The sequence below is a fragment of the Sphingomonas sanguinis genome (assembly GCF_019297835.1).
Taxonomy (GTDB): Bacteria; Pseudomonadota; Alphaproteobacteria; order Sphingomonadales; family Sphingomonadaceae; genus Sphingomonas; species Sphingomonas sanguinis_D.
This window is the reverse complement of sequence record NZ_CP079203.1, coordinates 518,015-744,667: the sequence shown is the minus strand read 5'-3', so window position 1 is coordinate 744,667 and position 226,653 is coordinate 518,015. Positions and strand designations below refer to the sequence as shown.

Sequence of the window (226,653 nt, the reverse complement as noted above, 5' to 3'; positions counted from 1 at the left end):
GCGTGTCGCCTCGACCGTGCTGCCTGCCTTGTCGCCGGGCAAGCACCGCGTCACCCTCTGGCTGGTCGATCCCGAAGTCGTGGTTCAGGGGGTGACGTTCAGCCCGCGCTAACCCCCGCGCAGCATCCGCATCGCGTGCGCCCGGCCCATCTTGGCATGGTCCGGGCCGTCGCTCAGAACGCCGTGTCGCTCCTCGGGCAGATGGGCGAGCGGGTGGCCATCGGGGCGGAAGACATAATGATCGAACCACGCCCGCCACGCGGCCCGTTCGGCGGGCGGGCGGCCCGCGATTGCGCTCATCGCGAGCAGCATCGTGGGGAAGGGCTGGTCCGGGCCGACCGGAAAGGCGTCCCACCAGTAATTGACCAGGATGTTGAACGCACCCGTCGCCTCGACCCGATGCCACCAAAGCTTGGGCATGTAGAGCGCATCGCCCGGCCCCAGCTCGACGGTGATCGCCCGGTCGCGCGCCCGCTCGAAACGGGGATAGCGCGGGTCGCCGGGTTCGGCTCCGGCGGCGAGGGCGACCGGCTGGCCTGCCATCGTGTGATCGATCGGCCCGACATACAGGTCGCCGATCGCGTCGGGGGGATACAGGATGAAGGTCCGCCGTCCCGCCACCACGCAGGCGATATTATCCATCATGTCGTAATGACACGGGACGGTCGACGCATGGCCGATCCAGATCAGCGGCGACACGCCCGGCGGCGCGAAGGGCAGGCGATTGGCCTCGGCCAGGCCGGGCAGGGCATTGGCGATCGGCAAGGAGCCGACATAAAGCGTCTCCCTGTCGCTTCCAGCGGCAATGCGCCGCACCGCTTCGCCCAGCGCCATCGCCTGTCGTCGGAAGTTGAAACCCGACAAATCGTCGTTGTAATCGTAGCGGCCACTGATCGCCGCATCGCCGACGAACGCCTCGACCTGTCGCCCCGCATCGAAGCGCGCGAGATAGGCGGTAAGGTCGTCGCCATCGATCTTCGCGGCCTCTGCCAGCGGCCAATCCGACGCCGCGCCGCGAATGACGACCGGGCGGCAGGGCTCGACCACCAGCCGCCGAAAGGCGTCATGCCCGTCCAGCGCCGCGCGGTCGATCTCGGCCGCCGCCTGGGTCATCGGGTGAGGCCGCTCAGCCGCTCGTTGCGCCGGCGCGCCAGCGTCGGGATATGCCGGACCGATCCGGTAATCGCATAGATGAGTTGCAGGTCGCCCGAGCGGAACAGCGCCAGCGCCACGTCGTCGGGAAGCGCGTGCACTGCATCCAGGCTGATCGTGTAGAGCGAGTCGAGCCGCAGGCTTTCACCATTGTCGAATTCGAAGCTCAGGTCGATCGGCTCGACCAGCCTGTTCTTCTCCAGCCGTCGCAGGAACTTCTCGGTCTCCGGCAGGCCGACATGCAGCCGCCGCAGCGCCGCCTGGACCCGACGAAGCGCAGGGGCGGGGCCGCCATCCGTGTCGAACACGGCCGTGCCGTCCATCTGGGTCAGCGCGGGATGATGCGCGTCGATCGCGATATTCTCGCCCGAGACATAGAAGCCCTGTCGCTCCAGATCGGCAGGGCGATAATCGGCCAGCGCGCCGTTTGCCGAGAGACAGAGATTTTCATCCGGCACCAGTCCCATCAGCGCGCCGGGATACAGGTCGCCGGTTTCAGGATGGCGGGCCATCAGGATCGGATAATGGAGCGCGGCGGGCAGGAACTCGTCGGCCACAAGCTGGACGAAGTGGCGCCCCGCATCGGGGGCGGCGGAAACGCGCAGGGCCGCATGACGCGCGCTGTCGAGCAATTCCATTTCAGCCATGCCGGTCGGTCCCTTCATCCCCTCGGTCCCGTCGCATTCCATGCGAAGCGGGGCGGTCAGGCCGGGACTGTGTCCGTCCCATGCGTCTGCCGTCAAGCCACGCGATAGCCGGTCCTATCCGCTCTGACAAATGGCTTGTGATGCATCTATTATAACGCTAACATCGAGTCATCAAATGGGTGGTACGGCGCAAGAACGTCGATCGCGCATGAATATGATAAACGTAGGAGAGGGGAAGATGGTGGCTCGCACTGCTTTTGTGGCTGCATTCGTTTCGCGCCGGACCTTGATGGCGGGCGTCTCGCCGCTCATGGCCCTCGCCATGGTGTCGCCGGGAACGGCCTTCGCCCAGACCAGCGGCGCGGTCCGCCCGGATGTGCCGGTCCAGGCCAACGCCACCACCGCCCAACAGGCCGGAACCCCGCAGGATCAGTCCACCGCCCCCAGCGAAGCCGATAACAGCCCGTCGCCCACGGGCGATGCGACCACCGCCGACATCATCGTCACCGGCCTGCGTAGCTCCTTGCAGCGTAACCTCGACATCAAGCGGACCGCGACCGGCGTGGTTGACGCGATCTCGGCCGAAGACATTGGCAAATTTCCGGATTCCAACGTTGCGGCCTCGCTCCAGCGTCTGCCCGGCGTTTCGATCCAGCGGTCCGGTGCCCGTGGCGAGCCGACCGGTATCACCGTTCGCGGCTTTGGCGGCGACTTCAACACCACGCTGTATGACGGCCGCCGCATCTCGACCGCGACCGGCGGTCGCCAGATCGACTTCAGCACCGTCGGCTCGGATTTTATCGGCGGCATCAGCGTTCTGAAGACGCCGGACGTGTCGCTGGCGTCCAGCTCGATCGGCGCTACCGTCGACATCCAGTTTCCCAAGCCGTTCGACCACCCCGGCTTCCGCGCCGCTGTCAGCGCTTCCGGGTCGCTTCAGGACCGCGCGGGCCATGTCGTGCCGACGCTCGGCGCGCTGGTCAGCGACACCTTTGCCGACGATACGCTCGGCATCCTGTCAAGCTTCATCTATACTCGCCGTGATACCGATACCAACCGCGTCTTCGTGTCGGGTTGGCCGGGCGGCAACTTCGCGCCTTGCCAGCTGACCGGCAGCACGGCCGCGACCTGCAACCCGACCACCAGCGCCACCGCCGCCGCCAGCGATCGCCGCACCCTGACAGGCTGGTTCCCGCAGCAATATGGCGCCGAACAGCAGCGGACCCAGGACGAGCGCGTCGATGGTCGCGTCGCCCTGCAATGGCACCCCAGCAACGACCTGATGGTCACGCTGGACAACAATTTTTCGCGCCAGACCATCTCGACGGACGTTTACGGCTTCGGCGTGTGGTTCAGTCAGGATGCGCTGCGCAACGTCAAGCAGGACGCAAACGGCACGGCGGTCAGCTTTACCCAGGCTGGTTCTCCGACCGACTTCACCGCAGCGATGAACAAGCAGATCCTTCAGACCAACCAGACGGGTCTGAACGTCAAGTGGGACGTCAGCGATAAGCTGACCGTCGAGGCGGACGGCGCCTATGCCAAGAGCTGGCTGAACCCCGGTAACACTATCGGCAGCAGCAACGGCGACATCGGCTATGGTGGTGCACTGGGCACCAATCTAGGCTTCAACATCACCGCCGACAGTAACAAGGCGTTCCCGTCGATCAGCAATTTCGGCCCCGCCGGTAACGGTGGCCGTTGGGCCGATCCGACGGTGATCGGGTCGCACGTCACCGTCCTGCAAACCCAGAAGAATACCGACGAGCTGAAACAATTCCGTGGCGTCGTGACGTGGAAGGCCGCCGACGACATCACGCTGAAGGCAGGTGGTCAGTACACCGACGACACCTTCAACCTGCTGAACCGCAGCACCTTCACCAACAATTTCTGGCAGGCTTATGCCGGCTATGGTACACCGTCGGGCCAGGGGTCGGGCGTCTCGCCGCTGCCGTCGAGCCTGTATCAGGGGTCGATCAGCCTCAACAACTTCATCCCTGGCTTTGGCGGCACGCTACCACCGTCGGTCCTGGTCTATAGCCCGCAGGCCTATCAGAACTATCTGACCAGCTTGGGCAACCCGCAGGCGCAGAACGTCCTTGGCTTCAACTATAATGGTGGCGTGAACGGCTTCACCGGCCAGTTCACCGAAGCGGTCGATCCGGGCAGCATCCTGTCGGTCAACGAAAAGACCCTGTCGCTGTTCTTCAGCGGCAAGATGGAAGGTCAGATCGGCAGCATGCCGCTGCACGCCGCCTTTGGCGTGCGGACCGAGAACACCCGCCTCCGCTCGATCGGTCAGGGTCGTGCGCCCACGGCCATCACGCGCAGTGCCGCCGATCCGACGCTGCTATCGATCGCTTTCACCGACGTTCAGCCGATTTCGAACCGCAGCAGCTATACCTATGTTCTGCCTTCGGTCGATCTGCGACTGGAAGTGACCGATAATCTGCAGCTGCGCTTCGATGCGTCGCGCACGCTGACCCGTCCGGCCCTCAACCTGCTGAACCCCGTCGTCGGCATCGGCAACGGCCAGCGTGTCGGCGCCTTGTCGGGCAGCGGTGGCAATCCGAACCTGAAGCCGTATCTCGCCAGCAATTTCGACGTTGCGGCGGAATGGTATTATCAGCGCAATTCGTACATCGCGGTCGACCTGTTCCTGAAGAACGTCAGCAACTTCATCGTCGGCGGCGTAACCAACCAGACGGTGGGCGGCGTGATCGACCCGACGACGGGCAACCCTGCGGTCTTCGCCATTACGGCGCAGGTCAACGGTCCCGACGCAACGGTCCGTGGTGTCGAAATCGCGTGGCAGCAGGTGTTCGGCGACAGCGGCTTCGGCTTCCAGGCCAACGGCACCTTCGTCAACACCAACAAGCCCTATGACCCGAAGATCGTCGGGCAGAGCGGCTTTGCGGTGACCGGTCTGGCGAATTCCGCGAATTTCGTCGGCTTCTATGACAAGAACGGCTTCCAGTTCCGGACCGCGCTGAACTGGCGTGACGAATATCTGGCGGGCTTTGGCCAGAACCAGAATACCGGGTCGTACGGTGCCGAGCCGACCTTCGTGAACCAGAGCTTTCAGGTCGACCTGACCAGCAGCTATGACGTCACGAAGAACTTTTCGATCTTCGGTGAAGCGCTCAATATCAACAAGAACAAGCAGAGCACGCATGGCCGGTTCAAGAACCAGCTGCTCGACGTGTTCGATTATGGCCGTCGCTTCACGCTCGGCGCGCGCTATCGCTTCTGATGATGGCCGGTGGCGGGGATGGCGGGCTTCGGCTTGACATCCCCGCCGCTTCTCGGACCTACTGACCCATGGTTCAGCCCGTTCACAATATCGTGATTGTCGGCGGCGGTACGGCCGGTTGGCTGACCGCCGGTGTCATCGCCGCCCGGCATCAGGGGCGGCGGCCGCATGGCTTTACCGTCACCTTGGTCGAGTCCCCCAACGTGCCCATCATCGGGGTAGGCGAGGGGACCTGGCCGACGCTGCGCACCACGCTGCGCAAGATGGGTGTGTCGGAGACGGCGTTCTTCCGCGAATGCGATGCTTCTTTCAAACAGGGCGCGCGGTTCAATCGCTGGACCACGGGCGCGGCGGACGATGGATATTACCATCCGCTGATGCTGCCGCAGAGCTTTGCGCAGGTGAACCTGGCACCGCACTGGCTGACGGCGGAGGAGGAGGAGGTCAGTTTCTGCGACGCAGTGACGCCGCAGGGCCGGATATGCGACGCGGGGCTGGCACCCAAGACAATCGCGACGCCAGAATATGAAGCGATCGCCAATTACGCCTATCACCTTGATGCGGGCAAGTTCGCCGACTTCCTGCGCCGCCATTGCTGCGAGCAGCTGGGCGTGCGGCATGTGCTGGCCGATGTCGAAGAGGTGCTGCTGACCGAGAGCGGCGACATACGTGCGGTGCGGACGGCGCAGGCTGGCGAAGTGACCGGCGATTTGTTCGTCGACTGCACCGGCTTTCGCTCGCTGCTGCTCGGCGAGGCGATGGGGGTGCCGTTCAAGCCGCTGAATGACGTGCTGTTCTGCGACACGGCGCTCGCCATCCAGGTGCCCTATGACGACCCCGAGGCGCCGATCGCGTCGCATACCATTTCCACGGCGCAGTCCTCGGGCTGGATCTGGGATATCGGCCTGCCGACGCGGCGCGGGGTGGGGCATGTCTTTTCGAGCAGCCATATCGATCGTGACGAGGCCGAGCGCGAGCTGCGGGCCTATCTGGGCGAGGCGGGGCGTGACCTGCCGGTGCGCGAACTGAAGATCCGCGCGGGGCATCGCGCCCGCTTCTGGAAGCGCAACTGTGTCGGCGTCGGGCTGGCGGCGGGGTTCCTGGAGCCGCTGGAGGCGTCGGCCATCGTGCTGATCGAGCTTTCGGCCAAGCTGATCGCCGAGCAGATGCCCGCCTGTCGCGAAGTGATGGACACCGTCGCCAAGCGGTTCAACGACACGACGCTCTACCGCTGGGGCCGGATCGTCGATTTCCTGAAGCTGCATTATTCGCTGACACAGCGGACCGACAGCGACTTCTGGCGGGACAATTGCCGCACCGACACGATGCCGGATCGCTTGCAGGAACTGATGGAACTGTGGCGCTATCAGGCGCCGTGGATGCATGACGAGTTCGACCGGGTAGAGGAGGTCTTCCCTTCGGCCAGCTACCAATATGTCCTGTACGGCATGGGCCAGCGCACCGACATCGCGCCGGGCAGCCTGATCGCCGAAACGGTCGCCGCCGAGCGTGCGCGACGGGAGAATGATGTGCAGACCGGGCGGTTGCTGGCGGGGTTGCCCAAGCACCGCGATTTGATCCGTAAGATCGTGGAGCGGGGCTTGCCAACGATCTGAGGGGAAGGGCGTAGCCTTCGACTTCGCTCAGGCTGAACGGATGGTGGGATATGTGGCCTTCGACCCCTCGCTCCGTTCAGCCTGAGCGAAGTCGAAGGCCACGGGACTACCTTCCCGACAACGTGAAGCTGTCCACGTCCATCCATCCGCCCTTGGCACCGGGATTGTAGCAGAACAGCGCATATTGCTGCCCCTGAAACGTCCCCGTCCGCCAGTCGAAGGCGAGTGGAAATTCCCCGCCCAGCGCCTGCCAGTCCCGTCCGTCCACACTATAGGCGATGCTGGCTCGGTCGGTCTTGAAGTCCATGTCCGTGCGCAAGAACAGCCGCTTCGCCGACACGCGCCTGGCATCGACCCGCATATCGGTCTTCTGCGTCGTGCCCTTGTCGGCCGCGACGTCCTCGATCACCCGCATGGTCAGGGTCAGCCGCCCGTCGCTGCCCCGGCCGACCGCGATATGACCGCTGAACTTGCCGAAGGTCCCGAAGCCGCACTGGTCACCGCTGCGGATGTGCGTCGTATCGATCGCTACCGTGCCCCGGCTGAACGGCCCTTGCCCCTTTTGCAGCAGCGTGTTGCGGGCGCTCCACAAGGCCGGAGCCTGACCCGCGCGCAGGCGCATCCAGCCCGGCCGCTCGGTCAGCGACCAGCCGCTGGCGACGGGATTATGGTTCCATTGCCATTGCAGACCCAGCGTGCGCGCGGAAAAATCGTCCGAGGCGGGGAGGACGCCGACCGGCTGACCTTGGATCGGCTTGGTCGCGGTGGCGGGTACCCGGCCGGGGGCTTGCGGCGTACCCCAGACCGGCCAGCCGTCCTTCCAGAAGACCGGGCTGATATTGGTCATCCGGCCGACCGCGCCCGCATCGACCATGACGAAGCCATAGTCGGTGCCGTCGGGCAGATCGACGATCGCACCCTGATGGCCGCCGGTCTTGTCGTCGATCTGGTCGTGCGTCTCCCACGGCCCGAACAGGCTCTTTGCGCGCGACACCGTCATGCCCAGCCGCCGGGGGATGGCGTTGAACATGTAATAATAGTCGCCGCGCTTGACGAGCTTCGACCCCTCCGCGCCCTTGTTGTAATAGACGACGCGCTTGTCGGTCACGGTGCGCAGGTCGCGGTCCAGGCTGAGCAGCGTGTTGGTGCCGTCCGACCCGACCGAGGTCATGATATAGGCGCTGCCGTCGGTGTCAAAGAACAGGCCCGGGTCGAACGCGGCCTCGCTGATCCGGTTCATGTCCCACGGACCGCGAATGTCCTTGGAGCGATAGATGCGCGTCTTCTCGCCCACCGGCGTCACCGCGATATAGAAGACGCCGTCGCGGTAGCGCAGGCTGGGCGCGAAAATGCCCTTCCGATACGCGCCGCCGTCCTTCAGATCATATTGCGGCAGCCCCTCCAGCCGGTCGATGACATGGCCGACGAACCGCCAGTTCACCAGATCGCGCGAGGTCATGATGGTCAGGCCGGGCACGTTCGCGAAGGTCGTGGTGATGAAGTAGAAATCCTGGCCGACCCGGATGATGTCAGGATCGGGATAATCGGCGTAAAGCGGCGGATTGGCATAGGTGCCGTCACCACGATCAGACTGCCAGACCTGCGCTCCGGCCAAGGCGGGCAGCGCCGCGAGTAGCGCGAGGGGAAGCCACCTCATCGCGGCGTATACACATAGGGGCCGACTACCGTGCCGACGAACCCGCCCGCGCGCGCGGTGCTGAGGAAACGGGCGTCGAGATCGCTCTTCAACGTCACGCGTTTGCCACCACTCTCATAGTCGAAACCCATCGTCCCGCCCTTGGAATGAAGGGTCAGGGTCACCGGCCCCTTGGGCGTGAAGGGGGCGGAGGCGATCAGCGTCTCCGCCGCCGTCTCGTCGCGGGTATTCTTGCCCTCCCGCTTGTAGAGCGCGATGCGCGGCTGGCCGTCGATCCGGGCCAGGCCGAAGAACAAATAGGCATAGTCGTTCTGCATCGCGACCAGCCCGGCGCGGGCGCCGTCCTTGGTCGGGGTGAAGCGCAGCGTGGTCGAGACATCCGCGATCGCATGTTGCTGACGCCGCCCGACAAAGCCCGGCACGCCCTGCCGGTCACCCAGCGCATCGCCGCCCTTCATCGTCAGCGCGCCGTTCGCGACCGAATAGAATGGCGTCTTGGGCGTCCGCACCCCGATCCATTGCATCGCCAGCCGGTTGCCGTCGAACTCGTCGGTATAGCCGAAATCGCCGCTCGTCGGCAGCTTGGGGGCGGGCGAGGCGGGCAGGTTCGGGACTTTATGGGTCCAGGGCACGGTCTTGCCGTGTTCGAGAATGACCGGCCAGCCATCCTTCCACGTCACGGGGAGCAGGAAGGTCTCGCGCCCGATATTGTAGAAATCATCGGCATAGGGCCGCGTCGCCAGGAAGGTTGCCCACCAGTCGCCATTCTGCGTCTGGACCAGCTCGGCATGGCCCGCCGCGCTGATCGGGTGCGGGCGTTTCGGATCGAGATCGCGCTGGGTCAGGATCGGGTTGTTCGCGAACGGAACATAGGGGCCGCGAAGCTCCTTCGAGCGCAATACGACCTGCGAATGGTTGACGCTGGTGCCGCCTTCGGCGGCGGTCAGATAATACCAGCCGTCCTTCTTGAAGATATGCGGCCCCTCGATCCAGACGGGCTTCTTCGACAGGTCGACGCCGCCATTGACCAGCTGCGTGCTCTCACCGACCATCTTGCCCGCGCGCCAGTCATATTCCTGGATCCAGATGGCGCGGTGGCCGTCATAGCGCGGCGTCTCATCGGGGGCACGGTTGTTGACGATATAGGCGCGGTCGCCCTCCCAGTAGATGGACGGGTCGATCCCCTCGAAGGGCAGCCAGATCGGGTCGGACCAGGGCCCGGCCGGGTTCTTGGCGATAATGACGAAATTGCCCCGGCACTGGACGCAGGTGTTGACGATATAGAAGGTGCCGTCGTGATAGCTGATGTCGGGTGCGAATACCGCCTCCGACACCGAGCGTCCGGTGAAGTCCAACTGGCCCGGCCGGTCGATCGCATTGCCGATCTGGGTCCAGTGGACGAGGTCGGTCGAATGGAAGATCGGCAGTCCGGGGAAGTGCGCGAAGGACGAATTGACGAGATAATAATCCTTGCCCACGCGCGTCACCGACGGGTCGGGATAATAGCCCGATATGATCGGGTTCAAATACTCGCCCGCCTTGGGCTTCACCTGCTCGATCGAGCGCCCCTGATAGGTGAAGCGGTCGAAGGTCGCGGTCTGGGCCGACGCCGTGCCCGCCATGAGCAGCGACAGCGCCAAGGCGGCGAGGGGCAGGCGGGTCATGCGATGGACTTTCGGACGGGGGCGGCACGCAGCGCGTCGGCGATGGCGGCGCGCATCGGCTTGGGTTTCAGCGCATCGTCATAGGGCAGGGGCCGCTGCGGCAGGCCGTCGGCGCGGGGGGCGAAGCCGTTGAGCCAGCTATGCTTGTCCCACAGGCCCCAGCACAGCAGCTGGTCGAGCTGCGGATAGGACAGCATCATGTCGAGATAGCTCTTGGCGACCGAGGCGACCTGGGCATCGCGCTGGGTGATATCCTTCGCCATCTCGCGGTCGTTGATGTCGAATTCGGTGATGAGCAGGCGATAGCCCATCGCCGTGACGCTATCGAGGAAGCGCTTCCACTCGGCGCGCTGGACCTTCGAATGGCTGCCGTCATTGCCCAGATGGCTCTGGATGCCGAGCGCGTCGACGGGGACATTCTCCTTGCGGAACCGCTCCAGCAGACGGAGCACGCCCGCGCGGTGCGTCTCGTTGCCGACTTCCCAGGACATATAGTCGTTATAGACGCGCTGGGCATGGGGCGCGTGTTCGCGTGCGGCTTCATAGGCAATCTTGAAAACGTCGAAGCCCAGCGCCTTGTCGAACACCGTGCCCCGGACCTCGCCGGTCTTGGGGTCGATCGTTTCGTTGACCACGTCCCAGCTGTAAATCTGGTCGCCGAAATGCCCGGCAACTGCGGCGATATAGCTGCGCAGCCACTTCTCCGCGCCGGTCTTCGTCACCGTCTCGGCCAGCGCGGGCGATATGTATTTCTCGTAATTCCACAGCAGCGTGTGACCACGCAGCTTCATGCGGTTGTCGCGGGCGAAGCCGGCGATCCGGTCGGCGGGACCGAAGTTCAGATGCGCAGGGTCGTTGCCCAGCACATAGACCTTCATCTCGTTCTCAGGGACGAGCACGGCGCATTCGCGCGCGACGATCGCGCCGTAACCCGGATCGTTGATCGGCGAGCCTCGGCCCGCATTGATCGCGGTCCCGAACAATACGCCCTTCTGTGCCGCCAGATTGCGCAGCGATGCGTTGTCCTCCGCTGCCCAGAGCGCTTTAGGGAGCGCTCCCATCGTCAGACCGCCCGCGATCCCGACCAGTTGCTGACGACGGGTCAGCAACGGCCCTTGTCCTTTGGGTTTCATCACCCTCTCCTCATGCTTTGGCGGAACATTTGCATGGCTGCCGTCAAACGGCAAGGCCATGAAACTCCACCCGAATAGCCGTCAGCCGGTCAGCCGCGCGTCCGCCCAGACGACGGGCAGCGCCGCGTCGGGAGCGCTATCGGCGCGGGCGACCAGTTCGATCAGCTTGCGACCGCGTACATCCGCCTCGACCGCGACGGGGGCTTCGTTCAGCGCCACCGCGCGCGAGCGGGTGAGCAGCTTGCCGTCGCCGTAAACCTCGAACACCACGCGTCGTCCGCGCGCGGTGGCGGAGTCGTCGATGCCGACCATGGCGTTGAAGCGCGCCTGGCCGCGATTGCGCACCTCCAGCCGCGAATTGGCAAGCACGCCGATGCCGGTGTCATAGACCTTGCCGCTCAGCCGCAACGGTCGCCCGAACGGGGTGCGATCGGCCTGCGCGCCACCCCATCCGGCATATTGCGGGAAGTCGCCCGGCCCCTTGCTGCCGCCCCAGGGGCTGAGTTCGTGATGGATGGTCGGATCGCCCTCCGGCGTGGCGATGCCGTCCTCGGCCGGGTTCACGTCGCTGGGGGCCTCGGACAGATAATGGCCATCCGCCAGACGGTGCGTGCCGGTCACGCGATAGATCAGTGTCTGGTGCGGCGCGAGGGTCAGCTTGGTTTCGCCAGAGAAGCGGCTCGTCGCGCCCGTCCACAGGTCGGTCATGGCGACATCGCCGCGCAGCTTCAGGTGATCGGCGGTCAGGACCGGCTGCACCGGGGCGGCGGTGCGGTTGAGGATCGCCACCGCCTTGTCGCCGTTCGCGAGGCTCTTCACGAAAATCTGAACGTCGTTCGACAGATAGGCGGGGACCGCCTGGTTCGCGCCCGCATCCTGATTGAGCGCGATGATCGCGCGGTTGCCCAGCAGCGCCAATTGCTCCGCATTGGCCTTGCGCAGGTCGAAGCCGATCAGCAGCGGCGCGTTCATCATCGCCCACATCGCGAAGTGCGATCGCGCTTCGGTCATGTGGTTGGCGTCGAATTCGCCCGAGCCGATGAACAGCATGTCCGGGTCGTTCCACGTATGCGGATGGGCATAGAGCGCGCGGGTTGCGCTGGTATCGAGGTTGGTCAGCATCCGCGACCAGTGGGCGGTGATGTCGTCGCTGGTCCGCGAGACATTGCCGACCTGCTTGCCCCAGCTGCGCACATCCGCCGAACCCCATAGGCAGAGCGAGAAGAGATAGTTGCCGTCCGGATTTTCGCGCTTCAAGGCGGTGGCGACATGATCGTAGAGCGCCCGCACCGCCGGGATGTTCGTGCGCGCGAGAGAGTTCATGTCGATCAGCGGGGTCAGCTCGCGATAATCGCCCTTGCGGACATGGTCGCTCTCCTTGCCCAGCCCGCGAATGCCGCAGCCATCGACCTTGATATAATCGAAACCCCATTCGCGGAAATAAAGGCCGATATCCTGATCGATATGGCCGTACAGCCCGACCTCGCGTTCGGCGACCGTGCCCTCAGGCTGGTTGGCGAAATTGGGGGTGTAGACCTGGCCGCAGCTATTGCGTCCGATGTCCGAATAGATGCCCGCCTTGAAACCCATGGCATGAAGCCGATCGGTCAGCGGGCGGAAGCTGGTCTGTTGGTTGGGCCCGGCGGCGGCGGAGGGAAATTTGTCGGCGCGGATGACCATCCGACCATCGGGCTGGCGACGGCGCAGCCACCAGCCGTCATCGATGTTGATATAGCGATAGCCCGCCTCACGCAGGCCCTTGTCGACGATCAACTGCGCCGAGGCCATGACCTTTTCCTCGTCGACATCGCTGTTGAACGCGTTCCAGCTGTTCCACCCCATCGGGGGGAGTGCGGCTTGCCCGTCCTGATTGGCGCTCCACCGGCCGGTCGGAGCCAGCGGGTCGACCTTGTCTGCGGCCAAGGCGGGACTGGAGGCCATCCAGGCAATGGCGATAGCGCTCGCGAAAACCCTGGCGATGATGGGCCGCATGATGATCCTCCCCGGGATGGTGTTTGGGTGATCTTGTCGGACTAAAGTGGCGCTGTCCACCGCCGGGCCGTGGAATATCGCTGCAAAATCGAATGCTGGACGGTGGCGGATTTCGTGATACCGTTACCAAAAATATGGTTTCAGGGGAGTGGTTTGGCATGAAGGCATGGCGTGCGACGATCCTGTCGGCTCTGGCGATGTCGACCTCCGGCATGGTGCTGGCGCAGCAGCAGCAGCAGCAGCAGGCGGCCGGCCCCGAACAGGCCGAGGCGCTGGCGTCGCGGCTGGTCGGCCGGATGACGACCGATGAAAAGCTCGGCCAGTTGCTCAACACCGCACCCGCGATTCCCCGGTTGGAGGTGCCTGCCTATAACTGGTGGACGGAGTCGCTCCACGGCGCGCTGGGGCCTGTGCCGACGACGAATTTCCCCGAGCCGGTGGGGCTGGCCGCGACCTTCGACGACGCGCTGGTCGGCCGCGCGGCGGAGGCGATCAGCGCGGAGGTACGCGGACTCCATGCGCTCGCGCGGACAACCGGGCTGATGGGACGGATCGGCACGGGGCTGGACACCTGGTCGCCCAACATCAACATCTTCCGCGATCCACGCTGGGGGCGGGGGCAGGAGACGTACGGCGAAGATCCGTTCCTGACCGCCAAGATGGGCGTCGCCTTCGTTCGCGGGATGCAGGGCACCGATCCGAGCCGGATCGACGTGGTCGCCACGCCCAAACATTATGCGGTGCATAGCGGCCCGGAATCGACCCGGCACGAAGCCAATGTCTATGTTTCGCACCATGATCTGGCCGATACCTATCTGCCCGCCTTTCGCGCCGCGATCGTCGAGGGCGGGGCGGGTTCGATCATGTGCGCCTATAACCGAATCGACGGCCAGCCCGCCTGCGCCAGCGACCTGCTGCTGAAGGATACTCTGCGCGGGCGCTGGGGTTTTCGCGGTTATGTCGTGTCCGATTGCGACGCGGTGAAGGACATCGCCGCCAACCATCACTATGCCCCCGATGCGGCGAGCGCGGTGGCGGCGGCGATGCGGGCGGGCGTCGACAACGAGTGCAACAATGCGACGCTGACCGACACGGACGGGCTGACCAACCCATATCGCGAGGCGCTGTCGCGCGGGCTGATCTCGGTCGCCGACATCGACCGTTCGCTAACCCGATTGTTCGCCGCCCGCTATCGCACCGGCGACCTGCCGGGCCTGCGTCCGCTGTCGACCCAGACCAGTTCGCCCAGCGACATCGATACGCCCGCCCATCGCGCGCTGGCGCTGGAGGTCGCGGAGAAGAGCCTCGTCCTCCTCAAGAACAAGGGCATCCTGCCCCTCAAAGCCCATGCAAGGATCGCGGTGATCGGCCCGCTGGGCGACGCGACGCGGGTGCTGCGCGGAAATTACTCGTCCTCGCTTTCGGGGCCGCAGATCTCGGTGGTCGAGGGGCTTCGTCAGGCCATGCCAGGGGCGCAGGTGCGCTACGTACCCTTCGCCGAGACCTATACAGACGGCGATCCGATCCCGACGACCGCGCTCCAGACCGAGAGCGGCCAGCCGGGACTGACGGCACGCTACTATAATATCGTGGGGCGCATTCCCGACCGCTTCGCCCCCGGTGCCCTGAACGAATGGCTCAAGACCGCCAAATTCGAGGATCGTCCCGTCGTCACCCGCGTCGAGGCCAATGCCGCGTCGCGCAGCCTGGACCTGTCCTCGGTCCGCGACGTGCACCGGGCGGTGTGGACCGGCAACCTCGTCCCGCCGGAGACGGGGCGCTACCGGCTGGGCATCGCGGGCTTCAACGGCGCGATGCGTTTTGACGGGCAGCCCTTCGTCGATCTGACCAAGGCGTCGTGGAACAGCCTGCCGACGATGAAGACCGTTACGCTGGAAAAGGGGCGCCGTTACCCGATCACCGTGACGACCGAGGCGCGCATCCTGACCGGGATCAACCTGGTCTGGAAGCGCGTGTCCGACGAGCCAGCGGCTGAGCTTCGCGCGGTGGCCAGGGTAAGCGACGCGCTGGTCGCGGTCGTCGGCCTGACCTCCGATCTGGAGGCAGAGGAGGCGCCGATCTCGGTCCCCGGCTTCAAGGGCGGCGACAAGACGACGCTCGACCTGCCCGCCGACCAGCAGGCGCTGCTCGAACAGGCCAAGGCGACCGGCCGTCCGCTGATCGTCGTGTTGATGAACGGCAGCCCGGTGAACCTCGCCTGGGCCAAGGCCAATGCCGATGCCATCGTCGAGGCCTGGTATCCAGGGCAGGCAGGCGGGCTGGCGGTCGGCAACGTTCTGTCGGGCAAGACCAACCCGGCGGGGCGACTGCCGCTGACCTTTTACCGCTCGGTCGAGGATCTGCCGCCATTCGGCGACTATGCGATGAAAGGGCGGACCTATCGCTACTTCACCGGCACGCCGGTCTACCCGTTCGGCTATGGGCTGAGCTATACTACCTTTGCCTATGCGCCACTGTCGGTGAAGCCCGGTGCGGATGGAAGCATGACCGTCACGACCGAGGTGCGCAATACCGGCCGCCGCGAGGGTGACGAGGTGGCACAACTTTACCTGAACTTCCCCAAGGTGGAGGGCGCGCCGCGTGTCGCGCTGCGCGGGTTCCAGCGGATGCATCTGGCTCCCGGTGAGCGGCGCAGCCTGACCTTTACGCTCAGCCCGCGTGACCTGAGTGCGGTCGATGCCGATGGCCAGCGGCTGGTGATGAAGGGCGACTATCGCGCGTCGGTCGGCTCGGGCCAGCCCGATACCGGCGAGCCGGTGCGCAGTGCGCCGTTCAGGATCGATACGGCCATGCCCATAGCCGATTGAGCGGTAATCTTTTCCTCCCCTGGAAGGGGAGGGGGACCATGCGAAGCATGGTGGAGGGGTGTCCCACTCTCGATAGGGTAACACCCCTCCGTCAGGGCTGCGCCCTGCCACCTCCCTTACAGGGGAGGAATGAGTTTACTTCGTTACCAGCGCCCGCCCGAAAAACGGGAGCACCCGCTCCTGAAAGCGCACCCCGATCCGGTTCACATGGTCACCGTCGTAAATCTCGAACTGGTGCGCGATGCCATAACTGTCGAGCGCCTCGTGCAGTTTCTGCGCATCCGCCTTCAGTCCGTCCTGCGACCCGACATCCAGCCCGATCGCGCGGTAGCTGCGCAAGGGCGTGACATATTGGTCGACGAAGGCCAGCGGCGTGTTGGCCAGCCACTTGGCGACGATATCGTCCCGCACCTTGCCGTCCTTGATCGGCAGGTCGAGATAGAGCGGCGGGTTCTTCGGATTGGGTGACCAGGCGGCGGAGGCGGCAAGCATCGCGCGCTGTCCCCAAATGAGCTTGGCGGACTCGCTGGGCGAGGCGAGGCCGGTCAGCAGTTTCTCGTCCGTGCCCTCGGGCCGGGCCATCGCACGCGGCGACAGGCAGCACGGGCTCATCATGTAGATCGCCCCATACATATCGGCATGCTTCATGCCGATGCGGGCGGTGCCATAGCCGCCCATCGAATGACCGGCGAGGCCGCGCGCCTCCCGGCGGGGGATGGTGCGATAGCGCGCGTCGATCGCGGCGATCAGATCGTGGCTGATGAACCGCTCGAAATCGCCGACCGTCTGCGACGAGGAATACATGGACCCGTTGTGCATCGTCTTGCTGTCGGGAAAGACCAGGATCATTGGCGGAACGCCGCGCGCGAAAGCCCCCTCGACGGAGGCGGGGACGTGGATTTCCTTCGTCCACTGGTCCGCGCCGATCGAATAGCCGTGCAGTGCATAGACCACCGGATAGCGGCGCGTGCGGTTCTTGGCATAGTCGGGGGGCAGGACCACGATGACGTCGCGGTCGGCGCTGTTCCCCTCCAGATTGCCTTCGATCGCGGCGGAATGGACCTTGATCCGTTCGACTGTGACCGGCTTGGCGCCCGGCACGACGGTCGGGGACTGGGTGGCCATCTGGGCGGGCGCCGCCGTGATCGGCAGCAGCACGACTCCGGCGGCGAGCAGCCAGCGGGCGGGCGAAAAGCGAAGGGCCATGCGGGTCATCCTCTGTCCTGGAAATGCGCCGACATAGGGGTGTCGGTCTTTGAAGGGGGGCGACCCGCGAGGGAGGGGCAGGGCCGGATATCGGTACCAACAATTTGGGGTTTATATTGTCAAGCGCCGGGATTGGAGCGGGATTCCCATGGCCTTCGACTTCGCTCAGGCTGAACGGGGTAAGGGAATATGCCCAGGCCACCAAACTCCGTTCAGCCTGAGCGAAGTCGAAGGCCATGCCCCCACCTGTCCCATCGCAAAACGCCGAACCGGCCTTGCATCCCGCGTCCTGATAGCGCTATCGTACTTTCAAAGCTCCAAAGATGGAGCGCTTGGAGAGGAAAAGCGATGAAGCGCTTGATGATGGCCAGCCTCGTGCTGGGGCTCGGCACGGCGGCCTGCGGGACGGCGCAAAAGGCCGACAATGCCGTGGGCGAAAACACGACGGCAACGGCGTCGAACGATGCCAATCCGACCTCGCCCGATGGTCGTCATTACCTGTCGCAGCCGCTGGTGCGCGAGATCTTCACCGCCGATCCGTCCGCGCATGTTTGGAGCGACGGCAAGCTCTATATCTACCCCAGCCACGACGTGCCGACCGACACGCCGAACGACGATCTGGGCAATCAATATGCGATGCGCGACTATCGCGTGCTGCGCATGGACGAGCCGGGCGGCAAGGTCACGGTCGGCCCCGTCGCGCTTGACGTGAAGGACGTGCCCTGGGCCTCGCAGCAGATGTGGGCACCCGACGCCGCCTATAAGGACGGCACCTATTATCTCTATTTCCCGGCGCGCGATAAGACCAAGGATCGCAACGGCCTGGGCGCGTTCCGCATCGGCGTCGCGACCTCGAAGAACCCGATGGGTCCGTTCAAGGCCGAGCCGGATGCGATCCCCGGCAGCTTCTCGATGGACCCCGCCGTGTTCCAGGATGCGGACGGCACGGCGTATATGTATTTCGGCGGTATCTGGGGCGGTCAGCTTCAGCGCTGGAAGGACGGCAAGTACGATCCGAACGGCAGCGATACCGACCTGAAGCAGGACGACCAGCCCGCCATCTCGGGCAAGATCGCTAAGATGAACCCCGACATGAAGACCTTCGCGGAGACGCCGCGCGACGTCGTGATCCTCGATGAAAAGGGCAAGCCGGTGCTGGGCGGCGACCACGACAAGCGCTTCTTCGAGGCGTCCTGGGTCTTCAAGCGCGACGGAAAATATTATTACACCTATTCGACCGGCGATACGCATTTCCTGAACTATGCGATCGGCACCAGCCCCTATGGCCCGTTCACCTATAAGGGCCACATCCTGAAGCCGGTGCAGGGCTGGACCACCCATCACTCGATCGTCGAGTGGAAGGGCAAGTGGTGGCTTTTCTACGCCGACACGCAATTGTCGGATAAGAACCACCTGCGTAACGTCAAGATGACCGAGTTGAAGTTCAACCCGGACGGGACGATCCCGACCATCGACCCGTTCGTGAAGTAAGGGCGCGGGATGTTCCTTGGCATCGATATCGGCACGTCGGGCGTAAAGGCCGTCGTGCTGGACGAACATGGCGCTGTGGTGGGGCAGGGGACGGCGGCGCTGACCGTGCAGCGTCCGCACCCGCTCTGGTCCGAACAGGACCCGGAGGCCTGGTGGCAGGCGACGACCTCAGCCGTCCGCGCGATCGATCCGGCGGTCCGCCGGGCGGTGCGCGGCATCGGCCTGGCCGGGCAGATGCACGGCGCGACCCTGCTGGGCGCGGACGATCAGGTGCTGCGCCCCGGCATCCTGTGGAATGACGGGCGCAGCCATGCCGAATGTGCGGAGCTGGAGGCCAAGGCCCCCGATCTGCACCGGATCGCGGGCAACCTCGCCATGCCGGGCTTTACCGCGCCCAAGCTGCTATGGGTGCAGCATCACGAGCCGGAAACCTTCGCGAAGATCCGCACCGTGCTGCTGCCCAAGGATTATGTCCGGCTGCGCATGACCGGCGAGAAGGCGTCGGACGTGTCGGATGCGGCGGGTACGCTCTGGCTGGATGTCGAACGCCGCGAATGGAGCGACGATATCCTCGCCGCGACCGGCCTGACCCGCGATCAGATGCCGCAGGCGGTCGAGGGCACGGCACAGACCGGCAAGCTGCGCGCCGATGTGGCCGAGGCCTGGGGCATCGACCAGGTGCCGGTCGCGGGCGGTGGTGGTGACAATGCCGCCGGGGCTGCTGGCGTGGGCGTGGTCAAGGACGGTGACGCCCTGCTGTCGCTGGGCACGTCGGGCGTGATATTCGCCGCGACCAGGGAATTCCGGCCCAATCCGGCGGGTGCCGTCCATGCCTTCTGCCACTGTCTGCCCGATGTCTGGCACCAGATGTCGGTGCATCTGTCGGCGGCCGCCTGCATCGACTGGGTCGCACGGCTGACCGGCACGCCGGGTGCCGCCGAGCTGTTCGCCCGCGCGGAAAGCGTCGGTCCGGCGAGCGGCCCCGAAATCTTCCTGCCCTATCTGTCCGGCGAGCGGACGCCGCATAACGATGCCGAGGTGCGCGGCGCGTTCCTGGGCCTCGACCACGACACCACGCCGGAACGTCTGGCACAGGCGGTGCTGGAGGGCGTGGCCTTTGCTTTGGCCGACGGTCTCTCGGTACTCCGCGATGCCGGCACCGAACTGTCGCAGCTGTCGGTCATCGGCGGCGGCGCACGCTCTTCCTATTGGGGCCAGACGCTGGCCGCCGCGCTGAACGTCGAACTCGTCTATCTGAAGGGGGGCGAGGTCGGCCCGGCGCTGGGTGCCGCACGTCTCGCCCAGCTGGCGGTCGATGGCGGCTCGCCCGAAGAGGTCTGTGCGCCGCCGCCCGTGTCCCACACCATCGCTCCGGACGCTGCGCTCGCCGAGCGTTTCGCCCCCAAGATCGCGCGCTTCCGCGACAGCTATTCCCGCATCACTCCGAGGAATTCGTAACATGGCTACCGACTTTTTCGCCGACATCCCGACGATCCGTTACGAGGGGCCGGACAGCGAGAATGAACTCGCCTACCGCTTCTACGACAAGAACCGCGTCGTGCTGGGCAAGACGATGGAGGAGCATCTCCGCTTCGCCGCCTGCTTCTGGCACACCTTCTGCTGGCCGGGTTCGGACGTGTTCGGCGGCGGCACCTTCAACCGCCCCTGGCATGCGGGCGCCAACGACAGCGCGGCTGCCGCGCAGAAGCGTGAGGTGGCATTCGACTTCTTCTCGAAGCTCGACGTGCCCTATTACTGCTTCCACGACGTCGACGTGATGGCCGATGCGCAGGGCGTCGCCGAGCATCGCCGTTACTTCGCCGAAGCCGTCGATCACCTCGAAAAGCTGCAGGCCTCGTCGGGCCGCAAGCTGCTCTGGGGCACCGCCAACCTGTTCAGCCACCCGCGCTTCGCCGCCGGTGGCGCGACCAACCCGGACCCCGAAGTCTATGCCTTCGGTGCGATGCAGGTCCGCGACGCGCTGGAAGCCACGCACCGTCTGGGCGGCGCCAACTATGTGCTGTGGGGCGGTCGCGAAGGTTACGAGACGCTGCTCAACACCAATATGAAGCGCGAACTGGACAATCTGGGCCGCTTCCTGAGCCTCGTCGTCGAACACAAGCACAAGATCGGCTTCACCGGCACCATTCTGATCGAGCCGAAACCGCACGAGCCGACCAAGCATCAGTATGACTTCGATACGGCCACCGTGTACGGCTTCCTCAAGGCTTACGGCCTGGAGAACGAAGTGAAGGTCAATATCGAGGCGAACCACGCCACGCTGGCGGGCCACACCTTCGAGCACGAGATCGCGACTGCCGGTGCGCTGGGCATCTTCGGGTCGATCGACGCCAATCGCGGCGACCACCAGAATGGCTGGGATACCGACCAGTTCCCGAACTCGGTCGAGGAACTGACGCTGGCCATGCTGGAGATCATCCGGGCGGGCGGCTTCACGACCGGCGGCTTCAACTTCGACGCCAAGGTGCGTCGCCAGTCGATGGATGCGGTCGACCTGTTCCACGGCCATGTCGGCGGCATCGACGTGGTGGCCAAGGGCCTGCTCAACGCCGCCGCGCTGATCGAGGACGGTCGTCTGGATGCCATCAAGTCCGAGCGTTACGCCGGTTGGGATGGTGATTTCGGTCAGCAGGTCGGTGGCCTCGACCTGGCCGGGATCGCGGACCTCGCGGTCGAGAAGGCGATCGATCCGAAGCCTCGTTCGGGCCGTCAGGAGCGGATCGAAAACCTCGTCAACCGTATCGTCCACTCGGGCAAGTAAGACGGGGCGGGCCGGGGGTTCTCGGCCCGTTTCCCTCATGGAAAGGGGCGCCTCCGGCCATTCGGAAGCGCCCCTTTCTTGTTGGTCGGGTGGCGTGGCCTTCGACTTCGCTCAGGCTGAACGGAGGTTTGGAGTAGGGGTCTTCCTCTACCGCTCCGTTCAGCCTGAGTGAAGTCGAAGGCCAAGGGCATCCCGCCGCCCCAAACGAACGGCGGGAGTGCCCGGATCACGCCACCCCGTTCGCCACCATATCCCGCAGCGCCTCATGGAAGGTCGCGACCGCCGCCATATTGAACCCGGCAATGTTGATCCGCCCCGACCCGGCCATATAGATCGCATGACGATCGCGCAGCCATTCCACCTGCGTCGGCGAGAGGGGCAGGGTCGCGAACATGCCCTTGCCATGCGCCACTGCCGCCAGATCGATCGCCCCGATACGCCCCCCGGCAGCCAGCGCCGCGCGCAGGCTTGCGAGCCGCTGGCGCATCGCCTCCAGCTCGTCGCGCCACTGCGCGGTCAGGGCTTCGTCTTCCAGGATGATGCGGACGATCGCCGCGCCATGATCCGGCGGCATCGACCAGTTGGCGCGCGCCAGCGAAAGCAGGTTGGAAAAGACGGTGATCCCGCTGTCCCGGTCCGGCGTGATGGCGACCAGCGCGCCGGTGCGCTCGCGATACAGCCCGAAATTCTTGTCGCAGGAATAGGCGAGCAGCGCCTCCGGCACCGCCGCCAGGATGGTGCGGGCTCCCTCGGCATCCACGTCGAAGCCGTCGCCCAGCCCCTGATAGGCGAGGTCGACGACCGGCAGAAGGCCGCGCTCGGCGACAAGCGACGCAATGGCGTTCCAGCCCGCGGCATCGGGATCGATCCCGATCGGGTTGTGGCAACATCCGTGCAACAGCACCGCATCGCCTGCCCCCGCTCCGTCCAGACCATTCAGGAAACCGTCCAAATCGAAGGTCTGGCGGTTCAGATCGTAACAGGGGATCATCGCCGGTTCGACCCCGGCCTGACGGAATAGCGGTGCGTGGTTGGCCCAGCTCGGGCTGCCGATCCAGATGCGCGCGACGCCCGCCCGCGCCAGCAGTTCGGCGGAGAGGCGTAACGCCCCGGTGCCGCCCGGCGTCTGGAGTCCGACAACCCGATCGGCGGCGACCGTATCACCCAGGACCAGCGAGGCCAGCGCACGGACGAAGCCGATATCGCCCTCCGGCCCGAGATAGGATTTGCTCTGCTGTTCGGCCAGCAGCCGCGCTTCGGCTGCCTTCACCGCCGTCATGACGGGTGTGCGCCCCTCTTCGTCGCGGAATACGCCGACGCCCAGGTCGATCTTGTTCCGGCGCGGATCGGCGGCATGTTGGCCGATGATCCGCAGCAAGGGGTCGTCGGGCTGGCGGGTGAGAGTGGCGAAACGCATGGCAAAGCCTCTTGAACAGAAAGGCGCGCACCATAGGGTCTGACGACCAAAAGGGAATGACGGATGGCCCATGTCGGCCCGACCGACGCAAGGTGCTCGGCTGGACGCCAAAAAGACTCTGAACGGCGATACAAATGGGTGGTGGCGTATCGCCTATTTCCCACGCCTTGCCCCGTTTTATCGCTTAACGCACGAAAAACGCCGGATATTGATATGCATTATGGAGCGGGGCGGACGGTTGTTCGTAGACCTCGTACGCGGAAAACGTAACGGCTCCTTTTAGCCGGTTCGGCGCCGTAGAACTCCATTTTGCTTACCCCGGTGACGTCCGTCGCGTCATCGCTCTCGCCGCGCGACCAATTCCGGCCGGTGGCAGGATGAGGAGAGTTGCGATGAATGTGTCCCGATTCCCATTGCGCCCCGTGCTTCAGGCCCGTCGCCCGGTGAGTGAACAGCCTCACCGTGTATCGGCGGAGGGCAAACCATGAGTATGCCACTGACCCGCAGCGTCCGGCCGATCGCCCCTGCGCTGCACCGCCTGTCTCGCCTCGCGACCCTCGACAATGCGTCGATCACTGCACTAGCCGACGCGGTCGCGCGACCCCAGCAGTTCCGGCCCCGGCGCGACCTGATGGTCGAGGGACGCGACATTACCAGCCCACATGTGATCCTGTCGGGCTGGGCCGCGCGGGTCCGCACCCTGTTGGATGGGCGTCGGCAGTTTCTGAATTTCCTGCTGCCGGGCGATATCGTCGGCCTCTATCACCACCGGCGTCCCGTTGCCCCCACCAGCATCATCACCCTGACCGAGGTGACGACCTGCGTGCCCCCCGAACTCGGCACGCTGCCCGCGCTCGACGAAGCCTATGCGATCGCTCATGCGATGGACGAGGCCTATTTGCTGGCGCAGATCGCGCGGCTGGGCCGGATGAACGCGATGGAGCGGATCGGCGACCTGATGCTGGAACTGCACGAGCGCCTGGAGTTGAGCGAACTGACCCATGGGCGCAGCTTCGACCTGCCGATCACGCAGGAAACGCTGGCCGATGCGCTGGGGCTGACGGCGGTGCATGTGAACCGCATGTTGCAGGCGGCGCGGCGGGCGGGCGACCTGATCTGGTCGTCGCGGTCGATGACGATTCCCGACCCTAAGGCGCTCGCCCGCAAGGTCGGCCGTGCGCAAATCAAGGTGACGGCAGGCTGACCAAACGGATCGGCTGATATGCATCAAGATATTGGAAAAACCTGATAAAATAAGGAACATCGCGCCTCACCCAACGCTGTCCGGGCAAGGAATGAGGAGAGAGGCTTATGCCGGACATCGCCGACAGACCCTATGACGACGCCCCCGTGTCGACGTCCAAGGACCAAGACGCCGCCGTCAGGATCGCGACCGCAGAGGGGGTCGAGGATCGCGGAAACAGCTTTGCCGGATGGGCGGTGACGATCAACCGCCCATCCGCCGAACTCTATGCCTGGTGGCGCGACTTTGCCAATCTCGCCAGCGTGATGGAGAATGTCGAGCGCGTCGATGTGCTCGACGACAAGCGCTCGCATTGGGTGGTCAAGGCGCCCGGTGGCACCACGGTCGAATGGGACGCGATCGTCACCGAAGAGCGGGAGGGCGAGCTGATCGCCTGGGCCTCGGCGGAAGGGGCGGACGTCGCCAATTCGGGTCGCGTCACCTTTCGCGACGCAGGGGCGCGTGGGACCGTCGTTACCGCAACCATCCTCTACGATCCGCCCGCAGGCGTCATCGGCAAGCTGGTCGCCAAGCTGTTCCAGCGCGAGCCCAATATCCAGGTTCGCCGCGACCTCGCGCGCTTCAAGCAGCTGATGGAGACCGGCGAGGTCGCGACCAACGCGATGAACCCCAAACAGCGTGAGGAGCAGGCCGCATGAAGGCGCTGACCTGGCATGGCAAGCATGACGTCCGCATCGACAATGTCGACGACCCGGAAATCGTCAATCCCCGCGACGCGATCATCAAGGTGACGGCGACCGCCATCTGCGGCTCCGACCTTCACCTCTATGACGGCTATATCCCGACGATGCAGTCGGGCGACATCCTGGGCCATGAGTTCATGGGCGAGGTGGTCGAGACGGGATCCGGCTCGACCTTGAAGAAGGGCCAGAAGGTCGTGGTGCCGTTCACCATCGCCTGCGGCTCCTGCTATCATTGCGGCAAGCATCAATATTCGGGCTGCGAGAACGGCAATCCTGCCGACAATCAGGATATCGCACGTGAGCTGTACGGGCATCCGATGGCCGCATTGTTCGGCTATAGCCATATGACCGGCGGCTATGCGGGCGGTCAGGCGGAATATGTCCGTGTGCCGTTCAGCGATACCGGCCCGATCGTCATCCCGGACGGGGTAGAAGACGAGAAGGTGCTGTTCCTCTCGGACATCCTGCCCACCGGCTGGATGGCGGCGGAGAATGCCGAGATCGAGTCGGGTGACACGGTTGCGGTCTGGGGCTGCGGTCCGGTCGGGCTGTTCGCGGTTCAGTCTGCTTTCCTGATGGGCGCCGAGCGGGTGATCGCCATCGACCACTTCCCGCACCGGCTGGAGCTGGCACGCAATTTCGGGGCGGAGACGATCAACTACGAGCAGACCGCGACCTATGACGCGCTGATGCAGATGACCGGCGGGATCGGTCCCGATGCGGTGATCGACTCGGTCGGGCTGGAGGCGCACGGCCTGTTCGTCGACAACGCCATCGACCAGATCAAGGCGTCGACCTTTCTAGGCACCGATCGCATCCACGCCATCCGACAGGCGATCATCGCCTGTCGCAAGGGCGGGCGGGTGTCGATGCCCGCCGTCTATGGCGGCTTCGTCGACAAGTTCCCGCTGGGCGCTGTGATGCAGAAGGGGCTGACGCTCAAGACCGGGCAGACCCATGTCCAGCATTACCTGCCCGGCCTGCTCGACGCGATCATGGAGGGCAAGATCGATACGACCTTCCTGATCTCGCACCGCCTGCCGCTGGAGCAGGCGCCCGAGGGATATCGCATGTTCCACGACAAGCAGAACGAAGTGACCAAGATCGTGCTGAAGCCCGGTCAATAAGGAGCCACGCCATGGCCAATAAATTCGCAATCGTGACGGGTGCCTCGACCGGCATCGGCTATCACCTGGCGGCCTGTGCGGCGCGCGAGGGATATGATCTGCTGATCGTCGCCGACGAACCGGCCATCCACACCGCCGCCAGCAAATTGTCGGCCGAGGGTGCGCAGGTCCAGCCGGTCGAGGCCGATCTGTCGACGCTGGAGGGCGTGGACCTGCTGCTTGCCGCCGCCGATGGCCGGACCATCGACGTGCTGTGCGCCAATGCGGGCAACAGCAAGGGCGGGGCGTTCCTCGACCAGTCGGTCAGGGACTGGCGGCGTTCGGTCGACACCAATGTCACCGGCACCGTCTATCTGCTCCAGCGCGTGCTGTCCGCCATGGTCCGACGCGGTGAGGGCAAGGTGCTGGTGACGGGATCGATCGTCGGCTTCATCCCCGGCCCGTTCAACGCCATCTACAACGCGACCAAGGCGTTCATCGACAATTTCACCGAGGCGCTGCGCAACGAGCTGAAGGACGAGAAGGGCGTGACCCTGACCACCCTGATGCCGGGGCCGACCGAAACCGAGTTCTTCGCCCGCGCCGACATGCTCGATACCAATGTCGGCCAGAGCAAGAAGGACGATCCTGCCGAGGTCGCCCAAAAAGGCTGGGACGCGATGAAGGCGGGCGAGGGACACATCACCACCGGCCTGAAGAACAAGCTACAAGTCGCGGGCTCGGGCGTCGTGCCCCAATCGGTGCTGGCCGAGGCGCATCGCAAGATCGCCGAGCCCGGCTCGGCCGACCGCTGAACCCACCTAATCAGGAGACGGATCATGGGACTGTTTTCCAAGGATATCGCGACGCTGAACGACCTGTTCGTCCATCAACTTCAGGACATCTACTACGCCGAGCATCAGATCACCAAGGCGTTGCCCAAGATGATCGACAAGGCCACCGACCCACAGCTCAAGGCCGGGTTCGAGCAGCACTTGCGCGAAACCGAAGGACAGATCCGGCGGCTGGAACAGGTGTTCGAGATGCACGGGGAAACGCCCAAGGCGGTCACCTGCCCGGCTATCGACGGCATTATCAAGGAGGCTAATGAGGTCGCCGGCGAAGTCGCGGACAAGCGGGTGCTCGACGCCGCGCTGATCGCGGCGGCGCAGGCAGTCGAGCATTATGAGATCGCGCGCTACGGCACGCTCGTCGCCTGGGCGCGGCAGCTGGGGCGCAGCGACTGCGCGGCGATCCTGGACGAGACGTTGGCCGAGGAAAAGGCGACCGACGAAAAGCTCACCGGCATGGCCGAGGGCGGGGCGAATGCGGCGGCGGAGGCCGCCCAGCCCGCTTGAGGTCGAGGGTACCGTCGTCGGCTACCCTTCCCGGCGACGGTACTCGAAATAGGGCGTCAGTGCGCGATGTGCGTCACGCCCAGCATCAGCGCAATGCCCGCCAGCGTCGCCAGACTGGTCCGCAGTCGCGGATCGAGCGATTGGCTGCGCGGGACCAGCTCGCAGGCGCCGATATACAGGAATATCCCGGCGAACAGCGCCATCAGCGGCGCCAGCATCCCCGACGGGATCGACAGGCCCAGCCCGATCAGCACGCCCAGCATCGGCGCGATGCCGTTCAGCACCAGCCAGCGCCGCGCCGCTGCTTCTGACCGAGCGGCGAGGCTCAGGCTGACGGTATTGACGCCGTCCGCCACGTCATGGGTCAGGACGGCGAGCGCGATCATCCACCCCGCCGCCGTATCGATCTGAAACGCGATCCCGATGCCCAGCCCGTCCATCAAGCTGTGCAGACAGAGCATGGCAGGTCCCAGATCGCCGCGCCACGACGCGGCTGCCGCGCGGGGTATCCGGGCGAGCAGGCGATCGAGCAGCATATAGCCGCCAAGCCCCATCGCGCTGAACGCCATCATCGCGCGGATCGTCCAGCGATCACCCGCCATCTCGAGCGCTTCCGGCACCAGATCGAACAGCGCCACGCCCACCACGATCCCGGCCGTGACCCCCAGCACCAGCCCGATGCGATGACGCAGGCGCAACGCGAGCAGCCCGCCTGCCAATGTGGCGAGCATCGCGGCAAAGCCGAAGGCGAGGGGAACCAGGGTCATGGAAACGTCCGCACGACAAGAGCGACGGAGGGAAGGTGCGGCATCGTCGACCCATGAACCAAGCCATGAGACGTTACAAGGTCACATTTATGCAACCTGGATATAGCTGAACTTCATCCCCGCGCGATCGCTTCCAGCACGGTGGCCGCCACTTCCTGCCGACAGATTAAGAGGTCGGGGAGCAGCGGGTTCTGGCAGTTATAGACCAGCGGGCTGCCATCGATGCGCGAGGCGTGAAGCCCGGCCGCCAACGCAACGGCGGCGGGGGCGCAATTGTCCCACTCATATTGCCCGCCATCATGCAGATACACATCGGCGCGGCCCTCGACCACGGCCATCGCCTTGGCCCCCGCCGAGCCCATCGGGATCATGATCGCGCCCAGCCGGTCGCCGACGCAGCGGGCGATGTCGGGCGCACGGCTGCGGCTGACGACGACGCGCAGGCCCGCCGGGCAGGGGGGATGTTTGGGGGGCAGGTCATCGGTCGCGAAGACCTGATCGCGATCGGGCACCGATACCGCGCCCAGCGCCGGGCGACCGTCTATCGCAAGGCCAATATGCACCGCCCATTCGCTCGACCCGCTGGCATATTCGCGCGTGCCGTCGAGCGGATCGACGATCCACACGCGGCTGGCGGCACAGCGCGCCCGGTCGTCGGCCGACTCCTCGGACAGGATGAAATCATTGGGTCGGGCGGCGCGAAGACGGTGGAGGATCAGCGTGTTGGCGTCCCGATCGCCCAGCGCGCCCAGCGCCTTGCCCTCCAGCCCGCTCGATGCGCGAAGCGTCTTGAGCAATGCGCCCGCTTCCACAGCGACCGAGCGCGCGAGTTCGGCGTCGGTCACAGGTCGTAACTCCACACACCCAGCACATGCTCGACAATCCGGGAAGCGGCTTGTTCCGCCGTCTCCTTCGTCGTGTCGATGCGGATCTCGGGCCGTTCCGGCGCCTCATAGGGGCTGGAAATGCCGGTGAACTCGGCGATTTCGCCGGCCCTCGCCTTGGCGTACAGGCCCTTCACATCGCGATCCTCTGCTACGGCCAGCGGCGTGTCGATGAAAACCTCGACAAACTCGCCCTTGGGTAGCAGCGCGCGCACCATGTCCCGCTCGGCCCTGAAGGGCGAGATGAACGCGGTGAGCACGATCAGGCCGGCATCGGCCATCAGCTTGGCCACCTCGCCCACGCGGCGGATATTCTCGATCCGCCCCGCATCCGAAAAGTCGAGATCGCGGTTTAGGCCATGGCGGATATTGTCGCCATCGAGCAGGAAGCTGTGGCGGCCCATGGCATGCAGTTTCTGCTCGACCATATTGGCGATGGTCGACTTGCCCGAGCCCGAAAGGCCGGTGAACCACAGCACCTTGGGGGCCTGCCCCTTTTGCAGGGCATGGGCCTCGCGCGTGATGATCGTAGACTGCCAATGGACGTTCTGGGCGCGACGCAGCACATGGTCGATCATGCCCGCCGCGACCGTCGCATTGGTCGCGCGGTCGATCAGGATGAAGCCGCCGAGCGCGCTTCCCTTTTCATAGGGCTCGAACACGATCGGTCGGTCGGCATAGACCTCTGCCAGCCCGATGTCGTTGAGCGCCAGCGTGTCGGCTGGGCGTTCTTCCTGGCTGTTGACGTCGACGACATGACGCGGCGGCCGTACGGTTGCGCCGACCAGTTGCGTGCCGAGCTTGAGCGAATAGCTGCGCCCCGGCACCAGCGGCGCATCGGCCATCCAGACGATCTTGGCGACGAACTGGTCCGCGATCTCGGGCGGGTTCTCTGCCGCCGCGATCACGTCGCCGCGCGAGCAGTCGACCTCCTCCGCCAGCACCAAGGTCACGGCCTCGCCCGCGATCGCCTGTTCGCGGTCGTCGTCATAGGTGACGATCCGCGCGATGCTGGTCGTCTTGCCCGAGGGTGCGATACGCACCCTGTCGCCGACCGACACCCGGCCGCTGGCGATCAGACCTGCAAAGCCGCGAAAGTCGAGGTCGGGCCGGTTGACCCATTGCACCGGCATCCGGAACGATGCGGCCGCCGCGCGGTCTCCGTCGATCGCCACCGTCTCCAGATGCGGGAGCAAGGCGGGTCCCTCATACCAGGGCATGTCGGGCGATGGCGTGGTGACGTTCGCGCCGGTCAGGCCCGACAGCGGGATCGCCGTGAAGCGCTCGATACCGATGGTCTTCGCGAAAGCCGCATAGTCGGCGACGATGGCGTCGAAGACCGAATGGTCATGGCCGACCAGGTCCATCTTGTTGACCGCCAGCACGATCTCCTTGATGCCGACCAGATGCGCCAAATAGCTGTGCCGCCGCGTCTGGGTCAGCACGCCCTTGCGCGCGTCGATCAGGATCACCGCCAGGTCGGCGGTCGAGGCGCCCGTCACCATGTTGCGGGTATATTGCTCGTGGCCGGGCGTATCCGCGACGATGAACTTGCGTTTTTCGGTCGCGAAAAAGCGGTAAGCCACGTCGATCGTGATGCCCTGCTCGCGCTCGGCGGCGAGGCCGTCGACCAGCAGCGCGAAGTCGATATTGGCCCCTTGAGTGCCGACGCGGCGGCTGTCCGCCTCCAGCTGGCTTAGCTGGTCTTCGAAGATGGTCTTCGAGTCGTAGAGTAGCCGTCCGATCAGCGTCGACTTGCCGTCATCGACTGAGCCGCAGGTGATGAAGCGCAGCATCGACTTGGCGGCATGGGTTGCGAGATAGGCGTCGATATCGGCGGCGATCAGCGCATCGGGTTGATAGGCGGTCATCTCAGAAATACCCCTCGCGCTTCTTCTTCTCCATGCTGGCCGCCTGATCGTGATCGATCGCGCGACCCTGCCGTTCGGAGGTGGTGGTCAGCAGCATTTCCTGGATGACTTGCGGCAAGGTCGCTGCCTCGCTCTCGACCGCGCCGGTCAGCGGATAGCAGCCGAGCGTGCGGAAGCGGATCGAGCGGTCGACCGGCACCTCGCCGGGGCGGAATTGGAAACGGTCGTCATCGACCATCAACAGCATCCCGTCGCGCTCCACCGTAGGGCGGGGCGCGGCGAAATAGAGGGGCACGATCTCGATGCCCTCTTGCAGGATATACTGCCAGATATCCAGCTCGGTCCAATTCGATATGGGGAAGACGCGGATGCTTTCGCCCTTGTGGATGCGGCTGTTGTAGAGGTTCCACAGCTCGGGTCGCTGCGCCTTGGGGTCCCAGCCATGCGCGGCGGAGCGGAAGGAGAAGACACGCTCCTTGGCGCGGCTCTTTTCCTCGTCGCGCCGAGCGCCGCCGAACGCCGCGTCGTATCCGCCCGCGGTCAGCGCCTGTTTAAGCCCCTCGGTCTTCCACATGTCGGTATGGCGGCTGCCATGGTCGAACGGGTTGATGCCCAGTGCCTCGGCCTCCGGGTTGCGGTGGACGATCAACTCCATGCCCGCCGCCTCGGCCGCCCGGTCGCGCAGCTCGTACATCGCGCGGAATTTCCAGGTCGTGTCGACATGGAGCAACGGGAAGGGCGGGCGCGCCGGGAAGAACGCCTTCTTGGCCAGATGCAGCATCACGGCCGAATCCTTGCCGACCGAATAGAGCATCACCGGACGCTCGGTCTCGGCGACGACTTCGCGAAGGATATGGATGCTCTCGGCTTCGAGGCGTTGCAGGTGGGTAAGGCCAGTCATCGGATTGTCAGATAATGTCGCCAGCGAACCGCGCGACCAACTTATCCTGTCAATCGCGATAGTCCCGCTCCAGCGAGTCCAATATGCGCGCACCCGCCATGAACACCGCGATGGGGCAGGCGGCGAACAGGATCTTGCCCGGAAGTCCCGGATAAGCGGTCAGATAGTGCATGCCGCGCTCGACCGCGCCGAGGCCCAGGCCATAGATGACCAGAAAAGCCTCGAACTTCGACTTGATCGTGAACAGGGCGACCAGGCGGGACCACATGGCGTGGTTACACCACCGGATCGCCTCGCTGCCAAGCGTCAAACGCTTGCCAGATTGAGACAGTCCAGCTCGGTCAACAGGGCGGCTCGCGCCGCCTCAATCCTTGCGATCAGGGCCGGATCGCCGATCTCGATAGGGTCGATCGCCTCGGGCCAATGCGCCTCGATCACCGCGGCTATTCGGTCCAGCCGGGCATGGTCGACCAAAAAACGTGGGTCGATGGTCGCGGGATCGGCGACGACGCGCAGGCGCAGACAGGCGGGGCCGCCGCCATTGGCCATGGATTCGCGGACGTTCACGACCTCCAGCCGCCGGATGGGGCCATTGCCCGCGACATGATCCTGAAGCCAGGACCAGACGGGTGCATTGTCGCGCGCTTCCTGCGGCAGGATCAGCGTCGGCTCGCCGCCGGGCGGGGTCACCAACTGCGCGTTGAACAGATAGGAGGCGATCGCATCCTCCAGGCTGACCCGGTCGGCGGGCACCTCGACGATCTCCACATCGGGCATCACGCTGCGCAGCTCGGCATAAAACTGCTCGCGGTCGGCAAAGGCCTGTTCGTGCGCGAACAGCACGCGCTCGTTGGCGACGGCGACCACGTCGTTGTGGAAAGCCCCGGCCGCGATCGCCGCATCCGACTGACGGGCGAAAAGCACGCGGTCGGGCGACAGGCGGTGGCTGCGCGCGACCGTCTCGCACGCCTCGCGATGCTGGCGCGCGGGGAAGGGGCCGCCGCCTTCGCCATAGACGAAAACCTCGACGCCCGGATGGTCATGGCCGCTGCACAGGCGCATATGGTTGGCCGCGCCTTCGTCGCTGAACGGAGCGGGGACCGGCGGATGGACGACAAAGGCCGGATCGGCGAAGATCGTCCGCAACTGCGCCAGGGTCGCTGGCCATTCATGGCTGCGATGCGGCATGGTCAACAGATTGGCGACGGTCAGGTGGCAGCGCCCGTCACGCGCATCGGGGGCGGGCGAGACGGTCGCGGCATTGGCGGCCCACATCGCCGAGGCCGACAGGCTCTGTGCCATCAGGACCGGAGAGGCGCTTTGATAATCCGTCGCCAGCCGCGTCAGCCAGGAATGGTCCGGCCGGGGATGCGGAAGCAATATTCCCTGCACCAGCCCCAGGTCGATGTTCGCGCGCATCTTCGCGATACCCTGAAGCGCGGCGGCACGGGGGTGCGAGGTCTTGCCAGCGTTACGCGTGGCCGCGAGATTGCCGTGGCTGAGGCCCGCATAATTGTGGCTCGGCCCGATGATGCCGTCGAAGTTGATCTCTCTCAGCATGACGCTCACCGATCGATGTGGAGGACGGTATCGCCAACCGTCAGGTCGAGCGTGCGGGCGGTATCCTCGGACAGGATGATGCCGCCGTCACCGTCGCGTATCTCGGCCAGCGCGCAGCGAAAGTCGGTCAGACGCCCCGCCGCGACCAGCGCCTCACGCCCCGGCAGCGCGTCGATCGCGACGACTTGGCTCTCTCGCGCGTCACGGATCGTGCGCACCTGATCGGTCCGCGCCGTCATGGTCGGGCCGCCGTCGAAGATGTCGATATAATGCTCGAACGCAAAACCCTCATTCTCCAGCATCCGCATCGCGGCGCGGCCCGAGGGATGGGGCAGGCCGATGGCGGCGCGCGCGGTTTCCGTCAGCATCGCGGTATAGATCGGGTGCTTGGGCATCAGGTCGGCGATGAACTGGTGCCCGTGGATCGCATTGAACTCGTCGGCCTGTTGGAAATTCATCCCGAAGAAGCGCCCGGCCAAGCCGTCCCAGAAGGGCGATCCCCCCGCCTCGTCGATCACCCCGCGCAGTTCGGCCAGCACCCGGTCGGCGAAGCGTGGGCGGTTGGCGCGCATAAACAGATAGCGACTGCGGGCGAGCAGCAGCCCTAGGCCGCCTGCGCGCTCGCCGGGATGTAGGAACAGACCGCCCACCTCGCTCGCGCCTTCCAGATCGGTGGTTAGCGACAGCATCTCGGCACGGAAGGTGCGGTCCAACTCGCGGCTATGCTGGGTCAGCGTGCCGATCCGATAGCTGTAGAAGGGGTGCTTTTGGCCGACATGGGTGAAGATCTGGCAAGTGCCGCGTACTTCGCCAGTCGCGCGGTCCTCCAGCATCAGGACGAACAGCTCGTCCCTCACCTTGCCGTCGCCGTCGCCCGCAAAGGCGTCATGGCTGCGCGCCAGCTTGGCGGTCAGGGCGCGGCGATCGGGGGGCAGGTTGGTGAAGCCGCCGCCGGTCAGCTTGGCCATTTCATAGAGGTGACGAAGGTCGCTATCGACCGCGGGGCGGATGCAAAAGCTGCTCATGCGGCACCGATGATGCGCAGGATGGTCAGCGCCGACAAGCCCGCGCGTTCGGCCAGGCTGTCGATCAGCATATATTCGTCCGAAGAGTGGATTGCGCCGCCGCGCACGCCCATGGTGTCGACCACGGGGACACCCGCCGCCGCGATATTGTTGCCGTCGCACACGCCGCCGGTCGCGCGCCAGCCGATGGTCAGGCCCAGATCAGCACCTGCGCTACGTACCGTCTCGAACAGCGCGGCCGCGCCGTCGTCGATGGGTTTGGGGGGGCGGTTGAAGCTGCCATGGACCTCGACCCGCACGTCAAGCTCGGCGGCGATCCGCTCGGCCAGGGCCTTCATCGCCGCGCCGGTCCGCTCGATCGCGGCCAGCGCGCGGGGGCGGAAGTTGACGTGCAGCATGGCCAGATCGGGCACGACATTGTTCGGACCGCCACCGTCGATCCGCGCCGGGTTGACGGTGATGTCATCGGCGGCAAGCTGCGACAGCTCCAGCGTGATCCGGGCGGCGGCGACGATGGCGTTGCGGCCTTCCTCCGGGTTGCGTCCCGCATGCGCACTGCGTCCGCGTACGACGATAGTGAAATTGCCAGTGCCGCCCCGCGCACCCGCCAGCGTGCCATCGGGCAAAGCGGGTTCATAGGTCAGCGCCGCGACCTTGCCGCTGGCGCATTTGGCGATCAGCGCGGCGGAGGAGGCGGAGCCCGTTTCCTCGTCCGAATTGATGAGCACGTCATAGCCGAACCGCTCGGCGAGGGGGCTTGCCTCGACAGCTTTGAGCGCGGCGAGCAGCACCGCCAGTCCGCCCTTCATGTCCGCCACCCCTGGTCCGCCGAGTCGGTTGTCGTCGATCCGCGTCACCGACTGAAACGGATGATCGACCGGATAGACGGTATCCATATGGCCGGTGAACAGCATTCGCCGCTGCGCGTTCGGACGGACGCAGAGCAGCAGATGGCGGCCATGCGCCAGCGGGGCAGGCTGGCCGTCGCTGCCGATCCGTTCCACCGGCTCGGGCTCGATCATGGTCAGGTCACCGGGCAGCGTCCCGAAATGCTCGGCCAGCCGGTCGGCCATCGTCGCCAGCCCGGCCATGTTGCGCGTCCCGCTATTGATCGCTGCCCAGTCCTCGACCAGCGGCAGCATCGGATAAGCGGCGGCGGACGCTACCGCGTCCCGCTCGATCATGTTCAGTCTCTCCATGGCCGACAACCTAGGCCAAGGACCCGGCAAAGGTGAACCCCGCCGCCGAAATTAGAAGCTGTACACCACCGAGGCGCGCGTGATCGTGTCGGTCGTCCGGCGGCCGATCGGCGGCTCGCTTTCATATTGGACATTGTACGACAGCGCGGCCGAGAGCGGGCCGAACAGCTTGGCGTTCAGCGCCGAGTTGGTGCTGACCGTGCTGTTGAACTTCTGGACATAGGCCGAGGCGTTCTGGTTGAACGACATGGCCGGGGTCAGCTTCCACACGAAGTTCAGATTGCCGCGCGCGGCGAGTGCGCTTTCGATGCGGCCGTCGGTGAATTCGGTGTGCCGGAAAGCCGGGCCGAGTTCGACGTCCAGCGTCATGCGGGGCTTGCGGATCGCGCTGTAACCCGCACCGCTCGAGGCGGAGAAACGGTTGAAATAGCCCAGGAAGCGGTCGCTCTCATATTGCGCCGCGCCGTAGACGTAATTGTTGGCGTTCAGTTTGAAATTGGGTTCGTAAGACGCGACATAATGTTCGCGGCTGACGATGCTCGCGCTTTCCTGATAGTCGCCCTGGAGGTGAACTTTATGCCGCCATTGCAGCCCTTCGCGGGTCAGGTCGACGATGCCGGTCAGGCCGATATTCTGGCTGTTGCCCGTCGTCGCAAAGCCGCCCAGCTCGACCCGGCCGTGCCACAGGTCGAAAAAGGTCGCCTCGCGCAGGGTGCGGCTGCGGCTGGCGGTCTTTTCGTCGCGCCAGACATCGGCCATGGCGTCGATGGCGTCGGCAGCCTCGGGCACGGCATTGCGGGCATAGCGGACGACGGTGGTGATGTCGTTCTCGTTGCCGCTTGCGATCGCGGCCTCCAGCATCGAACGGATCTGGGGCGGGATCAGCGCCGGGTCCGGGTCCTTGGGATCGGCATTGGCGAGCAGGCCCAGCGCCATCGGGATCAGGAGCAGCCGCGTCTTCATGGTAGGTGCCTTAGCCCTTCGCCCCGTCGGCCGAAACCGCCGCGTCGCCATGGGGTGCGGTGAAATGCCTTGCGAAGACGACCAGCAGTTCCTCGTACAGCGCCTTTTTGAACGGCACGATCATGGCGGGCAGCGTATTCGGCTCGGCCCAGCGCCAGGCGCGGAATTCGGGATGGTCGGTGTCGATATGGATGTCGCTGTCCTCGCCCAGGAAGCGATAGAGGAACCAGATCTGCCGCTGGCCGCGCCACTTGCCCTTCCATGCCTTGCCGATCATGTCCTCGGGCAGGTCGTAGGTGAGTTCATGGGGCGCACGGGCGATCAGCTCGACCTTGTCGGCGGTGACGCCGGTTTCCTCGAACAGCTCGCGAAGCCCCGCCGCATCGGCCTCCTCGCCCGGGTCGATGCCGCCCTGCGGAAGCTGCCACGCCTCCAGCGTCGAATCGATCCGCTGGCCGACAAAGACGCGGCCGTCGCGGTTCATCAGGATGACGCCCGCGCAGGGGCGATAAGGAAGGTCGGTCATCATCATTGTCCCATCTGGCCGATGCCCTCCGCCTCGACGATCACGGCCTTCAACGCAAGCAGGAAAGCGGTGAGATCGCCGACGCCGGAGGGGATCGCCTTGCGCAGTGTCGCAAAGCCATGGATCGTGCCGCGTGCTTCGCGGAACGTCACAGGCACGCCGGCCTTCGCCAAGGCGGCGGCATAGGCGCGGCCCTGATCGCGGATCGGATCACATTCGGCGGTCATGACGACGGCGGGCGGCATCCCGGCGAGTTCGCCCCGCATCGGCGCGGCACGTACATCGCTGAGGTCGGCGGCGTAGCAGGCGACGAACCAGTCGAGCATTGCGCGGGTCAGGAAATACCCCTCGGCAAAATCCCGCAGCGAGGGATGCGCGCGGGCCATGTCGGTGGCGGGATAGAGCAACCCCTGCGCGACGACCGGCACGGCGGCGGGCCGGTCGCGCAAAGTCATGGCGGTGACGGTGGCGAGCGTGCCGCCCGCGCTGTCGCCCGCGACGATCAGCCCGGTCGTGTCGGGCTGTCCCGCCAGCCAGCGCGCTGCCGTCTCGCAGTCATCGGGCGCGGCAGGCCAGGGATGCTCGGGCGCGAGACGGTAGCCGACCGATACGACCGGCAGGTCGAGCACCCGCGCCATCTCGGCCGCGAGCGGCGCATGGGTATCGATGTCACCGATCACGAAGCCGCCGCCATGGAAGAACAGCAGGACCGGCCCCGCCTCGCGCTGCTCGCGCGGGTCGAAGCGCCGCGCCGGGATTGGTCCGCCCAGCCCCTCGATCGTGAACGTCTCATCGATGCCGAGCGCGCCGATCGGCGGATCGGTCAGGTCGCGCGCGGCGCGCATCATGGCCCGCGCGGCCTCGGGACCCAGTTCCTGCTGGGGTGGGCCGGGGAGGCGGTTGTAATAGCCGAGGAAGCGCGCGACGTCAGCGCGCAGTTCGGGCAGCGGGGCCGTGGCCCTCCTATCGCGGGTCATGGCTTCCTACCTAGGGGCGATGATCCATGTCGTCCATCACCCCGCCTATGTCACCGAGGCACCGGCGCGTTCCACCTATCGCTGGGGCAAGAACGGGGCGATCCGCGATCTGCTGCGGGCAAAGGGCGATGCGGTGGCATGGACCGAGCCGGAACTGATCCCGCCGATCTGGCTGGAGGCGGTGCACGACCCCGATTATGTCGCCGAGGTGCTGGAGGTCCGCGTGCCGCCCGACAAGACGCGGCGGATCGGCTTTCCGATCACCGAGCAGGTCGCGCACCGGGCCCGCGCGGTGCCGGGCGGGACATGGACCGCCGCGCTGCTGGCGCTGGAGCATGGTTTCGCCGCCAATACCGCCGGGGGCAGCCATCATGCGCTGGCCAATACGGGGGCGGGATATTGCGTATTCAACGATCTGGCGGTGGCGGCGGTGCGGCTTGTCGAGCAGGGTGTCGTCGGCCGGGTGGCGATCGTCGATTGCGACGTGCATCAAGGCGACGGCACCGCCGCGCTGACCGCCGGGCGGCCGGATATCGTGACCTATTCGATCCATGCCGAGAAGAATTTCCCGGCACGCAAGGCCCGCTCGACACTGGATGTCGGATTGCCCGACGGCGTGGATGATGACGGCTATCTGGCCGAACTGGCCGCGACCCTGACGCCGTTCCTCGACGAGCATCGGCCCGACATCATCCTGTATCAGGCCGGGGTCGATCCGTTCGTAGAGGATCGGCTGGGACGTCTGTCCTTGACGCGGGAGGGGCTGATCGCCCGCGAAAAGCTGATCGCCGATCTGGCATTGGCCCGCAGGCTTCCCGTCGCCAGCACGGTCGGCGGCGGCTATGGCGATGACGTCATGGCGATCGCGGAACGGCACGTCACGGCGATCCAGACTCTGGGCGAAAGACTGTCCCATCGGAACCCGGCGGAGGCCGAAGCGTAGCGGCTGGATGACAGCTTCCCCCACGATCCTGTGGTTTCGCCAGGATCTTCGCCTTCACGATCAACCGGCTCTCCTGGCGGCGGCAGAGGCGGGGCCGGTCATCCCGGTCTATATCCTCGACGACGAAACGCCGGGCGACTGGCGGATGGGCGCGGCGCAGCGCTGGTGGCTGCATCACAGCCTGAATTCGCTCGCGAAGGATCTCAAAGAGCTGGGCAGCCGCCTGATCCTGCGGCGGGGCAAGCCCGTCGAAACCCTGCGCGCCTTAATGGAGGAGACAGGCGCGACCGAAATCCATGCCATCCGTCATTACGAACCCTGGTGGCGCAAGGCCGAGGAGGTGCTGGACGATTGTCTGACGGTCCATGACGGCAATCATCTGGCACGGCCGGAACTGGTGACGACGGGCAGCGGCAAGCCGTTCCGGATCTACTCGGCCTTTTGGAAGGGATTGCAGGGCCATTTGCCGCCCGAACATCCACGCGACCGCCCCGAGACGCTGGAGGCGCCCGGGCACTGGCCGAAAAGCGAGGACCTGGCCGACTGGTCGCTGCTCCCCACCAAGCCCGACTGGTCGACCGGCTTCGATGAGGACTGGATACCCGGCGAGGCGACGGCGCGCGAGCGGATGGCGGACTTCGGCGAGAAGGCGGTCGCCTATGACACCGCGCGCAACATGCCCTCCGAAGAGGGCAGCTCACGCCTGTCGCCGCACCTGCATTTCGGGGAGGTCTCGGTGCGCGCCGTGTGGCATTCGCTCGCCCGGCGCGGGGATACCGAGACGTTTCGCAAGGAACTGGCCTGGCGGGACTTTACCGATGGCGTGGTCATGGCGTTGCCCGACTATGCCGATCGCAACGGCCGCGACGCGTTCGACACGATGCCATGGCGGAGCGGTGCGGAGGCCGCCAAGGACCTGAAGGCATGGCAGACCGGTCGTACCGGCTATCCGATCGTGGACGCGGGCATGCGTCAGCTCTGGACGACAGGCTGGATGCACAACCGGGTGCGGATGATCACCGCCTCCTTCCTAATCAAGCATCTGCTGATCGACTGGCGCGAGGGGGAGCGCTGGTTCTGGGACTGTCTGGTCGATGCCGATTACGGGAACAATGCCGTGAACTGGCAGTGGGTCGCGGGGACGGGGATCGATTCGAACATGTTCGGTCGGATCATGGCGCCGCTTAGCCAGTCGGAGAAGTTCGATGCCGGGGACTATATCCGGCAATGGGTGCCGGAGTTGAGGGACGTCGGCGACGCCGCGATCCATGATCCGGAGGAGGCCGGGTGTCGGCCGAAGGATTATCCGGCCAAGATCATCGGGCACCGCGAGGGGCGGGAGCGGGCCTTGGCGGCGGCGAAGAAGATGCGGGGGTAGGGTGGGGCGTGCGCTTGGACTTCGCTCAGCGTGAACGGGGTTCGGTACAAGCTCCGTTCAGCCTGAGCGAAGTCGAAGGCCAAGGGAAAACATCTCGACGTCGCTCGATGCGAACGGCGAGGGAGTTACCGCTTCTTCCGGCACGCATCCGAACAATACACTACCTGATCCCAATCCCGCGCCCATTTCTTGCGCCACGTGAAGGGCCGCCCGCACGCCGGGCAGGTCTTGCTCGGCAGGTTTTGCTTGGCGACGCCGTTGGGCATCAGCGCGGCTCGGAATCGAGGAAGGCGGCCACGTCCGTCAGATCGACTGTCTTGTCGAGATAGGTCTGCCCGATCCCGCGCGCGAGCAGGAAGGGCAGGGTGCCCGCCGCCATTTTCTTGTCGTGCTTCATATGCTCGATCAATGTCGCGGAGGGCGCATCGATCCCGGCGGCAGCCAAGCCGTCGGGCAGGCCGATCGTGCGGAGATGCGCCGCGACCCGTTCGGCATCCTGCCGCTCGCAAAGGCCCTTGCGGACCGAATAGCGGAAGGCGAGCGCACAGCCCGCCGCGACGCCCTCACCATGGAGCAACCGGTCGGAGAAGCCCGCCTCCGCTTCCAGCGCATGGCCGAAAGTATGGCCGAGGTTCAGGAGCGCGCGGATGCCGTTCGTCTCATGCTCGTCCGCCGCCACGATCCGCGCCTTCGCCGCGACCGAATGCGCGATGGCGTATACCCGCGCATCGGCATCCCCCGCCAGCAATGCAGGCGCATTGGCCTCGCACCATTCGAAAAAGGCGAAGTCGTCGATCAGGCCATATTTGACGACCTCGGCATAACCCGCCCGCACTTGGCGCGCGGGCAGCGTGTCGAGCACGTCCGGGTCGATCAGCACCATCGCGGGCTGGTGGAAGGCGCCGATCAGGTTCTTGCCCGCCGAGGTGTTGATCGCAGTCTTGCCGCCGACCGACGAGTCGACCTGCGACAGCAAGGTCGTCGGGATCTGTACGAAGCGGCAGCCGCGCTTGACGATCGAACAGGCGAAGCCGACCAGATCGCCGATCACCCCGCCGCCCAGTGCGATGACATGATCCGCCCGCTCGATGCCGAGTTCGAGCAGCCGGTCGCAGACTTGGCTTAGCATCGCCCAGCTCTTGGTCTTCTCGCCGGATGGCAGGATGATCGCCTCGCTCGCGACGCCCGCTGCCTCCAGGGATGCCTGGAGCACCGTCAGATGCGGCCGGACATTCTCATCGGTCACGATCGCCATGCGACGCCCGCGCGACAGGGGCGCAAGATACTCGGCGGCGCGGGGCAGCAGCCCGGCTTCGATATGGATGGGATAGCTGCGGTCGCCGAGCGACACGGTGACGGTCTTCATCGTCCGATGGCTTTCAGGATGGCGTTGACGGTGGCCTCGTGCGGCCCCCGCTTGCTGGAGACATGGATGGGGGCGAGCGCGTAGATCGGGTTGCGGACGGCCGACAGTTCGCGCAGCACCTTCAGCGGGTCCTTGCCGCGCAGCAGCGGCCGCGTGTCGCGTCGCTTGACCCGCTCGGCCAGAACCTCGGGACTGGCGTTCAGCCAGATGGCGGTGGCCTGTTCCAGGATCAGCGCGCGCGTCTCGTCATTGATGAACGCGCCGCCGCCGGTCGCGATCACCTTGGGTCGGCCATCGACGAGCCGGGCGATCACGCGGCGCTCGCCGTCGCGGAAATAGGGTTCGCCGTAATGCTCGAAGATTTCGGGGATGCTCATGCCGGCGGCTTGCTCGATCGCGGTGTCGGCATCGACGAAGGGCACGCGCAACCGATTCGCCAGACGGCGGCCCACGGTCGACTTGCCCACGCCCATCAGACCGACGAGCACGATGGGCGACCCGTTCCAGCTTGCATCTACAGGGTTGTGGCTTTGCAACATTGCACTCTGCGCTATACAGCGTGCGGGCGCCCGGCAACACCGGCCGGGCTTTCACGGGTCCATTATAAGGTTTTGCGTTTCATGTCCCGTATGGTCGTTTCGCTCATCGTCCTTCTCGTCATCGTCGTCGGCGGGCTGTTCCTGCTCTCGGGCCGGGCGACCGAACGGCCGACCACCCAGGTCGAAAAGGCGGTCTCGCTTGGCAACCTGCAGTAAGCGGGGGGGCGTTTTTCGCCACCTGCCCAGGGCGATCGCCCTGTTGATGGTCGGGGCCGCAGCCATCGCGGCGGCCCAGGACCGTCCCGAATCACTGCTGCCCCCCGGCTTCGGCCAGCCCGCCGCGCCGCCGACCCCTCGGTCGACGCCGCGCCCGGCGGCAGGAGCGGCGCCCGGCGCCATGCCCACCGTCACGCCGACGCCCGCGCCGACCCCCGCCGATGCCGTGGGCGCGCTGCTGGATTCGCTGGCAACCCCGGTTCCGACCCCGACTCCGTCGCCGACACCCACCATGGATGCCGCGACGCTCGCCGAATATGAACTGCCGGCCTCCGCCCTGCGCTCGCTGGCGGTGGTCGGCCCTGCGGGTCCGCGCGAAGGCGCGCTAGACCAGACCATCTTTGCCGGTGCCGATGGCCGCGTGGCCGAGATACTGATGCGGCGGCTGTCGGCGCCGCTACCGTCGCGCTGGACCTCGATCCTGCTGCGCCGCGCGCTGGCCACGCATATGGTGACGCCGCGCGGGGTGAACGGCGCGGACTTCGCCGCCGAACGCGCCTGGTTGTTGCTGCGCATGGGCGAGGCCGAGGTCGCGCGCGCGGTCGTCCAGTCGGTCGATCCGGCCAATTATACGCCCAAGCTCTATCAGGTCGCGATGAACGCACTTCTTGCGTCCAGCGACCCGGCGGGGCTTTGCCCGCTGGCCGATCGCGGCAGCGCGGTGACGGGGTTGAACGGCTATCGGCTGGCCCAGGGCTGGTGCGCGGCGCTGACCGGCGATGGCGCCCGTGCCACCGCGACCGTCCGTCAGATGCGCCGTCAGGGGGGCGTCGAGGATTTCGACCTGAAGCTCGCCGAAAAGCTGATGGGCGCAGGCTCCGCGCGCAAGGCCGCGAGTGTCGATTGGGGCGGCGCCGACCGGCTGACCGTCTGGCGCTTCGGCCTCTCCACCGCGACGGGCGTTGCGGTGCCGCCCGAATATCTTTCCTATGTCGGGCCGCAGGTGCGCGGCTGGCTGGCGACGTCGGCCTCGGTGCCTGCGACCGAGCGGGCCGGGGTGATCGATCAGGCCGCGAGCATGGGCGTGATCTCCAACGCGGCGCTGGTCGACTTCTATTCCGGCCTGGCCGACGACGATCAGGCCAGCCGCGCGCAGTCCGCTATCGGCAACGACCTGCGCAACGCCTATGCCGCTGCGGACGAAGGACAGCGCCTCTCGGCGATCCGTTCGCTCTGGGGCGACGAGGCACGTACGCCCTATGGGCGGCTGATCCTCACCGCCCGTGCCGCCGCACGGCTGCCGGTGATGAGCGACGGGCGTGACGCCGATGGACTGATCGCGTCCATGTTGTCCGCCGGACTGGACCGCAGCGCCGCGCGCTGGCGCGAGGCGGTGAAGCAGGACAGCGATGCCTGGGCGATGATCGTGCTGAGCGATCCCGACCGGCAGGACCAGATCGCCTACGATCAGGTCACCGGCTACAGCGCCGATGCCTTGAAGCAGCGCATGTTCTTCGCCGGACTGGCGGGGCTGGGGCGGCTGTCGCGTGTGGACATCGAGAAGGGCGCCGAGGCGCTCGACGTGCGGGTCGGCCAGCGCAATGCCTGGACCGAGGCACTCGATCAGGCCGTCGCGGACGAGCAGACCGGCATGGTCGTCCTGCTCTGTGCCGTAGGAATGCAGACCGGCGATTGGCGCGGAGTGCCGCCGCAGGCGCTCTATCGTATCGTCGAGGCGCTGCGCTCGGTCGGGCTGGATACCGAGGCGCGGATGATCGCGGCGGAGGCGATCGCCCGGACATGAATATGCGCGACGCCGCGCTGGTCGACCGCTTTCTGGAGATGATGGCGGCGGAGGCGGGCGCGGCGGGGAATACGCTGGCCGCCTATCGCTCCGACCTGCGGCTCGCCGCCGAGGCGATGGAGGGTTTGAGCGAAGCCGATGCGTCCGCGCTCCAGCGGTTGGCGGAGGGCTGGGCGTCGCTGGCGAACGCCACCGTCGCGCGCAAGGCGGCGGCGCTGCGACGCTTCTATGCCTTCCTGCATGAGGAGGGGCTGCGCGACGACGATCCCTCGTCGGTGCTCCCACGTCCGGGTCAGCGGCGCGCGCTGCCCAAGATACTCAGCCATGCCGATATAGACCAGCTGTTCTCCGCCATCGCCGAGCGGACGGGGGCGGCGCACCCCAGTGCGAATGATCTGCGGCTCGCGGCGCTGGTCGAACTGCTCTATGGTTCGGGTCTGCGCGCCAGCGAGCTGGTCGCCCTGCCGCGCAATGCCGTTCACCCGGACCGCCCCTTCCTGATCCTGAAGGGCAAGGGCGGCGCCGAGCGGATGGTCCCGATCTCCGACCGGGCGCGGGCGGCGGTGGCGGCGTGGCGCGTGCATGTCCCGGCCGACAAGCTCTGGCTTTTCCCCGGCGGAAAGCGGCACCTGACCCGCATCCGCCTCTATCAGCTCATCAAGGCGCTCGCGGCGGAAGCGGGCATTCCGCCCGAGCGGGTCAGCCCGCATGTGCTGCGCCATGCCTTTGCCACGCATCTGCTCGGCGGCGGGGCCGATCTGCGTGCGGTGCAGGCGATGCTGGGCCATGCGGACATCGCCACGACCGAGATCTATACGCATGTCGAGGCGAGCCGGTTGGTCGAACTCGTCAATGCCAAGCACCCGCTCGTTGATTTTCGGGACAAGCGCCCTTAGGCGATAGCGCCATGTCAACGACCTTCCTCGATTTCGAGAAACCGATCGCCGAGCTTCAGAGCCGGATCGACGAGCTGCGCGATACGACCGCCGAAGGGACGGTCGATATCGGCGCGGAGATCGCCAAGCTCCAGGCCAAGTCCGACAAGCTGCTGCGCGATACCTTCGCCAAGCTGACCCCGTGGCAGAAGACGCAGGTCGCTCGTCACCCGCAGCGTCCGCACTTCAAGCATTATGTCGCCGGGTTGTTCGACGAGTTCGTGCCGCTGGCGGGCGACCGCGCCTTCGGCGACGATCAGGCGATCATGGGCGGCTTTGCGCAGTTTCGCGGCCAGCGCGTCATGGTGCTGGGCCATGAAAAGGGTGAGGATACCGCCAGCCGCCTGCGCCACAATTTCGGCATGGGCAAGCCGGAGGGCTATCGCAAGGCGATTCGCCTGGTCGAACTGGCCGATCGCTTCGGTCTGCCGATCGTGACGCTGGTCGATACCTCGGGTGCGTTCCCCGGCATCCAGGCCGAAGAGCGCGGCCAGGCGGAAGCCATTGCGCGGTCGACCGAGGCCTGTCTGGCGGCAGGTGTGCCGGTCGTCTCGGCGATCGTCGGCGAAGGCGGCTCGGGCGGCGCGGTTGCGCTGGCGGCGGGCAACCGGGTGCTGATGTTCGAGCACGCGGTCTATTCGGTCATCAGCCCCGAGGGTTGCGCCTCGATCCTGTGGCGGACCGCCGACAAGGCATCGGACGCGGCCGAGGCGATGCGCGTCACCGCGCAGGACCTGAAGCATTTCGGCGTGATCGACACCATCGTGCCCGAGCCGGTGGGCGGCGCGCATCGCGATCATGCGGGCGCGATCGCCAATCTGGGTGATGCGGTCGAAAAGGCGCTGGGCGAGCTGGGCGGCCTGGGCCGTGACGAGCTGAAGCGCGGGCGTGCCGCCAAGTTCCTGGCGATGGGGCGGCTTTAATAGTCGCACAAAGAAGGGGGCGAGTCGAACGTATCGACTCGCCCCCTCAATACTAGAAATCCTTGAGGGGCGGCGATCGAACGCCGCCCGGTATCGGATTTACTTAGCGGCCGACGGGTTTGCGACCTTGGTCGAGATGTTGGTGAAGGTCCCGCTCAGCGAGGTGCCAAGGGTCTTCATGGCGCCGATGGCAGCAACAGCGATCAGGGCAGCGATCAGGCCATATTCGATGGCCGTTGCGCCCTTGCTGTTCTTGATCATCTTGCGGATGGTGGTCATTCCGGTCTCCGTTGCGTCTTGTTACAGTCTATCACCCGGCTGCCCCGGAGCGCCGGTTCAGCTTGCGGCGGTTTAGCCTTGCAGTGGTTGAGGAAGCCTTAAGGCGGGCGGTTGGGAAGAAATTCTAACGGCTTGTCAGGCTGAGCTGATCGGCGATTAGATAGGCGAGCTTCTGCAGGCTGAAACCCATCTGGGACAGGCTTGCGAATACGGCCAGCATGACGGTGGCGACGATCAGGCCATATTCCACCGCCGACGAACCGCGCGTGTCGGCTATCAGGCGTCGCAGGTCGTACAGGATCATCCGCGCTTTCATGATCCGCCGGGATAACCGAGTAAGGTTAAGAAATGATCGATAGGCCGAATATGCTCACTGTCCTTTTTCCCGTCGTCGCTGCGGCGCTTGTGGACGAACATGGCCGTGTGCTTTTGCAGCAACGCCCGGCGGGCAAGGCGCTGGCGGGCTTGTGGGAGTTTCCCGGCGGCAAGCTGGAACCCGGTGAGACGCCCGAGGCGGCGCTGGTTCGCGAACTTCACGAGGAACTGGCGATCACGGTCGCCCCCGGAATGCTGGAACCGGCGGGCTTCGCGACCGAGCCGTTGCCCGGTCGCCATCTCCTGCTGCTGCTTTATGTCATCCGTTCCTGGTCGGGCACGCCGGTCGCGCTGGAAGCGGACGGGCTGACCTGGTGCCAGCCCGCCGACATGCATGCCTGGCCCATGCCGCCCGCCGATGGGCCGCTCGTCCGCCAGCTCGCCGCCTATCTGGCGGACAAGACCAGTTTGGAGGCCGTGCCCGACAGCGGCACGGTGTAACCGCCACGCTCGAACGTCCCGCGATCGGGGCGATAGGGGCGGCCGCCGGGCGTCGTCGTCTCGACGAACAGACGCGCGGCGGGTGTGTCGCCCGTGGCCGGGTCGAGGGTCAGGCGGACCGCGCCGCTCGCCGGATCATAATCCACCGCCTTGATCTTGCCCGCCTCCAGCGTCAGCCAAAGTCCGACCGGCGCAACGAAGACCCGCGCTCGCGCCCCGTCATGCGGCTCGACATGCACACGCCCGCCGTTCTGCGACAGGTTTCCGCCATAGGAGAGCCAGCCCAGCGTCGGATCGTTCACCACATAGGTCGCGGCGGCATAGGCATGACCGAAAAAACCCATTCCATAATCGCCGCTATACGGGTCCCATTCCATCCGGTCGGGCCAGCTGTGGAAGGCGGCCGAGGATGCACCACTCTGGTCGATATTGGTGATGCCGCCCATCAACCCGCCATAGGCGACGCGCAGCAGATGCATGTCGGCGGGATTGCGGCGGAACGAATCGAACAGCGGAATGGCGTTCAGCGTCGACCCGTAATGATGGATCTGCCGCTCCAGTCGCGGATATTTGCCGCCGTAGAGGAAGTCCCAATAACGCCGCGCATTGCCGTTATAGCCCCAGTGCGGGATCGACGGGTCATAGCCCAGAATGACCTCACGCGTGACATCGGCCTGGGGACCGTAACCGAAATAGCGCATCCAGGCATAGACCTCGGCTTGGCCGGTGGAGTCCCAGGCCATCTCGCTGCCGAACGGATATTGCAGGGTGCGCCAGTGGTCCGCGCGTCCCTTCATCAGGCGTTCGACCTCGGCGGCCTTGTCGGTCCAGCCTTCGCGCTTCAGGTCGGTCAGGATGTCGACGAAGACATCGCCCTCCATCAGTCCGAACTGCGCATAATGCGGCGCGTCGCGCATCATCGCGACGATCGTCTGATAGGCATGGTCGAGATACCATGGCCAGTCATGCACCCGCGTCAGCCCGGCATGGTTGCGCGCGATCCGGTACAGCGCCCAATGGCCCGCCGCGACATGCGGGTAGTTATAGGCGCGGCCCAGATCGTCGGCCTGATCCTTCTTCCACGAGGTCCAGCTCTGCCAGTCTTTGGCCGGTTGGTAGAGGTTCGGAAAGGCGGCCGGATCATAATAGAACAGGCTCTTCTTGACGCCGCCCGCATGAGTACCATCGGCGACCTGCAGCCGCCCGACCACCGTCTTGTCGACCAGCTCCTCAATGCGCGCGATTTCCGCTGCGTTGGGGTTGTCGAGTTGCTTCATCACTGCCGCGACCCAGCTGCCCGCGCCGCCCTCGTCGCTCATGCCCGAAATCCAGACGCGCGGGTCGGCGGTGACGATGCTATCGGCCTCACGGTCATAGGTCAGGATGGCGGGCGAGCGGCCAAAGGGATCGCCCTTGCCCTCGAACCACTGTTTGGTGGTCGAGAAGCGGCCTAGATCGGCCATCGTCTGTTCGAGCGGCTTGGTGACGAAATACTGGACCGTCTGGACCTGACCATCGGCATAGGTGAGAGTCAGGCGCGCCCGGCCCCATTGCCGCCCGCGTACCGACAGGCGCGTCCAGCCCGGCTTGCCTGGTGCCTTGGTCACGTCCAGCGCCCCCGCCGGATAGCTGGCGATGCCGGTGATCGCGGATGGCGAGCGCACGAACAGCGATGCCTCCAGATCGGTCGGCACGACATAGCCGGGCACGCCGACCACGACGGGACATCCCTGCGCCGTCAGCGTCGGCTCGATCGCGCGGATGCTGGGCGCGGTGACGAGGCGCAGGCCGATCGTGCGGCTCTGGCCGGGTGCGAGCGAGAAGCTGGTCGCTTCGTTCCAGGGTGTACCCCTCTTCCAATCAGTCTGGGCATAGGCGGCGCTGGCGATGGTCCAGTCGTAAAAGCCTTCCGAAGTCTGCGCGCGGGGGCTCGCCTCCGAAATGACCGCCTTGCCACCGGTCTCGCGCACCGTGGGGATCGGTACATAGGCTTCCAGCGGCGTCCCGCGTTCCGGAATGACGAGCAGCGCCGGGCCTGCGCCATTCAGCCGCGTGACCTGCACATAGCCAGCGTCCCGCCCGATATAGGGGTCGGCGAAGCTCGCCTGCGCATGGGCCTGTTCCAGAGTCCGGTCGGTGATGATGTTGTCGAACACCATCGGCAGGCCGAGGCCCCCGATCTCGACCGGCGTGGCGGAGGTGTTGGTCAGGGTGAACCGCAGGGTAGGAGTGCCCTTGTCGTTCACCCACTCTCGCACGATGCGCAGCGGCAGGCCGGTCCCCGTCGACGCGCTGATGTCCGCCTTCGCCAGCACCGCCCCGCGAGCAGGCAGCGCCCGCACCGGCCGCCGTTCATGCGAGGACGAATAATCCTGCCACGCGCCGCCCCCCTGGCGCAGCCGCAGATGGATGTCGCCCAGATGGTTGTAACCATTGCCCGCGCGCTCCTTGGCACGGCCGATCGGCAGAAAGTCGAAGCCCGGCGTCGCAATCGGCGAAAGGCCGCGCGCCGTCTGGCTGGCGGGGTCGAGGATCAGTTGGAACGCCCCGACCCGAAAGCGCGAAGTCGCGGCTTCTTGCGAATCATTGGCAGTTTCCTGCTGCGTTTGGACGCCTGCGTCATGGGCGCTGGCGACGACCGAAAGGGTGGCCAGCGTGACTGGCAAAAGGCGGATAAGGCTTTGGCGCATGACGATAAAATCCCTGACCTCGGGAAGCTCCTCTGCGGGACCATCGCAATTGACCCCCCTCCCGTTCTGGCTATATTGGTATACAGTATTACCGGGAGAGCAAGATGCTGCGGTCGAGCAGGCGGGAATGGATGCAGGGGGCGGCGGGCGTCGCGTTGATGGGAATAGCGACGCGGGCGGTGGGGGCCGCGCCGTCGATCCTCCCGGCCAAGGCGGAGCCGCTGCCACTGTCGGCGGTGCGACTGCGCCCGTCCGTCTATGCGACCGCCGTCGAGACCAACCGCCGTTATCTCTACCGCCTCAGTCCCGATCGGCTGCTGTACAATTTCCGCAAATATGCAGGACTGGAACCCAAGGCGCCGATCTATGGCGGGTGGGAGAGCGACACGATCGCGGGCCATACGCTCGGCCATTACATGTCGGCGCTGGTGCTGACCTGGCAGCAGACCGGCGATACCGAGATGCGCCGCCGTGCCGACTATATCGTGGCCGAACTGGCCGAGGCGCAAGCCAAGCGCGGGACCGGCTATGTCGGCGCGCTCGGCCGCAAGCGCGCGGACGGCACGGTGGTCGATGGCGAGGAGATTTTCCCCGAAATCATGGCGGGCAAGATCAAGTCAGGTGGATTCGACCTCAACGGGTCGTGGTCGCCGCTCTATACGGTGCACAAGCTGTTTGCCGGGCTGCTCGACATTCATGGCGGCTGGGGCAATGCGCAGGCGCTCGACGTCGCGGTCAAGCTGGGCGGCTATTTCGCACGCGTCTTCGCCGCGCTTGACGACGAACAGATGCAGAAGGTGCTGGGCTGTGAATATGGCGGGCTGAACGAAAGCTATGCCGAACTCTATCAGCGGACCAACGACCGCCAGTGGCTGGCGCTCGCCGAGCGCATCTATGACCGCAAGGTGCTCGACCCGCTGGTGGCGGGCGAGGACAAGCTCGCCAATTTCCACGCCAATACCCAGGTGCCCAAGCTGATCGGCCTGGCGCGCATCCACGAGATCACCGGCAAGGCCGAACCCGCCAAGGGCGCGAGCTTCTTCTGGGAAACGGTGACGGGGCATCACAGCTATGTCATCGGCGGCAATGCGGACCGGGAGTATTTCTCCGAACCCGATACGATCGCCCGGCACATCACCGACCAGACGTGCGAGCATTGCAACACCTACAACATGATGAAGCTGACCCGGCATCTCTATGGCTGGCAGCCGGATGGGCGCTATTTCGACTATTATGAGCGCGCGCACCTGAACCACGCCATGGCCGCGCAAAATCCGCAAACTGGCGGCTTCACCTATATGACGCCGCTGATGAGCGGCGTGGTGCGCGAGTTTTCGACTAACAAGGACGATGCCTTCTGGTGCTGCGTTGGCTCGGGGATGGAGGCTCACGCAAAGCATGGCGAGTCCATCTTCTGGCAGGGCGGCGACACCTTCTTCGTCAATCTCTACATCCCGGCAGAGGCCCGGTGGGAGAAGCGCGGCGCGATCGTGACGCTCGACACCGCCTATCCGATGGAAGGGCAGGCGAGGTTGAGCTTCACGCGGCTCGACCGGGCGGGTCGCTTCCCGCTGGCGCTGCGTGTGCCGGGCTGGGCGAACGGCCAGGCGCAGGTCGAGGTCAACGGCCACGCCGTATCCCCGCGCTTCGAGCGGGGCTATGCTGTGGTCGATCGTCGGTGGAAGGCCGGGGACACGGTTTCCATCCGCCTGCCGCTCGACCTTCGGGTCGAAACGACGCCCGGCGACGATAGCGTCGTGGCGGTCCTGCGCGGACCGATGGTGATGGCGGCCGATCTGGGCGGGCGCGAGGACAAGTGGGACTCGCCCGACCCGGTGCTGGTCGGCGCCAATCCGCTGGCGGGCTTCACCGCCGCCGATCCGGCGACCGCGCGATACAGGACGGCGGGGATCTTCCGTCCGGCGGACCTGAGCTTCGTACCCTTCTTCAGCCAGTATGACCGGCGCAGCGCGGTCTATTTCAAGCGCTTCACCGATGCCGGGTGGAAAGCGCAGGAGGCGGCCTTCCTGGCCGATCAGGCGAAGGCCCGCGACATTGCGGCCCGCTCGGTCGACGTCATGCATCTCGGCGAGATGCAACCCGAGCGCGACCATGGGCTGACCTCGGACATTTCCTACCCCGTCTCCTATCGCGGGCGGCAGGGGCGCGATGCGCGGTCGGGCGGCTATTTCGAGTTCACCATGGCGGTGCGCCCCGGCCCGATGATCCTGCAGGGTACCTATTGGGGCGAAGAGCGCGCGCGGGACTTCGACATATTGGTCGACAATGTGAAGGTCGCGACCCAGCATCTGGAGAACGACAAGCCGGGCGCTTTCTTCGACGTCGAATATCCGTTGCCGCCTGCGCTGACGGCGGGCAAGAAGAGCGTGCGGGTGCGCATCGTGCCGCATGATCGCAGCTCGGCGGGGCCGATCTTCGGCATGCGGCTGTTCGCGGCCAAGCCGGGGGCGACGGCGTGACCTGCGTGCGGATGACGCTGGACGAATTGCGGGCGCTGGCGCGGGCCAAGCTGCTGGGTGCGGGACTGGCCCCTGCCCATGCCGAGGCGGTCGCCGAGACGATGGTAGCGGGCGAGCGCGACGGATGCGCCTCGCACGGTATCTACCGCCTGCTGGTCGCGGTCTCCAGTATCGAGAAGGGCGTGGTCGTCCCCGATGCCGAGCCGGTGCTGTCGCATCCCGCCCGCGCGCTGGTCCGTGTCGATGGCGGCGGCGGCTTTGCACAACTCGCCTTTCAGACCGGCAAGCCCGCCCTGATCGAGAAGGCCAGGGGGAACGGCATCGCTGCGCTGGCCCTCAACAATGTCGTCCATTTTGCCGCGCTCTGGCCCGAAGTGGAGGAACTGGCGGAGGAGGGACTGGTCGCGCTCGCCTTCACGCCCAGCCATGCCTGGGTCGCGCCGTCGGGCGGGGCGGAGCCGGTGTTCGGCACAAATCCCATCGCCTTCGGCTGGCCACGCCCGGACGGGCCGCCCTTCGTCTTCGACTTCGCCACTTCCATGGTCGCGCGCGGCGAAATCGAACTCCATCGCCGGGCGGGCAAGAGCGTGCCCGACGACTGGGGCGTCGATAGCGAGGGTAAGCCGACCAGCGACCCGGCCGCGATCCTGTCCGGCGCGATGCGGACATTCGGCGGGCACAAGGGATCGGCGCTGGCGGCGATGGTCGAACTGCTCGCCGGTCCTCTGATCGGCGATATGACGAGCCGGGAGTCGATCGAATGGGACGGCGGGCGTGGCGGTTCGCCGTTGGGTGGCGAGTTGATTATTGCGATCGATCCCAATGGGTTCCTCGGTGATCTTCTACCCGAGCATCAGGATCGGGCCGAGGCGATGTTCGGGGCGATCACGGGGCAGGGGGCACGGCTGCCTTCCGCCCGCCGCTACACGGCGCGTCAGGTTTCGCTGGTCGAGGGGGTCGAGATTTCGGCCGATCTCTACCGGGACGTGACGGCGCTGAAGGGTTGAGCAAAGGGGGTATAAGCATGACGAACCGGATCGGATGGCTGCTGGCAGGAGCGGCTCTGGCGGCTATGTCGCCGGGCGCGGCGCAGGCCAAGGGTCGCTCCCAGGCCACCCGCAAGGTCGCGGCCACGCCGGACGCCCGCTTTCGCGCGCTGTCGGATGCCGAATATCAGTGGCGGATCAGCCAGGCCGCCGCCGATGAGGACAGCGGCAGCGCGGGTTCGCGGCAATTGCCCGATGTCGGCCCCGCCGCGCAAGCCGCGCGACTGGCGAGATGGGAGGCGACCGCCAAGGCGCTCGACGCGATCGATCCGGCAAAACTCTCCCCCGACGTGCGCACCGACTATGTGGTCTATCGCGGCCAGATCGACGCGCTGCTCGCCGCACAGCGGTTCCGCGAATATGAAAAGCCGCTCAATTCGGACACCAGCTTCTGGGGCAATCTGGCCAGTTGGGCGCGAGGCAGCTTCACCAAGGAGAGCCAGTATCGCGATTACATCGCCATGCTGCACCAGATGCCGCGCTATTACGACCAGCAGATCGCGAACATGCGCGCCGGTCTTGCGCGCGGCTTTACGGTGCCGCGCATCACGCTGACGGGTCGCGACATCGGCGTGGCGCAGGTGGTGGACGCCGGGGTCGGCGACGCGCAGCCCTTTTACGAGCCGTTCAAGACCATGCCCGCCACCATGACGCCGGCGACCGCCGCCGCGCTGCGAGCCGAGGCGAAAGCGGCGATCCGCGACGACGTCCTGCCCGCGCATCAGCGGCTGCTGACCTTCCTGCGCAACGACTATATCCCGCGCGCGCAGGTCAGCACGGCGGCCTATGATCTGCCCGACGGCAAGGCCTATTACCGGTCCAAGATCCGCGAATATGTCACCGCCGACCTGACGCCCGAACAGGTCCATGCGATTGGCCTGTCGGAGATGCAGCGTATCCGTGCGCGGATGGACGGCGTGATGAAGGAGGTGAAGTTCAAGGGCGACTTTCCTGCCTTCCTGACCTTCCTGCGTACCGATCCGCAATTCTATCCCAAGACGCCGCAAGAGTTGCTCGACAAGGCGGCGTGGCTGGCCAAGAGCTTCGACGGGATCGCCTCCGACTGGTTCGGTCGCCTGCCGCGCAGCCGGTTCGCGATCAAGCCGGTACCCGCCGATATCGCGCCCTTCTACACCGCCGGGCGCGGCGGGACCGGCGTCTATCTGGTCAACACCTACAATCTGCCGTCGCGTTCGCTATACGCTATGCCCGCCCTGACGCTGCACGAAAGCGCGCCGGGCCATGCGTTCCAGATGCCGCTGGCGGCGGAGAATAAGAGCCTGCCCGCGTTCCGGCGCGACAGCTATCTTTCGGCCTATGGAGAGGGCTGGGCGCTGTATTGCGAGGCGCTGGGTGAGGATATGGGTTTCTACAAGACGCCCTATGACCGCTTCGGGATGCTGTCCTATCAGGCGTGGCGCGCGGCGCGGTTGGTCGTCGATACCGGCATCCACGCCATGGGGTGGAGCCGGGAGAAGGCGCAGGCTTATCTCCACGACAATACCGCTTTGTCGGATCACGAGATCGAGACCGAAGTCGACCGCTATATCGCATGGCCGGGGCAGGCGCTGTCCTATTATATGGGCCAGCTCGCCTTCCAGAAGGCACGGGCCAAGGCCGAAAAGGCGCTGGGGCCGAAGTTCAACATCCGCGCCTGGCATGATGCGATGCTGCAACTCGGCTATGTACCGCTGCCCGTGATCGAGCAACGCACCGATCGTTTCATCGCAGAAGGTGGAAAAGGCCCCTATCCGGATGAGGAATGACATTGACCCCATCCGATTTGCCCGTTAGAAACAGTATACGATATCTAAAACAGTAGCAGGAAGACAGATTGTGAGCATCGGCTGGCGCGGCGTATTCCCCGCAGTGACGACCCAGGTCCGGGAAGATCTTTCGATCGACCTCGCCGATACGCAGCGTGTCGTCGACGATCTGGTCAATGATGGCGTTACCGGCGTGATCGCGCTCGGCACGGTCGGCGAGAACAACTCGCTCGACTATGACGAGAAGGTGACGGTGCTGACCGCCATCGTCGAGGCGGTGGCGGGCCGCGTGCCGGTCATCACCGGCGTTTCGGAATATGACACGCGCCGCGCCGTGCGTTACGCGCAGGCCGCCGAAAAGGCCGGGGCCGACGGCCTGATGCTGCTGCCGCCGATGGTTTATGTGCCCAAGGCGCATGAGTTGGTGAACCACTTCAAGGGCGTGGCCGACCAGACCGGCCTGCCGATCATGCTCTACAACAACCCGCCCGCGTACCGCACGGTTATCGACCAGACGGTTCTCGAGGCGCTGGTCGACGTGAAGAACATCGTTGCGGTCAAGGAGTCGGCCCCCGACACGCGTCGCTTCACCGATTTCCGCAATGCGTTCGGCGATCGCTACACCCTGTTCGCCGGTCTCGACGACGTGGCGCTCGAGGGTCTGTATCTCGGCGCGCAGGGCTGGGTTTCGGGCCTGACCAACGCCTTCCCGAAGGAGTCGGTTGAGCTGGTAGCGGCGTTCGATCGCGGCGATCATGCCAAGGCGATGGAAATCTATCGCTGGTTCATGCCGCTCCTCCACCTCGATGCCGAGCATGATCTGGTCCAGTCGATCAAGCTGGCCGAGCAGGTCATGGGTCGCGGTTCGGAGCGCGTCCTGCCGCCGCGTTATGTGCTCGAAGGCGAGCGCCGCGCCGAGGTGATCGCGATGGTCGAAAAGGCCGCCGCGACCCGCCCGACGCTGGGCCAGGCCAAGGCCGCCTGATGGCGACGATGCCCTTGCAACCGGACTACGCCCTGGATGACGGGCGTCATCGGGGCGAGGGCGTCATCGTCGTGCAGACGCTGGCGGATCGCATCTTCGCGATCGTGCGCGAACGGATCATCGCGGGGGTCATCCCCGCCGATCGACCGATCCGCCAGGATGCGCTGGCCGCCGAACTCGGCGTCAGCAAGATACCGCTGCGCGAGGCGATGGCCCGACTGGAGCAGGAGGGGCTGCTCCACGGCGTCGCCAATCGCGGCTATATGATCGGCGCGCTTTCCGCTGCGCAGGCCGAGGACATCTACGGCCTGCGCCTGAAGCTGGAACCGGCGGCGGCGGCGCGGGCGGCGCTCGTCGCCGATGACGAGGATCGCGCGGCACTCGTCGCCGCGTTCGAGTCGCTGGACCAGGCGGCGGCCAGCGATCTGGCGCGCGTCGCCATCTGCAACCGGAAATTCCACATGGCGATGGTCCGCCCGACACGGCAGGCCCTGACGATCCAGTTGATCCGTCAACTCGCGCTGCTCGCCGAGCGTTATGTCGTCGCGCATCTGCAGCCCGCCGGGCGCGACGCACGGGCGCATCTGGAGCATCGCGAACAGCTCGACGCCTTTCTGGCGCGCGACGCCGACCGGGTTAAGGCATTGCTTGATACGCATATCCGGTCCACGCTGATGGACCTGAAAGGCGGGTTCGCGCCCGTCGACTGACAATGACAAGCCAAGAGGGCGGGGGATTTTTCGACGATGTTCGGACCAAGAAAGTCGCTGGGTAGCGTCACCCAGCACGCGGAGGGGCAGGCGCTGGCCAAGACGCTCAGCTGGCCGCACCTGATCGCTCTGGGAGTCGGCGCGATCGTCGGCACCGGCATCTATACGCTGACCGGCGTGGGAGCCGAGCGGGCTGGCCCCGCTGTCATTCTGGCCTTTGCCATTGCGGGTGCCGTCTGCGCCTGTGCCGCGCTCGCCTATGCCGAGCTGGCGACGCTGATCCCGGCGGCGGGCAGCGCTTATACCTTTAGCTACACCGCGCTGGGCGAAACGCTCGCCTGGGTCGTGGGGTGGAGCCTGATCCTCGAATATTCGCTGGCCTGTTCGACCGTCGCGGTCGGCTGGTCGGGCTATCTGGTCGGCTGGATCCAGGCGGCGGGGGTGCATCTGCCGCCCGAGCTGCTCTCCGGGCCGCATGGCGGCGGCATCATCAACCTGCCCGCCGTGCTGGTCGCGCTGTCGGTGATGGGGATGCTGGTCGCCGGCACGCGGGAGAGCGCCACGCTGAATATCATTCTGGTCGTCGTGAAGCTGGTCGCCCTGGGCGTGTTCGTCGCCTTCGCGCTGCCCGCGTTCAACAATGCCAATCTTCATCCCTTCATGCCCTATGGCTTCGGTGCGACCGAGGTCGACGGGGCCAAGCGCGGCGTCATGGCGGCGGCGGCGATCGTGTTCTTCGCTTTTTACGGCTTCGATGCGGTGGCGACCTCGGCCGAGGAGGCCAAGAACCCCGGCCGCGACCTGACCATAGGCATCGTCGGATCGATGCTGGTCTGCACACTGATCTATATGGCGGTCGCAGTGACCGCGGTGGGCGCGCTGCCCTTCCAGCAGCTCGCCAATTCGCCCGAGCCTCTGGCGCTCGTCCTGCGCTCGCTGGGCCAGCCGACCGCCGCGCATCTGATCGCGCTGGCGGCGGTCATCGCGCTGCCCTCGGTCATCCTGGTGATGATGTACGGCCAGAGCCGCATCTTCTTCACCATGGCACGTGACGGCCTGCTGCCACAGGCACTGGCCGTGGTCAGCAAGCGCAGCGGTGCGCCGACCCGCATCACGCTGGTCACGGGCGTATCGATCGCGATCGTCGCAGGCATCTTCCGGCTCGACGAGATTGCCGAGCTGGCCAATGCGGGCACGTTGCTCGCCTTCATTGCGGTTGGCGCCTGCCTGATGGTCCTGCGACGCCGGGCACCGGAGGCCAAGCGGCTGTTCCGTTGTCCGCAGCCCTATCTGGTCGGTACGCTCGCCATTCTGGGCTGCATCTACCTGCTGTTCAGCCTGCCCAGCGCGACCATCGTCCGCTTTATCATCTGGAACCTGGCGGGCCTGGCCTTCTATTTCGCCTATGGGCGTCAGCGTAGCGCTCTGGCCAAGGGCTGAGCCCCGACCAAAGGTTGGGCGGGGCGGCCGAACAGATAACCCTGGGCCTGGGGGCATCCTTCCTCCAGCACCATGCGATGCTGTTCGGCCGTCTCGACCCCTTCGGCGACGACGGGCAGGTTCAGGCTCTGCCCCAGCCCGACGATCGCCCGGATGATCGAGCGTGCGGCGGCATCGGTGGTCACGCCTGAAATGAAGCTCTTGTCGATCTTGATCTTGTCGAACGGGAAGCATCGCAGATTGCTGAGCGAGCTGTAGCCCGTTCCGAAATCGTCCATGACGATGCCCACGCCCATCGCCTTCAGCTGGTGCAGGGTCTTAAGGGTCGACGCGCGGTCGTGGAGCAGGACGTTCTCGGTAATCTCCAGCTCCAGCCGATGCGCCGGAAAGCCGCTGTCGTTCAGCGCGCGCGCAACGATCTCGGCTAGGTTGGGGAGCTGGAACTGGATCGGCGAGACGTTGACCGCCAGCGTCATCGGCGCGGGCCAGGAGGCGGCGGTGCGGCATGCCGTCGCCAGCACCCATTCGCCCAGTTGCAGGATGATGCCCGTTTCCTCCGCCAGCGGCACGAACTCGAGCGGCTCGACCGAGCCGCGTTCGGGATGTTCCCAGCGTAGCAACGCCTCATGGCCGATGATCTCGGCGCTGTCGGTCGATACCAGCGGCTGATAGACCAGTCTCATCTGGTTGCGCAGCAGGGCGTGGCGCAGGTCGTGCTCCAGGGCCAGCCGCTTGCGCATCGTGCGGTCCATGTCCTGATCAAAGAAGGACGCGGTGCCCCGGCCGCTGGTCTTGGCACGGTAGAGCGCGACATCGGCATTCTGGCGCAGCGTCTGGGCATCGGTCGCATCCTGGGGAAAGAGCGAGACGCCGATGCTGACCCCCACCGCCATGGGGTCCCGGCTGAGGTCCATTTCGGCTGCGAACGACTCCAGGATCGTCTCGGTCAGCCTGCGGACGCATTCGGGGTCTTCCAGCCCGCGCTGCAGGATCAGGAACTCATCGCCGCCCACGCGCGCCACCACGCCCGCTTCGTCGATGACCTTGGTCAGTATGGCCGCGACCCGGCAGAGTATGGCATCGCCCGCAGCGTGGCCGAAAAGGTCGTTCACAGCCTTGAACCGATCGAGGTCGAGCGCGAGCAGCGCGAACGGCCCTTTCTGATCGGCCTGCGCGATCGCGCTTTCGAGCGCCTGAGTAAAATAGGCACGATTGGGGAGTTCGGTTAGCGAGTCGTGGACTGCCATGAACTCGATCTGGCGCTGGGCCCGGCGCTGTTCGGTCAGGTCGCGCACGGCCATCACGGTTGCGCGACGGCCGCGATACTCGATCTCATGGGCCGCGACTTCCAGGCAGCGGTCGGACGATCCCGCACCGCGCGGGCGGGTTTCGACTGATACGCCCTCTGCCATCGAGGTCAGGTCGGTGCCGTCGATGGCTTCGAGCCAGTCATTGGGTCGGGAACGGGGCAAACGGCTCGCCTCGACATTCAGCATCGTTGCCAGCCGTGCATTGGCCTCCACGATCCGCCCATGATGCAGGATCGCGATCCCCTCGCGGGTGGCTTGGGTCAGGCCACGCAGGTCGGTCAGCAGGCGGTCGACCAGCGCGGCGGCGACCACGGCCGCCACCATCGTCGCGGTCACGAAGCCGACGAGGCGTGCGAGGATGCGGGGCTGGATGGTCTGGAGACCGGGATCGACCACGACGCCGCCGGGGATCAGCGTGGTGGCGGTCATCGCCCCGAAATGCAGCACGCCGATACCGAGCGCCGCAGCCACGACGGACAGGATCAGGCGGCTGGGGCCGCGCAACTCGGCATGAATGTAGAAGGCGGCGGACAGGAATAGCATCGCGCCGATCAGCGCAGCGATCAGATCCACCAGCTCGTAATGGATTTGCGCGGGCACGATCAGTGCGGCCATGCCGAGCAGGTGCATGGTGCCGACGCCGACGGTAATCAGGCTGCCGACCACCAGACTGCCCGACAAGTCCTTCCTGCGCCGGATATAGGCGAGTGCGGCCCAGATGGTCAGGCACGGCGCGGCGATCGAGACCAGGGTCAGCGGCAGGTCGAACCCCAGCGGCAGCGGCCCGTGATAGGCCAGCATCGCCAGGAAGTGCGTGCACCAGATACTGACGCCGCCGGTTATCGCCGCCAGCGCGACCCAGTTGCGTCGCCGAATTTCGACGCATTCCTCGGAACGATTATGGAGCAGGAACAACGCCACCAGCCCGAGGACGCAGACGCCGAACGCCGGCAATATGAGCCAGGGATCATGCTGGCCGATGATGCAACCCACGATGTTGAGCATGGTAAATGCTGTACCCCCGATTACAGAAATGGCACGCGGGCGTTGCGAAACGTTTAATATAGGTTTCAAAATGGGTGCGACCGGTCGAGCGCGGGGCTTTCCAAACCCATCGCAAAATTCTATACCGACCGTTATGGAAAATGCTTTGCCCGCGTGTAAGGGCCGCCCGCGCGAATTCTGCACCGATCAGGCGCTGGCCTCCGCGCTCCGGGTTTTCTGGAGCAAGGGCTATGAAGGCGCCTCAATGGCCGACCTGACCGAGGCGATGGGCATCACCAAGCCCAGCCTCTACGCCGCCTTCGGCAACAAGGAGGCGCTGTTCCACAAGGCGCTCGACCTTTACGAGGCGGAGAAGCTCGCTTACATCCGCGAAGCCCTGAATCAGCCTACGGCACGCGGTGTGGCCGAGCATCTGCTGCGCGGCGCATTGATGGCGATGACCTGCCAATGGGAACCGAAGGGCTGTCTGGGTGTCATCCACTCTGTCGCTTGCGGTTCGGAAGCCGAGTCGATCAAGGCGATGGTGGTGGCGCGGCGGGCGTCGTCGCAGGCCGCGATCGTCGCACGGTTCCAGCGGGCCGTGGACGAGGGCGATCTGCCGCCGAATGTCGATCCGTCGGGCTTGGCCAGTCTGATCTTCGCGGTGCTACAGGGCATGGGCGTTCAGGCAGGCTCCGGCGTGCCTTCGGAACAGTTGCAATCGATGGTCGATGCAGCCTTGGCGCTATGGCCTTCGCATTGAGCGAAAATTTTTAATACCGGTTGGTATGAAAATCGTTGACGGCTGTACGGCAGATTAATATACCGGCCGGTATGGAAGGTGATCCTCACCTTCGCGTTTGAACATGGCGAGACAGCAGGATGGGCGGCCCGGTGCCGCTTCCTCGGGTGGGCGTGATGCTGGCCGGGGCAGGGTGTCTTGCGCCGTAAAAAGGGGTTTGCATCATGGCCTATGTCGCTTTTCAGGAAATCGGCGCCGCACGGATCGCGGTCGATGCCGCCATCGCGCAGCAGGGCGCGGCCGCCATCCGCCCGGACGCCCGTCTGTCCGCGTTGGAATGGCAGGTCGTGGCGCTCGCCCGCCGCGATCGCCTGTCCAGCCTGCGCGAGCCGACCAAGCTGATCCGTGCGGTCGGCAGCATCTTCGGCGACACGCGCAATCCGCGCCTGGCGGACCCCTCGCTGGAGGCGCTGCGCCGGATGGCGGTGCTCAGCTGGCACCATGGCTACAGCGTGCCTTCGCACGAGGTCCGCGCCTTCCTGGCCGCCGGCTATACGCCCGACCAGTATGAGCTGATGGTCGACAGCATCGCCACCGCGCTCAGCGATTCGCGCAAGCTGGCCCGCCCCATCACGGCCCAGTAAGCCTTCCGATCAAGGCAGGGTGAGGCGGGCACGCGTCCGTGCCCTCTTGCCCTTCCCCGAAACTGACGTACCTTGATGGGGTCAGTGACGGAGAAGACCATGGCGGCCGGACTGCGTCTGAACGATCCATTCTCGATCATCACCCTGCCGATGGCGGGCCACCCCGGCCGCGAACGCGAGATGCCCTGGGAAAGCCTGTTCGCATGGCCCCGTCAGGGCGACCTTCAGCTTCCATTCGACGGCGCGTCCCGCGAGGCGCGCGATATCTGGGCGACCCGGCTGGATCATGCGGTCGCTCATGCCGACAAGGCTGTGCTGCTCGTTGCCGAGGGCGCCGCTTGCCTGGCCAGCATCTGGTGGGCGCGGCTGTCGCCCAGCCATTATGTCTCACGGGTCGCGGGTGCGCTGTTCTTCCAGCCCCCATCCGCCGATGCGCTGGACCGGCAAGGCGGTCAGCTTTTCGCCTCGCCGGAAGCCGCCTTGCCCTTTCCATCTTTGGTCGTTGACGGTGCCATGCACGGCTCCACGCTGGCGACGATCTGTGGTGGCCGTCTCCTGTCCCCGCCGCGTGCGGCGCCCGCGCCCACGGGTATGTGGCGTCAGGCGCAGCGCCTGATCGAGCGCTTCTCGGCCGGGGTGGTCGAACAGGATATGCGCGTCCTGCGCACGCTGGGCATTCCCGAACGCTGACAAAAACGGCCCGGCGGTCTTTTCGACCACCGGGCCAGTGAATCGCCACAGGGAGCTTCCTTTGGCGAGGCAGGAGCGGTGAGCAGGCCCGGACGGGCCCGCGCCACCGAAGGAAAGTCTAGCTGGCGTTCGCACCGCCCGGCGCCACCTCATTGTCGAGCAGCGCATCGTTCCCGAAGGTCGCGTTGGCGTCGACAGCCCCCTCGTCATTGGCCAGAACCTCGTCATTCACCACGCCGCCATTGTCGATGCCGGCGGTGTCGGCAGGCTCCGACTTGGAGCAGGCGGCCAGCGGCAGGGCGGAGGCGATCAGAAGCAGCGGAAGGGCATGGCGTCGCAACATCAATTCGGTCCCCTTGATGGTTTATCCCGTGTATCGCCGCTCATCGGCTCCTCATGAGTAATACATACCAATTCGATGGGATATAACCAGCGCAAATCTTTTTGGCGGGATAGATGGGCTTTCCTGCTCGTGCTCGTGCTCGTTGCCATGTGCCTGTTGTCACCCAACCCCGCAGTCGCGCAGGGCAGGCTGCCGCTGGATGGTCGAGCAGCGCTCGAACTGGATGCAGCGGAATATGCCGCGCTGTCCGGACAGACGCAGACGGCGGCCGCGCGGGAACTGGCGGTGCAGGAGGCGTCGGTGCCGCTGACCGATGCGCTGAAGGCCGAGTTCGCCGATCGCCTTGCCGGATTGTCGGTCGGTCACGCGCCGTTTCATATCGACCTGTTGCTGATTGGGGACGAGCCCGTTGCCGACCGGGTGGCGCAGGTGGCAGGCAGCCCGGTTATGGTCCGCTTTCGCACCGGCGCCTATGCGACCCATAGCCAGCTGATCGTCGCCCTGGCGCTCCACCAGACGGAGATACGCGCGAGCCTAACCCAGCCGCCAGGCATCGGTGTCGATCCCCGGATCGGAGCGCTGGTCGTGATGGTCTCGCGCGCGGATGCCGAAGCGGAGCCGGGCGATGCCTTGCGCGACCGGATCGCCCGGATCGCAGGCGTGCCGGTGCGGATCGCGACGCTAGATGCGCCAGACAGCGATCTGGCCGACCTTCAAGGTGGCGCGCGGCTGACCGGTATCGATCCCGGCAATGGTCGACGCTATGCCTGCACCAGCGGCTTCGTCGTTCGGCGTGGGCGTGACAGCGCGGTCGTCACCGCCGCCCATTGCCCCGACAATCTGGTCTGGACCGATGCCGAGCGCCGCGAGCATCCGCTGCCCTTTCTGGGGCAATGGGGATGGGGCTATCAGGATGTGCAGGTGAATGGCAGCCCCGTGCCACTGCTTCCCGCCTTCTGGAGCGACACGGCCAAGACGGTCAGCCGCAGCGTGACCGGGCAGCGATCCCGCGACCAGACCCGCGCGGGCGACATCGTCTGCCACCGCGGCGAGCGGACCGGCTATAGCTGTGCCGAAGTCTGGATACCTGATTTCGCCCCGGCCGGAGACCTGTGCGGCGGTGGCTGCACGCCGACCTGGGTAGCAGTGCGCGGACCGACCTGTCGTAGCGGCGATAGCGGCGGACCGGTGTTTCTGGGCGGCATCGCTTACGGCATCGTTAAGGGCGGCAGCTATCGCGGTGGCGACGGCAGCTGCGCCTTTTATTATTATATGTCAGTCGATTTCCTGCCCGACGGGTGGTTGCTGGCGACCGGCTGAGGGATCGCATCGCGCAGGCGCCGCGTTGGTTTTTCATAGGCAGACAGCGATGAAGGCAATGGCATGAAGGCGATGATCCTCGACGCACCGGGCGGACTGGAGCGTCTGCGACCGGTCGACCGACCCGACCCCGGTGCGCCGGGGCCGGGCATGATCCGAGTCCGGTTGCACGCCACATCGCTCAACTATCATGACTATGGGATCGTGTCGGGCCGGATGCCGACCGGGGATGGGCGCATCCCGATGGCGGACGGCGCGGGCGTCGTCGAGGCGGTCGGCGAGGGCGTGACCGACTTCGTTGCGGGCGATGCCGTCGTCTCCTGCTTCTTCCCCGACTGGCAGGAAGGGCCGCCCCGGATCGGCGATTTCTCGCGGGTGCCGGGTGACGGGATCGACGGCTATGCCTGCGAGCTGGTGGTCGTCCCGGCCACCGCCTTCACCCGCGCACCCAGGGGTTATGACCATGCGGAAGCCGCAACCATCACGACCGCCGGATTGACCGCATGGCGCAGTCTGGTCGTCGATGGCGGGTTGAAAGCGGGTGACCGGGTGCTGGTGCTCGGGACAGGGGGCGTGTCGATCTGGGCGCTTCAGATCGCCCGGATGATGGGGGCGCAGGTCGTCGTCACCTCGTCCTCCGACGAGAAGCTGGAGCGGGCGTGTTCGTTGGGGGCCGCGCATACGATCAACTATCGAACCCACCCCGAATGGGGAAAGCTCGCCCATGAATGGGCGGGCGAGGGTGTCGACCATGTGGTCGAGGTCGGCGGGCCGGGAACGCTGGCCCAGTCGATCGACGCGGTTCGGATCGGCGGGCATCTCCACCTGATCGGCGTGCTGACCGGCATAGCGGGCGACGTGCCGACCGCGACCCTTATGAGCAAGCAGGCACGGCTCCAGGGCCTGATCGTCGGCAGCCGCCGGATGCAGATGGAGTTCGTCCGCGCGCTCGACGATGCGGCGTTCCGACCCGTGATTGACCGCCGCTTTGGGCTGGGCGACCTTGGCGAGGCCTTCCGCCTGCAGGAGAGCGGAGGGCATTTCGGCAAGATCGCCGTGACGTTCTGAACCTGATGACGGAGGCGCAGATATGACAGCGACGGGCGTCGATCCCAATTGGCCGCATGTGGTGATCGTCGGGGCGGGCTTTGCCGGGCTGGCGACGGCACAGCGTCTGGCCCGCGCGCCGGTGCGCGTGACCGTCGTCGATCGCAACAATTATCATCTGTTCGTGCCGCTCCTGTATCAGGTGGCCACCGCCGCACTGTCCCCCGCCGATGTCGCCGAGCCGATCCGGCATGTGCTCGGCCGCTATCCCAATATCCGGGTGGTGCTGGGCGAGGTCGCGCAGGTCGATACCGATGCGCGACAGGTGGCACTCGCGACCGGCGAGACGCTCCGTTACGATCGGCTGGTCGTCGCGACCGGATCGACCAGCAGCTATTTCGGCCATGACGAATGGCGTCGCTATGCCCCCGCCTGCAAGTCGATCGAGGAGGCGCGGGTCATCCGGTCGCGCGTTCTGGGCGCGTTCGAGGAAGCGGAGCGTGACGGCGCTGCGGATCGCGAGGCCCTGATGACGTTCGTCATCGTGGGTGGCGGCCCGACCGGCGTGGAACTGGCCGGGTCTGTCGCCGAACTCGCCCGCTATGCCCTGACCTCCGACTTCCGCAGGATTCGGCCGGAAACGGCGAAGATCATCCTGATCGAGGGCGGCTCGCGTATCCTGTCGGCCTTTCCCGACTCGCTCGCCACCTATGCCGAACGCGCACTCGCGCGGCTGGGCGTCCAGGTGATGACGGACATGCCGGTCGAGGCGATTACCGCCGAAGGGCTGACCGCCGGCGGCCGGTTCATCCCCGCGCGTACCGTCCTTTGGGGGGCGGGCGTCGCGCCGACGGGGGCCGCCTCCCTCCTCGGCGTGGTGCCGGGACCGGACGGACGCGTGGCGGTGCGCCCCGATTTGAGCGTCGAGGGGCTGGAGAATGTCTATGCGCTGGGCGATGTCGCGGCCTGTCTGAACGAAGACGGCAAGCCCTTGCCCGGTCTGGCGCAGGTCGCGCAGCAGCAGGGCGATTATCTGGGCAAGGCGCTAAGGGCGGAACTGACCGGCGGAGCGGCGCCGAAGCCCTTCCGCTTCCACAATCGCGGCAATGCGGCGATCATCGGGCGGCATGCCGCGATCTTCGATTTCGGTCGTTTCCGGATGAAGGGCTATCCGGCCTGGATGCTCTGGGCGATCGTCCATGTCGTGCTGCTGGTCAATTTCGCGCAGCGTATCCGAGTCAGCCTGCAATGGCTGTGGCGCTATCTGACCTATCGGCGCGGTGCCCGTATCATCACCACGCCCTACAGCCCCCCGCCCGGATGACGGGGATCAGCGGATAAGCTGGGCGCGCAGGTCGACCAGGGTCGCACCGATATGCTCGGTCAGAAAGGCCGCCACCCGTGCCTCGTCCCGTGCCAGCCAGGCGTCGAGCAGTGCATGATGCTCCTCATGCGCGCGGTCTTCACGACCGGCGGGCTTCAGGTGCTGGACGACATAGCGTTCGGCGAGCACTTGTAACCGTTCGATCAACTGAAAGGTCAACGCGGCACCGAGCGGGCGGACGAGTGCCAGGTGAAAGGCGCGGTTCCGGTGCGCAACCTCATGCAATGCGTCGCGGGCCGCGACATCCAATGCGGTCAGCGCCTCGCGTGCAATGGCCTGGTCGTCCGCTGTCGCCACGCGTGAGGCCCGCGCCGCCGCGTCGGGTTCCAGGGCGAGGCGGAGTTCGTAAATCTCCTCCGCTTCGCCCGCGCCCAGCGAGCGGACGAAAAAGCCGCGATTGGCCTGGCTGGTCAGCAGCCCTTCCTGCTCCAGCCGGGCGAGCGCCTCGCGCAGCGGAATCTTGCTGACCCCCAACTCATTGGCCAGCGCGTCCTGCCGGATCGGCTGATCCTCTGGCAGGTTGCCGCTGATGATCCGCTCGCGAATGATCGTGAAGATCTGCTCCGACAGGGTGCGAACGACAAGGCTCATGGATTCTCTCGTGCCGACAGGCCGGGAGGAGCCTGTAATTAACGGTAAATGTGACGGTTTAGTGTGTCAGCATAGACCCGATCGTCATGAACTGCCAAGTGTGTATTACGTATGCGGAACAGCTTGGTTAAGTTCCTGTAACCATACGGAAGCCGTCCCATCCGATGGCGCGCGCCAGTCACCGCGCGGCGACAGGGCGCCGCCGGGCGAAACCTTGGGCCCGTTGGGCAGGGCCGATCGCTTGAACTGGCTGGTCTGGAAGAAACGGGTCAGGAACCGCTCCAGCCAATGCCGGATCGTCGGCAGGTCATAGGCGACGCGCGCGTCCTGCGGCAGGTCCTCGGGCCAGCCGCCTGCCTCTGCATCATGCCAGGCGTGCCAAGCGAGGAAGGCGATCTTCGATGGATTCAGGCCATAGCGGATGACGTAATGCGCGAAGAAGTCGTTCAGCGCATAGGGGCCGATCATCGCCTCGGTCGACTGCATCGCGCCGCTGGCGTCCGCTGGAACCAGCTCGGGCGAAATTTCCTGGGCCAGGATCGCGGCCAGCACCTGATTGGTGGCGTCGTCATATTGGCCGGTACGGATGCACCAGCGGATCAGGAATTGGATCAGCGTCTTGGGCACGCCCGCGTTGACCGCATAATGACTCATCTGGTCGCCGACGCCATAGGTGCACCAGCCCAGCGCCAGCTCGGATAGATCGCCCGTGCCCAGCACGATGCCGCCACGCTGGTTGGCGAGACGGAAGAGATAATCGGTTCGTAGGCCCGCCTGCACATTCTCGAACGTCACGTCATGGACCGGCTCGCCCTGCGCGAAGGGGTGCCTCATGTCCTCCAGGAGCTGATGGGCGGCGGGGCGGATGTCGATTTCCTCCGCCGTGACGCCCAGCGCGCGCATCAGCGACCAGGCATGCGCCTTCGTGCCTTCGCCGGTCGCAAAGCCCGGCATGGTGAAGGCCAGGATGCGATCGCGCGACCAGCCCAGCCGGTCGGTCGCCTTCGCCGCGACGATCAGCGCATGGGTGGAGTCCAATCCGCCGGAAACGCCGATGACGAGCGTCTGGGCTCGGCTGGCGTCCAGCCGCTTCGCCAGCGCCTCGACCTGGATGTTATAGGCTTCGTAACAGTCCGCGTCGCGCCGGGCGGGATCGTCGGGCACGAAGGGGAAGCGGTGGACGGCGCGGCGAAGGCCCCGATCGCTGACCTCGGCTCCGTGCACGAAACCGATCCGGCGGAAGCGCTGCTCGGGGTGGCCTGCGAACGCGGCGGCATCGTTGAACGTGCCGAAGCGAAGCCGCTCCTGCACGATCCGTTCGACATCGATATCGGCGGTGGTGAGGGCGGGTTCGCGCAGAAAACGCTCGGACTCGGCGATGGTCTCGCCCAGCTCGTGGATCAGGCCCTGACCGTCCCAGGACAGATCGGTCGTGCTCTCGCCGATCCCTGCCGCCGAGTAGACATACGCGCAAGCCGCGCGGGCGGACTGGGCGGCGGCGAGCATCGCCCGGTCGCGCGCTTTGCCGATCACGATGTTGGACGCCGACAGATTGCAACAGATCGTCGCTCCGGCCAGCGCCCCCAGCGTCGAGGGCGGGGTAGGCGCCCAATAATCCTCGCAAATCTCGGCATGGACGACGAAGCCGGGAGCATCCTCCGCCGCGAAGATCAGGTCGGTGCCGAAGGGCACGCTCTGGCCGTCCAACTCGATCGTCAGCCCGGTTAGTCCCGCGCCGCTGGCGAACCAGCGTTTCTCGTAATATTCCCGGTAATTGGGCAGGAAGGTCTTCGGCACGACGCCCAGAATGCGCCCACGCGCGATGACGACCGCGCAATTATAGAGCCGCCCGTTGCGGGGCAGCGCCGCGCCCACCAGCATGACCGGCGACAGCGCGGCGCTGGCATCCACCATCTCGCCCAGCGCCGCCAGCGTGGCCGCGTGCATCGCGCCCTGCAAATGCAGGTCGTCGATCGCGTAGGAGGTCAGCGACAATTCGGGGAAGACGATCAGGTCGACCCCGTCCTCATCCGCTTTGCGTGCCAGATCGAGCATGGCCCGCGCATTGGCGGCGGCATCCCCGACCGAGGCGGCGGGCGTCGCGGCGGCGACGCGGATCAGGCCATGGGTGTGAAGCGCGTAGAAGGGGTGGTCCTGCATGACGACGGGATAGCGGCGCGGGGAGGGGGGCGCCAGCCTGCGCGAATTGCTGCGGGTTAGAATGCGAGGGATTTCCCTTGGCCTTCGGCTTCGCTCAGGCTGAACGGAGTGGGGGGGCAAGGCCGCACATCCCAACAGCCGTTCAGCCTGAGCGAAGTCGAAGGCTACGCTTCCCCTGTCCTGCTGCCTTTGGCTAAAACGCGCCGGACTTCCTGAACTCGAGGCAATATGACCATCACCCTCTACGGCATCCCCAATTGCGACACGATGAAGAAGGCCCGCGTCTGGCTCGACCAGCACGGCGTCACCTACCGCTTCCACAACTACAAGACGGAGGGCATCGACGAAGCCACGCTGGGCCGCTGGGTCGATCAGGTCGGCTGGGAAAAGCTGCTCAACCGCGCGGGCACGACCTTCCGCAAGCTGGACGAGGCCGACCGGCAGGACATCGATGCCGACAAGGCGATCCGGCTGATGCAGGCCCAGCCCTCGCTCATAAAGCGGCCGGTGCTCGATCGTGAAGGCACCCTGACGGTCGGCTTCAAACCCGAGGTCTACGCCGAAATCTTCTGACGGACCAAGGGGGTGGAGCGCACGGCGCACACGGGGTAGAGGCCTTGGCATGTCCACGACCTACACGCTCGACACCGCGACCAGCCGCGCCACCCCCACGCCCGCGCCGATGAAGCGGCTAACCGTGCCCGCCATCCGCCGCGCCAAGGGGCAGACGCCGCTGGTCATGCTGACCGCCTATACGGTGCGCTCGGCGCAGCTGCTCGATCCGCATTGCGACATGCTGCTGGTCGGCGACAGCCTGGGGCAGGTGATCTACGGCCTGCCCTCGACCGTGCCGGTCACGCTCCAGATGATGGCGGCGCATGGTGCGGCGGTCGTGCGGGGCAGCTATCACGCAGTCGTCGTCATCGACCTGCCGTTCGGCAGCTATGAGGCCAGCCCGGAAAAGGCGTTCGAGAATGCCGCGTGGCTGCTCAAGGAAACGGGCGCGGCGGCGGTCAAGCTGGAGGGCGGCGTCGCGATGGCCCCGACCGTCCGCTTCCTGGTCGAGCGGGGCATCCCGGTGATGGGCCATGTCGGCCTGACCCCGCAGGCGGTCAACGTCCTGGGCGGGTATGGCGCGCGCGGCCGTACGCCCGAGGAGGCCGAGAAGATCATCGCCGACGCGGTGGCCGTGGCGGAGGCGGGTGCCTTCTCGGTGGTGATCGAAGGCGTGGTCGAGCCGATCGCGATCGAGATCACCAAGCGCGTCGCCTGCCCCACCATCGGTATCGGCGCGTCGGCCGAGTGCGACGGGCAGGTGCTGGTGGGGGAAGACATGCTGGGTCTGTTCGACCGCACCGCCCGCTTCGTGCGCCGTTACGAGACGATGGGCGAGCGGATCGGCGAGGCGGCGCGCGCCTATGCCGAGGATGTCCGCGCCAGGCGCTTTCCGGGGCCGGAGCAGATCTATGCGCCTCGCGATGGGGGATAAGCCAAGCCCGCTTCCCACGGGGGCCGCTCCTCGCTAAAGGTCGCGGCTTCCATATTGCCTTGATCCAGAATAGCGGAGCCCGTCTTGGCCCTAACGCCCCAATCCAGCCAGGCCTTCATGAGCGAGGTCGACGACGAACTGCGTCGCGAAAGGCTGACGACCTTCTGGACCCGGTGGGGCCTTATCGTCGGCGCGGCGATCGTCGTCGCGCTCGCGGCGTTCGGCGGCTATCTTTACTGGCAGCATCGCCAACATGAGGCAGCGGGCGTCGATGGCGAGCAGTTGCAGGCGGCCTATGACGCGCTGGGTCAGAACGACACCAAGACGGCGGGCGAGAAGCTGAAGGCACTGTCGAACACCAATGTCGACGCCTATCGCGCGCTTGCCGAGTTCACCCAGGCGGACATCCTGCTTCAGCGCGACGACATGAAGGGCGCCGCGGCCCGTTTCGCCGCGATCGCCAAGGACACCTCGCTGGCCCAGCCGTTCCGCGATTTGGCGGTGATCCGCCAAACCATGGCCGAATATGACACGATGAAGCCCGAGGCGGTCGTCGCCCGACTGGGCGGCATGGCGGTTCCCGGCAACGCCTATTTCGGCAGCGCGGGCGAGATGGTCGCGGTGGCCTATCTGCGCATGAACAAGCGCGATCAGGCGGGCCGTTTGTTCGGCCAGATTGCCAGCGACAAGGATGTGCCCGATACGTTGCGGCAACGTGCGGTTCAGATGGCCGGCGTATTGGGGGTCGACGCGGTCGGCCAGAGTGAGGACACCAAGACCCAATGACGAAGCATTTCCGCACCTCGGCAGCGCTCGCCGCGCTGATGGCGCTGGGCGCCTGCGGGGTATTCAAGAGCGCGCCCAAGAAGACGCCGACCATCGGCAACCGTGTGCCGATCCTGGTTTCGGAAACGGGGGTCGAGGCGGATAAGACGATCGCCGACGTGCAGGTGCTGCTGCCCGCGCCCGAGGCGAACCCCGAATGGTCGCAGCCCGGCGGCAACGCTTCCAAGTCGATGGGGCAGCTCGCGCTGGCGGAGCAACCCCAGCGTCTGTGGACCGCGACGATCAACGGCGGTTCGGCGCGCGATCCGCTGGGCGCCGCCCCGGTCGTGGCCGAGGGCAAGCTGTTCGTCGTCGATGTCGAGGGCAATCTGGTTGCGATGAACGCCGACACCGGCGCGCGGCTGTGGTCGACCGGCATCACCGAGGGGGACGAGAATCGTCTGGCCCGCTTCGGCGGCGGTGCCAGCTATGACAGCGGCACGGTCTTCGCCTCCGATGGTCTGGGCGACGTGATCGCGGCCAGCGCGGCCGACGGCAAGGTGCTGTGGCGCGCCAAGCCCAGCGGCCCGCTGCGCGGTTCACCGACGATCGCCAACGGCAATGTCTATGTCCTGACCCAGGACAATCAGCTTTATGCGATCAACCAGGCGGACGGTAAGATCGTCTGGGCCGGGCAGGGCACGCTGGAGACGCAGGGCGTGTACGGCGTCGCTGCTCCGTCGGCCAGCCAGGGTACCGTCGTTGCCGGTTTCTCCAGCGGTGAGCTGAACGCCTATCGCTACGAAAACGGACGTCTGTTGTGGCAGGATGCGCTGTCGCGGACCAGCATCTCGACCTCGGTCTCGACGCTGTCGGACATCGACGCCGCGCCGGTGATCGATCAGGGCCGCGTCTATGCGCTGGGTCAGGGCGGCCGTATGGTCGCGCTGGAACTGTCAACCGGCCAGCGTCTGTGGGAACAGAATTTCGCCGGGCTTTCGACCCCGTGGATCGCGGGCGAGTGGATCTTCCTCGTCACCGACGATGCCCGTCTGGTCGCGCTGGCCCGGTCGAGCGGTAAGGCTCGCTGGATCGCGCAGCTTCAGCGTTTCCACAAGGAAAAGAAGAAGACCGGCGCAATCACCTGGTTCGGTCCGGTGCTGGCGGGCAACCGCCTGATCCTGACCAATTCGGAAGGGCAGATCGTCTACGCCAATCCGGGGGACGGATCGATCCAGGCGACGGTCGACACCAAGACGCCGTTCGCGCTGCCGCCTATCGTCGCCAACAATGTGCTCTATGTTCTCGACCAGAAGGGTCGGGTTACAGCCTTCAAGTGATGCGATATTGCCCCGTGGGACATTTGTTCCACGGGGCGGCGCATTTGTATCGCTATACGCGTGACGAAAGGCTTGCCTTTCGCTAACGGACGGCGATGGCTAATCTCCCTATCGTCGCGATCGTCGGCCGTCCCAATGTCGGCAAGTCGACGCTGTTCAACCGTCTGGTCGGAAAGAAGCTGGCGCTGGTCGACGACCGGCCCGGCGTGACGCGTGACCGACGCGAAGGCGACGCACATCTGCTCGGCCTGGATTTCCGTATCATCGACACGGCGGGCTACGAAGACGAAGACCCCGACACGCTGCCCGGCCGGATGCGCCGCCAGACCGAGGCGGCGGTCGGCGAGGCCGATGTCGCGTTGTTCCTGGTCGACGCGCGCGCGGGCATCATGCCGCTGGACGAGGAAATTGCCCGCTGGCTGCGCAGCTCCGACACCCCGATCGTGCTCGCCGCCAACAAGGCGGAGGGCCGTGCGGCCGAACAAGGCATCCTGGAGGCGCTGGCACTGGGCTTCGGCGATCCGGTTCAGCTGTCGGCCGAACATGGCGAAGGCGTGGGAGATCTGTTCGAGGCGCTGCTTCCCTTTATCGACCGTGAAGTCGAGGAAGAGGAGGAAGTCGATCTCGAAAACCCCTTCGCTCCGCTGAAGTTGGCGATCGTCGGACGTCCCAATGCGGGCAAGTCGACGCTTATCAATCGATTCTTGGGTCAGGATCGCCTGATTACCGGTCCCGAAGCCGGGATCACGCGCGACTCCATCGCGATCGACTGGGAATGGCACGACCGCAACGGTGAGACGCGGCAGGTCCGGCTGATCGACACCGCCGGTATGCGCAAAAAGGCGAAGGTACAGGACAAGCTGGAAAAGCTGTCCGTTGCCGACGCCCTGCGCGCGGTCGACTTTGCCGAGGTCGTCGTGCTGCTGCTCGACGCGACGCTTGGCCTGGAATCCCAGGATCTGCGCATCGCCGACCGGGTACTGGAAGAAGGGCGCGCCCTTCTAATCGCGCTCAACAAATGGGACGTGGCGGAAAATCCGTCATCGCTGTTCAACGGCGTCCGCAAGGCGCTGGAAGACGGGCTCAGCCAGGTCAAGGGCGTGCCGCTGCTCGCGGTGTCGGCCGCGACCGGCAAGGGGTTGGATACGCTGATCGAGGCGGCGTTCGAGACGCGCGCCGCTTGGTCGAAGCGTGTGCCGACGGGCGAACTGAACCGCTGGTTTGAAAAGGCCGTGGACGCCAATCCGCCGCCAGCGCCGGGCGGCAAGCGGATCAAGCTGCGTTACGTCACGCAGATCAAGTCGCGTCCGCCGAGCTTCGTTATCTTCGGGACGCGCGTGGACCAGTTGCCCGCCAGCTATGAGCGCTATCTGGTCAATTCGATGCGGCGGGAGCTTGGCTTCGGCGCGGTGCCGGTCCGGCTGACGCTGCGGGCACCGAAGAACCCGTTCGACAAGAAGGACTGAGAGTAGGCGACCCTACTCCCACGCTGCGTTCAGCCTGAGCGAAGTAGAAGGCAAAGGGGCGGCATCCGCCCAGAGGCGCAACCCAGCGTTTTTCCGTGGCCTTCGACTTCGCTCAGGCTGAACGGGGGGATCGTAGGTTAAAATAGGGCGGGCCATCAGACCCGCCCCGCAAACCTCACCCCTGCAGGTGCGGCGCCGCGCCCGACTTGGGCGTGTCGTTTTCTGCCATGGCGTTCAGCTGGATATAGTTCTGGATGCCCATGCGCGCGATCATCTCGAACTGGCGCTCCAGCGTGTCGACATGCTCTTCCTCGCTCGCCAGAATGCGCTGGAACAGGTCGCGGCTGACATAGTCGCGGACTTCCTCGCAATAGGCGATGGCTTCCTTGAGCTGCGCAACGGCCTCGACCTCGATGGCCAGATCGCCCTTGAGCACTTCCTCGACCGTCTCGCCGATACGCAGGCGGCCCAGCAGCTGAAAATTGGGAAGCCCGTCCAGAAACAGGATGCGCTCGGCCAGCCAGTCGGCATGGCGCATCTCGTCGATCGATTCGTGATATTCGAACTGGGCGAGCTTGTAGACGCCCCAATGGTCGAGCAGCCGGTAGTGCAGGAAATACTGGTTGATCGCGGTCAGCTCGTTCTTGAGCGCCTCGTTCAGAAATTCGATGACCTTCGGGTCGCCCTTAACCGCCATAATTCTGGTCCTTCATCAGTAGCTTTGGGGGACACCTTAGAAGAGCAGATACAGGCCCGGCAAGGCTGATTTCATAAGTAAAAATGCGATGCACTTTCATTCGGCGCATTACATGCTATCGACAACATAAGTTAGAACGAGATGGGGTTTGCCAGTGTCGGTAAATGCGGCGGAGCAGCTGACGCTGGTGATGGAACATGTCCGTCATGGTATCGTGATCTATGATCGGGACGAAAAAATTGTCCTGATTAACCAATATGTCAGTCGCATGTTTGGGCTGGCGGACAACGTCGTGACGGCAGGCTCTTCGTTAAAGGACTATCTCGACCGTATCGGAACCGCGGTCGGATGGTGTCGGGATCGCAAAGCGACGGTTCTGAACAATCACCGGGAATGGGCGCGGGAAAGCGCGCGCCGCCAGTTCGACCATCACTTCGACGACGGCAAAGTGCTCGAGGTCACCTATCACCCGCAGTCCGATGGCGGCGCGGTGCTTACCTTTGTCGATGTGACCCACGAGCGCAATCTGAAGCGGGTCAACGAACAGCGCGAAGAGCTGACGCGGCAGACGGCGGCCATGCTGGAGCGGGTCGGGCGCATATCGGCCAACACACGGATGGTGGCGCTGAATGCCAGCATCGAGGCGGCGAGGCTGGGAAACGAGGGGCGTGGGTTTGCGGTAGTGGCGGAGGAGGTTCGCGATCTCTCGGTCGAGACGTCCGACGTGTTGGTCGAGATCAGCCGGATCAACCAGGCTTCGTTGCATATCGCCTGATCGGGTCAGGAAATTGGTGGGCCCGGCAGGACTCGAACCCGCAACCTAGCCGTTATGAGCGGCCAGCTCTAACCGTTGAGCTACAGGCCCCACCGAAGATGTCGTTAGCGTGATGCGGGCGAACTTCGCAAGCGTTGCGCGACATCTTTTGCACAGGAAATCGGGCAAAGAAAAAGGGCGCTTCCGCGAAGGGAAGCGCCCTTTTCCGACATAGCAGTCGGCGCTTCGGACCCGAAGGTCCGAGGCGACTATTACTGCATGTTGTCCGCCTTGGCGTCGGCAGCGTCACGGACGTTGTCGGCAGCGGCGTTCATGTTGTCAGCGGCGTTCTCGAGCGAGGCAGCGGCAGCACCGTTCGAGGTGTTGTCGGCAACCGCTTCCATGTTGTCGGCCTGCATTTCCATGTTGTCGGCCAGCATGTCTGCGTTGTTCTCAACGGCAGCGGCTTCAGGCGACTTGTTGCAGGCAGCGACGGACATCAGGCCGGCGGCAGCGAGAACGAAAGCGATCTTCTTCATTCGAATGCTCCCAAGCAAAGCAAAAATCGCGGCCGGCCCGAATGCCGTCGCGAAGCGGCTCAAATAACGTGCGGTTCATCGCGGTCAATCCGCAAAATTCATCGGATCGCAAGGTTCGCGACGAACCGATGGCACGGATCAGGCTTTTTCAAGGCGTTGGCGTTACCAAATCGTTACCGGAAAACCGACGGATCAGCGCGGCGTGACCGGCCCGATGGCCTCCGGTGCGTTCGCGACGACCGCCAGCATGGTGGTCCAGGCGGCGACATTCTGGCGAAGCGAGGCCGGATCGACGCGATCCAATACGTCGTCGGGCGTGTGATGGGTATCGAAATAATCCCACCCCGACTGGTTCAGATCGATCGCGGCGGTGCCGAGCTTCAGCGTGGGGCCGACGTCGGTGCCGTCGCCGCCCAACCCGCTGCCCCGCGTGATGCCCAGCGGCGCGAGCGCTGTCTGGAGCCGGTCGGCGACGTGCTCGGCGCTGGCGGGCAAATTGACCTCGAACCGCCAGACCCGGTCCGCGCCGAAGTCGCTTTCCGATGCCGTGGCGTGACGCTCGCCCGCATGGGCCTTGGCATAGGCATCTCCGCCCATGCCCCCGACTTCCTCGGCGCCGAACCAGACGACGCGGATGGTGCGACGCGGCTGGCCTGCGTCCATGATTCGCTTGGCTGCGGCTGCGGTGATGGCAATGCCGCTGGCATCGTCGATCGCGCCGGTGCCAAGGTCCCAGCTGTCGAGATGTCCGCCGACCAGCACGATGCCCGCCGACGGATCGCTGCCAGGCACCTCGGCGATGACATTGCCCGATTCGCGGGTGCCGACCATGCGCGGGGTCAGGACGAGCTTCATGCGAACCGGCTGGCCACGGCTGGCGATCCGCTCCAGCTGCTCGGCATCGGGGACGGACAGGGCGGCGGCCGGGATGGGCTTTAACGCGTCGGGGAAATTGGTCGTGCCGGTATGCGGAAAGCGGTGATGGTCGGTGCCGATCGAGCGGATGACGATCGCGACCGCACCGCGCTTCGCCGCCAGCGCCGGTCCGGTAAAGCGCGCGGTGCCATAGGCGCCGTAGCCCGAACCGTCCTGCGTCCGGGGCATGGCATTGCCAATATAGACGATCTTGCCCCGGATCGCGTCATCGGGGGCCGACTGGAACGCCGCCATGCTGGGAAAGACCGCGACCTCGCCGGTCAGCCCCGCCGCCGGCGTCGCACCCGAATTGCCCAGCGCGGCCAGCGTCAACTTCTGCGGGAAGGGGGCGATGATCTCGGCGCTCTCGGCCCCGCGCTCCCAGACCGGCATCCGGTACGGCTCGATCCGCACATTCTTGAAGCCCAGCGCAGTCAGCTTGGCGACCGACCAGGCCCGTGCGCGGGCTTCGGCCTCGGTCCCCGCCAGCCGCTGGCCGACCTCGGTGGTCAGCCCCTCGACGATGTCCCAGGCCACGGTGTCGGTCAGCGCCGCGTCGCGAAGGCGATCGACTTCGGGCGAAACCGTGGCGGGCGGGGGCGGCGGGGTCCGCTGCGCGAGGGTGGGCGAGGATAGGGCGGAGGCGGTCAAGGCCGCGAGAAGAAAGCGCTTCATGGGCCAGAGTGTTGCGCAGCCGGTCCCGTTTGCCAACCGCCCGCGCACCCACTACATGGGCGGGTAAATATCCCACAGTCGCAAAAAGCACGGAGCCCCGCGCCGCCATGGCCGTCCAATATACCTATGTGATGAAGGGTCTGACCAAGACCTTCCCCGGCGCCAACAAGCCTGTCCTCAACAACATCCACCTCCAGTTCCTGCCGAGCGCGAAGATCGCGATCATCGGCCCGAACGGCGCGGGCAAGTCCACGCTGATGAAGGTGATGGCGGGCATGGACACCGACTTCACCGGTGAGGCCTGGGCCGCCGACGGCGTGCGCGTCGGCTATCTGGCGCAGGAGCCGCAGCTCGATCCGTCGAAGGACGTGATGGGCAACGTCAAGGACGGCGTGCGCCCGATCGCTGACCTGGTCGATCGCTTCAACGCCATCTCTGCCGAGATGGGTGACCCGAAGGACGACACCGACTTCGACGCCCTGATGGAAGAGATGGGCGAGCTTCAGGCCAAGATCGATGCGGTCGATGGCTGGTCGCTCGACAGCCAGCTGGAACAGGCGATGGAAGCGCTGCGCTGCCCGCCGGGTGACGCGGACGTGTCGCGCCTGTCGGGTGGTGAAAAGCGCCGCGTGGCGCTCTGCAAGCTGCTGCTCGAAAAGCCCGACGTGCTGCTGCTCGACGAACCGACCAACCACCTCGATGCCGAAAGCGTGTCGTGGCTGGAAAATTACCTGAAGGAATATGCGGGTAACGTCATCCTCGTCACCCACGATCGCTACTTCCTCGACAACGTCGTGAACTGGGTGCTCGAACTCGATCGCGGCCGCTACTACACCTACGAGTCCAACTATTCCGGCTATCTGGAAAAGAAGGCCAAGCGCCTGGAGCAGGAAGAGCGCGACGAGGCGGGCAAGCAGAAGGCGATCGCCGACGAGCTGGCCTGGATGCGTCAGACCCCCAAGGCTCGTCAGACCAAGTCGAAGGCGCGTATCCGCGCGTTCGAGGAACTGATGGAGAAGCAGGAAAACCGCGTCGCGGGCAAGGCGCAGATCCTGATCCAGATCCCAGAGCGTCTGGGCGGCAAGGTGATCGAGGCCAAGGGTCTGACCAAGTCCTATGGCGACAAGCTCTTGTTCGAGAACCTCGACTTCATGCTGCCGCCGGGCGGTATCGTCGGCGTGATCGGGCCGAACGGCGCTGGCAAGTCGACGCTGTTCAAGCTGATCACCGGCCAGGAACAGCCCGATGCGGGCACGATCGAGATCGGCTCGACCGTCAAGCTGGGCTATGTCGACCAGAGCCGCGACGACCTCGACCCCAACAAGAATGTCTGGCAGGAAATCTCCGACGAGCTCGAGGTCTTCCGCTTCGGCAAGCAGGAACTGGGCACGCGCGCCTATGTCGGGGCTTTCAACTTCCGTGGGCCTGACCAGCAGAAGAAGGTTGGCCAGCTGTCGGGCGGTGAGCGCAACCGCGTCCACATGGCCAAGATGCTGAAGGAGGGCGGCAACGTCCTGCTGCTCGACGAACCGACCAACGACCTGGACGTGGAAACGCTGCGCGCGCTCGAAGAGGCGCTGGAGACCTTCGCGGGCTGCGCGGTGGTCATCAGCCACGATCGCTTCTTCCTCGACCGCCTCTGCACGCACATCCTGGCGTTCGAGGGCGACAGCCATGTCGAATGGTTCGAGGGCAACTACGAGTCGTACGAGGAGGACAAGCGTCGCCGCATGGGCGATGCCGCCGACCGTCCGACGCGTTTGGCCTATAAGAAACTGACCCGCTGATCTGAGCGGTTTGCGTTTCGGTGTGACGCCCTTCCCGAGCGATCGGGGAGGGCGTTGTCGCATGGGGACCGCGCCGACGGGTTTAAAGCGATGCGGCCAATCCCCATTTCGTCCGTTATAACGATAGGGTAACAAAGGGCGCGGTTGGGAATGGCGGTAGTGGAGCAGGCGCAAGGCGAGGATCGTGCGATCGCCAGCGCAGGGCAGTTGGAATATCGGCTCCGCCAGCAATCGGTCCTCGCCGCCTTCGGGATAGAGGCGTTGCGCGCCCGAGATCTCGACCCGATGTTGCAGCGCGCGACCGAGCTTTGTGCAGAAGGGATGCGATCTTCATTCTGCAAGTTTCTGGAATATAAGGCGGATTGCGATACGCTGCTCGTTCGCGCCGGGGTGGGCTGGGGGCCGGGTGTCGTCGGCTCGACCGAGATGCGAACCGACCTGGGCTCGCCCGCGGGCTTCGCGCTCCAGACCGGGCAGGGGGTCATTTCCAACCATCTCGACCAGGAAGAGCGGTTTCGCACGCCGCAATTCATGGCCGATCACAAGATTCGCCGCGCGATCAACGTGCTGGTTGAGGCGTCCGGCCAGCGTTACGGCGTGCTGGAGGTGGACAGCCCCGACGAAGGCCGGTTCGAGGAGGCCGATCTGGCCTTCATGCAGGGTTTCGCGAACCTGATCGGTGTCGCGATCGAACGGCAGGAAGCGGAGCGCCGCCTGGCCGAAGCGGTCGAGCATCAGCAGCTTCTGACCCGCGAAGCCAGCCACCGCGTCAAGAACAGCTTGGCCCTCGTGTCGGCGATGCTGAATCTCCAGAAGCAGGAGGATGACGACCCCCGCGTCCTGCGGATGCTGAACGACGCGCAAGCGCGTATCGCCGCGATCGCCCAGACCCATGATCGGCTCTGGCGCAGCGAGCGGGTGGGCATGGTGTCGCTCGACGATCTGGCCTGCGGCATTGCCGACCAGCTGGCGCAGCAGGCCAAGGATCATGAGGTGCACTGCGATATCGAGGCGATTGAGATGAACGCCGATATCGCGATCCCGATCGGCCTGATGCTGACCGAATTGCTGACCAACGCGATCAAATATGCTTATGGCGAGGAAGGCGGCGTGATCGATGTGGGCCTACATGCCCGCGAAGGCCAGATCGTCCTGTCGGTACGCGACAAGGGCCAGGGCCTGCCCGCCGATTTCGATATGAAGGTGGCCTCACGCCACAGCCTGGGGATGCGGATGATTACCAGCCTGGCGCGACAACTACGCGGCGAGGTGCGCTTCGAGGATGCCGCGCCGGGTACGTGCGCGACCCTGACGATGCCTGACCCGAGGGACTAGGCCCTAGCGAACCCGTTTGACGAAGGTCCGGCCATCCTCGCGTCGCTCAGTCTGGAAATTGGGCACCGCCTCGATCAGGTCGGACAGGCGCTTGAAGCCAAAATTGCGCGTGTCGAAGCTTGACCGGTTGCCCGCTAGCTGGCCCATCGCCGATAGGCTGGCAAAACCACGTTCGTCGCGTTTCACCGAGTTATAGGCGTCGACCAGCAGCTTGAGCAGTTCCTCGTCGATCGGGCGCGGGGTACCAGCCGTCCGTTTGGACTGCTCAATCGACGGGGGTAGCGAGTCGGCGAGTGGGACATCGGCGGGCGTCGGCTTGGCGCTGGCGGGGCGGGCCGCTTCGCCGATCAACGCGCCGACATCGATGAAGCGGCTGCACGCTTGCTTGAAAGCCTCGGGCGTGCGGCTGTTGCCGAAGCCATAGACTGGAAAGCCGTCCTGCCGGATGCGGGTAGCCAGCGGCATGAAGTCGCTGTCCGACGACATGATGCCGAACCCGTCGATCCGACCCCGAAACAGCAGGTCCATCGCATCGATGGTCATCTTCATGTCGGTGGCGTTCTTGCCCTTGGTCAGGTCGAACTGCTGCTGCGGCTCGATCCCGTGCTTGACCATGACATCGCGCCAGCCCTTCAGGCCGGGCTTCGACCAATTGCCATAGGCGCGGCGGACATTGACTGTGCCCAGCTCGGCAAGCACGGTCAGGACGGGGTCGATGGCCGCCGACTGGGCATTGTCGGCATCGATGAGCAGCGCGATGTTGCGGGTCAGGGCGTTCATGGCGCCCTGATTATCAGAGCAACGGATCAGCCGCCACGCCGCATCGCATCGATGCCGATCGAACCGCCGCCTGCCGCCGCGAGGTAGAGGAAGGCGAAGCAATAAAGGATCGCCGCTTCACCGCCATTGGCCAGCGGCAGGAAGCCCTGCGGCGCATGGGCCATGAAATAGGCGACGGCCATCTGACCTGAAAGCAGGAAAGCCACCGGACGGGTGAACAGGCCGATCAGCAGCAGGGCACCCCCGACCAGCTCCAGCACGCCCGCCGCCGTCAGCAAGGGGTTAAGCGGCATGGGAAAGGGCGGAAGGCCAAAGAATTTCGACACGCCGTGCGACAGGAAGAGCAGTCCGAACACGGCCCGGAACAGCGACAGAAGCGGTGCGGACCAGCGGGCGGGAATGGGCATGGTCGATCAACTTTCGCAAACACGGCCGCGCCGATCGCGGCCTCATGCGACGATCATCACCGATACTTGACCCAAGGCAAGGATCGGACGCGAAACGAATTGTTGCCTGTGTTGCTACGCATCGGGATAGGAGATCGCGATCACCTCATATTCCCGCTCTCCCGCAGGCAGCGTCACGCGCCGCAGATCGCCGATGGCCGCGCCACGCAGCGCCCGAACCAGCGGGGCGTTCCAACCGACACGACCCTGACCCGCATCGGCCTCGTCATCGCCGACCAGCGTCAGGACGCGCTCATTGTCATCCTCGTCCGCGATGGTGACGGTCGCGCCGAACCATACCTTGCTGCGATCTTCCTGCCGGGCAGGATCGATCACCTTGGCTGCCTTCATTCGCTTGGACAGCCAACCCAGCCGCCGGTCGATCTCACGTAGCCGCTTGCGACCATAGATATAGTCGCCATTCTCGGAGCGATCGCCATTGCCCGCCGCCCAGGCAATCGTGTCGACCAGCTTGGGCCGCTCGACCGCGAACAGCGCCTCATATTCCTGACGCAGCGCGGCATAGCCCGCCGGGGTGATATAGTTGGGACGATCCATCGCCCCCCTCTATTGCCTATGTGCCCGCGATCAACCCGGCCGCGACGACTTGCCCAGATACCAGCTGAGCGGCGTAGGCCCCCGACTGGTCGCTCGGGCGGGGTTCATCAGGTCATAGACGACCGCATTTTCCAGCACCCGCTGCACGTAATTTCGAGTCTCGGAATAGGGGATCGCCTCGATCCAGTCGACGATGTCGACGGTGCCGGTGCGTGGATCGCCGTTGGCGCGCAGCCACTTGTTCACATTGCCGCCGCCCGCGTTATAGGCGGCAATCGCAAGCGGATAGCTGCCATAGTTATTCCGGATTCTCTCAAAATAACTGGCGCCCAGCTGGATCGACAGGTTTGGATCGGTGGTCAGCGCGGCGGGCGAGTAGGACAGGCCGATCTTGCCCGACTGCTCGGCGGCGGTGGCGGGCATCAGCTGCATCAGGCCGCGCGCGCCCGCATGGCTGACGGCGGCGCGGTCGAACTGGCTTTCCTGGCGCGCGATGGCGTGGATGATCGTCCAGCTCTGCTCATAGCCGGTCGGCACCGGAATGGTCGGGAATCCAGCGGCCGAATAATCGGTCAGCCCGTTCTGCATCGCGCTGCGTCCGACCATGACCGCGAGATCGGGCCGGTTGATGCTGCGCGACAGGTCGGCCGCGAGCAGGTGATCGTTCTCGTCCTCGGCGTCGGCCGCGATCTGGCGAACGAAGGCGGTCTGGTCCTGCCACTGGCCGATCTGGCCCAGGAACTTGGCCGCACGCACCGTTTCGCGTGCATCGAAGGCGGCGCGTACCGCAGGAGCCACGTTGGTCGCGGCGATCGCGGGCGGAGCGACGAGCGGACGGCCGGTGCGCTCAAGTGCCAACTGGCCGTAGAACTGGTCGCGATATTGCGCCGCACGGCTGTAGAAAGCCGAGGCATCGCTTGATCGCCCGGCAGCCTCGGCCGCGCGGCCCGCCCAGTAAAAGCCCTTCGCCCGCGTCTGCGGGGACTGACTGCCTCGGCCATAGCGGTCGAACAGCGTCATCGCATCGGCGGGGCGGGCCAGCTTCATCGCGGTCTGCCCGGCCAGCCAGACCAGGCTCGTATAGTCGTCGCGTTCGCCGTAAGGCTTGGTCGAAACGTCGGTGCCCGCCGGATAGGCGTCGTCCACCTGCCGCGCGATGTCATAGGCGGTCTGAAGCTGGTTGTCCGCCGCCGCCGCCCGCGCATTGACGAGCAGCGCCTCGTAGAATTTCTCGACATTGCCCGGCCGGGTGGCCAGCTGTCGCGAACGCGCAAGCCAGGAGCGCGCGGTCAGGCTGTCGCCCGTATCGCGCAGCCAGCTGGCGCGGTCGGCGACATAGCCCGCATCGTTTGCGTAAAGCTCGGCGGTCGAGGCCGACAGGCTGGGCGCGTCCGCCGATTTGGTGCGGAAGGCCAGCCGTGCCGCAAAGATCGGCCGCCGCGCGGCGCTGGTATAGTTGAGCTGGCGGGCGGCCGCGCTCGTCTGCCCCGACCAGAGCAGCGCATCCATGCGCGCATCCTGATCCTCGGGCGTCAGGGCCGACGCGAAGGTCGACATGACCAGCGCTTCGTCGTTCGGCGACAGCGCACCGCGTCGCCAGGCGGTTCGTGCTGCCTGCGCCGCTTCGCCAGGGGCGCCGGTCGCGAGCAGGGCGCGGGCATAGGCGACACCGCCCGCCGCCGATTGGGGCGGGAAGCGCCGGAAATAGGCGACGATGCTTGACGGCGCGGCGGTGAAGTTCGCCGCCTGCTTCTCGGCCGCGCGGCGGTTGCCCGCTTCGCCGGGCCAGCCGGGATGCGCCATCAAGAACCCGGCATAGCTGTCGAAGGGCAGCGAATCGGTTTGTTGCAGCGCGCGCCACTGGGCCAGCGCCGCCGCGATTGCCCCGTCGGCGGGGGCGGGCATCCCCTGCGTCGCCTGGTTGGGGCTCATATTCGCCATTTGCGTGCGATACCGGTCGAGCTGGTCCTGCCCGCCCGGCGTGATCATCGAGCCTGCCAATGTCGCGAGGAGCGCCCCCGCCTTCGTCAATGCCATCATGGTGGACAGAATAGGGACTCTACCCGTACATGTCCTGAACAAATTGTCCCACTCGGCGCAGCAGGAGCGCATTTCCTCTCATGTTTTCAGGGTCCATTCCGGCGCTTGTGACGCCGTTCGACGATCAGGGCGGTCATGTCGGCGGAGCGTTCGACGAGGCGAAATTCCGGGATTTCGTCGAATGGCAGATTTCCGAGGGCTCGACGGCGCTGGTCGCCTGCGGCACGACGGGCGAAGCGGCGACGATGCCCAAGGACGAGCATTTCCATGTGGTGCGCGTGTGCGTCGATCAGGCGCGCGGCCGGGTGCCGGTGATCGCGGGGGCAGGCTCGAACGACACGATCGTCGCGATCGAAAATCTGAAGGCCGCGCAGGAAGCGGGTGCCGACGCCGCGCTGATGGTGCCGCCTTATTATAACCGGCCGAGCCAGGAGGGTATCGCGCTTCACTTCGCCGAACTGGCGAAGAATGCGCCGCTGCCCATCGTCCTCTATAACGTACCCGGCCGCACCGTCACCGACATCCAGCCCGCGACGCTGATCCGCGTCGTCAACGCGGCGCCGCAAGTCTTCGTCGGTGTGAAGGACGCCAGCGGGGCGCTTGCGCGCGTTTCGCATCATCGCGGGGCGCTGGGGGCGGATTTCTGTCAGCTGTCGGGCAATGACGACCTAGCGCTCGCCTTCAACGCGATGGGCGGGATGGGCTGCATCTCGGTGACGGCCAATGTCGCCCCGCGCCTGTGCGCCGACTTCCAGGCGGCTTGCGCGGCCGGGGACATGGCGCGGGCGCTGGAGCTGCACGACCGGCTGTTCCCGCTGCACGAGGCGATGTTCACCGACGCCTCGCCGGGCCCGGTCAAATACGCGCTCAGCCGCATCATGCCGCACTTCCCGCAAGGCGTACGCCTGCCCATGACCTGGCCTTCCGAGGCTTCGCGCGCGCAGGTCGATGCGGCGCTGACCCATGCCGGATTGATCTGACCCCAACGTTCTTTTCCGGGCCTTCCTTCGGCCGCAATCCCGGCCGACCATCGGTGTGATCGATGGGCGGCATGGGGAGAGTCGGCCGATGTGGACGCTGGTGATGATCGCTTTGCAGGCGGGTGCCGTGGCCGGGCCCGTTCTGCCTGCGCCGCGCAAGCCGACGACGGCGCGGCGTTGTCCGCCCGGCGATACGGGCGAAGATGTGGTGGTCTGCGGCCGGTCGTCCGACGCGGACCGGATCGGCACCATTCCCGATTATTCTAAACCCATGACCCTGCCCAAGGCGCGCAAGGAAATAGCGGGCGTCGGCACGGTTTCCGCGGAGGCCGAGCAGGTGGATGTCGGTGGCATGCCGAGCAAACGGGCCATGATCCGGTTGACCATCCCGCTGGGCGGCCGCCACAAGCCCTGAACGCCCCGTTCCAGAAACGGGATGATGCCGTCATCAGCGGCTTTTCATGACGGCATTCAACGCCTACATCGGCCCGTCCATGCGCCCGAAACCCCAAACGTTCGACAAGAAGAAGATCGTCGCCGAGAACCGGCGCGCCCGCTTCGATTATGCCATCGAGACGACCTATGAGGCCGGTATCGCCCTGACCGGGACCGAGGTGAAGTCGCTTCGCTTCGGCGAGGGCTCGATCGCGGAATCCTATGCCGAGGTGCGCGGAGAAGAGGTGTGGCTGGTCAATTCCAACGTCCCCGAATTCAGCCATGGCAACCGCTTCAATCACGAAGCCAAGCGCCCTCGTAAATTGCTCCTTCATGAGCGCGAAATAAACAAGCTCCACGGTGCGGTGGCGCGCGAGGGCATGACCCTGGTGCCACTGATGATCTATTTCAACTCGCGCGGCCGCGCGAAGGTGGAGCTGGCATTGGCGAAGGGCAAGAAGGCGCACGACAAGCGCGATTCGATCAAGGAACGCGATTGGAAGCGTGAGCAGGGCCGTATCCTGCGCGATCGCGGCTGATGGCCTCGGCCGTGCCCACCTTGTGGGGCCGTTCCCTGGCTTGGGTCCGGCGCAACATGCCGACCCGCGATTCGATGGAGAACAACCGGCTGCTCCGGCCGGTCGCCCACCGTGTGCTGGCGCCCGAGCTGTGGCGCTTCACGCGGCGGTCGGTGCCGCGCGGCGTCGCGCTGGGCGTGGTCGCGGGGTTCCTGTTCCCGGTCGCGCAGATCGCGATCGCGGCGGTCTTCGCGCTGCCCTTCCGCGCCAATGTGCCGGTCGCGGCGCTGACGACCTTCATCACCAATCCGCTGACCACGCCGATCATCTGGGTCATTGCCTATCGCATCGGCACCTTCCTGTTGCGCAGCGAAACGCCGATCAATACCCAGCCGGTGGCGGAAGCCGCGACCGGTTGGCTGCAATGGGCGTTGAGCGCGTTTCACTGGCTGTGGGAGCAGGGGCCTGCCTTCGGCCTGGGCCTGTGCGTGCTGACCGGCGGGTGCGCGGTGATCGGCTATGCCGCCTCGGCGCTCGGTTGGCGCGTTTGGATCGCGCGCAAATGGCGCAACCGACGGAAAAGCGTGGCAATCTGATAGCGGTATCGCGGTTTGGCGTGACTTTCTAACGGTTTGACTGAGCGTATCGGCTCGCTACAACAGCGCTATCCATCTCCTTTTCGGGAATTCAGATGCGCTCTCTGCTGATCGCCGCTCTTCTTACGACCGCCATTTCCCCCGTCATGGCCCAGACGGCGAACCCCGTCGACAAGGCCGCCGTGGGCCCGGTGAAGCCCAATGCCAAGAACGGTCCCGAGATCGGCGATTTCGGTTTCGACATGGCGGGCCGCGATACGGCGGTAAAGCCGGGCGACGACTTTTTCGATTACTCGAACGGCACCTGGTACAAGGGCACGACGATCCCCGCCGATCGCTCGTCCTACGGCATGTTCCACGTCCTGCAGGACCGCTCGCTGGAGCAGACGCGCACCATTCTGGACGAGGCGACCAGGCAGCCGGGCAACAAGGCGGGCGACTTCTACGCCAGCTTCATGGACGAGGCCGCCGTCAATGCGAAGGGTGCGACCCCGGTCAAGCCGTGGCTGAGCGCCATCAAGGCGACCAAGAGCCGTGATGCGCTGGCCGTCGAGATGGCCAAGCTCCAGCGTCAGGGCGTCGGTGCGCCCTTCGGCGTCTATATCGGCCAAGACGACAAGGCGCCCGACACCTATATCCCGAACTTCGGCCAGAGCGGCCTGGGCCTGCCCGACCGCGACTATTATCTGAAGGACGACGCCAAGCTGGCGACGATCCGGACCGCCTATCAGGCTTATCTCGCCAAGATGCTGACGCTGGCGGGCGAGCCCAATGCCGAGGCGCGCGCGGCGGCCGTGTTCAACTTCGAAAAGGGGTTGGCGGGCGTTCACTGGACCCGCATCGAGAGCCGTGACGCGGACAAGACCTACAACAAGTGGATGGCGGCGGATTTCGCCACCAAGGCGCCGGGCTTCCCCTGGGCGCAATATATGCAGACGCTGGGCGTCTCGGGCCGTCCCGCCTATCTGGTCGCGCAGCCCAGTGCGATCACCGGCGAGGCCAAGCTGTACAGCGAAGCACCGCTGAACGTCCTTCAGGACTATGCGATGCTGAAGGTCCTGCGCAGCTATGCCGGTTATCTGTCGAGCAATTTCGACAAGACCAACTTCGCCTTCTACGGCACCACCCTATCGGGCACGCCCGAGCAGCAGGCACGCTGGAAGCGCGGCGTCGGCCTCGTCTCCAACGGCCTGGGCGAGGAAGTCGGCAAGCAGTATGTTGCCAAGTATTTCCCGCCGGAATCGAAGGCCGCCGCCGATGCGCTGGTCAAGAACCTGATCTCGGCGATGGGCGACCGGCTGCGCAATCTGGAATGGATGGCGCCCGAGACCAAGCAGAAGGCGCTGGCCAAGCTCGCCGCCTTCACGCCCAAGATCGGCTATCCCGACAAGTGGAAGGATTATTCCGCGCTGCAGGTCCAGCGCGGCGATCTGGTCGGCAATGTCGCGCGCGCCAATGCCTTCGAGTTCCAGCGTGACCTCAACAAGCTGGGCCAGCCGATCGATCGCGGCGAATGGTTCATGACGCCGATGACGATCAACGCCTATGCCAACCCGCCGATGAACGAGATCGTGTTCCCGGCGGCGATCCTGCAGCCGCCCTTCTTCGATCCGAAGGCCGATCCGGCGGTGAACTATGGCGGCATCGGCGCGGTGATCGGGCATGAGATCAGCCACCACTTCGACGACCAGGGCCGCAAGTATGACGCCACCGGCAAGCTGACCGACTGGTGGACGCCGCAGGACGTGGCGCGGTTCAAGACCTTCACCGACGCGCTCGTGAAGCAGTACGATGCCTATGAGCCGCTGCCGGGCCAGCACATCCAGGGCGGTCTGACGCTGGGTGAGAATATCGCCGATCTCGCGGGTCTGACCGTCGCGCTCGACGCCTATCATAAGTCGCTGGGCGGCAAGCCTGCGCCCGTGATCGACGGGACGACCGGCGACCAGCGTTTCTATTATGGCTGGGCGCAGGTGTGGCGGACCAAGTGGCGCGAACCGGCACTGCGCCAAGCGCTGCTGTCCGATCCGCATTCGCCGGGTCATGAGCGCGTGCTGACCGTGCGCAACCTCGATCCCTGGTATGCGGCGTTCGGCGTCAAGCCGACCGACAAGATGGCGCTGACCCCGCAGCAGCGCGTCCGCATCTGGTAAGCGATTGAATGACAGGCCCTCCGGCACCGACCGGAGGGCCATTTTTGTTTCGGAGAGAATGATGAAGAGTTTGGCCATCGCCGCGCTGCTCGGCGCGACCGCGATCACGGGTGCCGTGGCGCTGAATGCGCAAGATCGTCCCGCTGCCGCTAGCGGCCCGACCTATGGGCGTTTCGGCTTCGACGAGAAGGGCATGGACAAGTCGGTTCGGCCCGGCGACGACTTCTATGCCTTCGCCAATGGCGAATGGGCCAGGACGACCGCCATTCCGGCCGACAAGTCCAGCTATGGCGCGTTCGACAAGCTGGCCGACCTGTCGCGGGAGCGGACCCACGCCATTCTGGAACAGGCCAAGGGCCAGCGGAACCAGATCGGCACGGCCTACGCCACCTATCTCGACAGCGCCGCGATCGAGGCCAAGGGACTTGCACCGATCCAGCCCTGGCTGAACCGGATCAAGGGGCTGAACGACAAGTCGGGCTATGCCGCCTTGCTGGCCGAGGCGGATCGCAACGGCGTCGGCATTCCCTTCGGCTCGGGCGTCGGGCAGGATGCGCGCCAGCCCAATCTCTACACGGTCGGCCTGCGCCAGGCAGGGCTGGGGATGCCGGACCGCGACTATTATCTGAGTGACGACCCCAAGCTTGCCGCCGCACGTGCCGCCTATCAAGCGCATCTCGCCAAGATGCTCGCCATGGCGGGCGAAGCGGATGCCGAGGCGCGCGCCCAGGCGATCGTCGCCTTCGAGACGGAGATCGCCAAGGTCCACTGGACCCGGATCGACAGCCGCGACCGGACCAAGACCTATAACAAGATGACCGTCGCCGACCTGGCGAAGACCGCGCCGGGCTTCGACTTCGCGACCTATCTGAAGGGCGTCGGCACGCCGGTCGACACGCTGGTCGTGGCGCAACCGACGGCGGTCACGGGGATCGCCGCATTGATCCAGTCGACGCCGGTCGCGGTGCTCAAGGACCAGTTGCTGGCGCGTTCGCTCGACGAGTTCGCGGATGTCCTGCCCGCCAAATTCGATCAGGAGCAGTTCGCCTTTTACGGCACCGTCCTGTCGGGCACCCCGCAGCAGCAGGAGCGCTGGAAGCGTGCGGTCGACTTCACCAGCCGCGCGCTCGCCGACGAGGTGAGCAAGGTCTATGTCGCGCGCTATTTTCCGCCCGCGACCAAGCTGGCGGCCGATGCGCTGGTGAAGAACGTGCTGGCTGCGATGGGCAAGCGGATCGACAAGCTCGACTGGATGGCGCCGGAAACCAAGGCAAAGGCCCATGCCAAGCTGGCCGCCTTCACCCCCAAGATCGGCTATCCCGATCGCTGGAAGGATTATTCGGGCCTGAATATCGTCAGCGGCGACGCCTTCGGCAACGCACTACGCGCGGCCCAGTGGCGGCATGAAGACAATATCGGCCATCTCGGCAAGCCGATCCAGCGTTGGGAATGGGGTATGACCCCGATGACGGTGAACGCCTATGCCAATTTCGGCATGGTCGAGATCGTCTTCCCCGCCGCGATCCTGCAACCGCCCTTCTTCGATCCGAAGGCCGACCCGGCGGTCAATTACGGCGGCATCGGCGCGGTGATCGGCCATGAGCTGAGCCATCATTTCGACGATCAGGGATCGAAGTTCGATGCCAGGGGCCAGCTGACCGATTGGTGGACGGACGGCGACGTCAAGGCGTTCAAGGAACGGACGGCGGCGCTGGTGAAGCAATATGATGCCTATGAGCCGCTGCCCGGCCTGCATGTGAAGGGTGCGCTGACCCTGGGCGAGAATGTCGCCGATCTGGCGGGTCTGTCGGTCGCTTATGACGCCTATCACGCGTCGCTGAAGGGCAAGGCGGCACCGGTGATCGACGGCTTTACCGGCGACCAGCGCTTTTATCTGGGCTGGGCGCAGGTGTGGCGGCGCAATTATCGCGAGGCGAACCTGCGCAATCGCCTGCTGACCGATCCGCATTCCCCGTCGCAGCAGCGCGCCTGGGTCGTGCGCAATCTCGATCCCTGGTATGCGGCCTACAGCCCCAAGCCGAACGAGAAGCTGTATCTGACGCCGGAACAGCGTGTCCGAATCTGGTAAACGGCATCCGCTTCCCGGCATGGGCCGTCCGTCCGAGGGATCGGGCTTGACCATGCCGGGTTGCCGGATGATGGGTTAGCGATGGCGATCGCGTCCCTCGAAAGATTTCACCCCACCCGCGTTGCGGCCGCCGTATCGGTCGCGAGCGGAGCGGGCGCGGCCGCCCTGTTGTTCGTGGCGATCCGCAGCTGGGTCGTCGCGGCGGGGTTTCTGGCGGCGGCCTTGCTGGCCTTCGGGGTGATCCTGATCTGGCGGATTTTGACGCCCAAGACCGAGCAGACGCGGCGCAGCGTCGACTGGGATTTTGCGCGGGTCGTCGCGGATGCCAGCCTGGACGCGATCGCGGTGACCGACCGGGCGGGGCGGCTGGTCTGCGCCAATGACGCTTATGCCTCGCTTTTCCCGATGATGCCGACCCCGCCGGGCGTGCCGCTGGACGCCGCTTCGGTCGAGGCATTGGCGCAGGCCGGGCGAACCGCTTGGCGTGACGGGCTGGGTCGCGCGGACCGGATCGCGGTGATGGGCACCGAATTGTCGGTGCTGGTGACGCGGGCGGGCGACGAGGCGGACCTGCTCGTCTGGCGCTTCGCCATTGCCGAGGAACAGGATCTAGCCGAGACGGTCGAGCGGTTGATCGGCGGCATTCACGGCGACCGGCTGGGGGCGGCGGGGGTCATGGCCGCACTGATCGCTCCCGATGGGCGGGTACGTGCCGCCAATCGGGTGCTGTGCGCTCGGGCGATGGGCGGCGAGATGATCTCGATCGTCGGACGCGACTTCGCGACCTTCCTGGCGCATGATCCGGGCGGGCAGGTCCGCTTCGCCGCCGAACAGGCCAATGGCGACGGCAAGCCGTTGCGCATCCTGCAAATCCCCTTCGTCGAGGGGGAGGGGACGCCGATGCTGGTGATCCTGCTCGACGAAGAGGAGCAACTGGTCGCACCGGCGGGCGCGAGCGGGGGCAGCCATGTCCGGGGCCTCGTCTCGCTGATGCCCTTTGGTATTGCGCTGGTCGATCGCGACGGACGCTTCATCCAGATGAACTCTGCCTTCATGCGCGCAGCCGGGGTCAGCGGCACCGCGCCGCCGCTCTATCCGGGCGATCTGGTGGTGCGTGAGGACAAGGCGGCGGTCGCCGACGCGATCCGGCGTTTCGCCAGCGGGGCCACCCATTCGGCGGACATGGCGGTGCGGTTGAAGGACCACCCTGAGGAACCCGTCGCGCTGACCATCGCGGGCGCGCGGGGGCTGGGCGAGGCGGCGGTGCTGCTCAGCCTGAAGGACAATTCGGAGGAAAGCCGCTTGAAGCGCGAGGTCGCACAGGCGACCAAGATGCAGGCGGTCGGGCAGCTCGCGGGTGGTGTCGCGCACGACTTTAACAACATCCTGACCGCTATCATCGGCCATTGCGACCTGATGCTGATGCGCCACTCGCCCGGCGACAGCGACTATGACGACATCCAGCAAATCCGCACCAACTCCAACCGCGCCGCCAGCCTGACGCGCCAGCTGCTCGCCTTCTCGCGCCAGCAGACGCTGCGCCCGCAGATCCTGCAACTCCCCGATGTTGTGTCGGAAGTGTCGAACCTGCTCAAGCGGTTGCTGGGCGAGCGGGTGCGGCTGGATGTCAGCCATGGCCGCAATCTGGGACCGGTCCGCGCCGATCCGGGGCAGCTCGAGCAGGTGGTCGTCAATCTCGCCGTGAACGCGCGTGACGCGATCCTGGAGAATGAACCGGCGGGCGGCGGCATCCTGACCATTCAGACGCGGGCGGTATCGATGGCCGATGCCCGCGCGCTCAATAACGATATCCTGCCCGCCGCCGATTACACCGCACTCGTCATCAGCGACAATGGCACCGGCATCCCGCCCGAAATCCTCGGCAAGATCTTCGAGCCCTTCTTCACCACCAAGGAATTGGGTAAGGGCACCGGCCTTGGCCTGTCGACCGTCTATGGCATCATCAAGCAATCGGGCGGCTATATCTTCGCCGATTCACCGCCGGGCGGCGGGGCGAAATTCTCCATCTACCTGCCGGTCCATGCCGCCCCCGCCGTCTCGCCCACCAAGGCGAGCCCCGCCAAGCCTCCGGCCAAGGTGGCTACTCCCTGGGGCTCCGGCACGATCCTGCTGGTCGAGGATGAGGATATGGTCCGCGCGGTCGCCGAGCGTGCGCTGTCGCGGCAGGGCTACACCGTGCTGGCCGCCGAGAATGGCGAGGCCGCGCTGGAGATGCTCGACAAGCATGGCAAGCCCGATCTCCTGATCTCCGACGTGGTGATGCCGACGATGGACGGGCCGACGATGGTCGGGCTGGTCCGCAAGCGCTATCCCGACCTCGCCGTGCTGTTCATGTCGGGCTATGCCGAGGAGCAGCTGCGCAAGTCGATCACGCTGCCTAATGTCGGTTTCCTGCCCAAGCCCTTTTCCGTCCAACAACTTGCTGAGGCGACCCAATTCGCGCTGACGCAAGCAAACGGGCAGGGGCCGGATCGCAACTAGCGGCTGGCGCAGGGCGCAAAGCATGTTATGGCGATAAGGATGACAGAGCCCGTGCAGATCCTCATCGTCGAGGACGAACCCCTGATCGCCATGATGCTCGAGGATTTCCTGGATGTCCTCGACAAACAGGTCGCGGGCACCGTCGACAGTGTCGACGACGCGCTGGCTCGGGTGGCCGAGGGCGGTATCGACGCCGCCATTCTCGACGTCAACCTGCGTGGCGGCCAGAAGAGCACCCCCGTCGCCGAAGCGTTGGCCGAGCGCGGCGTGCCCTTCGTCTTCGCCACGGGCGGCGCGGACGATGCGGTGGACGAGCGGTTCCGTGATCGCCCCCGTCTGCAAAAGCCGTTCACGATGGACGGCGTGGCCAAGGCTCTGGGTTCGCTCTGACACTCTAGGGGCGTGGATTTTCGGCCTGTCGCGAAATTTGCTTGCGTACGGGGGCGGTCTGGCGACATAGGCCTGCGCCATGACACGCCAATTCGACAAATCCCGCTTGCCGTCCCGCCATGTCTCCGTCGGGCCCGAGCGCGCGCCGCATCGTAGCTATTACTACGCCATGGGTATCCAGGAAGAGGATATCGCCAAGCCCTTCGTCGCGTTGGCGAGCGCTGGCAACAATTCCGCTCCCTGCAATACCACGCTCGACGCGCAGGCCGACGCCGCGCAGGCGGGCGTTATTCGCGGCGGCGGGATGCCGCGCCGTTTCAACACCATCACCGTGACCGACGGCATCGCCATGGGCCATCAGGGGATGAAATCCTCGCTGGTCAGCCGCGAGGTCATCGCCGATTCGGTCGAGCTCTCGGTGCGCGGCCACTGCTATGACGCGCTGGTCGGCTTTGCGGGGTGCGACAAGTCGCTGCCCGGCATGATGATGTCGATGCTGCGCCTGAACGTGCCGTCGATCTTCGTCTATGGCGGCTCGATCCTGCCCGGCCGTCATCACGACCGCGACGTGACCGTGGTCGACGTGTTCGAGGCGGTGGGCCAGCATGCGGCGGGCAATTGCCCGCTCCACGACCTGATCGCGCTGGAAAAGGTCGCCTGCCCCGGCCATGGCGCATGTGGCGGCCAGTTCACCGCCAACACCATGGCGTGCGTCGGCGAGGCGATCGGTCTGTCGCTGCCCAACAGCAACATGATGCCTGCGCCCTTTCTCGACCGCCACGGCATCGCCGAGGCGGCTGGCGAGCAGGTGATGGAGCTGATCGCGCGCAACATTCGCCCGCGCGACATCTGCACCCGTGAAGCCTTCGAGAATGCCGCCCGCGTGGTCGCGGCAACCGGCGGCTCGACCAATGCCGGGCTTCACCTGCCTGCCATGGCGAACGAGGCTGGGATCGACTTCGACCTGTTCGACGTGGCCGAAATCTTCAAGACGACCCCCTATATCGCCGACCTCAAGCCGGGCGGCCGCTATGTCGCCAAGGACATGTATGAGGCGGGCGGCGTCTATATGCTGATGAAGACGCTGCTGGCGGGTGGCTTCCTGCACGGCGACTGCATCACCGTGACCGGCAAGACGCTGGCCGAGAATATCGACGAGATCACCTGGAACCCCGACCAGAAGGTCATCTACGACGTGAAAACGCCGCTCAGCCCGACGGGCGGCGTGGTCGGCTTGCGCGGTTCGCTGGCGCCCGAGGGGGCGATCGTGAAGGTGGCGGGCATGAAGCGCCTCCAGTTCGAGGGCATTGCGAAGGTCTTCGATTGCGAGGAAGAGGCCTTCGCCGCCGTCGAGGCGCGCGCCATCACCGAGGGCACCGTCGTCGTCATCCGCTATGAAGGGCCGAAGGGCGGTCCGGGCATGCGCGAGATGCTGTCGACCACGGCGGCGCTCTACGGTCAGGGGCTGGGCGAGAAGGTCGCCCTCATCACCGACGGGCGTTTCTCGGGCGGCACCCGCGGCTTCTGCATCGGCCATGTCGGTCCCGAAGCGGCGGACTGCGGCCCGATCGCGCTGGTCGAGAATGGCGACACCATCCGCATCGATGCCGAGGCGGGCACGATCGACCTGCTAGTCGAACCCGCCGTGCTGGACGAGCGCCGCGCGCGCTGGACCCCCCGCGTGAACGATTATCAGGCCGGTGTGTTGTGGCGCTATGCCCAGAATGTCGGCCCCGCGCATCAGGGCGCGGTCACGCACCCAGGCGCCAAGTCCGAGCGCCATGTCTATGCGGATATCTGATCCGCGGTGGCTGGCTGGCGCCTTGGCGCTGGCCGGGTGCTCGGGCAGTGAAGCGGATCGGCAGGTGGCGGCGCAGAACAGCCCCACCGCCGAGCAAAAGCCGGGGCTGGCGATCGACTGCGCGCTGGCCGGAGCCGGGGCCTTCACCCGCGATTGCACGGTGGAGCAGTCCGGGGCTGGCGATGCGGTGATCCTGACCGTGCGCCACCCCGATGGCGGCTTCCGGCGGCTTCAGGTGACGCAGGATGGTCACGGTGTCGCGGCCGCTGACGGAGCGCAATCCGCATCGGTATCGATCGCCGGAGACCGGCAGATCGAGGTGGCGGTCGGTGGCGACCGCTACCGCCTGCCCGCCACGGTGGGAACGCCGTGACCCCCCTCGACGGACTTGGCGTACTGACCGCTGCCGAGATGCGTTCGGCGGAACAGGCCGCGATGATCGGGGACGTGACTGAGGCGAGCCTGATGGATCGCGCGGGTGCTGCAATAGCGCAAGCGGTGGCACGGCTTGCTGCGGGGCGTGAGGTATTGGTCCTGTGCGGGCCGGGCAACAATGGCGGCGACGGCTATATCGCCGCAGCGGAACTCAAGCGGCGGGGCCTGGCGGTACGCGTCGCCGCCAGCGAAGCCCCCCGCAGCGACGGCGCCCGCCGGGTCGCCGCATTTTGGCCGGATGCGGTCGAAGCGCTCGAACGGGCCGAACCTGCGCCGGTTCTCGTCGATGCGATTTTCGGCACGGGGCTGTCCCGATCGCCGTCCGCGGTGGTGGAGCACGCACTGGCCCGACTGACTGACGCGGCCTGGCTGCGCATCGCAGTCGATCTACCAACCGGCATTGCGACGGATACCGGCAAGGTGCTGGGAAAGACCCCGCGCTTCGACGTCACGCTGGCGCTGGGGGCGGTGAAGCCGTCACACCTCCTGCAACCGGCGGCCAGCCTGATGGGGCAGGTCCGCCTGCTGGACATTGGCGTGCCGACCAAGTCGTCGGCTCGCATCCTGGCGCGGCCGATATTGCCCCAGCCGGATGCGACCTCGCACAAATATAATCGCGGCATGGTCGCCATCGTAGCGGGAAGTATGTCGGGCGCCTCCGAACTCGCGGCGCTTGCGGCCTTGCGGGCAGGCGCGGGTTATGTGCTGCATCTTGCTTCGGGCGACGTGCACGCCTCGGCCGCGCCCCATGCGATCGTCCGCCGGAATTATACGGCCGACGCGCTGAACGAGGATCGCATCGGCGCAGTTGTGATCGGTCCTGGCTTGGGGCGGGATCGCGACGCCTCCGACCGGCTCGAAGCCGCGCTCGCCAGCGGACGGGCGCTGGTCATCGACGGCGACGCCCTTCGCCTGGTTGCGGTCGAGACGCTGGCGATGCATGACGGCCCCAAGATCCTCACCCCGCATGGTGGGGAGTTCACCCATCTGTTCGGCGAGGTGACTGACGACAAGCTCTCGGCCACCCGCCGCGCCGCCCGGCAAAGCGGGGTGGTCGTCGTCCACAAGGGCGCCGATACGGTCATCGCCGCGCCCGACGGCCGCGCGATCCTGTGCCCTGAGGCCAGCCCCTGGCTGTCCACTGCGGGCACCGGTGATGTGCTGGCCGGAGCGATTGGTGCGATGCTCGCGGCGGGGCTGGAACCGCTGGCCGCTGCGGAGGCGGGCGTCTGGCTTCACGCCGAGGCAGCGCGGGCCTGTGGCAAGGCTTTCATCGCGGACGACTTGGCAGACGCGCTTTCCGCCGTCAGAGGCTGATCGTATGAGCGATACCATCATCCGCGTTGCCGCCCGGGGCGACGGCGTGACCGCGACCGGCCGCCACGCCGCCTTTGCCGCCCCCGGCGACACCCTGTCGGCCGACGGCAGCGTCGTGCCCGGCCCGCACCACCAGCCCCCTCCCTGCGGCCATTTCCCGCGCTGCGGCGGGTGCCAGCTCCAGCATCTGGACGATGAAAGCTATGCGGGCTTCGTCACCGACCGCATCGCCTCGGCCCTCGACGCGCAAGGCTTAACCGCGCCGTTGCGTGCCCCGCATCTCTCGCCCTCGCACAGCCGCCGCCGCGCGACGCTGCATGCCGAGGCGAAGGGCGGGCGCGTGCTAATCGGTTTCTCTGAGGAAAAGAGCCACGCCATCGTCGACATGGCCGAGTGCCATATCCTTCACCCCACGCTGTTCGCGCTGGTCGCCCCGCTTCGCGCGCTGCTCCAGCGGCTGGGGTTCAAGCGGCGCGGCGACGTGCATCTGGCGCTGGCCGATCAGGGGGCCGACATCCTCGTCACCAGCTTCTCGCCCGATGGACTCGAAGCGGCCGAGACGATCATCGCCTTCTGCCAACGACACGGCGTTGCACGTTTCTCGGTCGATGACGGGCTGGGCGCGGAAACCCGCTGGGAGCCCGAGCCCGTGACGATCACCTTGGGCGGTGTCGGCGTTCCCCTGCCGCCCGGCGCCTTTCTACAGGCCACCGCCGATGGCGAGGCGGCTCTGGTCGCCGCCGTGCGCGAGGCGGTGGGCAATCCCCGCACCACTGCCGACCTGTTCGCTGGCCTCGGCACCTTCGCGCTGGCGCTGCCGGGCAAGGTCTATGCCGCCGAGGGCGCGCGCGATGCGATCCTGTCGCTGAAGGGCGCGGCGAATGGCGCCGGGAAGATGGTCTTTGCCGAGCATCGCGACCTGTACCGTCGTCCGCTAACCAAGGCGGAGCTGGACCGGTTCGACGCCATCGTCCTTGATCCGCCGCGCGCGGGTGCTCGGGATCAGGCGGATGCCTTGGCGAGCACCGAGGTAAGCGCAGTGGCCTATGTGTCGTGCAACCCGTCCAGCTTCGCACGCGACGCCAAGGCGATGATCGATCAGGGGTGGCAGCTCGACTGGGTGCAGCCGGTGGGGCAGTTCCGCTGGTCGACCCATGTCGAGCTGGCCGCGCGCTTCTCGCGTCAGCCTTCGTCCGGGTAATCCGCCGCCACGAAGAACAGCCCATCCGACGGCGCGTTCAGCCCCAGCTGCGCGCGGTCGCGAGCGTTGAGCGCCGCCTCCACATCGTCGGGCGACCAGCGGCCCATGCCAACCAGCGCCAGGCATCCGACCATCGAGCGCACCTGATGATGCAGGAACGAACGCGCGGCGGCCCGGATGAACAACCGATCCCCGTTCCGCTCGACCGAAAGAAGGTCGAGCGTCCGCACCGGGCTGTCCGCCTGGCAATGAACCGAGCGGAAGGTCGTGAAGTCATGCCGCCCGACCAGCCGCGCGGCGGCGTCCGCCATGGCGGCTTCGTCGAGCGGCTGCGGCACCTGCCACGCCAATCCGGCTTCATGGGTCAGCGGCGCGCGGCGATTGACGATGCGATATTCATAGGATCGCCGGATGCACGAAAAGCGCGCGTGCCAGTCGTCCGGCACCGTCACGCAATTCAGCACCGCGACCGGGTTCGGCCTGATCCGCGCGTTGATCGCCTCCATCAGGCGGAAGGGGGCGATATCCCTGGCGATGTCCACATGCGCGCGCATCGCCAGACCGTGCACGCCCGCATCGGTCCGTCCTGCGGCGTGAACCGCGGTGCGCTCGCCGGTGACGGCATGGACGGCATCCTCCAGCGCCTGTTGAACGCTGGGGCCATGCGACTGGCGCTGCCAGCCCATGAAGGGCCGCCCGTCAAACTCGACCGTCAGCGCAAATCGCGTCAAAGCCGCGTCCCCGCCGGGATGGCAAAGCCGCGCAGCAGATCGTCGGCGGTGGATACGCCGCGCCCGGCACGCTGCACCGTGACGGGCCGTAGCGCCCCTTCGCCACAGGCGATGGTCAGATGGTCGTCCAGCACCTCGCCCGGTGCGCCCTGGCCGTCGGTCAGCGTGGCGGAGAGCAGCTTGATACGCTCGCCCTGATATTCGAACCAGGCACCGGGCGCGGGGTGAAAGGCACGGACCTGTCGCTCCAGTTCGATCGCACTTTTGGCGAAGTCGAGCCGCGTCTCGGCCTTGTCGATCTTGGCGGCATAGGTGACGCCCTCGACCGGCTGAGGGCGGGGCGGATAGCGTTCCGGGTCGGCCAGCACCTTGACCATCAGCTCGGCCCCCATGATCGCCAGTTCGTCGGTCAGTTCGCCCGTCGTCTTGCGACCGACCGGCGTCGAGCCCTCCAGTCGAACCGGCCCGGTGTCCAGCCCGGCCTCCATCTGCATGATGCCGACTCCCGTCACGACGTCGCCCGCCAGGATCGCACGCTGGACCGGTGCCGCCCCCCGCCAGCGTGGGAGCAGCGAACCATGTACATTCAGGCAGCCGAGGCGCGGCGCGTCCAGGATCACCTGGGGCAGGATCAGGCCATAGGCGGCGACCACCGCGACATCGGCGTCCAGCTCGGCAAAGCGTGCCTGCTCCTCGGCAGAGCGCAGCGACACGGGCGTCATCACCGTGATGCCCAATTCTTCCGCCCTCTGCTGCGCAGGCGAGGGCACCAGCTGCCGTCCGCGCCGCCCGCCCGGACGCGGCGGCTGGCTATAGCTGGCGACGACCTGATGCCCGGCCTCGACCAGCGCTTGCAGAACCGGGACGGCAAAGCCCGGCGTACCCATGAAGATGATCCGCATGGCAACGCCTCTCTGCGCTGGCGGGACGGCGCGCAACCCCCTATCTGTTCACACATGGCATCCCCCGAGATCGAGGCGCTCACCCAGGCGCTGGCGCGTATTCCTGGCCTTGGCCCCCGATCGGCGCGTCGCGCGGTCCTGCACCTGCTCAAGAAGCGGGAAGCGGCGCTGGTGCCACTGCTGACCGCGCTGGGGGCGGTCGAGGAGCGGCTGGAGACCTGCTCGACCTGCGGCAATATCGACACTGCCAATCCGTGCGCGATCTGTGTCGACCCCAGGCGCGATGCGGGCGCGCTGTGCGTGGTGGAGGAGGTCGCCGACCTCTGGGCGCTGGAGCGGTCGCGGCTGTTTCCGGGGCGTTTCCATGTGCTGGGCGGGCGGCTCTCGGCGCTGGAGGGCGTGCGACCCGAGGACCTGACGATCGACGCGCTGGTCCGCCGGATCGAGGGTGGCGGCGTCGACGAGGTCGTGCTCGCGATGAACGCCACTTTGGAGGGACAGACGACTGCCCACTATATCGCCGAGCGGATCGAGCGTTTCCCGGTGCGTGTGACCCAGCTGGCCCATGGCCTGCCGGTCGGTGGCGAACTGGACTATCTGGATGAAGGCACGCTGGCCCAGGCGTTGCGGGCCCGGCGGCCGGTGGTCTGATCCGCTGGCTTGACGGTTCCGGTCGCTGACCGTAGCGAAATCGTCATGGCCATTCTTCCGATCGTCGAAATTCCCGACCCCCGCCTGCGTCTTGTCTCCAAGCCCGTCGAGACGGTGGATGATGGCGTCCGCCAGCTCGTCTCCGACATGATCGAGACCATGTACGACGCGCACGGCATCGGGCTGGCCGCGATCCAGATCGGCGTCGACCAGCGCATCCTCGTCATCGACCTTCAGGAGGAAGAGGATGAAGAGGGCAAGCCGGTCAAGAACCCCAAGGCCTATATCAACCCCGAAATCCTGTCGGTCAGCGAAGAGCTGTCGACCTATAATGAGGGTTGCCTGTCGATCCCCGAGCAATATGCCGAGGTGAAGCGCCCCGCATCCTGCCGCGTGAAGTGGCTGAACGAAAAGGGAGAAGCGCATGAGGCGGAGCTCGACGGGCTGCTTGCCACTTGCATGCAGCATGAGATCGATCATCTGAACGGCGTGCTGTTCATCGATCATGTCAGCCGGTTGAAGCGCGACATGCTGATGCGCAAGCTGAACAAGATGCGCAAGGGCTGACCTTTCCCGGCGCGGCCGGTCGAATGACCCTGTTCGACCGGCTTCGTTCGTTCTATGTTCCGACCTGTCCCTTAGTTTGACAGGTTGTCGAAATGCCCGAATTGATCGCCGTTGCCATACTCGCCCTGTTGCTGGGGGGCGTGGTCGGCTGGCTGGCCGCGCGGCGAAAGGCCGATGGCCTGGCCGCCGAACTGGCGACCGCCAGGACCCGTGCGGGGGAAGTGGAGCCGCTGCGCGCCGCCCGCGACGCCGCCGAGCGCGATCGGAGCGAGGCGCTTCAGGCGCTGGCCGAACTACGCGGCCGCGCCGCCGATCTCGATGTCATCCGGGCGGCACGCGACGCCGTCGAGGCCGAGCGCAACGCCGCGCATCGCGAGCTGGCCGAATTGCGGGCTCGCGCGCAGGAGCGCGAAACGGCCCATGCCCAGACGCTGGAGGCGCTGGGGCAGGCACGCGAACAGATCAACGCCCAGTTCGGGGAAGCCGCCGCCCGCGCACTGGAAGTCGCCCAGCGCCAGTTTCTGGAACGCGCCGAGGCGCGCTTCCGCCAGTCGGAGGAGGCCTCCGGCCAGACGCTCAAGGCGCTGCTCGATCCCGTTCACCAGCGGCTCCAGCGCTACGAGGAAGGCGTGCGCAAGGTCGAGGACGAACGCCGCGACGCGTTCGGCGAGTTGAAGGGCCAGATCGAGGCGATGCGGATCGGCCAGGAACGCGTCTCGGGCGAGGCAGCCAAGCTGGTCAATGCGCTGCGCAACGCTCCCAAGGCGCGGGGGCGCTGGGGCGAGCAGCAGCTTCGCAACGTGCTGGAGAGCTGCGGTCTGTCCGAACACGCCGATTTCCAGACCGAGGTCAGCGTCGATGACGGCGAGGGCGGCCGCCTGCGCCCCGATGCGATCGTGCGCGTCCCCGGTGGTAAGGCGCTGGTGATCGATGCCAAGGTGTCGCTCAACGATTATCAGGATGCCTTTGGCGCGGTCGATGAGCCCGAGCGGCAGTTGGGGCTGGCACGCCATGCCGCCGCGATGCGCGCGCACGTCAACGGCTTGGGCAACAAGAGCTACTGGAACCAGTTCGAGGACGCGCCGGACTATGTGATCATGTTCGTCCCCGGCGAGCATTTCCTGTCGGCGGCGCTGGAGAATGATCCTACGCTTTGGGATTTCGCGTTCGAAAAGCGGGTGCTGCTGGCGACCCCGACCAATCTGATCGCCATCGCGCGTACGGTCGCGTCGGTCTGGCGGCAGGAGAAGCTGGCGCAGGAAGCGCGGCAGATCGGGATGCTGGGCAAGGAACTCTATGCACGCCTCGCCGTCATGGGTGGTCATGTGTCGAAGCTGGGCAAGAACCTCGATACCGCGATGACCGCCTACAATGCCTTTGTCGGCAGTCTGGAAAGTCAGGTGCTGACCAGCGCCCGGCGCTTCGAGACGTTGAATATCGACACCGGCGGTAAGAGTATCGATTCGCCCCCTATTGGCGAACAGGCGATACGGCCGCTGACCAAGTTGATGCCGGTTGCGGGTGTGGTCGATGTAGAGACGGAATAGGTAGGGCTCAGGTGTCGCTCGGCGCGAGCCAGGTTTTTATTCCTCCCCTGCAAGGGGAGGGGGACCATGCGTAGCATGGTGGAGGGGTGTCACCCTATCGAGAGCGGGACACCCCTCCGTCAGGCCTGACGGCCTGCCACCTCCCCTGCAAGGGGAGGAGTGAGGTTTGACGCATCGGGAGGCGTTCGCTTGAAACGCCTCCCCCGTCGTCAGGCCGCGACCGTGACCTTCGGCGCCGCAGCGCGGACGCCTTCGTCGACATGGTCGGCGAATTGCTGGAAGTTCTCGTTGAACAGGCCGACCAGCTTGGCCGCCGTCGCGTCATAGGCGGCCTTGTCGGCCCAGGTGTCGCGCGGGTTGAGGATGGCCGCATCGACGCCGGGGACCGAGACCGGAACCTGGAAGCCGAAATTCGGATCGGTGCGGAATTCGACCTGGTTCAGGCTGCCGTCGAGCGCGGCGTTGAGCAGCGCGCGGGTCGCCTTGATCGGCATACGGTTGCCGACACCGTACTTGCCGCCGGTCCAGCCGGTGTTGACCAGCCAGCAGTCGACCCCACCCTTGGCGATCCGCTCCTTCAGGAGGTTGCCATAGACCGAAGGATGGCGCGGCATGAAGGGCGCGCCGAAGCAGGTCGAGAAGGTTGCGTCCGGCTCGGTCACGCCGATCTCGGTCCCCGCGACGCGGGCGGTGTAGCCCGAGAGGAAGTGATACATCGCCTGTTCGGGCGTCAGCTTGGCGATCGGCGGTAGGATGCCGTACGCGTCAGCCGTCAGCATCACGATGTTGCGCGGCACGCCGCCCATATTGTCCTTCGACGCATTGGGGATGAAGTCTATGGGATAGGCGCCCCGGCTGTTCTCGGCCAGGCTGTTGTCGTTCAGGTCGAGCTGGCGCGTGACCGGATCCATGACGACGTTTTCCAGCACCGTGCCGAAGCGCTTGGTCGTGGCGAAGATTTCCGGCTCGGCCTCGGGCGACAGGCGGATCATCTTGGCATAGCAACCGCCTTCGAAATTGAAGACCGCCGTGTCCGACCAGCCATGCTCGTCATCGCCGATCAGCGTCCGGCTGGCATCGGCCGACAGGGTCGTCTTGCCGGTGCCCGACAGGCCGAAGAACACGGCCGTCGAGCCGTCCGCGCCCATATTGGCCGAACAGTGCATCGGCATCACGCCCGTCGTCGGCAGCAGATAGTTGAGCAGCCCGAAGACCGACTTCTTCATCTCGCCCGCATAGCGCGTGCCGCCGATCAGGATCAGCTTTTCGGTCATGTTGACCGCGATCACCGTCGACGAGCGGCAGCCATGACGCGCGGGGTCGGCGCGGAAGCTGGGCAGGTCGATGATGGTGTATTCGGCAGCGAACTTGCGCAGCTCATGCTCTTCGGGACGAACGAGCATCGTGCGGATGAACAGATTGTGCCAGGCGAGCTCGGTCACGACGCGCACGCGGACGCGGTGCTCGGGCTGCGATCCGCCATACAGGTCCTGGACGAACAGGTCTTCCTTCTGGCCGAGCGCGGCGAAGAAATCGGCCTTCAGCGCGGCGAAATCGTCCGGGCTCATCGGCTTGTTGGTCTTGCCCCACCAGACGGTGTCACGGGTGGTGTCGTCGCGGACCATGAACTTGTCCTGCGCCGAACGGCCGGTGTGCTCGCCCGTCTCGACGACCAGCGGGCCATCGGCCGATAACTTGCCCTCACCGCGAGCGACGGCGGTTTCGATCAGCCGTGCGGTGACGAGGTTCCAATGCAGGGTGGCGCGGGTCTCGATCCCCTGGGCCTGCAGACCGATCTCCGGAATCCGTTCGTTCATAAGAGCTTCCTCGTTCCCCAAGGCGGCGGGTCCTGACGGCCCGGCGCTGTTTCACCGCACGCGAATACGTATGCGTTGGATCGTCCCATACGCCATTTGTTTAACACGTCAAACACGCTGTATGGCGAAGATGGTTGAGCCGTGTCTCACTTTGGCCTAACCGAGGGCCATGGCGGTCTTTTCGCATGACTCGGGTCCGGAGGCGGTCGCATGACGGCCACCATTGCGCTGGTCGACGACGACCGGAACATCCTGACCTCGGTATCGATCGCGCTACAGGCCGAGGGTTTTGTGACGCGCGTCTACGCGGACGGCGAGGCGGCGCTGAAGGCGCTGATCGACAACCCGCCAGACCTGGCGATCTTCGACATCAAGATGCCGCGCATGGACGGGCTGGAGCTGCTCCGCCGCCTGCGTGAGAAAAGCCAGATTCCCGTCATCTTCCTGACCAGCAAGGACGATGAGCTGGATGAGGCGCTGGGTCTGGCGATGGGTGCGGACGACTATATCGCCAAGCCCTTTTCGCAGCGGCTGCTGATCGCCCGCATCCGGGCGATCCTGCGCCGGTCCGAATATGTCGGTGCGCCGCAGGGCACGCCCGCCGCCGATGTGCAAGGGCCGCTGACGCGCGGGCAGCTCGCCATGGACCCAGCGCGGCATCGCGTGACGTGGAAGGGCGAGCCGGTCACGCTGACCGTCACCGAGTTCCTGATCCTGGAGACACTGGCGCAGCGCCCCGGCATCGTGCGCACCCGCAACCAGTTGATGGATGCCGCCTATCAGGACGACATCTATGTCGACGACCGCACGATCGACAGCCATATCAAGCGCCTGCGCCGCAAATTCCGTCAGGTAGACCCCGAATTCGACGCCATCGAGACGCTCTATGGCGCCGGCTACCGATTCTCCGAGGAGTGAAGCCCCCGACCTCGCGTTGCGCTGGTCGGGCCAGATTTCGCTGACCCAGCGGATTCTGGCGCTCAACATCTTTGCGCTGCTGCTACTGGCGGGTGGGTTTTTCTATCTGGATTCCTATCGCGCCCGGCTGCTCGACAACCGCGAGGCCCAGTCGCTGCGCGAAGTGCGGCTGATGGGTGAGGCGCTGACCTCGGTGCGGAGCGAGGAGCGCGACCTGCTGGTGGTACGGCTTGCCCGCGATACGGGTGGCCGTATTCGGCTGTTCGATGCCGAAGGCCGGCTGGTCGCCGACAGCCGCGACCTTGGCGTGCGCAACGTCGTGCTTCGCGATCCGGACAAGCAGGATTGGGGGCAGGCGGTCGCGCGTTTCCTGGACGCCGGGATCGACACCGTCGTCGGCGCGGCGCGCCCGCCGCTCTATCGCGAGCGCCGGGGGGGTGCCGAGTGGCCCGATGTTCGCGCGGCGCGCGATGGGCAGGTTTCCGCCTCGGTCTGGCGCGCGCCTGACCGCACGCCGGTCATCACCGCTGCGGCGCCGCTGCCCAGCGGCGGAGCAATCATGGCGACCGAGAACGCCCGGTTCATCACCGAGACGGTGCGCATCGAGCGGTTCCGGTTGAGCGTTCTGCTCGCGCTGGTGGCGCTTATCTCGGTCCTGCTGTCGCTCTTCCTGGCACGCACCATCGTTCGCCCGCTGCGACGATTGGCGCGCGCGGCGGTGCGGGTCCGGCTGGGGCGCGCGCGTGAGGTGGTGGTGCCGCGCTTGCCCGATCGGCGCGACGAGCTGGGGATGCTGGCCCGTGCGCTGTCGGACATGAGCCTGGCGCTGCGCGCGCGGATCGACGCGACGGAGGCGTTCGCGGCCGACGTCACGCACGAGTTGAAGAACCCGCTCGCCTCGCTTCGCTCCGCCGTTGACACGCTGGAGACGGTCCATGATCCCGCGCTCCAGGCACAGTTGCTGGCGATCGTGCGGGATGATGTGCGGCGGCTCGACCGGCTCATCACCGATATTTCGGATGCATCGCGGCTCGACGCGCAGCTCAGCCGCGCGAAGTTCGACCCCGTCAATCTGAACGCCCTCCTCGCCGGACTGATCGCGCAGCGTGAGGCGCGCGGGGTCGAGCGGAGTATCCGCCTGCGTTTCGATTCGACCGAGCCGGGCCCGGCGATGGTATCTGGCGAAGGTGCGCGGCTGGAGCGAGTGTTCGAGAACCTGATCGACAATGCCCTATCCTTTTCCCCCGACGAGGCGGTGGTCGCGATCAGCCTTGCGCGTGAGCCGGACGATTGGGTCGTGCGCGTGGAGGATGAAGGGCCGGGCGTGCCCGAGGAAGCGCGCGAGGCGATCTTCCGCCGTTTCCACTCGATCCGCCCGAGCTCGGAGAATTTCGGACGCCATTCGGGGCTGGGCCTCGCCATCGCCCGGACCATCGTCGAGGCGCATCAGGGGCGCATCCATGTCGAGTCGCGTGAGGACCGGATGAGCGGAGCGCGCTTCGTCGTCCGGCTGCCGCTGTCGGTGATCATATGAGCGGCCAGCTGATCCATGCTACCTGTGTCCTGATCGGTGAGGTCGGCGTGATGCTGCGGGGGCCTTCCGGGGCGGGCAAATCCGATCTGGCGCTTCGGTTGATCGATCGGGGGGCGACACTGGTCGGTGACGATTATGTCGAAGCGCTGGCGGCGGATCGTGCTCTGCACGTCACCGTGCCCGAACGCATCGCCGGACTGCTGGAGGTTCGGGGCGTCGGCATCCTGCCTTTCCCGCACCAACCAAGCGCGACGATCCACCTCGTTATCGACCTCGCCGCCGATCCGGATGCCGAAGAACGCCTGCCGGAGCCGTGTCAGACCATGATCTTGGACGTCACACTGCCTATATACAGGCTCAATCCCCGTCCGGCATCGGCCCCGATCAAGGTCGAACTGCTGGCTGCGCGCCTTGAGGAATATCCCTGATGGACCGAAAACGTATCCTGCTGGTGACCGGCATGTCCGGGGCAGGGACATCGACCACGCTCAAGACGCTGGAGGATCTGGGCTGGGAAGTCGTCGACAACCTACCGCTGTTCCTGCTCAACGGCCTGTTGGAGGCCGCCCCGCCCACGGGTATGGAGGGCAAGAATCGGCCGCTGGCGATCAGCATCGGCGTGCGGACACGCGATTTTGCGCCGGACCAGATCACGCAGAGCATCCGGCGGCTGAACGAGCGCCCCAATCTCGCCATCGAGACGCTATTCCTGAATTGCGGCGGGGCAGAGCTGAAGCGCCGTTATGCCGAGACGCGGCATCGCCATCCGCTGGCGATGGACCGGGCCGCCGATGACGGTATCGCGCATGAGCGGACATTGCTGGCGCCGCTTCGCGACATGGCCGACCGGCTGCTCGACACGACCAACATGACCAGCAACGATCTGGGCCAGTGGCTGCGCGCCAATTACGCGGTCGACGGGCTCAGCGAGCCGGTGCTGACCGTCATGTCGTTCGGCTTTTCCAAGGGGTTGCCCCGCAACGCCGACCTCGTCTTCGACATGCGGTTCCTGCGCAATCCACACTGGTCGGCGGAGCTGCGTCCCGGCACTGGGCTGGACCAGGGTGTCATCGACTATATCCGTCACGACCCGGCTTACGAAACGGCGGTGGGGCAGATCGAGGTGCTGCTCGACACCTTGGTCCCACGCTATATCGCGTCGGGCAAATCCTATATTACCGTGGCCATCGGCTGTACCGGAGGGAGACATAGGTCGGTCCATGTCGCCGAACGGATCGCGGGACGGTTGCGCCAGAACGGTTTTTCCCCCACGGTGGTGCATCGTGATTTGGGTGCCGTGCCGAAAGACTCACTTGAAGCCAAGCCGGCCAAACAATGATGGATATGCGTGTCTGACATGATCGGTCTGGTTCTGGTGACGCACGGGCGGCTCGCCGATGAGTTCGTGACCGCGATGATACATGTGGTCGGCCCGCAGGAGCGGATCGCGACCATCGCGATCGGGCCTGAGGATGACATGGAGGAGCGGCGCACCGACATTGCGGCGGCGATCGCCACGGTCGATGCCGGGCGCGGCGTGATCGTGTTGACCGATCTGTTCGGCGGCACGCCCTCCAACCTCGCCATTTCGCTGATGGAACGCGGCCGGGTCGAGGTGATTGCGGGGATGAACCTGCCGATGCTCATCCGCCTGGGTTCGGCGCGCAAGTCGATGCAGGTCGTCGATGCCGTTGCCGCGGCGCGCGAGGCGGGGCGGAAATATATCTCGGTTGCGTCGGAAGTGCTGGGCGAGGCCGCCGCATGACGGAGCAGACGCGCACCGTCCTCATCACCAACCGCCGTGGCCTCCACGCGCGCGCCAGCGCCAAGTTCGTGACGCTGGCCTCGACCCAGCCCTGCGAGGTTCGGGTCGCCAAGGACGGCAGCACGGTCACGGGCACCTCGATCATGGGCCTGATGATGCTGGGCGCCGCGATGGGCGACACCATCACAATCAGCGCGGCCGGCGACGGCGCGGGCGAGACGGTCGAGGCGCTGGTCGCGCTGGTGGAAGCGAAGTTCGGCGAAGACTGATGCCCCGTGAAATTACCGCTTATTCCAACCCGCTGATCAAGTGGGCCCGCGACCTGCGCGACAAGCGCCATCGCAAGCAATCCCGCCAATTCCTCGCCGAGGGGCTGCGCATCCTGACCGAAGCGCGCGAAACCGGGCGACTGCCGACCCTGTTATTCTACGCCAAGCCGTCGGCGGGCCACCCGCTGGTCCGCGACCTGATCGCGGCGGTCGAGGCGTCGGAGGGCGAGGCGATCGAGACGACGCCGGACATCCTGTCGAAACTGTCGGGCAAGGACAATCCGCAGGCGGTCGTCGGCGTGTTCGAGGAATTGGGCGTCACGCTCGATGAGCTGGACCGTAGCACATCCGGCATCTGGCTGGTCGCCGAGCGTCTACGTGATCCGGGCAATTTGGGGACCATCCTGCGTACCGGCGATGCGGTCGGGGCAGGGGGGCTGATCCTAGTCGGCGAATGCGTCGATCCCTTTTCGGTCGAGGCGGTTCGCGCCAGCATGGGCGCGCTGTTCACCGTGCCGATCGTCAAGACCGAGTGGCAGCCTTTCCTAGACTGGCTGCGGAAGGGGCCGGGGCAGCTGGTGGGGCTGAGCCTCGACACCGATACCGATTATCGCTCCGCGCACTATGCCGCGCCGACCTTCCTGCTGACCGGCAATGAGGCGCAGGGGATGCCGCCCGAATATGCCGAGGCGTGCGATACGCTGGTTAAGATCCCGATGCTGGGTAAGGCCGACAGCCTGAACGCCGCGGTGGCGACCGCCGTCATGGCCTATGAGGTGTTGGCGCAACAGCGCGGCTAAACGGCTGCGTTCGTCTCGATTGGTTCGACGAGAAGCATCCCGCCATCGACATGCGCAACGCGCAGGCGGGTTCCGCTGACCGCATCCGGTCCACGCACCGGCCATTCGCCATCGCCCAGCCGGGCGCGACCCTCACCACCCACGATCGGCGTGGTAACGGTCACGATCTGCCCGCGCAGCCGCCGGGCGGGTTCGTTGAGGACGGGCGCGTCGCTCTCGACGGGAAAGTCGCGATACCAGCGCCGCCCGATCATGACGCATACGACGCTCCAGACCGCAAAGTCGGCGAGCTGCAGCCCGACCGGCAAGTCCGGCATTGCCCAAGTGGTGACGGCGGTCACACCCGCCGCAATGGCCAGGAAAATCAGGAAGACGCCCGGCACGAGCAGCTCGGCGATCCCGAGCGCCAATGCCCCCGCCAGCCACAGCGCGGCGGGGTCGAGTTCGCCGATCGTCACGACTGGGACTGGTCGAACGGCCCCGGCTTGGTGGTGACACGCGGGGTGGCGGGCTGGGCGGGCGTTCCCTTTTGCGGCGCCAGCGCCTCCTTGGCCAGCTCGCCGATGCCGCCCAGCGTCCCGATCAGCTGAGTCGCCTCGACCGGGAACAGGATGGTCTTGGCATTGGGGCTGGTCGCGAACTTGCCGACCGCCTCGACATATTTCTGGGCGATGAAATAGTTGATCGCCTGCGTGCCGCCCGACTCGATCGCCTCGGAGACGACGCGGGTCGCCTTGGCCTCCGCTTCGGCCGCGCGCTCGCGGGCCTCCGAGTCGCGATAGGCTGACTCGCGGCGGCCTTCGGCCTCCAGAATACGCGCCTGCTTCTGCCCTTCGGCGCGCAGGATTTCCGAGGCGCGCGAGCCCTCCGCCTCGAGGATATTGGCGCGCTTCTCACGTTCGGCCTTCATCTGGCGAGCCATGGCGTTGACGATGTCGACCGGCGGCCGGATGTCCTTGATCTCGACGCGCGTGATCTTCACGCCCCAGGGCGTCGTCGCATGGTCGACCACATTGAGCAGTCGCGCATTGATCTCGTCGCGCTTGGACAAGGTTTCGTCCAGATCCATCGAGCCCATGACGGTGCGCAAATTGGTCGTCACGAGGTTCAATAGCGCGACATAGAGATCAGACACCTCATAGGCCGCCTTGGGCGCGTCCAGCACCTGAAAGAAGACGACCCCGTCGGTCGAGATCATCGCATTGTCCTTGGTGATGATCTCCTGCCCCGGAATGTCGATCACCTGCTCCATCATGTTCACCTTGCGGCCGACACGATAGAAAAAGGCGGGGTAGAAGTTGAAACCGGGGATGGCCGTGCCGGTATAGCGGCCGAAATGCTCGATCGTATATTGATAGCCCTGGCGGACGATCTTGATCGACATCATCAGATACATCAGCACCAGCAGGACGGCGAGTGCGGCGATGATCAGGCCCATGGACGGCTCCCCCATATCTGTCTGAAGCAGGTTCTAGCACGGCGTTGCAGCAAGGGCCTAGCGGGAACGGCTTGCTTTGGTTACATGGCCCGCCACTTGTTCCCTCCGCAGGATTTGGCAGCCCCATGGATATCCGCCTCGGCCTCACCTTCGACGACGTGCTCCTCGTGCCCCAGGAGTCCGACGTTCTGCCGAGCACCGCAGACACGCGGACGCAACTGACCCGCTCGATCGCGCTCAACATTCCCGTCCTGTCGGCGGCGATGGACACCGTGACCGAGGCCGACATGGCGATCGTCATGGCGCAGCTGGGTGGCATGGGCGTGCTCCACCGCAACCTGACCGTGGATCAGCAGGTCGCCGCCGTGCGCCAGGTCAAGCGGTTCGAAAGCGGTATGGTCGTCAACCCGATCACCATCTCGCCGACCGCGACGCTCGCCGAAGCGCAGGCGCTGATGGCCCGCCACCGGATCAGCGGCATTCCCGTCGTCGAGTTCGACGGCCGCCTGGTCGGCATCCTGACCAACCGCGACGTGCGCTTCGCCGAGAATCCGCAGCAGCCCGTCTCCGAGCTGATGACCCATGAGGATCTGGCGACCGTAAAGGTCGGCGTCGGCCAGGACGAGGCGCGCCGCCTGCTCCATGCGCGCCGGATCGAGAAGCTGCTGGTCGTGGACGACAGCTATCGCTGCGTCGGCCTCATCACGGTCAAGGATATCGAAAAGGCTGTCACCTATCCCTCGGCCACCAAGGATGCCGCGGGTCGCCTGCGCGTCGCCGCCGCCTCGACGGTCGGCGAAAAGGGCTTCGAGCGCACCCGTGCTCTGATCGAGGCCGAGGTCGACTGCGTCATCATCGATACCGCACACGGTCATAATCGCGACGTCGCGCGGGCGGTCGAGGCGGCCAAGAAGCTGTCCGACACGGTACAGGTGATCGCGGGCAACGTCGCAACCGCAGCCGCCACCCGTGCGCTCATTGATGCGGGCGCGGATGCGGTGAAGGTCGGGATCGGGCCGGGTTCGATCTGCACCACCCGCGTCGTTGCGGGCGTCGGCGTGCCACAGTTGACCGCCGTGATGGACTGCGCCGAGGAAGGCTGGAAATCGGGGGTGCCGGTGATCGCCGATGGCGGTCTGCGCACGTCGGGCGACCTCGCCAAGGCGCTGGCGGCGGGCGCGGGCGCCTGCATGGTCGGCTCGCTGTTGGCGGGCACCGAAGAGGCGCCGGGCGAAACCTTCCTGTACCAGGGCCGTGCCTATAAGTCCTATCGTGGCATGGGCTCGGTCGGGGCGATGGGCCGTGGTTCGGCGGATCGCTATTTCCAGGGCGACATCAAGGATCAGATGAAGCTGGTGCCCGAAGGCATCGAGGGTCAGGTCGCCTATAAGGGCCCGGCGCGCGACGTCATCCACCAGCTGGTCGGCGGCATCAAGGCGGCGATGGGCTATACCGGCTCGGCGACGCTGGAGGCTCTGCGCGAGCGGGCGCAGTTCGTCCAGATCACGGGCGCGGGCCTGAAGGAAAGCCACGTCCACGACGTGACGATCACGCGGGAAGCCCCCAATTATCCGACCCGCTAAGCTGACGGAGCGCTTCGCATGACCCCCGCCGCAAGAACCCAGGCGGCGATCGAGTTGCTCGACGAGATCGTCGCCGCGGCCGCCAGCGGCGGTGCGGCGGCGGACACGCTGATCGCCCGCTATTTCGCCACGCGCCGCTATGCCGGATCCAAGGACCGGCGCGCGGTGCGCGAGCTGGTCTATGCCGCCATTCGGCAGGCGGGGCCGGTGCCGTCCTCCGGGCGCGCGGCGATGCTGGCGGTGGCGGATCGTGATCCGGCGATCGCGGCGACCTTCGACGGGACCGGGCATGGCCCCGCGCCGATGACCAGCGACGAACCGCGTGCCGCGGCGGGCGTCGCTCCGTCCTGGTTGGTCGAGGCGCTGAAGGCCTCCGGGCTGGATGCCACCCAACAGGCGGCCCTGGTCGAGCGCGCGCCGCTCGATATTCGGGTCAACAGCCTTGCAACGACGCGGGCGGCGGTGCTGGAGCAATGGCCAGACGCGGTTCCCACGCCGCACGCGCCGATGGGCCTGCGCCTGCCCAACGGAACGCCGATCGAACAGTCCGATCCGTACCGCGCCGGGCTCGTCGAAGTGCAGGACGAAGGCAGCCAGCTGGTGGGCGCGGCCCTGGCGGCGAAGCCCGGCGAATGGATCGTGGACCTGTGCGCCGGGGCAGGGGGCAAGACGCTTCAGCTTGCGGCGGCGATGAACAATCAGGGCGCGCTGCTCGCCTGCGATATCGATCGGGCGCGGCTGCAACGGCTTGCGCCTCGCGCCGAGCGGGCCGGGGCGACGATCATCGAAAGCCGGTTGCTCAACCCTGGCTGCGAGGTCGAGATGCTGTCCGACTGGTCGGGCAAGGCGGATGGCGTCCTGATCGATGCGCCCTGTTCCGGCACCGGCACATGGCGGCGCAATCCCGAAGCGCGCTGGCGCCTGACGCCGGAACGGTTGGCGCGGCTGGGCATGATGCAGACCGAGGTGCTGGAAATCGGCGCCGGGCTGGTCAAGCCGGGCGGGCGGCTGGTCTATATCGTCTGTTCGCTGCTCGATGCCGAGGGCACCGACCAAGTGGCTGCCTTCCTCTCACGCCATTCGGGCTGGTCGGCCGAGCCGGTCGACCCCGCCATCGGTGTGCCGCATGGCTTCGGCCAGCGACTCGACCCGGCGACCCATGGCACGGACGGCTTTTTTGTCGCCTGCCTCCGGGCGCCATGCTAGCATTCGGTTCAGTGCCACGTCCGGAGTTCCTCATGCGTTTGTCGTCCCTGGCCGCCGCCGCCGCTTTGGCGGTGGTTTCGCTTTCCACCTCGCTCAGCGGCCAGCGCCCGGACAGCCAGATCGACGCCCGCTCGATGCAGTTGCTTGAACAGGCGCGGGGGTTGAAGGCGGCAGGCAATCTCGACGGCGCGACGGATATGCTGGAGACGGCGGTGGCGGTCGATCCGCGCAACCGGGCCGCGTTCATCCTGCTCGGCGAGGTGGCGGACGCGCGCGGCCTGCCGGGCAAGGCGATCCGCCTGTACCGTGAGGCGCTGTTGCTCGACCCCAACGACACCCGCGCGCTGCGTGGTCAAGGGGAGGCATTGGTGCAGCGCGGAGCGGTGGCGCGTGCCAAGGACAACCTCGCCAAGATCAAGACGCTCTGCAAAAGCGATTGCGCCGATGCGACGGCGCTTGCGGCGCAGATCGCCAAGGGACCGCCCGCGACCGTGACGACGGCACAGATCGACAGCAAGACACCGCCTAAACCGTAAGACGGGGCAGGGTAACTGGCAGCGGGCTAAGCCGCCTGCTCCCAGCGGCCCTGGTCATTCTGTTTCCAGTAACGCCGCTCGACGCCCTCATGGTCGGCCAGCGCGCGCCAAGCGGTACGCGCCTCGCCGATGCGATCGCCGTCGAAGAAGTGAAAGGCTCGGTCGAAGTTCAGCGCTTTGTCACGCCAGATGCCATCCGCCAGCGCGATATGACGCGCGCCATTGGTCGGCTGAACCTCACCTGCGATGAGCACCGGCTGGGCGGTATCGTCTCCCTCGCCCGCCTGGGCATGGGGCAGGAAGCCGTCCGCCGGGATCATCCATAATTGCCGGTCCAGCGCGGCGCGCTGGTCGGCGTCGCCGCTGACGATCAGCAACCGTCCGCCTCCCGTCATTACCCGCTCGGCGATGACGGGCAGCAGCCGGTCGAGCGGCGCGATCGTCAGATGATAGAAATCGACCTGCATCGCGCCGCTCCTTACCCACTTACGCCTCGAACCGGTCCGCGACGAACTGGTCGAGCAGACGCACGCCGTAACCGGTCGCGCCCTTGTCGTGGTTGACGCCCGGCTTGTCCGACCAGACCATGCCCGCAATGTCGAGATGCGCCCAGGCCACGCCCTCGTTGATGTAGCGCTTCAGGAACTGCGCAGCGGTGATCGAACCGGCCCCGCGCGGGCCGACATTCTTCATGTCCGCGATCTGGCTGTCGATCAGCTTGTCGTACGCCTCGGCCAGCGGGAAGCGCCACAGCTTCTCGCCGGTCGCGGTGCCCGCCGCGAGCAGCGACTCGGCCAGCGTGTCGTCATTGGCGAACAGACCGCCATGCTCGCTGCCCAGGCTGATGATCATCGCGCCGGTCAGCGTGGCGAGGTCTACGATGGTCGAGGGCGAATGCGTCTTCTGGACCCAGGTCAGTGCGTCGCACAGGACGAGGCGGCCTTCCGCGTCGGTGTTGATGACCTCGATCGTCTGGCCCGACATGGAGGTGACGACGTCACCGGGACGCTGCGCATTGCCGTCGGGCATATTCTCGACCAGGCCCATAACGCCGACGACATTGGCCTTAGCCTTGCGCGCCGCGATCGCCTTCATCGCGCCCGCGACCGCGCCAGCGCCGCCCATGTCCCACTTCATGTCTTCCATGCCAGCGGCGGGCTTGATCGAGATGCCGCCGGTGTCGAAGGTCACGCCCTTGCCGACCAGCGCCAGCGTTTCCGCATCGGCCGCGCGCCCGTTCCACTTCAGGACCAACAGGCGCCCTTCACGCACCGAACCCTGGCTGACGCCTAGCAGCGCACCCATGCCCAAGTCGCGCATCTGCGCCTCGTCCAGCACGGTGACTTCAAGGCCCAGGCCCTCGACGTCCTTCAGGACGCGCTCGACGAAGGTTTCCGGGTACAGCTTGTTCGGCGGCTCGGATACGAGCGTTCGGGTCAACTCCAGCCCGCCATTGACCGCATGGACGCGCGCAAAGGCGGCTTCCGCATCGGCCCTGGCATCGACGATCGCGATACGAGTCAAGGTCGGCTTCGAGGTTTCCGGCAGCTTGGTACGATATACGTCGTGACGCCAGCCGCGCTGGACCGCCGCCCCGGCAAAGCTCGCCACCGCATCGGCCGCAGGCTTGGCCGACAGGCCGCTCAGATCGACCGACGCCGACGAGGCATTGGTCAGCAGCTTGGCGGTCAACGCGCCGCCTGCCTTTCGCCAATCGACTTCCTTGCCTTCGCCGATACCGAGCAGCAGCACGCGGCGTGCGGCGTCGCCGACGGTGGCAAACAGCTCGACGATCGTGCCCGCTTCTCCCTTGAAGCGCGCAGCGTCGACCGCCGCCTTGGCGAGCGCTGCCGCACCATCCCCTTCGATCCTGCCGGTATCGACGGCATCCTTCATGAAGGGAAGGACGAGCACGTCACCGGCTTCGACGGTGGAGGTAAAGGCGATCTGCATGGAAACCCTCTGCTGAACTGGTAGCAGTTGCTATCATCTAGGCTCTTGGATCGTCGTGGCAAGCGCGCGATTGCAGCAAGCCGCCGGTGATGCGATAGGCAGGCCTTTCAAGGCGTCGCCCTGCCGGGGGAGGCTTCATCATCGTGTCGGCAAGGACGGACCAGATATCATCGTGCGCAGAATGACGCTTCTGACCGGCAGCGCCCTGCCATTCGCGCTTGGGATCGCGACTGTGATGGCGAGTCCCGCCGTCGCCGCGCAGGACCTTCAGGATCGCCCCGTGGCGCCGCCGCCCAGCGAAGGCCCGGCCCCGACCAACGCCGATCAGGTGCGCTTCAGCGCCGACCAGCTGGAATATGACATCAATGCCGATGTCGTGACCGCGACCGGCGAAGTGCGGATGCTGCGCGAGGGCGAACGGCTGCGCGCCGACAAGGTCACCTGGAACCGCAAGACGGGCAAGGTGCTGGCGACCGGCAATATCGCCGTCACCAACCCACAGGGCGACATCGCCTATGGCGACCAGATCGAGCTGACCGATTCGCTGAAGGACGGCGTGGTCGACAATATGCTGGTGGTGCTGGAGCAGGGCGGCCGCCTCGCCGCCGTTCGTGGTACGCGCCAGCAGGACGGCACGGTCAATCTGGAGCGCGCCGCCTATACGCCCTGCGCGGTCGAGACGTCGGAGGGCTGCCCCAAGGAGCCGTCCTGGAAGATCACCGCCGTCCGCGTCACCTATCGCCCGGACCGCGAGCGCGTCTATTTCACCGGCGCCAAGCTCAACCTGTTCGGGCTGCCGACGATCCCGCTGCCGCGCCTGTCCGCGCCCGTCGGTCCAGGCGGCGACAGCGGCTTCCTGACGCCCGATATCCGGCTGGACCGGGTGAACGGGGTCGAGGTGGCCGTGCCCTATTACTGGCGTCTCGCCCCCAACAAGGGCCTGACCGTCACGCCGCACGTCTTTACCGCCGTGCTGCCGATGATGGAGGCACAGTATGAGGAGCTGAACACGCTCGGCGCGTTCCGTATCACGGGCTATGGCACCGCCAGCCGCCGTAGCGACGACCTCAACACGCTGAACCCGACCGACACGACCCAGGCGTTTCGTGGCTATCTGGATGCGGTCGGCCGCTATCAGCTGTCGCCCGAATGGAGCCTGTCCGGCTCGATGCGGATCACCACCGACCGCACCTTCCTGCGCCGCTACGACATTTCGCGCGACGACCGGCTGCGCACCACCGCCAGCCTGGAGCATATCGACGCCGACAGCTATTTCTCGCTGACCGGCTGGTATGTCGAAACGCTGCGCGTCAACGATCCGCAGGGGCAACAGCCGATCGCGCTGCCCGAGCTCGACTATCGCCGCCGGTTCGACGACGGGCTGCTGGGCGGCAAGTTCGAGATGCAGCTGAACACGCTGGCGATCAGCCGCACCGCCGGGCAAGACACGCAGCGCGCATTCGCCAGCCTGCGCTGGGATCTGCGCCGCCTGACCAACTGGGGTCAGGAAGTGACCTTCACCGCCTATGGCCGTGCCGACGCCTATAACGCCAACAACATCGCCACCACTCCGCTGGTCTATCAGGGGTTGGCCGGGTTCCAGGGGCGCGGCATCGGCGCGCTGGCGGTCGACGTGAAATGGCCGTTCGTCGGCGAACTCTGGGGCGGCAGCCAGCGCTTCACCCCGCGCGTCCAGATCGTCGCCAGCCCCAAAATCCGCAATATCGAGATCCCCAATGAGGACGCACGGTCGGTCGATCTGGAGGACTCCAACCTCTTCGCGCTGAACCGCTTCCCCGGTTACGACCGATTCGAGGATTCGACGCGCATCACCTATGGTGCGCAATGGGCGTTGACCTTGCCGGGCTTCACCTTCGACACGCTTGTCGGGCAAAGCTTCCGCCTGAACGATCGGCCGACGATCCTCTACCCCGGCACCGGCCTGTCGGATCGCTGGTCGGACATTGTCGGGCGGACGGAGCTGCGCTTCCGCGACTTCGTCTCGCTGACCCATCGCTTCCGGCTCGACAAGGACAGCTTCGCGGTGCGCCGGAACGAGATCGACGCGACGGTCGGATCGCGCACCACCTATGCGCAGATCGGCTATCTTCGCCTGAAGCGTAACATCTTCACTTCGATCGAGGATTTGCAGGATCGCGAGGAGGTCCGGCTGGCGGGTCGGGTCCAGTTCGCCCGCTTCTGGTCGGCGTTCGGATCGACCGTCATCGACCTGACCGACCGGTCGGAGGATGCGCTGTCGCTGTCGAACGGCTTCGATCCGATTCGGCACCGGCTGGGCGTGCAATATGAGGACGACTGCCTGCGGCTCGGCTTCACCTGGCGGCGCGACTATGTGCAGACGGGCGACGCGCGCGCAGGCAACAGCTTCCTGTTGACTCTGGCGTTCACCAATCTCGGTCGCTAAGCCAGTATTCAGCATGGTCGACCCATATCGCGACGGTTACGCGCCCCATCAGGCGCGATGAGGATCACAGACACGGTGAAGCACGACATTCGTACCAAGGGCCGCGGCATCCGCGCGGGCGCAACGCTGATGCTGGTCGCACTGGCGACGGGCGCGCTGGCGCAGACCGTTCCGGATCAGGCCGTGCCGGACACGGGCGGGCTGAACATCCCGTCGAACCTGCAACTGTTCGGCAAGCTGGACCCCAATGTCCGCAAGCCGACCGCCATCGTCAACGACACCGTGCTGACCCAGACCGACATCGACCAGCGCATGGCACTGGCCATGGCGCTGAACAATGTGACCAACCTGTCGGCCGAGGACCGCGATCGCCTGCGCATGCAGATCCTGCGCCAGCTGATCGACGAAACGCTGCAGATCCAGGAAGCCAAGACCGCCGAGGTCACCGTCACCGCGGACGAGATCAACCAGGCCTATGCCCGTTTCTCCAAGCAGTTCGGCAAGACGCCGGCCGAGATGAACACCTTCCTGCGGCAGGTTGGTTCCTCCGAGAAATCGATGCGCCGCCAGATCGAGGGCGAGCTGGCCTGGAGCCGCTATCTGCGCAAGCGGGTCGAGCCCTTCGTCAATGTCGGCGACGAGGAAGTGAACGCGATCCGCGCCCGCCTGGAAGCCGCCAAGGGCACCGAGGAATATAATCTCAAGGAGATTTTCCTCTCCGCCAACGAGGCGACCGGGCAGCAGGTGTTCAACAATGCCCGCCAGATCATCGGCGAGATCCAGAAGGGCCAGCAGCCTTTCGAATATTTCGCCCGCAGCTTTTCCGAGGCTTCGACCCGCGCCGTGAACGGCGATCTCGGCTGGGTGCGCGCGGCGCAGCTGCCGCCCGAGCTCCAGGCCGCCGTGGGGCAGATGCAGGTCGGGCAGGTTGCCGGACCGATCCAGATTCCGGGTGGCTTCTCGATCCTGTACCTGACCGACAAGCGTCAGGTGCTGACCGCCGATCCGCGCGATTCGCGCCTGTCGCTCAAGCAGCTGACGGTCAAGTTCCCGGCGGGCACCACCCAGGCCCAGGCCAGCGCCCGTGCGGCCGACTTCGCCAAGGAAATCCAGACCATTCGCGGCTGCGGCGACGTGCAGCGTGTCGCGACCGCGTTGAAGGCCGAGGTTGTCGACAACGATCAGGTGACGATCCGCCAGCTTCCTGCACCGCTGCAGGAAATCCTGCTGAAACTGCAGATCGGTCAGGCGACCCCGCCCTTCGGTTCGCCGGAACAGGGTGTACGCTCGCTGGTCCTCTGTGACCGTGAAGAGCCGCGCTCGGGCAACCTGCCGACCAACGACCAGATCCAGAATCAGGTCGAACAGCAGCGGGTCAATCTGCGCGCCAACCAGAAGATGCGCGACCTTCGTCGTGACGCGGTGATCGAATATCGCTGAGATGATCCGGCCGCTTGCGATCTCGATGGGCGACCCGGCCGGGATCGGGCCGGAGATCATCGCCAAGGCCTGGGCGGCGCGCCGTGAGGCGGGGCTGCCGCCCTTCCTTGCGGTGGGCGATTCGCGTGCCATCGCGCGGGTCTGGGACGGTCCGACGGTGCGCGTTTCGGACATGGCGGCGGCTGTCGCGGCGTTCGACGAGGCGCTGCCGATATTGTCCGTAGACGATGCGGGCGAAATCCGTCCCGGCCAACCCGATGTCGAGGGCGCGCGGTGCGCGCTCCACGCGCTGGAGCTGGCGGTCGGACTGGTCCGCTCCGATGCGGCGAGTGCGCTCGTCACGGGACCGGTCAGCAAGGCGCAGCTCTACGATATCGGCTTCACCCATCCCGGCCAGACCGAATTCGTCGCTGAACGCTGCGGTGTGGCGGGAGAGAATGCGGTGATGATGCTCGCCGGTCCGTCCTTGCGGGTCGTGCCGATCACCACCCATGTCCCGCTGGCGGCGGTGTCCAGCCTTTTGTCGGTCGAACTGATCGTCGCCAAGGGCCGGGCGACCGCGCGCGGGCTTTGCAAGAATTTCGGCATTCGCGAGCCTCGGCTCGTCTTCGCTGGCCTGAACCCCCATGCAGGGGAAAGCGGTGCGATCGGCCGCGAGGAAATCGACTTCATCGAGCCTGCCATCGCGCAGCTTCGCGCGGAAGGCATCGACGCGACCGGGCCGTTCGCGGCCGACACGCTGTTCCATCCGCGTGCGCGCGCCCGCTACGACGCGGCGCTTTGTTGCTATCACGATCAGGCGCTGGTGCCGATCAAGACGCTGCATTTCGACGAGGGCGTGAACATCACGCTAGGCCTGCCCATCGTGCGGACCTCACCCGACCACGGCACCGCCTTTGGCCTGGCGGGACAGGACAGCGCGCATCCGGGGGCGATGATCGCCGCCATCGCGATGGCGGGCGATGCCGCACGTCGGCGGGCCGAAGCCGCCGCCTGACATGGAACCCGTTACGCCGCTTCCGCCCTTGCGTGAGGTCATCGCGCGCCATGGCCTGTCCGCGGCCAAGTCGCTCGGCCAGAATTTCCTGTTCGACGGACAGTTGCTGGCGCGTATCGCCGCCATCCCCGGCGACTTGACCGACCAGGAGGTGCTGGAGATCGGCCCCGGCCCCGGCGGCCTGACCCGTGCCCTGCTGATGGCCGGTGGCCGCGTGACCGCGATCGAGCGCGACCGGCGCTGCATCCCGGCGCTTGTCGAACTGGCCGACGCCTTCCCCGGCCGGTTGAAGCTGATTGAGGGGGATGCGCTGCGCATCAACGCGCCCGAATTGTTCGAGCGGCAGCCGCACATCGTCTCCAACCTGCCCTATAATGTCGGCACGCCGCTTCTGGTCGGCTGGCTGTCGGGGGCGTGGCTGCCCTGGTGGAAGTCGTGCACGCTGATGTTCCAGAAGGAAGTGGCGGAGCGGATCGTCGCCGCGCCCGACCAGTCTTCCTATGGCCGCCTGGCCGTGCTGACTCAGTGGCGTAGCGAATCGCGGATCGCGATGCCGGTCCATCGCTCGGCCTTCACCCCGCCGCCCAAGGTCATGTCGGCGGTGGTTCACATCACGCCCAAGCCCGCCCCCGAAGGCGTCAGCTTCCGTACGTTGGAACGCCTGACGGCCGCGGCTTTCGGGCAGCGCCGCAAGATGCTGCGCCAGAGCTTGAAGCCCGTTTCCGGCGCGGTGGAGGCGATGGAGTCGATCGGACTGGATCCCGCCCGCCGTGCTGAGACGCTGTCGGTCGCGGAGTTCATAGCCCTGGCGCGGGCGTTGGGGTGAGATTGCGCTCGGCAGCCATCGCTTCGCAGGGTTGAACAGGTTTCGGACGAACCGTCCTACCATAAGACATTGCATTGACGTGCCGCCCCGACTAGGGCGGCGCCACTTCCAGCCAACTCACTTATTCAGGAGCTGCGTGACCATCATGGCCGCGAACCGTACCTTTTCGATCATCAAGCCCGACGCGACCCGCCGCAACCTGACCGGCGCCGTCACCAAGATGCTGGAGGAAGCCGGCCTGCGCGTCGTCGCCTCGAAGCGCATCCAGATGACCCGCGAGCAGGCCGAGGGCTTCTACGCGGTCCATAAGGAGCGCCCCTTCTTCAACGATCTGGTCGAGTTCATGATCTCGGGTCCGGTCGTCGTGCAGGTTCTCGAGGGTGAGAACGCCATGCAGCGCAACCGCGACATCATGGGTGCGACCAACCCTGCGAACGCCGAGCCGGGCACGATCCGCAAAGAACTGGCCGAGTCGATCGAAGCCAACACCGTCCATGGTTCGGACTCGGACGAGAATGCCGCGATCGAGATCGCGTATTTCTTCAAGCCGGAAGAAATCGTCGGCTGATGGAATGGCGGCTGCGACGGGCAGGGCCGGGCGATGCGCCTGCGCTGTCGCTCGTCGCGGCCGCCACCTTCCTCGAGACGTTTGCAGGGACCATCGCCGGTCCCGACATGGTGCGCCACTGCACCCTGAACAGCTCGCCCGGCAAGTTCGACGGCTGGATCGCCGATCCGGCCTGCGTGGCGACACTGGCGGAGCATCCCGACGGCGCGGCGCCGGTCGGCTATACGCTGCTAACCCCGCCCGATCTGCCGGTTCAGACGGATGTGTGGGATATCGAGCTTCGCCGCATTTATACCCTGTCCCTGACGAGCGGCACCGGCCTGGGCCACAGGCTGATGGCGATGGCGATCGATGAGGCGCGTGCGATGGGGCGCCGCCGTATGCTGTTGGGCGTACTCGGCATCAACGAACGCGCCCGCGCTTTTTATGAGCGCGAGGGCTTCACACTTGCCGGGGCGCGCCAGTTCAAGGTCGGCGACACCATCTTTGACGACGTCATTTATGCGCGGGGCGTCTGAAAGCGAACCGACCCTCTATCATTCTTCCCCTATAGGGGCAGGAATGTTGCCTCTTTAATTCCGTCGAGCCGTCCAGGCGGCTTCGAGCTTGGCGGTCGTGCCGCTTCGATCGCGCAGCCGCAAGCCTTCCAGTCGCAGCGTCCGTCCGCGCAGAAGGCGGCCATGGGTGCTCCAGATGATGTCGTAGAGGCCGGTGACAGTCCGCGAGGTGTCGCCGTCCCAGTACCGCACGGTGATAAGCGTGGGCAACCGCCCCTCGCGGGTGTCGGCCTTGCCGTCAGTCAGTGTCAGGATCGGCCCGGCGATCGGCTCGGCTTCGATGGCGGGATCGCCGACCGGGGCCTGGCGTCCGATGCCGGATGCCTTGGGAAAGTCTATCGAGACATCCTGAAGATCATGGTTCGGATCGCGCAGCAGCAGGCGACGGCCGTTAGCCTCGACCGTCGCGGTCAGATCGAGCCGAGCGCGCTCCTGCCGCTGGGCGCTGGCGGTGGCGGCCTTGTCCTCGGCGTCGCTGCGCCGCTGCGACCAGTTCAGGTACAGGGTCAGCGCGGCCACCATCAGCCCCGCGACCGCGACGAACTCCGCCAGCGTCAGCAGACGCCGCCGCGACTTGGCCCGCTCGGCGGCCTCTGCGCCCGCCGGTTCGCTCATCGTCCGCCCGCCTCCAGCAGCTCGGTCGGCGCGACCAATTCCCAGCTGCGTGCGATCCGGTCCTCGACCAGCGTCCAGTCGCTGTCGGTCTGGAGCGCCACATCGCTCCAATGCGGTTCCTGTCCTTCATCGGCGACGCACAGATGGATGGCCGACGAAGTGCCGCTCACCCGGAGGAAGGGCGCACCCTCGACCAGAAAGCGGGTTTCGCCGTCGCCAGCCTGCTCGGTCGTGCCGGGCAGCAAGAGGGCGATGTCGCGGATGCGGGACAGGAAATCGGTCATCGACGCACGAACTCCGTGAGTATTTGCGGGTACAATCGATGCTCCTCAACGAGCACGCGCGCCGCAAGTGCCGCTGCGTCGTCGCCGGACAGGATCGGAACCTCCGCCTGGCCCAGCACTTCGCCGTCATCCAGTTCCTCGGTCACGACATGGACCGAGCATCCCGCCTTGGCATCGCCCGCAGCGATGGCGCGCTCATGCGTGTCGAGGCCCTTGTAGAGCGGCAGCAGCGAAGGATGGATGTTCAGGATGCGATCCCGCCAGCGCGAGACGAAATCGCCGGACAGCAGCCGCATATAGCCCGCCAGTGCGATGACCTCGACACCCGCATTGCGCAGGGCCTGGTCGATCGCCGCCTCATAGGCGGGCTTGCCGATCCCCTTGGGCGACAGGGCAAAGGTGGCGATCCCCTGTTCTTGCGCCCAGGCCAGTCCGGCCGCCTCCGGCTTGTCGGAGGCAACCAGGGCGACGGTATAGGCGGCGTCCGCGGCCTGGGATGCGGCCACCAGCGACTGCATGTTGGAGCCGCGGCCGGAAATCAGGATGCCGACCTTGACCGGCACCTTAGCCGACATGGTTCGCGGTCCAGTCCGCCTTGGCGCTCCAAGTCCCGGCCGAACCCTTGACGGTGCAGCCGCGCTCGCCCGCTTCGACACGGCCGATGGTGACGACCGTCTCGCCCTCTGCGCGCAGGGCTTCGGCCAGCGCTTCCGCCTGATCGGCCTCGACGATCACCGCCATGCCGATGCCGCAGTTGAAGGTGCGCGCCATTTCCTCCGGCTCGATGCCGCCCTGCGCCTGCAGGAAGGCCATCAGGCGCGGCTGTTCCCAGCCATCCGCATCGACCACCGCATGCGCGCCCTTGGGCAGCACGCGCGGAATGTTTTCGAGCAGGCCGCCGCCGGTGATATGCGCGAGTCCCTTGATCGCACCCGCCTTGATTGAGGGGAGGAGCGAGCGGACATAGATCCGAGTCGGGGCCATCAGCGCCTCGATCAACAATACGTCCTGATCGAACAGCGCCGGGCGGTCGAGCTTCCAGCCCTTGTCCGCCGCCAGACGGCGAACCAGCGAGAAGCCGTTGGAGTGCACGCCCGAGGAGGCGAGGCCCAGGATCACGTCACCGTCGCCGATGGTCGCGCCGGTCAGCACTTGGTTGCGTTCGACTGCGCCGACGCAGAAACCCGCCAGGTCGTAATCGCCCGGCGCATACATGCCCGGCATCTCGGCCGTCTCGCCGCCGATCAGGGCGCATCCGGCGATGCGGCAGCCTTCGGCGATCGAGGCGATCACGCGCTCCGGCACATCGCCTTCCAGCTTGGCGGTGGCGTAATAGTCGAGGAAAAACAGCGGCTCGGCGCCCTGCACGACGAGGTCGTTGGCGCACATGGCGACGAGATCGATGCCGACCCCGTCATGGCGGTCATGCTCGATCGCGAGCTTCAGCTTGGTGCCGACGCCGTCATTGGCCGCGACCAGCAGGGGATCGGTGAAACCGGCGGCCTTCAGATCGAAGAACCCGCCAAATCCGCCCAGGTCGGCGTCCGCGCCCGGCCGCCGCGTCGCCTTGGCGAGCGGGCCGATCGCGCGGACCAGCGCGTTACCGGCGGCGATCGAAACGCCAGCATCGGCATAGGTGTAGGAGGCACCCTTTTCGGCGGGCGAAGGGCTGGCGGACGGCGTGCTGTTGTCGGTCATGTTTGCCCGTTAGCTATATCGCGCTTGGATTTCCACGTCTGCTTCGCCAAAAGGCCGCGATGCGTTTGCGATTGCCCTCCATCATGGCCGGTCTGGCCGCCCTTGCCGGGCTAGGCATAGGGGGCGGCGCGGTGCTGGCCCAGATCGAAGGGCAGACGCGCGGCGTCGCGCCGGTCGACAATGGCGGCTCCTATGAGGTGACCGGCGTCGCGGTCGACGTCTCGGGCAAGACGGCGGAGGCCGCACGGCTCGGTGGCTGGCGGATTGCGCAGCGCAAGGCTTGGGCAATCCTGGCGCAGCGGCTGGGACGCAGCGGCACGGGCGCGTCGGACGGGCTGCTCGATTCGCTGGTCAGCGGCATCGTGGTCGAGAACGAACAGATCGGTCCGACCCGCTATGTCGCCAAGCTGGGGGTGCTGTTCGACCGGGTTCGCGCGGCATCGGTGCTGGGCGTTTCTGCCTATGCCGATCGCTCGCCGCCAATGCTCGTCATGCCGCTCCAGATTTCGGGCGGCGTGTCGCAGATGTTCGAGGCGCGCACCCCCTGGCAACAGGCCTGGGCGCGCTTCCGCACCGGGAACAGCACGATCGACTATATCCGCCCCTCGGGCACCGGTGCGGAGCCGCTGCTGATGAATGCGGGGCAGATCGGGCGGCGGTCGCGCGGTTGGTGGCGGGCGATTCTCGATCAATATGGCGCGTCGGATATCCTGATCCCGGTCGTACATCTTTATCGCCAATGGCCGGGCGGGCCGGTGATCGGCGTGTTCGAGGCAAGACATGGGCCGGACAATGCGCTGCTCGGCACGATCACCTTGCGAGTCGGCAGCACCGACGGACTAACGCAACTGCTCGACACCGGCGTCGCGCGGCTCGACGGGCTGTATCAGAAGGCGCTGGCGAGCGGCGCGCTGCATCCCGACAGCTCGCTCCGTCCACCGCCCAAGGCGGAAGCGCCCGTCATCGACGATACCGCGCCGGGTGAGGAACCTATTTCGGGCCTGGATGCCGCCATCGCCTCGTCGGGAGCGGGCATCGCCGTCACGCTGCAATATGATGCACCGACTGCCAGCGCGGTCGCCAATGCCGAAAGTCTGATCCGAGGCATCCCCGGCGTGGTCCGGGCGGCCACGACCAGCCTGGCACTGGGTGGCGTATCGATCATGGCCGTCACCTATGATGGCGACCCCGATCAGCTTCGCCGCGCCCTTGAGCAGCGCGGTCTTCAGGTGTCCGGCTCTGGCACCACCCTTCGCATCCGGCGCGTAACCCAAGTGCCCGCGCCGGTGCCTCCATCGAATAGCGTGATTACCGGATGAACCAGATGGCGCTGCCGCTGCAATGGCCGGCGGACCCCCGATCCGATGCGTTCCTGCTGACCGACTCCAACCGGATGGCGGCGCGGATGCTGGAACAATGGGAGGCGTGGCCGACCATGGCCGCGATCCTTACCGGCCCGCGCAAGTCCGGGCGATCGCTGTTGGCCCGTATCTTCGCAGCCAAGAGCGGCGGCACGATCATCGACGATGCCGAGCGTGTGCCCGAGGTACAGATTTTCCACGCCTGGAACCGCGCGCAGGCTGATCGACTGCCGCTGTTGATCGTTGCCGATTCGCCGCCGCCGCGCTGGCAGGTGAAGCTCCCGGACCTTCGCTCCCGGCTGGCGAACAGCAGCCTGGCCGAAATTGGTGCGCCCGACGACGAACTGGTCGCGGGTCTGTTCGAGCATCTGTTCGAGCGGCGCGGCCTGGATGCGCGGCCCGACCTGATCGAGTGGCTGACGCTGCGGATCGAGCGTAGTCACCTTTCTGTCATCCGCGCGGTGGATATGCTCGATCAGGGGGCGATGGAACGGCGCGCGCGCTTGTCCATTCCCCTTGCACGATCCACTCTGATCGCGGCCGGTCTGATCGCCGAGCCGTAAGCCCTAAGCGAGACATGATGACCCGTCCTGCCCATATCGCGCAAATGTCCGAGCCGGACGACGACCATTTCGCAACGGAGCCGAACGGACGGTATTTCAATCGCGAACTCTCCTGGCTGGCGTTCAACCGCCGCGTGCTGGAGGAGGCATGTAATTCGGCGCATCCGCTGCTGGAGCGGCTGCGCTTCCTGTCGATCTCGGGATCGAACCTGGACGAATTCTTCATGGTCCGTGTGGCGGGCCTGAAGGGGCAGCAGGCGCAGGATGTCGAACAGCGATCGGTCGACGGCCTGACGCCCGGCCAGCAGCTGAGCGGCATCGTCGCCGAGGCGGATCGCCTGATGGCGAGCCAGCAGGAGGTCTGGGGCGACCTGCGCAACCTGCTGGACGAGGCGGGTGTCTTCGTCCTGCGGCGCGACGCGATCGACCAGGAGGCGAGCGCCTGGCTGGAAACGCATGTCCGTGAACAGATCTTCCCGATCCTGACCCCGCAGGCGCTCGACCCGGCCCATCCGTTCCCGTTCATTCCGAACAAGGGGCTGTCGATGATCTTCGACCTGACCCGCGTATCGGACAAGGCGCCGATCCGCGAGCTGGTGATGATCCCCGCGACCATGCCGCGCTTCGTCCGCTTGCCGGGCGAGGGTGCCCGTTATGTGTCGATCGAGACGATCCTCCGCCGCTTCTCGGGGCTGTTGTTCCCCGGCTATGTCGTCAATGGCGCCGCGACCTTCCGCGTGCTGCGCGACAGCGATATCGAGATCGAGGAAGAGGCGGAGGATCTGGTCCGCTATTTCGCCAATGCGATCAAGCGGCGGCGGCGTGGGCGGGTGATCCGGCTGGAGTTGGAAACGGGCATGCCCGACGAACTCGCCGACGTGCTGCGCGACGAGCTGGGCGGGGCCGATGCGATCATTACGGAAAGCGGCAATCTGCTAGGAATCGGCGACCTCACTATGTTGGTCGACGAGGATCGGCCCGACCTGAAATTTCCGCCTTATTCCCCGCGTTTCCCCGAGCGTATCCGCGAGTTCGCGGGCGACTGTTTTGCCGCGATCAAGGCCAAGGACATCGTCGTCCACCACCCTTACGAAACGTTCGAGGTGGTGATCGCCTTCCTGAAGCAGGCGGCGGCGGACCCCGATGTGGTGGCCATCAAGCAGACGCTCTACCGTGCGGGCAAACAGTCGGCGATCATCAACGCGCTGATTGCGGCCGCCGAGGCGGGCAAGTCCGTAACCGCGATCGTCGAGTTGAAGGCGCGGTTCGACGAGGAACAGAACCTCTATTGGGCGTCCGCGCTGGAGCGCGCGGGCGTTCAGGTCGTCTATGGCTTCATCGACTGGAAGACCCATGCCAAGGTGTCGATGGTCGTCCGGCGTGAAGGCAGCGATTTTCGCACCTACTGCCATTTTGGCACCGGAAATTATCATCCGATCACCGCGCGCATCTATACCGATCTCAGTTTCTTCACCGCCGATCCGCTGCTCGGGCGCGATGCGGCGCAGATGTTCAACTATATCACCGGCTATGTCGAACCGGTGGCGATGAACCGCGTCAGCCTTTCGCCCCGCGACCTGCGCCACAATCTGATGGCGCTGATCGACGCCGAGATCGCCCATGCGCGTGCCGGGCGGACCGGCAGCCTGTGGGCCAAGGTCAACTCGCTGGTCGATCCGCTAGTGATCGAGAAGCTCTACGAGGCGAGCGGTGCCGGGGTTGAGATCGACCTGATCGTGCGCGGTATCTGTTGCCTGCGGCCGGGGGTCGAGGGGCTGTCGGACAATATCCGGGTCAAGTCGGTCGTCGGTCGTTTCCTGGAGCATAGCCGCATCTGGGCCTTCGGCGACGGCAAGGCTCTGCCCCATGACGCGGCCAAGGTCTTCATCTCCTCGGCCGACTGGATGCCGCGCAACTTCGATCGGCGGGTCGAATATATGCTGCCGATCCTCAATCCCACCGTTCACGACCAGATCCTCGATCAGGTGATGGTCGCCAATCTGCTCGACAATGAACAGAGCTGGGAATTGGAGCCGGACGGCAGCTATGTCCGCGACACGCCGGGCGACCAGCGTCCCTTCAACCTGCATCGGTATTTCATGACCAATCCCTCGCTTTCGGGGCGCGGCGCCGCGCTCGACACCAGCAAGGCGGTGCCGACCCTCTCGCTCCGGCGGCAGCGTTGACGGGCGCGCGATAAGAGATGGCAGGCTCCCGCGCGCCGCGCACGGCGATCATCGATATCGGCTCCAACTCGGTCCGGCTGGTCGTCTATCAGGGCCCACCGCGCCTTCCCGCGATACTGTTCAATGAGAAGGTGATGGCGGGGTTGGGGCGCGGACTGGCCGCGACCGGGGCGATTGATCCGGCGTCGCTTGGCAAGGCTCAGGTCGCGCTGGCTCGTTTCGCCAGTCTTGCCCGCGAAATGGGGGTGACCACGCTCCGTACCGTCGCGACGGCGGCGGTGCGCGATGCGGCCAATGGCGGCGAGCTGATCGCCTGCGCCGAGTCGCTCGGGCTGGAGGTCGAACTCCTGTCCGGCGAACAGGAGGCCAAGGCGGCGGGGGAGGGGGTTCTCTCCGCCATTCCCGACGCCGACGGGATCGTCGGCGATCTGGGCGGGGGCAGCCTGGAACTGGTTCGTGTCCGGGACGGGGGCGTCGAGGACCGCGTCTCCTTCCCGCTTGGCGTATTGCGTATCCCCGCGCTGCGGGAAAAGGGCGGCAAAGCGTTCGAGCGACACATCGCTCGCCTGATCGAAGAGGCGGGCTGGGAAGGACGGGGAAGGGGGCTTCCCTTTTACATGGTCGGCGGGTCGTGGCGCGCATTGGCGCGCCTCGACATGACGTTGGCCAATTACCCCTTGCCGATCATCCATCATTACGAACTGACGCCGCTCGACATCCTGCGCCTGTCACGGACCATTCCCCATCTCAGCAAGGCCCGCCTCCGTGAGGTGAAGGGTCTGTCGTCCAGCCGGGCGGCGACGCTGACCGATGCGACCGCGCTGCTTAGCGTGCTGCTCAAGCATCTCGGCAGCAGCACGACCGTCGTATCCGCCTTTGGCCTGCGAGAAGGGCTTCTCTATGGCGGGCTGGACGCCAGGACCCGCGCGCTCGATCCGCTGATCGTTGCCGCGCGCGAGGAAGGGCGGCTGCTCGGGCGTTTCCCCGAACATGGCGATTTGCTGGAAAATTGGATCGCGCCACTGTTCGCAGGCGAAGCGGCGGCGGAAGCGCGGTTGCGCCATGCCGCTTGTCTTCTGGCCGATGTAGGTTGGCGGGCGAACCCGGAATTCCGCGCCGAGCGCGGGGTCGAGATCGCGCTTCACGGCAACTGGGTCGGCATCGATGCAGAGGCGCGGGCGATGCTGGCGCAGGCACTCCACACCAGCCTTGGCGGCGGCCTGGACGTGCCGTCGCCGCTCGCCGAACTGGCCAGCCCTGCACAGTTGAAGCTGGCGACCAGCTGGGGCCTGGCGATCCGGCTGGGCCAGCGGCTCAGCGGCGGGCTGGCCGGACCGCTGGAGCGGACGGGGCTCGTGCTGGACGACACCCGTCTCGGCCTGGAGATGCTGGAAGCAGACCGGGGCTTTTATGGCGAAGCGGTGGAGCGTCGCCATGCAACGCTCGCCACTGCCCTGGGCAAGACGCCGGTACGGCTTACCCGCACTTGAGCCGGACGACCTTGCCCTCGGCATCGGTTTCGATGTTGAGCCGGTCGGGTCGATAATCCATCGTCACGGCATCGCCCGGCGCGATGACCCGGAGGTCCTGCGCACCGGTGCGCTTCTGCGTCGGCGCGCGGAGCGCCTCGGTCCAGCGCTTGCCGATCAGGTCGGCCGCCTTGGCGTCACCGCATTCCGACCCATCGGTGAGTCCCTCGGCTTTCGGGGTCGTCATGCAGGCGGCGAGCGGCAGTAGGGTGAGGAGGACGGCCGGGCGGATCATGCCGCGTCCTCGGCGGTGCGGACCATCTTCAGCTTGCCGCCCTTGACGACGAAACCGGTGCGTCCCTCGACCAGATCGAGCGCATCGCGGCCGAATTGCTCGAAGCGCCAGCCGTCGAGCACCGACAGGCCCGAGCGGACACCCGCCGCCAGCATTTCCAGATCGTCGGCCCGCGCCAACAGGCGCGGCGCCACGTCGATGTCGCGGGCCCGGATCTTCAGCAGCAGCTTGAGCAGGTCGGCGACCAGCGCACCCTCGCGACCCAGACCCGGCTTGCGATCGTCGCGCGCGGGCAGTTCGTCGGCGCTCAGCGGCTCGGCGCCGTCGAGCGCATCCATCAGGCGCGCGCCGATATCGTTGCCCGCCCAGGTTGCCGACAATCCGCGTACCTTGGCGAGATCGGCCTGTTTGCGCGGCGGATGCCCGGCGAGGTCGGCCAGCGTCTCGTCCTTGACGATACGGCCGCGCGGCAGATCCTTGGCCTGCGCCTCCAACTCGCGCCAGCGGGCCAGCGCCTTCAACCGGCCGAGCATATCGGGCTTGCGGCCCGAGACGCGCACCCGCTTCCACGCCACGTCGGGGTCGTTGGCATAGTGGGCCGGATCGGCCAGCCGCTCCATCTCCTGATCCAGCCATGCGCCGCGTCCGGTCTTGCGCAACCGCTCAAGCATCTTGGGGAAGATCGCGGCCAGATGAGTGACATCGCCGATCGCATAATCGACCTGCCGCTGATCGAGCGGACGGCGCGACCAGTCGGTGAAACGCGCGCCCTTGTCGACCGTAATCCCCAGCCAGCTGTCGACGAGGTTGGAATAGCCGATCTGTTCGCCCTGGCCCAGCGCCATTGCCGCGATCTGCGTATCGAACAGCGGATGCGGGGTCTTGCCGGTCAGGTTATAGATGATCTCGATATCCTGCCCACCGGCGTGGAAGACCTTGAGCACCTGATCGTTGTTGACCAGCAGGTCGAGCAGCGGGGTCATGTCCAGCCCCGGCGCCTTGGGATCGATCGCGGCGGCCTCTTCGGTATCGGCGATCTGGATCAGGCAAAGCTCGGGCCAATAGGTGCTTTCCCGCATGAACTCGGTATCGACCATCACATAGTCGGCCTGCGAGAGACGGGCGCAGAGATTGGCGAGCGTGGCGCTGTCGGTAATCAACGGATGAACGTGCATCGTCTGCACATAGCTCGACGTACGCAGGTTGACAAAGAGGAACGCACGGGAGACCCGTTCGGGCACATTGGAGTTGACAAAAAGGGGGCGGGCGGGGAAGCGGCAGCACTTTCCCCAGACGTACAGAGAATGTCCGCCATGCACGCCTATCGTACCCACACCTGCGCCGCGTTGACTGCTGAGGCGGTCGGCGAGACGGTCCGCCTGTCCGGCTGGGTCCATCGCAAGCGCGATCATGGCGGCGTGCTGTTCGTCGATCTTCGCGACCATTACGGCATCACGCAGATCGTCGCCGACAGCGACACCCCCGCGCTCGCCATCCTGGAGAGCGTGCGGGTCGAATCGGTCGTGACGATCGACGGCGTGGTCAAGGCGCGCTCGGCGGGCACCGTCAACGCCAATCTGGCGACCGGCGAGATCGAGGTGTTCGCGCGCGGCGCGACCGTGTTGTCGGCGGCCGAGGAACTGCCGATGCCGGTGGCGGGCGAGCAGGAATATCCGGAGGATATCCGCCTGCGCTACCGCTTCCTCGACCTGCGTCGTGAGACGCTGCACGCCAATATCGTGCGCCGTACGCAAGTGATCTCCGACATGCGGCGTCGCATGGAAGCGGGCGGCTTCACCGAATATTCGACCCCGATCCTGACCGCGTCGTCGCCCGAGGGCGCGCGCGACTTCCTGGTGCCCAGCCGCATTCATCCGGGCAAGTTCTACGCGCTGCCCCAGGCGCCGCAGCAATATAAGCAGCTGCTGATGGTCGCTGGCTTCGACCGCTATTTCCAGATCGCACCCTGCTTCCGCGACGAGGATCCGCGCGCCGACCGCCTACCGGGCGAATTCTACCAGCTCGACCTGGAGATGAGCTTCGTCACCCAGGAAGAGGTGTGGGAGACGATGGAGCCGGTGATCGGCGGCATCTTCGAGAAGTTCGCCGATGGCCGCACCGTCACGCCGGTGGGTGAGTTCCCGCGCATTCCGTACTCTGAGTCGATGCTGAAGTACGGCAACGACAAGCCCGATCTGCGCAACCCGCTGATCATCACCGATGTCTCGGAACATTTCACGAGTTCGGGCTTCGGCCTGTTCGAGAAGATCGTCGGCTCGGGCGGCGTTGTCCGCGCCATCCCGGCGCCCAAGACCGCCGAGAAGAGCCGCAAGTTCTTCGACGAGATGAACGAATGGGCGCGCGCCGAGGGTCATGCGGGTCTGGGCTATGTCACCCGCAAGGGCGGCGAGTTCGGCGGCCCGATCGCCAAGAACCATGGCACCAAGGGCATGGAAGCGCTCTACGCCGCGCTGGGCCTCGGCTCGGATGACGGCCTGTTCTTCGCGGCGGGCAAGGCCGAGGCGGCCGCCAAGCTGGCAGGGCTCGCGCGCACCCGCGTCGCCGAGCAGCTCGGCCTGATCGAGGAGGGCGCGTTCCGCCTCTGCTGGATCGTCGACTTCCCCTTCTACGAATGGGACGAGGACGAGAAGAAGGTCGAGTTCGCGCACAACCCCTTCTCGATGCCGCAGGGTGGCATGGAAGCGCTGAACTCCGCCGATCCGCTGTCGCTCAAGGCCTATCAATATGATCTGGTCTGCAACGGCTTCGAGATCGCGTCGGGTTCGATCCGCAACCAGTCGCCGGAGCTGATGGTCGCCGCTTTCGAAAAGGTCGGGCTGTCCAAGGCGGATGTCGAGGAGCGGTTCGGCGGCCTCTATCGCGCCTTCCAGTATGGCGCGCCGCCGCACGGTGGCATGGCTGCGGGTGTCGACCGTATCGTCATGCTGATCTGCGGTGCCCAGAACCTGCGCGAAATCTCGCTGTTCCCGATGAACCAGCGCGCCGAGGATCTGTTGATGGGCGCGCCCAGCCTGCCCAGCAACAAGCAGATGCGCGAATTGTCGCTGCGTTCGACGGCGGAAGCCAAGAAGGATTTGGATCAGGTCGTCGCTTCGTCGGCGGGCTGATCCGCCGATCACAGGCCATGAAAAAAGGGCGGGCACCGGATACGGCGTCCGCCCTTTTCGTGTCTTGTCCGGGCCTGGGACCCGGACCGACTTCCTTACGCCGCGACCAAGGCCGAAGCGGCAGGCTTGAACTCGCCGCTCTCGTCCATCAGGTGCAGCACGCCATCGGCGATCGCAAAATAGGCGCCGCGCAGCGTCAGCTTGCCCGCTTCCTCCCGCTTGGTGACGAACGGGAAGGTGCGCAGGTTGGCAATCGAGGTGCGAACCGACTCAAGTTCCATCTCGCGCAACGCGTCGGGGCCATCGCCATGCTTGGCCACGACCTTCTCGCGCGCCTCGTCGAGCAGGCTCACCCAATCGGACACGAAGCCGCCTTCACCTTGGGGCGCATGGGCGAACCCCTGCGTCAGCGCCGCCTTGCAACCGCCGCATGCGCCGTGGCCCATGACCACGACATCGGTCACTTCCAGCTGCGTCACCGCGAATTCCAGCGCGGCCGACACGCCGTGATGACCGCCGCCCGTCTCGAACGGAGGGACCAGATTGGCGACGTTGCGCACGACGAAGATTTCGCCGGGCAGCGTGTCGAAAATTTGTGCCGGATCGACGCGGCTGTCCGAGCAGGCGATGACCATCACCTTGGGGCTCTGGCCTTCCTTCAACTCGGCCCAGCGGTCGCGCTGGCGACGCCAATCGGAGGTCCGAAAGCGCTGATAGCCATCCACGAGGTCGTTAAAGTCGGTCATTGCTCTCTCTTATCCACTTCAGGAAACCGTGCTGTAGCAGCGAACCCGAGCAGGGCCGTTTCGGTTCCATATCAAAGTATGTCTAACATCGCCATGTCACACATATAATGCCCTGCCTGCGAGGCATTGTGTCCGGCCCTGACCATCGCTATTTCGCGACCCATGAACGAGTTGACACCGTTGGCCGCGCCGGTGCGCGCGCGCAAGCCGGACTGGATCCGCGTCAAGGCCCCGACGAGCGCCGGTTTCGCCGCCACCCGCGAGCTGATGCGTGCCAAGAGCCTGACGACCGTTTGCGAAGAGGCGGCCTGCCCGAACATCGGGGAATGCTGGTCGAAGAAGCATGCGACCGTCATGATCCTGGGAGACACTTGCACTCGCGCCTGCGCCTTCTGCAACGTCAAGACCGGTATGCCGCGCAAGGTCGACGCGATGGAGCCGCAGAATGTCGCCGATGCCGCCGCCCAGATGGGGTTGAAGCATATCGTCGTCACCTCGGTCGATCGCGACGACTTGCCCGATGGCGGCGCGTCGCAGTTCGTGAAGGTGATCCAGGCGCTGCGCCGCACGACGCCGGACACGACCATCGAAATCCTGACGCCCGACTTCCGCAACAAGGCGCAGGCCGCGATCGAGTCGATCGTCGAAGCGCGCCCGGACGTCTATAATCACAATCTGGAGACGGTCCCCCGGCTCTATCCGACGATCCGGCCGGGCGCGCGCTATTATGCGTCGCTGCGCCTGCTGGAGAGCGTCAAGCGCCACGATCCGTCGATCTTCACCAAGTCGGGCGTCATGCTGGGCTTGGGCGAGGAGCGACTGGAGGTCCATCAGGTGATGGACGACATGCGATCGGCCGATATCGATTTCCTGACCATGGGCCAGTATCTCCAGCCAACCCCGCGCCATGCCAAGGTCGCCGAGTTCGTGACGCCCAAGGCGTTCGACGCCTATGCCGCCATTGCGCGTGCCAAGGGGTTCCTGCTGGTCGCCAGCTCGCCGCTGACCCGCTCCAGCTATCATGCGGGTGACGATTTCGAGCGGTTGCGGTCGGCGCGCGAGGCGAAGCTCGCAAGCGTTCGCTGATGCCCAAGCATAGCGAGACGCGGCATCTGCCCTATACGCCGGAGCAGATGTTCGATCTGGTCGCCGATGTCGCCCGCTACCCGGAGTTCCTGCCCTGGGTATCGGCGATGCGCGTCCGCTCGGACACGCCGACCGAGACGGTCGCCGACATGATCGTCGGTTTCAAGGGGCTGCGCGAGACCTTCACCAGCCGCGTCACCAAGGACCGGCCGGGATCGATCGATGTCGAATATCTCGATGGCCCGCTGAAGTATCTGCGCAACAACTGGCGTTTCCGCCCCGAGGAACAGGGATGCGCGGTCGACTTCACCGTCGACTTCGCGTTCAAGAACCGGGTGTTCGAGATGCTGGCGGGGCAGGTGTTCGGCACCGCGCTCCGCCGCATGATCGGCGCGTTCGAGGATCGCGCGGCCAAACTCTATGGCAGCAACAGCTCCAGCGCCAACAGCGCCGCCTGAAGCCGGATACCGCCGCGGCCGATATCGCCGAATTCATGGCGTTCGGCCTTCACATCCTCAGGGTCGCCGCCGCGTAGCGCCTGGGCGAAGACGACGGTCCCGACCGGCTTCTTCGCAGTGCCGCCACCCGGGCCCGCGACGCCGGTGATCGCGACCGCCACGTCCGCCTCGCTGGCCGCCAGCGCACCCTGCGCCATGCCCCAGGCCGTGGCGGTCGAGACGGCGCCGAACGTGTCGATCACCTCGGGGTTGACCTTTAGCAGGTTGATCTTGGCCTGATTGGAATAGGTCACGAACCCCGCCTCGACCACATCGGACGAACCGGGGATTTCGGTCAGCGCCGCCGCAACGAGGCCGCCGGTGCAACTTTCGGCCAGCGCCACGCGACGACCCGCCGCGCGGTTGGCGACGACGACGCGCTCGGCCAGATCGATCAGCTCGCGGGGAAGAAGAACGTCCATATCAGTTTCCGTTGGTGCAGAGCGGCAGGTCGGGCACGGCCACCTGCCGTCCGCGTGCCTTTTCGGTCTTGAGATATTGCAGCGCGGTCACGACCACGCCCGCCATGTTGCGCGGGGGCAGGGGGGCGAGCTGCGTCACGAGCCGGTCGATCGTCCCGCAATCCTCCAGACCGATGCGCCCGACGATGAATGGCACGAGGAGCGAAGTGAGCAACGGCCGGGCATAATCCGATTGCAGCAACGTATCGATCGCCGGATCGGACAGCTTGACGATCGCGGCCTTGGCGGCGGGCCACGCCTGATCGGCAGCACTTTCATATTTCGAGATCAGCGAGCCGCCGCCCCGGATCAGGCTGGTCGCGGGCAGGCGTGCGCCGCAGACCCGGCCCGTCTCGCGCAGAATGTCGGGCATGGCAACCAGCGTCATTGCCTCCGCCTCGGGCGCGGTGATGCAGGCGCGCTGCGCCGTCGCAACCTCGGGCGCGGCAAGCGCGGCGAGTGCGACGATCAGCCCCAGCCGCTTCATGCCGCCGCCCCGCCGGGCAGGCGAACGGTCGCCACCGCCTGGGTCGCGATCCCCTCGCCACGTCCGGTAAAGCCCAGCCGCTCGGTGGTCGTGGCCTTCAGGCTGACTCGGCTCTGGTCGATGTTCAGCAGCCCGGCGATCCGCTCCACCATGGCGGCGCGGTGCGGGCCGATCTTCGGCGCTTCGCAGATGATGGTCAGGTCGACGAAATCGATCCGGCCGCCCTTGTCGGCGATCAGCTTGGCGGCATGCGCGAGGAACTGGCCCGACTCGGCGCCTTTCCACTGCGGATCGCTGGGCGGGAAATGCGTGCCGATATCGCCCGCCGCGATCGTGCCGAGCAGCGCATCGGTCAGCGCGTGAAGCGCGACGTCCGCATCGCTATGTCCCGACAGACCCTGATGATGGGGGATGAGCACGCCGCCCAGCCACAATTCCTCGCCATCCTCAAGCCGATGGACGTCATAGCCCATCGCAGTCCGGGTTTCCCAGGTCAGACGCATATCGGCTCCGGTCATGTCGTCGGGATAGGTGATTTTCTCAAGCATCGCATCGCCCTGCACCAAAGCGACGCGCCCGCCAAGCCGTCGGACCATCTGTGCGTCGTCCGTAGCTTCCGCTTCGGCAGGCCAGGCGGCGTGCGCGGCGATCACGGCTTGCAAGTGGAAGCCCTGGGGCGTCTGGACGCGGACCACGCCGTCGCGGGGGACGGTCTCGCTCAGGGCATCGTCCAGGGACCGGGCGAGCGTGTCGGCGACGGGGAGGACGGGCATCGCGCCATCCGCTGATGCAAGCCCCGCCAGCACGCGATCGATAACGTCCGCCGACAGGAAAGGACGCGCGGCGTCGTGAATCAGCACCTGCGTCACGCCCTCCAGAGCCAGATGGCGCAAGCCGCGCGCCACCGACTCGCGGCGACTGGCTCCGCCCGCCTCGACCCATGCGTCGGGCAGGACCGAACGGGCGTGATCGATCTTCTCCTCCGCCACCACCGTCAGCACCGTGTCGATCGCCGGATGCGAGGCGAAGGCCGCGTGGCTCCAGCTGAGCATCGGTCGTCCGCCCAGATCGCGAAACTGCTTCGGCACATCGCCACCCATGCGGGAACCCCCGCCCGCCGCGACGATCAGGGCGGCGATCTTTCCATTCTGGCTCATGCGCTTCGCCTAGCGGCTTTTGAGGCTCCTCGCCAATCTTGCCTTTGCGGCGCCATTCCCCTATGGCGATTGCTTAATTTTCAGGCAGTATGATGCGTAATCTCGCCCCCATTCAGGTCGGTCCGGTGACGATCGACAGCCCCGTCGTGCTGGCGCCGATGACCGGCGTCACCGACATGCCGTTCCGCACGCTCGTCCGCCGCTATGGCTCGGGGTTGAACGTCACGGAGATGATCGCCAGCCAGGCCGCGATCCGCGAAACGCGTCAGTCGATCCAGAAGGCCGCCTGGCACCCGCTGGAAGAGCCGGTGTCGATGCAGCTGGTCGGCTGCACCCCCTACGAAATGGGCGAGGCGGCCAAGCTGAATGCCGATCGCGGCGCGGCGATCATCGACATCAACATGGGCTGTCCGGTGCGCAAGGTCGTCAACGGCGATGCGGGCTCGGCGCTGATGCGCGACCTGAAGCTGGCTTCGGCGATCATCGAGGCGACCGTCAAGGCGGTCGATGTGCCGGTCACGCTGAAGATGCGGATGGGCTGGTGCCATGACAGCCTGAACGCTCCCGAACTGGCGCGCATCGCCGAGGATATCGGGGTCAAGATGATCACCGTCCATGGCCGCACCCGCAACCAGATGTACAAGGGCAGCGCCGACTGGGCGTTCATCCGCAACGTCAAGGACGCGGTGTCGATCCCGGTGATCGCCAATGGCGACATCTGCTCGATCGACGATGCCGAGGCTGCGCTCGACCAGTCGGGCGCGGACGGCGTCATGATCGGGCGCGGCGCCTATGGCCGCCCCTGGCTACTGGGGCAGGTGATGCACTGGTTCGCGACCGGCGAGCGTCGCGCAGATCCGGCCCTGGACGAGCAATATCGCGCCGTGACCGAGCATTACGATGCGATGCTAGACCATTATGGCACCGAGACCGGCGTCAACATGGCCCGCAAGCATATCGGCTGGTACACGCGCGGGCTGCATGGCTCGGCCGAGTTCCGCAATACGGTGAACCACGAAGCCAGCGCCGAGCGGGTCAAGGCGATGCTGTACGACTTCTACATGCCGCAGATCGAGCTTGCAGCGGCGGCCTGACACGGGCGGACACGGCAGACCCGGCTTCGGCGCCCTGTTCGCCGCGCTGCCGGTCGCCGTGGTCGTGGTCGATCCCGACGATCGTATTGCTCATGCCAATGGCCTGGCCGAACAGTTGCTCAACCTGTCCGAGCGGTTGATGACCGGACAGCCGCTGGCCGCGATCCTGCCACCCCCGGACGCGCCGCGCAGTCGCGACGGCCATGGTTTCGCCGTGTACGACACGGTGATCGCCACGCCGCACGGCCCGAAGATCCGGGTCGATTTCGTCGAGGCGCAGGTACCCGATCATCCCGGCTGGCGCGCGATCACGCTGCACAGCGCAGGCCCCTCGCGACGGCTGGCCCATGCCTCTGACCGTAGCGCGGGGGCACGGGCGGCTGTGGGGGCGGCGGCGATGCTGGCGCATGAGATCAAGAACCCGCTTTCCGGCATCCGGGGCGCGGCACAGCTGCTGAACGGCGGCGAACTGACCACGCTCATCACCACCGAGGTCGACCGGATCGCCGCGCTGATCGACCGGATGCAGGATTTCAGCGATACCCGGCCGCTGCCGCTGGCGTCGGAGAATATCTATCCGCTGCTCGGGCATGCGCGCGGCGTCGCGCTGGCGGGTTTTGCCCGGGGTATTCCCATCGAGGAGCGGTTCGACCCCTCGCTGCCCCCGGCCCGGATCAATCGCGACGCGCTGCTCCAGATCGTCATCAACCTTCTGAAGAACGCCCGCGAGGCGGTTCGCGCGGTGCGCAGCCCGCACATCATCCTCACCACCGCCTATCGCCATGGCATGTCGGTCAGCGCAGGTGAGGGGCAGCCCCGCCTGCCGCTGCCGATCGAAATCTGCGTGATCGACAATGGCCCCGGCGCACCTTCGGATATTGCCGATCATCTGTTCGATCCGTTCGTGTCGGGCCGCCGCGAGGGGCAGGGGCTTGGCCTGGCGCTCGTCGACAAGCTCGTTCGCGATATGAACGGGATCATCCAATATGCCAGGGAGGGTACGCCGGAAATGACCGTCCTCCGCCTGCTACTGCCGAGAGCCCATCCATGAGCCACGTTCTCGTCGTCGATGACGATGCCGCGATCCGTACTGTCGTAGGCCAGGCCTTGCGCCGGGCCGGGCATGAGGTGACGTCGGTCGAAACGCTGGCGCGGCTGGATCGCATCCTGGCGGGCGGTGCGCCCGACGTGCTGGTCACGGACGTCATTCTGCCCGACGGCGACGGCATCGACCATATCCGCGGAGTCGCCGAACGGTTTCCCGCCCTGCCTATCATCGTTCTCTCGGCGCAAAACACCTTGACCACCGCCGTCCGCGCGGCCGAAGTCGGCGCCTATGAGTATCTCCCCAAGCCCTTCGATCTCGACGCTCTGACTCATGCGGTCGCGGGGGCGCTGGCGCGACGCGGCGTGCTGGTCGAGGACGGACTGGGCGAGGACGACCGCGCGCTGCCGCTGATCGGGCGATCCCAGGCTATGCAGGGCGTATACCGCGTGATCGCCCGCGTGGTCTCGACCGATCTGACCGTTCTCGTCTCTGGCGAATCGGGTACGGGCAAGGAGCTGGTCGCCCGCGCCATCCACGATCTCGGCCCTCGCCGCGCCGCGCCCTTCGTCGCGCTGAACATGGCGGCCATTCCTCGCGAATTGATCGAGGCCGAGCTGTTCGGCCACGAACGCGGCGCCTTTACCGGCGCGGCCCAGCGTAATGCGGGCCGGTTCGAGCAGGCGGCGGGCGGCACATTGTTTCTGGACGAGATCGGCGACATGCCGATGGAGGCGCAGACCCGGCTGCTACGCGTCCTGCAATCGGGCGAGTTCACCACGGTCGGCGGCGCGCGGACGATCCGCACCGATGTCCGCATTGTCGCGGCGACCAACCGCGATCTCAGCCAGCAGGTCGCCTCCGGCCAGTTTCGCGAGGATTTGTTCTACCGCCTGAATGTGGTGCCGATCGCCTTGCCAGCCCTGCGCGAACGGCGGCAGGATATTCCGCTGCTCGCCCGGCATTTCCTGGAGAACGCCGCGCTGCAAGGTCTGCCCAAGCGCCGGATCGACAGCCATGCGCTTGATGTGCTGGTCACGCATGACTGGCCGGGGAACGTCCGAGAGCTGGAAAATATGATGCGTCGTCTTGCCGTGCTGGCGCGCGACGAAATCATCGATGCCCAGGCGGTGCGGACCATGCTGGGCGAGGCGCGATCTTCGCTGCCGCCGATCGGGGCGGCCGCTGCCGATGGCGATTTGTCGGCGGCGGTGCGCGCCTATATCGCGCGGCTCGCCATGGCACATCCGACGGCGTTGGATGACGGCACCCTTTATGATCGGATCATCGGCGAGGTCGAGCGACCGTTGATCGAAGCAATGCTCGCGCGCCATGGCGGCAACCAGCTTCGTGCCGCCCGCGCCATGGGGATCAATCGCAACACGTTGCGCAAGCGGCTCGATACGCTGAACATCCCTGTCAATGGTGATGAAGAGAATGGCGAGGCGTTGACATAATTTTCACGAATTGTGGCTTGCAGGACACGCTTCACGTTGTACGATTGCAACGATGTTGGCGTCCGTGTTGCCCACTAAACCTGCCGAAGGGCCGCGCTCTCGCTTCGCGGTCACTCCGGTTATGGAACTTGCGGTCGTCCTCGGAGCGGCCGCGATCGCGGTCGGCACCTATGTCTATATCGCCAGCCGCCATGATGCGCAGGGGCTGATCGCGCCACCGGTCATGGCGGGGTTGCTGGCGCTCAATCTGGTGCCGGGCGTCCTGTTGCTGATGCTGCTCGGACGGCGGGTGGCGATGCGGCGCGCGGCGAAATCCCCGGTCGGTGGCGGCGGGCGGCTGCATGTCCGGCTGGTCGCGCTGTTCTCGCTGACCGCGAGCGTGCCGATCCTGCTGACGGTCGTCACCGCCTCCGTGCTGTTCCAGTCGTCGGCCGAGTTCTGGATTTCCGACCGCGCGCGCAAGGCGTTCGGCGACGCGATGGACATTGCGCGCCAGTCGCAGCAGCAGATCATCAAGCGCTGGGTCGATACGGGCCGCGCCATGTCGCAGGACCTCGGGCGCAATCTGCCCGCGCTGCGTGAGAACCGGCGGGATTTCCACGATTATCTCGTGCAGCAGACGGTCGTCCGCGACACGGTCGAGTCTGTTCTCTTCTCTTACGACCCCAAGCAAGGGTTCAAGTTCTACGACTTCTTCAACCAGCCATCGGACACGACGTTCCGCGAGTTGGTGACGCCGGAAATGATCCAGCAGGCGAGCAAATTGAGCCGTCCCGAGGTCGGCATCAACGAGCAGCGCGTCTGGGTGGTCACGCCCTTGCCCGAGGGCAACGGCCTGATGCTTTATATCGGTACGCCGGTGAATGCAGAGTTCCTCAGCAAGCAGCATTTCGCGGCCGAAGACGTCTTTGACGACTATCGCGCGTTGCAGGGGCGGGCGCGGTCGCTTCAGTTGAAATTCAATCTCGTCCTGTTCGCGATCGCGCTGTTGATCGTCGGTATCGCGGTCTGGATCGCGCTGGCCGTGGCGGATCGGCTCGTCCGTCCGGTCGGTGAATTGGTCGACGCGGCGCGACGGATCGCGGGCGGCGACCTGACGGCACGCGTGCCCGATCCCAGAACCCGTGACGAGGTCGGCACGCTCGCCAATGCCTTCAACCAGATGACCGGCCAGCTGGAACGGCAGAACACCGAACTGGTCACGGCAAACGCCCAGCTCAACAACCGGCGCGCGCTGATCGAAGCAGTGATGGCGGGCGTCTCCGCCGGTGTCGTGGCCGTCGACCGCGATCGGCAGGTGCGGATCGCCAACAATTCCGCCGATCTTCTTCTTGGGGCCGATCAGGGCGGATTGGTGGGCCGCAAGCTGGGCGAGGTCGCGCCCGAGCTGGACGAACTGCTCGACCAAGGACGGCGCGAAGCCACAGTGCAGGTGGAACTGAATGGCGACATGCGCACGCTGGCGGTACGGATTGCCCAGACCGGCGACGGCCCCATTCTAACCTTCGACGACATCACCCAGCAATTGCTCGACCAGCGACGTGCCGCCTGGTCGGACGTCGCGCGGCGCATCGCGCATGAGATCAAGAACCCGCTGACCCCGATCCAGCTTGCCGCCGAACGGCTCCAGCGTCGTTATGGCAAGGTCATCGGACCGGAGGATCCCACCTTTGGCCGACTGACCGAGACGATCGTACGTCAGGTCGGCGACCTGCGGCGGATGGTCGACGAATTCTCGTCCTTCGCGCGGATGCCCAAGCCCGTGTTTCGCGAAGAGGCGATCGCCGATATCTGCGCCCAGGCAATGTTCCTGCACGAGGTCGCACACCCCGAAATACGCTTCCAGCTCGATCAGGAAGAACCCGCTCCCACGCTGGTCTGCGATCGCCGCCAGATGAGCCAGGCACTGACCAACATCGTCAAGAATGCCGTGGAAGCCATTGAATCCCGGTCCGAAGGCATGGCGGGGGGCGAGGTCGTGATGACGGTCGGCCAGCAGGGTGGCATGGTCACCATTACCGTGACCGACAACGGCATCGGCCTGCCGCCCGAGCGTGACCGTATCATCGAACCCTATATGACGACACGCGCCCGCGGCACCGGCCTGGGCCTCGCCATCGTCAACAAGATCATTGCGGAACATGCCGGCACGATCGGCTTTTCCGACAATCCCACCGGCGGCACTATCGTCTCGATGATGTTCGACGCCGGTGCCCTGGCGGCGCTGGACCATGGGGGCGCCGAACCCGAACTGGCTGGGGAGGGCCAGCTCACCGCTTTGACTCGTACCCGGACGTAAAAAGATCATGGCTTTGGACATCCTCGTCGTCGACGACGAACTCGATATCCGCGAACTCGTCGCGGGCGTGCTGGAGGACGAGGGCTATGACGCCCGCGTCGCGGCCGACAGCGACTCCGCGCTTGAGGCGATGGCGGCGCGTCGGCCGTCGCTTGTCTTGCTCGACGTGTGGCTCCAGGGGTCGAAGCTCGACGGACTGGAATTGCTCGACGAGATCAAGCGGCGCGATCCCTCGATCCCCGTGCTGGTCATATCGGGGCATGGCAATCTGGACACCGCCGTCGCCGCGATCCGCAAGGGTGCGGCCGATTTCATCGAGAAGCCCTTCGAGGCCGAACGCCTGCTGCTGATGGTGGCGCGAGCGACCGAGACCGAGCGACTGCGGCGCGAAAACGCCTCGCTCCGCGCCTCAGCTGGGCGTGAGACGGACCTGACCGGATCATCAAGCGCGATCAACGGCATCCGCGCCACCCTGAAGCGCGTCGCGGCGACCGGCAGTCGCGTTCTTATCATGGGTTCGGCGGGCGTCGGCAAGGAAGTCGCGGCGCGCCTGCTCCACGGCTGGAGCAACCGCGCCGACGCGCCGTTCGTGGTCGTCAGCGCGGCGCGCATGACACCCGAGCGAGTCGAGGAAGAACTGTTCGGCGTGGAGGAGGGGGGGGACCTCGTCCGCACCGGGCTGCTGGAACAGGCGCATGGCGGCACGCTTTTTCTGGACGAAATCGCGGACATGCCTATCGCGACTCAGGCGCGTATCCTGCGCGTCCTGACGGATCAGAGCTTTACCCGCGTCGGGGGCACCCGCGTCGTCAAGGTGGACGTGCGTGTCGTGTCGGCCACCGCGCGCGACCTGACGCAGGAAATCGCGGAAGGGCGGTTCCGCGAAGACCTGTATTACCGCCTGAACGTCGTGCCCGTGACCATCCCCTCGCTGGCGGAACGGCGTGAGGACATTCCGCCGCTGGTCGAGCATTTCATGGCGCACTACGCGACGGAGCGACGCGTCCGCACGCCCGAGATCGCCCCTGACGCCATGGTCGCGATGCAATCCTATGACTGGCCGGGCAATGTCCGCCAGCTGCGCAACGTCGTCGAGCGGACGATCATCCTGGCGCCGGGCGACCGGGTGGGGCGGATCGACCTGGACCTGCTGCCCGCTGAGGTGCTGGGCGAGGGGGCCGATATGGGTGGCGGCGGGGCGACCGCGATCATGGGAGCGCCTTTGCGGGAAGCGCGCGAAAGCTGGGAACGCGAATATTTGCGCGTCCAGATCAGACGTTTTTCCGGCAATATCTCGCGGACCGCGAGCTTCATCGGGATGGAGCGCTCCGCGCTTCATCGTAAGCTTAAGCTGCTCGGCATCAGCGAAACGCGAGAGGATTGATGGACGAACGAGCACGGCCTCTGGACGAACGCCCGTCGAGACCATAGATATCGGACGCGCCCGGCACACGGGCGCAATTCCGACGCCGGGAAACGGCGCTACTCGCGGGCACGGACCCGCCAAGAACAAGGGCTCGACCATGGCCGACAAATCGGGTTCGCTCCAGGACCTGTTTCTGAATGCACTGCGCCGCTCCAAGGCGCCGGTTACCATGTTCCTCGTGAAGGGCGTGAAACTCCAGGGTATCGTCACCTGGTTCGACAATTTCTCGGTATTGCTGCGCCGCGACGGTCAGTCGCAGCTCATCTACAAGCATGCCATCTCCACCATCATGCCCTCGGGTCCGCTGGACGTTGCCGCGATCGTCGAGGGCGTGAACGAACAGCAGCGCAAGAACCCGCTTTTGCAGGAAATCTTTCTGAACGCGGTGCGCAAATCCGAAGACCCCGTCACCATGTTCCTGATCAACGGCGTCATGCTGCAGGGCCAGATTGCGGGCTTCGACCTGTTCTGCATGCTGCTTCAGCGTGAGGGCATGGCCCAGCTCGTCTACAAGCACGCCGTCTCGACCATTCAGCCCGCACGGCCGCTGAACCTGGCCGAAGAGCAGGCGGGATCGGCCGAGGATTGAGCACGGGTTTCGATCGCGATCGCGGTGAATTCACGCGCGGCGCACGCACGGTCATCGTCCTGCCCGACCAGGGCGATGCCGCGCGTGATGCCGAAGCTCGGCTCGAGGAAACCGCCGGGCTTGCCATGGCCATCGGCCTCGATGTGGTCGAGCGCGTCGCTCTGCGGGTTCGTGCGCCCAAGCCCGCCACGCTGATCGGCAGCGGTCAGGTCGAGCAGGTGGCCCAGCAGGTGCGGATGGAAGAGGCCCAACTGGTCGTCTTCGACGCCTCGCTGACCCCGGTGCAGCAGCGCAACCTCGAAACCGCGCTGGAAGCGAAAGTCATCGACCGGACCGGCCTGATCCTCGAAATCTTCGGCGAGCGTGCCGCGACGGCTGAGGGTCGGTTGCAGGTCGAGCTGGCCCATCTCGATTACCAGGCGGGCCGTCTGGTGCGCAGCTGGACCCATTTGGAGCGGCAGCGCGGCGGTTTCGGTTTTCTCGGCGGTCCGGGCGAAACCCAGATTGAGGCCGACCGCCGGATGATCCGCGACCGCATGGCGCGGTTGCGGCGGGAACTGGATCAGGTCAGCCGAACGCGCGGACTTCACCGCGAGCGCCGTCAGCGCGCACCGTGGCCCGTAATCGCGCTGGTGGGTTATACCAATGCCGGAAAGTCGACGCTATTCAATCGGTTGACCGGCGCTCATGTCATGGCGAAAGACCTTCTCTTCGCCACGCTTGATCCGACCCTGCGTCAGATTTCCCTGCCCGGTATCGACAAGGCGATCCTGTCGGATACCGTGGGGTTCGTTTCCGACCTGCCGACGCAGCTGGTCGCGGCGTTCAAGGCGACCCTCGAAGAGGTGGTATCCGCCGATCTGCTGATTCACGTGCGTGATATCGCTCACCCGGACACCGAGGCTCAGCGTGCCGATGTCGAAGCGGTGCTGACCGAGATCGGCGTCGACCCTGAAACCCCGCGGTTCGAGGCATGGAACAAGATCGACCTGACCGAGGGCGATGCGCGTGAAGACGTGCTGGTCGAGGCTGCACGCCGCCCCAACATCGTCGCGGTGTCGGCGATGACGGGGGAGGGCATTGACGACCTGATCGAACAGGTCGCGGCCGCGCTGACCTCGGGCCACCGGCGTTACCGGGTTACGCTGGACGCGGGAGACGGGGCGGGGGCCGCTTGGCTCCATGCTCACGGCGAAGTGCTGGACCAAGTCATCGAAGGCGAGCAGGCGGTCTATGACGTCCGCCTGGCCGAGTCCGATTATGAGCGATTTACCCGTCGCGACGTTTGACGGCCTGCCAAAGGGCTTCCTTGGCTTCCAGTTCGAGCGTGGGGAAGGCGTCGCCGGCCTCCGCTTCCATCGCGCGGAAGCGGCGCTCGAACTTGCCATTGGCATAACGGAGCGCCGCTTCCGCATCGACGCCGCAATGACGCGCCCAGTTGACGACAGAGAATAGCAGATCGCCGAATTCCTCCGCCAGCGTCTCCGGCGGGGCTTCGGTGATCTCCTGAATCTCCTCGTCGACCTTTGCGCGCGATCCCGCCACATCGGGCCAGTCGAAGCCGACCCGGGCGGCACGCTTCTGGAGCTTTTCCGCTCGCATCAGGGCCGGAAGGCCCAGGGCCACACCGTCCAGCGTACCGCTGGCGGCTTTAGCCTGGCGTTCCTCGGCCTTGATCTGTTCCCACAGATGATGTCCTCCTTCGACCCGGTCGCCGAAGATATGCGGATGACGTCGCTCCATCTTGTCGCTGATCGCGGCGACGACATCGGGAAAGGCGAAGTGACCGTGATCCTCGGCAATCTGAGCGTGGAAGACCACTTGCAGGAGTAGATCGCCGAGTTCGTCCTTGAGGTCCGCCATGTCGCCACGCGCGATGGCGTCCGCGACCTCATGTGCTTCCTCAATGGTATAGGGGGCAATGCTTTCGAAGCTCTGCGCCACGTCCCATTCGCATCCAGTCTGCGGGTCGCGCAGGCGCTTCATGATGGTCAACAGGCGATCCATCGCGTCGCTCCTTCAAATCTGATAATATGTATTATGTAAAAAAACATCAAGGTGCTGCGTTGAGTATCAGTACACCCTGCTCCACACGCCATGATCGCAAACGGTTCAGAACGTTCATGCCGATGATGTCTTGCGACCCGAAGCTCGGAGACACGTCCGCGCCGACATTCGTCAGATGGATTGCGCCGATGGACAGTTCGGCGATGGTGGTATGCGACGCCGTGACGCGGCCATTGGCGGTTTCTATCAAGCTGCCGAACGGGCTTTCGTTCAGATCGAGTTTTGCCGCCTCCGCGGTCGCCTCCGATATGGCGGTCGTCGTTGCGCCGCTGTCGATGAGCATGCGCCGCTGCACCCCATTGATGCGGACATTGGCATAGAAATGCCCATCCTCGGCCATCGGTATCCGAATGACTCCGTCGGATACCGCAGCGCGTGGCCTTAAGTTTGCCAAGCGGTCCCGCTGGGCGATCACCAAGAAAGCGGCACTGAAAATACCGACCCAGATCAACGCCATCCTTAGTGTTTGTCCCATCGGAATGCGGCGGGCCATCAATGCGCTGAGCGGCAGCAAAAGGATGAGACCATAATAGACGATGTCCATGGCCCGCTCCGTGCTCACGGGATCAGTTCCATGCCATCATAGGCGGGCTCGACGCCCTCGGGCAGCTCGCCGCACAACGCCTCATAATCCATCGACTGGTCCATATGGATCAGCACGCTATGGCGCGGCTTGAGCCTGTCGATCCAGTGCAGGACCGAAGGCAGATCGGCATGGGCCGGATGCGGATGCCGGCGGAGCGCATCGACGACCCACAGGTCGAGGCCGGAATAAAGCTCGGCCATATCCGGCGTAAGATCATGGAAATCGGTAGCATAGCCGATGCTCTTGCCATTGCATTCAAAGCGCAGACCGGCCGACAGGATGCGGCCATGCGGCTGGTCGACTGTCCGAACACGGATCGGCCCGATGGTGATTTCATCTTCGATCAGAGTCATTGTTGCGGTGGGCGGATAGCCGGTCTTGCCGCGAAAGACATAGCCGAAACGCCCTTCCAGCGATGCGGCGGTGGTCGGCCGAGCATAGCCCGACACCGGCTCGCCCAGTGCATGGAATATCTGTCGGATATCGTCGATGCCGTGGCAGTGATCGGCATGGTCGTGAGTCCAGATCACCGCATCGACCGTGCCGACCCCGGCGGCGAGCAATTGCTCGCGCATGTCGGGGCCGGTGTCGATCAGGATACGGGTGCCGTGATGCTCGATCAGGGCGGAACAGCGCATTCGCCGGTTGCGCGGTTCGGTAGGGTCGCAAGCGCCCCAGTCATTGCCGATCCGGGGAACACCGGAGGATGTGCCGCAACCAAGAATGCGGATTTTCACGCGCGGGTCTTTGCGAACAGCCGGTGGAAGTTTTCGGCGGTGGCCTGGGTCAGTTGCTCGACCGTCTCGCCACGCAGATCGGCGAGGAACTTGGCGGTGTCGGCGACGAAGGACGGTTCCCCCGTCTTCCCCCTGTGCGGAACAGGCGCGAGGAACGGCGCGTCGGTTTCCACTAGCAGCCGATCGAGCGGCAGGCGTGCAGCCGTCTCCTGCAAGTCCTTCGCGCTCTTGAAGGTCACGATACCCGAAATGGATATATAAAAGCCTAACGTCAAGGCCTTATCGGCAAAATCTCCACTCGCCGTGAAGCAGTGGATGACGCCGGGATAGGCCCCCTTCCCCATTTCATCGGCGAGGATCGCTGCGGTATCCTCTTCGGCGTCGCGGGTGTGCACGATGAGCGGCAGGCCCGTTTCGCGGCAGGCGGCTATGTGCGCGCGGAAGCTCGCCTGCTGGCGCGCGCGGTCGCTATGGTCGTAATAATAGTCGAGGCCACTCTCGCCGATGCCGACAACGCGAGGATGGCGCGCCCGCTCGACCAGCTTGGCCGTGTCGATATGGGGGTGCGCGTCCGCCTCATGCGGGTGGATGCCGACCGTCGCCCAGACATCGGGCTCGCGCTCGGCGGTGGCGATCACCGCATCCCACTCGCTCTCGCGAGTCGAGATGTTGAGCATCGCGGTCACGCCCCGATCCCGTGCGCGGGTCAGGATCGCCGCCTGATCCTCGACAAGCCCCTTATAGTTCAGGTGGCAATGGCTGTCGGCCAGCATCAGGCGTCGGCCTCTGCCGGGATTTCCAGACGCGGGAACGCCGGAGTCGGGGCGGCCAGCGGAACGCCGTTACCAGCGCGGCGCGCATACCATCTGTCATCGTCGATGGCGGCGTGATCGCGTTCCTCTGCTCCCAGCGTGTCGAGGACCAGCCCGGCCCCACGCGGCGTCACCGGCAGGATCGCGATCGCCAGCATACGGATGGCGCGGACCAGCGCGCCGAGCACGGCGTGCATCCGCTCTGGATCGGTCTTGCGCAGCGACCAGGGCGCCTGCACGTCGATATACTGGTTGCAGGCATAGACGCCGCGCATCCAAGTCTCGATCCCCTGGCTGAGCATCAGATCGTCGAACGCGGTCTTCAGCCCGGCACAGGCGACGACCACTTCTTCCAGCAGCACGGCATCCGCCGGATCGCTACGTCCCGCCTCGGGCAGTTCGCCGCCCAGATTCTTGGCGATGAAGGACAGGGTCCGCTGTGCGAGATTGCCGAAGCTGTTGGCCAGCTCGGCATTCACACGGGTCACGATCGCTTCGGCCGAGTAGGAACCGTCCTGGCCGAAGCTGACCTCGCGCAGGAAGAAATAGCGCAACGCATCGACGCCGAAGGCATCGGCCAGCCCCATCGGATCGACGACATTGCCAACCGACTTGGACATCTTCTCGCCCCGATGGAGCAGGAAGCCATGGCCAAACACCGACCGAGGTAGAGGCAGGTCGGCGGACATCAGGAAGGCGGGCCAATAGACGGTGTGGAACCGCACGATGTCCTTGCCGATCAGGTGCAGATTGGCAGGCCAGAAGCGCGCCAGATCGTTGTCCTTGTTCGGGTAGCCGGTGCCGGTCAGATAATTGGTCAGCGCATCGACCCAGACATACATCACATGGCCGGGGCTGTCGGGCACGGGCACGCCCCAGTCGAAGCTGGTCCGCGACACTGACAGGTCGGACAGACCGCCCTCGACGAAGCGCATCACCTCGTTGCGGCGGCTTTCCGGGCGGATGAAATCGGGATTGTCGCGGTACAGATCGAGCAAGGGCTGCTGATATTTGGACAAGCGGAAGAACCAGGTCTCCTCGGCGGTCCACTCGACTGGCGTGCCCTGCGGCGACAGCTTGGCGCCGTCTTCAGCGACCGTCAGTTCGCTCTCATCATAAAAGGCTTCGTCGCGGACCGAGTACCAGCCCTCGTAGCGGTCAAGGTACAGGTCGCCCTTGGCCTGCATCGCCTTCCAGATGGCTTGACTGGCGGCATAGTGATCGGCGTCGACGGTGCGGATGAAACGGTCGTAGGAAATATCAAGACGGTCGGCCATCACATGGAAATGGCTGGACATTTCATCCGCGAAGTCGCGCGTCGAGATGCCGCGTGCGCGCGCCGCCTGGGCCATTTTAAGGCCATGCTCGTCGGTGCCGGTCTGAAACAGGACATCGCGGCCCGCCTGACGCTGGAACCGGGCAATGACGTCGGCCGCCACCATCTCATAGGCATGGCCGATATGCGGGCGGCCATTGGGATAGTGGATGGCGGTGGTGATATAGAATGGATCGGCCATGGCCGGTCCCTAGAACATCCCCAGGCGGAGGTGAAGCCCGGCGTGAAGCCTCAGCGCAGCGACCAGGCGAGCCACAGCCAGCCGCCAATCAGGAGCGTACCACCGATCGGGGTGATCGCCCCAAACCAGCGCGGGGCGCCGAAGGCCATGGCGTAGAGCGTCCCGGCAAAGATCGCCGCGCCGATGACGAAGGTCCATGCGACCCCCCTCGCCTCCATACGCAACGCGACGAGCGCGGCGACGGCATGGATCAGCTGATATTGTCCACCGGTGCGCAGCCATTCGACGGCCACGCCTTCGGCCCGGTGTGCGCCGAAGGCTCCGGCTGCGATCGCAATCGCTCCCGAGAGTGCCGCCAGGATTGCCACCAGTCCCATGGGTCAGCCGTTCCTTTCGTCTTGCGTGATGATCCGGTCGCTCGCCGCCCGCAGGTCGCCCGCGGCCGCCTGTGCCGCCAGCCGTTCCTTGTCGCGGGCGCGATACATGGTTTCCACCCGGTCGATCTCGGCATGGTCGATTTTCAGGCTGCCCAATGCCAGGCGGGCCATCTTCACAGCCGACTCGAGCACTTCGCGCACGACATAGGACGCCGGTCCACCTTTCAGCCGAAGGACCGCGCGTCGGTCATAGGCGCGAACGAAGATCGAGGCGTCGGGGAAAGCCGCATGGACGCTTTCCAGCAGCTCCAACGTGATCTGATCGTCATCCAAGCAGAAGAGGATCAGTTCCGCTTCCGCCGCGCCGGCCTGGCGCAGCAGGTCCAGTCGGGTGCCGTCGCCATAATAGACCTTCGCTCCGAAGGATGCGGCGATGTCGATCATCTCTATATCGCGGTCGATCAGGGTCACGGGTACGTCGCTGGCGATCAGCATCTGCGCGACGGTCTGGCCGAAGCGACCATAGCCGACGATCAGCGCATTGGCCCCGTCGGTCACCGGCCCTTCGCGCTGGCCGCCGCGCGTGATGACCGGTTCCTCGCGGATACGGCGGGTTGCGCCCATCAGGAACGGCGTCGTCGCCATCGACAGGGTTATTATCGCCCCGAACAGGCTCGCGGCCTCGGGCGCGATCAGATAGCCTTGCTGAGCCTGGGCGAACAGCACGAAGCCGAACTCGCCGCCCTGGCTCATCAGCAGGCCGAGCGCGAGGGCCGAGCGCCATTTCATCTTGAAGGCCAGCCCGATCAGCGTGATGACCAAAGTCTTGGTGGCGATCAACGCCATCGCCATGATCGCGACGAAGACCGGCCGCTCGGCGATGGCGGGCAGGTCGAGCATCATGCCGACCGCCAGGAAGAAAAGGCCGAGCAGGATCGAGCGGAAAGGCTCGACATCCGCTTCCAGCTCGTGCCGATACGGACTGTCGGCCAGCATGACGCCCGCGATAAAGGCGCCCAGCGCCGTCGACAGGCCGAGCAACTCCATCACCGCCGCGCTGGCGACCACGGTGAACAGCCCGGCAAAGACGAACATCTCCCGCTCGCCCATATTGCCGATCAGGCGGAACAGGGGCCGGAGCAGGAAGCGCCCCGCCAGGATCAGGCCGATGATCGCGCCGACCGTCTCCAGCGCCAGGATCCATCCCGGCGGCCCGGTATGATCGGCCGGGTTACGCGACATGGCCGCGACGATGGTGATGAGCGGGACGATCGACAGGTCCTGGAACAGCAGGATCGAAAAGGCCCGCTCGCCGAAGGGCGTGCGCATCCGCCCCGACGACTGTAGCATCGGCAGCACCTGCGCGGTCGAGGACAGTGCGAGCGGCAGGCCGAGCGCCAGAGCCGCTTCCGGCGAGAAATGCGCGAGGATGACGATGCCGGTGATCGCGAGACCGCAAATCGCGACCTGAAGAAGCCCCAGGCCGAAAATCTCATGCTTCATCCGCCACAGCCGGGCGGGGTTCAGTTCCAGGCCGACGATGAAGAGGAGGAGCGTGATGCCGATCTCGGCGATGCCCAGCTTGGACTCGGCATCCCCGACCAGCCCCAGGACGTGCGGCCCCACGACCGCCCCCGCGACCAGATAACCCAGCGTTGCACCGAGGCCGAGTCGGCGAAAAATCAGGACGAAGGCCAGCCCGAAACCGAACAGGATCGCGCCGTCGCGCAGCAGGGAAACCTCGCCGTGCATCAGACCTTCGCTCCGGCCGCCGCATCCTCGGCCGCCTGCGCCGCCGCCTCGAACGCCAGCCGGATCGAGGGGTGGCGGGCGGTATAGGACAGCGCCGGGCTGAAGATGTCTAGGCCGGGCCATGCGGGGGCATCCCCCTGCCCCGACGCCAGCCACGCGGTGAGTTCGTCGCGCGCAGCGGCCAATTCGACTGCGCTGCGCCCAACGACATGCGCCGACAGCAGCGCCGCCGACGCCTGCCCCAGGGCACAGGCACGGACCAGCATTCCGACCTCAGCCACCCGGCCCGTTTCGTCGAGATTGACGTCCACCGTCACCCGGCTGCCGCAAATGGGCGAGCGGCGCTCGACGCTGGCCATGGGATCGGTCAGGCGCTGATCGTGCGGGATCGCCGTGGTCAGGCGCAAAATCTCTGCATTATAGAGGGGCGCATTCATCACGGGGTCTCGCTGCTATTGGTCGGGCTGGAGGCGGTGGCGGGCGTGGTCGCGCCGAAGACGGGCAGGCCCCGGCGACGGCGATCGACAAAATCGGCGATCCCGGCGCTGGTTGCATTCAGCAGCTTGTAGGTGCGGCTCTTGACCATCCATTCGGGCCGCCGGGCGGGGCCGCCGCTGACCGTATCGACCATCAGGGCGACGACCAGGAAGACGAGGCTGGCGAGGATCAGGCCCTTGAGCGCACCGAAGCCGAAGCCCAGGGCACGGTCGACTGGACCCAGGATGGAGGTGCGTGTCCGCGAACCGATGGCCCGCGCGATCATGCGCCCGCCCAGATAGGTCACGCCGACGATCAGCGCGAAGGCCAGCACGGCCGCGCCCGATACGGTGCCGACCACACCGGTCAGCGCCTGCGCCAAGGTGATATGGAACATCTTCAGCGCAGCGACGATCGCGACCCAGGCGAACAGCGCCAGCACTTCGGTGACGAAGCCCCGCATGAACCCCTGTATCGCCGCGCCGAACACCGCGATCAGGACAAGAATATCTAGGGCCGTCAACGCCTGTTATCCCATATCTCAACCAGCCCATGAGCCACGATCATCGGGGCATGGCGCCATCAGGCCCCTTCGCTACCCGCGCCCCAGCATATGGTCAACGAACTCGGCCAGGGTGCGAAAGCCGGTCATGCGCAGGCCGCCTTCGTCATTGGCCATGGCGCGCGGCACGATTGCCTTTTCGAAACCGAGCTTGCCCGCCTCCTTCAATCGCAGCGGGCCATGCGCGACGGAGCGGATTTCGCCCGACAGCGCGATTTCGCCGAAGACGATGGCGTCGGTCGGCACCGGCCGTTCGGACAGCGCCGAGATCAGCGCCGCCGCCACCGCCAGATCGGCGGCCGGGTCCTGCACCCGGTAGCCGCCCGCGATGTTGAGATAGACCTCGGCCGACGAGAAACTCAGCCCGCACCGCGCCTCCAGCACCGCCAGGATCATCGCCAGGCGTCCGGTATCCCAGCCGACAACCGCGCGTCGTGGCGTGGCCCCCGAAGCCAGCCGCACGGTCAGCGCCTGGATCTCGACCAGCACCGGCCGGGTGCCCTCCAGCGCGGGGAAGACGGTGGCGCCCGTGATCCCTTCCTCGCGATTGGTCAGGAACAACGAGGAAGGATTGCCGACCTCGGTCAGCCCCTCGGTCTGCATGGCGAAGACGCCGATCTCATCGGTGCCGCCGAAGCGGTTCTTGATCGCGCGGAGGATGCGATACTGGTGACTGCGCTCGCCCTCGAAAGCGAGGACGGTGTCGACCATATGTTCCAGCACGCGCGGGCCCGCGATCGAACCGTCCTTGGTGACATGGCCGACCAGCACGACGGCGGTGCCGCGTTCCTTGGCGAAGCGGATCAGTTCCTGTCCCGACGCGCGGACCTGGCTGACGGTGCCCGGGGCACCTTCGATCAGGTCGGAGTGCATGGTCTGGATCGAGTCGATGATAAGCAGCGCGGGCGGCGTTCCGATCGACAGGGTGGTCAGGATGTCGCGAACCGAGGTCGCCGCCGCCAGCCGTACGGGGGCCTGCCCCAGTCCCAGTCGCCGTGCGCGCAGTCGGACCTGATCGGCGGCTTCTTCGCCCGAGACATAGGCGACCGGCTTGCCCGCCATCGCCAGCTTCGCCGCCGCCTGAAGCAGCAGGGTCGACTTGCCGATCCCCGGATCACCGCCGATCAGCGTGGCCGAACCCTCGACGAAACCGCCACCCAGCGCGCGGTCGAGTTCGGCGATGCCGGTCGCCATCCGGTCGGGCAGCGGGATATCGGCATCCAGCCCGACCAGTTGGATCGCCCGTCCCCCGCCTTGCAGGTTATGCTTGGCGGCAAAGGGCGTCAGCTGGACGGGCGCTTCCTCCAGCATGGTGTTCCATTCGGAGCAGTCGGGGCATTGCCCCTGCCAGCGGGAGGACACCGAACCGCAGGATTGGCAGACATAGCGCTTCTGGATCTTGGCCATGCCGATGCTCTAGCCGGAGTGGAACGAAAATGGAACGGATTTGATCGGGCGGCGGGAGTGGTCTTTGGAGGCCCACACGGCTATGGGGCGAACTCCATGATCCCAGAACAATTTCGTGTCGCGCTGTTCAGCGGCAACTATAATTATACGCGCGACGGCGCGAACCAGAGCCTGAACCTGCTGGTCGGCCATCTGCTGGCGCGGGGCGTTGCCGTGCGGGTCTATTCGCCGACCTCCTCCACGCCTGCCTTTCCGCCGGTCGGGGATCTGGTCGATGTTCCCGCCATTCCGATGCCGTTCCGCGCCGATTACAAACTGGCGCGCGGGCTTCCGGCCAAGGTGCGGGCCGATCTGGAGGCGTTTGCGCCCAACATCGTCCATGTCTCGGCACCCGAATTTCTGGGTCACGCCGCCGTGCGCTGGGCACGGGAAAAGGGCGTAGCGTCGATCGCCTCTGTCCATACGAGGTTCGAGACCTATCCGGCCTATTACCACCTAGGTTTCCTGGAGCCGGCGATCATCAAGCTGCTGACCCGCTTCTACAACAAGTTCGACCGGATCGTCGCGCCGAGCCCCAGCATGATCGAGCTGCTGCGCGGATGGGGTGTGACGCCGCCGATGGGCATCTGGTCGCGCGGGATCGACCATGACCGTTTCCGCCCCTCGCGCCGCAGCGTGGAATGGCGACGTTCGCTGGGCATCGCCGACCATGAGGTTGCGATCGGTTTCCTGGGGCGTCTGGTCAAGGAAAAGGGCCTCGACGTCTTCGCCGAGGCGCTGGTGGAGCTTCGGCGGCGCGGCGTGGCGCACAAGGCGCTGGTCGTCGGCAAGGGACCGGCACAGGACTGGTTCGCCAAGGCGACACCCGATGCCATCTTCGCGGGCTATCAGACCGGCGACGATCTGGGCCGTGCGGTTGCGTCGATGGACATCTTCTTCAACCCCAGCGTGACCGAGACGTTCGGCAACGTCACGACCGAGGCGATGGCGGCGGGCGTGCCGGTCGTGGCCGCCAACGCCACCGGCGCGATGGACCTGGTGGCGGATGGAGAGACCGGCTATCTGGTCGGAGCGCGCGATATCGCCGGATATGCCGATGCGCTGGAGCGGATCGCCACCGACCCATCCTTGCGCCACCGGTTCAGCGAAGCGGGACAGGCCCGCGTCGCCGATTACCGGTGGGACAAGGTCAACGACGCAGTGCTCGACGCCTATCGGGCGCTGTTCGCTTAGCCGTCGCGCCAGTCGAAGGTCAGCGGCGCTTCGCGAAAGGCGAAGCGGTCGAGATGGCTGGAGACGACCTCCCGCATCCGCGCCACATCGCCATCCTCCGGCACGGTCAGGATGATGTCGAGCGTCTCGCTGGAGGCGCGCATCTCCAGCCTCGATCCGTTGGGGAACGCGATCGTGCCTTCCTCTGCGGTGAAGGACACCTCCATCTTGTGGCTCCAGTGCTTGGCAAGCTGCTGGAGATAGCGGCTGGCCGACAGGGTCGGCACGCGGGCAACGGAAATGCTCATTTCAGGCGCTCCACTTTCTGCGCGAGTTCGTCGATCATCTCGGCGACCTGATGCACCATGTCCTGCGGGGCATCGCCGCTCGCAAAGCGTTCCATCACTGCCATCTTCAGGCCACCCATGGCGCGCCGGATCGGGGCCGCATCGACCCGCTGGCGGTGTTCGCCCAGCGCGCGCAGCCGTGCCAGCAAAGCCTCGACCTGCTCGGCATTGTGAGCCAAATGGGTGCGACCGGTATCGGTCGCGGCGAAGCGCTTCTTGGCCCCCTCCGAACGTTGCTCCTCGATGAAGCCCATTTCATCGAGCAGCGTGATCGTCGGATAGATCACGCCCGGACTGGGGGCATAGGCACCGCCAGTCATCGCCTCGATCTCGCGGATCAGGTCATAGCCGTGGCGCGGTTCGTCGGCGATTAGCTTCAGAAGGACCAGACGCAGTTCGCTGCCGTCGAACATCCGACCCCTGCGCCCGCCGCCCGGCCCGCGCCGTCCGCCTCGTGGTCCTTCAAAGTCCCATTGGACCTCTAACGGCCCAAAGCTCCACCGGCCATGCCGCTGCCCATGATCGTGACCATGGTCGTGGAAATGTCGCATCTTGCTACTCCAAATTCGTTCTTGATGCGGTCAAGATATATCGTGAATACCGGCCGTCAAGACTGACAAAGATATATCTTTGTTGCAGAAGGTGACGGATGACGCTGGCGCCCCTACATGACCGTCATGGCCGATCTTTTTGCGGGTATGGACCCCGCCCCTGCCCAGCCTTCCCTCTCGGCCGACGCGCCGCTGGCCGATCGTCTGCGCCCGATGAAGCTGGCCGAGGTTGTAGGACAGGATCACCTGACCGGGCCGGAGGGAGCGATCGGGCGGATGGTCGCGGCCGGGCGATTGTCCTCGATGATCCTGTGGGGGCCGCCCGGCACCGGCAAGACGACCATCGCGCGCCTGCTCGCCGCCGAGGTGGGGTTGCGCTATGCTGCGATCTCGGCGGTGTTCTCGGGTGTCGCCGACCTGAAGAAGGTCTTCGCCGAGGCGCGCGACCATGCCCGGCTGGGTCAGCGGACCCTGTTGTTCGTGGACGAGATCCACCGCTTCAACCGCGCCCAGCAGGACGGCTTCCTGCCCTTTGTCGAGGACGGCACGGTGACGCTGGTCGGTGCGACGACCGAGAACCCTTCCTTCGAACTCAACGCCGCTTTGCTAAGCCGCGCGCAGGTGCTGATCCTACACCGGCTGGGCCAGCCCGCGTTGGAGCAATTGCTGGAGCGCGCGGAGGTGCTGATGGAGCGTCCCCTGCCCCTGCACGCCCCCGCCCGTGATGCACTGCTGGCGAGTGCGGACGGTGACGGGCGGTTCCTGCTCAATCAGGCGGAGACGCTGTTCGCCGTCGACCTGCCCGAACCGCTCGACGCCGCTGGGCTGTCGGCGTTCCTGCAACGCCGGGTCGCGGTCTATGACAAGGATCGCGAGGGGCATTACAATCTGATTTCGGCGCTGCATAAGTCGATCCGTGGATCGGACCCGCAGGCCGCGGTCTATTATCTTGCGCGGATGCTGACGGCGGGTGAGGAGCCGCTTTACGTGCTGCGCCGCCTGACCCGGACCGCGATTGAGGATATCGGCCTGGCAGACCCCCAGGCGCTGACGCAGTGCCTTGCGGCCAAGGATGCCTATGAGTTTCTCGGCTCGCCTGAAGGGGAGTTGGCGATCGTGCAGGCGTGCCTGTATCTCGCAACCGCGCCCAAGTCGAACGCGGCCTATAAGGCGCAGAAGCAGGCGTGGCGCACCGCGAAGGAAACCGGATCGCTGATGCCGCCCGCCAACATCCTGAATGCGCCGACGAAGCTGATGAAACAGATCGGTTATGGGGCGGGCTATCAGTACGACCATGACGCCGATGGCGGGTTTTCGGGCGCGAATTACTGGCCGGACGAGCTGCCGCCGCAGAGCTTCTACGAGCCGTCCGGGCGCGGGCTGGAGAAACGGATCGCCGAGCGCATGGCCTGGTGGGACGAGCGCCGCCGCGCCTTGCAGGACGGCAATGATGACCGTCGCGGCTGATCGGTTCTGCGGGTTCGTCGCGATCGACTGGTCCGGCGCGCATGGTACGGCCCACCCCGGCATCCAGGTCGCGCTTTGCTCGACAGGCAACTCCGCCCCCAGGATCGTCGCGCCGCCGGGCAGGGCTTGGTCGCGCGAGGGCGTTGCCGAGTGGCTGCTGGCACGGGCCGACGAGCCGCTGCTGATCGGCTTCGACTTCAGCTTTTCGGCGCCTTTCGTCGCACGGGGCGCGCATTTGCCCGGCGATCCGCCGACCGCCGATGCGCGAGCGCTCTGGGCCTATGTCGATGACAGCAGCGACGATCCCGATCTTGGCGCGCGTAGCTTTCTGGAAGCGCGGCGCGGCAGGCATTTCTATTTCGGGGCGGCGGACGGGCGGAAGGCGGATTTCCTGCACTGGCGGACTTGCGAGATCGCGACTGATGGCGGGAGAAAGCCGTCGACCGTTTATGACGCCATTGGCGCGTCGCAGGTGGCCAAGGCAAGCTTTGCCGGGATGCGCCTGCTCCGGCGTCTGGACGGGCGCATGGCCATCTGGCCGTTCGACCCATCACCACCCTCCGGCGCGCTGGTCGTCGAAATCTACACATCGATTGCCGCCCGGGACGCCGGACGACCGCGCGGACGAAGCAAGATGCGAAGCGCCGAGGCGCTCGACGATGCCCTGACCGCCTTGGGAAGCCAGCCGCACGATCCGCTCAACCGCTATGACGACCACACCACCGACGCGATCCTGACGGCAGCGTGGCTTCGGGCGAGCGTGACGCGTGACGATCTTTGGCATCCGGCGTGCCTCACGCACCACGTCGCGCAAACGGAGGGCTGGACCTTCGGCGTGTCTTGACGCTAGGGGGATCGGCAACGCCGGATTAGCACAGCGGTAGTGCAGCGGTTTTGTAAACCGAAGGTCGGGGGTTCGATCCCCTCATCCGGCACCATTTCCCTCCGTTCGAAATTGGCACCAAAAGCCCGGCACTGCGTTACAGTGGCGGAATGATCAAGGTCGCCAGCTACAATATCCGAAAAGGGATCGGCGCGGACCGGAGGCGCAATCCCGATCGTATCCTGGACGTACTGCGCGAGGTCGATGCCGATGTCATCGCCCTTCAGGAGGCGGATCGTCGCTTCGGCGAACGCGAAGGCGTGATCCCGCTTCACCTGCTCGACGACCACAGCGATTGGAAGCCCATCGTCTATGGCATGAAGGCCCGTTCGATGGGCTGGCACGGCAACACGATCCTGGTGCGCAAGAGCACGCAGGTTCTGGACTTCGAGGCGATCCACCTGCCCTCGCTAGAGCCGCGCGGGGCGGTGATGGCCGATCTGCGGACAAAGGCCGGGGTGATCCGCGTCGTGGGCATGCATCTTGACCTGTCGGGCCTGTGGCGGCGGCGGCAGGCGGCAGCGATTCTTGCGCATCTTTCCAGCTGCGTACACCGGCACCCGACCGTCATGATGGGCGACCTGAACGAATGGACCCGCGCGGCAGGGTGCCTGAAGGACTTTTGCCGCGATTTCGCCGTGGCGGAGACGGGGCCGAGCTTCCACGCAAGACGGCCGATCGGGCGGCTTGACCGGATCATGGTGTCGCCGGAGTTGAAGATCGGGGCCTGCGGTGTGCATGCGACGCCGATGTCGCGGCGAGCCTCCGACCATTTGCCCATATGGGCGACGATCGGTCCGCGCTGATGCGTGAAAAGGAGCTGCGGCTGGCGCTGGTCTGTTATGGCGGGATCAGTCTGGCCGTCTACATGCACGGGATCACCAAGGAAATTTGGCGGGTTGTACGCGCCAGCCGCGCCTCGCATGAGGGCGATCCCCCAGCCTCAGCGGTGGATGCGGTCTATCACGATCTGCTCGACGAGATGGCGGAGCGCGGGGGCGTCCGGGTCCGCATCCTGGCCGACATCATCGCGGGTGCCAGTGCCGGCGGGATCAACGGAATTTTTCTCGGCCACGCCATGTCGACCGGCCAGTCGCTCGACCCGCTGACCGACCTCTGGCTGGAGGCGGCGGATATCGAATCGCTGATCGCCCCCGAAGCCGCGCCAACCTCGCGCTTTTCCAAGATGTGGGCGCTGCCGATCGCCTGGATGGCGGCGGGGCGAAGCGGCGAGAAGGTCGAGGCGCTGGACGAAGACACACGCGATGAGGTCCGTTTCAAGCTCGGCCATTTGATCCGATCACGCTGGTTCGAGCCGCCCTTTTCCGCTGACGATTTCACCGGGCGGTTGCTGGAGGCGTTCGACCGCATGGCGCAGGCCCCGGCGGGCAAGAGGCTGCTGCCGCCCGGCCAGCCCCTCGACCTGTTCGTCACCGTGACCGACTTTACCGGCCAGCCCCAGCGACTGCGGCTTCATTCCCCGAGCGAGGTGGTGGAGACCGAGCATCGCATGGTCGTCGACTTCACCGACAGCGGCGGCGGCACGCTGGCGGCGATCCCCGAACTGGTCTTCGCGGCGCGGGCGACGTCGAGCTTCCCCGGTGCCTTCCCGCCCTTCACCGTGGCCGAACTCGACCGGGTGCTGGCGGCGCGCGAACAGGACTGGCCCGAGCGGGACGACTTCCTGCGCCGCGTGCTGCCCCGCCATCATGCGGCGGGCGCGGCGGACAAGGCGGTGCTGATCGACGGATCGGTGCTGGTAAATGCGCCCTTCCGCCCCGCCATCGACGCCCTTGGCCGCCGCCCGGCGCGGCGTCAGGTCGATCGCCGCTTTGTCTATATCGATCCGTTTCCGGGGATGCATTTCCGCCTTCCCGGCGGCGGCGGCCATCCCGGCTTCTTCCAGACGATCATCGGCGCCATCAGCGAGTTGCCCCGCCAGCAGCCGATCCGCGACAATCTGGAGGCGATCGCCGCCCGCTCGGGCCGGATCGACCGGATGCAGGCGATCCTTGCCGCGATCCGCGAGGAGGTGGAGCAGGAGATCGAGCAGCTGTTTGGCGGCACCTTCTTCCTCGACCGCCCGACCGCTGCGCGCCTTGCCTCATGGCGGGTTCGCGCGCAGGCGGCCGCCGCCGCGAAGGCCGGGTTCAGCTATGCCGCTTATGGCCATCTGAAGCTGGCCAACGTCATCGACGGCATGACGACGATCCTGGCCGAGGCGATGGGCGATGACGGCCAGCCACGACGCCGCCACCTGCGCGCGATGATCGAGCGGACCATCGCCAGCCGCCATGTCGGCGGCGAGGCGATCAACTTCGCTGGCGGATCGAGCAACGGCGCCCGCACCTTCCTTCGCGCGTTCGACCTCGGCTATCGCATCCGGCGGCTTCGACTGCTCGCCCGGCGGCTGACCGAGCTGGAGGCGGAGCATAGCGAGGCGGAACTGGCCCCTGTGCGCGACGCCATCTACGAATCGCTGGCCGAGTTTCTGGAGCGGCAGAGTGGCACGTCGCTGACCGAATGGGCTGAGGATATCCGCGCCATTCGCGATGATGGTGGCCCCATACTTGATCGACTGGAGGCGCGGCTCGATCTGATCCGGCTGGACGGCGAAACCGATGCGCGGCTGGCCGCCGCCTTTGCGGGCCTTCCCCGCACGGCGCGGCGGACGTTGCTACTCACCTATCTGGGTTTTCCGTATTTCGACGTGGCGACACTGCCGCTGCTTCAGGGCGAGGGGCTGGACGAGTTCGACCCGATCAAGGTCGACCGTATCTCGCCCGACGACGCCACCGCCATTCGCGCCGGGGGCGCGGAAGCGACGTTGAAGGGCATCCAGTTCCTGACCTTCGGCGCGTTCTTCAGCCGCAGTTACCGCGAGAACGACTATCTCTGGGGGCGCCTACACGGGGCGGAGCGGATGATCGACATCGCCGTCTCCACCCTTCCCTCGACCATCCGGCTGAAACCGGGCGCGGTGGCGGCCTTCAAGCGCCGGGCTTTCCTCGCCATTCTGGACGAGGAAGAAGAGCGGCTGACCGCCATCGCGCCGCTGATCGCCTCGCTTCGCCGGGAGATCGGCTGAAGGCTGGTCATGCCCGGTCAACGCCGCTAGACCGCATCGCCGAACCGGTGATGCGGAGAAACCCATGCAGTTCCTGAAAATGCTATTCTGGTGCCTGCTGGCCTTTCTGGCCGCAGCCTTCACGCTGGGGAACTGGACGACCGTACCGATCCGGCTGGTCGGCGGGCTGGTCGCGGACGTGAACCTGCCGCTGCTGCTCTTCCTGACCTTCCTGCTGGGCCTGGTACCCACGCTGATCTGGCAACATGCCGCGCGCTGGAAGCTGCGCCAGCGGTTGAGCGCGGCCGAGCGTTCGCTGGCCGCCGTGTCGGCCGAAACCAGTGCCTATGTCGCCCCGGTCGCCCCTGTCACCACCACCCAGCCGACGGTCTGATCCCTTCATGAGCAATCGCATCTACGTCGCCATCGACACGCCCGATCTGGCCCGCGCCCAGACGCTGGCGCAAAAGGTCCGCCATCATGTCGGCGGCTTGAAGCTGGGTCTGGAATTCTTCTGCGCGCACGGCGCGACCGGCGTGCGTGAGATGGCGCATATCGGCCTGCCCATCTTCCTCGATCTGAAGCTGCACGATATTCCCAATACGGTGGCCAAGGCGGTCCAGTCGCTGGGCCCCCTCGCCCCCGCCATCCTGACCGTCCATGCCAGCGGCGGCCGCGCCATGCTGGAGGATGCGAAGGCCGCCGCGCCGATCGGGACCAAGGTGGTCGCCGTCACCATGCTGACCAGCCTCGACGCCAGCGATCTGTCAGACACCGGCGTCACCGGTTCCCCGGCCGACCATGTCCGCCGCCTTGCCGATCTGGCGGCCGAAGCAGGCGTCGACGGCATCGTCTGCTCGGGCGAGGAGGTCGCGGCGGTCAAGAAGGCGTGGCCCAAGGGCTTTTTCGTCGTCCCCGGAGTGCGCCCGGCGGATGGTGTGATCGGCGACCAGAAGCGTGTCGTGACCCCACGCGCGGCGATGGATGCAGGCGCTTCGATCCTGGTGATCGGCCGCCCGATCACCCAGGCCGAGGACCCGGATGCCGCCGCACGCGCGATCGCGGCCACGCTCTAAGCACGTTTTTCGAACCCTCCCATTCGGGAAACGATCATGCCGACTACTGCCAAGATTTGCGGACTGACGACGCCTGCCACGCTCGACGCCGCCCTGGGTGGTGGCGCCAGTCATGTCGGGTTCGTCTTCTTTCCCGCCTCCCCCCGCCACCTGACCTTCGATGCTGCGGCAGGGCTGGCGGGGCGGGTGCCCGATCATGTCCAGCGGGTCGGCGTCTTCGTCGATCCCGACGACCAGCTGCTGGAAGCCGCGGTGCGCGCCGGAATGCTGGATGCGATACAGCTCCACCGCACCGCTCCCGCCCGCGTCGCCGCGATCCGTTCGAAGTTCGACCGCGAGGTCTGGGCGGCGGTCGCGATCAAGCAGCGCGGGGATGTCGAGAAGGCGCGCGACTATGCGGGTGCGGCCAGTCTGATCCTCTATGACGCCAAGACGCCCGACGACGCGTCCCTGCCCGGCGGCATGGGCCTGCGCTTCGACTGGAGCCTGCTCGACGGGGTTCGCCATCCGCTGCGCTGGGCTTTGTCGGGTGGTCTGGATGCCGGTAATGTGGCCGAGGCGATCCGCCGGACGGGCGCGCCACTGGTCGATATATCGTCGGGTGTCGAAAGCGCGCCGGGCGTCAAGGATATGGACAAGATCGCGACGTTCCTTAAAGCCGTTGCGACAAATCAGTGACAGGATCGTTTGCAGGGGTCGCCCCGGCAACGCTCAAGGACAAGATGATGAACGCCCCCAACTCCTTCCGCGCCCAGCCCGACGAGCGTGGCCATTTCGGTGACTATGGCGGCCGCTATGTCGCCGAGACGCTGATGCCGCTGATCCTCGACCTGGAGCGCGAATATCGCGCATCGCAGGTCGATCCGGCCTTCAAGGCCGAGTTCGACAGCCTGATGACGCATTATGTCGGCCGTCCCAGCCCGATGTATTATGCCGAGCGCATGACCGAGTTGCTCCGCGAGCAGGCGCCCGACGAAAAGGGGCCGAAGGTCTATTTCAAGCGCGAAGAGCTGAACCACACCGGCGCGCACAAGATCAACAATTGCATCGGCCAGATCCTGCTCGCCAAGCGGATGGGCAAGACACGCATCATCGCCGAAACCGGCGCGGGCCAGCATGGGGTCGCGACCGCGACCGTGGCGGCGCGCTTCGGCCTGCCCTGCACCATCTTCATGGGCGCGCGCGATATCGAGCGTCAGGCGCCCAACGTCTTTCGCATGAAGCTGCTCGGCGCGGAGGTGCAGTCGGTCACGTCAGGCGCGCAGACGCTGAAGGATGCGATGAACGAGGCGCTGCGTCACTGGGTCGCCAATGTCCACGACACCTTCTACATCATCGGCACGGCGGCAGGCCCGCATCCCTACCCGGAGATGGTTCGCGACTTCCAGTCGGTGATCGGCAGCGAATCGCGCGCCCAGATGCTGGAGGCCGAAGGGCGCCTGCCCGATCTGCTGGTCGCCTCGGTCGGCGGCGGATCGAACGCGATCGGCATGTTCCACCCGTTCCTCGACGATCCCGAGGTCAAGATGCTGGGCATCGAAGCGGCGGGCCATGGCCTGTCGACGACGCAGCACGCCGCCAGCCTGACCGGCGGCAAGCCCGGTATCCTGCACGGCAACAAGACCTATCTGCTGCAGGATGAAGACGGCCAGATCGCCGAGGCGCATTCGATCTCGGCGGGGCTCGACTATCCGGGCATCGGGCCGGAGCATAGCTGGCTGAACGATACCGGTCGTGTCGTCTATGAGGGCATCACCGACACCGAGGCGCTTGAGGCGTTCCAGCTGTGCTGCAAGATCGAGGGGATCATTCCCGCGCTGGAGAGCAGCCATGCGTTGGCGGGGCTCATCAAGCGCGCCCCGACCATGGACCGCGACCAGATCGCGCTCGTCAATATCTCGGGCCGCGGTGACAAGGACATCTTCACCGTCGCCGACGCGATGGGAGTGAAGATGTGAGCCGGATCGCCGACACCTTCGCAGCCTGCGCCGATGCGGGCCGGGCCGCGCTCGTCACCTTCGTGACGGCGGGTGATCCGACGCCGGGCGACACGGCCGCGATCCTGGACGCGCTGGTCGAGGGCGGCGCGGACGTGGTCGAACTGGGGATGCCCTTCACCGATCCGATGGCCGATGGTCCCGCGATCCAGAAGGCCAATATCCGCAGTCTGGGTGCGGGCACCCGCACCGCCGACGTGCTGGCGATCGCCAAGGCGTTCCGCGAACGCCATCCGTCTGTGCCGCTCGTCCTCATGGGCTATGCCAATCCGATGACCGTGCGCGGCCCGGAATGGTTCGCCGATGCTGCGGCCGAGGCGGGGGTCGACGGCGTGATCTGCGTCGACGTGCCCGCCGAGGAAGACGATGCGCTGGGCGTCGCACTGCGAGGCAAGGGCGTCGCCTCCATCCGGCTCGCCACCCCGACCAGCGACGCCGCGCGCCTGCCGACCATTTTGACGGGGGCCGACGGTTTCCTCTATTATGTCTCGGTCGCGGGCATCACCGGGCAGCAACAGGCCGCGCAAGCCTCGATCGAGGATGCGGTTGCGCGGCTGAAACGGGCGACCCATTTGCCGGTCGCGGTCGGCTTCGGCGTGCGTACGCCGGAACAGGCGGCGGCGATCGGTCGCGTGGCGGACGGCGTCGTCGTCGGCTCGGCGATCGTCGACCTGGTGGGCGAACATGGAGCCTCCGCCCCCGCCCCGGTCCGCGCCTATATTCAAACCCTGTCGTCGGCACTGGCCGATGCGCGCAAGGAACTCGCATGAGCTGGCTCAACAGCGTCCGCAACGTCATCCCCTTCGTCGTCAAGAAGGAGACGCCCGACCATCTCTGGCACAAGTGCAAGGGATGCGGGCAGATGGTCTTCACCAAGGAACTGGAAGACAATCTGAACGTCTGCCCGAAATGCGATCATCACGATCGCATCGGGCCCAAGGCGCGTTTTCGGCACCTGCTCGACGAAGGCAGCTGCAATGAGCTGCCCGCGCCCAAGGTGCCCGAGGACCCGCTGAAGTTCCGTGACTCCAAGCGCTACGCCGATCGCCTGAAGGCCGCGCGGACCAGCGCCGCCGAAACCGACGCGCTGGTCAATGCACGCGGCACCATTCTGGGCCACAAGGTCGTGGTCGGCGTGCAGGATTTCGCCTTCATGGGCGGATCGATGGGTCTGGCGGTCGGCGAGGCGTTCGTGCGCGGCGTCGAGGCGGCCATCGCGGACAACTGCCCCTATGTCATCTTCACCGCCTCGGGTGGTGCGCGTATGCAGGAAGGTATTCTCAGCCTGATGCAGATGCCGCGTACGACGGTCGCGATCCAGATGCTGCACGATGCGGGCCTCCCCTATATCGTCGTGCTGACCGACCCGACTTCGGGCGGCGTGATGGCGGCCTATGCGATGCTGGGCGACGTGCAGATCGCCGAGCCGAAGGCGACGCTCGCCTTTACCGGTCGCCGCGTGATCGAGAGCACGATCCGCGAAAAGCTGCCCGACGATTTCCAGACGTCGGAATATTATCTGGACCATGGGATGCTCGACATGGTCGTCCATCGCCGCGATCTGCGCGAGCGCCTGGCGACCGTGATCGGCTATCTGACCGGATCGCGTCAGGCCGCCTGAGGCGTCGCCTTTTCCGACCAATCGCATTAGAGGGGCGGGCCGAGAGGTCCGCCTCTTCTCATATCCGCTTTCCAAGAGACCGGCCGATGCCCGATCATGCCCGTTCCGACCATCCGGCCGTCCAGGCGCAGCTCGATCGGCTGTGGGGCCTGTCACCCGGCGCGGATATATTGGGGCTGGAGCGGATCACGACCCTGCTCGCACGGCTGGGCGATCCGCAGCATCATCTGCCGCCGGTCTTCCACGTCGCGGGGACGAACGGCAAAGGCTCGACCTGCGCCTTTCTTCGCGCCGCGATCGAGGCGTCGGGGCAGAGCGTCCATGTCTATTCCAGCCCACACCTTGTCCGCTTCAACGAGCGCATCCGGCTGAACGGTCGGTTGATCGAGGACGATGCGCTGGCAGCGGTGCTCGACGAGGTGCTGGGCCATGCCGAGGGGATCGGCGCGAGCTTTTTCGAGGTGACGACGGCGGCGGCGTTCCTGTCCTTCGCGCGCAACCCGGCTTCGGCTGCGATCATCGAGGTGGGGCTGGGCGGACGGCTCGATGCGACAAACATCCTGCCCCCGCCCGCCGTCTGCGGTATCGCCGCGCTGGGTATCGACCATGAGGCGTTTCTTGGGCGCCAGCTGACCGGCATCGCGCGCGAGAAGGCGGGAATCGCCAAGCGAGGCACCCCACTCGTTACCATGGACTATGCCCGGCCCTTGCGCGACGCGATCGCGAAAGTTGCATCAGCCGCGGGCGCGCCGGTCTTTGCGCGGGGACAGGCATGGTCGAGCGCCTCCACCCGGACCGGCGTGTCCTATCAAGATCGCCAGGGGTCGATCACCCTGGCCCGGCCGAACCTGCCCGGTAGCCACCAGTCGCGCAATCTGACGTTGGCCGTGGCTATGCTGCGACACCAACAGGCCATAGCCGTGCCGGATGAGTCCCTGCGGCAGGCGGCGACCAACGCACAATGGCCTGCGCGGATGCAGCGGCTCGGCCGGGGGCCTCTAACTGCGACCCTACCCGCTACGACCCGCTGCTGGCTCGACGGCGCGCATAATCCTTCGGCTGCGACGCCGGTCGCACGGGCGATGACGGGCTGGCGTTCCGAGGGGCCAACCGCGCTTGTGCTGGGGATGCTGGCGAACAAGGAGGCGGGGCCGGTTCTGGAGAAGCTGGGTGGTATGGTCGATCTGATCGTCACCGTGCCGGTTCCCGATCACGCCAGCCACGCACCCGGAAGACTTGCCGAAGAGGCCCAGGCGCTTGGCCTGAAGGCGGTCTCGGCGAGCGATCCCGCACGGGCGCTTTGCATGATTGCCGAGCGTCTTCAAAGCCCGGCGCACGTCCTGATTGCGGGGTCGCTCTACCTCGCCGGGCAGGTTCTGGCCGCGAATGACGAGGCGCCGCAATGACGCGACGAGCGGATTGCCATAACCGCCTTATTTGCGATTGACTATCAATAGCGACCGTTTAGCATGGGGTCCGTAAACACGGAGTCCCGCCGATGGCCGAAACCACGACCCTTGCCGCAGCCCTGCCCCACATGCTGCCGGCCTGCCCGCACGCCCGGATCGCACTGTTTGCGATACGTCGGATGGGTGCGCACGGGCTGGCGGATGCGCGCGCGTCGCATACGCTTTTCACCATGTTCGGGCAGGATTTCCGGCGGCCGCTGATCCTGATGCGGACCCTGATGGCCGATCTGGCGGTGCATGCTTCCGGGCAGATCGCTATCGCCCCTTGCTGCTGCGCGCGCATGACGGCGGCTGAGGCGGCGCTGATGACCATATTGTCACAAATGGAAACCGCGCCGCAAAAGGCGCACTTCCTGATGACCGATCTGCTCGGCATCCGGCGGGTCGATAGCGTGCTGGCGAGCGCCGCGGCCGTCTCCGCCGCCTTTGCCGATGAGGGGCGGCCGATCAGCTATTGACCGGCACTTCGCGACGGGCGTCGCCCTCTCCCTCGACGCCCGCGCTGCCGATCGAGCGTTCGACCAAGCCCGATCGTGCCATCCACCAGAAGAGGATGACACCCGGCATCGCGACGACGGTGGTCAGCAGATAGAAGTCGACATAGCCGAACCGCTCGACCAGCGCGCCCGCCGTCGTTCCGCTCAGGATACGCCCGACTACGCTCGCCGCCGCAGAGATCAGCGCATATTGCGCAGCGGTGAAGCGCAGGTCGGTCAGGGCGGAGAAATAGGCGACGACGGTGACGCCGCCGATCCCGCTGGAGAAATTCTCGAACCCGATCGCACCCGCCATGCCCCAATTGGAATGGCCCAGCGCCGCTAGCCCCGCAAAGGACAGGTTCGACACCGCCATCAGGACCAGACTGATGAGCACCGACCGCTTCATCCCCAGCCGGGCATAGAGCACACCGCCGACGAACACGCCGATCAGCAGCGCCCAGAAGCCGACGCCGACATCGTAAAGTGCGATCTCGTCCTTGCTGAACCCCAAGTCGTTGAACAACAGGCGGAAGGTCAGGTTTGCGATCGTGTCGCCAATCTTGTGGACGAGGATGAAGGCGAGGATGACCAGCGCGCCCTGACGGCGGAAGAACTCGGCAAAGGGGCCGACCACGGCCCGTACGATCCCCTCGGTCGGTCGCTTGGCGGTGATCTCGCTGTGGCGGGCAGGCTCGCCCATGAAGAGCGCGGTCAACACGGCAGGCAGCGCAAAGGCGCAGCTGACCATATAGGCGACGCTCCACCCCGCACGGCTCGCGATGACAAGCGACAGCGAGGCGACGAGGGCCGAGCCGATCCGCCAGCCATATTGCCCCATACCCGCGCCGACACCCAGTTGGCGCGGCTCCAGCAGTTCGATGCGGTAAGCGTCGATCACGATGTCGAAGGTGGCTCCGGCGACACCGAGCGCGATCGCCGCCATCGCCGTCTGCGCCAGCGACACGCGCGGATCAGAAAGCCCCAGTCCGACCGCCGCCGTGCAGACCAGCGCCGCCACGACCAGCAACCACGAGACCCGCTGACCCAGCCGGTGAAGGACGGGAATCTTCACCCCCTCGACGATCCAGGCCCAGAGCCATTTCAGATTATAGGCCAGGATCACAAGGGCGAAGGCGGTGACGCTCTTCTTCTCGATCCCAGCCTCCGCCAACCGGCTGGCCAGCGTGGCGTTGATCATGGTCAGCGGGAAGGCGGAGGATATGCCGAGTGCTAGCGAGGCCAACGGCGCGGGTTCGACGTAGGGCCGCACTCCATCCAACCAACGCGCACCCGCCATAGAAAACCGCCTACCTTACCGGAAAGCGCGGACCCTATAAGGCTTGGCCATCAGGGGCAACGGGGCCCGGCGATCCGGCACGCGCAAACAGGCGCAAGCCCGACGGCAGGCGACTTGGCGACTTGCCCGCGCGGCGCTCCTCGATCGCGTCGATCGCTCCCAGCAATTCGCGCGAGCCATAGGGCTTCATTAATATGCCCTCGGCCAGTTGCTCGACCCCGTCCGGGGGCGTGCCGGTGAGGAACAGGACCGGAATATCGCGAGCATGGGCAGCGCGCGCCACATCGACGCCGCTGCCATCGGCGAGCCGGACATCGGCTAGAACGAGGTCGATGGCCGTGCCGCCATCGATCAAGGTCACGGCCTTGCTGACCCGGTCGACGGTCGCCACCACCTCATAGTCGGCATCGGTCAGGACGTGTTCGGTATCGAACGCGACCAGCGGCTCGTCCTCGACGACGAGCAGCTTGACCAGCTGTCGTTTCTTTCGCCCGAAGAATCTCATCCCTCTATCGGCCTGTCCTGCTGCCCCACTCGCTCGCGTAACGCTTTGTCCGCCGGAAACGACGCAATTAATTTCCTTTGGTCGACACCCTCTGTATCAGCGTCGATCATGACATCAGATCAACGTATAGCCAAACTGCTTGCGCGGGCCGGAGTCGCGTCGCGCCGAGAGGTCGAGCGGATGATTGCCGAGGGCCGGATCGCGCTCAACGGCGTGACCATCGACACCCCCGCGACGCTCCTGTCGACGCTCGACGGCGTGACCGTAGACGGCGATCCCGTTGCCGCGCCCGAACCAACTCGCCTGTTCCTCTATCACAAGCCGACCGGCCTGCTCGTCACTGAGCATGACCCCGCAGGGCGGCCGACCATCTATGACCGCCTGCCCGAGGGGCTGCCGCGCCTGGTGCCGGTGGGGCGGCTCGACCTCAACACCGAGGGTCTGTTGTTGATGACCACCGATGGCGGGTTCAAGCGTCAGCTGGAACTGCCCGCCACCGGCGTCGAGCGTACCTATCGCGCGCGCGCCTATGGCGACATCACCCAGGCGCAGTTGGAGGACCTGATCCACGGCATCGAGATCGACGGCATCCGCTATGGCCAGATCGACGCCAACCTGGAGCGGCGAACCGGCGCGAACGTCTGGATCGAGATGACGCTGCGCGAGGGCAAGAATCGCGAAGTGCGCCGCGTGCTGGAGCATCTAGGATTGCAGGTCAGCCGGTTGATCCGCCTGCGCTATGGCCCGTTCGTGCTCGACGAATTGCCGGTTGGTGAGATCGGCGAGGTCCGGGGGGCCGACATCGTCGAGTTCCGCCGCTCGCTGGAGGGCGGCATCCCGGCGGACGCGATCAAGCCAGCGAAGATCAAGCCCGGCTTCCGCACACCGCCGACGCGGGCGGTGAGCGAGCGTCCGGCTCGCAGCGTTTCCCCCGATGCGCGTGGCGGAACCGGCGACCGGCCCAGGTCGCAGGATCGCAAGGGACCGGGTGAGCAGAGCCGTCGTGACGATGGCCGGCGCTCCTCTCCCTATGGGTCCGGTGACCGCCCCACCCGTGACGGCGTTCGCACCGAGCGGCCGCGTCAGGGCGCCAAGCCCTATGGCCAGTCGGCGACGAACGAGCGTTTCGATTTTGGCGGACAGCGGCCAGCCCGTTTCGAGGACCGGGCCGAACGCCCGGCGCGTGATGGTGGCCGTGCGGATCGCCCGCGTCAGGGTGCCAAGCCCTTCGCCACATCATCCACGGGCAAGCGCGCAGGCTTCGGTGGGCAGCGGCCGTCGCGGTTCGATGACCGTTCCGAGCGGCCCGCCCGCGATGGTGGTCGCTCCGACCGGACGCGTCAGGGCGACAGGCCCTTCGCGAAATCCCCCGCAGGTGATCGTTCCCGTTCGGGCGACCAACGACCTGCTCGTGACGGTGTTCGCTCCGACCGCCCGCATCGGGACGGGAAGCCTTTCGCCAAATCCGCCAAAAGCGAGCGCTTTACCCCTAATGCCGAGCGTCAGCCGCGCTTCGATGATCGCGGTGACCGCCCGGCCCGCCCGTCGCGTGGTCCGCAAGGCTCGTCCGGTCGTTCGGGCGGCCCGTCGCGCCCTGACACACGCGGAGGACACCCCGGTGGTGGCGGCTCGCGTCCCGGTCGGCCCGGAGGGAACCGCTAATGCGTGTGATCGCCGGACAATGGCGCGGGCGTCCTCTCGTCGCGCCCAAGGGTGACGTGACGCGCCCGACCGCCGACCGGACGCGTGAGGCGCTGTTCTCGATGCTGACCGCACGGCTGGGTGATTTCGAAGGGCTAGCGGTCGGTGATTTCTTCGCTGGTTCCGGCGCGCTCGGGATTGAGGCGCTGTCGCGCGGCGCGGCGTCCTGTCTGTTCGTGGAGCAGGATCGCGCCGCCCTTGATGCGCTGCGTGCCAACCTCGCCAAGCTGGAGGCCAAGGGCGATGTCCGGGCCTCGTCGGTGATGGCGCTCGGACCGGCCCGTGCGCCGCTCGATCTGATCCTGATGGACCCGCCTTATGGGACCGGTGCGGGCAGCGTGGCGCTGGACAAGCTGGCCCGGCTCGGCTGGGTTGGTGCGGGAACCTGGGTCAGCATCGAGACGGCCAAGCAGGAGGAGATCGAGCTTGCGGGCTTCACCGTCGATGCCTCCCGCGTCCACGGAAAGGCGCGCCTGACCCTGCTCCGTCAGGCCTGATCGCCACCCCGCCCGCGCATCAGGGCCAGCCCGGCGAGGCTGAGCAGACCGGCGGCGACCAGATAGCCGCCGACGAAGTTCAGCCCGCCGCGCTCGGTCAGCGCCTGCGCGGCAATGGGAGCAAGCGCGCCGCCGATGATCCCGCCCAGATTGAAGGTCATCGATACGCCGGTATAGCGCACGCCCGCCGGAAACAGCGCGGGTAGCCACCCGCCGAGCGGACCATAGGCAAAGCCCATCACGAACAGCGCCAGCGCCAGCCAGACGAAGACGATGGCGAGCGACCCCGACCCCAGCATCGGCCCCATGGCGATCCCGACCAGCACGCATCCCGCAAAGCCCAGCCGCAGCATGAACGGCGCACCATGCCGGTCGGCCATCACGCTGGATACGATGACGCCCAGCGCCAGGAACAGGATCGCGACCAGCTGAATGCCCAGAAACGCCTCGCGCGGATAGCCGAGCACGGTCGTTCCATGCCCCAGCGCAAAGGCGGTCGCGAGGTAGAAGATCGCAAAACAGGCGATCACGCCGCCCGTCCCGGCCAGCAGCGCGCGGCCATGGCCCTGCAACAACGTCGCGATCGGCACGCGCGGCAGCGCCTCGGCCTTCTTCGCCTCGGCAAAGTCGGGCGTCTCGGTCAGGCGCAGGCGCACCCACAGGCCGAGCAGCACCAGCACCGCACTTGCCAGGAACGGCAGGCGCCAGCCCCAGGCGCGGAACTGTTCGTCGGTCAGGATCAGGCCGAGGATCAGGAAAAAGCCATTCGCCAGGATGAAGCCGACCGGCGCACCGAGCGGCGGGAACATGCCCCAGGTGTTGCGCTTGCCCGGCGGGGCGTTCTCGACCGCGAGCAGCGCGGCCCCGCCCCATTCGCCGCCCAGCCCCAGCCCCTGTCCCAGACGCGCGATGCACAGCAGCAGCGGCGCGATCCATCCGGCCTGCGCATAGGTCGGCAGGAACGCGATCGCGACGGTCGAACCGCCCATCAGCATCAGGCTGACCACCAGCGTCGACTTCCGTCCCACCCGGTCGCCGAAATGGCCGAACGCTATGGCGCCCACGGGCCGTGCGATGAAGGCCAGGCCGAAGCTGGCATAGGACAGCAGCAATTGCGCCGTTGCCGACGACGCCGGGAAGAACAAAGGCCCGAACACCAGGGCCGCTGCCGTGGCGTAGATGTAGAAATCGTAGAACTCGACCGCCGTGCCGGTCAGGCTGGCCAGCAGGATATGGCGGTGCGACGGAGGCGAAGCATGGGTCATGCTCCGCTCGTGGAGAAGCAGGAGGGCGTCGTAAAGCCCTATCCGCTTACGCCGCCAGCACCTGCGCCAATTGCAGTAGCAACCAATAGAGTGTGCCCGACAGCAGCATCGCGGCGGGCAGCGTCAGTACCCAGGCGAGCAGCATGTTGCGGATCGTCCGGAACTGAAGCCCCGCGCCATTCGCGACCGATGCACCCGCCACGCCCGAGGTCAGGATATGCGTGGTCGACACCGGGCGGCCAATGAACTCGGCGCCAAAGATCGTCGCGGCCGTCATCAACTCGGCGGCCGCCCCCATGCCATAGGTCAGATGCGTCTTGCCGATCCGCTCGCCCACCGTCACCACGATCCTCCGCCAGCCGACCATGGTGCCCAGGCCCAGCGCCAGCGCGACGGTGACCTTCACCCAGAGCGGGATATAGCGGGTGCCCCGCTCCAGCGCCCCGGCATAGCCGTTGAGCGAGTCGATCTCGGCGGCGGTGAAGCGCTGCTTGGCGGCATCGCTCTTGGTCACCATCCGCGTGGTATCGAGGACCAGATACATGTCGTTGCGCAGATTGGGCACGACGGCGGCGGGCACGCGGCTGAGCGTGCCGTAATTCTCGATCCGCCCGCCGATATCGCGCGATAGAACGGACAGTCCGGCATAGACTTCGGCCGTGTCGATCGCCTTCTTGCGGACGCCATCGACCACCGCTTCGCGCGCCTGATCGACCGTCATCGTGCCGGGAGCGCCATGCGCGGCATAGGCGGTGGCGGCGACCTGAGCACTGCGGACGAAGGCAGGCATCGCGCTTTGGGGGAGCGTACGGTTCAGCGCATAGGCCGTGGGCGCGCAGCCGATGAGGATCAGCATGATGAGGCCCATGCCCTTCTGCCCGTCATTGCCGCCATGCGCGAAGCTGACCGCCGTACAGGTGAAGATCAGGAGCGCGCGGATACCACGCGGCGGCGGCGTATCGCCCTCCGGCTCGCGATAAAGCCGCTTGTCGCGCAGGAAACGCTTCATGACCAGCATCAGCATCAGCGCGCCGACGAAGCCGATCAGCGGGCTGAACAACAGCGCGGACAGCACCTTCTGGACCTGCGCCATATCGACGCCCGAGGTGCCGGCGACGTTCGAGAGTAACTGGTTCGCCAGGCCGACGCCCAGGATCGACCCGATCAGCGCGTGGCTCGACGAATTGGGCAACCCGACCGCCCAGGTGGCGAGGTTCCACAACACCGCCGCCAGCAGCAACGCGAAGATCATCGCGAACCCGCCCGCCGAGCCGACATGCAGCATCAGGTCGATCGGCAATAGCGTGATGATCGAATAAGCGACCGCCCCGGTCGAGGTGACGACCCCCAGAAAATTGAAGAAGCCCGACCAGACGACGGCCAGCGGGGCGGGCATCGAATGGGTGTAGATGACCGTCGCCACCGCATTGGCGGTATCGTGAAAGCCGTTCACGAACTCGAAGCCCAGCGCGATCAGCAGCGCCAGCCCCAGAAAGGCGAAGACACCGATCGCCATCGGCTCACCGACGCGGGCTGTGTCGGTCGCGACGCTGTACCCAGCATAGGCCAAGCCGCCGACCAGCAGGGCGGTGAACGCCCAACGGCCCATGGGGTGTAGCCCCACGTCGAGACGCGGTCCACGAACACGAGATTCGGATTGGCCACCGGCGAGCGCATAGGATGTCATGACCACGGTGCGTTGCGCCTTTCCGGTGACATTTTAATGACGGCGACCGGATGCCGGTCCCGCGATGGAACGCGGCCGGGCGGTCCGTGGACCCGCCCGGCCGAGCGCCGTCCCTGATCTCAGTTCTTGCTGGCGAGCACGACCGGCGCCATCGACAGCGCGGCGATCTTTGGCGCAGCGTCCGCCACCATCTCATGGCGGCAACGCGAAATGTCGGCGTTGCGGCGCAGATCGGTCGTCACCGGCCCGCAGGCGATCGCGGCCGCGCGGCGGATACGGGCATCGAGCTGCGCGCGGTGGTCGGCACGGTGGAGGTCGAGGTCGGCATAGCGAACGGTGGCGGTGACGGGCTCGCGCATTTCGGCGTGAGCCGCGACGGACACGCAAAGAGAGGCCGCAAAGGCGGCTGCCGTGAACATCTTCATCGGGTGGTGCTCCTGCTTCGGGTCGTGCCCGTCACGGCGGCGTCGACGCCGGGTTAAGCGCCTCGCCGCTCGTCGGCACGGCCGGGCCTCTAGGCCGGGGACATGTCGCTTTCGCGTCGGGGAAAAGACGCCGTGATGACGAGTCCCGTGATGAAACAGCGGCAGACGATTACCACGAGTGGTTGCCCCGCTTGCAAACGTTCCCTAACTGTTCGCGATGACCGTCGCTTCCCCCGATCCCGCCGCTTCGCTGACCGATTATCCCTATCTGCGGACGCTGAACCCGGCGCAGAGGGAGGCGGTGCTGACCACCGATGGACCGGTGCTGGTGCTGGCGGGCGCGGGGACGGGCAAGACGGCGGCGCTGACCGCGCGGCTCGCGCACCTCCTCTATACGCGCAAGGCTTGGCCTTCCGAGATCCTGTCGGTGACGTTCACCAACAAGGCCGCGCGCGAGATGCGCGAGCGCGTCGGGCGGCTGGTCGGTGACGCGGTGGAGGGAATGCCGTGGCTCGGCACCTTCCACGCGATCGGCGCGAAGATGCTGCGCCGCCATGCCGAGCTGGTCGGGCTGCAATCTAACTTCACCATCCTCGACACCGACGACCAGTTGCGCCTGCTCAAGCAACTGATCCTGGCGGCCGATATCGACGAGAAGCGCTTTCCGGCGCGTGCCCTCGGCGGCCTGATCGACGAGTGGAAGAACAAGGGTCTGGTCCCCGCCGACATCGATGCGGGTGAGGCGGAGCGTTATGCCAACGGCCAGGGCGCGGAGTTGTACCGCCAATATCAGGAGCGGCTGCGCAGCGTGAACGCCTGCGACTTCGGCGACCTGCTGCTCCACATGCTGACCATCCTGAAGACGCATCGCGACGTGCTGGAGCATTATCAGCAGCGCTTCCGCTACATCATGGTGGACGAGTATCAGGATACGAACAGCGTCCAATATCTGTGGCTGCGTTTGCTGGCGCAGGCACATAAGAACATCGCCTGCGTCGGCGATGACGACCAGTCGATCTATTCGTGGCGCGGCGCACAGGTCGAGAATATCCTGCGGTTCGAGCGCGACTTTCCGGGCGCCAAAGTGATCCGGCTGGAACAGAATTACCGTTCGACTCCGCATATCCTGGGCGCCGCGTCGGGCGTGATCGCCAATAATGGCGGGCGTCTGGGCAAGACGCTGTGGACCGAGCTGGATGTGGGCGAGAAGGTCCGTGTGCTGGGCGTCTGGGACGGCCCGGAGGAAGCACGCCGGGTCGGCGAGGAGATCGAGGCCGCGCGACGCTCGGGGACGTCCTACGACAATATCGCCATTCTCGTCCGCGCCTCGCACCAGACCCGTGAGTTCGAAGATCGCTTCATCGCGATCGGGCTGCCCTATCGGATCGTCGGCGGGTTCCGCTTTTACGAGCGGGCCGAAATCCGCGATGCGCTCGCGTATTTGCGGATCGTCAACCAGCCCTCCGACGATCTGGCGTTCGAGCGGATCGTCAACGTTCCCAAGCGCGGACTGGGCGACAAGGCCTTGGCCAAGATCCATCAGCTCGCACGCGCCGAGGGACTGCCGCTGACCATCGCCTCGGGGCGCATCCTGGACACGGATGAACTGACCGCGCAGGCGCGGCGGAGCCTGGGCAACCTAATCGGCGACATCGCTCGCTGGCGCGATATGGCCCGCGACCTCGCCCATCCAGAGCTGGCGCGGCAGTTGCTGGACGAGAGCGGCTATACCGCCATGTACCAGAACGAAAAGTCGGCGGAAGCGGCCGGGCGACTGGAAAACCTGTCCGAGCTCGTCCGCGCGATGGAGGATTACGAGTCGCTCGGCGCGTTCCTGGAGCATGTGTCGCTGGTCATGGACCGCGACGGCGACCAGCGCGAACCCGAAGTGACGATCATGACGATCCACGCCGCCAAGGGCCTGGAGTTCGACACGGTCTTCCTCGCTGGTTGGGAAGAGGGCCTGTTCCCCTCGCAACGTGCCATCGACGAGGGCGGCACGCGCAGCCTGGAGGAAGAGCGTCGCCTCGCCTATGTCGCGATCACCCGTGCTCGGCGAAAGGCCGTCATCCTGCACGCGGCCAACCGCCGCATCTACGGCCAGTGGACGTCGAGCCTGCCGAGCCGCTTCGTCGGCGAACTGCCGCCCGAGCATATCGAGAGCGAGACGAGCATGACCGGCGGCGAGAGCCTGTGGCGGGCCAACTGGTCCGAACATGCCGATCCCTTCGCCAATGTCGCGCGCGGCACCGGGCGCGGCCCTGGCTGGCAGCGTGCTGCGACGGGACAGGCCGCGGCCCCCGCCCGCCCCGCCCGGATCGTCGAGTCGCGTTCCCCCTCGGTGGGATTGGGCCAAAAGAGCCGCGACGACCTGCGCGTCGGCGAGCGGGTGTTCCACCAGAAATTCGGCTATGGCGAGATTGCGGCGATCGAGGGAAACAAGCTGGAGATCGATTTCGAGCAGGCCGGGCGCAAGCGGGTGATGGACAGCTTCGTTACCAAGGGGTGACGGCGGTGTCGTTCAGGAACCATATTCTTTCGTAACCGTATCGCTCGCCTCCCCGACTGTCGGGGTATGGAGGGATAGGAACGATGCGCTTTCGTCGTCTGACCATCTTGGCGATCACCACCGCCGTCACGGCAACGGCCATTCCGGCGACGGCACAGACCGCCGCGCAGGATGCGCGGTTCCGGGCGGCGCAGGCGCGCTTCGATCGGGAGTATCAGATTTATCGGCAGGAAGTGGACCTGTATCAGTCGGAGCGGAATCGCGGCGGCTATGACGATGAAGGCTACAGCCCTGCCCCGCCGCCGCCCGGCCCCGGCGGCTACCGGGTGGCGCCGCCGATTCCGGCCAATGGTTACGACCGCAATGCCGAGCCTTATTACGATCCGGTCGGCGACTATCGCGACGGCTCGCAATATCGCGAGCGGGTGCTGCAACCGCAGGACCGGGTCTATGCGGGAACCGATGGCCGCTATTATTGCCGCCGCCCCGACGGCACGACCGGCCTGATCATCGGCGGTGCGGCGGGTGGCGTCCTGGGCAATCTGGTCGGTGGCCGCAGCAGCACCATCGCGACGCTGCTCGGGGCCGCTGGCGGCGCGCTGGCCGGTCGTTCGATCGAGCAGAACCAGAACCAGTTCCGCTGCCGCTGACGAAACAGTCGGGCACCGCGTCTCCGACGGGAGCGCGGTGCCTGTCGCTTCAGTGGATCAGCCCGGCTCGACCATCATCAGAGCCGCACCCTGATATTTCTCCGCGTCGCGCTCGAACAGCGCACTGGCCGCGAACCGCCGGGGCGTCAGACGCAGCGCGCCCAGACCGGCGAGCTTGAACGTCCCCATCTTTTCCTCGCGCGGCGGCTTGCCGTCCCGCTCGATCGTCGTCGCATCGACGTATAGCTCGTCGTGCCGGGTGAAGATCACATGGGGCGCCAGCACCACCTCGCCGCGATTGTACAGCGCGGACACCGCCTGCATCTTGACGATCGCTTCGAAGATGATGGCGGGAGCGCCTGCCGCCGGTTCAGCCGGACGGCGCTCGGTCGTCGTCATATCGGTCATCCCCTGCATTTGCCGTCCCTGTCGCAACGCAGCAAGACCCTTATTGCCGCATAGGGCAACAGAAAAAGCCGGGCGCGTGGCACGCCCGGCCCGTTCCGCTATGGCTTGGGCGCGTCCATCAGCTTCTGCGCGAAATAAACCATCTGCTGCGCACTCAGCCGCGCACCTTGCGCAATGTCGGCGTCACCCGAATGACCGCCCGCCGTATCCTCGTAAAAAAGATAGGGAATGCCATATTCCGACAGGCGCGCGGCAAACTTGCGGGCGTGCTGCGGCCCGACCCGGTCGTCCTTGGTCGTGGTCCAGATATAAGGCTCCGGGTAAGCGACGCCCTTGCGGATATTGGCATAGGGCGAAATCTTGCGCAGGAAGGCGGCCTCTTCGGGCACGTCGATCGAGCCATATTCGTCCTTCCACGAATCGCCCGCCGCGATCTTCTGGTAGCGGACCATATCGAGCAGCGGGACCTGGATCGTCACCGCCTTCCACAGCTCGGGATGCTGGGTCAGTTCGACGCCCATCAACAGGCCACCGTTCGAGCCGCCATAGATGCCCAGCTTCTGCGGATTGGTGATCTTCCGCGTGAACAGGTCCTTCGCCACCGAGGCGAAATCATCATAGATGATCTGACGCTTGGTCTTGCGGCCCGCATCATGCCATTTCGGCCCGAACTCGCCGCCGCCCCGGATATTGGCGAGCACGAACGCCCCGCCCCGCTCGGTCCAGATCTTGCCGGTCGAACCGAGATAATAGGGCAGCCGGGCGATCTCGAACCCGCCATAGGCGGTCATCAGCGTCGGCGTCGTCCCGTCGAGCTTCGCGCCCTTGGGCAGCACGACGAAATAGGGGATCTTGGTCCCGTCGGTCGAGGTCGCCTCATATTGATGGACCGTCGTCCCCGCCGCATCGAAGCGGGCGGGCAGCGTCTTCAGCACCTGCGGCGCGCCCGGACGGCTGGCGTCGAAGCGAGACAGGACGGTCGGCGTGGTGAAGCCCGAGGTCGACAGATAGACGATGTCGGAGCGGTCACTGGTGCTGACCACATCGACGGCCATATTGTCCGGCACCTGCACGGGGCTGGCGGACCAGCCATTGCCGGTCGGAGCAAAGACGCTCGCCCGGCCGCGGACATTGTCGATATAGGTGACGACGACGCGGTCCTTGGTAGTCGAAACCCCTTCCACCGCCTGGCGGTCGGTCGGCGTGAACAGCGCGCGCGGCGTGATCTGCCCAGATTCCAGCTCGGACAGCGGCGCCCAGACGACCGAGCCCGCCGGATGCTGGCCCCAGGCGTCGCTGGTCTGGAAGATCACCCTGCCATCGACCAGCACGGCCGGAAAGGCGCGCGCAGGCATGGCAATCGGCTTGGCGCCGCCCTTCGGCGTCCAGAACAGCTTGGTGCCGCCGAAAAAGGTCTGCCGCCGCTCGATCACGACCGCGCGATTGCCCTTCGCGTCGGTCAGCACGCTGGCATAGGTGCCCAGTTCGTCCGTCGGGGCGCCACGGAAAATCTCGGTCGCCTGATCGAGCGGTTGGCCGCGCTTCACCATCTTCACAACGAAGGGATAGCTGGACTTGGTCAGCGTCCCCTGCCCCCAGTCACGGCTGACCAGCAGCGTATCCTTGTCAAGCCAGGATGCGCCCTGCTTGGAGGTGGAGAGACGGAAGCCGTTCGGCACGAACTGCCCGGTCTGCAGATCGAACTCGCGATACTCGATCGCGTCCTCGCCACCCTCCGACAGCGCGATCAGGCAGAGACGATCCTCGGGGCTGAGGCAGGTCAGGCCCTTCCAGACCCACTTCTTGCCCTCCGCCTTGCTAAGCGCGTCGAGGTCAAGCAGCGTCGTCCACTTCGGATTGGCCGAGGCGTAATCGGCCTCGGTCGTCCAGCGCCACAGGCCTTGCGGATGATCGGCATCGCGCCAGAAATTGACGATGCGGCCATAAAGCTGGCCCGGCATCGGAATGCGATCCTTGGCCGACGCGATGGCGAGGGCTTCCGAATAAAAGGCTTGATAGCGCGGATCATTTTGGAGGCGCGGCAGCGTCTTGGCATTCTCCGCCTCGACCCAGGCCAGCGCCTTGGCGCCGTCCTTGTCCTCCAGCCAGATATACGGATCATTCTCGGTCATCGCGCCGGTCTGCGCCATTGCGGCCCCCGTCACAAGCTGTCCGGCCAGCATCGTGCCCGCCAGCAGTCCACGCCATCCCCGCATTCGATTACGCTCCGTCTCAATCGCGAATGACGGGAATGTTACTTCATCACGTCGCCATGGCAATGCGTCGCAACCGCTTTATTGCCGCCACGATCGGCCGCATCGGAAGTCTGTGAAATCACTGGTGTTCGCCGGGCTCGCTGTCGCCGGGACACGGAACGGCCGTCGATGCGGCCCGTTCAACCCCCTGCTTATCTACCTCATGTGCAGGAAAAAACGATGCCTTATCTGAAGACCCGCGACGGCACCGACATTTACGTCAAGGACTGGGGAGAAGGCCGCCCCGTCGTCCTGCTCCATGGTTGGCCGCTGTCCGCCGATATGTGGGACCCGCAGATGATGGCGCTGGCCGAGGCCGGCTTCCGCGCCATCGCCTATGACCGGCGCGGCTTCGGACGGTCGGGGCAACCCTGGTCGGGTTATGACTATGACACGCTGTCCGACGATCTTGCCGATGTGCTGGAAGCGACGGGTGCCGAAGACGCGGCGATCGTCGGCTTCTCGATGGGCGGGGGCGAAGTCGCCCGCTATATGAGCCGCCATGACGGCAAGGGCGTCGTCGCGGCCGGGCTGATCGCCTCGGTCGTGCCGTTCATGCTCAAGACCGAGGATAACCCCCATGGCACCGACCAGTCGGTGTTCGATCAGATCGGCCAGAACCTGCGTGACGACCGCGCCAACTTCTTGCGCCACACTTTCCTGAAGCAGTTCTTCGGCGTCGGCTATCTGACCAGCCCGGTCAGCGATGACATACTCGATTGGGCGACCAGCGTCGCGATGCAGGCGGGGCTGAAGCCGACGCTGGCCTGTGCGGAATCCTTCAGCCAGACGGACTTCCGCCCCGATCTGGCTGCCTTCCGCGTGCCCACGCTGATCGTCCATGGCACCGGCGACCAGACCGTGCCGATCGATGCGGCGGGTCGTGCGGCAGCGGCGGGGATCGCCCATTCGCAGCTTGTCGAATATGACGGCGCACCGCACGGCCTGAACGTCACGCATGGCGATCGCCTGACCAGCGACCTGCTGACCTTCCTCGGTCGATGATACGAAAAGGGCGGCCCCGCAAGGCCGCCCTTTCTCATTTTAGGGGAACGATGACCTCGTCCGGATGGGCGACGTTCAGTTCCTTGCGGACCATCTCGTCGACCATGTCCGGGTTGGCATGATCCGGGTCGAGCAGCGCGACCCGGTTCTTCAGCACCGTCCGCTTCTTGTCGAGCACGGCATAGTCATGCTCACGCTTGACCAGCTGACGCTGATACTCGCCATAAGCGAGCAGGCCGTTGCGCCCCAGCACCGCATAGGCGCCGAAAAACGCAACGATCGTCAGACCAAGGGCGGGCAGCGCGGCCCGCCGCATGGTCCGGATGAAAGGCGACGGTTTCTTTGTCACAGCGGCCATAATCGTACCGACGCCCTTCGATTTCAAGCGCGGATGAGAATATCGCGACCGGCATAGCGTGCCGAGTCACCCAGCTCTTCCTCGATGCGGATCAGCTGGTTGTACTTGGCGAGCCGGTCAGAACGCGCGAGGCTGCCCGTCTTGATCTGGCCGCAGTTGGTGGCGACCGCCAGATCGGCGATCGTCGCGTCCTCGGTCTCGCCCGAACGGTGCGACATGACGGCGGTGTAGCGCGAACGCTGCGCCAGCGACACGGCCTCCAGCGTCTCGGTCAGCGTGCCGATCTGGTTGACCTTGACCAGCAGCGAGTTGGCATAGCCGCCGTCGATGCCCTGCTTCAGACGCTTCGGGTTGGTAACGAACAGATCGTCGCCGACCAGCTGAACCTTGTCGCCGATCATGTCGGTCAGCGCCTTCCAGCCTTCCCAGTCGTCTTCGGCCATGCCGTCCTCGATCGACAGGATCGGATACTGACGGGTCAGGTTCGCCAGATACTCGGCCATCTCGTGGCTCGACAGGATCTTGCCCTCACCCGAGATGTTATACTTGCCGTCCTTGAAGAACTCAGTGGCGGCGCAGTCAAGGGCGATCATCACATCGTCACCCGGCTTGTACCCGGCCTTCTCGACCGAGGCCATGATGAAGTCGAGCGCTTCGGTGGTCGAGGCGATGTTGGGGGCGAAGCCGCCCTCGTCGCCCACGCCGGTCGCCAGACCGTTTTCGTGCAGCGCCTTCTTCAGCGTGTGGAAGATTTCCGAGCCGCAGCGGACCGCTTCCATGATATTCGCCGCACCGACCGGCATGATCATGAATTCCTGGAAATCGATCGGGTTGTCCGCATGTTCGCCGCCGTTGATGATGTTCATCATCGGCACCGGCAGCAGATGCGCCGAAACGCCCCCGACATATTTATAAAGCGGCAGGCCGCGCGCTTCCGAAGCCGCCTTGGCCGCCGCCAGGCTGACGCCCAGGATCGCGTTCGCACCCAGGCGGCCCTTGTTCTCGGTTCCGTCCAGCTCGATCATCGCACGGTCGAGATCGGCCTGATCCTCGGCGTCCATGCCCAAGATGGCGTCGGTGATCTCGTCATTGACCGCCTCCACAGCCGCCTCGACACCCTTGCCCATCCAGCGGCTCTTGTCGCCGTCGCGCTTCTCGACCGCTTCATGCGCGCCGGTCGATGCACCCGAGGGAACGGCGGCGCGGCCGAAGCTGCCGTCTTCGAGCAGCACGTCGACTTCGACGGTGGGATTGCCCCGGCTGTCCAGGATTTGACGCGCGTGGATGTCGATGATTGCGGTCACGTAACGATGCTCCTACATCAGCCTTGAAGGTCTCGGCGCGGCTCTACCGCGTGACCGTGCGAAGGGCAATTGCGCTAAAAGCATGGAACCGTGCTTCCGGTGCCGGGGTTAAGAGGCAAACCGCCCGTTCGCCCGGGCCGAAACGAAAGGGTTTTTCGATGGCTGATACCAACAGCACGTTTCCCGCCGCAGACACCACGACGCCCGGCTTCGGCGCAAATATCGCGGTAGCCCCTGAGGTCGCCGCGCCGAACGCCCCGATCGGTGGCCCGGCCGTGTCTGATGAAGACGCCTCAAAGGCGAAGGCGGGTCTGGCCGATGCCAAGCAGCAGGTGAAGGACGGCGCGTCCAAATTCCAGCAGCAGGCGGTCGACAAAATCCAGTCGCTGGCTGGCGACGGCAAGGCCAAGGCAGGTTCGGCGCTCGATCAGGTCGCGCAGCTGCTGAACGATGCGGCCGGTCAGGTCGATGAGAAGCTGGGCAGCCAGTATGGCCAATATGCCCGCTCGGCCGCCGACACCGTGACCTCCCTGTCCGGTGCGATCAAGGAGAAGGATGTCGAGGAACTGCTCGACGACGCCCGCGCCTTCGTGACGAAGAGCCCGGCGGTGGCGATCGGCGTCGCGGCGGCGGTCGGCTTCGCGCTGGCCCGCGTCATCCAGTCGGGGATCGAAACCCGCCAGTCGGTCGACGCCTCCGCGTGACCCGCGTAGTCGAAACCCTGCGGACGGCGGCATCGCCCGAGCCGGAGACGCTGACCTCGCTGGTGTCGCAACTCGTCGATGATGGGCGCTCGTTCATCACCGCCGAGATCGATCTGGCGAAGGCACGAGCGACCGACAAGATCGGTCGCTATCGCAGCGCGGCTATCTTCTTCGGGGTTGCCGCCGTGCTGGGCCTGTCGGCGCTGATCGCCTTGCTCGTTGGCCTGATCTTCGCGCTGGCGCCCGCGACCGGCCCGTTCGCCGCGACGCTGATCGTCGTCGGCGTGGTCGTCATCGTGGCAGGCATATTGGCGATGATGGGTAAGTCCCGCCTGTCGGGAGGTGCCGCATGACCGTCGCAGAGGCCGAAATCCGGGCTGCCGAAGCACGCGAACGGTTGAACCACACCGCATCGCGCATCCAGGCCAAGCTGGAGCCGCAGGCGCTGGCGGCGCAAGCGCGGGAGGCAGGCGTCACGGCCGCGAAATGCGGTCTAGAATCGGCCAAGAGCAATCCCGGTGCGGTTGCGGGCGGCGTCGCCGTCTTCGGCCTGCTTCTCAATCGTCGGCGGATCGCCCGCCTGTTCAAGCGCAAACGCTGATTTGGATCGCGGGGGCGCCCCCCTAGCGACACTGCCCAGAAGGATGTTCGCAATGACCACCGAAACCCACCAGGATCAGCAAACCGCCCTTCGCGAGAAGATCGACCACACGCGCGAAACCGCGTCGCAGGTCTATCATGACGCAAAGGACAAAGCCGCCTCGGCGCTTCATACGTCGAAGGACAAGGCGGGCGAACTGGCACACAAGACCGCTCGCACCATCGAAACCAATCCGCTCGGCATCCTGGTCGGCGGTCTGGTCGTCGGCGTGATCGCCGGTGCCCTAATTCCCCGTTCGGTCCGTGAGAAGGAATTGCTCACCCCCCTCGGCAAGAAGCTGGGCGAGACGATCCGTCAGGCGACCCAGGCGGCGCGCGAAACCGGCCTACGCGAGCTGGAGGATGCGGGCCTGACCAAGGACGCCGCCAAGGACCGCGCCAAGTCGCTGTTCGATGACGTCGTGAAGGCTGCGAGCAATGCTGGTTCGGCGGCCGCCAAGGCTGCGACGAACAAGACCACCGTCTGATTACGGCCCGTTCGACTGGGCTTGTGGCGCCCCGCGATCCGATGGCGATCGCGGGGCGTTGCTTTTATTTGACGCGCCGCAGCAATGGCTTGCGGGTGGGACGCGGGCTTTCTACCAAGTTCGCCTTATCGCTCTCACCGGGATACCCGCTTGCGCTCTTCCTCCCTCGCCATCGTTCTTGCCGCCCTTGCCCTTGGCGTGCCTACCGTCGCATCGGCTCAGGCCACCCCCATCGCGGCACCCCAGCCTGGCGAAGGCAAGGAAGATGCCCGGCTCAAGAGACTATTCCACGATAGCGACGAAGCGAGCCTTGCGCGCAATCCGATCAGCGGAATTTTTCGCGGCGACATACGCCGGGCCGACCGGATCGGCGATTTTTTCTCAGACGCCTATATCGCGGCCGAGCGCGCAGCGGCCGAGAAGGATCTGGCACAGCTCGGCCAGATCGACCGCGCCAAGCTGACCCCGACCAATCAGGTTGCCTATGACGTCTTCAAGCAGCAGACCGAGACGACGCTGAAGGGCTATGATCCCGCCATCGTCGCACTGACGATCGTCCGCCCGATGGATCATTTCTATGGCATCCAGACCTTCTATCCCGAATTCGCCTCGGGTCAGGGTGCCGCACCGTTCAACACGGTGGCCGATTACGACAACAACCTGAAGCGTAACGTCGAATATGCCCATCTGCTCGACGAAGCGATCACCCGCTTCCGCCAGGGCATGGCAAGCGGCATCGTCCAGCCCAAGCTGGTCGTGCGCAACATGATCGCCCAGTTCGACAATCTGCTTGCGGTGCCGGTCGAAAAATCGACCTTTTACGGTCCGATCCAGAATTTCCCCGCCACCATCCCGGCGGCGGAGCAGGCGCGCCTGAAGGGCGCCTATGCCGCGCAGATCCGCGACGTGATCGTGCCCGCCGAACAGCGGATGCGGACCTTCCTGGCCGATACCTATCTGCCCGCCGCACGCGATACGGTCGGCCTGTCGGGTATGCCGGGCGGCGACAAGCTCTATGCCTATCTGATCGAGCAGAACACCACCCTCCCCCTCAAGGCGGAGGACGTGCACCAGCTCGGCCTGTCCGAGGTCGCGCGCATCCTGAAGGCGATGGAGGTCCAGAAGCAGGCGGTCGGCTTCAAGGGCAGCCTGGCGGAGTTCTTCACCTTCCTGCGCACCGATCCGCGTTTTGCACCCAAGACTGCCGCGCAGCTTCGTGAAGGCTATGAGGCGATCGGTCGCCGCGTCGATGCGCGCATCCGCGAGCAATTCTCGCTGATCCCCAAGACACCGCTCGAAATCCGCCCGGTCCCCGCGTTCAAGGAAAAGACCGATGCCGGTGGCTCCTACCAGGGCGGCACGCCGGACGGGACGCGGCCGGGCGTTTTCTACTACAACACCTACGACCTCCCCTCCCGCTACATGTGGGAGATGGAGACGCTCTACTTGCACGAAGCGGTGCCGGGCCATCATTTCCAGATCAGTCTGGCCCAGGAGAACGCGGCGCTTCCCGCCTTCATGCGCTTCGGCGGCAACACCGCCTATGCCGAAGGCTGGGCGCTCTATGCCGAGACGCTCTGGCCCGAGCTGGGCATGGAAACCGACCCCTATCAGCGTATGGGCGGCCTGAGCGACGAGATGCTGCGCGCGATGCGTCTGGTCGTCGACACCGGCATCCACGCCAAGGGTTGGACGCGCGATCAGGCGATCGACTATATGCTCGCCAACTCCCCCATGGCGCGCACCGACGCGACCGCCGAAGTCGAGCGCTACATCGCCATTCCGGGCCAAGCACTGGCCTATAAAATCGGGCAGCTCACGATCAGCCGGTTGAAGGCGAAGGCGAAGACGGAACTGAGCGCGAAGTTCGATCCGCGCCGCTTCCACGCCGAAGTACTTGACACCGGCGCGCTGCCCATGCCGGTACTGGAAGGGAAGATCGAGGACTGGATCGCGGCCGAAAAGCGCCGCTGATCGTAGAGAAGCGCCGCGTTAGGGGACGTGGCGCTTCTCCAGTTTTCGCGCGAGCGTCCGGCGGTGCATACCCAGCCGCCGCGCGGTTTCCGAAATGTTGAAGTTGGTTTCGGCCAACGTCTCGTTGATCCGCTCCCATTCCAGCGTCTTGATCGAACTGGGACGATCGGTGATCGCGGTCGTCGCATCGCCCCCCGCCTTGTGGAAGGCCGCTTCGATGTCATCGGTGTTGGACGGCTTGGCGAGATAATGGCACGCGCCCAGCTTGATCGCCTCCACCGCGGTCGCGATACTGGCAAAGCCGGTCAGGACGACGATCAGCATTTCCGGATCATGCGCGTGCAGCGTCTGGACGCAGGCCAAGCCCGACGCCTGGCCGAGCTTCAGGTCGACCACCGCATAACGCGGGCTCGTCTCCGCCAGCACGTCGCGAAGCGCGTCGGGGCTTGCCGCCATCCAGACGCGGTAGCCGCGGCGCTCGAACGAACGTTGCAGCGTGCGCGCGAAAGTCTCGTCATCCTCGACGATCACCAATGAGCGTTCGTCGTCCATCATTACTCCCGATCCGATACGCCGATCATGCTTAAAGGTAGGGTCAGCGTGACGACTGCGCCACCCTCGGCCCGGTTAGCCGCCTCGACCCGGCCGCCCAGCTTGCGGACGACACTAGACACGAGGAACAGGCCGACGCCATGTCCCTCGCCCTTGGTCGATTGCTGCGGTCGCCCGACCTGCGACAGTGTTGCCGGGGTGAAGCCCGGTCCGCGATCGGTCACGCGCACCGCCACCGCGCCGCCCTCGCGTGCGACGGTCAGGCCGACCCAGTGCGGCGAGGCTTCGGCCGCGTTGTCGAGGACGTTCCAGACGGCCTGCTTGATCGCGGGGTCGGACACGATCGCGGCATCGTCATCGGTCCGCTGATAGTCTAGCAGCACCTGGCCATGGCTGCGCCGCCATTCCTCGACGATGGTGTCGATGAAGCGTCCCACCTCGGAGAGTTCGGCCGCCTCGCCACGCGGTTCGCCCGCCGATTGCAAGATGCGGGTGACGATCGCCTTGCAACGCTGGACCTCCGCCTGCATCTCGGCGATCTCGCCCATCAGTTCGGCATCGTCACGCAGCTTGGGCACGCGCCGCCAGTCGCTGAGGATCACCGACAAGCTCGCGAGCGGCGTGCCCAGTTCATGCGCCGCACCCGAAGCGAGCAGGCCCATGCGGACGATATGCTCTTCTTCCGATGCCTGCTGGCGCAAGTCCGCCAGCCGCGCGGCGCCAAGCCGCATATTGTGGCTGATCCGCGTGACGAACAGGATCAGCAGGCCTGTGACCAGCGCGAAGCCCAGCCAGTTGCCCAGCGTATGCAACCCGGCAATGTCACCGAACAGCCAAGGTGGGAAGGCGAGCGGGCGATGGTGGAGCGACAGCAACCCGAAACAGAGCCCCGTGATCCCCGCCAGGGCCCAGGCCGACCAGGTTTCCAGCAACACCGCGCCCAACACGACTTGGATCAGATAGAGCGAGATGAAGGGATTGGTCGCCCCGCCCGCAAGGAACAGCTGGAGCGTCAGCGTCCCGACGTCGAACATCAGCGCGAACAAAAGTTCGGTATTCGTGATCCGGTGAAAGCGCAGGCGGAAATGGCTGAGCAGATTGATCGCGGCCGCCATCACCAGCACGCCCATCATCGCCGGAATGGGAAGCTGAACCCCCATGACGCGGTTGACGAACAGGATCGTTATCAGCTGCCCTGCCACCGCCATCCAGCGTAGGTGGATAAGCTGGCGCATATTGGCGGTGCCCGCAGCCGCGTCGGGCTCGCGGGGGCGCACGGTAAAGGGCAGGAAGGGCGGATCGCCCGACGTCACTCGCGGCCCCGCCGCCAGAGAATGACGATGCCGACCACTGTCAGGATCGCCAGGGCGAACCAGGTCAGCGCGTAGGACAAATGGCTGTTGCGGAACGCTACGACGGTCAGTCCGCCGACCGGATAGCCGCCGGGGTTGGGTGTAGCGTCGGCGTCGATGAAATAGGGCGCGACCGGGCCGAGCCGCTTGGCCTTTGCAATCGCCGCGACATCGCGTGAATACCAGCGGTCGGCGATCGGATCGTTCGAGCGGAGGAACGCGCCATCCGGCTCGGTGACGCGGACTAGACCGGTAACACGGACCGGGCCATCAGGGCGGCTGTGATCCGCGCGCTTTTCGGTGGGTACGAAGCCACGGTTGACCAGCACAGTAAAACGGGGACCGACCAGCGGGGTCAGAACCCAGAAACCCGGACCTCGTTCGGTCACGGCCTGGACGAAGGTCTCACGGTCGTTGCGGAAACGCCCCTCGGCGGTCACGCGGGTATAGGCGTCGGATGCGCCTGCGGTCCGGGGGGCAGCGACGGGCGGGGCGTGGAGCCGCGCATTCACCGTCGCGATCAGGTTCAGCTTCCAGACGCGGCGTTGCAGCTGCCACACGCCGAGCGAAAGAAAGGCCGCGATCAGCGCCACGCCGATCGCGGTTAGGATCGCCAGCGTCAGTGGCGAACGGCCGGGCCGCCCGCCGCTCACGCCAGCATCGGCCATTACATGCCGCCGCCCATCTGGGCGGCCATGTCCGGCATCATGTTGGTGTTCATGTGATACATGACCCAGATCGATCCGCTCAGCGTGATGACGACCAGCACGGCGGTAAACACCAGCGCCATCATCGTCCAGCCACCCTCCGACTTGGTGTTCATGTGGAGGAAGTAGATCATGTGGACGACGATCTGTACGAACGCCAGCCCCATGATGACCAGAGCGGTCGTCTGGGTATCGCCCAGCGCGCCGGTCATGACCGCCCAGAACGGGATGGCCGTCAGGATCACCGACAGCACGAAGCCGATCATGTAACCCTTGAGCGACCCATGGCCGTGAGTATCGCCATGCGCGTGGATGTCGTGGCCGTGGTCGCCGTGGTCGCCATGACCATGGGGGTTATGAGCGCTCAACGGAGAACTCCCATCAGATAGACAAAGGTGAAGACGCCGATCCAGACGACGTCCAGGAAGTGCCAGAACATCGACAGGCACATCAGGCGGCGCTTGTTCGCCTCGATCAGGCCGAAGCGACCGACCTGCACCATCAGCGTGACCAGCCAGATCGAACCGAAGGTGACGTGCAGACCGTGCGTGCCGACCAGCGTGAAGAAGGACGACAGGAAGGCCGAACGCTGCGGACCCGCGCCCTCATGGATGAGGTTGGCGAATTCGTAGAGCTCGATCGACAGGAAGGCGAGACCGAACAGGCCGGTGATGCCCAGCCAGATCAGCGTGTTCGACTTCTGGTTCTTCTCCATCGCGATCATGGCGAAGCCATAGGTGATCGACGACAGCAGCAGCATCGAGGTGTTGAGCGCGACCAGCGGAAGCTCGAAAATCTCCCGCGGGGTCGGCCCGCCGGCATAGCTGGTGCCCAGCACGCCGTAGGTGGCGAACAGGATGGCGAAGATGAGGCAGTCGCTCATCAGGTACATCCAGAACCCGATGGCGGTCGAGCCACCGGATTCGTGATGATGATCCTCGTCCTCGACCAGATAATAGGTCGGGTTCTTGGCCGGATCGGCGCTCAGAACGTCGGTCGACATGGATCAGGCCCCCTGCCCGAGCAGACGGCGCCGCTCGCTTTCCGTAGCCACGACTTCCTCGACGGGAATGTAATAGTCGCGGTCATAGTTGAACGTGTGCCAGATGGCGACGACGACGACACCCAGCAGCGCGATCGCCGCCAGCCACCACATGTACCAGATCATGCCGAAGCCGAAGGCGGTCGACAGACCGGCGATGATGACGCCGGTGCCGGTGTTCCGGGGCATGTGGATCGCGCGGTAACCCTCGATCGGCGCCTGCGCCTTCTTGTCCTTCATGTCGTACCAGGCATCCAGTTCGTGGATGACGGGCGTGAACGCGAAGTTGTAATCCGGCGGCGGCGACGAGGTCGCCCATTCCAGCGTACGGCCGTCCCAGGGATCGCCCGTCACATCGCGCAGCTCTTCCTTCTTCCAGATCGACACGCCGATTTGAACCAGGAAGGCCCCGATGCCACCCGCGATCATCAGCGCACCCAGCAGGGCGACGACGAAGTAGATCTGCAGCGACGGGTCGTCGAAGTGATGGAGGCGACGCGTCACGCCCATCAGACCCATGATGTACAGCGGCGTGAAGGCGACCCAGAAGCCGATGACCCACAGCCAGAACGACACCTTGCCCCAGAACTGGTTGAGCTTGAACCCGAAGGCCTTGGGCCACCAATAGTTGATCGCCGCGAAGGCACCGAACAGCACGCCGCCAATGATCACGTTGTGGAAGTGCGCGATCAGGAACAGCGAGTTGTGCAGCACGAAGTCGGCGGGCGGAACGGCCAGCAGAACGCCGGTCATGCCTCCGATGGTGAAGGTCAGCATGAACGCGATGGTCCACATCATCGGCAGCTCGAACCGGATGCGCCCCTTGTACATGGTGAACAGCCAGTTGAAGATCTTCGCACCCGTCGGGATCGAGATCACCATGGTGGTGATACCGAAGAACGAGTTGACGCTGGCGCCCGAACCCATGGTGAAGAAGTGGTGCAGCCAGACCAGGTACGACAGGATCGTGATGACGATCGTGGCGTAGACCATTGAGGTATAGCCGAACAGCCGCTTGCCTGAGAAAGTCGAGGTGACTTCCGAGAACACGCCGAACAGCGGCAGGATCAGGATGTACACCTCCGGGTGGCCCCAGATCCAGATCAGGTTCACGTACATCATCGGGTTGCCGCCGAGATTGTTCGTGAAGAAGTTGGTGCCGACATAACGGTCGAGCGACAGCAGGACGAGCGTGGCGGTGAGCACGGGGAAGCTGGCGACGATCAGGACGTTCGCGCAGAGCGAGGTCCAGCAAAACACCGGCAGCTTCATCATGGTCATGCCCGGCGCGCGCATCTTGATGATCGTCGCGATCAGGTTGATGCCCGACAAGGTCGTACCGACGCCCGCCACCTGCAAGGCCCAGATATAATAGTCGACACCGACATCGGGACTGAAATCAAGCTCCGACAGCGGTGGGAAGGCCAGCCAGCCGGTGCGGGCGAATTCACCGATGAACAGCGATGCCATGACCAGCACGACGCCGCCCGCGGTCATCCAGAAGCTCAGATTGTTGAGATACGGGAAGGACACGTCGCGCGCGCCGATCTGGAGCGGCACGACATAGTTCATCAGGCCGGTGATGATCGGCATCGCCACGAAGAAGATCATGATGACGCCGTGGGCGGTGAACACCTGATCGTAATGGTGCGAGTTCAGGAAGCCCTGGTTATCGCCGAACGCGATCGCCTGCTGCCCGCGCATCATCAGCGCGTCGGCAAAGCCGCGCAGCAGCATCACGATGCCCAGCACCATGTACATGATGCCGATGCGCTTGTGATCGACGGTGGTGAACCACTCTTTCCAGAGATAGCCCCACAGCTTGAACTTGGTGATGAGCGCCAGCACCGCGATGCCGCCGACCGCGACACCCAGGAAGGTGCCGACGACGATGGGCTCGTGGATCGGTAGCGACTCGATCGATAGCCGTCCGAAGATGGTCTTTATGATGTTGTCCATGATGGCGTGCCTCAGCCGCGACCCGCACCGGCATGACCAAGGGTCTGCGGGCCGGGGGTCTGCGGGATGGAAAGGAAGGACATGCGGCGGTTCTTCATCTCACCGGTCTCCTGTGCGCCGTTCGACGGCGTCGGTTCCAGGCTCTGGTGCGGCGAGACTTCGATTTCCCCGGGCGACTTTTCGAGCGCGCCCTTGGTCCGCTCCCCGTGCATCGGTCCGGTATTGTTGACCGGCGGATTGCCTTCGCCGACCTTCATCTTGTGCGGGTCGCCGCCACCGGTCATCCGGTCGTGCATCATCACGTCCGACATGCAGGGCGTGTTGTCCGCGACGCAGCGGTTGACGACGCGGTCGAACAGGCCGCCCTGAACGCCGTTATAATACATCGCGGGGACATACTCGCTCGGCTTCTCGACGGTCAGGAAGGCGGCGCGGGTCAGCTGACCCTGGCCCTTGCCCTGACCGGCCTGCGACATGCGAACCTTCTCGACCCACTGGTCGAAGCCGTTCGACTGAAGCGCAAATACGGGGAAGTGCATGCCCGAGAAGCCCGCGCCGCTATAATGCGACGACAGTCCCTTGAACGTGCCCTCGCGGTTCAGCACCGCGTGCAGCTTCGTCTCCATGCCGGGCATGGTGTAGATCATGCCCGCCATCGCAGGAATGTAGAAGGCGTTCATGACCGAAGTACCGGTCAGGCGGAACTCGACCGGACGGTCGACCGGCAACGCCAGTTCGTTGACCGTGGCAATGCCCTGTTCCGGATAGATGAACAGCCACTTCCAGTCGAGCGCGACGACCTGAACCTCGAGCGGCTTGATGCCCGCGGCAACCGGCTGACCCGGCGAGGTGCGCTCGATCGGACGATAGGGATCGAGCAGATGGGTGCTCGTCCACGTCACCGCGCCCAGGCAGATGATGATGAGCAGCGGCGCCGACCAGATCACCAGCTCCAGCATGGTGGAGTGGTCGAACTCCGGGTCATATTCGGCTTCGGTATTGCTCTTGCGATAGCGCCACGCGAACAGCACCGTCAGCGCCATCACCGGAATGATGATGAGCAGCATCAGGGCCGTCGCGATCAGCACCAGATCGCGTTGCTGCACGGCGACGTCACCGGCAGGGTTGAGCACGACCGCGTCGCATCCCCCCAGCATGGCCAGGAGGGGCAAGGCGGCCCAGCGAAGAGGGCGCAGGTGCGCAAGGCTCGACGAATGAGACATATGACATGGGCCGCTACGCCTTTGCTGCACCTGCGCACATTGGACAGTTTGTCCAATCCCCCTGCCGACCGGAAAGGCGCATAGGCCCTGCAGAATGGCGGTCATGCGCGGTCTTTTTGCACTGCAACTGATCCGCTTCAATAACTTGGAAGAAGTCAGGACTGGCAGCTGATGAGCGCAGAGTTAACCGCATCGACCTCGACGCCCCTTGAGCGGGACGCGCGACTGGTCAATGCCCGCGATCCGCACCATGTCGCGCCGGGCGATATCGCCATCGGCGTCATCATCGGGCGTACCTCGGAGTTCTTCGACTTTTTCGTGTACGCCATCGCTTCGGTGCTGGTGTTCCCGTCGCTGATCTTCCCGTACGTGGACGCGCTGACCGGCACGATCTATTCGTTCGCGCTGTTCTCGCTGGCGTTCATCGCGCGTCCGATCGGCACCTTCATCTTCATGGCGGTCGACCGCAATCTGGGCCGCGGCGTCAAGCTGACCATCGCGCTGTTCCTGCTCGGCGGTTCGACCATGGCGATCGCCTTCCTGCCCGGTTACGCGCAGATCGGCACGTCGGCCGCCGTTCTGCTCGGCATCTTCCGCGTGATGCAGGGCCTGGCGCTGGGCGGTGCCTGGGACGGCCTGCCCTCGCTCCTGTCGCTGAACGCACCCGAGCGTCGTCGCGGCTGGTATGCGATGATCCCGCAGCTCGGCGCACCGCTCGGCCTGCTGGTGGCCAATGGTCTGTTCGCCTTCTTCCTGACGACGCTGAGCACCGCCGATTTCCTCGACTGGGGCTGGCGCTATCCGTTCTTCGTGGCGTTCGCGATCAACGTCGTGGCGCTGTTCGCCCGCCTGCGCATCGTGGCGACGCCCGAGTTCCAGCGCCTGTTCGAAAGCCGCGAGCTTCAGCCCGCGCCGGTCGGCGAGACGCTGAGCACCGAGGGCCGTACGGTGTTCCTGGGCGCGTTCGCGCCGCTGGCCAGCTTCGCGATGTTCCACATCGTCACCGTGTTCCCGCTGTCCTGGGTCGTCCTGTTCAACAAGGAACGTCCGCAGGACTTCATGATGATCGAGATCATCGGCAGCATCGTCGGCGTGTTCGCGATCCTGGCGTCGGGCAAGATCGCCGACCGGGTCGGTCGTCGCACGCTGCTGGGCCTGTCGGCCGCCGCCATCGCTGCCTTTGCGGGTTTCGCCCCGACATTGCTGGACCAGGGTGGAACGGGCGAAACGATCTACATCGTGCTGGGCTTCCTGCTGCTCGGCCTGGGTTTCGGCCAGTCGTCGGGCGCGATCAATTCGGGCTTCTCGTCACTGCGTCGTTATACGGGTGCGGCGATCACGTCCGACCTCGCCTGGCTGATCGGTGCGGGCTTCGCGCCGCTCGCCGCGTTGTTGCTGTCGAGCCATTTCGGTCTGGTCGCGGTCGGCGCCTATCTGCTGTCGGGTGCGGTCGGTACGCTGGCGGCGCTGGGCATCAACAAGGAACTCGCCAAGCGCGCGTCGTAATCCGACCGGGCCTGGCTTGAACGAAACGGCCGGCGGGGCGACCCGTCGGCCGTTTTGCTTTCGTACAGGCGGCTTCCCATATTCCCATCCTGACAAGGACTTGCATCGGGATAGGACAGGCAATGAATATGGGTCTTTTGCGGGTTGGCGGGATCGCCGCAGCCCTGATCGGTGCCGGGCTGACGGCAGGTGCGGCGGAGGCACGGGTGCCAGCCGGAACCTGGGCGAATCCGTCCAACACGGTGCAGGTCCGCTTCGCCCCTTGTGGACGCGGCCCCGATGCCGAACTGATGTGCGGCACGGTCGTCTGGGCAAGCGAACAGGCCAAGGCGGACGCGGCGCGTGGCGGCTCGCCGCGACTGGTCGGCACGCAGCTGTTCAGCGACTTCGAGGAGGAGGAACCGGGCCGGTGGTCGGGCACTGTCTATGTCCCCGATATCGGCCGCGAGGTTCAGGGCACCATCACCCAGATCGACGCGCGCACGCTGGTCGGCGAGGGATGCCTGCTCGGCAGCCTGGGTTGCCGCGAACAACGCTGGCGACGGGTCAAATAAGCCCGGCGGCAGGGAACCCAAGCCCATTTGCGGCGTCCCAGACGCAGCAACTTTTGGGAAGGAACGCCATGGCGGAAGAAGCGCTGACGATCGTAAGCGGTACGGTCGAGGACAATGTCTCCGACCGACGGGTGGAGTTCGTCGGGGAACTGGACGGCGAGGAATATCAGTTCGCGGTCCAGTATGATCTGCTCGAAGCGCTGAGCGGCGACGTGCCGGACGGCGATGCGGTCGAACTGTTCGAGCGTTACTCCGACGACATCCTGGAAGCGGCGCAGACCGCCCTCGGTCGCGACATGGAACAGTCGCTCGTCGTCGTCAGCGAGAACGATCTCGACTGACCGCGGCGCGGCGGTTCAGCCGCCGAACAGCCGATCGATCTGCTGCGTAAGCTCCGACAAGGTATAGGGCTTGCGCAGCAGAGCGAAGCCGTGGCTGCCTTCGTCCGCGATGACCTGGCTATAGCCGCTGGTCAGCAGGATGCGCAGATGCGGATAGAGGCGGCTGATGTCGCCGGCGAAATCGATACCCGACTGGCCCGGCATCATGACGTCGGAAAAAACGAGGTCGAACCGCTCCGCACCGGCCTTTAGTTCCTCCAGTGCGACCGCCGCGTTGTTCGCAATGACGGTGCGACATCCCAGCGTGCGTAGCGCCTCGACGGCGAACTGCCCGACCTCGACATTGTCCTCCACCACCAGAACGCAGATATCGGCACCGGACAAGGCTCGCGTCTCGCCAGCCTTTTGGACAGCCAGCGGGATACAGTCGACCAGCGGCAGGACGAGCGTGAAGACCGCGCCCTCACCCGGCTTGCTTGCGACATGCACGTCACCGCCCGATTGGCGTGCAAAGCCGAACACCTGGCTCAGCCCTAGCCCGGTACCCGCCCCGAGTTTCTTGGTCGTGAAGAACGGCTCGAAAATCTGCTCCAGCCGTTCGGGCGGGATGCCTTCGCCGGTATCGGCGATGCCGATATGGACCTGCGCCACGCCGTCGGCGGCCGTCGCGCTGCGGACGCGGATCGTCAGCTGCCCCTGCCCGGCCATCGCATCGCGGGCATTAACCGCCATGTTGACGATCGCGGTATCGAGCTGGCTGCGGTCGACATGTGCATGGCAAGCGACCTCGGGCATATCGATGTCGAGGGCGATGCCGGGTCCGCACAAGGTCGTCACCATGTCGGTCAGCGTCAGGATGCTGTCGCCGACATCGACGATTTCCGGCGTCAGCGGCTGGCGACGAGCGAAGGCGAGAAGCTGAGCGGTCAGCTTGGCGGCGCGGTCGGCCGCATCGGCGATGGCGTCGATATGGCGCTGGCGGCGCTCGGCCGGAAAATCGGGGCGGCGCACCAGATCGATCGAGCCACGGATGACGGTCAGCAGATTGTTGAAGTCGTGCGCGACACTGCCGGTCAGCTGGCCGATCGCCTCCAGCTTCTGGGCTTGGCGAAGCTGTTCCTCGGTTTCGCGCAAGGCTTGCTCGGCGAGCTTCTGCTGCGTGATATGGCGGCCGACCGCAAAGACCTCGCGCGCACTGGCCGCGCCGACCCAGGCGATCCATTCGTCATGGCCCCGCGCATGGCGCATCCGCAGTTCGATGCGCGCCTCCGGCTCGGTCAGCGAGTTGCTCAACGCCGCCTGCGCGCCGGGCAGGTCGTCCGGGTGGACGAAATCCATGATCGACCGGCCGATCAGTCCATGGGCTTCATAGCCCAGCAGCGTCTGCCATGCGGGATTGGTGCGCCGGATCACGCCCTGGGAATCCAGCACCGTCAACAGATCAGGCGAGACGTCCCACATCCGGTCGCGCTCGGCGGTACGCTCGACGATCCTCTGCTCCAGCGTCACGTTCAGCGCACGCAACTCGTCGAGCGCCAGCGACAGTTGCGCCTGGCTTTCGCGCAAGGCGGCGTCGGCATGGACCCGCGCCGTCGTCTCGTTGGTGAAGATGAACAGCCCCGCCGCCTCCCCCTTGCCGTCGAGCACGCGGGAATAGGAGAAAGACCAAAAGGTGTCCGCCTCGCCCCGGTCGGTGTCGAGTTTCCAGGGCAGGTCGACGAAACGCTGAGTCCGTCCGGCCAGTGCATCGTCGATAATCGGCCGCGCCTGTTCCCAGGCATCCGCCCACACCTCGTCGAAACGCGCGCCCATCGCCCAAGGCAAGCGGGGACCGAGCAGCGGGAAATAGGTTTCGTTGAAGAAGAAGTGTAGATCAGGCCCCCAGGAGAGGATCATCGACTCGGGCGAGTTGAGGACCAGGCTGAGCGCCACGCGAAACGTCTCGGGCCATTGCTGCGGCGGCCCCAGCGGGTGGCCGGTCCAGTCGCGTGCAAGGATCAGGCGCGTCGCCTCACCCCCTCCCTCCAGGAAGGCCAGCTGTGGATCGAGAGACGGACCGTTCATCGCCGTGCTGCTAGCAAGTCGAGAGGGTGGCCGCCACCGTCACAATTCTTCACCAGCCAGCGTCGCGGCGGCTTGGATGACGGCGAGGTGCGTCAGCCCCTGCGGCATGTTGCCGAGATAATGGCCGGTCTTAGGATCGATCATCTCCGCATACAGTCCGGCGCCACGGCTATCCAGCGCCTCGGTCGCGGCGTCGAAGGCGGCCTGTGCGGCCTCATGCTGACCAAGGATAGCGCGCGCCTCGATCATCCAGAAGGTGCAGGCGAGGAAGCAGCCCTCTTCCTTATGCACGCCCGAATAGCGATAGTGGAAAGCGCCCGCCGCCAGTTCCTTGTCGAGCGCATCGAGTGTCCGGGCCAATCGGTCCTGCCCGTCGAAACGGAACCGCACGGCCAGCGCCAGGCTGGCGTCCAGTGCGTCGCTGTCGGGGTGCATCAGATAGGCGCCGCGTTTTTCCGACCAGCAATGCTCGCCGATCCACGCCTCGATCCGGTCGCGCTCGCGCGCCCAGCGATCGCGGCAGGTCGTCGGTATCTGACCCTCGTCCGCCAGTTCGACCGCGCGGGCCAGCGCCTGCCAGCAGCTGATCTTCGACATGGTGTAATGCCGTTCCTCGGGCAGTTCCCAGATGCCCGCATCCGGCAGGCGCCAGCGATCGGCACAGGCATCGGCCAGATGCGACAGCGTCTCGGCGCTGGAGGTGTCGAGGAAGTTGCCGCAGGCGACGAAGCGGCTCGCGGTCTCGAAAATGTCGCCGTAAATGCCATGCTGGTGCTGGCCACCCGCCAGATTGCCGACGCGCACCGGCTGGGACCCGCGATAGCCACCAACCGCTATCTCGCGTTCCGCCGGGACAGGGCAACCGTCCAGCGTATAGCAGACCTGCGGATCGCCCTCGCCCAGCCGCTTGAGCAGCCAGGTAAAAGCGGCCTTGGCCTCGCCATGCGCACCGATGCGCAGGAACGCCTTGATCGTATAGCCCGCATCGCGAACCCAGGCGTAGCGATAGTCGTAATTCTTCGCGCCGCCGATCCCCTCGGGCAGCGAGGTCGTCGCCGCCGCCGTGATCGCACCGGTGGGTGAGTAGAGCAGGAGCTTGAGCGCCAGCGCACTGCGTAGGATGCGGTCGCGGTGCATCTCCGGCACCTTCAATCCTTGCGTCCATTGCCGCCACTCGAAGTCGGACAGGTCGATCCGGTCGTCGATCTGCTCGATATCCTGGCAGACGAGCGGCTCGTCCTCGCCCGCGATGATTGCGATCCGGGCGCGGTCCCCCGGCCCCACCGCCGCGCTGCCGGTAACGAGGCCGTCTTCGACCGTGTCGATCGTCACGCCGCCACAGTGGCGGAAGACGCCCAACACCCGGTCGACGTGAAAGACGTTATGCCCGCCCGCCGGGGCGAAATAGGGGCTGACCGTATCGGCCCGGCGGCTGAAGCGGAGCGTGATGGCGAAGCGGACAAAGCCGTCCAGTCCCTCCAGCCGCCGTGCCAGTTCGGCCCAGGGCAAGCGCCCGGCCGGGCCGCTGTTGAGCGACTCGACCAGCTTCGCGCGGCCGCTCGCCGTGACGAAGATCGTCTCCAGCACATTGCTGTCGGGCCGATAGCGCCGCTCGACGGTGAACGGCTCGACGGGTGTGATTGCGAAGGTGCCGCCACGCTCACCGTCGAGCAACCGGTCGAACAGAGGCGCGGAATCCATATTGGGCACGCACCACCAGTCGATCGCTCCATCGGCACCGCTGAGCGCCACGCTCCGCCCATCTCCCAGCGCGGCATAATTTTCCAGGTCCAGAAAACCATCGGCGTCGCGAAGCGGATCGGCATGCTGATCGGGCAAGGTCACGGGGGCATGTCTCCGCTGATGCAGGTTAGGCGGATGAAAACTCGCCAAAACCATAATATCTCCGCGGGACCTTCCTTGGATTGACGCGTTGCAGCAGCCGTTGAGAGATTTGGGAGAACGACCATGAGCCTGGCATCGGCATTCGGTTTCGGCACGAAGAAGGTTCGCTATGCGGTCGTTGGCGCGGGCGACATCACCCAGTCGGCGATGTTGCCCGGCATCAAGCACACCGGCAATTCCGAACTGACCGCGATCGTCACCGGCGATGCGGAGAAAGGCAGGCTTCTCGCCGAGAAATACGGCGTCGAGCATGTCTATTCCTACAACGAGTTCGACAAGCTGCTGACCGCCGGGGTGTGCGACGCGATTTATCTGGGCACGCCCAACTGGCGTCACGCCGAGTTCGCCATCCCCGCGCTGGACGCCGGCATCCACGTCCTGTGCGAAAAGCCGCTGGAGATTTCGAGCGAACAGGCGCGCGCGATCCAGGATGCCGAACGGCGCTCCAAGGCCAAGCTGATGACCGCCTATCGCCTTCACTTCGAACCGGGCACGCTCGATGCGATCGAGAAGATCCGCAACGGCGAGCTGGGCGAGCTGGTCGCCTTCACCTCCTGTTTCGGGCAGAAGCTCGACCCCGACAATCACCGCGCCAAGCATGGGCTGGAGGCCGGGCCGTTGTTCGATATGGCCCCCTATCCCATTAACGCCATCCGCTATCTGTTCGGCGCCGAGCCGGTCGCCGTGGAAAGCGCGGTCGCCACGCGCCAGCCGAGCGCAGGGCTAGGCGATCTGGACGACACCTTCGCCGTCGTGCTGCGGATGCCGGGCGACAAGCTGGCGAGCTTTACGGTCAGCTATGCGATGAACAATGTCGACAGCCTGATCGTCGCCGGCATGAAGGGTTCGATCCATATGAGCCCGGCCTATGGCTTCCAGTCGGGGATCGAACAGAACCTGACCATCGGCGACAAGCAGAGCCATGAAAAGTTCAAGCATACCGACCAGTTCGGCGGCGAGATGCGCTATTTCTCCGACTGCATCCTGAACGATCGCGATCCCGAGCCGGACGCCGAGGAAGGCCTGTCCGACCTGCGCGTGATCGAGGGTATCGTGACCGCGATGAAGACGGGCGGGCGTGTCGAACTGCCGCCTTTCACCCGCACGCGTCGGATCGATCCGGCGAGCCAGCGCCAGACCCTGTCGGCCGTCACGCCGCCCGATCAGGTCAAGGCCAAGTCGCCGACCGGCAATTGATCCGCATCAACGCGATTTTCGGGGAGCGTTATGGCCGCTACAATCGTTACGCTCGCGATAACAGATTGAGTGTCACGATAGGGAGGTGACGGTGGACGACCGGGAAGAACAGCTTCGGCAGCGCGCATACGGCATCTGGCAAGCAGAAGGCGAGCCGCATGGCCGCGACCGCGACCATTGGGAAAAGGCCGAGCGCGAGCTGACCGAAGCTGTCCCGGAGGAACCCGCTGCCGTTACCAAACCGGCCGCGCGACGGAAGAAGGCAGACGTTGCGCCGCAGACCATTGCGGCGGAGCCGAAGCCCAAGGCGCCCCGAAAGCCGCGCACCAAAACCGCATGATCGAAGCCCGGTGGTCTCCATCGTCGGATCGCCACCGGGCTTTCGTCACCCGCCTCGACAGAAATTGCCACACGCATAGTCGTTCGACTTTTGCCGGAGAGCCCTTTTGACCGATTTGCCCGAAGAGATCCTGCCCGGCTCCCCCTATCCCCTTGGCGCCAGCTTCGATGGCGAAGGGGTGAATTTCGCCGTCTTTTCGGCCAATGCGGACCGGATCGAGCTGTGCATCTTCGACCCTCAGGGCAAGCGGGAATTGCGGCGCTATACGCTGCCCGAATGTACCGACGAGGTGTGGCATGGTTATCTGCCCGATGTCGGGCCGGGCCTGCTCTACGGCTACCGCGCGCATGGTCGCTATGAGCCGGAGGCCGGGCATCGCTTCAACCCGAACAAGCTGCTGCTCGACCCCTATGCCCGCAAGCTGCATGGCGAGATCAAGTGGACCGATGCGCTCCACGGCTATCAGATCCGGTCCAAGAAGGAGGATTTGAGCTTCGACAAGCGCGACAGTGCCGCCGCCATGCCCAAGGCGGTCGTGGTTGACGACCATTTCGACTGGTCGCGCGACGTGAAGCCCAACATCCCCTGGTCGGAAACCGTCATCTATGAGGCCCATGTGAAGGGCCTGACGAAGCTGATGGAACTGGTCCCGCCCCGCGAACGGGGCACCTATGCGGGCCTTGGCCATCCGGCAGTCATCAAGCATCTGAAGCGCATCGGTGTCACTGCGATCGAACTGCTGCCGATCCACAGCTTCACCCAGGACCGTTTCCTTCAGGAAAAAGGCCTACGCAATTACTGGGGCTATAACACGCTCGGCTTCTTCGCGCCCGAGCAGGCCTATTTCGCGACGGACACGCAGGACGAGCTACGCCGCGCGGTGCACAAGCTGCACAAGGCGGGGATCGAGGTCATCCTCGACGTGGTCTATAATCACACCTGCGAAGGCTCGGAGAAAGGGCCGACCCTGTCATGGCGGGGCCTCGACAATGCCAGCTATTATCGGCTGGTCCAGGATCAGCCGCGCTATACGATCAATGATACCGGCACCGGCAACACGCTGAACCTGTCCAAGGCGCGGGTGATCCAGATGGTGACGGACTCGCTGCGTTACTGGGCGACGAGCTTCGGGATCGACGGCTTCCGCTTCGACCTGGGGCTGACGCTGGGCCGTGAGGCGACGGGCTTCGATCCGGGTGCGGCCTTTTTCGACGTGCTGCGGCAAGACCCGGTGCTCGGTCGCCTGAAGCTGCTCACCGAGCCTTGGGACGTCGGGCCGGGCGGCTATCAGCTTGGCAATTTCCCGCCGGGCTTTTCGGAGTGGAACGACAAGTACCGCGACACGGTGCGCAAATATTGGCGCGGCGACGCCGGCCAGCGCGGCGAACTGGCCGCACGGCTCTCGGGATCGGGCGACCTGTTCGACCGGCGCGCGCGGCGCCCCTGGGCCAGCCTCAATATGCTGGCGGCGCATGACGGCTTCACGCTGGCCGATACGGTCATGTACGAACAACGCCACAACGAGGCCAACAAGGAAGACAATCGCGACGGCCATTCGGAAAACTACTCGCGCAATTGGGGTGCGGAAGGGCCGACCGACGACGAAAACATCAAGGCGGCGCGCGGGCGCGTCATGCGTTCGATGATGACGACGCTGCTCGCCTCGCTGGGTACGCCGATGATCGTCGCGGGCGACGAATTCGGCCGCACGCAACATGGCAACAACAACGCCTATTGCCAGGACAACGAGATCAGCTGGCTCGACTGGAAAGCGGCCGCGTCGGAAGAAGGCGAAGCGATGATCGCCTTTACCGCGCGACTGGCGGACCTGCGGCGCCGCTATCCGGTCCTGCGCTCGCCCAGCTTCCTCTACGGGCAGGACACGCCCGGCCATGGCATCAACGACATCGAATGGTGGGACGAGCGCGGCGAACAGCTCAGTCCCGAGGATTGGGACAATCCCGAAGGCCGCGCGCTGATGATGCGACGCGCCACGGCGACCGAGGATGGCGGGGTGGAAGCGGTGTCGCTGCTCCTCAACGCCTCGCCAGATCCGATCACCTTCACCCTGCCCCCGCCCCATGCGGCGCGCATTGTCCTGATCGACAGCGCCAAGCCCGAGCAGGGCGAGGTCGAGATCGACGATAGCTATGAGGTCGGACCGCAGAGTGCGGTGCTCATCACCTGGCGGGACGTGGTCGAGGCATGACGCACTGGGGCCCCGAACTGCGCGAGGGCGCGAATACCCGGTTCCGCCTCTGGGCACCGGATCGCGAGGCGGTGACGCTGGAGATCGACGGCGCCCCCTCGGTGCCTATGGATCGTGACGGTGAGGGATGGTTCACCACGACCGCTCCCGCGCCTGCCGGCACCCGATATCGGTTCCGCCTGGAGACCGACCTAGCGGTTCCCGACCCGGCCTCGCGTCTCCAGTCGGGCGGCGTGCATGGTTGGAGCGTGGTGGTGGACCCTGCCTTCGCCTGGAGCGCGAACGAATGGCGCGGGCGGCCCTGGGAGGAAACGGTGCTGCTCGAAGTCCATGCCGGAACGTTGGGCGGCTTTGCGGGCATTCGCGAGAAACTTCCTGCGATCGCGGCGTCCGGGATCACAGCGATCGAACTGATGCCGGTCAACGCGTTCGGCGGAACGCGCAATTGGGGCTATGACGGCGTCCTGCCCTATGCCGTCGCCGAGCCCTATGGCTCGCCCGCCGAGCTGAAGACGCTGGTCGACACCGCGCATGGCCTGGGCCTCTCGGTCTTTCTCGACGTGGTGTATAATCACTTCGGGCCGGACGGAAATTATCTGAACGCTTATGCCAGCGCCTTCTTCCACAAGGAAGTCGATACCCCCTGGGGCGGCGCGGTGGCAGTCGATGCCGACCCGGTGCATCGCTTCTTCGTCGACAACGCCTTGATGTGGTTGCGGGATTATCGGATCGACGGGCTTCGTTTCGACGCGGTGCACGCGATCGCGAACGATGACTTTCTCGACCGGATGGCGCGCGAGATCCGCGCCGCCCTGCCCGAACGGCATGTCCATCTCGTGCTGGAGAATGAAAAGAACGACGCCGATCGCCTGCGGGCGGGGCGCTATGACGCGCAGTGGAACGACGACTTTCACAATGTCCTGCACGTTCTCCTCACCCGCGAGACCAGCGCCTATTATGGCGACTTCGCCGACAGCCCGGCGGATCGGCTGGCACGCTGCCTGAAGGAAGGCTTCATCTATCAGGGTGAGGGCTCGCCCAATCACGACGGCAAACCGCGCGGCAAGCCCTCGGGCGATCTGCCGAGCACAGCCTTCGTCGCCTTTCTCCAAAACCACGATCAGGTCGGCAATCGCGCGATGGGCGAGCGCCTGATCCGGTTGACGGACGCGGAGCGCCTGCGGGCGGCGACCGCTCTGCTGCTGCTCGGCCCGCAAATCCCGCTGCTGTTCATGGGGGAGGACGAGGGCAGCGAAAGCCCGTTCCTGTTCTTCACCGACTTCCATGACGAACTGGCCGATGCCGTGCGCGAGGGGCGGCGGCGCGAATTCGCCAAGTTCGACGCCTTTGCCGATGAGGAAGCGCGGCAACGCATCCCTGATCCCAATGCGCGCAGCACCTTCGACGCTTCGGTCCCCAAGCCGGGACCGCAAGCGGGCGAATGGCGTGCGCTCTACCGGGAGTTGCTGACGCTGCGGCAGGTTCATATCGTGCCGCGCCTGAAGGGTACGGTCGGTCTGACGGCGGATGTGACCGGTCCCGAACGGGTCAAGGCGCGCTGGCGCATGGCCGATGGCACGATCCTGACCATCGTGATCGACTTCGGAAAAGCCCCCGAGCCGATCCCGGAGGATGAGGGCCAGTTGATCTATCGCGAAGGCAACCGCTTCGCTGCCTGGGTTTCCCAATGACCGAGCTCCATGCCCGCGCCGAGGCTGCCGGACTGTCGCGTCTGTGGCAGGATGCCAAGGGAAAGGACCAGATCGTCTCGGACGAAGCGCTGGCTGCGATCCTGGATCGGCTGGATACCCATGTCGGTGACACCGTGTTCGTCTCGGGCGATCTGAACGAACCGATCCCATTGCCCGACACCTGTCGCGATGGTGCCGCGCGGCTGATCCTCGAAAGCGGCGAGGCGCTGTCCGTCACGCTGCGGGATCACGTCCTGCCGGGTGTCGCACAGCCGGGTTATCACCGTCTCGAACAGGGCGAGCGGCAATGGACCGTCGCGGTTGCCCCGCCCCGCTGCCCGGCTCCGCCACCGGGCAGGCATTGGGGCAGCGCGGTGCAAATCCCGTCGCTGCGGGAAGGCGGCGGTGCGTTCGGCGACTTCGCCAGTCTGGCCAGCGCCGCCAAGGCGCTGGGCCATGCCGGTGCCGCCGCGCTCGCGATCAGCCCGGTCCACGCGCTGTTCCCCGCCGACGCCGCCCGCTTCAGCCCCTATGCCCCGTCGAGCCGGCTGTTTCGCAATGTCTGGCTGGCTCCTGCGGGTGAGCCGGTGGTCGATGCTCCTTCCCTGATCGACTGGCCCGGTGCGGCACCGGATCGGATGCTGGACCTGCGGCTGGTCTATGATCGTTTGGACGAAGCGCAGCGTGAGGCTTTCTGCCGCTGGCGGCAGGCGGGCGGAGAAAGGCTGGAGGCGCAGGCGCGGTTCGATGCGCTTCATGCCTATTTCCATGCGCGCGACCGGGCAAGCGGTTGGCTCGACTGGCCGGAAGAGTATCGCGATCCGACCAGCGAAGCGGTCGCCCGGTTTGCCGACGAACACAAAGACGCCGTGCGCTTTTATGCTTTCACCCAATGGTGGGCCGATCGTGCAATGCACGATGCGGCCGACACGGCGCGGGGCAGCGGCATGGCGATCGGGCTGATCGCCGACCTCGCCATCGGGGTCGCCATGAACGGCGCGGACGGGTGGAGCCGACGCGGCGAGTTGCTGACCGGCCTGTCGATCGGCGCGCCGCCCGATCCCCTCGGACCCGATGGGCAGAATTGGGGGATCACCGCGCTGTCGCCCTTTGCGCTTCGGAGGCAGGGCTTTGCACCGTTCATCGATACGTTGCGCGCGGTCTTCGCCCATGCCGGTGGTATCCGGATCGACCATGCGCTGGGGCTGTGCCGCCTATGGGTTGTGCCGGACGGCGCTCCGGCCGATCAGGGTGCTTATCTCGCGATGCCCTTCGCCGATATGTTGCGCATCCTGCGGATCGAGGCGCAGCGGGCCAATCGGGGACGCGGTGCGATCGTGATCGGCGAGGATCTGGGCACCGTCCCGCCGGGGTTCCGCGACATCATGGCCGAGGCGGGGATGCTGGGCATGCGGGTCCTGCCGTTCGAGCGGGATGCCGAAGGAGCATTTCTGCCGCCCCAGACCTGGAGCGATCGGGCCATCGCCATGACCGCCACGCACGACATCGCGACCGTCGCCGGATGGTGGCAGGGGCGCGATCTCGAATGGCGGGCTCGTATCGCTCGGCATGCGGTATCCCCCGAGGACAGCGCCCACCGCGCAGAGGAGCGCACCGCGCTCTGGCAGACCATCGGCGATGACATGCCCGAGCCTGACGATCCCGCCATCGCTGTGGATGCCGCCATCGCCGCTATCGCGGAAACGCCCTGCCCGCTCGCCATCGTTCCGGTCGAGGATATGCTCGGGCTGGACGAGCAACCCAATCTGCCCGGCACGATCGACGAGCATCCCAATTGGCGCCGCCGCCTGCCCGATACCCTCGCCCGGTCGCTTGCCCAGCCAGAGGTCGCGGCGCGCATCGCCGTCCTCAACGCCCGCTGATCCGCATCATCAAAGGACGCCGCCCATGACGCCGCGCGCCACCTATCGCTTCCAGTTCCACAAAGACTTTCCCTTCGCCCGTGCCGAGGCGTTGCTGCCCTATCTCGACACGCTGGGGATCAGCCATGTCTATGCCTCGCCGATCACCACGGCAGCGGCGGGGTCGATGCACGGCTATGACGTGATCGACCCGACCCGGATCAATCCGGAGCTCGGTGGTGAAGACGCGTTCCGGTCGCTGGCCGAGGCTGCCAAGGCGCGGGGCATGGGTGTCATCATCGACATCGTGCCCAACCATATGGGCGTGTCCGGCGGCGGCAATCGCTGGTGGAATGACGTGCTTGCGCATGGCGAAGCAAGCCGCTTCGCACGCTTCTTCGACATCGACTGGTCGCGCAAGCTCGTCCTGCCGATCCTGGGCGATCCCTTGCTCAAGGTACTGGCGGACGGACAGATCGCGGTCGAACGCCGCGACGGTCGCGCCGAGATCGTCGCGTACGGCGAACATCGCCTGCCGATCCGTGACGAGGATCAGGACGGAGCCGAAACGCAAGACCTCGCCGCCCTGCTCGACCGCCAGCATTATCGGCTGGCGTCGTGGCGTGTGTCGAACGACGAGCTCAACTGGCGGCGCTTCTTCACGATCAACGACCTGGCGGGCCTGAGGGTCGAGGACGATCTTGTTTTCGAGGAAACCCATGCGCTCTATTTCCGGCTCTACACGGAAGGGTTGATCGACGGCGTACGGATCGACCATGTCGACGGGCTGACGGACCCGATCGGCTATTGCCGCAAGCTGCGCGCCCGCTTCGACGCGATCGTGCGCGAAGACGGCAACCGCGCCTATATCGTCGTCGAAAAGATCCTCGCCGCCGAAGAGCCGATGGGCGAAAACTGGGGCGTCGACGGCACCAGCGGCTACGACTTCATGGAGGAGGTGTCCGCCCTGCTCCACGCGCCGGAAGGCACCCGCCCGCTCGCCGAGCTTTGGGCGCAGTTGAGCGGACGCTCCGACCAGTTCGCTCCGGAGGAATTGCAGGCACGGCAGGACCTGCTTGCGTGGCAATTCGCGGGGCAGATGGACCAGTGTGTTGCGGCCTTTGCATCGCTGACGACCTCTGCGTCGCAATTGGAGGGAGCGATCACCGCGGCGATGCTGCGCCGGGCGATAGAGCGGCTGCTTTGGGTATTCCCCGTCTATCGAACCTATGGTCCCGATGCGCCGTCCTTCGACGCCGCCATCCGCCAGATGGCGCGCGAGCGGGTGGAGCCGCTTCTGCCGCCGGGCGAGGCGTTCGTCGTCGACCAGATCCTCGAATGGCTCGCTGGTACCGGCCCCGGCGACCGGACGCGCCTGAAGGAGGCGGTGCGGCGGTTCCAGCAGCTTTCGGCCCCCATCGCCGCCAAGGCCGTCGAGGATACCGCCTTTTACCGCCATGCCGCTTTGCTCTCGCGCAACGATGTCGGCTTCGACGCCGGAAAGCTGAGCCTGTCGATCGCGGCTTTTCACGACCGGATGGAGGGCCGGGCGCAGCGCTTTCCGCTCGCGATGCTGACCACCGCCACCCATGACCATAAGCGCGGCGAAGATTTCCGCGCGCGCCTCGCAGTCCTGAGCGCCATGCCTGAGGATTGGCGGCATCAGGTCGAAGCATGGCGTACACAGACACTCGACCTTGCCGAAGGGGTAGACCCGGCCGACTGGTATATGCTGATCCAGACGCTGGTCGGTGCCTGGCCGGAGCCGGGCGATCTGGGCGACTTTGCCGAACGGATCACGGCCTGGCAGGAAAAGGCATTACGCGAAGCCAAGCTGCGCTCGTCCTGGGAAGCCCCCGACGCGGATTATGAGGGGCGTTGCAATCGCCTCGCAGAAATCCTGATCGACGATGAACAGGGAGCGGCCTTCCGCGAAGGCATGGCCGCATTGCTCCATCGGATCGGCCCGGCGGCTGAGGCCAACTCACTGGTGCAGGTGGCGCTGCGCTATACGGTGCCGGGCGTGCCCGATTGCTATCAGGGGACGGAGTTCGCCGACCTCAGTCTGGTCGATCCCGACAACCGGCGCCCCGTCGACTATGCCGCGCGCGAGAAGGCACTGGCGAGGGGTGATGCCCCCAAGCAGACGCTTATCGCCGATCTTCTGGACCTTCGGCGGCGGCGTCCCGACCTGTTCACCCATGGCACCTATCATCCGCTCGCGGTCACCGGGCATGGCCGCGACCGGGTCATTGCCTTCGAGCGACGGCACGGCGATGCCGTCCTGACCTGCGTGTTCGGGCTGCGGCTGGAGCCGTTGATGGACGAACGGGGTCGGATCGATTGGCGCGATACGGCCATCATCCGTGACGGCGGTGCCGCTCGTCTCGCCGATCAGCTGGCGACCAAGCCGGTCTGGTATGAGTTGCGCGCCGAGGGGGAATGAACCCGCTCCCGCAAGACTTTTACCAGCACGATGTCGATGCGGTGGCGCGCGCGCTGATCGGCATGATCCTTACGGTCGATGGCGTAGGCGGGGTGATCGTCGAGACCGAAGCCTATGACGCGGCCGACCCCGCCTCGCATAGTTTTGCGGGGCGGACCGCACGGAACGCCGCGATGTTCGGGCCGGTCGGCCATGCCTATGTCTACCGCATCTACGGCTTGCATCATTGCCTGAACATCGTGTGCGGAACGCCGGGAAGCGCAGTCCTGATCCGCGCCCTGGAGCCACGGCACGGCATCGACGTCATGCGCGAGCGTCGCGGTTCGGCGCATTCGCTGAAGCAACTCTGTTCGGGGCCGGGCAAGCTGTGCAGCGCGCTCGGCATCGATCTCGGGTTGAACGGCGCCCCGCTTGCCGGGCCGCCCTTCGCCGTTACGGGCGCAGTGTCTGACGTTCCGATCGTGATCGGGCCGCGGATCGGCATCACGCAAGCGGCCGAACGGCCGCGCCGGTTCGGCTGGAAGAATTCGCCGTGGCTCAGTCGCCCGTTTGCCACCTGAATATGGCATTGCAGCATAATCTCATTGCAACGCAGCGACGTATTTACTTGATCTTCACCATAACAACAGCGAGCCTCGACTCATAATAGAAAAAAGGGCGAGTCGATGGAGTGGATCAAGGTCCTGGCGTTGGTTGCCATGGTCTATGGTATCTGGGCGGCCTATCGGTCATTGGGCTCGCCAGTTCTTCACCAGGGCTCGCGCTATTTTCGTCAACCCGATGGGAGTTTCCGCCGCTGGTATGGCGGGCGCCGGTTCAGCGCTTCCGAAGTCGGGATGACGGATCAGGGCTGATCGCGCCCGGTCAGCAATGGTAAAGACGGACGCCCCTATCTCCCTGCCCTCGCCCTTCCCATATAGGAGGACGAAGGAATGGAACCGCAATGTTTGCCGATCTGGGCGTCCCCCTACCCCTGCTGGCCGTCGTCCTTGCCGTCGTGCTGGCGGGCATCATCGCTCGCCGCGTGCCGATCTTGCGGGTGGCGATCAGCCTGTTGTCCTGGCTCTTGCTGGCCGGCTTGTTGTTCGTCCTGCTACAGCAACGCCAGCAATTCGATCCCTATATTCAGCGCGCGATGCAGATCCTGAATTTGCAGGATCAGAGCGTCGTCGGCGACACGGTGCGTATCCGCATGGCGCCGGACGGCCATTTCTGGGCGCGTGTTACGGTTAACGGCGTCAACCGGCGGATGCTGGTCGACAGTGGCGCAACGCTGACCGCCCTGTCCAGCGCAACGGCACAGGCGGCTGGCCTGAAGCCCAGCATGCCCGCCTTCCCGGTCGTGCTCAACACCGCCAACGGGATGATCCGGGCGGAAACGGCGCGCGTCGACTCGCTGCGCATCGGCACCATTCGTGCGGACAAGGTGCCGGTGGTCGTATCGCCCGCATTCGGCGAAACGGATGTGCTGGGCATGAACTTCCTGTCGCGCCTGAAAAGCTGGCGGGTCGAGGGCTCGACCCTGATCCTGGAGCCGCACCACCCCCAGCCATTAACCGAGCGGTCATGACCGCCATGCTAGGCAAAGTGATACAAATCAACGCGATCGGTGCCGTCGCCGATTGACTTGACGGTACAGCTTACCCATGCGTCAACCGATGATGACTCCCCTGTCGCGAATGCTGTCGCTCCCGCCGCAGCTCGAACGATATGTTGCCGAAGCCGTGGATGCGGGCGACTTTCCCGACGAACAGACGCTGCTGCTCGCCGCGATCGAGCGGATGCGGACCGATGGGCCGGTGTCGGATGTCGACACCTGGCTGATTGGCGGGGGCGAGTGTGGCCAGCTGGTGCGGGACATTGACTGGTCGGCAAGCCCGCTGGGTTCCATCGGTGGCTGGCCGAGCGTGTTGCGCACGACCGTCGCCAACATCGTCCATTCGCCGATCGCGAAGGTGCTGATGTGGGGTCCGGCTCATGTCATGATCTATAACGATGCCTATCGCAGCATCGCCGGGCCGCGCCACCCGGAGGCGTTCGGCGGGCTGGTTCCGGACGTCTGGCCCGAAATCTGGGATTGGAACCGCGACATCCTGAACCGTGGCTTCGGCGGAGAGGACATCGCCTATCGCGACCAGGCGCTGATCGTCACGCGCGCGGGTATCGAGGAGGAGGTCGTGTTCGACCTCTATTATACCCCCGTCTATCTCGAATGCGGCAAGGTCGGCGGCGTGATGTGCACCGTCGTGGAGAATACCGGCCGCGTGGCAGCCGAACGACGGTTGGCGGAGAGCGAGGCGGAACTGCGGATCATCACGGACTCGCTGCCCGTGCTCGTTGCCTTTGTCGATCGCGAAGAACGCTATCGCTTCGCCAATGATTATTACCGCGAATTTCTGGGCACCGATCCCGAGGGGATGCTGGGCCAGCGGCTCAGCGATGTGTTGACGGCAGAGGATTATGCCGAGCGTCGTCCGCTGATCGAGCGTGCACTGGCCGGGGAAGCCATCGTCGCTGACGTGCACCTGCATCATCGCGATGGCAGCAGACGTCGGGCCGAGACCCGTTACATCCCGCGCCGTAACGATGATGACAAGGTGATCGGATTCCATATCCTGGTCTTCGACGTCGACGAACGGACCCGTCATTCCGAAGCAATCGAGCGCAGCAACCGGCGTTTCCGTGCCGCGATGGATGCGGTCCACGGTGTGCTCTGGACCAACAGCGCCGATGGCCGGATGGTCGGCGAACAGCCCGGCTGGTCGGCGATCACCGGCCAGACGCCCGAGCAGTATCAGGGCTTCGGCTGGTCGAATGCGGTCCATCCCGACGATGCCGCCGCATCGGTCGTGGCGTGGAACGAAGCGGTCGCCGCCAAGGGGATGTTCGTCCACGAACACCGCGTTCGTCGCCATGACGGCGAGTGGAGGACCTATGCGATCCGTGCCCTGCCGATCATCGCCGCCGATGGCGAGCTGATCGAGTGGGTCGGCGTCCATACCGACATCACAGACCAGCGCGCGGCCGAACAGGCGCTGCGCGATCAGGCCACGCTGCTTGCCCGTCAGGTCCATCATCGCGAACGGGCCGAAGCGCAGCTTCGCCAGCTGAACGAGACGCTGGAAACCCGCGTCATCGAGGAGATCGCAGAGCGGCGTCAGGCCGAGATGAAGCTCGCTCAGGCGCAGAAAATGGAGACGATCGGCAAGCTGACCGGCGGCGTCGCGCACGACTTCAACAATCTGTTGCAGGTCGTGTCGGGCAATCTGCAACTGCTGGGTAAGGACGTGGCGGGCAACCAACGCGCCGAACAGCGTGTCGTCAATGCGATGGCGGGCGTGTCGCGTGGCTCGAAGCTCGCCTCTCAGCTTCTTGCTTTCGGGCGGCGGCAGGCGCTGGAGCCTAAGGTCGTCAACGTCACCCGCTTCGTGCAGGGCATGGACGACATGCTGCGCCGTGCGATCGGCGAAGGCGTCGAGATCGAGACGATCGTCGGCGGCGGCCTCTGGAACACCTTTATCGACCCGGCGCAGATCGAGAATGCGCTGCTGAACCTGGCGATCAACGCGCGCGACGCGATGGATGGCCAGGGCAAGCTGACCATCGAGCTCAGCAACGCGCATCTCGACGACGATTACGCCCGCACCCATGACGAGGTGACGCCGGGCCAGTATGTCATGCTGGCCGTGTCCGACACCGGCAGCGGCATGTCGGACGACATCATCCACAAGGTCTTCGAGCCGTTCTTCTCGACCAAGAGCGAGGGTAAGGGATCGGGTCTGGGTCTGTCGATGGTCTATGGCTTCGTCAAACAGTCCGGCGGCCATGTGAAGATCTATTCCGAGGTTGGCCACGGCACCACGATCAAGCTCTATCTGCCCCGCGCGATGGAAGCCGAGGATGTCGAGGTAGCCGTCGATACCGGCCCGATCACCGGCGGTACCGAAACCGTGCTGGTCGTCGAGGACGATGCCGAGGTCCGCGCCACCGTGGTCGAGCTGCTGTCCGACCTGGGCTACCGCGTCCTGAAGGCGGTCGATGCGCAAAGCGCGCTGAGTGTCGTCGAAAGCGGCATCCCGATCGACATCCTGTTCACCGACGTGGTGATGCCCGGCACGCTGAAGAGCCCGGAACTGGCCCGCAAGGCCCGCGAACGGCTGCCCGACATCGCAGTCCTCTTCACCTCGGGCTATACCGAGAATTCGATCGTCCATGGCGGGCGGCTGGACAAGGGCGTCGAGCTATTGTCGAAGCCCTATACGCGGGAGGCGCTGGCCCGGAAGTTCCGGCACGTGCTTGCCAACCAGCGCCAGCGTCATATGCCCAAGGGGGAAACGCCATCGCGGGATGTGGCCGCCAAGGCCGAACCCACGACGCAGCCGCTGCACGATGGACGCACCATCCTGCTGGTCGAGGATGACGACCTGATCCGCACGAACACGGCGGAAACGCTTCAGGATGCGGGGTTCGTAGTGGTTCATGCCGTCACGGCCGAAGAGGCGATGACCGCGCTTCAGACGGCGCAGATCGACGTGCTGGTGACGGACCTCAACCTGCCGGGTGAGTCGGGTGTCGAGCTGGCCGGGCGCGCGCGGCAGTTGCGGCCGAACCTGTCGATCGTCTTTGCGACCGGTGATGGCGGCATGGCGGCCGAGGCAGCGAACATGGATGCGGCGCTGCTGACCAAGCCCTATTCGGCGAGCCAGCTTATCGGGGCGATCCGTGGTCGGTTGGAAATCGTAGAGCAGGCGACCCGGCGCTGAGCCGAGCCGCCTGCTCCTTTCCGGTCAGGCCCATGCCGGAGGGGACAGCAGAGGAGCCGTTGCGAAACCTGTAAAGCGGGTTAGCGGGCCTTCCAGCCCTCGATCGCGGCGAAGGTGATGATTACCGCGAGCACCAGCAGGGCACCCTGCAATTCCAGTGCGGTCAAATCGAACTCCATCGTCATCGGTCATTCTCCCGACTGAACTTGCCAAAACTCGTCAGAGGAGGAGATGCCTCGCGTTGCGCAAGGCCGTCTCATCCTCTGAGTTCAGGATATACGCACCTAGTTTTGCTGCCGTGCAGCGAGTGCGTGACAAATCATGTCCGACAATGGGGAAGACGAATTTCCGCGCACAGTCCGCCTTTAGGCCGATTGGCAAGGGTCAACTCGCCGCCCTCCGCCGCGACGACGCGTGCGACGATCGACAGGCCCAGGCCGAACCCCACCGTGTCCCGGCGCCGCGCGGTGTCCAGCCGGACGAACGGCTCCAGTACCAGTTCGAGCGATTCGTCGGGAATGCCGGGGCCGTCATCCTCGACCCGGATACGTACATCGTCGCCCGGATCGGCGCGAAGGGTGATGATCGCATGTTCGCCGTAATGCAGCGCATTCTCGACCAGATTGGTCAGCGCGCGCTTCATGCCGAACCGGCGCAGGCGACAGTCGAAATGATCCGGCCCGACATAGCGGACATCGCGGCCATGGTCGGCGGCATCGTCGGCCAGATTTGCACAAAGGATCGCCAGATCGGTCAGCTCGGGCTGCTCCACGTCGCCCTCCCCGCCCAGAAAGGCCATGAGCGAGGAGACCATCGCTTCCATCTCCTCGATATCCGTTCCGATCGCCTCGCGCACCTCCTCGTCGCGGATCGCATCGGCCCGCAGGCGCAGGCGGGCGAGCGGGGTCCGCAGATCATGGCCGACCGCCGCCAATGCACGGGTGCGTTCGTCGATCAGCCGCCCGATCCGCGCCTGCATCCGGTTGAAGGCGCGGGTGACATGGCGCACTTCGCCCGGCCCCCGCTCGGGAACGATCAGCGTCGCCCCCTGCCCGCCCGGCCCCCGGCCCAGCTTGTCCGCCGCCCGCGCCAGCGTCCTGAGCGGATGCAGGATACGCCCGATCATGGCGCCGCTGAGCAGCATCAGCGCGATGGCAGGAATCAGCGCCAGCAACACCCGCCCGAGCGCCAGATCCAGCGTACGAACGCCCTCGCGCATCCGGAAGCTCAGCAGCGATCCGTCGTCCAGCCGCAAATCGCCCGACACGACCGAGGTCCGCCCCGGAGAGGTCAGCCGCAGATGGATGTCGGTCGCCGCCAGCGATGGCTCCCAGTCGACGATCTGGCGCTGCATACTGTCCATCGCGGGGGCGATCGTCGGGCGGGGCGGTGCGAAGGGCGACCAGCTGACGATATAGCGGTCGGTGGTCAGCTCCTCGGCCACCTCGGGCCGCTCGATCGCCGGGCGTTCGTTGAGCACCCGGCGCGCGACGATCAGATGCTCTGCCAGCCGCCGCGCTTCGTCGTCACGCACCGAGACATGGCTGGCGCGCTCGTAGAGATAGGTGGAAATCGCGAACTCGATCGTGACCGCCAGCAGCAGGATCGCGACGATCCGGCCGAGCAGGCCGACCGAGGGGCGGATCACCGCCGTTCCACCGGCACGTTCAACATATAGCCGACGCCGCGTACCGTCACGATCGGCGCGGCCCCACCCGCGCCCGACAGCTTGCGGCGGAGGCGGCTGACCAGCACGTCGATGCTTCGGTCCGAGCTGTCCCCGATCCGCGCCCGCGACAGCTCGATCAGCCGCTCGCGGGCTATGACCCGCTGGGCATTGTCGAGAAAGGCGACGAGCAGGTCGAACTCGGCCCCGGTCAACTCAACCTGCGCCCCCGACGGCGACATCAATTCCCGACGGGGGAGGTTGGCGGTCCAGCCGTCGAAGCCCAAAATCCCGGCCTCGCGCTCGCCCGGCGTATTCTCCAGCCCACCACGACGCAGGACGGCGCGGATGCGCGCGACCAGCTCGCGGGTGCCAAACGGCTTGGCGAGATAATCGTCCGCGCCCAGCTCCAGCCCGACGACGCGGTCGACCTCGCTGCCCTTGGCGCTGATGAAAATGATCGGTACGGCGCTCTTCTGGCGGACCTGACGGCACAGGTCGATGCCGCTGGTGCCCGGCAGCATGATGTCGAGCAGGATCAGGTCGATCTGCCCCACCTCCAGCGCCTGCCACATTTCGGGGGCGGCATTGGCCAGCTTCACGGCGAAACCATTCTCCTGGAGCGCGCGCGCTGTCAGGGTACGGAGAGCGGGATCGTCCTCGACGATCAGGATGGTGGGCGGGGTCACCCCCTTTGGCTAGGCAGGTCGCGTCGGTGCGTCAACGTTTTCGCCGTCCAGCCGCGTCAGCCCTGCGGCGTAGCGCCGTCCGCGCTCGGCATAGCCAGCGGCGGAGGCGCGCAGCCGTTCGATCTGGTCCGGCTCCAGCGCGCGGACGGCGCGGGCGGGCACGCCGACGATCAGGCTGCCGGGCGGGAATACCTTCCCCTCCGTGACCAGCGCGCCCGCGCCGACCAGCGATCCGTCTCCTATCACCGCATCGTTGAGTACAGTCGCACCCATGCCGATCAGGCACCCCTCGCCCACCGTACAACCGTGCAGGATCGCGCGGTGCCCGACGGTACAGTCCGCACCGATGGTCAAGGGGCTGCCGGGATCGGAATGAAGGACCGCCCCGTCCTGAATATTCGTCCGCGCACCGATTTGCACCGCTCCGTTATCGGCCCGGATCACCGCGCCGAACCACACACTGACCTGTTCGCCCAATACGACCTCGCCGATGACATCGGCCGAGGGGGCGATCCAGGCGGTGTCGTGCATGATCGGCTGGCGTTCCTCCAGCGCGTAAAGCGACATCAGGCATTCTCCTCCAATTTGGCCTTCGCACGATAGCGGTGGAGCAGCGGCTCGGTATAGCCATTGGGTTGCGCCAGCCCCTCGAAGATCAGCGCGCGGGCGGCCTGCATCGCCAGACCGTCCCCGGCCATGGGCCCATAGAGCCGATCGCCCGCATTTTGCGCATCGACCTTCGCCGCCATGCGGGTCAGCGCCGCCTCGACCTGATCGGCCGAGACGATGCCGTGATGCAGCCAGTTTGCGATATGCTGGGACGAGATGCGCAAAGTCGCCCGGTCCTCCATCAGCCCGATGTCATGGAGGTCGGGCACCTTGGAACAGCCCACGCCCTGATCGATCCACCGCACGACATAGCCGAGCAGCCCCTGCGCATTATTGTCGAGTTCGGCCGCGATCTCCTCTGGAGTCCAATCGGGTGTCTCGGCGACCGGCGGGGTCAACAGCCGTTCCAGCGCGGCGACCGGCTCGGCCGCGCGCTCCGCCTGACGGGCGGCGACGTCGATGCGGTGATAATGGGTGGCGTGCAGCGTCGCGGCGGTCGGCGACGGCACCCAGGCGGTCGAGGCCCCCGACAGCGGATGCGCGCCCTTCTGAGCCAGCATATCGGCCATCCGGTCGGGCGCAGCCCACATGCCCTTGCCGATCTGCGCCCGCCCCGAAAATCCGCAGGCCAGGCCGATCTGGACGTTGCGATCCTCATAGGCCGCGATCCAGTCGCATTCCTTTATCGCCGCCTTGCGAACCATGGGGCCGCCCAGCATCGCGGTGTGGATTTCGTCGCCGGTACGGTCGAGAAAACCCGTATTGATGAAGACGATCCGGTCCTTCACCGCATGGATACAGGCCGCGAGATTGGCGGAGGTCCGCCGTTCCTCGTCCATGACGCCGATCTTGATGCGATGTCGGGCAAGGCCCAGCACGTCCTCGACCGCATCCAACAGGCGGTTCGCGAAAGCGACCTCTTCCGGTCCGTGCATCTTGGGCTTCACGATATAGATCGAGCCACCCCGCCGCATCGCGATCAGGCTGGTCACGATCGCGTCCAATATGCCCTCCGGCGCTTCGCTGCCGTCCGCCAGCCGCAGCGCGGGCGTGGTCATCAGATGACCGACATTGCGCACGAACAACAGGCTGCGTCCGGGCAAGGTAAAGGGCGACCCGTCCGGCGCACGATATTCGCGATCGGGTGCCAAGGTTCGGGTCGTCATACGCCCGCCTTTGTCGATCTCGGCCGACAAGCTGCCGTCGATCAGGCCCAGCCAGTTTGCATAGCCCGCCACTTTGTCCTCGGCATCGACCGCCGCGACCGAGTCCTCCAGGTCGCAAATGGTGGTCAGCGCGGACTCCAGCATGATATCAGCGATCCCCGCCGGGTCGGTGCGGCCGATCGGATGATTGGGATCGACCACGATCTCGATATGCAGGCCGTGGTGGCGGAACAGCCAGCCCTTGTCGCTGCGCCCCCGGAACAGCGACGGATCGTCGAGCCGGTCGACGGCGCTCGCGAGGTCGGTGACACCGTCCCAGCCTCCCGCAATCGGCAAAGCCTCGTCCAAAAAACCCCGCGCCCAGCGGATAACCGCCGCCCCGCGCTCCGGGTCATAGCCTGCCGCGCCCGACAGTGGCGCGATGGCATCGGTGCCATAGAGCGCGTCGTACAGGCTTCCCCAACGCGCATTGGCGGCGTTCAGAAGGAAGCGCGCATTGAGCATCGGCACGACCAGTTGCGGCCCAGCGCGGGACGCGACTTCCTCATCGACATCGCTCGGCGCAATGGTGAAAGGGGCGGGCTCGGGAACAAGATAGCCAATGTCGGTCAGGAACGCGCGCTGTGCCGCGCCATCCCGCGCGCCACCGTGGCGATACCAGTCGTCGATCTGCGCTTGCAGCGTGTCGCGACGACGCAGCAACGCCGCGTTCTCGGGCACGAAGCGGGCGAAGAGGTCCGCCATACCTGTCCAAAAGCGGTCGGGTTGCACGCCGCTACCCGGCAATGCGTGCTCCTCGATGAACCGGACGAGCGCGGGCGCGACCGACAGGCCGTGACGGTCGATCATCTGGCTTTCCGGGGCCATGAACACTCTCCTCCTGTGTAATCACGAGCATGATAGGGCATCGCCATTTGTCCCGGTAGCCGGCATAATCGAAGCGCTGTCGGTCGCTGGAGGAACGAATGGACCCCGATATTGCGCTATTCGTCGATGTCGTCCGCGAGGGCAGCCTGGCGGGCGCGGCACGGCTCTGGCACCTGTCGCCCGCCATGGTGTCCAAGCGGATCGCCCGGCTAGAGGGCCGGTTGGGGATCCGACTGCTCCACCGCACGACCCGCCGCCTAGCGCCCACGACGGCAGGTGCGGCCTTTCATGGCGAAGTCGCGCCGCTCGTCGCCGGGCTCCGTGTGGCCGAAGCCCGGTTGACGCAGCATGGCGACGGTCCCGCTGGTCCTCTTCGGGTCAGCGCCCCGACATCATTCGGGCGGATGTGGATCGCACCCCATCTGACCGCCTTCCTGGACCGTTATCCCGCGATCCGGCTGCGGTTCGATCTGACCGATGATTTCGTCGACCTGATCGACAGCGGCATCGATCTGGCAATCCGCATCACCGCGACGCCGCCTGCCGGACTGGCGGCGCATCGACTGGCCGATAATCGCCGGGTGCTATGTGCCAGCCCCGCCTATCTCGCCAAAGCCGGTACGCCCCGAAGTATCAGTGATCTGTCGAACCATGCTCTGCTCGCTGCGAAAGGGCAATTTCCGTGGCGGCTGACGGGGGCAACGGTGAATGGCGAGAGCCGTGTCGAAACGCCCTCCAGCGAAGTGGTGCGCGAACTGGTGCTGGGCGGTGCGGGCGTAGCGCTGCGCTCGCTCTGGGACGTGGGCGACGCGCTGGCCGACGGGCGGCTGGTCCGCGTCCTGCCCGATCACGAAGGGTCGGCGGCGGTGGGCATATGGGCGGTCCATGCGGCGGCAGGGGTTCCCCTGGCCGTGCCCGCGCTGCTCGACCATCTGCGCGATGTTTGGCGCGATGCGGCGTGGATGACATGACGCGTCCGTCATTTTTCCGTGCATCGGCCGGGCGCAGGCTTTAGGCACGGCGCAACAAGGTTTTGAGAGGTACGGGTCGATGGCGGGTGGTCTGGTCGCATTGCTGGACGACGTGGCGGCGATCGCCAAGCTGGCGGCGGCGTCGCTGGACGATGTGGCGGGGGCTTCGGCGCGGGCAGGTGCGAAGGCGGCGGGCGTGGTCATCGACGATACCGCCGTCACCCCGCGCTATGTCGTGGGGCTGGCACCGCAGCGCGAATTGCCGATCATCGGCAAGATCGCGCTGGGGTCGCTGCGCAACAAGCTGATCTTCCTGCTGCCCGCCGCCCTCCTGCTCAGCGCCTTCGCGCCCTGGGCGATCACGCCGATCCTGATGGCGGGCGGCGCGTTCCTGTGCTTCGAGGCGAGC

209 protein-coding genes and 2 tRNA genes (2 of these 211 only partly in view) are annotated in these 226,653 nt (G+C 65.8%); 123 read left to right on the top strand and 88 right to left on the bottom strand.

Annotated features, from left to right (window positions below):
• Positions 1–112 carry the 3' end of a glycosyl hydrolase 115 family protein gene (locus KV697_RS03195; RefSeq protein ID WP_257575580.1) on the top strand. Its footprint begins 2,348 nt before the window's first position, so the window shows 112 of its 2,460 coding nt (coding positions 2,349–2,460); the start codon falls outside the window, past its left edge; its stop codon occupies positions 110–112.
• On the opposite strand, the gene KV697_RS03190 is transcribed toward KV697_RS03195, so the two are convergent.
• Positions 109–1,113, bottom strand: a complete 1,005-nt coding sequence (locus KV697_RS03190; RefSeq protein ID WP_219020079.1) for a cupin-like domain-containing protein — start codon at positions 1,111–1,113, stop codon at positions 109–111. The genes KV697_RS03195 and KV697_RS03190 overlap by 4 nt on opposite strands.
• On the bottom strand, positions 1,110–1,895 hold the full coding sequence (locus tag KV697_RS03185; RefSeq protein WP_257575579.1) for a SapC family protein: 786 nt from the start codon (positions 1,893–1,895) through the stop codon (positions 1,110–1,112). The genes KV697_RS03190 and KV697_RS03185 overlap by 4 nt, the downstream gene beginning before the upstream one ends.
• Positions 1,896–2,037: 142 nt before the next feature.
• Here KV697_RS03185 and KV697_RS03180 point away from each other — a divergent pair, with 142 nt between their 5' ends.
• Positions 2,038–5,052 carry a TonB-dependent receptor gene (locus KV697_RS03180; RefSeq protein ID WP_219020078.1) on the top strand — a complete coding sequence of 1,005 codons (3,015 nt, stop codon included), beginning with the start codon at positions 2,038–2,040 and terminating at the stop codon, positions 5,050–5,052.
• Between the two features lie 68 nt (positions 5,053–5,120).
• Positions 5,121–6,668, top strand: a complete 1,548-nt coding sequence (locus KV697_RS03175; protein WP_219020077.1) for a tryptophan halogenase family protein — start codon at positions 5,121–5,123, stop codon at positions 6,666–6,668.
• Positions 6,669–6,774: 106 nt separating this feature from the next.
• On the opposite strand, the gene KV697_RS03170 is transcribed toward KV697_RS03175, so the two are convergent.
• The 4 genes from KV697_RS03170 to KV697_RS03155 form a co-directional block, all read right to left on the bottom strand.
• Positions 6,775–8,325, bottom strand: coding sequence for a glycoside hydrolase family 43 protein (locus KV697_RS03170; RefSeq protein WP_219020076.1), 1,551 nt, complete (start codon positions 8,323–8,325; stop codon positions 6,775–6,777).
• Positions 8,322–9,989: a glycoside hydrolase family 43 protein gene (locus KV697_RS03165; RefSeq protein WP_219020075.1), complete on the bottom strand. Its 1,668-nt coding sequence runs from the start codon at positions 9,987–9,989 to the stop codon at positions 8,322–8,324. Before KV697_RS03165 ends, KV697_RS03170 begins: the two co-directional genes overlap by 4 nt.
• Positions 9,986–11,122: an endo-1,4-beta-xylanase gene (locus KV697_RS03160; RefSeq protein ID WP_219020074.1), complete on the bottom strand. Its 1,137-nt coding sequence runs from the start codon at positions 11,120–11,122 to the stop codon at positions 9,986–9,988. Before KV697_RS03160 ends, KV697_RS03165 begins: the two co-directional genes overlap by 4 nt.
• Positions 11,123–11,203: 81 nt before the next feature.
• Positions 11,204–13,114, bottom strand: coding sequence for an NPCBM/NEW2 domain-containing protein (locus KV697_RS03155; RefSeq protein WP_219020073.1), 1,911 nt, complete (start codon positions 13,112–13,114; stop codon positions 11,204–11,206).
• A gap of 158 nt (positions 13,115–13,272) precedes the next feature.
• Here KV697_RS03155 and KV697_RS03150 point away from each other — a divergent pair, with 158 nt between their 5' ends.
• Entirely contained in the window at positions 13,273–15,942 is a 2,670-nt protein-coding gene (locus KV697_RS03150; protein ID WP_374011384.1) for a glycoside hydrolase family 3 C-terminal domain-containing protein, read from the top strand.
• Positions 15,943–16,077: 135 nt separating this feature from the next.
• Here KV697_RS03150 and KV697_RS03145 read toward each other — a convergent pair whose 3' ends face one another.
• Entirely contained in the window at positions 16,078–17,148 is a 1,071-nt protein-coding gene (locus tag KV697_RS03145; RefSeq protein WP_219020072.1) for an alpha/beta hydrolase, read from the bottom strand.
• A 348-nt stretch (positions 17,149–17,496) separates the two neighbouring features.
• On the opposite strand from KV697_RS03145, the gene KV697_RS03140 reads away from it, so the two are divergent.
• From KV697_RS03140 to xylA, 3 genes are read left to right on the top strand one after another with little or no spacing between them, the layout of a single operon-like run.
• Positions 17,497–18,639 (top strand): glycoside hydrolase family 43 protein, encoded by a 1,143-nt coding sequence (locus tag KV697_RS03140; protein WP_219020071.1) that lies wholly within the window; start codon positions 17,497–17,499, stop codon positions 18,637–18,639.
• 9 nt (positions 18,640–18,648) lie between these two features.
• Positions 18,649–20,097 (top strand): xylulokinase, encoded by a 1,449-nt coding sequence (gene xylB / locus KV697_RS03135; protein WP_219020070.1) that lies wholly within the window; start codon positions 18,649–18,651, stop codon positions 20,095–20,097.
• A gap of 1 nt (position 20,098) precedes the next feature.
• The gene (gene xylA / locus KV697_RS03130) at positions 20,099–21,421 is read left to right on the top strand and encodes a xylose isomerase (RefSeq protein ID WP_219020069.1); all 1,323 of its coding nucleotides are present in this window, start codon (positions 20,099–20,101) and stop codon (positions 21,419–21,421) included.
• Positions 21,422–21,647: 226 nt separating this feature from the next.
• Here xylA and KV697_RS03125 read toward each other — a convergent pair whose 3' ends face one another.
• Positions 21,648–22,838, bottom strand: a complete 1,191-nt coding sequence (locus tag KV697_RS03125) for an amino acid aminotransferase (protein WP_219020068.1) — start codon at positions 22,836–22,838, stop codon at positions 21,648–21,650.
• A 484-nt stretch (positions 22,839–23,322) separates the two neighbouring features.
• Between KV697_RS03125 and KV697_RS03120 the strand changes: the two genes are divergently transcribed.
• From KV697_RS03120 to KV697_RS03100, 5 genes are all read left to right on the top strand, one after another.
• Positions 23,323–24,042, top strand: coding sequence for a Crp/Fnr family transcriptional regulator (locus KV697_RS03120; RefSeq protein ID WP_257575578.1), 720 nt, complete (start codon positions 23,323–23,325; stop codon positions 24,040–24,042).
• A 107-nt stretch (positions 24,043–24,149) separates the two neighbouring features.
• The gene (locus KV697_RS03115; RefSeq protein ID WP_219020067.1) at positions 24,150–24,740 is read left to right on the top strand and encodes an SRPBCC family protein; all 591 of its coding nucleotides are present in this window, start codon (positions 24,150–24,152) and stop codon (positions 24,738–24,740) included.
• Entirely contained in the window at positions 24,737–25,912 is a 1,176-nt protein-coding gene (locus KV697_RS03110) for a zinc-dependent alcohol dehydrogenase (RefSeq protein WP_219020066.1), read from the top strand. Before KV697_RS03115 ends, KV697_RS03110 begins: the two co-directional genes overlap by 4 nt.
• 11 nt (positions 25,913–25,923) lie before the next feature.
• Positions 25,924–26,706, top strand: a complete 783-nt coding sequence (locus tag KV697_RS03105) for an SDR family NAD(P)-dependent oxidoreductase (protein ID WP_219020065.1) — start codon at positions 25,924–25,926, stop codon at positions 26,704–26,706.
• A gap of 24 nt (positions 26,707–26,730) precedes the next feature.
• A complete protein-coding gene (locus KV697_RS03100) occupies positions 26,731–27,249 on the top strand; it encodes a YciE/YciF ferroxidase family protein (RefSeq protein ID WP_219020064.1) in 519 nt (172 codons plus the stop codon).
• Between the two features lie 56 nt (positions 27,250–27,305).
• Here KV697_RS03100 and KV697_RS03095 read toward each other — a convergent pair whose 3' ends face one another.
• The 11 genes from KV697_RS03095 to KV697_RS03045 form a co-directional block, all read right to left on the bottom strand.
• Entirely contained in the window at positions 27,306–28,016 is a 711-nt protein-coding gene (locus tag KV697_RS03095) for a ZIP family metal transporter (protein WP_219020063.1), read from the bottom strand.
• A 113-nt stretch (positions 28,017–28,129) separates the two neighbouring features.
• Positions 28,130–28,861, bottom strand: coding sequence for a 3'(2'),5'-bisphosphate nucleotidase CysQ (locus KV697_RS03090; protein WP_219020062.1), 732 nt, complete (start codon positions 28,859–28,861; stop codon positions 28,130–28,132).
• Positions 28,858–30,771, bottom strand: coding sequence for a sulfate adenylyltransferase subunit CysN (gene cysN, locus KV697_RS03085; RefSeq protein ID WP_219020061.1), 1,914 nt, complete (start codon positions 30,769–30,771; stop codon positions 28,858–28,860). Before cysN ends, KV697_RS03090 begins: the two co-directional genes overlap by 4 nt.
• Position 30,772: 1 nt before the next feature.
• The gene (cysD, locus tag KV697_RS03080) at positions 30,773–31,672 is read right to left on the bottom strand and encodes a sulfate adenylyltransferase subunit CysD (RefSeq protein WP_219020060.1); all 900 of its coding nucleotides are present in this window, start codon (positions 31,670–31,672) and stop codon (positions 30,773–30,775) included.
• A 49-nt stretch (positions 31,673–31,721) separates the two neighbouring features.
• Positions 31,722–31,940 (bottom strand): hypothetical protein, encoded by a 219-nt coding sequence (locus tag KV697_RS03075; protein ID WP_042482538.1) that lies wholly within the window; start codon positions 31,938–31,940, stop codon positions 31,722–31,724.
• Between the two features lie 38 nt (positions 31,941–31,978).
• Positions 31,979–33,232 carry an N-succinylarginine dihydrolase gene (locus KV697_RS03070; RefSeq protein ID WP_219020059.1) on the bottom strand — a complete coding sequence of 418 codons (1,254 nt, stop codon included), beginning with the start codon at positions 33,230–33,232 and terminating at the stop codon, positions 31,979–31,981.
• 5 nt (positions 33,233–33,237) lie between these two features.
• Positions 33,238–34,257: an arginine N-succinyltransferase gene (locus KV697_RS03065; RefSeq protein ID WP_219020058.1), complete on the bottom strand. Its 1,020-nt coding sequence runs from the start codon at positions 34,255–34,257 to the stop codon at positions 33,238–33,240.
• Positions 34,254–35,456 (bottom strand): hydrolase, encoded by a 1,203-nt coding sequence (locus KV697_RS03060; protein WP_219020057.1) that lies wholly within the window; start codon positions 35,454–35,456, stop codon positions 34,254–34,256. Before KV697_RS03060 ends, KV697_RS03065 begins: the two co-directional genes overlap by 4 nt.
• Positions 35,457–35,507: 51 nt before the next feature.
• Entirely contained in the window at positions 35,508–36,419 is a 912-nt protein-coding gene (locus KV697_RS03055) for a DUF481 domain-containing protein (protein WP_219020056.1), read from the bottom strand.
• 10 nt (positions 36,420–36,429) lie between these two features.
• Positions 36,430–36,945, bottom strand: a complete 516-nt coding sequence (locus KV697_RS03050; protein WP_219020055.1) for an RNA pyrophosphohydrolase — start codon at positions 36,943–36,945, stop codon at positions 36,430–36,432.
• Between the two features lie 2 nt (positions 36,946–36,947).
• Positions 36,948–37,922, bottom strand: coding sequence for an alpha/beta hydrolase (locus KV697_RS03045; protein ID WP_219020054.1), 975 nt, complete (start codon positions 37,920–37,922; stop codon positions 36,948–36,950).
• A 19-nt stretch (positions 37,923–37,941) separates the two neighbouring features.
• On the opposite strand from KV697_RS03045, the gene KV697_RS03040 reads away from it, so the two are divergent.
• The gene (locus KV697_RS03040; protein WP_219021207.1) at positions 37,942–38,865 is read left to right on the top strand and encodes a histone deacetylase family protein; all 924 of its coding nucleotides are present in this window, start codon (positions 37,942–37,944) and stop codon (positions 38,863–38,865) included.
• Between the two features lie 7 nt (positions 38,866–38,872).
• A complete protein-coding gene (locus KV697_RS03035) occupies positions 38,873–40,243 on the top strand; it encodes a cryptochrome/photolyase family protein (RefSeq protein ID WP_219020053.1) in 1,371 nt (456 codons plus the stop codon).
• A 125-nt stretch (positions 40,244–40,368) separates the two neighbouring features.
• Here the strand turns inward: KV697_RS03035 and KV697_RS03030 are convergent, their stop codons facing one another.
• From KV697_RS03030 to KV697_RS03020, 3 genes are read right to left on the bottom strand one after another with little or no spacing between them, the layout of a single operon-like run.
• Positions 40,369–40,509, bottom strand: a complete 141-nt coding sequence (locus tag KV697_RS03030) for a DUF2256 domain-containing protein (RefSeq protein ID WP_082442294.1) — start codon at positions 40,507–40,509, stop codon at positions 40,369–40,371.
• Positions 40,509–41,609, bottom strand: coding sequence for a 3-dehydroquinate synthase (gene aroB / locus KV697_RS03025; protein ID WP_219020052.1), 1,101 nt, complete (start codon positions 41,607–41,609; stop codon positions 40,509–40,511). The genes KV697_RS03030 and aroB overlap by 1 nt, the downstream gene beginning before the upstream one ends.
• Positions 41,606–42,148, bottom strand: coding sequence for a shikimate kinase (locus tag KV697_RS03020; protein WP_056437338.1), 543 nt, complete (start codon positions 42,146–42,148; stop codon positions 41,606–41,608). Before KV697_RS03020 ends, aroB begins: the two co-directional genes overlap by 4 nt.
• 81 nt (positions 42,149–42,229) lie before the next feature.
• Between KV697_RS03020 and KV697_RS20050 the strand changes: the two genes are divergently transcribed.
• From KV697_RS20050 to KV697_RS03005, 4 genes are read left to right on the top strand one after another with little or no spacing between them, the layout of a single operon-like run.
• A complete protein-coding gene (locus tag KV697_RS20050) occupies positions 42,230–42,364 on the top strand; it encodes a hypothetical protein (RefSeq protein WP_257575576.1) in 135 nt (44 codons plus the stop codon).
• A gap of 46 nt (positions 42,365–42,410) precedes the next feature.
• Positions 42,411–44,168, top strand: a complete 1,758-nt coding sequence (locus tag KV697_RS03015; protein ID WP_257575575.1) for a hypothetical protein — start codon at positions 42,411–42,413, stop codon at positions 44,166–44,168.
• Positions 44,165–45,064, top strand: coding sequence for a tyrosine recombinase (locus tag KV697_RS03010; RefSeq protein WP_219020051.1), 900 nt, complete (start codon positions 44,165–44,167; stop codon positions 45,062–45,064). Before KV697_RS03015 ends, KV697_RS03010 begins: the two co-directional genes overlap by 4 nt.
• Positions 45,065–45,075: 11 nt before the next feature.
• Positions 45,076–46,026, top strand: a complete 951-nt coding sequence (locus tag KV697_RS03005; RefSeq protein ID WP_219020050.1) for an acetyl-CoA carboxylase carboxyltransferase subunit alpha — start codon at positions 45,076–45,078, stop codon at positions 46,024–46,026.
• A 99-nt stretch (positions 46,027–46,125) separates the two neighbouring features.
• On the opposite strand, the gene KV697_RS03000 is transcribed toward KV697_RS03005, so the two are convergent.
• Positions 46,126–46,305, bottom strand: coding sequence for a Flp family type IVb pilin (locus KV697_RS03000; protein ID WP_219020049.1), 180 nt, complete (start codon positions 46,303–46,305; stop codon positions 46,126–46,128).
• 124 nt (positions 46,306–46,429) lie between these two features.
• Positions 46,430–46,621 carry a Flp family type IVb pilin gene (locus KV697_RS02995; RefSeq protein WP_257575574.1) on the bottom strand — a complete coding sequence of 64 codons (192 nt, stop codon included), beginning with the start codon at positions 46,619–46,621 and terminating at the stop codon, positions 46,430–46,432.
• A gap of 50 nt (positions 46,622–46,671) precedes the next feature.
• On the opposite strand from KV697_RS02995, the gene KV697_RS02990 reads away from it, so the two are divergent.
• Positions 46,672–47,121 (top strand): (deoxy)nucleoside triphosphate pyrophosphohydrolase, encoded by a 450-nt coding sequence (locus tag KV697_RS02990; protein WP_257575573.1) that lies wholly within the window; start codon positions 46,672–46,674, stop codon positions 47,119–47,121.
• Here KV697_RS02990 and KV697_RS02985 read toward each other — a convergent pair.
• Positions 47,067–49,811, bottom strand: a complete 2,745-nt coding sequence (locus KV697_RS02985; RefSeq protein WP_219020047.1) for a DUF5695 domain-containing protein — start codon at positions 49,809–49,811, stop codon at positions 47,067–47,069. The genes KV697_RS02990 and KV697_RS02985 overlap by 55 nt on opposite strands.
• Before the next feature lie 104 nt (positions 49,812–49,915).
• On the opposite strand from KV697_RS02985, the gene KV697_RS02980 reads away from it, so the two are divergent.
• The 6 genes from KV697_RS02980 to KV697_RS02955 all read left to right on the top strand — a co-directional run bounded on the left by KV697_RS02980 (position 49,916) and on the right by KV697_RS02955 (position 58,238).
• Positions 49,916–52,291, top strand: coding sequence for a glycoside hydrolase family 127 protein (locus KV697_RS02980; RefSeq protein ID WP_257575572.1), 2,376 nt, complete (start codon positions 49,916–49,918; stop codon positions 52,289–52,291).
• 11 nt (positions 52,292–52,302) lie between these two features.
• Positions 52,303–53,298 carry an Ldh family oxidoreductase gene (locus KV697_RS02975; RefSeq protein WP_257575820.1) on the top strand — a complete coding sequence of 332 codons (996 nt, stop codon included), beginning with the start codon at positions 52,303–52,305 and terminating at the stop codon, positions 53,296–53,298.
• Between the two features lie 17 nt (positions 53,299–53,315).
• Positions 53,316–55,103 (top strand): DUF885 domain-containing protein, encoded by a 1,788-nt coding sequence (locus tag KV697_RS02970; RefSeq protein WP_257575571.1) that lies wholly within the window; start codon positions 53,316–53,318, stop codon positions 55,101–55,103.
• A 70-nt stretch (positions 55,104–55,173) separates the two neighbouring features.
• On the top strand, positions 55,174–56,088 hold the full coding sequence (locus KV697_RS02965) for a dihydrodipicolinate synthase family protein (protein WP_219020045.1): 915 nt from the start codon (positions 55,174–55,176) through the stop codon (positions 56,086–56,088).
• Positions 56,089–56,096: 8 nt separating this feature from the next.
• Positions 56,097–56,798: a GntR family transcriptional regulator gene (locus KV697_RS02960; protein ID WP_219021202.1), complete on the top strand. Its 702-nt coding sequence runs from the start codon at positions 56,097–56,099 to the stop codon at positions 56,796–56,798.
• A 36-nt stretch (positions 56,799–56,834) separates the two neighbouring features.
• Positions 56,835–58,238, top strand: a complete 1,404-nt coding sequence (locus tag KV697_RS02955) for an amino acid permease (protein ID WP_219020044.1) — start codon at positions 56,835–56,837, stop codon at positions 58,236–58,238.
• On the opposite strand, the gene KV697_RS02950 is transcribed toward KV697_RS02955, so the two are convergent.
• Entirely contained in the window at positions 58,211–60,553 is a 2,343-nt protein-coding gene (locus KV697_RS02950) for a bifunctional diguanylate cyclase/phosphodiesterase (protein ID WP_219020043.1), read from the bottom strand. The two genes, KV697_RS02955 and KV697_RS02950, sit on opposite strands and share 28 nt — an antisense overlap.
• A 133-nt stretch (positions 60,554–60,686) precedes the next feature.
• On the opposite strand from KV697_RS02950, the gene KV697_RS02945 reads away from it, so the two are divergent.
• The 3 genes from KV697_RS02945 (at position 60,687) to KV697_RS02935 (ending at position 62,608) form a co-directional block, all read left to right on the top strand.
• Positions 60,687–61,295, top strand: a complete 609-nt coding sequence (locus KV697_RS02945) for a TetR/AcrR family transcriptional regulator (RefSeq protein WP_219020042.1) — start codon at positions 60,687–60,689, stop codon at positions 61,293–61,295.
• A gap of 203 nt (positions 61,296–61,498) precedes the next feature.
• Complete coding sequence (locus KV697_RS02940; RefSeq protein WP_219020041.1) at positions 61,499–61,918, top strand: hypothetical protein; 420 nt, start codon at positions 61,499–61,501, stop codon at positions 61,916–61,918.
• A gap of 99 nt (positions 61,919–62,017) precedes the next feature.
• Positions 62,018–62,608, top strand: coding sequence for an alpha/beta hydrolase (locus KV697_RS02935; RefSeq protein ID WP_219020040.1), 591 nt, complete (start codon positions 62,018–62,020; stop codon positions 62,606–62,608).
• Between the two features lie 118 nt (positions 62,609–62,726).
• On the opposite strand, the gene KV697_RS02930 is transcribed toward KV697_RS02935, so the two are convergent.
• On the bottom strand, positions 62,727–62,951 hold the full coding sequence (locus KV697_RS02930; RefSeq protein ID WP_219020039.1) for a hypothetical protein: 225 nt from the start codon (positions 62,949–62,951) through the stop codon (positions 62,727–62,729).
• 147 nt (positions 62,952–63,098) lie between these two features.
• Here KV697_RS02930 and KV697_RS02925 point away from each other — a divergent pair, with 147 nt between their 5' ends.
• The 3 genes from KV697_RS02925 to KV697_RS02915 all read left to right on the top strand — a co-directional run bounded on the left by KV697_RS02925 (position 63,099) and on the right by KV697_RS02915 (position 66,642).
• Complete coding sequence (locus KV697_RS02925; RefSeq protein ID WP_219020038.1) at positions 63,099–64,271, top strand: S1 family peptidase; 1,173 nt, start codon at positions 63,099–63,101, stop codon at positions 64,269–64,271.
• Positions 64,272–64,334: 63 nt separating this feature from the next.
• On the top strand, positions 64,335–65,339 hold the full coding sequence (locus KV697_RS02920; RefSeq protein ID WP_219020037.1) for a zinc-dependent alcohol dehydrogenase family protein: 1,005 nt from the start codon (positions 64,335–64,337) through the stop codon (positions 65,337–65,339).
• Between the two features lie 22 nt (positions 65,340–65,361).
• Complete coding sequence (locus KV697_RS02915) at positions 65,362–66,642, top strand: NAD(P)/FAD-dependent oxidoreductase (protein WP_219020036.1); 1,281 nt, start codon at positions 65,362–65,364, stop codon at positions 66,640–66,642.
• 6 nt (positions 66,643–66,648) lie between these two features.
• Here KV697_RS02915 and KV697_RS02910 read toward each other — a convergent pair whose 3' ends face one another.
• Both KV697_RS02910 and KV697_RS02905 read right to left on the bottom strand, forming a co-directional pair.
• Positions 66,649–67,293 carry a GntR family transcriptional regulator gene (locus KV697_RS02910; RefSeq protein WP_219020035.1) on the bottom strand — a complete coding sequence of 215 codons (645 nt, stop codon included), beginning with the start codon at positions 67,291–67,293 and terminating at the stop codon, positions 66,649–66,651.
• Between the two features lie 105 nt (positions 67,294–67,398).
• Positions 67,399–69,453, bottom strand: a complete 2,055-nt coding sequence (locus tag KV697_RS02905) for an NAD(+) synthase (protein WP_219020034.1) — start codon at positions 69,451–69,453, stop codon at positions 67,399–67,401.
• Positions 69,454–69,681: 228 nt separating this feature from the next.
• Here KV697_RS02905 and KV697_RS02900 point away from each other — a divergent pair, with 228 nt between their 5' ends.
• From KV697_RS02900 to der, 5 genes are all read left to right on the top strand, one after another.
• Entirely contained in the window at positions 69,682–70,026 is a 345-nt protein-coding gene (locus tag KV697_RS02900; protein ID WP_219020033.1) for an ArsC family reductase, read from the top strand.
• Between the two features lie 49 nt (positions 70,027–70,075).
• On the top strand, positions 70,076–70,942 hold the full coding sequence (gene panB / locus KV697_RS02895) for a 3-methyl-2-oxobutanoate hydroxymethyltransferase (RefSeq protein WP_219020032.1): 867 nt from the start codon (positions 70,076–70,078) through the stop codon (positions 70,940–70,942).
• A gap of 117 nt (positions 70,943–71,059) precedes the next feature.
• On the top strand, positions 71,060–71,728 hold the full coding sequence (locus tag KV697_RS02890; protein WP_257575570.1) for a tetratricopeptide repeat protein: 669 nt from the start codon (positions 71,060–71,062) through the stop codon (positions 71,726–71,728).
• The gene (locus tag KV697_RS02885; RefSeq protein ID WP_219020030.1) at positions 71,725–73,047 is read left to right on the top strand and encodes an outer membrane protein assembly factor BamB family protein; all 1,323 of its coding nucleotides are present in this window, start codon (positions 71,725–71,727) and stop codon (positions 73,045–73,047) included. The genes KV697_RS02890 and KV697_RS02885 overlap by 4 nt, the downstream gene beginning before the upstream one ends.
• 95 nt (positions 73,048–73,142) lie before the next feature.
• Complete coding sequence (gene der, locus KV697_RS02880; RefSeq protein ID WP_219020029.1) at positions 73,143–74,513, top strand: ribosome biogenesis GTPase Der; 1,371 nt, start codon at positions 73,143–73,145, stop codon at positions 74,511–74,513.
• Positions 74,514–74,688: 175 nt separating this feature from the next.
• On the opposite strand, the gene bfr is transcribed toward der, so the two are convergent.
• Complete coding sequence (gene bfr, locus KV697_RS02875) at positions 74,689–75,210, bottom strand: bacterioferritin (protein ID WP_219020028.1); 522 nt, start codon at positions 75,208–75,210, stop codon at positions 74,689–74,691.
• 154 nt (positions 75,211–75,364) lie between these two features.
• Here bfr and KV697_RS20250 point away from each other — a divergent pair, with 154 nt between their 5' ends.
• Positions 75,365–75,985, top strand: a complete 621-nt coding sequence (locus KV697_RS20250; protein WP_306822677.1) for a PAS-domain containing protein — start codon at positions 75,365–75,367, stop codon at positions 75,983–75,985.
• Between the two features lie 14 nt (positions 75,986–75,999).
• On the opposite strand, the gene KV697_RS02865 is transcribed toward KV697_RS20250, so the two are convergent.
• The 3 genes from KV697_RS02865 to KV697_RS02855 all read right to left on the bottom strand — a co-directional run bounded on the left by KV697_RS02865 (position 76,000) and on the right by KV697_RS02855 (position 78,093).
• Positions 76,000–76,075, bottom strand: a tRNA-Ile gene (locus KV697_RS02865).
• Positions 76,076–76,236: 161 nt separating this feature from the next.
• On the bottom strand, positions 76,237–76,503 hold the full coding sequence (locus KV697_RS02860) for a hypothetical protein (protein ID WP_219020027.1): 267 nt from the start codon (positions 76,501–76,503) through the stop codon (positions 76,237–76,239).
• 192 nt (positions 76,504–76,695) lie between these two features.
• Positions 76,696–78,093 carry a M20/M25/M40 family metallo-hydrolase gene (locus tag KV697_RS02855; protein WP_219020026.1) on the bottom strand — a complete coding sequence of 466 codons (1,398 nt, stop codon included), beginning with the start codon at positions 78,091–78,093 and terminating at the stop codon, positions 76,696–76,698.
• 107 nt (positions 78,094–78,200) lie between these two features.
• Between KV697_RS02855 and ettA the strand changes: the two genes are divergently transcribed.
• Complete coding sequence (gene ettA / locus KV697_RS02850; protein WP_219020025.1) at positions 78,201–79,880, top strand: energy-dependent translational throttle protein EttA; 1,680 nt, start codon at positions 78,201–78,203, stop codon at positions 79,878–79,880.
• A 150-nt stretch (positions 79,881–80,030) separates the two neighbouring features.
• Positions 80,031–81,215: a sensor histidine kinase gene (locus KV697_RS02845; protein ID WP_257575566.1), complete on the top strand. Its 1,185-nt coding sequence runs from the start codon at positions 80,031–80,033 to the stop codon at positions 81,213–81,215.
• A 3-nt stretch (positions 81,216–81,218) separates the two neighbouring features.
• On the opposite strand, the gene KV697_RS02840 is transcribed toward KV697_RS02845, so the two are convergent.
• The 4 genes from KV697_RS02840 to KV697_RS02825 all read right to left on the bottom strand — a co-directional run bounded on the left by KV697_RS02840 (position 81,219) and on the right by KV697_RS02825 (position 85,039).
• Complete coding sequence (locus KV697_RS02840; RefSeq protein ID WP_219020024.1) at positions 81,219–81,995, bottom strand: NYN domain-containing protein; 777 nt, start codon at positions 81,993–81,995, stop codon at positions 81,219–81,221.
• Positions 81,996–82,021: 26 nt separating this feature from the next.
• Entirely contained in the window at positions 82,022–82,402 is a 381-nt protein-coding gene (locus KV697_RS02835; RefSeq protein WP_219020023.1) for a DoxX family protein, read from the bottom strand.
• A 114-nt stretch (positions 82,403–82,516) separates the two neighbouring features.
• Entirely contained in the window at positions 82,517–82,999 is a 483-nt protein-coding gene (gene greB / locus KV697_RS02830; protein ID WP_219020022.1) for a transcription elongation factor GreB, read from the bottom strand.
• Positions 83,000–83,029: 30 nt separating this feature from the next.
• The gene (locus KV697_RS02825) at positions 83,030–85,039 is read right to left on the bottom strand and encodes a lytic transglycosylase domain-containing protein (RefSeq protein WP_219020021.1); all 2,010 of its coding nucleotides are present in this window, start codon (positions 85,037–85,039) and stop codon (positions 83,030–83,032) included.
• Positions 85,040–85,119: 80 nt separating this feature from the next.
• Here KV697_RS02825 and dapA point away from each other — a divergent pair, with 80 nt between their 5' ends.
• The 12 genes from dapA (at position 85,120) to KV697_RS02765 (ending at position 99,456) form a co-directional block, all read left to right on the top strand.
• The gene (gene dapA, locus KV697_RS02820) at positions 85,120–86,019 is read left to right on the top strand and encodes a 4-hydroxy-tetrahydrodipicolinate synthase (RefSeq protein WP_219020020.1); all 900 of its coding nucleotides are present in this window, start codon (positions 85,120–85,122) and stop codon (positions 86,017–86,019) included.
• An 88-nt stretch (positions 86,020–86,107) separates the two neighbouring features.
• Complete coding sequence (locus KV697_RS02815) at positions 86,108–86,434, top strand: 5'-nucleotidase (RefSeq protein ID WP_219020019.1); 327 nt, start codon at positions 86,108–86,110, stop codon at positions 86,432–86,434.
• Positions 86,435–86,513: 79 nt separating this feature from the next.
• A complete protein-coding gene (gene smpB, locus KV697_RS02810; protein ID WP_007403364.1) occupies positions 86,514–86,993 on the top strand; it encodes an SsrA-binding protein SmpB in 480 nt (159 codons plus the stop codon).
• Positions 86,993–87,568 carry a DUF2062 domain-containing protein gene (locus tag KV697_RS02805; RefSeq protein ID WP_056434844.1) on the top strand — a complete coding sequence of 192 codons (576 nt, stop codon included), beginning with the start codon at positions 86,993–86,995 and terminating at the stop codon, positions 87,566–87,568. The genes smpB and KV697_RS02805 overlap by 1 nt, the downstream gene beginning before the upstream one ends.
• Before the next feature lie 95 nt (positions 87,569–87,663).
• Positions 87,664–89,721 (top strand): M13 family metallopeptidase, encoded by a 2,058-nt coding sequence (locus KV697_RS02800; protein WP_219020018.1) that lies wholly within the window; start codon positions 87,664–87,666, stop codon positions 89,719–89,721.
• A gap of 61 nt (positions 89,722–89,782) precedes the next feature.
• Positions 89,783–91,810 (top strand): M13 family metallopeptidase, encoded by a 2,028-nt coding sequence (locus tag KV697_RS02795; protein WP_219020017.1) that lies wholly within the window; start codon positions 89,783–89,785, stop codon positions 91,808–91,810.
• Positions 91,811–91,891: 81 nt separating this feature from the next.
• On the top strand, positions 91,892–94,312 hold the full coding sequence (locus KV697_RS02790; RefSeq protein WP_219020016.1) for a hybrid sensor histidine kinase/response regulator: 2,421 nt from the start codon (positions 91,892–91,894) through the stop codon (positions 94,310–94,312).
• Positions 94,313–94,351: 39 nt separating this feature from the next.
• A complete protein-coding gene (locus KV697_RS02785; protein WP_056435315.1) occupies positions 94,352–94,702 on the top strand; it encodes a response regulator in 351 nt (116 codons plus the stop codon).
• Positions 94,703–94,781: 79 nt separating this feature from the next.
• Complete coding sequence (ilvD, locus tag KV697_RS02780) at positions 94,782–96,503, top strand: dihydroxy-acid dehydratase (RefSeq protein WP_219020015.1); 1,722 nt, start codon at positions 94,782–94,784, stop codon at positions 96,501–96,503.
• Entirely contained in the window at positions 96,490–96,876 is a 387-nt protein-coding gene (locus tag KV697_RS02775; RefSeq protein WP_257575564.1) for a hypothetical protein, read from the top strand. The genes ilvD and KV697_RS02775 overlap by 14 nt, the downstream gene beginning before the upstream one ends.
• The gene (locus KV697_RS02770) at positions 96,873–98,255 is read left to right on the top strand and encodes an NAD(P)H-hydrate dehydratase (RefSeq protein ID WP_219020013.1); all 1,383 of its coding nucleotides are present in this window, start codon (positions 96,873–96,875) and stop codon (positions 98,253–98,255) included. Before KV697_RS02775 ends, KV697_RS02770 begins: the two co-directional genes overlap by 4 nt.
• 4 nt (positions 98,256–98,259) lie before the next feature.
• A complete protein-coding gene (locus tag KV697_RS02765) occupies positions 98,260–99,456 on the top strand; it encodes a class I SAM-dependent RNA methyltransferase (RefSeq protein WP_219020012.1) in 1,197 nt (398 codons plus the stop codon).
• Here the strand turns inward: KV697_RS02765 and truA are convergent.
• Both truA and fmt read right to left on the bottom strand, forming a co-directional pair.
• Positions 99,438–100,187 (bottom strand): tRNA pseudouridine(38-40) synthase TruA, encoded by a 750-nt coding sequence (gene truA / locus KV697_RS02760; RefSeq protein WP_219020011.1) that lies wholly within the window; start codon positions 100,185–100,187, stop codon positions 99,438–99,440. The genes KV697_RS02765 and truA overlap by 19 nt on opposite strands.
• Positions 100,184–101,089 (bottom strand): methionyl-tRNA formyltransferase, encoded by a 906-nt coding sequence (gene fmt, locus KV697_RS02755; protein WP_219020010.1) that lies wholly within the window; start codon positions 101,087–101,089, stop codon positions 100,184–100,186. Before fmt ends, truA begins: the two co-directional genes overlap by 4 nt.
• A gap of 54 nt (positions 101,090–101,143) precedes the next feature.
• Between fmt and recR the strand changes: the two genes are divergently transcribed.
• The 3 genes from recR to rmuC all read left to right on the top strand — a co-directional run bounded on the left by recR (position 101,144) and on the right by rmuC (position 103,854).
• A complete protein-coding gene (gene recR / locus KV697_RS02750) occupies positions 101,144–101,740 on the top strand; it encodes a recombination mediator RecR (RefSeq protein WP_219020009.1) in 597 nt (198 codons plus the stop codon).
• Positions 101,741–101,785: 45 nt separating this feature from the next.
• Positions 101,786–102,307: a peptide deformylase gene (gene def / locus KV697_RS02745; RefSeq protein WP_219020008.1), complete on the top strand. Its 522-nt coding sequence runs from the start codon at positions 101,786–101,788 to the stop codon at positions 102,305–102,307.
• Positions 102,308–102,399: 92 nt separating this feature from the next.
• A complete protein-coding gene (gene rmuC / locus KV697_RS02740) occupies positions 102,400–103,854 on the top strand; it encodes a DNA recombination protein RmuC (protein WP_219020007.1) in 1,455 nt (484 codons plus the stop codon).
• Positions 103,855–104,063: 209 nt separating this feature from the next.
• On the opposite strand, the gene KV697_RS02735 is transcribed toward rmuC, so the two are convergent.
• Positions 104,064–105,671 (bottom strand): phosphoenolpyruvate carboxykinase, encoded by a 1,608-nt coding sequence (locus KV697_RS02735; protein WP_219020006.1) that lies wholly within the window; start codon positions 105,669–105,671, stop codon positions 104,064–104,066.
• A 210-nt stretch (positions 105,672–105,881) separates the two neighbouring features.
• Between KV697_RS02735 and KV697_RS02730 the strand changes: the two genes are divergently transcribed.
• From KV697_RS02730 to KV697_RS02700, 7 genes are read left to right on the top strand one after another with little or no spacing between them, the layout of a single operon-like run.
• Positions 105,882–106,589: a response regulator transcription factor gene (locus KV697_RS02730; protein WP_184104285.1), complete on the top strand. Its 708-nt coding sequence runs from the start codon at positions 105,882–105,884 to the stop codon at positions 106,587–106,589.
• Positions 106,558–108,123, top strand: coding sequence for a sensor histidine kinase (locus KV697_RS02725; RefSeq protein ID WP_219020005.1), 1,566 nt, complete (start codon positions 106,558–106,560; stop codon positions 108,121–108,123). The genes KV697_RS02730 and KV697_RS02725 overlap by 32 nt, the downstream gene beginning before the upstream one ends.
• Complete coding sequence (locus tag KV697_RS02720; RefSeq protein WP_219020004.1) at positions 108,120–108,551, top strand: HPr kinase/phosphorylase; 432 nt, start codon at positions 108,120–108,122, stop codon at positions 108,549–108,551. Before KV697_RS02725 ends, KV697_RS02720 begins: the two co-directional genes overlap by 4 nt.
• Entirely contained in the window at positions 108,551–109,462 is a 912-nt protein-coding gene (gene rapZ / locus KV697_RS02715; RefSeq protein WP_219020003.1) for an RNase adapter RapZ, read from the top strand. The genes KV697_RS02720 and rapZ overlap by 1 nt, the downstream gene beginning before the upstream one ends.
• A gap of 18 nt (positions 109,463–109,480) precedes the next feature.
• Positions 109,481–109,888: a PTS sugar transporter subunit IIA gene (locus KV697_RS02710; RefSeq protein ID WP_061778673.1), complete on the top strand. Its 408-nt coding sequence runs from the start codon at positions 109,481–109,483 to the stop codon at positions 109,886–109,888.
• The gene (locus tag KV697_RS02705) at positions 109,885–110,157 is read left to right on the top strand and encodes an HPr family phosphocarrier protein (protein ID WP_219020002.1); all 273 of its coding nucleotides are present in this window, start codon (positions 109,885–109,887) and stop codon (positions 110,155–110,157) included. The genes KV697_RS02710 and KV697_RS02705 overlap by 4 nt, the downstream gene beginning before the upstream one ends.
• Entirely contained in the window at positions 110,157–110,957 is an 801-nt protein-coding gene (locus tag KV697_RS02700) for a TrmH family RNA methyltransferase (RefSeq protein WP_219020001.1), read from the top strand. The genes KV697_RS02705 and KV697_RS02700 overlap by 1 nt, the downstream gene beginning before the upstream one ends.
• On the opposite strand, the gene KV697_RS02695 is transcribed toward KV697_RS02700, so the two are convergent.
• A complete protein-coding gene (locus KV697_RS02695) occupies positions 110,954–111,415 on the bottom strand; it encodes an NfeD family protein (RefSeq protein ID WP_219020000.1) in 462 nt (153 codons plus the stop codon). The genes KV697_RS02700 and KV697_RS02695 overlap by 4 nt on opposite strands.
• On the bottom strand, positions 111,412–112,395 hold the full coding sequence (locus tag KV697_RS02690) for an SPFH domain-containing protein (protein ID WP_219019999.1): 984 nt from the start codon (positions 112,393–112,395) through the stop codon (positions 111,412–111,414). Before KV697_RS02690 ends, KV697_RS02695 begins: the two co-directional genes overlap by 4 nt.
• 125 nt (positions 112,396–112,520) lie before the next feature.
• Here KV697_RS02690 and guaB point away from each other — a divergent pair, with 125 nt between their 5' ends.
• Genes guaB through KV697_RS02675 form a run of 3 tightly spaced genes read left to right on the top strand, consistent with a single transcriptional unit; the run spans position 112,521 to position 115,720 of the window.
• Positions 112,521–113,978: an IMP dehydrogenase gene (gene guaB / locus KV697_RS02685; protein WP_219019998.1), complete on the top strand. Its 1,458-nt coding sequence runs from the start codon at positions 112,521–112,523 to the stop codon at positions 113,976–113,978.
• A gap of 18 nt (positions 113,979–113,996) precedes the next feature.
• Positions 113,997–115,184 carry an RsmB/NOP family class I SAM-dependent RNA methyltransferase gene (locus KV697_RS02680; RefSeq protein WP_219019997.1) on the top strand — a complete coding sequence of 396 codons (1,188 nt, stop codon included), beginning with the start codon at positions 113,997–113,999 and terminating at the stop codon, positions 115,182–115,184.
• 32 nt (positions 115,185–115,216) lie between these two features.
• Positions 115,217–115,720, top strand: coding sequence for a tetratricopeptide repeat protein (locus tag KV697_RS02675; RefSeq protein ID WP_219019996.1), 504 nt, complete (start codon positions 115,217–115,219; stop codon positions 115,718–115,720).
• 26 nt (positions 115,721–115,746) lie between these two features.
• On the opposite strand, the gene KV697_RS02670 is transcribed toward KV697_RS02675, so the two are convergent.
• Complete coding sequence (locus tag KV697_RS02670) at positions 115,747–116,187, bottom strand: DNA polymerase III subunit chi (protein ID WP_219019995.1); 441 nt, start codon at positions 116,185–116,187, stop codon at positions 115,747–115,749.
• A gap of 19 nt (positions 116,188–116,206) precedes the next feature.
• Entirely contained in the window at positions 116,207–117,673 is a 1,467-nt protein-coding gene (locus tag KV697_RS02665) for a leucyl aminopeptidase (RefSeq protein ID WP_219019994.1), read from the bottom strand.
• A 181-nt stretch (positions 117,674–117,854) separates the two neighbouring features.
• Here KV697_RS02665 and KV697_RS02660 point away from each other — a divergent pair, with 181 nt between their 5' ends.
• The 6 genes from KV697_RS02660 to KV697_RS02635 all read left to right on the top strand — a co-directional run bounded on the left by KV697_RS02660 (position 117,855) and on the right by KV697_RS02635 (position 124,447).
• Positions 117,855–120,098, top strand: coding sequence for an LPS-assembly protein LptD (locus KV697_RS02660; protein ID WP_219019993.1), 2,244 nt, complete (start codon positions 117,855–117,857; stop codon positions 120,096–120,098).
• 57 nt (positions 120,099–120,155) lie between these two features.
• Positions 120,156–121,538, top strand: coding sequence for a peptidylprolyl isomerase (locus tag KV697_RS02655; RefSeq protein ID WP_219019992.1), 1,383 nt, complete (start codon positions 120,156–120,158; stop codon positions 121,536–121,538).
• A gap of 1 nt (position 121,539) precedes the next feature.
• Positions 121,540–122,535 (top strand): 4-hydroxythreonine-4-phosphate dehydrogenase PdxA, encoded by a 996-nt coding sequence (gene pdxA, locus KV697_RS02650; protein ID WP_219019991.1) that lies wholly within the window; start codon positions 121,540–121,542, stop codon positions 122,533–122,535.
• Position 122,536: 1 nt separating this feature from the next.
• Positions 122,537–123,361 (top strand): 16S rRNA (adenine(1518)-N(6)/adenine(1519)-N(6))-dimethyltransferase RsmA, encoded by an 825-nt coding sequence (rsmA, locus tag KV697_RS02645; protein ID WP_219019990.1) that lies wholly within the window; start codon positions 122,537–122,539, stop codon positions 123,359–123,361.
• A gap of 145 nt (positions 123,362–123,506) precedes the next feature.
• Positions 123,507–123,929, top strand: a complete 423-nt coding sequence (ndk, locus tag KV697_RS02640; protein WP_042482585.1) for a nucleoside-diphosphate kinase — start codon at positions 123,507–123,509, stop codon at positions 123,927–123,929.
• Positions 123,929–124,447 carry a GNAT family N-acetyltransferase gene (locus KV697_RS02635; RefSeq protein ID WP_219019989.1) on the top strand — a complete coding sequence of 173 codons (519 nt, stop codon included), beginning with the start codon at positions 123,929–123,931 and terminating at the stop codon, positions 124,445–124,447. The genes ndk and KV697_RS02635 overlap by 1 nt, the downstream gene beginning before the upstream one ends.
• A gap of 54 nt (positions 124,448–124,501) precedes the next feature.
• Here KV697_RS02635 and KV697_RS02630 read toward each other — a convergent pair whose 3' ends face one another.
• From KV697_RS02630 to purM, 4 genes are read right to left on the bottom strand one after another with little or no spacing between them, the layout of a single operon-like run.
• A complete protein-coding gene (locus KV697_RS02630) occupies positions 124,502–125,101 on the bottom strand; it encodes a hypothetical protein (protein WP_219019988.1) in 600 nt (199 codons plus the stop codon).
• Complete coding sequence (locus tag KV697_RS02625; protein ID WP_219019987.1) at positions 125,098–125,385, bottom strand: MmcQ/YjbR family DNA-binding protein; 288 nt, start codon at positions 125,383–125,385, stop codon at positions 125,098–125,100. Before KV697_RS02625 ends, KV697_RS02630 begins: the two co-directional genes overlap by 4 nt.
• The gene (gene purN / locus KV697_RS02620; RefSeq protein WP_219019986.1) at positions 125,382–125,960 is read right to left on the bottom strand and encodes a phosphoribosylglycinamide formyltransferase; all 579 of its coding nucleotides are present in this window, start codon (positions 125,958–125,960) and stop codon (positions 125,382–125,384) included. Before purN ends, KV697_RS02625 begins: the two co-directional genes overlap by 4 nt.
• Entirely contained in the window at positions 125,950–127,083 is a 1,134-nt protein-coding gene (gene purM, locus KV697_RS02615; RefSeq protein ID WP_219019985.1) for a phosphoribosylformylglycinamidine cyclo-ligase, read from the bottom strand. Before purM ends, purN begins: the two co-directional genes overlap by 11 nt.
• Positions 127,084–127,142: 59 nt before the next feature.
• Between purM and KV697_RS02610 the strand changes: the two genes are divergently transcribed.
• From KV697_RS02610 to KV697_RS02595, 4 genes are read left to right on the top strand one after another with little or no spacing between them, the layout of a single operon-like run.
• Entirely contained in the window at positions 127,143–128,402 is a 1,260-nt protein-coding gene (locus tag KV697_RS02610; RefSeq protein WP_219019984.1) for a heavy-metal-associated domain-containing protein, read from the top strand.
• Positions 128,399–129,007, top strand: a complete 609-nt coding sequence (locus KV697_RS02605; RefSeq protein WP_042482335.1) for an HdaA/DnaA family protein — start codon at positions 128,399–128,401, stop codon at positions 129,005–129,007. The genes KV697_RS02610 and KV697_RS02605 overlap by 4 nt, the downstream gene beginning before the upstream one ends.
• Before the next feature lie 17 nt (positions 129,008–129,024).
• Positions 129,025–131,193: an RNA degradosome polyphosphate kinase gene (locus tag KV697_RS02600; protein ID WP_219019983.1), complete on the top strand. Its 2,169-nt coding sequence runs from the start codon at positions 129,025–129,027 to the stop codon at positions 131,191–131,193.
• A gap of 17 nt (positions 131,194–131,210) precedes the next feature.
• Positions 131,211–132,683: a Ppx/GppA family phosphatase gene (locus KV697_RS02595; protein WP_219019982.1), complete on the top strand. Its 1,473-nt coding sequence runs from the start codon at positions 131,211–131,213 to the stop codon at positions 132,681–132,683.
• Here KV697_RS02595 and KV697_RS02590 read toward each other — a convergent pair.
• Together KV697_RS02590 and rnd are read right to left on the bottom strand one after the other, a co-directional pair.
• Positions 132,670–132,957, bottom strand: a complete 288-nt coding sequence (locus tag KV697_RS02590) for an I78 family peptidase inhibitor (RefSeq protein ID WP_219019981.1) — start codon at positions 132,955–132,957, stop codon at positions 132,670–132,672. The two genes, KV697_RS02595 and KV697_RS02590, sit on opposite strands and share 14 nt — an antisense overlap.
• On the bottom strand, positions 132,954–134,132 hold the full coding sequence (gene rnd, locus KV697_RS02585; RefSeq protein ID WP_219019980.1) for a ribonuclease D: 1,179 nt from the start codon (positions 134,130–134,132) through the stop codon (positions 132,954–132,956). The genes KV697_RS02590 and rnd overlap by 4 nt, the downstream gene beginning before the upstream one ends.
• Before the next feature lie 138 nt (positions 134,133–134,270).
• On the opposite strand from rnd, the gene aspS reads away from it, so the two are divergent.
• The gene (aspS, locus tag KV697_RS02580) at positions 134,271–136,085 is read left to right on the top strand and encodes an aspartate--tRNA ligase (protein WP_219021199.1); all 1,815 of its coding nucleotides are present in this window, start codon (positions 134,271–134,273) and stop codon (positions 136,083–136,085) included.
• A 95-nt stretch (positions 136,086–136,180) separates the two neighbouring features.
• On the opposite strand, the gene KV697_RS02575 is transcribed toward aspS, so the two are convergent.
• On the bottom strand, positions 136,181–136,831 hold the full coding sequence (locus KV697_RS02575; RefSeq protein ID WP_219019979.1) for a carbonic anhydrase: 651 nt from the start codon (positions 136,829–136,831) through the stop codon (positions 136,181–136,183).
• 162 nt (positions 136,832–136,993) lie between these two features.
• On the opposite strand from KV697_RS02575, the gene lipA reads away from it, so the two are divergent.
• Both lipA and KV697_RS02565 read left to right on the top strand, forming a co-directional pair.
• Complete coding sequence (gene lipA, locus KV697_RS02570; protein ID WP_219019978.1) at positions 136,994–137,917, top strand: lipoyl synthase; 924 nt, start codon at positions 136,994–136,996, stop codon at positions 137,915–137,917.
• Positions 137,917–138,375: a type II toxin-antitoxin system RatA family toxin gene (locus KV697_RS02565; RefSeq protein ID WP_058744257.1), complete on the top strand. Its 459-nt coding sequence runs from the start codon at positions 137,917–137,919 to the stop codon at positions 138,373–138,375. The genes lipA and KV697_RS02565 overlap by 1 nt, the downstream gene beginning before the upstream one ends.
• Here the strand turns inward: KV697_RS02565 and KV697_RS02560 are convergent.
• From KV697_RS02560 to KV697_RS02550, 3 genes are read right to left on the bottom strand one after another with little or no spacing between them, the layout of a single operon-like run.
• Positions 138,336–138,836, bottom strand: coding sequence for a CinA family protein (locus KV697_RS02560; protein ID WP_219019977.1), 501 nt, complete (start codon positions 138,834–138,836; stop codon positions 138,336–138,338). The genes KV697_RS02565 and KV697_RS02560 overlap by 40 nt on opposite strands.
• 1 nt (position 138,837) lies before the next feature.
• On the bottom strand, positions 138,838–139,362 hold the full coding sequence (locus KV697_RS02555; RefSeq protein WP_219019976.1) for a hypothetical protein: 525 nt from the start codon (positions 139,360–139,362) through the stop codon (positions 138,838–138,840).
• On the bottom strand, positions 139,359–140,519 hold the full coding sequence (locus KV697_RS02550; RefSeq protein WP_219019975.1) for a bifunctional 2-C-methyl-D-erythritol 4-phosphate cytidylyltransferase/2-C-methyl-D-erythritol 2,4-cyclodiphosphate synthase: 1,161 nt from the start codon (positions 140,517–140,519) through the stop codon (positions 139,359–139,361). Before KV697_RS02550 ends, KV697_RS02555 begins: the two co-directional genes overlap by 4 nt.
• A 92-nt stretch (positions 140,520–140,611) precedes the next feature.
• On the opposite strand from KV697_RS02550, the gene dusB reads away from it, so the two are divergent.
• The 7 genes from dusB to hflX all read left to right on the top strand — a co-directional run bounded on the left by dusB (position 140,612) and on the right by hflX (position 149,718).
• On the top strand, positions 140,612–141,613 hold the full coding sequence (dusB, locus tag KV697_RS02545) for a tRNA dihydrouridine synthase DusB (RefSeq protein WP_219019974.1): 1,002 nt from the start codon (positions 140,612–140,614) through the stop codon (positions 141,611–141,613).
• Positions 141,597–142,664: a two-component system sensor histidine kinase NtrB gene (locus tag KV697_RS02540; protein WP_219019973.1), complete on the top strand. Its 1,068-nt coding sequence runs from the start codon at positions 141,597–141,599 to the stop codon at positions 142,662–142,664. Before dusB ends, KV697_RS02540 begins: the two co-directional genes overlap by 17 nt.
• Positions 142,661–144,115 carry a nitrogen regulation protein NR(I) gene (gene ntrC / locus KV697_RS02535; RefSeq protein WP_219019972.1) on the top strand — a complete coding sequence of 485 codons (1,455 nt, stop codon included), beginning with the start codon at positions 142,661–142,663 and terminating at the stop codon, positions 144,113–144,115. The genes KV697_RS02540 and ntrC overlap by 4 nt, the downstream gene beginning before the upstream one ends.
• A gap of 121 nt (positions 144,116–144,236) precedes the next feature.
• Positions 144,237–146,414: a sensor histidine kinase NtrY-like gene (locus KV697_RS02530; protein ID WP_257575562.1), complete on the top strand. Its 2,178-nt coding sequence runs from the start codon at positions 144,237–144,239 to the stop codon at positions 146,412–146,414.
• 7 nt (positions 146,415–146,421) lie between these two features.
• Positions 146,422–147,798 carry a nitrogen assimilation response regulator NtrX gene (gene ntrX / locus KV697_RS02525; RefSeq protein WP_219019971.1) on the top strand — a complete coding sequence of 459 codons (1,377 nt, stop codon included), beginning with the start codon at positions 146,422–146,424 and terminating at the stop codon, positions 147,796–147,798.
• A gap of 139 nt (positions 147,799–147,937) precedes the next feature.
• Positions 147,938–148,429: an RNA chaperone Hfq gene (gene hfq / locus KV697_RS02520; protein ID WP_257575561.1), complete on the top strand. Its 492-nt coding sequence runs from the start codon at positions 147,938–147,940 to the stop codon at positions 148,427–148,429.
• Positions 148,426–149,718 (top strand): GTPase HflX, encoded by a 1,293-nt coding sequence (gene hflX / locus KV697_RS02515; RefSeq protein ID WP_219019970.1) that lies wholly within the window; start codon positions 148,426–148,428, stop codon positions 149,716–149,718. The genes hfq and hflX overlap by 4 nt, the downstream gene beginning before the upstream one ends.
• On the opposite strand, the gene mazG is transcribed toward hflX, so the two are convergent.
• The 10 genes from mazG to radA form a co-directional block, all read right to left on the bottom strand.
• Positions 149,699–150,436 carry a nucleoside triphosphate pyrophosphohydrolase gene (gene mazG / locus KV697_RS02510; RefSeq protein ID WP_219019969.1) on the bottom strand — a complete coding sequence of 246 codons (738 nt, stop codon included), beginning with the start codon at positions 150,434–150,436 and terminating at the stop codon, positions 149,699–149,701. The genes hflX and mazG overlap by 20 nt on opposite strands.
• 46 nt (positions 150,437–150,482) lie before the next feature.
• Positions 150,483–151,040 carry a retropepsin-like aspartic protease family protein gene (locus KV697_RS02505; protein WP_219019968.1) on the bottom strand — a complete coding sequence of 186 codons (558 nt, stop codon included), beginning with the start codon at positions 151,038–151,040 and terminating at the stop codon, positions 150,483–150,485.
• A 14-nt stretch (positions 151,041–151,054) separates the two neighbouring features.
• On the bottom strand, positions 151,055–151,819 hold the full coding sequence (locus KV697_RS02500; RefSeq protein WP_219019967.1) for an MBL fold metallo-hydrolase: 765 nt from the start codon (positions 151,817–151,819) through the stop codon (positions 151,055–151,057).
• Positions 151,816–152,592, bottom strand: a complete 777-nt coding sequence (locus KV697_RS02495) for a TatD family hydrolase (protein ID WP_219019966.1) — start codon at positions 152,590–152,592, stop codon at positions 151,816–151,818. Before KV697_RS02495 ends, KV697_RS02500 begins: the two co-directional genes overlap by 4 nt.
• Complete coding sequence (gene metG, locus KV697_RS02490) at positions 152,592–154,148, bottom strand: methionine--tRNA ligase (RefSeq protein ID WP_219019965.1); 1,557 nt, start codon at positions 154,146–154,148, stop codon at positions 152,592–152,594. Before metG ends, KV697_RS02495 begins: the two co-directional genes overlap by 1 nt.
• 50 nt (positions 154,149–154,198) lie before the next feature.
• Positions 154,199–154,525: a DUF423 domain-containing protein gene (locus KV697_RS02485; RefSeq protein ID WP_056434897.1), complete on the bottom strand. Its 327-nt coding sequence runs from the start codon at positions 154,523–154,525 to the stop codon at positions 154,199–154,201.
• 3 nt (positions 154,526–154,528) lie between these two features.
• The gene (locus KV697_RS02480) at positions 154,529–156,277 is read right to left on the bottom strand and encodes a cation:proton antiporter domain-containing protein (protein WP_219019964.1); all 1,749 of its coding nucleotides are present in this window, start codon (positions 156,275–156,277) and stop codon (positions 154,529–154,531) included.
• Entirely contained in the window at positions 156,277–156,714 is a 438-nt protein-coding gene (locus KV697_RS02475; protein WP_219021196.1) for an iron-sulfur cluster assembly scaffold protein, read from the bottom strand. The genes KV697_RS02480 and KV697_RS02475 overlap by 1 nt, the downstream gene beginning before the upstream one ends.
• Positions 156,714–157,217, bottom strand: a complete 504-nt coding sequence (locus KV697_RS02470; protein WP_257575819.1) for a CvpA family protein — start codon at positions 157,215–157,217, stop codon at positions 156,714–156,716. Before KV697_RS02470 ends, KV697_RS02475 begins: the two co-directional genes overlap by 1 nt.
• A gap of 132 nt (positions 157,218–157,349) precedes the next feature.
• Positions 157,350–158,723: a DNA repair protein RadA gene (radA, locus tag KV697_RS02465; protein ID WP_056434901.1), complete on the bottom strand. Its 1,374-nt coding sequence runs from the start codon at positions 158,721–158,723 to the stop codon at positions 157,350–157,352.
• Between the two features lie 96 nt (positions 158,724–158,819).
• Here radA and KV697_RS02460 point away from each other — a divergent pair, with 96 nt between their 5' ends.
• A complete protein-coding gene (locus KV697_RS02460; RefSeq protein WP_219019962.1) occupies positions 158,820–159,956 on the top strand; it encodes a glycosyltransferase family 4 protein in 1,137 nt (378 codons plus the stop codon).
• Here KV697_RS02460 and KV697_RS02455 read toward each other — a convergent pair.
• Both KV697_RS02455 and KV697_RS02450 read right to left on the bottom strand, forming a co-directional pair.
• On the bottom strand, positions 159,953–160,243 hold the full coding sequence (locus KV697_RS02455; RefSeq protein WP_219019961.1) for a DUF2218 domain-containing protein: 291 nt from the start codon (positions 160,241–160,243) through the stop codon (positions 159,953–159,955). The genes KV697_RS02460 and KV697_RS02455 overlap by 4 nt on opposite strands.
• Complete coding sequence (locus KV697_RS02450) at positions 160,240–160,695, bottom strand: PadR family transcriptional regulator (RefSeq protein ID WP_306822674.1); 456 nt, start codon at positions 160,693–160,695, stop codon at positions 160,240–160,242. The genes KV697_RS02455 and KV697_RS02450 overlap by 4 nt, the downstream gene beginning before the upstream one ends.
• A gap of 264 nt (positions 160,696–160,959) precedes the next feature.
• Here KV697_RS02450 and KV697_RS02445 point away from each other — a divergent pair, with 264 nt between their 5' ends.
• The 13 genes from KV697_RS02445 (at position 160,960) to KV697_RS02385 (ending at position 172,871) form a co-directional block, all read left to right on the top strand.
• Positions 160,960–162,300 carry a replication-associated recombination protein A gene (locus KV697_RS02445; protein WP_219021195.1) on the top strand — a complete coding sequence of 447 codons (1,341 nt, stop codon included), beginning with the start codon at positions 160,960–160,962 and terminating at the stop codon, positions 162,298–162,300.
• On the top strand, positions 162,281–163,144 hold the full coding sequence (locus KV697_RS02440) for a hypothetical protein (RefSeq protein WP_219019959.1): 864 nt from the start codon (positions 162,281–162,283) through the stop codon (positions 163,142–163,144). Before KV697_RS02445 ends, KV697_RS02440 begins: the two co-directional genes overlap by 20 nt.
• A gap of 19 nt (positions 163,145–163,163) precedes the next feature.
• Positions 163,164–163,238, top strand: a tRNA-Thr gene (locus tag KV697_RS02435).
• Between the two features lie 55 nt (positions 163,239–163,293).
• Positions 163,294–163,989, top strand: a complete 696-nt coding sequence (locus KV697_RS02430; RefSeq protein ID WP_219019958.1) for an endonuclease/exonuclease/phosphatase family protein — start codon at positions 163,294–163,296, stop codon at positions 163,987–163,989.
• Entirely contained in the window at positions 163,989–166,271 is a 2,283-nt protein-coding gene (locus KV697_RS02425; RefSeq protein WP_219021194.1) for a patatin-like protein, read from the top strand. The genes KV697_RS02430 and KV697_RS02425 overlap by 1 nt, the downstream gene beginning before the upstream one ends.
• Before the next feature lie 64 nt (positions 166,272–166,335).
• Positions 166,336–166,644: a DUF1049 domain-containing protein gene (locus KV697_RS02420; protein WP_219019957.1), complete on the top strand. Its 309-nt coding sequence runs from the start codon at positions 166,336–166,338 to the stop codon at positions 166,642–166,644.
• Between the two features lie 7 nt (positions 166,645–166,651).
• Positions 166,652–167,326: an orotidine-5'-phosphate decarboxylase gene (pyrF, locus tag KV697_RS02415; RefSeq protein ID WP_219019956.1), complete on the top strand. Its 675-nt coding sequence runs from the start codon at positions 166,652–166,654 to the stop codon at positions 167,324–167,326.
• A gap of 36 nt (positions 167,327–167,362) precedes the next feature.
• Positions 167,363–168,004, top strand: a complete 642-nt coding sequence (locus tag KV697_RS02410; RefSeq protein ID WP_219019955.1) for a phosphoribosylanthranilate isomerase — start codon at positions 167,363–167,365, stop codon at positions 168,002–168,004.
• A gap of 47 nt (positions 168,005–168,051) precedes the next feature.
• The gene (gene trpB, locus KV697_RS02405; protein ID WP_219019954.1) at positions 168,052–169,284 is read left to right on the top strand and encodes a tryptophan synthase subunit beta; all 1,233 of its coding nucleotides are present in this window, start codon (positions 168,052–168,054) and stop codon (positions 169,282–169,284) included.
• Positions 169,281–170,093: a tryptophan synthase subunit alpha gene (gene trpA, locus KV697_RS02400; protein WP_219019953.1), complete on the top strand. Its 813-nt coding sequence runs from the start codon at positions 169,281–169,283 to the stop codon at positions 170,091–170,093. Before trpB ends, trpA begins: the two co-directional genes overlap by 4 nt.
• Positions 170,090–170,944 carry an acetyl-CoA carboxylase, carboxyltransferase subunit beta gene (gene accD / locus KV697_RS02395; protein WP_219019952.1) on the top strand — a complete coding sequence of 285 codons (855 nt, stop codon included), beginning with the start codon at positions 170,090–170,092 and terminating at the stop codon, positions 170,942–170,944. Before trpA ends, accD begins: the two co-directional genes overlap by 4 nt.
• 86 nt (positions 170,945–171,030) lie before the next feature.
• On the top strand, positions 171,031–172,350 hold the full coding sequence (locus KV697_RS02390) for a bifunctional folylpolyglutamate synthase/dihydrofolate synthase (protein WP_219019951.1): 1,320 nt from the start codon (positions 171,031–171,033) through the stop codon (positions 172,348–172,350).
• Between the two features lie 92 nt (positions 172,351–172,442).
• Positions 172,443–172,871: a DUF6628 family protein gene (locus KV697_RS02385; RefSeq protein WP_219019950.1), complete on the top strand. Its 429-nt coding sequence runs from the start codon at positions 172,443–172,445 to the stop codon at positions 172,869–172,871.
• On the opposite strand, the gene KV697_RS02380 is transcribed toward KV697_RS02385, so the two are convergent.
• Positions 172,861–174,189 (bottom strand): AmpG family muropeptide MFS transporter, encoded by a 1,329-nt coding sequence (locus KV697_RS02380; protein ID WP_219019949.1) that lies wholly within the window; start codon positions 174,187–174,189, stop codon positions 172,861–172,863. The two genes, KV697_RS02385 and KV697_RS02380, sit on opposite strands and share 11 nt — an antisense overlap.
• 34 nt (positions 174,190–174,223) lie before the next feature.
• Complete coding sequence (locus KV697_RS02375) at positions 174,224–174,694, bottom strand: response regulator (RefSeq protein WP_219019948.1); 471 nt, start codon at positions 174,692–174,694, stop codon at positions 174,224–174,226.
• A gap of 108 nt (positions 174,695–174,802) precedes the next feature.
• Between KV697_RS02375 and KV697_RS02370 the strand changes: the two genes are divergently transcribed.
• Positions 174,803–176,356, top strand: coding sequence for a pseudouridine synthase (locus KV697_RS02370; RefSeq protein WP_219019947.1), 1,554 nt, complete (start codon positions 174,803–174,805; stop codon positions 176,354–176,356).
• Positions 176,356–176,892, top strand: coding sequence for a 16S rRNA (guanine(966)-N(2))-methyltransferase RsmD (gene rsmD, locus KV697_RS02365; protein ID WP_219019946.1), 537 nt, complete (start codon positions 176,356–176,358; stop codon positions 176,890–176,892). Before KV697_RS02370 ends, rsmD begins: the two co-directional genes overlap by 1 nt.
• Here rsmD and KV697_RS02360 read toward each other — a convergent pair.
• From KV697_RS02360 to KV697_RS02350, 3 genes are all read right to left on the bottom strand, one after another.
• Positions 176,883–178,157, bottom strand: a complete 1,275-nt coding sequence (locus KV697_RS02360; protein WP_219019945.1) for an MFS transporter — start codon at positions 178,155–178,157, stop codon at positions 176,883–176,885. The genes rsmD and KV697_RS02360 overlap by 10 nt on opposite strands.
• 46 nt (positions 178,158–178,203) lie before the next feature.
• Entirely contained in the window at positions 178,204–179,844 is a 1,641-nt protein-coding gene (locus KV697_RS02355; RefSeq protein ID WP_374011383.1) for an inorganic phosphate transporter, read from the bottom strand.
• A 119-nt stretch (positions 179,845–179,963) separates the two neighbouring features.
• Positions 179,964–180,269 (bottom strand): UrcA family protein, encoded by a 306-nt coding sequence (locus tag KV697_RS02350; RefSeq protein ID WP_219019943.1) that lies wholly within the window; start codon positions 180,267–180,269, stop codon positions 179,964–179,966.
• Positions 180,270–180,486: 217 nt separating this feature from the next.
• Between KV697_RS02350 and KV697_RS02345 the strand changes: the two genes are divergently transcribed.
• On the top strand, positions 180,487–182,778 hold the full coding sequence (locus KV697_RS02345; protein ID WP_219019942.1) for an ATP-dependent helicase: 2,292 nt from the start codon (positions 180,487–180,489) through the stop codon (positions 182,776–182,778).
• Positions 182,779–182,861: 83 nt separating this feature from the next.
• Positions 182,862–183,428 carry a glycine zipper 2TM domain-containing protein gene (locus KV697_RS02340; protein WP_219019941.1) on the top strand — a complete coding sequence of 189 codons (567 nt, stop codon included), beginning with the start codon at positions 182,862–182,864 and terminating at the stop codon, positions 183,426–183,428.
• Positions 183,429–183,485: 57 nt separating this feature from the next.
• Here KV697_RS02340 and KV697_RS02335 read toward each other — a convergent pair whose 3' ends face one another.
• Positions 183,486–183,827, bottom strand: a complete 342-nt coding sequence (locus KV697_RS02335) for a hypothetical protein (RefSeq protein ID WP_219019940.1) — start codon at positions 183,825–183,827, stop codon at positions 183,486–183,488.
• 107 nt (positions 183,828–183,934) lie between these two features.
• Positions 183,935–186,052, bottom strand: a complete 2,118-nt coding sequence (locus KV697_RS02330) for a prolyl oligopeptidase family serine peptidase (RefSeq protein WP_219019939.1) — start codon at positions 186,050–186,052, stop codon at positions 183,935–183,937.
• A gap of 219 nt (positions 186,053–186,271) precedes the next feature.
• Here KV697_RS02330 and KV697_RS02325 point away from each other — a divergent pair, with 219 nt between their 5' ends.
• Positions 186,272–187,096, top strand: a complete 825-nt coding sequence (locus tag KV697_RS02325) for an alpha/beta fold hydrolase (protein WP_219019938.1) — start codon at positions 186,272–186,274, stop codon at positions 187,094–187,096.
• 34 nt (positions 187,097–187,130) lie between these two features.
• On the opposite strand, the gene KV697_RS02320 is transcribed toward KV697_RS02325, so the two are convergent.
• Together KV697_RS02320 and eno are read right to left on the bottom strand one after the other, a co-directional pair.
• Entirely contained in the window at positions 187,131–187,412 is a 282-nt protein-coding gene (locus KV697_RS02320; RefSeq protein WP_257575818.1) for an FtsB family cell division protein, read from the bottom strand.
• 65 nt (positions 187,413–187,477) lie between these two features.
• Positions 187,478–188,758, bottom strand: a complete 1,281-nt coding sequence (eno, locus tag KV697_RS02315) for a phosphopyruvate hydratase (protein ID WP_219019936.1) — start codon at positions 188,756–188,758, stop codon at positions 187,478–187,480.
• 158 nt (positions 188,759–188,916) lie between these two features.
• On the opposite strand from eno, the gene KV697_RS02310 reads away from it, so the two are divergent.
• From KV697_RS02310 to KV697_RS02290, 5 genes are all read left to right on the top strand, one after another.
• Complete coding sequence (locus KV697_RS02310) at positions 188,917–189,462, top strand: hypothetical protein (RefSeq protein WP_219019935.1); 546 nt, start codon at positions 188,917–188,919, stop codon at positions 189,460–189,462.
• A complete protein-coding gene (locus KV697_RS02305) occupies positions 189,459–189,815 on the top strand; it encodes a phage holin family protein (RefSeq protein WP_257575560.1) in 357 nt (118 codons plus the stop codon). The genes KV697_RS02310 and KV697_RS02305 overlap by 4 nt, the downstream gene beginning before the upstream one ends.
• Positions 189,812–190,063 carry a phosphatase gene (locus KV697_RS02300; protein ID WP_219019934.1) on the top strand — a complete coding sequence of 84 codons (252 nt, stop codon included), beginning with the start codon at positions 189,812–189,814 and terminating at the stop codon, positions 190,061–190,063. The genes KV697_RS02305 and KV697_RS02300 overlap by 4 nt, the downstream gene beginning before the upstream one ends.
• A gap of 52 nt (positions 190,064–190,115) precedes the next feature.
• Positions 190,116–190,589 carry a hypothetical protein gene (locus tag KV697_RS02295; protein ID WP_257575559.1) on the top strand — a complete coding sequence of 158 codons (474 nt, stop codon included), beginning with the start codon at positions 190,116–190,118 and terminating at the stop codon, positions 190,587–190,589.
• A gap of 84 nt (positions 190,590–190,673) precedes the next feature.
• Positions 190,674–192,563: a DUF885 domain-containing protein gene (locus KV697_RS02290; RefSeq protein WP_219019932.1), complete on the top strand. Its 1,890-nt coding sequence runs from the start codon at positions 190,674–190,676 to the stop codon at positions 192,561–192,563.
• An 18-nt stretch (positions 192,564–192,581) separates the two neighbouring features.
• On the opposite strand, the gene KV697_RS02285 is transcribed toward KV697_RS02290, so the two are convergent.
• The 7 genes from KV697_RS02285 to cyoA are packed head-to-tail and all read right to left on the bottom strand — an operon-like array spanning position 192,582 to position 199,332.
• Entirely contained in the window at positions 192,582–193,115 is a 534-nt protein-coding gene (locus KV697_RS02285) for a response regulator transcription factor (protein WP_219019931.1), read from the bottom strand.
• 2 nt (positions 193,116–193,117) lie between these two features.
• Complete coding sequence (locus KV697_RS02280; RefSeq protein ID WP_374011382.1) at positions 193,118–194,428, bottom strand: ATP-binding protein; 1,311 nt, start codon at positions 194,426–194,428, stop codon at positions 193,118–193,120.
• Complete coding sequence (locus KV697_RS02275; protein WP_219019930.1) at positions 194,425–195,135, bottom strand: SURF1 family protein; 711 nt, start codon at positions 195,133–195,135, stop codon at positions 194,425–194,427. Before KV697_RS02275 ends, KV697_RS02280 begins: the two co-directional genes overlap by 4 nt.
• On the bottom strand, positions 195,135–195,542 hold the full coding sequence (gene cyoD, locus KV697_RS02270; protein WP_219019929.1) for a cytochrome o ubiquinol oxidase subunit IV: 408 nt from the start codon (positions 195,540–195,542) through the stop codon (positions 195,135–195,137). Before cyoD ends, KV697_RS02275 begins: the two co-directional genes overlap by 1 nt.
• Positions 195,539–196,177, bottom strand: a complete 639-nt coding sequence (gene cyoC, locus KV697_RS02265) for a cytochrome o ubiquinol oxidase subunit III (RefSeq protein WP_219019928.1) — start codon at positions 196,175–196,177, stop codon at positions 195,539–195,541. Before cyoC ends, cyoD begins: the two co-directional genes overlap by 4 nt.
• Before the next feature lie 3 nt (positions 196,178–196,180).
• A complete protein-coding gene (cyoB, locus tag KV697_RS02260) occupies positions 196,181–198,175 on the bottom strand; it encodes a cytochrome o ubiquinol oxidase subunit I (protein ID WP_219019927.1) in 1,995 nt (664 codons plus the stop codon).
• Between the two features lie 11 nt (positions 198,176–198,186).
• On the bottom strand, positions 198,187–199,332 hold the full coding sequence (cyoA, locus tag KV697_RS02255) for a ubiquinol oxidase subunit II (protein ID WP_219021191.1): 1,146 nt from the start codon (positions 199,330–199,332) through the stop codon (positions 198,187–198,189).
• Between the two features lie 237 nt (positions 199,333–199,569).
• Here cyoA and KV697_RS02250 point away from each other — a divergent pair, with 237 nt between their 5' ends.
• The 3 genes from KV697_RS02250 to KV697_RS02240 all read left to right on the top strand — a co-directional run bounded on the left by KV697_RS02250 (position 199,570) and on the right by KV697_RS02240 (position 201,799).
• A complete protein-coding gene (locus KV697_RS02250; RefSeq protein ID WP_219019926.1) occupies positions 199,570–200,904 on the top strand; it encodes an MFS transporter in 1,335 nt (444 codons plus the stop codon).
• A gap of 122 nt (positions 200,905–201,026) precedes the next feature.
• Positions 201,027–201,458 carry a DUF2147 domain-containing protein gene (locus tag KV697_RS02245; RefSeq protein ID WP_257575557.1) on the top strand — a complete coding sequence of 144 codons (432 nt, stop codon included), beginning with the start codon at positions 201,027–201,029 and terminating at the stop codon, positions 201,456–201,458.
• A 68-nt stretch (positions 201,459–201,526) separates the two neighbouring features.
• On the top strand, positions 201,527–201,799 hold the full coding sequence (locus tag KV697_RS02240; RefSeq protein ID WP_219019925.1) for a DUF1488 family protein: 273 nt from the start codon (positions 201,527–201,529) through the stop codon (positions 201,797–201,799).
• Between the two features lie 15 nt (positions 201,800–201,814).
• On the opposite strand, the gene KV697_RS02235 is transcribed toward KV697_RS02240, so the two are convergent.
• Together KV697_RS02235 and KV697_RS02230 are read right to left on the bottom strand one after the other, a co-directional pair.
• Positions 201,815–203,863 carry an ATP-binding protein gene (locus KV697_RS02235; RefSeq protein ID WP_219019924.1) on the bottom strand — a complete coding sequence of 683 codons (2,049 nt, stop codon included), beginning with the start codon at positions 203,861–203,863 and terminating at the stop codon, positions 201,815–201,817.
• A 39-nt stretch (positions 203,864–203,902) separates the two neighbouring features.
• On the bottom strand, positions 203,903–205,708 hold the full coding sequence (locus tag KV697_RS02230; RefSeq protein ID WP_219019923.1) for a glycoside hydrolase family 15 protein: 1,806 nt from the start codon (positions 205,706–205,708) through the stop codon (positions 203,903–203,905).
• Between the two features lie 123 nt (positions 205,709–205,831).
• Between KV697_RS02230 and KV697_RS02225 the strand changes: the two genes are divergently transcribed.
• From KV697_RS02225 to KV697_RS02180, 10 genes are all read left to right on the top strand, one after another.
• On the top strand, positions 205,832–206,965 hold the full coding sequence (locus tag KV697_RS02225; protein WP_219019922.1) for a Gfo/Idh/MocA family protein: 1,134 nt from the start codon (positions 205,832–205,834) through the stop codon (positions 206,963–206,965).
• Between the two features lie 91 nt (positions 206,966–207,056).
• Entirely contained in the window at positions 207,057–207,305 is a 249-nt protein-coding gene (locus KV697_RS02220; protein WP_219019921.1) for a DUF2934 domain-containing protein, read from the top strand.
• A gap of 106 nt (positions 207,306–207,411) precedes the next feature.
• Complete coding sequence (gene glgX, locus KV697_RS02215; RefSeq protein WP_257575556.1) at positions 207,412–209,514, top strand: glycogen debranching protein GlgX; 2,103 nt, start codon at positions 207,412–207,414, stop codon at positions 209,512–209,514.
• Positions 209,511–211,205, top strand: coding sequence for a malto-oligosyltrehalose trehalohydrolase (gene treZ, locus KV697_RS02210; protein WP_219019920.1), 1,695 nt, complete (start codon positions 209,511–209,513; stop codon positions 211,203–211,205). Before glgX ends, treZ begins: the two co-directional genes overlap by 4 nt.
• The gene (malQ, locus tag KV697_RS02205; protein ID WP_219019919.1) at positions 211,202–213,088 is read left to right on the top strand and encodes a 4-alpha-glucanotransferase; all 1,887 of its coding nucleotides are present in this window, start codon (positions 211,202–211,204) and stop codon (positions 213,086–213,088) included. Before treZ ends, malQ begins: the two co-directional genes overlap by 4 nt.
• A 25-nt stretch (positions 213,089–213,113) precedes the next feature.
• Positions 213,114–215,513, top strand: coding sequence for a malto-oligosyltrehalose synthase (gene treY / locus KV697_RS02200; RefSeq protein WP_219019918.1), 2,400 nt, complete (start codon positions 213,114–213,116; stop codon positions 215,511–215,513).
• Positions 215,510–216,073, top strand: a complete 564-nt coding sequence (locus KV697_RS02195) for a DNA-3-methyladenine glycosylase (protein ID WP_219019917.1) — start codon at positions 215,510–215,512, stop codon at positions 216,071–216,073. Before treY ends, KV697_RS02195 begins: the two co-directional genes overlap by 4 nt.
• Positions 216,074–216,178: 105 nt before the next feature.
• The gene (locus KV697_RS02190; protein ID WP_219019916.1) at positions 216,179–216,367 is read left to right on the top strand and encodes a hypothetical protein; all 189 of its coding nucleotides are present in this window, start codon (positions 216,179–216,181) and stop codon (positions 216,365–216,367) included.
• 89 nt (positions 216,368–216,456) lie between these two features.
• The gene (locus KV697_RS02185) at positions 216,457–217,083 is read left to right on the top strand and encodes a retropepsin-like aspartic protease family protein (protein WP_219019915.1); all 627 of its coding nucleotides are present in this window, start codon (positions 216,457–216,459) and stop codon (positions 217,081–217,083) included.
• Positions 217,084–217,171: 88 nt separating this feature from the next.
• The gene (locus tag KV697_RS02180; protein ID WP_257575555.1) at positions 217,172–220,276 is read left to right on the top strand and encodes a PAS domain-containing protein; all 3,105 of its coding nucleotides are present in this window, start codon (positions 217,172–217,174) and stop codon (positions 220,274–220,276) included.
• Between the two features lie 319 nt (positions 220,277–220,595).
• On the opposite strand, the gene KV697_RS02175 is transcribed toward KV697_RS02180, so the two are convergent.
• Genes KV697_RS02175 through KV697_RS02160 form a run of 4 tightly spaced genes read right to left on the bottom strand, consistent with a single transcriptional unit; the run spans position 220,596 to position 225,273 of the window.
• A complete protein-coding gene (locus KV697_RS02175; RefSeq protein ID WP_219019914.1) occupies positions 220,596–221,924 on the bottom strand; it encodes an ATP-binding protein in 1,329 nt (442 codons plus the stop codon).
• Complete coding sequence (locus KV697_RS02170; RefSeq protein WP_219019913.1) at positions 221,921–222,631, bottom strand: response regulator; 711 nt, start codon at positions 222,629–222,631, stop codon at positions 221,921–221,923. Before KV697_RS02170 ends, KV697_RS02175 begins: the two co-directional genes overlap by 4 nt.
• Before the next feature lie 9 nt (positions 222,632–222,640).
• Positions 222,641–223,198 carry a gamma carbonic anhydrase family protein gene (locus KV697_RS02165; protein WP_219019912.1) on the bottom strand — a complete coding sequence of 186 codons (558 nt, stop codon included), beginning with the start codon at positions 223,196–223,198 and terminating at the stop codon, positions 222,641–222,643.
• On the bottom strand, positions 223,198–225,273 hold the full coding sequence (locus KV697_RS02160; RefSeq protein WP_257575554.1) for a malate synthase G: 2,076 nt from the start codon (positions 225,271–225,273) through the stop codon (positions 223,198–223,200). Before KV697_RS02160 ends, KV697_RS02165 begins: the two co-directional genes overlap by 1 nt.
• 98 nt (positions 225,274–225,371) lie before the next feature.
• On the opposite strand from KV697_RS02160, the gene KV697_RS02155 reads away from it, so the two are divergent.
• Positions 225,372–226,244, top strand: coding sequence for a LysR family transcriptional regulator (locus tag KV697_RS02155; RefSeq protein ID WP_219019911.1), 873 nt, complete (start codon positions 225,372–225,374; stop codon positions 226,242–226,244).
• Positions 226,245–226,323: 79 nt separating this feature from the next.
• Positions 226,324–226,653, top strand: the start of a protein-coding gene (locus KV697_RS02150; RefSeq protein ID WP_219019910.1) for a DUF808 domain-containing protein. 606 nt of this gene lie beyond the right edge of the window; only the first 330 of its 936 coding nucleotides appear in the window; it begins with the start codon at positions 226,324–226,326; its stop codon lies off the right edge, out of view.

What these genes read in the sequence shown, in the direction of transcription:
- ettA (WP_219020025.1), top strand. Translation starts at nt 78,201, where the DNA reads ATGGCCGTCCAATATACCTATGTGATGAAGGGTCTGACCAAGACCTTC.
- KV697_RS02345 (WP_219019942.1), top strand. Translation starts at nt 180,487, where the DNA reads ATGACCGTCGCTTCCCCCGATCCCGCCGCTTCGCTGACCGATTATCCC.
- KV697_RS02385 (WP_219019950.1), top strand. Translation starts at nt 172,443, where the DNA reads ATGGCCGAAACCACGACCCTTGCCGCAGCCCTGCCCCACATGCTGCCG.
- KV697_RS02935 (WP_219020040.1), top strand. Translation starts at nt 62,018, where the DNA reads ATGGCGGCCGGACTGCGTCTGAACGATCCATTCTCGATCATCACCCTG.
- KV697_RS02920 (WP_219020037.1), top strand. Translation starts at nt 64,335, where the DNA reads ATGAAGGCGATGATCCTCGACGCACCGGGCGGACTGGAGCGTCTGCGA.
- rsmD (WP_219019946.1), top strand. Translation starts at nt 176,356, where the DNA reads ATGCGTGTGATCGCCGGACAATGGCGCGGGCGTCCTCTCGTCGCGCCC.
- KV697_RS02915 (WP_219020036.1), top strand. Translation starts at nt 65,362, where the DNA reads ATGACAGCGACGGGCGTCGATCCCAATTGGCCGCATGTGGTGATCGTC.
- cyoB (WP_219019927.1), bottom strand. Translation starts at nt 198,175, where the DNA reads ATGGACAACATCATAAAGACCATCTTCGGACGGCTATCGATCGAGTCG.
- KV697_RS03110 (WP_219020066.1), top strand. Translation starts at nt 24,737, where the DNA reads ATGAAGGCGCTGACCTGGCATGGCAAGCATGACGTCCGCATCGACAAT.
- KV697_RS02285 (WP_219019931.1), bottom strand. Translation starts at nt 193,115, where the DNA reads ATGGACGACGAACGCTCATTGGTGATCGTCGAGGATGACGAGACTTTC.
- KV697_RS03035 (WP_219020053.1), top strand. Translation starts at nt 38,873, where the DNA reads ATGACAGCTTCCCCCACGATCCTGTGGTTTCGCCAGGATCTTCGCCTT.
- rnd (WP_219019980.1), bottom strand. Translation starts at nt 134,132, where the DNA reads ATGCACGTTCATCCGTTGATTACCGACAGCGCCACGCTCGCCAATCTC.
- KV697_RS02460 (WP_219019962.1), top strand. Translation starts at nt 158,820, where the DNA reads ATGATCCCAGAACAATTTCGTGTCGCGCTGTTCAGCGGCAACTATAAT.
- KV697_RS02995 (WP_257575574.1), bottom strand. Translation starts at nt 46,621, where the DNA reads ATGAAAGCGCGGATGATCCTGTACGACCTGCGACGCCTGATAGCCGAC.
- ndk (WP_042482585.1), top strand. Translation starts at nt 123,507, where the DNA reads ATGGCCGCGAACCGTACCTTTTCGATCATCAAGCCCGACGCGACCCGC.
- ilvD (WP_219020015.1), top strand. Translation starts at nt 94,782, where the DNA reads ATGACACGCCAATTCGACAAATCCCGCTTGCCGTCCCGCCATGTCTCC.
- KV697_RS03065 (WP_219020058.1), bottom strand. Translation starts at nt 34,257, where the DNA reads ATGAGCAGCTTTTGCATCCGCCCCGCGGTCGATAGCGACCTTCGTCAC.
- KV697_RS02310 (WP_219019935.1), top strand. Translation starts at nt 188,917, where the DNA reads ATGGCTGATACCAACAGCACGTTTCCCGCCGCAGACACCACGACGCCC.
- KV697_RS03095 (WP_219020063.1), bottom strand. Translation starts at nt 28,016, where the DNA reads ATGACCCTGGTTCCCCTCGCCTTCGGCTTTGCCGCGATGCTCGCCACA.
- KV697_RS02565 (WP_058744257.1), top strand. Translation starts at nt 137,917, where the DNA reads ATGCCCAAGCATAGCGAGACGCGGCATCTGCCCTATACGCCGGAGCAG.
- KV697_RS03060 (WP_219020057.1), bottom strand. Translation starts at nt 35,456, where the DNA reads ATGGAGAGACTGAACATGATCGAGCGGGACGCGGTAGCGTCCGCCGCC.
- KV697_RS02945 (WP_219020042.1), top strand. Translation starts at nt 60,687, where the DNA reads ATGGAAAATGCTTTGCCCGCGTGTAAGGGCCGCCCGCGCGAATTCTGC.
- dapA (WP_219020020.1), top strand. Translation starts at nt 85,120, where the DNA reads ATGTTTTCAGGGTCCATTCCGGCGCTTGTGACGCCGTTCGACGATCAG.
- KV697_RS03020 (WP_056437338.1), bottom strand. Translation starts at nt 42,148, where the DNA reads ATGTTGCAAAGCCACAACCCTGTAGATGCAAGCTGGAACGGGTCGCCC.
- mazG (WP_219019969.1), bottom strand. Translation starts at nt 150,436, where the DNA reads ATGGATCGCCTGTTGACCATCATGAAGCGCCTGCGCGACCCGCAGACT.
- KV697_RS02190 (WP_219019916.1), top strand. Translation starts at nt 216,179, where the DNA reads ATGGAGTGGATCAAGGTCCTGGCGTTGGTTGCCATGGTCTATGGTATC.
- KV697_RS02160 (WP_257575554.1), bottom strand. Translation starts at nt 225,273, where the DNA reads ATGGCCCCGGAAAGCCAGATGATCGACCGTCACGGCCTGTCGGTCGCG.
- KV697_RS02475 (WP_219021196.1), bottom strand. Translation starts at nt 156,714, where the DNA reads ATGAATGCGCCCCTCTATAATGCAGAGATTTTGCGCCTGACCACGGCG.
- KV697_RS02775 (WP_257575564.1), top strand. Translation starts at nt 96,490, where the DNA reads ATGCGGATATCTGATCCGCGGTGGCTGGCTGGCGCCTTGGCGCTGGCC.
- KV697_RS03120 (WP_257575578.1), top strand. Translation starts at nt 23,323, where the DNA reads ATGAGTATGCCACTGACCCGCAGCGTCCGGCCGATCGCCCCTGCGCTG.
- der (WP_219020029.1), top strand. Translation starts at nt 73,143, where the DNA reads ATGGCTAATCTCCCTATCGTCGCGATCGTCGGCCGTCCCAATGTCGGC.
- recR (WP_219020009.1), top strand. Translation starts at nt 101,144, where the DNA reads ATGGCATCCCCCGAGATCGAGGCGCTCACCCAGGCGCTGGCGCGTATT.
- cysD (WP_219020060.1), bottom strand. Translation starts at nt 31,672, where the DNA reads ATGACTGGCCTTACCCACCTGCAACGCCTCGAAGCCGAGAGCATCCAT.
- KV697_RS02795 (WP_219020017.1), top strand. Translation starts at nt 89,783, where the DNA reads ATGAAGAGTTTGGCCATCGCCGCGCTGCTCGGCGCGACCGCGATCACG.
- hfq (WP_257575561.1), top strand. Translation starts at nt 147,938, where the DNA reads ATGGCCGACAAATCGGGTTCGCTCCAGGACCTGTTTCTGAATGCACTG.
- KV697_RS03160 (WP_219020074.1), bottom strand. Translation starts at nt 11,122, where the DNA reads ATGAAACCCAAAGGACAAGGGCCGTTGCTGACCCGTCGTCAGCAACTG.
- KV697_RS02425 (WP_219021194.1), top strand. Translation starts at nt 163,989, where the DNA reads ATGCGTGAAAAGGAGCTGCGGCTGGCGCTGGTCTGTTATGGCGGGATC.
- KV697_RS03165 (WP_219020075.1), bottom strand. Translation starts at nt 9,989, where the DNA reads ATGACCCGCCTGCCCCTCGCCGCCTTGGCGCTGTCGCTGCTCATGGCG.
- KV697_RS02655 (WP_219019992.1), top strand. Translation starts at nt 120,156, where the DNA reads ATGAGGATCACAGACACGGTGAAGCACGACATTCGTACCAAGGGCCGC.
- KV697_RS02335 (WP_219019940.1), bottom strand. Translation starts at nt 183,827, where the DNA reads ATGACGACGACCGAGCGCCGTCCGGCTGAACCGGCGGCAGGCGCTCCC.
- KV697_RS02550 (WP_219019975.1), bottom strand. Translation starts at nt 140,519, where the DNA reads ATGAGCCAGAATGGAAAGATCGCCGCCCTGATCGTCGCGGCGGGCGGG.
- KV697_RS02595 (WP_219019982.1), top strand. Translation starts at nt 131,211, where the DNA reads ATGGCAGGCTCCCGCGCGCCGCGCACGGCGATCATCGATATCGGCTCC.
- KV697_RS02710 (WP_061778673.1), top strand. Translation starts at nt 109,481, where the DNA reads ATGATCGGTCTGGTTCTGGTGACGCACGGGCGGCTCGCCGATGAGTTC.
- KV697_RS02885 (WP_219020030.1), top strand. Translation starts at nt 71,725, where the DNA reads ATGACGAAGCATTTCCGCACCTCGGCAGCGCTCGCCGCGCTGATGGCG.
- KV697_RS03150 (WP_374011384.1), top strand. Translation starts at nt 13,273, where the DNA reads ATGAAGGCATGGCGTGCGACGATCCTGTCGGCTCTGGCGATGTCGACC.
- cysN (WP_219020061.1), bottom strand. Translation starts at nt 30,771, where the DNA reads ATGACCGCCTATCAACCCGATGCGCTGATCGCCGCCGATATCGACGCC.
- KV697_RS02155 (WP_219019911.1), top strand. Translation starts at nt 225,372, where the DNA reads ATGGACCCCGATATTGCGCTATTCGTCGATGTCGTCCGCGAGGGCAGC.
- KV697_RS02660 (WP_219019993.1), top strand. Translation starts at nt 117,855, where the DNA reads ATGACGCTTCTGACCGGCAGCGCCCTGCCATTCGCGCTTGGGATCGCG.
- KV697_RS02675 (WP_219019996.1), top strand. Translation starts at nt 115,217, where the DNA reads ATGCGTTTGTCGTCCCTGGCCGCCGCCGCCGCTTTGGCGGTGGTTTCG.
- KV697_RS03155 (WP_219020073.1), bottom strand. Translation starts at nt 13,114, where the DNA reads ATGCGGCCCATCATCGCCAGGGTTTTCGCGAGCGCTATCGCCATTGCC.
- KV697_RS02765 (WP_219020012.1), top strand. Translation starts at nt 98,260, where the DNA reads ATGAGCGATACCATCATCCGCGTTGCCGCCCGGGGCGACGGCGTGACC.
- cyoC (WP_219019928.1), bottom strand. Translation starts at nt 196,177, where the DNA reads ATGTCGACCGACGTTCTGAGCGCCGATCCGGCCAAGAACCCGACCTAT.
- guaB (WP_219019998.1), top strand. Translation starts at nt 112,521, where the DNA reads ATGGATATCCGCCTCGGCCTCACCTTCGACGACGTGCTCCTCGTGCCC.
- KV697_RS02905 (WP_219020034.1), bottom strand. Translation starts at nt 69,453, where the DNA reads ATGCAGGACCACCCCTTCTACGCGCTTCACACCCATGGCCTGATCCGC.
- KV697_RS02680 (WP_219019997.1), top strand. Translation starts at nt 113,997, where the DNA reads ATGACCCCCGCCGCAAGAACCCAGGCGGCGATCGAGTTGCTCGACGAG.
- ntrX (WP_219019971.1), top strand. Translation starts at nt 146,422, where the DNA reads ATGGCTTTGGACATCCTCGTCGTCGACGACGAACTCGATATCCGCGAA.
- def (WP_219020008.1), top strand. Translation starts at nt 101,786, where the DNA reads ATGGCCATTCTTCCGATCGTCGAAATTCCCGACCCCCGCCTGCGTCTT.
- purN (WP_219019986.1), bottom strand. Translation starts at nt 125,960, where the DNA reads ATGTCGGCTAAGGTGCCGGTCAAGGTCGGCATCCTGATTTCCGGCCGC.
- KV697_RS02990 (WP_257575573.1), top strand. Translation starts at nt 46,672, where the DNA reads ATGCTCACTGTCCTTTTTCCCGTCGTCGCTGCGGCGCTTGTGGACGAA.
- xylB (WP_219020070.1), top strand. Translation starts at nt 18,649, where the DNA reads ATGTTCCTTGGCATCGATATCGGCACGTCGGGCGTAAAGGCCGTCGTG.
- smpB (WP_007403364.1), top strand. Translation starts at nt 86,514, where the DNA reads ATGCGCCCGAAACCCCAAACGTTCGACAAGAAGAAGATCGTCGCCGAG.
- KV697_RS02235 (WP_219019924.1), bottom strand. Translation starts at nt 203,863, where the DNA reads ATGAACGGTCCGTCTCTCGATCCACAGCTGGCCTTCCTGGAGGGAGGG.
- KV697_RS02950 (WP_219020043.1), bottom strand. Translation starts at nt 60,553, where the DNA reads ATGCTCAACATCGTGGGTTGCATCATCGGCCAGCATGATCCCTGGCTC.
- KV697_RS02860 (WP_219020027.1), bottom strand. Translation starts at nt 76,503, where the DNA reads ATGAAGAAGATCGCTTTCGTTCTCGCTGCCGCCGGCCTGATGTCCGTC.
- KV697_RS02835 (WP_219020023.1), bottom strand. Translation starts at nt 82,402, where the DNA reads ATGCCCATTCCCGCCCGCTGGTCCGCACCGCTTCTGTCGCTGTTCCGG.
- KV697_RS02455 (WP_219019961.1), bottom strand. Translation starts at nt 160,243, where the DNA reads ATGAGCATTTCCGTTGCCCGCGTGCCGACCCTGTCGGCCAGCCGCTAT.
- KV697_RS02790 (WP_219020016.1), top strand. Translation starts at nt 91,892, where the DNA reads ATGGCGATCGCGTCCCTCGAAAGATTTCACCCCACCCGCGTTGCGGCC.
- KV697_RS02185 (WP_219019915.1), top strand. Translation starts at nt 216,457, where the DNA reads ATGTTTGCCGATCTGGGCGTCCCCCTACCCCTGCTGGCCGTCGTCCTT.
- rmuC (WP_219020007.1), top strand. Translation starts at nt 102,400, where the DNA reads ATGCCCGAATTGATCGCCGTTGCCATACTCGCCCTGTTGCTGGGGGGC.
- KV697_RS02470 (WP_257575819.1), bottom strand. Translation starts at nt 157,217, where the DNA reads ATGCGGGGCTTCGTCACCGAAGTGCTGGCGCTGTTCGCCTGGGTCGCG.
- KV697_RS02420 (WP_219019957.1), top strand. Translation starts at nt 166,336, where the DNA reads ATGCAGTTCCTGAAAATGCTATTCTGGTGCCTGCTGGCCTTTCTGGCC.
- KV697_RS02900 (WP_219020033.1), top strand. Translation starts at nt 69,682, where the DNA reads ATGACCATCACCCTCTACGGCATCCCCAATTGCGACACGATGAAGAAG.
- aroB (WP_219020052.1), bottom strand. Translation starts at nt 41,609, where the DNA reads ATGAAGACCGTCACCGTGTCGCTCGGCGACCGCAGCTATCCCATCCAT.
- panB (WP_219020032.1), top strand. Translation starts at nt 70,076, where the DNA reads ATGTCCACGACCTACACGCTCGACACCGCGACCAGCCGCGCCACCCCC.
- KV697_RS02825 (WP_219020021.1), bottom strand. Translation starts at nt 85,039, where the DNA reads ATGATGGCATTGACGAAGGCGGGGGCGCTCCTCGCGACATTGGCAGGC.
- KV697_RS02785 (WP_056435315.1), top strand. Translation starts at nt 94,352, where the DNA reads ATGACAGAGCCCGTGCAGATCCTCATCGTCGAGGACGAACCCCTGATC.
- KV697_RS03115 (WP_219020067.1), top strand. Translation starts at nt 24,150, where the DNA reads ATGCCGGACATCGCCGACAGACCCTATGACGACGCCCCCGTGTCGACG.
- KV697_RS02495 (WP_219019966.1), bottom strand. Translation starts at nt 152,592, where the DNA reads ATGCTGGCCGACAGCCATTGCCACCTGAACTATAAGGGGCTTGTCGAG.
- KV697_RS02940 (WP_219020041.1), top strand. Translation starts at nt 61,499, where the DNA reads ATGGCCTATGTCGCTTTTCAGGAAATCGGCGCCGCACGGATCGCGGTC.
- KV697_RS02605 (WP_042482335.1), top strand. Translation starts at nt 128,399, where the DNA reads ATGAACCAGATGGCGCTGCCGCTGCAATGGCCGGCGGACCCCCGATCC.
- rapZ (WP_219020003.1), top strand. Translation starts at nt 108,551, where the DNA reads ATGGACCGAAAACGTATCCTGCTGGTGACCGGCATGTCCGGGGCAGGG.
- KV697_RS02195 (WP_219019917.1), top strand. Translation starts at nt 215,510, where the DNA reads ATGAACCCGCTCCCGCAAGACTTTTACCAGCACGATGTCGATGCGGTG.
- KV697_RS03175 (WP_219020077.1), top strand. Translation starts at nt 5,121, where the DNA reads ATGGTTCAGCCCGTTCACAATATCGTGATTGTCGGCGGCGGTACGGCC.
- trpB (WP_219019954.1), top strand. Translation starts at nt 168,052, where the DNA reads ATGAACGCCCCCAACTCCTTCCGCGCCCAGCCCGACGAGCGTGGCCAT.
- KV697_RS02705 (WP_219020002.1), top strand. Translation starts at nt 109,885, where the DNA reads ATGACGGAGCAGACGCGCACCGTCCTCATCACCAACCGCCGTGGCCTC.
- KV697_RS02725 (WP_219020005.1), top strand. Translation starts at nt 106,558, where the DNA reads ATGGCGCCGGCTACCGATTCTCCGAGGAGTGAAGCCCCCGACCTCGCG.
- accD (WP_219019952.1), top strand. Translation starts at nt 170,090, where the DNA reads ATGAGCTGGCTCAACAGCGTCCGCAACGTCATCCCCTTCGTCGTCAAG.
- KV697_RS03170 (WP_219020076.1), bottom strand. Translation starts at nt 8,325, where the DNA reads ATGAGGTGGCTTCCCCTCGCGCTACTCGCGGCGCTGCCCGCCTTGGCC.
- KV697_RS02300 (WP_219019934.1), top strand. Translation starts at nt 189,812, where the DNA reads ATGACCGTCGCAGAGGCCGAAATCCGGGCTGCCGAAGCACGCGAACGG.
- KV697_RS02555 (WP_219019976.1), bottom strand. Translation starts at nt 139,362, where the DNA reads ATGAAGCGGCTGGGGCTGATCGTCGCACTCGCCGCGCTTGCCGCGCCC.
- KV697_RS02610 (WP_219019984.1), top strand. Translation starts at nt 127,143, where the DNA reads ATGCGTTTGCGATTGCCCTCCATCATGGCCGGTCTGGCCGCCCTTGCC.
- KV697_RS02800 (WP_219020018.1), top strand. Translation starts at nt 87,664, where the DNA reads ATGCGCTCTCTGCTGATCGCCGCTCTTCTTACGACCGCCATTTCCCCC.
- KV697_RS02320 (WP_257575818.1), bottom strand. Translation starts at nt 187,412, where the DNA reads ATGCGGCGGGCCGCGCTGCCCGCCCTTGGTCTGACGATCGTTGCGTTT.
- KV697_RS02290 (WP_219019932.1), top strand. Translation starts at nt 190,674, where the DNA reads ATGGCTTGCGGGTGGGACGCGGGCTTTCTACCAAGTTCGCCTTATCGC.
- radA (WP_056434901.1), bottom strand. Translation starts at nt 158,723, where the DNA reads ATGGCCAAGATCCAGAAGCGCTATGTCTGCCAATCCTGCGGTTCGGTG.
- KV697_RS02375 (WP_219019948.1), bottom strand. Translation starts at nt 174,694, where the DNA reads ATGAGATTCTTCGGGCGAAAGAAACGACAGCTGGTCAAGCTGCTCGTC.
- pyrF (WP_219019956.1), top strand. Translation starts at nt 166,652, where the DNA reads ATGAGCAATCGCATCTACGTCGCCATCGACACGCCCGATCTGGCCCGC.
- KV697_RS03075 (WP_042482538.1), bottom strand. Translation starts at nt 31,940, where the DNA reads ATGTGGTCCCGCCTGGTCGCCCTGTTCACGATCAAGTCGAAGTTCGAG.
- cyoA (WP_219021191.1), bottom strand. Translation starts at nt 199,332, where the DNA reads ATGCTGGGGGGATGCGACGCGGTCGTGCTCAACCCTGCCGGTGACGTC.
- KV697_RS02890 (WP_257575570.1), top strand. Translation starts at nt 71,060, where the DNA reads ATGAGCGAGGTCGACGACGAACTGCGTCGCGAAAGGCTGACGACCTTC.
- lipA (WP_219019978.1), top strand. Translation starts at nt 136,994, where the DNA reads ATGAACGAGTTGACACCGTTGGCCGCGCCGGTGCGCGCGCGCAAGCCG.
- KV697_RS02925 (WP_219020038.1), top strand. Translation starts at nt 63,099, where the DNA reads ATGTGCCTGTTGTCACCCAACCCCGCAGTCGCGCAGGGCAGGCTGCCG.
- KV697_RS02225 (WP_219019922.1), top strand. Translation starts at nt 205,832, where the DNA reads ATGAGCCTGGCATCGGCATTCGGTTTCGGCACGAAGAAGGTTCGCTAT.
- KV697_RS02390 (WP_219019951.1), top strand. Translation starts at nt 171,031, where the DNA reads ATGCCCGATCATGCCCGTTCCGACCATCCGGCCGTCCAGGCGCAGCTC.
- KV697_RS03070 (WP_219020059.1), bottom strand. Translation starts at nt 33,232, where the DNA reads ATGCTGAGAGAGATCAACTTCGACGGCATCATCGGGCCGAGCCACAAT.
- KV697_RS02840 (WP_219020024.1), bottom strand. Translation starts at nt 81,995, where the DNA reads ATGAACGCCCTGACCCGCAACATCGCGCTGCTCATCGATGCCGACAAT.
- KV697_RS03055 (WP_219020056.1), bottom strand. Translation starts at nt 36,419, where the DNA reads ATGAAGACGCGGCTGCTCCTGATCCCGATGGCGCTGGGCCTGCTCGCC.
- KV697_RS02295 (WP_257575559.1), top strand. Translation starts at nt 190,116, where the DNA reads ATGACCACCGAAACCCACCAGGATCAGCAAACCGCCCTTCGCGAGAAG.
- KV697_RS02635 (WP_219019989.1), top strand. Translation starts at nt 123,929, where the DNA reads ATGGAATGGCGGCTGCGACGGGCAGGGCCGGGCGATGCGCCTGCGCTG.
- KV697_RS02370 (WP_219019947.1), top strand. Translation starts at nt 174,803, where the DNA reads ATGACATCAGATCAACGTATAGCCAAACTGCTTGCGCGGGCCGGAGTC.
- ntrC (WP_219019972.1), top strand. Translation starts at nt 142,661, where the DNA reads ATGAGCCACGTTCTCGTCGTCGATGACGATGCCGCGATCCGTACTGTC.
- KV697_RS02590 (WP_219019981.1), bottom strand. Translation starts at nt 132,957, where the DNA reads ATGATCCGCCCGGCCGTCCTCCTCACCCTACTGCCGCTCGCCGCCTGC.
- KV697_RS02450 (WP_306822674.1), bottom strand. Translation starts at nt 160,695, where the DNA reads ATGTTCGACGGCAGCGAACTGCGTCTGGTCCTTCTGAAGCTAATCGCC.
- KV697_RS02970 (WP_257575571.1), top strand. Translation starts at nt 53,316, where the DNA reads ATGACGAACCGGATCGGATGGCTGCTGGCAGGAGCGGCTCTGGCGGCT.
- KV697_RS03105 (WP_219020065.1), top strand. Translation starts at nt 25,924, where the DNA reads ATGGCCAATAAATTCGCAATCGTGACGGGTGCCTCGACCGGCATCGGC.
- KV697_RS02980 (WP_257575572.1), top strand. Translation starts at nt 49,916, where the DNA reads ATGCTGCGGTCGAGCAGGCGGGAATGGATGCAGGGGGCGGCGGGCGTC.
- KV697_RS02480 (WP_219019964.1), bottom strand. Translation starts at nt 156,277, where the DNA reads ATGCACGGCGAGGTTTCCCTGCTGCGCGACGGCGCGATCCTGTTCGGT.
- KV697_RS02690 (WP_219019999.1), bottom strand. Translation starts at nt 112,395, where the DNA reads ATGGGCCTGATCATCGCCGCACTCGCCGTCCTGCTGGTGCTGATGTAT.
- KV697_RS02955 (WP_219020044.1), top strand. Translation starts at nt 56,835, where the DNA reads ATGTTCGGACCAAGAAAGTCGCTGGGTAGCGTCACCCAGCACGCGGAG.
- KV697_RS02985 (WP_219020047.1), bottom strand. Translation starts at nt 49,811, where the DNA reads ATGCGCCAAAGCCTTATCCGCCTTTTGCCAGTCACGCTGGCCACCCTT.
- KV697_RS02625 (WP_219019987.1), bottom strand. Translation starts at nt 125,385, where the DNA reads ATGACCGATTTCCTGTCCCGCATCCGCGACATCGCCCTCTTGCTGCCC.
- aspS (WP_219021199.1), top strand. Translation starts at nt 134,271, where the DNA reads ATGCACGCCTATCGTACCCACACCTGCGCCGCGTTGACTGCTGAGGCG.
- KV697_RS02445 (WP_219021195.1), top strand. Translation starts at nt 160,960, where the DNA reads ATGGCCGATCTTTTTGCGGGTATGGACCCCGCCCCTGCCCAGCCTTCC.
- metG (WP_219019965.1), bottom strand. Translation starts at nt 154,148, where the DNA reads ATGGCCGATCCATTCTATATCACCACCGCCATCCACTATCCCAATGGC.
- KV697_RS02165 (WP_219019912.1), bottom strand. Translation starts at nt 223,198, where the DNA reads ATGTCGCTTTACGCGCTGGAGGAACGCCAGCCGATCATGCACGACACC.
- KV697_RS02730 (WP_184104285.1), top strand. Translation starts at nt 105,882, where the DNA reads ATGACGGCCACCATTGCGCTGGTCGACGACGACCGGAACATCCTGACC.
- KV697_RS03145 (WP_219020072.1), bottom strand. Translation starts at nt 17,148, where the DNA reads ATGGCCCTTCGCTTTTCGCCCGCCCGCTGGCTGCTCGCCGCCGGAGTC.
- KV697_RS02910 (WP_219020035.1), bottom strand. Translation starts at nt 67,293, where the DNA reads ATGAGCCTTGTCGTTCGCACCCTGTCGGAGCAGATCTTCACGATCATT.
- KV697_RS02670 (WP_219019995.1), bottom strand. Translation starts at nt 116,187, where the DNA reads ATGCAGGTCGATTTCTATCATCTGACGATCGCGCCGCTCGACCGGCTG.
- KV697_RS02960 (WP_219021202.1), top strand. Translation starts at nt 56,097, where the DNA reads ATGCCCTTGCAACCGGACTACGCCCTGGATGACGGGCGTCATCGGGGC.
- KV697_RS02430 (WP_219019958.1), top strand. Translation starts at nt 163,294, where the DNA reads ATGATCAAGGTCGCCAGCTACAATATCCGAAAAGGGATCGGCGCGGAC.
- KV697_RS02600 (WP_219019983.1), top strand. Translation starts at nt 129,025, where the DNA reads ATGACCCGTCCTGCCCATATCGCGCAAATGTCCGAGCCGGACGACGAC.
- KV697_RS03190 (WP_219020079.1), bottom strand. Translation starts at nt 1,113, where the DNA reads ATGACCCAGGCGGCGGCCGAGATCGACCGCGCGGCGCTGGACGGGCAT.
- KV697_RS02560 (WP_219019977.1), bottom strand. Translation starts at nt 138,836, where the DNA reads ATGGACGTTCTTCTTCCCCGCGAGCTGATCGATCTGGCCGAGCGCGTC.
- KV697_RS02720 (WP_219020004.1), top strand. Translation starts at nt 108,120, where the DNA reads ATGAGCGGCCAGCTGATCCATGCTACCTGTGTCCTGATCGGTGAGGTC.
- KV697_RS02410 (WP_219019955.1), top strand. Translation starts at nt 167,363, where the DNA reads ATGCCGACTACTGCCAAGATTTGCGGACTGACGACGCCTGCCACGCTC.
- pdxA (WP_219019991.1), top strand. Translation starts at nt 121,540, where the DNA reads ATGATCCGGCCGCTTGCGATCTCGATGGGCGACCCGGCCGGGATCGGG.
- KV697_RS03050 (WP_219020055.1), bottom strand. Translation starts at nt 36,945, where the DNA reads ATGACCGACCTTCCTTATCGCCCCTGCGCGGGCGTCATCCTGATGAAC.
- KV697_RS02180 (WP_257575555.1), top strand. Translation starts at nt 217,172, where the DNA reads ATGATGACTCCCCTGTCGCGAATGCTGTCGCTCCCGCCGCAGCTCGAA.
- KV697_RS02975 (WP_257575820.1), top strand. Translation starts at nt 52,303, where the DNA reads ATGACGCTGGACGAATTGCGGGCGCTGGCGCGGGCCAAGCTGCTGGGT.
- rsmA (WP_219019990.1), top strand. Translation starts at nt 122,537, where the DNA reads ATGGAACCCGTTACGCCGCTTCCGCCCTTGCGTGAGGTCATCGCGCGC.
- KV697_RS02355 (WP_374011383.1), bottom strand. Translation starts at nt 179,844, where the DNA reads ATGACATCCTATGCGCTCGCCGGTGGCCAATCCGAATCTCGTGTTCGT.
- KV697_RS02735 (WP_219020006.1), bottom strand. Translation starts at nt 105,671, where the DNA reads ATGAACGAACGGATTCCGGAGATCGGTCTGCAGGCCCAGGGGATCGAG.
- KV697_RS02815 (WP_219020019.1), top strand. Translation starts at nt 86,108, where the DNA reads ATGTGGACGCTGGTGATGATCGCTTTGCAGGCGGGTGCCGTGGCCGGG.
- bfr (WP_219020028.1), bottom strand. Translation starts at nt 75,210, where the DNA reads ATGGCGGTTAAGGGCGACCCGAAGGTCATCGAATTTCTGAACGAGGCG.
- KV697_RS02845 (WP_257575566.1), top strand. Translation starts at nt 80,031, where the DNA reads ATGGCGGTAGTGGAGCAGGCGCAAGGCGAGGATCGTGCGATCGCCAGC.
- KV697_RS02330 (WP_219019939.1), bottom strand. Translation starts at nt 186,052, where the DNA reads ATGCGGGGATGGCGTGGACTGCTGGCGGGCACGATGCTGGCCGGACAG.
- KV697_RS02340 (WP_219019941.1), top strand. Translation starts at nt 182,862, where the DNA reads ATGCGCTTTCGTCGTCTGACCATCTTGGCGATCACCACCGCCGTCACG.
- KV697_RS02275 (WP_219019930.1), bottom strand. Translation starts at nt 195,135, where the DNA reads ATGGCCGATGCTGGCGTGAGCGGCGGGCGGCCCGGCCGTTCGCCACTG.
- KV697_RS02855 (WP_219020026.1), bottom strand. Translation starts at nt 78,093, where the DNA reads ATGAAGCGCTTTCTTCTCGCGGCCTTGACCGCCTCCGCCCTATCCTCG.
- KV697_RS02380 (WP_219019949.1), bottom strand. Translation starts at nt 174,189, where the DNA reads ATGGCGGGTGCGCGTTGGTTGGATGGAGTGCGGCCCTACGTCGAACCC.
- KV697_RS03040 (WP_219021207.1), top strand. Translation starts at nt 37,942, where the DNA reads ATGATCCATGTCGTCCATCACCCCGCCTATGTCACCGAGGCACCGGCG.
- KV697_RS03005 (WP_219020050.1), top strand. Translation starts at nt 45,076, where the DNA reads ATGTCAACGACCTTCCTCGATTTCGAGAAACCGATCGCCGAGCTTCAG.
- treY (WP_219019918.1), top strand. Translation starts at nt 213,114, where the DNA reads ATGACGCCGCGCGCCACCTATCGCTTCCAGTTCCACAAAGACTTTCCC.
- KV697_RS02505 (WP_219019968.1), bottom strand. Translation starts at nt 151,040, where the DNA reads ATGGACATCGTCTATTATGGTCTCATCCTTTTGCTGCCGCTCAGCGCA.
- KV697_RS03015 (WP_257575575.1), top strand. Translation starts at nt 42,411, where the DNA reads ATGGTCGGGGCCGCAGCCATCGCGGCGGCCCAGGACCGTCCCGAATCA.
- KV697_RS03125 (WP_219020068.1), bottom strand. Translation starts at nt 22,838, where the DNA reads ATGCGTTTCGCCACTCTCACCCGCCAGCCCGACGACCCCTTGCTGCGG.
- KV697_RS02245 (WP_257575557.1), top strand. Translation starts at nt 201,027, where the DNA reads ATGAATATGGGTCTTTTGCGGGTTGGCGGGATCGCCGCAGCCCTGATC.
- KV697_RS02440 (WP_219019959.1), top strand. Translation starts at nt 162,281, where the DNA reads ATGATGACCGTCGCGGCTGATCGGTTCTGCGGGTTCGTCGCGATCGAC.
- dusB (WP_219019974.1), top strand. Translation starts at nt 140,612, where the DNA reads ATGCGTAATCTCGCCCCCATTCAGGTCGGTCCGGTGACGATCGACAGC.
- KV697_RS02630 (WP_219019988.1), bottom strand. Translation starts at nt 125,101, where the DNA reads ATGAGCGAACCGGCGGGCGCAGAGGCCGCCGAGCGGGCCAAGTCGCGG.
- KV697_RS03180 (WP_219020078.1), top strand. Translation starts at nt 2,038, where the DNA reads ATGGTGGCTCGCACTGCTTTTGTGGCTGCATTCGTTTCGCGCCGGACC.
- greB (WP_219020022.1), bottom strand. Translation starts at nt 82,999, where the DNA reads ATGGATCGTCCCAACTATATCACCCCGGCGGGCTATGCCGCGCTGCGT.
- KV697_RS03100 (WP_219020064.1), top strand. Translation starts at nt 26,731, where the DNA reads ATGGGACTGTTTTCCAAGGATATCGCGACGCTGAACGACCTGTTCGTC.
- KV697_RS02700 (WP_219020001.1), top strand. Translation starts at nt 110,157, where the DNA reads ATGCCCCGTGAAATTACCGCTTATTCCAACCCGCTGATCAAGTGGGCC.
- xylA (WP_219020069.1), top strand. Translation starts at nt 20,099, where the DNA reads ATGGCTACCGACTTTTTCGCCGACATCCCGACGATCCGTTACGAGGGG.
- KV697_RS02575 (WP_219019979.1), bottom strand. Translation starts at nt 136,831, where the DNA reads ATGACCGACTTTAACGACCTCGTGGATGGCTATCAGCGCTTTCGGACC.
- purM (WP_219019985.1), bottom strand. Translation starts at nt 127,083, where the DNA reads ATGACCGACAACAGCACGCCGTCCGCCAGCCCTTCGCCCGCCGAAAAG.
- KV697_RS02240 (WP_219019925.1), top strand. Translation starts at nt 201,527, where the DNA reads ATGGCGGAAGAAGCGCTGACGATCGTAAGCGGTACGGTCGAGGACAAT.
- KV697_RS20050 (WP_257575576.1), top strand. Translation starts at nt 42,230, where the DNA reads ATGTCCCGTATGGTCGTTTCGCTCATCGTCCTTCTCGTCATCGTCGTC.
- KV697_RS03045 (WP_219020054.1), bottom strand. Translation starts at nt 37,922, where the DNA reads ATGACCCGCGATAGGAGGGCCACGGCCCCGCTGCCCGAACTGCGCGCT.
- KV697_RS02325 (WP_219019938.1), top strand. Translation starts at nt 186,272, where the DNA reads ATGCCTTATCTGAAGACCCGCGACGGCACCGACATTTACGTCAAGGAC.
- KV697_RS03010 (WP_219020051.1), top strand. Translation starts at nt 44,165, where the DNA reads ATGAATATGCGCGACGCCGCGCTGGTCGACCGCTTTCTGGAGATGATG.
- KV697_RS02530 (WP_257575562.1), top strand. Translation starts at nt 144,237, where the DNA reads ATGGAACTTGCGGTCGTCCTCGGAGCGGCCGCGATCGCGGTCGGCACC.
- KV697_RS02250 (WP_219019926.1), top strand. Translation starts at nt 199,570, where the DNA reads ATGAGCGCAGAGTTAACCGCATCGACCTCGACGCCCCTTGAGCGGGAC.
- KV697_RS02665 (WP_219019994.1), bottom strand. Translation starts at nt 117,673, where the DNA reads ATGCAGATCGCCTTTACCTCCACCGTCGAAGCCGGTGACGTGCTCGTC.
- KV697_RS02485 (WP_056434897.1), bottom strand. Translation starts at nt 154,525, where the DNA reads ATGGGACTGGTGGCAATCCTGGCGGCACTCTCGGGAGCGATTGCGATC.
- KV697_RS02930 (WP_219020039.1), bottom strand. Translation starts at nt 62,951, where the DNA reads ATGTTGCGACGCCATGCCCTTCCGCTGCTTCTGATCGCCTCCGCCCTG.
- KV697_RS03000 (WP_219020049.1), bottom strand. Translation starts at nt 46,305, where the DNA reads ATGACCACCATCCGCAAGATGATCAAGAACAGCAAGGGCGCAACGGCC.
- KV697_RS02360 (WP_219019945.1), bottom strand. Translation starts at nt 178,157, where the DNA reads ATGACCCATGCTTCGCCTCCGTCGCACCGCCATATCCTGCTGGCCAGC.
- KV697_RS02350 (WP_219019943.1), bottom strand. Translation starts at nt 180,269, where the DNA reads ATGAAGATGTTCACGGCAGCCGCCTTTGCGGCCTCTCTTTGCGTGTCC.
- KV697_RS02805 (WP_056434844.1), top strand. Translation starts at nt 86,993, where the DNA reads ATGGCCTCGGCCGTGCCCACCTTGTGGGGCCGTTCCCTGGCTTGGGTC.
- treZ (WP_219019920.1), top strand. Translation starts at nt 209,511, where the DNA reads ATGACGCACTGGGGCCCCGAACTGCGCGAGGGCGCGAATACCCGGTTC.
- KV697_RS03030 (WP_082442294.1), bottom strand. Translation starts at nt 40,509, where the DNA reads ATGCCCAACGGCGTCGCCAAGCAAAACCTGCCGAGCAAGACCTGCCCG.
- fmt (WP_219020010.1), bottom strand. Translation starts at nt 101,089, where the DNA reads ATGCGGATCATCTTCATGGGTACGCCGGGCTTTGCCGTCCCGGTTCTG.
- KV697_RS03140 (WP_219020071.1), top strand. Translation starts at nt 17,497, where the DNA reads ATGAAGCGCTTGATGATGGCCAGCCTCGTGCTGGGGCTCGGCACGGCG.
- malQ (WP_219019919.1), top strand. Translation starts at nt 211,202, where the DNA reads ATGACCGAGCTCCATGCCCGCGCCGAGGCTGCCGGACTGTCGCGTCTG.